Genomic DNA, 228959 nt, shown 5'->3' with positions numbered 1-228959 from the left:
CCGCGGACCAGGTGAACAGCCGTAGCCGCCCCGACATCGTCGAACCCACGCAACGCCGTCTTGACGATGCCTTCGCCGGCCGGCTGGCGCTCCCCGTCGATCGGAACGCGGGCGACGAGGTGCAAGCCGTCACGGACGACGCGGATGCCGCACTCGCCCTGGTGCTCGATCTCAGCCGCACCGGCGAGTGGAGCGTCGGCGTCGGGTGCGGTGAGGTGAGGCATCCGTTGCCGGACGCCGCACGTGCCGCCACCGGCCCGGCGTTCTACGCCGCACGCAACGCCGTCGACGCCGCCAAAAGGCGGCAGACCAGGTTCGCCCTGCGCTCCGGGGCGGATGAGCGGGCGATGCAGGCATCCGATCTGGAAGCGATGATCAGCCTGCTGATCAGCCTGCGCGAGCGACGCAGCACTGCGGGCTGGGAACTCTACGACCTGATGGCGGCAGGCATGACACAGCGCGAGGCAGCCGCACGACTGGGCGTGAGCGAGCCCGCGGTGAGTTCGAGGGCGAGGGCCGCCGGCATCCACCCTGAGGCGGCCGCGGTGCCCGCCCTCACTAGGCTGTTGCACGATCTTGACGACGCGTCGAACGAGGGAGCATCCGAATGACCGTTTACCACGTCGCGCTCACCGGTGTGCTTCCCGTGATCTATTGGGCACTGGTGATCATCGTGGTCGGCCTCGGCATCGCGGCCGCAGCCGTGACCATCAAGACACCGCGGCGGTGGCTCGTCATCGCAGCTTCGGCTGCCTTGGTCGTCGCACTCGTGATGGTGGTGCTCCCTCACGATCGACCGTATCCCGCGGTGAGTGTCGTTCTCGGCCTGGCTGCGCTGGCGCTCAGCGTGCTCGGAGGCGGCCCCGCCGTGCTCTTCGTGCTCGCCGTGGCGTCGCGGGACACCGTGCGCGAGGGCCGTCACGGCGGCATCGTCGTCGAGAGGTCCGACTCCCCCGCATCCGGCGAGGTGCTGCGCGGCGGAACCGTGATCGGCATCTTCGAGCGGATCGCCACCACAGCCAGCGTCATGGCCGGTTTCCCCGAGGCGATCGCCGTCGTCGTCGCCGTCAAGAGCGTCGGCCGTTTCACCGAGCTCGAGGTCGCCGAGGTGCGCGAGCGATTCATCATCGGAACGCTCGTCAGTCTGGTGTGGGCCACCGCCTGCGGTGCGCTCTTCCGCCTCGCGACCGGCATCTGACCGCCCGGATCACCTCGCGCTAGAGCGCAGAGACGGCACGCGGATGCCGTTTGTACGGCGACACCGTCGCGTCGCCTTCGATCCAGTACCGCCACGGAAACGCGGCGGCGTCGCCGCCGAGACCACTGACGCCGGTGCGCGGTCCCGTCGCGATCACGCCCACAGATTCATCCGCGAGTCGGAGCGCGAACGGAGCTGCGAAGACATCCGAACCGTTCTCGCCGAGGATGATGCCGGTCGCCACCGTGAGTCTGGCGGGGCCGCGGGCCAAGTCGCGGTCGGGAACGCGTTCGCCGCGTCGTGTCCTGGCGAGGTCGATCCCGTCGACGATCTCTCCGGCGCGGAGCAGAACCGCAGACGCCTCCCCCACCGGCGAGCACACGAGGTTCGCGCACGTGTGCATGCCGTAGGTGAAATACGTGTACACGCGTCCCGGCTCGCCGAACATCACCGCGTTGCGCTTCGTTCGGCCGCGAAATGCGTGGGATCCCGGATCGGTGCCGTCACCCAGGTAGGCCTCGACCTCGGTGATGCGCAGCGTGACCGATCCCTCCTCGGTGACGTGGGTCAGTCGCGCGCCCAGGAGCTCCGGCGCCACCTGAAGCGACGTGCGCTCGAAGAACGACCGGTCGAGCCTTGTCATCTCAGAAGAGCCGACCACCAACGGCGATCGTCGCGATGATGCCGATGATGATGACCGCCGCGGCCACGATCGCGATGGTGTTGATCAGCCAGCGCGGGCTGCCTGTCCTCTTCGGGCGGGAACCCTCGGTCGAGCTCGTGCTCTTCTTGCCGGCCGGCTTGCTCGACGGTGTCATTGCACCGTTCCTTCCTCGAAAAGTGCGTCGGACAGGACACGGACGCGCTCCGTCAGATGCGCGCGCTGTTCGGCGACGCGAGACGGCGCCGTTCCACCCAGCCCATCGCGGGACTCGACCGAGCCCTGCAGGGTCAGCACGCCACGCACCTCTGGCGTGAGGTGCGGAGACACCCCGGCGAGCGCGGCGTCGTCGACCTCGTCGAGCTCCAGACCGTTCGCCTCGGCGTAGGCGACGAGTGCGCCGGTGATCTCGTGGGCGTCGCGGAACGGAACATGCTGCTTGACGAGCCACTCGGCCACGTCGGTGGCGAGGGAGTATCCCTGGGGAGCGAGTTCGCGCATCCGCTCGGTCTGGAAATGCAGTGTCGCGATCATCCCGGCGAAAGCGGGGAGCAGGACCTCGAGCGTGTCCACCGAATCGAAGACGGGTTCCTTGTCTTCCTGCAGGTCGCGGTTGTAGGCGAGCGGCAGGCCCTTCAGGGTGGCGAGCAGGCCGGTCAGATTGCCGATCAGCCGGCCGGACTTGCCGCGCGCCAGTTCCGCGATGTCGGGATTCTTCTTCTGCGGCATGATCGACGACCCGGTCGAATAGGAGTCGCTGAGCGTGACGAAGCCGAATTCGCGGGTGTTCCAGAGGACGATCTCCTCCGCAAGGCGGGACAGGTCGATGCCGAGCTGCGCCGTGATGTAGGCGAACTCCGCCACCGAGTCGCGACTTGCCGTGCCGTCGATGGAGTTCTCGACCACGCGCGAAAAGCCCAGCTCGGAGGCGACCAGCCCTGCATCGAGGCCGAGCGTGTTGCCGGCGAGGGCGCCTGAGCCGTATGGCGAGGCATCCGAGCGTCGGCGCCAATCGGTGATGCGTTCGAGGTCGCGAACGAGGGGCCAGCAGTGCGCCAGCAGGTGGTGCGCCAGCAGAACCGGCTGCGCGTGCTGCAGATGCGTGCGACCCGGCATGATCGCATCCGCATTCGCCTCGGCCTGCGCGGCGAGTGCGTCGATCACGTCGAGGATCAGCCGCGCGATGCGCTCAGCGTGGTCGAAGAGGAAGAGCCTGACGAGAGTGGCGATCTGGTCGTTACGGCTGCGACCTGCACGCAGCTTGCCGCCGAGCTCGCCACCGGCACGTTCGACGAGGCCACGCTCGAGTGCGGAGTGCACATCTTCATCGGATGCCTCTGCCCTGAACGCCCCGGACCGTACGTCGACCAGCAGCGCGTCGAGTGCCGCAGTCATGGCATCCAGCTCGGAGCGGGAGAGATATCCGGCCGCGGCCAGGGCCTTCGCATGCGCCTTCGAACCTGCGATGTCGTAGTGCGCCAGCCGCCAGTCGAACTGCGTCGACCTGCTCAGTTCGGTCAGTTCGGGTGACGGGCCGCTGGAGAAACGAGCTCCCCAGAGCGCGCCTGCCTCATTGGCCCGGTTGCCGCCGTGGGAGGAGTCCTGGGTACCTTCATGATCGGTCATGATGCGTTCTTCTCCAATAGCCAGGCCAGCAGAGCCTTCTGAGCATGCAGCCGGTTCTCCGCCTCGTCCCACACGACCGAGGACGGCCCGTCGATGACCGTGGCCTCGACCTCGTAGCCACGGTATGCCGGGAGACAGTGCAAGAAGATCGCGTCGCTCGATGCCACTGCCATCAGCTCGTCATCGACGCCGTAGTCGCCGAAGACCGCGACCCGTTCGGCCTTCTCCGACTCCTGCCCCATCGACACCCAGGTGTCGGTCGCGATGACGTTCGCGTCGGCGGCCGCCTCCTTCGGATCGGTCGTCACGAGCACGGAACCGCCGGCCTCGGACGCGATGCGACGGGCATCCTCGACGATGTCGGCCCTTGGCTGGTACGCGGCCGGTGAACCGATGCGCACGTGCATACCCGCCGTTGCACAGGCGAGCAGGTAGGAGTGCGCCATGTTGTTGGCGCCGTCGCCGACGTAGGCGAGGCTGCGGTCGGTGAGTGTTCCGAACCGCTCGCGCACGGTCAGCAGGTCAGCCAGCAGTTGGCAGGGGTGGAAGTCGTCGGAGAGCGCGTTGACGACCGGAACGACAGTGCCGGCGGCCATCTCCTCGAGACCTGACTGCGCGAAGGTACGCCACACGATCGCGGACACCATGCGCTCGAGCACACGGGCCGTGTCTGCCACCGACTCCTTGCCGCCGAGCTGGCTGTCGCTACTGGAGATCACCAGAGGCACGCCGCCGAGGTCGGCGATGCCGACCGAGAACGACACGCGAGTGCGCGTCGACGTCTTGTCGAAGAAGACGGCCACTGTCTGCGGACCAGTGAGCGGGCGCTCGAGATAGGGCTCTGCCTTCAGGCGCAGAGCCAGATCGAGGACCTCCCTCTGCTCACTTGCGGTGAGGTCGTCGTCGCGGAGGAAGTGGCGAGTCACTGGTCGGCTCCTCTGGTGTCGTTGCGGAGATCATCGAGAGCCGCGCTGAAGCGGCGACCGAACTCGGCGATCTCGTCGTCGCCGATGATGAGGGGTGGCGCGAGCCTGATGCTCGAGTCGTTGGTGGCGTTGATGATGAGCCCTCTGCGCAGCGCGGCCGCGGTCAGCTCGTTCGCCACCGGCTCGGTGAGGCCGATGCCGATCAGAAGTCCCGCACCACGAAGCTCGGCGATGAGCGGAGACCGGATGCCCCGCAGCAGCTCGCGCAGCTGCCGCCCTCTGATCCGCGCGTTCTCGATCAGCCCTGCGCTCTCGATCTCCTCGAGCACGGCGTCCGCCGCGGCCGTCGCCAGCGGGTTGCCGCCGAACGTGCTGCCGTGCTGTCCGCGCTCGAACAGCTCGGATGCCGCGCCGAACGTGATGAGCGCCCCGATCGGTACGCCACCCGCCATGCCCTTCGCCACGGTGATCGCGTCGGGCACGATGCCCGCGTGCTGCACCGCGAACCACGCGCCGGTACGACCGACGCCGGTCTGGATCTCGTCGACGACCAGCAGAGCGCCGTGTCGTGCGGTCAGCTCGCGTGCTGCAGCGAGGAATCCCTCTGGCAGGTCGATGACGCCCGCTTCACCCTTGATCGGCTCGACGAAGAGCGCCGCGACGTCGTCGTCGATCGCAGCCTCGAGCGCGGCGATCGTCGACTCGATGTGCTCGACCCCCGGCGGCATCGGCTCGAACGGCTCTCGCATGTGAGGCTTGCCGGTCAGAGCCAGCGACCCCATCGTGCGACCGTGGAAGCCGTTGTTCAAGGCCAGGATGCGAGTGCGTCCCGGCCGGGAGTTCAGCCTGGCCAGCTTGAAGGCCGCCTCGTTGGCTTCGGCTCCTGAGTTGCCGAAGAAGACGCGACCGCCGTCGCCTGCGCCGCTGATGCGCAGCAGTCGCTCCGCGAGGGCGACCTGCGACGGCGTCGCGAAGTAGTTGGAGACGTGCACGAGCTTCGCGGCCTGCGTGGCGATGGCATCCACCAGCACGGGGTGGGCGTGGCCGAGCGAATTCACGGCGATGCCTGCAAGGAAGTCGAGGTATTCCTTGCCGTCGACGTCCCACACGTAGGCGCCGCTGCCGTGCTCGAGCATCACGGCGGGCACCGCGAGCGAGCCCATCATGACCTGGCCGTACTTCTCGTGCCAGTCTTCGGCCGTGAAGGTGCGAGTCGTCTCGGTCATGCGGTCACCTCCGTTCCACTGCCGCCGTTGGTGAACAGCTCGAACAGCAAAGAATGCTCGTCGCGGCCGTCGATGACCGCTGCCTTCGGCACGCCGCCGGCGACAGCGTCGAGGCAGGCCGTCATCTTGGGGATCATTCCCGTGTCGAGCGAAGGCATCAGCTGTCTGAGCTCCTCGACGCCGACCTCGGAGATCAACGAGTCGCGGTCCGGCCAGTCGCGGTACAGGCCGGCGACGTTGGTGAGGATGACCAGCTTCGCGGCGCCCAGTGCGACGGCGAGCGCGGCGGCAGCGGCATCCGCGTTCACGTTGAGGCTGCGGCCCTGCACATCGACGTCGAGTGCGATCGAGGAGACCACCGGAATGCGCCCGGCGGCCAGCTCGGCCATCACGCCTTCCGGATTCACGCCGACCACATCGCCGACGAGACCGAGATCGACCTCGTCACCATCGACGACAGCGTGACGCACCCTGCCTTCGAAGAGCCGGGCATCCTCGCCGGAGAGTCCGGATGCCAGGGCACCGTGCCGGTTGATGTTGCTCACGATGTCGCGACTGATCTGGCCGGTGAGCACCATGCGCACGACGTCCATGGTCTCTGGAGTCGTCACACGGTACCCGCCGCGGAACTCGCTGACGATTCCGAGGCGATCGAGCATGGCCGAGATCTGAGGCCCGCCGCCGTGCACGACGACGGGGTGGATGCCGGCGAACCGCAAGAATGCGATGTCGTCGGCGAAGGCGCTCACCAGGTTCTCGTCGATCATGGCGTTGCCGCCGAACTTGATGACGATCGTTCGGCCGTTGAAGGCCTTCAGCCAGGGCAGCGCCTCGATCAGGAGGGCGGCTTTGCCGCTGGGGTTCACGTCGAGCGGCTGGGGTTCGATGTACGTGGGATCCGACATGGCTCAGCTCGCGTAGGCGCTGTTCTCATGCACATAGTCGTGCGTGAGGTCATTGGTGAGGATGGTGGCCGCGACGTCGCCCGCGTGCAGATCGATCACGATCGACGTGGCGCGCGGGGTCAGGTCGACGAGCTCGCGTGGCTGGTCCGGCTCCCCCGCCGTGCAGACCTGCACGCCGTTGATCGCCACGTCGATGCCGTACGGGTCGAACTCGGCGTCGGTCGTGCCTGCCGCGGCGAGCACCCTTCCCCAGTTGGGGTCGTTGCCGAAGATCGCAGCCTTGAACAAGTTGCTGCGCGAGACGGCGCGAGCGACCTCGACCGCGTCAGGCTCGGTCGCCGCGTGCACCACCTCGATGGCGATGTCGTGGGATGCCCCCTCCGCGTCGCCCTGCAATTGCATGGCGAGGTCCTGGCAGAGGTCCGTGAGTGCGAGCGCGAACTCGTCGGCGCTCGGCGTCACACCCGAGGCGCCGGATGCCAGCAGCACGACGGTGTCGTTCGTGGACATGCAACCGTCGGAGTCGAGTCGGTCGAAGGTGAGACGGGTGGCGGTACGCAGGGCGGAATCGAGCGTCGCGGAGTCGAGCGAGGCGTCCGTCGTGAGCACGACCAGCATGGTGGCGAGGCCGGGTGCGAGCATCCCCGCTCCCTTCGCCATGCCTCCGATCACCCAGCCGTCGCCGGCGACGACGGCCTGCTTGGGGCGCGTGTCGGTCGTCATGATGGCGGTCGCCGCGTCGAGCGCGTGCTGTTCGTCGGCGCCGACGGATGTCGCGGCCGCCTCGACTCCGCGGACCACGGCCGAACGGTCGAGTTGTTCGCCGATCAGGCCGGTCGAACACACGACGACGTCTCCCGCCGACACCCCGAACTGCTCGGCGACGGCCTCTGCTGTCGCGTGCGAAGTCTGGAATCCCTGGGCGCCGGTGTAGCAGTTGGCGCCTCCGGAGTTGAGCACGACGGCTGAGACGATTCCGTCCTGGACGACCTGCTCGCTCCAGAGCACGGGGTTCGCCTTGCACCGGTTGGAGGTGAACACCGCCGCCGCGTTCTGCCGCGGGCCCACGTTGTGCACCACGGCGAGGTCCAGCGCACCGGTCGCCTTCAGTCCTGAAGCGACGCCCGCCGCCTGGAATCCTGCTGCTGCCGTGACGCTCACGGTGCCACTCCGTTCACGCTGAGGCCGGTCGTCTCCGGCAGTTCGAGTGCGATGTTCGCGCTTTGGATCGCGGCACCCGCCGTGCCCTTGACCAGGTTGTCGATGGCGACGATCGCGACGACCCTGTTCACGGCAGGGTCGACGGTGACGCCGATGAGCGCGGTGTTGGCGCCCAGCACGTCGGAGGTGCGCGGGAACCTGCCGGCCGGCAGCACCTGCACGAAGGGCTCGCCGCTGTAGGCATCCGTCCAAGCCGCACGCACCTGTTCGACGGTGACGTCCGGCTTCAACGGTGCGGTCACAGTTGCCAGGATGCCCCGCGACATCGGCACAAGCACAGGCGTGAACGAGATGGCCGGGTTCGGTGCGCCGGCGGCCCGCAGGTTCTGCAGGATCTCGGGGATGTGGCGATGCGTGCCACCGACGCCGTACGGAACCGCGTTGCCGAGCAGCTCTGCTGCGAGATAGGTGGTCTTCAGGCTCTTGCCTGCCCCGCTGGGACCGACGGCGAGCACGGCGACGATGTCGCTGTCATCGATGAGCCCCGCCGCGATGCCGGGAGCGATCGCAAGGGAGACGGAGCTGGCGTTGCATCCCGGTGCCGCGATGCGGTTGACGCCGACGAGGGCATCTCGTTGCTTGCCGTCTTCGACAGGGAGTTCCGGCACCCCGTATGGCCAGGAGCCGGCGTACTCACCGCCGTAGAACGCCGCCCAGTCGCTCGCCGAGGCGAGGCGGTGGTCGGCGCCGCAGTCGATGACGAGCACGTCGTCGCCGAGCTGGGAGCTGATCGCGCCGGATGCCCCGTGCGGCAGCGCGAGGAACACGACGTCATGACCGGCGAGGGTCGCGGCATCCGTCTCCTGCAGCATCAGATGCGCGAGTGAACGCAGGTGCGGGTGGTGGTCGACGAGCGGAGAGCCCGCGTTGGACCCCGCCGTCACGGTGCGGATTTCGAAATCGGGATGATCGGCCAGGATGCGGAGGAGCTCGCCCCCCGCGTAGCCCGAGGCGCCTGCAACGGCAACCGAATAGGACATGTCTCTACCTTAATTGTGGACGGACGTTGGTCGGCACGGCGACGCCCACGGGTGAACCGCCGGCAGCGGTTCCGTACGCGTCGCCTAGCTTCGGCGTGCGTCCAGACGTCGGCGCGCGGCACGGGTCGAGAAGACCTGTGCGAGAACGGTGCGCCGGGACGAAGACATGCGAAGAGCATACCGGTCGCGCATCGCGCATCGCCAATCGCACCGGAAGGGAGTACGTGCTCACGAATCCTTGCGGATCCAGCGGAACGTCACCCGGCTGATCGCCAGACCCACGATGAACCAGATGCCGAGCACCACGGCGATCCAGCCCAGTTGCCATGAGTCGTTCGGTTCGAGCGTCACGAAGTCGCTCGGGAGGAAGACGCTGCGCATGCCCTGCGCCATCCATTTCAGCGGGAACACGCTCGCGATCGCCTGCATCCAGCCCGGCAGCTGATCGAATCGCAGGTAGACGCCCGAGATGAACTGCAGGATGAGCACGATCGGCACCACCACGGCGGTCGCCGACCTCCCTGACCGCGGCAGAGCTGACAGAGCGATCCCCAAGAGCGACGAGGTCACGATGCCGAACACGAAGATCCACACGAACGTCAACCATCTGCCGGGATCGGTCGGCAGAGCGATGCCGAGGAAGAGCCGCGCGACGACGAGGATCAGCACCAGCTGGATGATGCCGGTCGTGAAGACCTGGCCGATCTTGCCGATGAAGTAACTGACGGGAGACAAGGGCGTGCCGCCGAGCCGCTTGAGCGTGCCGTCACCCTTCTCGCGCGCGATGTCGACTGCGAGGTTCTGCACGCCGGAGAGCAGGATGCCCGCGGCGACCATGCCGGGAAGGTAGTAGGCACCGACGCTGATGCCCGGCTGACCGGGCTTCACCACGATGTCGCCTGACGCACTGAACGCCGCGGTGAAGATGCCGAGCATGATCAGCGGAAAGAGGAAAGTGAAGAACACGGTGTCGAGGGAACGGAAGTACGCGACGACCTCGTAACGGGTGCGGGAACCGCCGAGTGCGAGCATCCTCATGCTGCGGCTCGTTCACCGTCACGCGCGGCGCCGACCATCTCGAGATAGACATCCTCGAGAGCGGGACGGATCACCTCGAGACCGGTCGGCTCGGCACCGAGGGAAGCGACGAGGTCGGCGACCGTACGGCCCGGCTCCTGCGTACGCACCGAATGTTCGCCCCGCTGGTCGCGCCAGCGGACGATCGGTACGCGGGCGGATGCCTCGCCGATCTCATCGATGGGGCCGATGTCGATGAGCCTGCCTCCGGCGATCACCCCGGCACGATCACCGAGCCGAGCGGCTTCGTCGAGGTAGTGCGTGGTGAGCAGGATCGTCGTGCCCTCGCGTTTGAGCCCTCGGATGAGCTCCCAGAATTCGTGCCTGGCCTCGGGGTCGAACCCCGTGGTGGGCTCGTCGAGGAAGAGCAGTCGCGGATTCCCGATGATGCCGAGCGCGACGTCGACCCGACGACGCTGGCCTCCGGACAACCGGGCCAGCCTGGTGCCGGCCTTCTCGGTCAGCCCCACGGCTGCAATCGTCTCGTCGACGTCGCGAGGATGAGGGTAGAAGCGTGCGAAGTGACGCAACTGCTCCGCCACCGTCATGACGCCGGGCTCGCCTGTCGACTGCAACACGATGCCGAGCTGCGCCTTCCAGTCGAGGGTCGCACGATGGGGGTCGACGCCGAGCACGCGAACGTCTCCCGCTGTGCGGTCCCGGTAGCCCTCGAGGATCTCGATCGTCGTGGACTTGCCCGCGCCATTCGGACCGAGAAGAGCGAACGTCTCTCCCGGCTCGATCTCGAAGCTGATCCCGTCGACGGCCGTCGACCCGCCGTAGTCCTTGCGCAACCCATCGACGCTCACGACGGCGTCAGATCCGTGTCCCATGGCGTCAAGCCTGGCCGTTTCCAGCGGCCGGCGCCAGCATCCGTCGGAACCAGTCTGGGCTTTCCGCCGGGCGACTACTCGCGCACGGCGGCGCCGATGCGCTCGGCAGCACGAGCTGCGCCGGCGAGCTTCGCCTCGCTGGCTTCCGACGCCGTCAGGGTGCGATCGGCGGCGCGGAATCGCAGCGCGAACGTGAGGCTCTTCGAGCCGTCCGGCACACCGGATCCGCGGTAGTCATCGACGATGCGGGCGTTCTCGAGCAGCGCGCCCGCACCCTCGACCACCGCTGCCAGCACGTCGGCGGCAGGGATGTCCACGTCGACGACGAGCGAGAGGTCCTGGGTCGCCGCCGGAAACGACGAGATCGGAGTCACGTGGAGTTCCGAGCCTGCCGCCTCGATGATCGCGTCGAGGTCGACCTCGAGCACGGCAACCACCCGAGGCAGATCGGCGTCGACCGCCACCTGCGGCAGCAGCTCGCCGGCGTAGCCAACGTGTTCACCGGCGAGCAACACCTCAGCCGTGCGCCCCGGATGCAAGGCCTTGTGCGATCCCCGGCGCACCTCGAGCGTCACGCCGAGCGCGTTCTGCAACGTGCGCACAGCGGCGAGCGCGTCGGCGATGCCAGACGGAACTGCGGTAAGGCCGGGCTGCTTCTGCGTCGACTCTCCGGTGAACAGTGCACCGACCATGCGTGGCTGGGCAGGGATGCCTGCCTCGAGCCGGACGAGCTGTTCCGGCGTGGGCAGAGCGGCACCGACGGGGAGTTCCTCGGTGCCGTAGACCGGGCCGTCCGGGCGGAACACGAGGCCCACCTCGAACAGTGCGAGATCGGTCAGGCCGCGTGAGAGATTGCGCTTGGCCGTGTCGATCAGGCCGGGGAGCAGGGAGGTGCGCATGAACGGCGCCGAGGCGTCCAGAGGGTTGGTCAGCCGCACGGCGGGCACCTGCTGCTCGTTCGGAGAACCGAAGAGGTCGTTCTGCTCCTGAGTGAGGAACGGGTAGACCAGCACCTCGGTGAGGCCCGTCGCGGCGAGTGCGTTCGCGGTCTGTCTGCGCAGCTGCTGATCGCGGGTCAGGCCACGACCGGCGGGCGCGACCGGGAGCACGGAGGGGATGCGGTCGTACCCGACGATGCGGGCGACCTCTTCGACGAGCGTGGCCTTATCGGTCAGATCGGGGCGCCAGCTCGGCGGCGTGACGATGAGGCCGGCATCCGTCTGCTCGATCGCTCCACCGATCTCGGCAAGTGTCGTGCGTACCTCGTCGTCGGTGAACTCGACGCCGACGAGCTCGCTCGCGTAGCCGTGCGGAAGCAGGATCGGCTCGACCGTGACTGCGGTGTGATGTGCCGAGCCCAACGTGTCGGCCCGGCCTCCGCCGAGCTGCTCGAGGAGTTGCACAACGCGGGCGGCAGCGGCGCGAGCGACATCGGGGTCGACCCCACGCTCGAAGCGACGAGATGCCTCGCTGGGCAGCTTGTGCCTTCGGGCACTGCGCGCGATGGAGACCGGGTCGAAGTTCGCTGCCTCGACGAGCACGTTGGTGGTCGCGGCGCTCACCTCGGTGCTCGCGCCACCCATCACGCCAGCCAGCCCGATGGGGCCGGATTCGTCGGTGATCAGCAGATCCTCCGGGTCGAGCGCGCGCACCTGACCGTCGAGCGTGGTGATCTTCTCCCCCGGCGTCGCGCGTCGCACGGTGATGCCGCCGGTCAGCTTGTCGAGGTCGTACGCGTGCGTCGGCTGGCCCAGTTCGAGCATCACGTAGTTCGTGATGTCGACGATGAGCGAGATGGAACGGATGCCTGCAAGCACGAGCCTCGCGATCATCCATGCCGGCGTCGGGGCGCTCGGATCGATACCGCGAACGGTGCGAGTGATGAATACGTCGGCACCGATGCGTCCGCGGATCGGCGCGCCGTCGTCGATCACGACGTTGAAGCCGTCGCCGTCAGCGACCTGCACCTGCGCGGCAGGGTCGCGGAACGCCGCGCCCGTCGAGTGCGCGTATTCCCTGGCGATGCCACGGATGGACAGCGCGTAGCCCCGGTCGGGCGTGACGTTCACTTCGACCGAGACGTCGTCGAGACCCAGCAAAGAGATCGCATCCGTGCCGACGGGAGCGTCGAGCCCGAGCTCCACGAGTCGGAGAATGCCGCTGTGCTCGTCGCCGAGCCCGAGCTCGCGCGCCGAGGCGATCATGCCGTCGGAGACATGCCCGTACGTCTTGCGGGCCGCGATCGGGAAGGGCCCGGGCAGCACGGAGCCGGGGAGCGTCACCACGACCTTGTCGCCGACGAAGAAGTTGCGAGCACCGCAGACGATGCCGTGCACCGCTTCACCGCCATCGGCCGCCGGCTCGCCGTCGGGTGCAACGCGCACCTGGCACCAGCGGATGGTCTTGCCGTTGGTCTGCGGTTCTTCGACGAAGTCGAGCACCTCGCCGACCACGACGGGGCCCGCGATGTCGAAGCGGTGGATGTCTTCCTCTTCGAGTCCGACCTTCACGAGCACTGCGTGCACGTCTTCGGGCGTCGAACCCGGGGCGACGTCGACGTACTCGGCGAGCCAGCTGAGTGGGATCCGCATGCCCTTAAACCACCATTCCGAACTGCTGCGAGAAGCGGATATCGCCCTCGATCATGTCGCGCATGTCGTTCAGTCCATTGCGGAACTGCAGCGTGCGCTCGATGCCCATGCCGAAGGCGAACCCGGTGTAGACATCCGGATCGATGCCCGCCGAGCGCAGCACGTTGCGATTCACCATGCCGCAGCCACCCCACTCGATCCAGCGCGGGCCGCCCTTGGCGCCGGGATGCCAGACATCCATCTCGGCGCTGGGCTCGGTGAACGGGAAGTAGTTGGGGCGAAGGCGGATCTTCGCCTCCTCACCGAACATCGCCCGCGCGAAATGTTCGAGTGTTCCACGCAGGTGAGCCATGGTGAGGCCCTTGTCGACGGCGATGCCCTCGACCTGGCTGAAGACCGGAGTGTGCGTCGCATCGAGTTCGTCCGTGCGGTAGACCCGGCCGGGAGCCACGATGTACACCGGGAGTTCGCGCTCCAGCAGGGCGCGCACCTGTACGGGCGACGTGTGAGTGCGCAGCACCAGATGAGCCTCGGGCGGCTCGACGAAGAACGTGTCCTGCAGTGCACGCGCCGGGTGGTCCGCGTCGAAGTTGAGCGCGTCGAAGTTGAACCACTCGCTCTCGAGCTCGGGACCTTCCGCCACCTCCCACCCCATGCCGACGAAGATGTCGGCGATGCGCTCCTGCAACAAGGACAGCGGATGCCTCGAGCCGGCACGCCCCGGAAGTGCCACCTCCGTGACATCGACGGCTTCTTCAGCCAGGCGCTTCGCGTTCTCCTGCTCGGCGAGCACCGCTTCCTTGGCCGCGAACGCCTGGTTCACACGGCCGCGAGCCTGACCGACGAGCTTGCCGAACGCAGCCTTCTGATCGGCCGGAACGTCGCGCAGCGCTGCGTTCAAACGGGCGAGCTGCGAGTGCTCGGCCGCGTGGGCCGTGCGCGCCGCCTTGAGCTCGGCAGTGTCACTCGCGGTGTCGATCGCGGCCAGAGCCGCGTCGACCGCGTCCTGCACCGCGGATTCGGTGATCTCGATGGGTTCTGGCACGAACACCAAGTTTAGAGGAGCACGGATGCCTGTCCGCGCCTGGTAGGGAGGGACGCGCAATCAGCGCAGTATGGACGCGATCGCCTCGTCGACGGCGTCGGGATTCGGCGATGTCCCGGATTCGCCTGCGAAGAGCAGATGACCGGTGCCGATCAGCGTGAGGGCCAGCGACTGCGGATCCGCGTCAGTCAGGAGGCGACCACCTTCGCGCTCGGCGGCGAGGTAATCGGTCAGCACCTCGCTCGCCCGTCCGAGATACGGAAATCCGCGCGAGCCGGAGCTGCGCAGCAGGTCGCGCACGGCATCCCGCGAGATCACCAGGCGGATCATCGCCAACCCGAGTGGATCGAAGATCGAGGTCAGCGCGTAGCGGAGGTTGGCGACGATCGTCCCGGCCCCGGTGCGACGGTGCAGTTGGTCCGCGACGTTCGCGAGGGCGTCCGTGTGTGCGAGGACGAGGTCGGCGAGAAAGGTGTCGAAATCCGCGAAGTGGTGGTGCAGCACGCCCTTGGCGACGCCGAGCTCGTCCGTCACGGCACGGCTCGTCAGAGCGTTCGCGCCGTCACGGAGGAGCACGTTGTCGGCGGCGGAGAAGAGGCGCGTGCGGGCGTCCTGCAAGGCGATTCCGGTGGGCATCGGGCCTTCTCCTTCCGGCGGACGATGATTCGCGTGTTGATAGTGACCAAGTGCCCACTTATAGTGGGCGCATGGTCACTCTACCGGAACGATTCACAGCAGCCGAGTCCCACAACGCCCGTGCAATGGCCGAATCGTTCGGCTCGGATCCCGAGCGTTACGACCGGGCGAGGCCGCGATATCCCGTCGCGCTGGCCGACCGCATTCTGGCGCAGAGCCCCGGATCGGCGGATGCCGGTCGCGATGTGCTCGACGTCGGAATCGGCACCGGCATCTCGGCTCTGCCGTTCCGCGACCGAGGCGCCGCCGTGCTCGGCATCGAACCGGATGCGCGGATGGCCGAATTCGCACGACACGAGGGCTTCGACGTCGAGGTCGCACGGTTCGAGAGCTGGGATGCGGCAGGGCGCACGTTCGACGCCGTCGTCGCCGGGCAGAGCTGGCACTGGGTGGACCCCGTCGCCGGCGCGACGAAAGCGGCCTCCGTTCTGCGGCCGGACGGGCGTCTTGCGGTGTTCTGGAACGTGATGCAGTTCCCTGAGGATGTCGGCCCGGCCATCGACGACGTCATCGCTCGCGTTCTTCCCGGTACCCCGTTCAAGGCAGGCATCTCCGGCGGACTGGGTGCGTACCGAGGACAGTTCGACAAGGCCTCGGACGGCATCCGCTCGACCGGATCATTCACCGAGCCGGATCAGTGGCGGTTCGACTGGCAGCGTGTCTACTCGCGCGACGAATGGCTCGATGGGCTTCCCACGTCCGGCGGATTCGACAGACTGCCCGCCGATCGACTCACCCACGTGCTCGATGGCATCGGCGGAGCCATCGACGCAGCCGGCGGGAGCTTCACGATGGACTACGCCGCCGTGGCTGTGACGGCAAAGAAGCGCCCGAACGCGTGATCTCGCTTTGCGCTTCAGCTTCTCTGCGCGAACGCCGATTCGTAGAGACAGACCGACGCCGCCGTCGCGAGGTTCATCGACTCCGCGTGGCCGTACACCGGCACCGTGATCACGCGGTCCACGAGTTCGACGACTTCGTCGGATATGCCGTGCGCCTCATTGCCGAAGACCCACGCCGTCGCCATCGCGAGCTCTCCGCTCACCCGCGCGACGAGCAGGTCGTCGCCCGCCATGTCAGCGGCGATGACGTGCATCCCCGTCGCACGAGCTCTGGCGAGAACGTCGTCGATGGCCGCGCCGGTCGCCACGGGCAGGTGGAAGATGGAGCCCGTCGTCGAGCGCACCACCTTCGGGTTGTACAGATCGACGGTGTGACCGGCGAAGACGACGGCATCCGCTCCTGCGGAGTCGGCAGCCCGGATGATCGTTCCCGCGTTGCCGGGATCGCGAACCTCCTCGAGCACCGCGATCAGCCGCGGGTTCGCGTCGAAGACGGCGTCCAGCGTCGCGGGAAGCTGGCGGCAGACCGCCACGAAGCCCTGCGGGGTGACCGTGTCGGCCATCGTCTCGAGCACCTGCTCCGTGACGAACTCGCTTCTGACTCCGGTCGAGTTCGCGAGCGCCGCGACGTCGTCGTGCTTCGTGAACGCCTTCTGCGTTGCGTAGAGATCGACGACGGAGTCTGGACTCCAGATCAGCGCCTCTCGGGCCGCCTGCGGGCCCTCGAGGAGGAACATTCCGGTCTCGGCGCGCGCCTGTTTCTTCGCCAGCTTGGCGACTGCGCGAACCCGGGGCGAGCGGGGGTTGTCGAGCACTCCGCCAGCCTAGCGGCTGGCCGAGTGCTCGGTGCGGTGCTGATCTGCACGCCCGTCCCTGCCGGTCGTGCAGCAGTCAGCCAGGCACACGGAAGACACAGATCGGCCCGCACCCATTGAAGGGCACGGGCCGGTCTGTTGTTTGCTGCTTACGCGGCGTCGGCGCGCGGGGCCGAGGTGTCGGCCGGCAGCGCCTTCTTCGCGGTCTCGACGAGCGAGGCGAACGCGGCGGGCTCGTTCACGGCGAGCTCCGCCAGGATGCGACGGTCGACCTCGACGCCGGCCAGGTTCAGACCCTGGATCAGGCGGTTGTAGGTGAGGCCGTTCTGACGGCTCGCGGCGTTGATGCGCTGGATCCACAGGCGGCGGAAGTCACCCTTGCGGGCACGACGATCACGGTAGCTGTAGACCAGCGAGTGGGTGACCTGCTCCTTGGCCTTGCGGTAGAGGCGCGACCGCTGACCGCGGTAGCCCTCTGCGCGCTCGAGGATGACCCGACGCTTCTTGTGGGCGTTGACAGCCCTCTTCACTCTTGCCATTGCTCAATATCCTTTTCGCGTCGTTGTCGGCTTACTTGCCGAGAAGCTTCTTGGCGACCTTGGCGTCGACCGCCGGGAGTACCTGGTCCTGGTTGAGCCGGCGCGTACGGCGGCTCGACTTGAGCTCAAGGTGGTGGCGCATGCCGGCCTGCTGCTTCATCACCTTGCCGCTGCCGGTGAGCTTGAAACGCTTCTTGGCCCCGGAGTGGGTCTTCTGCTTGGGCATTATTTCTCCTCATCGGTGGCGGGTTCAGTGTCCGCCTCGGTGGCCGCCTCATCCGTTCGCTGCTGGGAGCGCGCCCGGTTGGCGGCACGTTGTGCGTTGGCCTCGGCCTTCGCCTCGGCCTTGTTCTTCAGAGGGCCGATGACCATGACCATGTTGCGTCCGTCGATGGTCGGGCTCGATTCGACCGAACCGAACTCGGCCACGTCTTCCGCGAACCTCTGCAGCAAGCGAACACCCTGGTCGGGGCGGGACTGCTCACGGCCGCGGAACAGGATCATGGCCTTGACCTTGTCTCCGGCTTTGAGGAATCCCTCGGCGCGCTTGCGCTTGGTCTCGTAGTCGTGTTTGTCGATCTTGAGGCGGAACCGCACCTCTTTCAGCACGGTGTTCGCCTGGTTGCGCCTGGCCTCCTTGGCCTTCTGCGCAGCCTCGTACTTGTACTTGCCGTAATCCATGATCTTGGCCACGGGCGGCTTCGAGTTCGGAGCCACCTCGACGAGGTCCATGTCGGCTTCCTGCGCGAGACGGATGGCGACCTCGATTTTGACGACGCCGATCTGCTCTCCTGCGGCTCCGACGAGGCGAACCTCGGGCACGCGGATACGGTCATTGGTACGGGGATCGCTGATGCGTGGCTCCTCTGATCAAACAGTGCTTGTGTTCAAGCATCCGACCGGCGGCGCCGTCGGATGGTCGGCAGAGGTCTCTCACACGCTTTCGTTCCGTGCTCACACACGGCCGTGCATTCACGCACCCTCTACGTCAACCTCGAAGACTTTCGTCTTTTCGGCGGAGTGCCTAACGACCCGGTAACCTCATAAAGCGGTCAAGCGCGGGTGGGAGAATCTCCACTTTCCCTTTCGAGGCGTCATGTCCCGAAGGCCCGACATAGTCTAGCAGACGCCGTGGGCGTCACCGAACGGCCCGGAACGGATGCCTTCGGTGCACGCACACCCAGGTGCACGACTTCCCGACTCCCCCGAGCGCTCAATCAAGACCACCCACTCAAGACAGAGGCAGCATGTCCGATCAGCACGTCCACCGCTTCGACGACCAGGATGGCGAGGCCACGGTAGCCGACGCCGCCCGCGACATCGCGGACGTGCCCGCCGTCGAGGTCATCACCACAACGGCGGTGCACCTGATGAGCGCCGCCGCGATCAAGTGCGGACTCGCGGACGACCCCGCGACACAGACCGACCTGGACGAGGCACGCAAACTCATCGACGCGTTGGCCGGATTGGTCACCGCGAGCGCTCAGCACATCGGCGATCAGCACGCACGCAGCCTGCGTGACGGGCTGCGCAGCCTTCAACTGGCGTTCCGCGAGGCATCCGCCATTCCCGATGCGCCGGGTTCCGGTCCAGGCGAGAAGTACACCGGATCGGTCATCTGAGCCGACGATGTGCGTTGCGGGGTCAGTGCTGGTCGGGTCCGGCGCTGGTCGGGTCAGTGCTCGATCGCGTCAGGGATTCAGCAGGCGCAGCTTCATCGAGTCGACGCGCTCCGCGATGAGCGGAGAGACAGCCCATCGGGCACTGAGCCGTTGAACGATGCCGCCGACGGCATCCGCGTCAAGACCGGGCAGCAACACGAGACCCACCTCGAGCTCGGGTCCGACGAGCCTCGCCGACGGATCGCCTGCCGCGAGCCTCACCTCGAGAACCGACGCCTCGTCGGCGATCGACTCGCCAAAGGCGGCACGCACATGTTCGTCATCCCACGGCGTTCGCCATGTGCCACCGGTCGCCAACGCTGCGACCGCGGGTCGGCGCAACACGAACTCGCTCGGGCTGGTCGGATCGATGACGACGAGTTCGGTCTGCTCACTCGCCGCTGCGAGAGCCACGCGGGGTCCCACCGCCGGGACCGGGCGTGCCTTCGGATTCCACGCCGCGAGCGTGTGCACCGACGTGAACGCCGGAAGGACCGCACGACCGTCGGGCGCGCTCACCGTCGTGATCGAGAGTTCCTGGGTCTTGTCCACCGGGCGGCCATCCGCCGTCTCGCCGACCTCACCGGCATGCGCGAGCAGCGGCACGAGCAGCCGAGCACCCCGGAAGGCGTCGACGACGGCCGCCTCACCACCGCGCCCGTCGGTGAAGGCCGTCAGCGCAGCGATCAGTGCGGGGTCTGCCGAGCCGTCGTCGGCCGCCGCTTCGTTCTGCTCGAGCCGACGGCCTTGCCATGGTTGCCCTGCAGAGTCGGCACCGTCGCTCGACCCGAACAGGTGGCCGCGCTCGTGACCGCCGTCGTCAGTCGCCCGCGACATCCAACGCCTCGGCCAGTGTGAACGCACCCGAGTACAGAGCTTTGCCCACGATCGCACCCTCGATGCCGAGCGGAACGAGTTCGCGCAGCGCCGTGATGTCGTCAAGGCTCGAGATGCCGCCGGATGCCACCACCGGCCGGTCCGTGTGCTGAGCCATCTGCTTCAGCAGGTCGAGGTTCGGGCCACGCAGGGTGCCGTCCTTCGTGACGTCCGTGACGACGTAGCGTGCACATCCTGCGTCCTCGAGTCGGGTGAGGACCTCCCACAGATCGCCGCCCTCCTTCGTCCAGCCGCGGGCGGCGAGGGTCGTGCCTCGCACATCGAGGCCGACGGCGATCGCCTCACCGTAACGGGAGATCGCGTCGGCGGCCCACTCGGGGTTCTCCAGCGCGGCGGTGCCCAAGTTCACCCGCTTCGCGCCGAGATCGAGTGCGCGCTGCAGCGACTCATCGTCGCGGATGCCGCCCGACAGTTCGATCTTGACGTCGCGTGTGCTGCGCAGCACGGCCTTGAGCACGTCGAGATTGTGTCCACGCCCGAACGCGGCATCGAGGTCGACGAGGTGGATCCACTCCGCGCCCTGCTCGATCCACTCGCGCGCGGCAGCCACCGGGTCGCCGTAGTTCGTCTCGCTGCCGGCCTCGCCTTGCGTCAGGCGAACGGCCTTGCCGTCGGCGATGTCGACGGCGGGAAGCAGTTCGAGCTTCGGAGTGTCACTGATGGGGCTCATCGGAACCTGGATCCTTCTGGGGTCGTTGGAGGGACGAAGCCGGGCCGTCAGGCGGCACGCGACGGCAGGCTCATCACCCAGTTGCGCAGCACCCGCATGCCTGCCTTGCCGGACTTCTCCGGGTGGAACTGGGTGGCCGACAGCGGACCGTTCTCCACCGCTGCCAGGAACCGCCCGCCGTGATCGGCCCAGGTCAGCTTCGCCGGAGCGAACACGTCGGATGCCGGAACTCCCCACTCCTGCGCCGCATAGGAGTGGACGAAGTAGAAGCGCTCGTCGCGCACACCATCGAACAACACAGAGTCGACGGGGGCATCCACGGTGTTCCATCCCATGTGCGGCAGGATGCGTGCATCGAGGCGATCCACTATGCCTGGCCACTCGCCAAGACCTTCGGTGTCGCGACCGTGCTCGACGCCTCGTTCGAACAGCACCTGCATGCCGACGCAGATGCCGAGAACGGGCAGGCCGCCCGCGAGTCGGCGGTCGATGATCTGATCGCCACGCACGGCCTTCAGCTGGTCGACGACTGCCTCGAACGCACCGACGCCCGGAACGACGAGCCCGTCGGCAGTCTGGGCGGCCTCACGGTCGGCCGTGAGCGACACCTTCGCACCGACAGCCTCGAGCGCCTTCGCTGCTGAGTGCACGTTGCCAGAACCGTAGTCGAGCACCACGACGGACGGAGCGCTCGAAGCTCCCTCGGTCACAGTGCGCCCTTGGTCGACGGGATGCCTTCCACCAGCGGGTCGAGCGCCTTCGCCTCGCGGAACGCACGCGCGAACGCCTTGAACTCCGCTTCGGCGATGTGGTGCGGGTCCCGCCCGCCGAGCACGCGCACATGCACGGTCAGCGCGGCATTGAAGGCGATCGCCTCGAAGACGTGCCGCACCATCGATCCGGTGAAGTGGCCGCCGATCAGGTGGTGTTCGAATCCGGTCGGCTCCCCCGTGTGCACGAGATAGGGACGTCCGGAGATGTCGACGACCGCCTGCACGATGGCCTCGTCGAGCGGCACGGTGGCGTCGCCGAAACGCGCGATGCCACTCTTGTCGCCCAGCGCCTGTTTGATGGCCAGACCGAGAACGATGGCGACGTCTTCCACGGTGTGGTGCACGTCGATCTCGATGTCACCCTTGGCGTGCACGGTGAGATCTGTCAGCGAGTGCTTGGCGAACGCGGTGAGCAGATGATCGTAGAACGGCACCGTCGTGTGGATGCTGCTGCGGCCGGTTCCGTCGAGGTCGAGCGACAGCTCGATACTCGATTCGCTGGTCTCGCGGCTGATGCTCGCGGTGCGGCTGCTCATGCCACCGAGTTTATCGGCGATTGAGGGGAGAGCCGTGCGAGCTCGCTCGCGCGAGCCGACCCGATTGAGCCGGTGAGCGGCGAAGCCGCGATAGTAGGGATCACGCCGCGCCCGACGCCGCAGGCCGCGCAAGCTCGGCCATCGCGTCGAGGAAGATACCGGTCTCCTCCGCCGTGCCCGCGCTCACGCGCAGGTGATTCGGGATGCCGACGTCACGAACCAGGATGCCTCGCTCCTTCAGCGCGAGGAAGGTCTCATGCGGGTCGCGCACACCGCCGAACAACACGAAGTTGCTGCCGGACTCGTGCACCGTGTACCCGAGCGCGGCGAGCCCTGCGGAGATGCGATCACGCTGCGCGACGATGTCGTGCACTGTGGCGAGCATCTCGTCGGAGTGCCGAAGGGCGGCCACCGCCGCTGCCTGCGTGAGCGCAGAGAGGTGGTAGGGCAGGCGCACCAGACGCAGAGCGTCTGCCACGGCCGGGTCGGCAGCGAGATAGCCCAGCCGCACACCGGCGAACGCGAATGCCTTGCTCATCGTGCGCGACACGACAAGCCGCTCACGGCCTGGCAGCAGGGTCAACGCGCTCGGCGCATCCTGAGGCATGAACTCGGCGTACGCCTCGTCGACGACGACCATGCCCTGTGCGGCGTCGTACACCGCCTCGACCACGTCGAGTCCGAGCGGCGTGCCGGTGGGATTGTTCGGGGCGCAGAGGATGACGACGTCTGGCTTGCTCTCGGTGATCTCCCGAACGGCGTGCTCTGCTGTGATGACGAAGTCGGGTCCGCGGTCGGAGGCGATCCACGCCGTTCCGGTACCGGAGGCGAGCAGCGGATACATCGAATACGTCGGAGCGAACCCGAGCGCGCTGCGGCCGGGACCGCCGAACGCCTGCAGAATCTGCTGCAACACCTCGTTCGACCCGTTCGCCGCCCAGATGTTGGATGCATCGAGACCGTTGCCGAGATAGCCGGCGAGGGACTCGCGAAGCAGTCCGAACTCGCGGTCCGGGTAGCGGTTCGCTGTCTTCAGCGCCTCTCCGACGGAGGCAAGAACGTCAGCCACCACATCGTCGGGAATCGGATGCGTGTTCTCGTTCACGTTCAGCGCCACCGGCACCGGGGCCTGCGGAGCTCCATAGGGGGTCTTACCGCGCAGATCGTCGCGGATCGGAAGGTCGGAGAACGAGATCACCCACCAATGCTAGGGCGGGACAACACCCCCGCGACGCCGCACGTGAGCTCCAGGACGTCTCAGCGCGCCGAGCCGTCGTACTGGTGGGGAATTGCCAACCTCTGACCCGCTTGGACGACGCTGGACGAGAGGCCGTTGAGGTCCACGATCGCACCGACGACGTCGCGCGGGTCGCTCGCCGGCGCGATGCGCTGGGCGATCAGCCAGAGCGACTGTCCCGGCTGGACCGTGACGTGGCGAAAGGACGCGGAGAACGAGGAGCCGGCGCCCGCGGCGGCTGCGCTGTTGGCGACGATGACCCCGCCGAAGACCAGCGCGGGCAGCACCACGAGTGCGGCGAGAACAACGCGACCGCGCCGGGTCAGGTGGGTGCGCACTCGCCCTGACGAGGCATCCGTGCGACCGACGGAAGGGCCGGAAGCATCGACGGTGGCAACTCCCAGCTCACGCGGCGCGGTACGCCGGACTCCGATCCGATGCACAGCAACCCCGATGGTCGTCATGGTCTCTCCTCCCGAGAATCGAACTCGTCTTCCGAATCTATCTTCGATGAACGCATTTTTCAACGGTATGTTCGCATTTGGGTACGACGTTCTTTCAACACGCTCGAACAAAGCGGCCGATTGAGGCCGATTTCCAGATAGAGTTTCGATCGTCACGAAGAAACTGAATCACCCACCACCGACATTCGGTCCGAGTAGGTGCGCAGACGCACCGACGAGAGATTCGAATCACGCGACGATGGCGACCACAGCGGCGGTCGTACACAACCGTCGAGGACCCACCGATTGCCGCGAAACGAGAGGACGAAGCACGTGAGCGACACCGACGGGCCCGACACCGCACGTACCCCACGTACGCCTGCTGAGAAGCCGCGCACCAGGCGACGCAAGTCTCTGAGCGAGAAGCAGCGCGCGATTCTCGAAGTGATCCAGAGCTCCGTCAGCAAGCGGGGCTATCCGCCGAGCATGCGCGAGATCGGCGATGCCGTGAGCCTCGCGTCGCTCTCCAGCGTCGCCCACCAGCTCAACCAGCTCGAGCTCAGCGGGTACCTGCGCCGCGACCCCAACCGCCCCCGTGCGCTCGAGGTGCTGATCGACCTTCCGGCGACGACAGGCCGATCGGATGCCACGGCCGACTTCGAGACGTCCGTTCCCGTCGGCGACGCCACCATGGTCCCGCTGGTCGGCAGGATCGCGGCGGGCGTGCCGATCACGGCAGAACAGCAGATCGAAGAGGTCTTCCCGCTCCCCCGCCAGCTCGTCGGCAACGGCGAACTCTTCATGCTGAAGGTTCAGGGCGAATCCATGATCGATGCCGCCATCTGCGACGGCGACTGGGTGGTCGTTCGACAGCAGAAGACCGCGGAGAACGGCGACATCGTCGCGGCGATGCTCGACGGCGAAGCAACCGTGAAGGTGTTTCGTCAGCGCGACGGTCACACCTGGCTGCTGCCGCGCAACTCGGCCTTCGAACCGATCCTCGGGGACTTCGCCGAGGTGGTCGGCAAAGTCGTCGCCGTGCTGCGCTCGGTCTGAGACACGGATCGACGAGGGCCCCGAGGCGATCGCCTCGGGGCCCTCGTTCTGTCCTTCGAACCGATCAGGCGTCGACGGAGACGTGATCGCGCACAGCGCGCGTCGCCTCGATGATGTTCCGCAACGACGCGACCGTCTCGTCGTAGCCCCGGGTCTTCAGACCGCAGTCCGGGTTGATCCAGACCTGACGCTCAGGGATGCCCGCGAGCGCGCGCTCGATCAGATCGGTCACTTCGGCGACCGATGGAACCCGCGGCGAGTGGATGTCGTACACGCCCGGCCCGATGCCGTGGTCGAATCCGCTCGCCTTGATGTCGTCGACGACCTCCATGCGGCTGCGCGCCGCCTCGATGCTCGTCACGTCGGCATCCAGGTTGCGGATGGCGTCGATCACCACGCCGAACTCCGAGTAGCAGAGGTGCGTGTGGATCTGGGTCGCGTCGCCGACGCCGCTGGTCGCGAGCCGGAACGAACCGACCGACCAGTCGAGGTAGCCGGGCTGGTCCTTCTTCTTCAGCGGCAGCAGCTCCCTGAGGGCCGGCTCGTCGACCTGGACGATGCGGATGCCAGCGGTCTCCAGATCCGCGATCTCGTCGCGGAGCGCGAGCGCGACCTGGCGGGCCGTGTCGCCGAGCGGCTGGTCGTCACGCACGAACGACCAGGCGAGGATCGTCACGGGGCCCGTGAGCATCCCCTTCACCGGCTTCTGCGTCAACGACTGGGTGTACGTCGACCACTCGACGGTGATGGGCTTCGGCCGTGAGACGTCGCCCCAGAGGATCGACGGACGCGTGCACCTGCTGCCGTACGACTGCACCCAACCGTTCTGCGTCACAGCGAAGCCGTCGAGGTTCTCGGCGAAGTACTGCACCATGTCGTTGCGCTCCGGCTCGCCGTGCACGATGACGTCGATGCCGATCTCCTCCTGCAGGTCGACCACGCGCTTGATCTCCGCCTGCATCAGCCCGAGGTACTCGGCCTCGGTGATGACGCCCTTCGCGAACTGTGCACGCGCCCTGCGGATGTCTCCGGTCTGCGGGAACGATCCGATCGTGGTCGTCGGCAGCAGCGGAAGCCCGAGCGCGGCATCCTGTGCCGAGAGCCGCGCCTCGTACGCACCTCGTGCGAAGTCGGCGTCGGTGAGCGCAGCCTCGCGCTGTCGCACACTGCCGTCACGCACGCCCGGCGCGCCGAGCCGGTCGGCCAGCGCCGCTGACGCCTGTGCCAGCTCATCCTGGATGGACTCGTGCCCGTCATCCAGGCCCCGCGCGAGCACTGCGATCTGACCGACCTTCTGGTCGGCGAACGCGAGCCACGACACCAACCGGGCGTCGAGATCCGGCTCGTCGTCGACGTCGTGCGGGACGTGCAGCAGGGACGTCGAGGTGGATGCCGCAACTGTCGGAGAGAGCGCCAGCAGCGATTCGAGTTTGCCGAACGCCGACTCCAGGTCGCCCCGCCAGATGTTGTGGCCGTCGACGACGCCACCGACCACGGTCTTGGTGCGCAGAGCAGCCTTCGTGTCGGCGTCCAGTGCCTCCGGCACGGCTCCGCGCACGAGATCCAACGAGATCGCCTCGATGCCGGTGACCGCGAGCACCGGTAGTGCGTCGTCGAGCGCCCCGTACGGGGCGGCGACGAACAGTTGCGGGCGGGCATCCGTCGAACCGAGCAGGTCGTACGTCTGAGCCGCGGCCGAGAGGATGTCTGCGCGAGCGTCATCGAGGCTCTCGCTCACAAGTGCAGGCTCGTCGAGCTGCACCCACTCGGCCCCCGCGGCTTTCAACTCGGCCAGGAGCTGAACGTACACCGGGAGAAGGTCGCTGAGGCGCGACAGCGGGCGGAATCCCTCGGAGGCGCCGTCGGCCGGCTTGCTGAGGGCGAGGAACGTCACGGGGCCGACGATGACGGGCCTGGTGAGGTAGCCGTCGCGCTTCGCCTCCTCGAACTCGTGCAGCAGACGGTCGGAGACGAGACGGAAGTCGGTGTCCGGTCCGATCTCTGGCACGAGATAGTGGTAGTTGGAGTCGAACCACTTCGTCATCTCGAGCGGAGCGTCGCCGCCTGCGCCGCGGGCGATGGTGAAGTATCCGGCGAGGTCGAGGCGACCATCGGCATCCACGAGTCCGGAGAAGCGTGCTGGGATCGCGCCGACGGTCACCGCAGCGTCGAGCACCTGGTCGTAGTAGCTGAACGTCTCGGGAATGGAGGAGTCGGTCGTGCCAAGGCCGAGTTCCGCCAGCCGCGACCTGGTCGCGGCACGGAGTCCGGCTGCGGTCGATTCGAGCTCGTCGCCGGAGATGTTCCCGGCCCAGAAGGCCTCGACGGCCTTCTTCAGCTCGCGGCGCCTTCCGATGCGCGGGTAGCCGATGATCGTTCCGGCGGGAAAAGCGGAGGTCATGCTGGTTCCTTCTGATCGGTCTTGCTGAGATCCGTGGTGGTGTGCGTGGGACCGGCGCCGACCGCGACCGGATCGCCCCGCTCCCTTGTGTGGTCGTCGGCGAGAGCCGACGAGTCGATGAGGCCGCACCTTTCGAGTACGGCGAGTGAGGTATGCGGCTGGTTGAATGTGCAGAGGTGGATGCCCGGGGCACCGCCGGCGATCAGCCGCTCGGCGAAGGCAGCGGCGTGTTCGATGCCGATCTCACGCCTGCCGTCATCGGTGGGCTCCACCTCGAGACGGATCGCCAGATCGCTCGGCAGATCCTCACCGTTCAGTTCGAGCACCCTGCGGAGTCGCGCCGGGCTTGTGACCGGCATGATGCCCGGCAGGATCGGGAACCTCACACCGGCCGCTCTGGCGCGCTCGGCGAATACGAAGTAGTCCTCGGCATGGAAGAACAGCTGTGTGATCGCGAGGTTCGCGCCTGCCGCCTGTTTGGCGAGCAGGGTGTCGATGTCCTGCGAGATGGAGCGTGAACGCGGATGCCCGTTCGGAAACGCCGCCACGGCGATGGTGACCTTCTCGCGCGTTCCGACCTCGCTGGCGTGCGGGAGCCCCGGAACCGGGATCTCCCGGTACGGCGCGTGCTCCGCCTGGATGCGATGGACGAGTTGCACGAGTTCGGAGGCGCTGTGCAGATCGCCGGCAGCGGCATCCTGCTCCGATTGGCCGACGGGCGGGTCGCCGCGCACGGCGAGGAATCTCGTGACGCCGACATCGAGGAACTCGCGGATCATCCGCGCCGCCTCGGCGTGCGACGAGCCGATGCACGTCAGATGCGCCATCGGTGTCACCGAGGTGTCCTGCGCGATGTGCTTCACGACGTCAAGCGAATTGACGTGCGACGATCCGCCGGCGCCATAGGTGACCGAGATGAACTCCGGTCCGACAGCGGCCAGTCGCCGAATCGTCTCGGGCAGAGCGCGAGCCGCGGCCTCGTTGCGTGGCGGGTAGAGCTCGAACGAGAAGGGCGTGTCTGCCGGACATCGCGTGGCGCCGTCGAAGGCGATCGCTGCGCTCATGGCGGCTCCCTCATCTCACGGAACGGAGGGAAGCGCACGTGACCGGGTGGGCATCCGCACCGTATGGTGGCAAACCGCAGATTCCTCCTGCGATCTGTGGGCGGGTGCCGGGCTCGGCTGTCGCTCCGGCCGAGCAGACGTGTGCCTGATCCGACCGATATTGGGCATCAGAGTAGCAAATCCAGCCGTAAACGGATGCTGCGTGTTACGCCGCGCTACCTGCTCGGCTCCCGGCTCGATTGGTCATCGGCGAGGTGAGCCCTTCGACTCGCTTCGCTCGCTCGGGCGAATCAGGTCAGACGGCGACGGCATCCGCACGAAAGGGTTCGAAGACCGGAACGAACTCCTCGGCGACTCGGGCTGTGACCCTCGTGCCCTCCGGCTCGTACGCCGTGTCGATGACTCGGCCGCGCTCGTGAAGCGCTGAAACGAGATCACCCCTGTCGTACGGAATGAGCACGTCGATCTGCACGGATCGATCCGGAATCAACCGGGCGATCGCTGCGAGCACCTCGTCGATGCCTTCGCCGGTGCGTGCTGAGACGAAGATCGCGGCGGGTTCCAGCCCTCGCAGCTCGAGTCGACGGTCGTCGTCGATCAGGTCGGCCTTGTTGAAGACGACGATCTCGGGGATGTCACGTCCCTCGACGTCGCCGATCACATCGCGCACCGTGGTGAGCTGCGCAGCGGGGTCGGGATGCGAGGCATCCACGACGTGCACGATCACGTCGGAGTCCGCGACCTCTTCGAGCGTGGAGCGGAAGGCCTCGACGAGCTGATGCGGCAGGTTGCGCACGAAGCCGACGGTGTCGGTGAGCGTGTAGAGCCTGCCATCGGCGGTGATGGAGCGCCGTACTGTGGCATCCAGCGTGGCGAACAGGGCGTTCTCCACGAGCACGCCAGCCTTCGTGATGCGGTTGAGCAGGCTGGACTTGCCGGCGTTGGTGTACCCGGCGATCGCCACTGACGGCACGCTGTTGCGGCGTCGGTTCGCCCGCTTGGCCTCTCGCGCGGGCTTCATCTCCTTGATCTGCCTGCGCAACTTGGCCATGCGTGTGTGGATGCGGCGACGATCTAGCTCGATCTTCGTCTCACCCGGTCCACGGCTTCCCATGCCGTTGCCCGCGCCGCCGACCTGTCCACCGGCCTGGCGGCTCATCGACTCGCCCCAACCGCGAAGTCGGGGAAGCAGGTATTCGAGCTGGGCAAGCTCGACCTGGGCTTTGCCCTCTCGCGACTTGGCATGCTGGCTGAAGATGTCGAGGATGACGGCGGTGCGGTCGATCACCTTCACCTTGACGATGTCTTCGAGGGCACGCCTCTGGCTGGGAGCAAGTTCGGTGTCCGCGATCACGGTGTCCGCGCCGAGCGCGGCGACGACATCGTGCAGCTCCTGCGCCTTGCCGCTTCCGAGATAGGTACTGGGGTCGGGGTGCGGCTTGCGCTGCAGCAGACCGTCGAGCACGACGGCGCCGGCCGTCTCCGCGAGTGCCGCGAGCTCACGCAACGAGTTCTCGGCATCCGCGATGGTGCCTGCAGAGTAGACGGCGATCAGCACTACGTTCTCGAGACGCAGCTGCCGGTACTCCACCTCGGTGACGTCTTCGAGTTCGGTCGACAGGCCGGAGACGCGACGCAATGCGGCGCGCTCCTCACGGTCGAACTGCTCACCGTCCGAGTCGTGGCCGCCGGCGGCCGCACCCTGCAACGCCTGAGCAGACTCTCCGAAGATGGCCCTGTGCGCCGGTCGTTGATCCGCGCGCGCGAGCACACGCGCCACAACGTCGTCGCGCGTCTCGTTCTGCTCGGTATCGGATTCACTCATCGTGCGTTCCACCCTAGTTCTCCTTGATCGACGATCTCTCCCGAGGGCTCCACTCGGGTACGTTCCTTGTATGGCCAGCGGCGAGCACTATTTCACGTCCAGACCCGGAAGCGACGCGAAGCTGCACCCGCTGTCGGTGCGGCTGGCCGGGCGAGACCTCGAGCTCACCACCGCGGCGGGCATCTTCAGCCCCGACCGCATCGATGCAGGCACTCAGGTACTGCTCGCCGACGCTCCCGCTGCCCCGCCCAGCGGCGATCTGCTCGACCTCGGCTGCGGCTGGGGTCCCGTTGCACTCACACTCGCCCTCGAATCACCTCAGGCGACCGTATGGGCGGTCGACGTCAACGAGCGTGCCCTCGATGTCGTGCGCCGGAACGCGGCATCCCTCGGCCTCACCAACCTCAACGCCGTGCTGCCCGACGATGTTCCCGATGACCTGGCCTTTCGCGCTATCTGGTCGAATCCGCCGATCCGCGTCGGCAAGGCCGAACTCCACGCGCTGCTGCTGCGCTGGCTCCCGCGTCTCGACGGCGACGCGGATGCCTGGCTGGTGGTACAGCGCAACCTCGGCTCCGACTCCCTGCAGAGATGGCTCGGCGGAGCCTTGAGCAGCGAGTTCACCGTGCGGCGCGCGTCGACGAGCAAGGGCTACCGCGTGATCCACGTGCGCGCTGGAACTAGCAGCGAGGGTCACTTCTGACCTTCGTAGCGACGCCGGCGCCGGTCGCCGTCCGGGCGACCGGGTACGTCGAGCGGCCGAAGCCGTCAGCCGATCGTGACCTCTCCGTCGAAGACCAGCTCGGCAGGCCCCGAAAGGGCGACGTGCTCACCGTCTTCGGCGGGGAACATCCGCACACCGAGTGTGCCGCCTGGCGTTCGCACTTTCCAGTCGTCGGGAGCGCCGTCCCCCGCCCAGTACCTGGTGGCCAGCGCTGCCGCCGCCGTGCCGGTACCGCAGGCCAGCGTCTCGCCGCTGCCGCGCTCGTGGACGCGCATGCGGATGCGGCCGATCCCATCGGCCACGAGCGGTTCGAACGGCACGACGAACTCGATGTTGGCACCGCCGATCGGGGAAGGGTCCATGATCGGCGTCGGCCCGAGATCGACGCGGTCCAACTCGTCGTCGTCTGCCAGGGCGACCACCACGTGCGGATTCCCGACCTCGATGCCGAGCCCCGGGCGCGCGACGCCCAGCTCCTTCGCGCGCACCAGCGGGTCGTCGCCTGTGAGGTGCCAGCGACCGAGGTCCACCTGGAACCCGGTCCCGCTCTGCTGCACGTCTCGCACGCCTGAGCGGGTGCCGATCGGCAGGGTCTGGCCGGGGCGCAGATCGGCGTAGCCACCGTCGATGAGATACCGCGTGAACACACGGATGCCGTTGCCGCACATCTCAGCGGGCGTTCCGTCGGCGTTGTGGTAGTCCATGAACCACTCGGCGGTCGGGTCCTCCGCCAGTGCGATCGAACCCTCCGGGATGGCCGACGAGCGAATCGCGCGGATCACGCCGTCCGCCCCGACTCCGAAGTGCCGGTCGCAGATGAGGGCGATCTGCGCCCCTGTGAGGTCGACGGCGCCGTCCGGGTCGGCGAACAGCACGAAATCGTTGCCGGCGCCGTGGCCCTTGCTGAAGGAGAGTGTGGTCACCGCGACAGCCTATCCAGTGACGCCAGTGCGAGCCGGTCAATGACCGTGCGCGTATCGTCCCCGTCCGCGTCGAGCCATTCCAGATCGGGGTACCGCTTGAACCACGACACCTGCCTGCGCGCGTAGCGGCGCGTGAGACGCTGGGTCTCGGCGACGGCCTCCTGCTCGCTCATGTCGCCACTCAGCTGGGCGATCGCCTGCGCGTAACCGATGGCCCTGGATGCCGTGACCCCACCCTGCAGACCGGCGGGGAGCAGATCGCGCACTTCGTCGACGAGACCGTCCGTCCACATCCGTTCGACGCGGGCATCCAGCCTTCTCACGAGCCTCTCTCGTTGCACCTGCAAACCCAGCACGATCGACGGCGACCACGGCACGGGCCGCTCTGGAAGGACCGCGCCGTGCCCGACCTCGGCCAGTTCCGCGATCTCGAGCGCGCGGATGACCCGTCTCGGGTTCGCGGGATCGACCCGCTCAGCGGTCACCGGGTCGAGTTCGCGCAACCGCGCGAGAAGCGGCGCTATACCGGTCTCCCGCTCTTCCGCCTCCAAGCGAGCGCGCATCTCGGCGTCTCTCCCCGGGAACGCGAAGTCGTACAACACGCTCGACACGTAGAGCCCGGATCCACCCACCAGGATCGGCACGCCGCCACGCGAACGGATGTCATCGACGGCCGCTCGCGCCCGCGGCTGATACCACGCCACGGTCGCCTCCTCTGTGACCTCCAGCACGTCGACGAGGTGATGGGGAACGCCTTCACGCTTGGTGACGGGCAGCTTCGCTGTACCGATGTTCATGCCGCGGTACAACTGCATGGCGTCGGCACCGACGATCTCGGCACGGATGCCTCGATCACCGAGGCGAATCGCGACTTCGACCGCGAGGTCGCTCTTACCCGTGCCCGTTGCGCCGACGATCGCGAGAAGGGGCGCAAGGGCACCGTCGTTCACAGCGTTCTCACCCGCAGGCGCGGCCGTCACGCGTCGACCGGGGGCGTCACCGCTCGCCGTCGCCAGGATCGTAGATGGGCGTGGTCGGTCCCGCCGGGGATCCGGCATCGAGACGCGAACGCAGCGTCGGCAGGCCGAGCGACACAGGGCCGGCAGCAGCGCCGCCCGAGCCATGGGCCGGGATCGCGCAGGACTCCGCGTCGGCGCGCTCCCAGGCGTCGCCGGCGCGCGTCCGGCGTACGCGTAGCGGGACTCCCGGCTCGCTGTCGGCCAACAAGTGGAACGGGGCGGCGTGCGTGATCCGTACTGTCACCACGTCGCCCGGACGTGGCGCCTCCGAGCCTTCCGGCACCTCGAAGTGCACCAGTCTGCTGTCTTCCGCACGACCGCTCATACGATGCGTCTCAGCGTCCTTCTTGCCCTCGCCTGTTGAGACGAGCACCTGCACCTCACGTCCGACGATCTTCTCGTTCTCCTCGAGGCCGATGCGCTCCTGAAGCGCGATGAGACGCTCGTAGCGGTCCTGCACGACCTCCTTCGGCACCTGATCGGTCATCGTCGCCGCGGGCGTACCCGGTCGCGGTGAGTACTGGAACGTGAACGCCGTCGCGAACCGTGCCTGCTCGACGACGCGGAGGGTCTCTTGGAAGTCCTCCTCCGTCTCACCGGGGAAGCCGACGATGATATCCGTGCTGATCGCGGCATCCGGAATGCGGGAACGCACGCGGTCGAGAATGCCGAGGAACTTCTCGGAGCGGTAGCTGCGACGCATCGCGCGCAGAATGCGGTCGGATCCGGACTGCAACGGCATATGCAGTTGCGGCATCACGGCCGGCGTCTCAGCCATCGCCTCGATGACGTCGTCGGTGAACGCTGCCGGGTGAGGGCTGGTGAAACGGATGCGTTCGAGCCCGTCGATCTCACCTGCAGCGCGCAGCAGCTTGCCGAACGCCAGGCGATCGCCGAAGTCGACTCCGTAGGAGTTCACGTTCTGGCCGAGCAGCGTGACCTCGACGGCGCCGTCATCGACCAGCGACTGGATCTCTGCCAGTACCTCGCCGGGCCGGCGGTCGTTCTCCTTGCCGCGCAGCGAGGGCACGATGCAGAACGTGCAGGTGTTGTTGCACCCGACGGAGATCGACACCCAACCGCTGTAGGTCGAATCACGTTTTGTCGGCAGCGTCGACGGGAAGGTCTCCAGGGCGTCGAGGATCTCGATCTGCGCCTCGTCGTTGTGCCTTGCGCGCTCGAGAAGGCTCGGCAACGACCCCATGTTGTGCGTGCCGAAGACGACATCGACCCATGGCGCCTTCTCAAGGATGACGTTCTTGTCCTTCTGCGCCAGGCATCCGCCGACGGCGATCTGCATGCCGGAATGCCGGCGCTTCACGGATGCCAGGTGACCGAGGTTGCCGTACAGCTTGTTGTCCGCGTTCTCACGGACGGCGCACGTGTTGATGACCACCACGTCGGCCTCGGAGCCGGAAGCCGGTACGTATCCCGCAGCCTCCAGCGATCCGCTCAGGCGCTCGGAATCGTGCACGTTCATCTGACAGCCGAAAGTGCGCACCTCGTACGTGCGCACGTGGCCATCGACGTCCACGGCCGCATCGGAGACGGCGATCGCTGTGGGCGCCGAGCCGGGTCGAACTCGATCGGCAATGCTCATAATGCCGACCATTCTACGTTCGCCGCCACACGCCTTCGTTCGCATGCCCTGACTGCTCGGCCTGCCTACCCGAGTGGTGCCCGGTCAGCGGAACCGAACCCGTCCTCCGTCGGTGGACGGCCCTCTGGGATGCGACTCGAGCGCCGTGCGCACAGCGGCCCGGACCGTCTCGCCGTCGTATCCCTTGCGGAGGAGGAAACCACTGAGCCTGCGCGACGCCACGTCGTAGTCGAGACTCGTCAGCTGCCTGGCTCGTGCGACGGCCAGCTCTGTGGCGCGTTCCTTCTCGTCGTCACCGTCGAGCTCCGCCATCGCGTCGGCGATCACGTCGTCGTCGAGGTGCCTTCTGCGAAGCTCGGATTCGATCGCGGAGCGTCCAGAGCCCTTTCTGGTATGCATCGCGTAGACCATCGAAACGGCAAGGGCCGCATCGTCGACGAGCCCGATACTCTCCAGCCGATCGAGCTCGGCTGCAGCGGTTTCGTCGTCCACTTCGCGTTTCGCGAGCACCTGCTCGAGTTCCCAGCGCGACATCCCACGGCGCGCCAACTGGTGGATCGCCACATTGTTCGCTCTGGTGGTCTTGCGATCGCGCCCACCTCGACCGCGGCCGTCGGCCTCATGATCGCCGTCGCCGTCGTCCCGCCGCGACACCGCGTTGACTCGCTCGAGCGCGTGCTGAGCAGCAGCCGAGGGCTGCGCTCCAGGCAGATAGGTCACCGGCGCGAGATCTCCTGAGCGGCCGCCGGATGTCATGGCACCCGGCGGCCGGCGGCGCTTCGGCCGCTCGGAATCTCCTGCCGGCGGGAACTGGACGACCATCGTGGGCTCCCGCCCTAGGCGCCCTTGCGCTGTGCGATCTTAGGCGCGATCGACTCGACATTCGACGCCGGCTCCGCCGGAGCATTCGGGTCGGCAACCACACCGAGTTTGACCAGGATCTTGCGCTCGATATCCAACGCGATGTCGGGGTTGGAGATGAGGAAGTTGCGCGAGTTCTCCTTGCCCTGGCCGAGCTGATCACCCTCGTACGTGTACCAGGCACCCGACTTCTTCACGATGCCCTGCTCAACGCCGTAGTCGATCAGGCTGCCCTCGCGGGAAATGCCGACACCGTAAAGGATGTCGAACTCGGCTTGCTTGAAGGGCGGCGCCATCTTGTTCTTGACCACCTTGACCCTGGTGCGGTTGCCAACGGCCTCTGTACCGTCCTTCAGCGTCTCGATGCGCCGGATGTCCAAGCGGACCGATGCGTAGAACTTGAGCGCCTTGCCACCGGCTGTGGTCTCTGGGCTACCGAAGAACACGCCGATCTTCTCGCGCAACTGGTTGATGAAGATCATGGTCGTGTTGGTCTGGTTCAGCCCGCCCGTGAGTTTGCGGAGCGCCTGAGACATCAGACGTGCCTGCAGACCGACGTGCGAGTCGCCCATCTCACCCTCGATCTCGGCACGGGGCACGAGTGCCGCGACGGAGTCGATCACGATGAGGTCGATCGATCCGCTGCGCACGAGCATGTCGGCGATCTCGAGCGCCTGCTCCCCCGTGTCGGGCTGCGACACGAGAAGGGCATCTATGTCGACACCGAGCTTCTTCGCGTACTCCGGGTCGAGCGCGTGCTCGGCGTCGATGAAGGCTGCGATGCCGCCGCCCTTCTGCGCGTTGGCGATGGCGTGCAGCGTCAGGGTCGTCTTACCCGAGGACTCAGGCCCGTAGATCTCGACGATGCGTCCGCGCGGAAGACCGCCGATGCCGAGCGCGACATCGAGAGCGATCGAGCCGGTCGACACGACCTCGACGGGCGCACGCTCGTCGCTGCCCAAACGCATGACCGAGCCTTTTCCGAACTGGCGGTCGATCTGGGCCAGCGCAGTCTCGAGTGCTTTTTCGCGATCCGCTGGTGTGGGCATGATGGCTTCCTTTCGCCGGGACAGTCGTTGAGAACTCGCTGCTTCGTACCGTAAGTCGCACCGGTGACATCCGTAGATGCAGGGTGCGGTCCGGTGGATAACTCGCTTCGATCAGGTCTGTGGCCTCAGAGTACCAACTACCGAACATCTCTTCGCATCATCGATGGCGTGTCGCACCACGAGAACTCGCGATTCGCGCACTCCGTACCGGTCAGCGCTTCGGTTCGGGAAGGCCGACGCCGTGGCGCCTGGCGACAGGAACTTCCATCGCCTCGCACAGCGCCCACCACACGTCTCGTTCCGGTACACCGTCAGCCAGCGCCTGATCCCCCGTGCGGTTTCCCAGCCGGTCGAGCACAAGGTCGCGCAGCAACGCTCTTCCGTACTGCTCGCCGAATTCGGCGGTGACGGCTCGTTTGAATTCGCTCGCACGCATCGCAGTCAGCCTACGATCTGCGAAGACCGTAGGAGTCGCCGAACGTGCATACCGACGGAGTCTTGTCGTCTGTTAACGGCGGAACGCCCCGCATCGCGGGGCGTTCCGTGGCCTCTAGCGGCGAACGTGTCACCGTGCGACGAGATCCGCGTCCAAAGCGGCGACGAACTCGTCGGGAACCGTGTCGGGGATCACCTGATCGATGCCCTCGAGCACCGCCAGCCTGTCTCCGACCTCGCGCATGATCACCGAGATGGGGGTGTCGAGGGCGTCGGCGACCGAAGCGAGAATCTCGCTCGACGCCTCCTTCTGACCTCGCTCCACCTCACTGAGGTAACCGAGAGCAACACTCGCGCGGCTCGCAACCTGACGGAGTGTGCGCCCCTTCTGCAGGCGGAAGTCCCGTAGCACGTCGCCGATTTCCTGACGTACGAGAATCATTGGAGCCTCCTTTTCTCTTCCTGCCAGAACCTTCGATCGAATCGTCAAAGTATGCACTAACGCTACGCGCATCGTGCTGAAACTCTAACCATCGATGGCTTGGTTTTGGGTGTGAGTACACACGCTGTAACGAAGACGAAACTCGTACTATTCCGGTTCGCAGCGCGCGACGGCGCCGGTTCAGCGAATCCTCGGACTTCTTCGGACCGACCGAATCGGACGTCCGCGCCGGCCGTTCCGCCGGCTCGCGGGCGCCCCTCGCCGGTCTCACTCCGCCGCGAAACGCTCCACGAGGAGCTGCGTCGCGACGGTGACCGTCTGCACCCTGATCGTCGCTCTGTCACCGGTCAGTGCGAGTGGCATGGCCTCGGTCGTCTCGCCGTAGGACAGGCCGAGGAACACGGTTCCCGGTGCCTGTCCGCCCTGGCCGTCCGGCCCCGCGACGCCTGTGGTCGCGATGCCGATGTCGGCCGCCCTGCCACCCACGGCAAGTCGCTCGCGTACGCCGCGGGCGAGCTGCCTGGCGACCTCGGGGTGAACGGGGCCGTGTTCGGCCAGCAGAGCGGCATCCACTCCTACCAGCGTGTGCTTGAGCTCCGTCGCATAGACGACCACGCCGCCGAGCACGACAGCGGACGCCCCGGCCGGCCGGGTGAGCTCGGCCGCGAGGGCGCCGCCGGTGAGCGACTCCGCGACGGCGACCGTGAGTCCGCGCGAGGCGAGCCGCGAGATCAGCCGTGCCGTGGCATCCGCACCACCGGTCGTCACGACCGCGCCTGTCGCGCCGCAGCGAGGCGATACGCCTGCCAGAGGTAGCTGGCGCCGGACCAGACGGTGAGCACGAGGGCGATTCCCATCAGCACCCAGTTCAGCCAGAACACCCAGTCACCGAGGAAGGTCCAGAGCGGAGCGAGCGCGAAGGAGATCGCGACGGCCTGTGCGACCGTCTTGAGCTTGCCCCCGCTGCCGGCCGGAACGACGTTGCCCCTGGACAACTCGACCATGCGCCACACCGTGATGCCCACCTCGCGCACCACGATCACGATCGTCACCCACCACCAGAGCTCACCCATGATGGAGAGACAGACCAGAGCTCCGGAAGTGAGCAGCTTGTCGGCGATGGGGTCGAGGATCTTGCCGAGATCGGTGACCATTCCTCGCCTGCGGGCGATCGCACCGTCGATGCCGTCCGTCGCGATGGCGATGATGAAGAGCGCCGCAGCGATCCAGCGCAACGCGCCGTCGGCTCCGGCATCCGCCAGCACCAGCCAGAAGAACACGGGCGCGAGGATGATCCGCACGACCGTGATGATGTTCGGCAGGTTGAAGTTGCCTGGCGTGGTGGGTGAGGATGCCTGGCCGGAGTCGGTCATGCGATCAGCCTACGGTCAGCTGCCGATGTGAGACCGTACCGCGAGCCGTCAGTCGCGCCCGGTCAGACCCCAGGCGTCCTCGTCGGTGTCGCCCTCGACCTCTTCGAGGTCATCGAACTTCGCCCCGACCGGGTCGTTGTCGTAGCGATCGTCCTGCTGCGGCCCGGCCGTCTGCTGCGCCTGCGGCTGGCTCGGTGCTGCGGATGCCTGTGCGCTGCTGTCGCCGCCCCGCAGTCGCCCTAGCACCTGACCGAGCTGTTCTGGCGTGGCGAGCACGTCCCGGGCTTTCGACCCCTCTGACGGGCCGACGATGTCCCTCGACTCGAGCAGATCCATCAGGCGACCGGCCTTGGCGAATCCCACCCGCAGCTTGCGCTGCAGCATCGACGTCGAACCGAACTGACTCGAGATCACGAGCTCGGCTGCGGCCAGCAGAAGGTCGAGGTCGTCTCCGATGTCGGAATCGATCTGCTTCTTCTCCGGCGCGGCGGCGACATCTTGCCGGTACTCGGGACGTGCCTGACTCGTCACGTGCTCGACGACACGTTGGATCTCGCTCTCCGACACCCATGCACCCTGCACACGTATCGGCTTCGAGGCCCCCATCGGCAGGAAGAGCCCGTCGCCTTGCCCGATCAGCTTTTCGGCGCCGGGCTGGTCGAGAATGACGCGGGAATCGGTGACGCTCGAGACCGCGAGCGCGAAGCGCGACGGCACGTTCGCCTTGATGAGCCCGGTGACCACGTCGACGGAGGGTCGTTGGGTCGCTAGCACCAGATGGATTCCGGACGCGCGGGCGAGCTGCGTGATGCGCACGATCGAGTCCTCGACGTCGCGAGGTGCCACCATCATGAGGTCAGCGAGCTCGTCGACCACGACGAGCAGGTAGGGATAGGCCTTCAGTTTGCGCTCGCTCCCCTCGGGAAGCTTGATCTCGTCGTTTCGTACGGCCTTGTTGAAGTCGTCGATGTGACGGAACCCGAAGCTCGCCAGGTCGTCGTAGCGCATGTCCATCTCTTTCACGACCCACTGCAGCGCCTCGGCCGCCTTCTTCGGGCTGGTGATGATGGGCGTGATCAGGTGCGGAACTCCAGCGTATGCCGTGAGCTCGACCCGCTTCGGGTCGATGAGCACCATGCGCACCTCGCTGGGCTTGGCCCGCATCAGCACGCTCGTGATCATCACATTCACGAAGACCGACTTGCCCGTACCGGTTGCGCCAGCCACCAGAAGGTGCGGCATCTTGGCGAGATTGGCGACGACGAAGCCGCCGCCGACATCTTTGCCCACTCCGATGGTCATCGGATGATGGCTGTTCGCTGCCGCAGCCGACCGCAACACATCACCCAACGAGACGGTCTCACGGTCGCTATTCGGGATCTCGACGCCGATTGCGCTCTTGCCCGGAATGGGCGAGAGAATGCGTACTTCGTTCGATGCGACGGCGTAGGAGAGGTTCTTGCTGAGGGCGGTGACGCGCTCCACCTTCACACCGGGGCCGAGCTCGATCTCGTACTGCGTCACGGTCGGACCGCGGGAGAAGCCCGTCACACGCGCATCGACCTGGAACTGATCGAGCACCGACGTGATCGACGCGACGACCTCGTCGTTCGCCGCCGAACGTGTCTTCGCGGGAGTTCCAGGGGCGAGCGTGGAGGCTGCCGGCAGCACATACGGGGCCTCCGGGACACCGTCGAGCGGCTTCGCCGCCTCTGCGGCGGCGACGTCGAAGTCGTCGTCCGACAGAGCACCGAAGCCCGGCAGTACGGCCGTCGCCGTGTCGGGGCGGAGCCCTGTCGGATGCTTGCCGGCGCGGGATACGTCTCCGGTGAAGCGGCTGACAGCGTTCTCGGCATCGCGCAGATCGGCGAGCACCTCGGTCTTGTAGTCCTGCGGCGCCGGTTCGAGCGCGGTGTCGAAGCTTCCGGTGGCCGAGCTGTCGATGCCGAGAACCTCGGTGAACGATGGACCACTCTGCTCGAACTTCGGGTCGACCTCCCTGCCGCTCTTGTTGCGGCGCCACCACGGCAGGCTCTGCTCGGACTCGTCATCATCAGAGTCGGATTCCGCATCCGCCGACTTGCCGCGACGCGTCTTCGAGGTCTGCTCGGCGGCATCCTGCTCCTCGCCGTCGGTTCGCTGAGCACCGAACAGGTAGGAGTAGAGCTCGCCGAGTCGGCGTCCGATGCGGTTCGGCGGGGTCTTGGTCATGATCAGAATGCTGAGGAGCAGCACCACGATGACGATCGCAGCCGCGCCAACGGGCGTCGCGAGCGCGACAAGGGGGGCTCCGGCCATCCAGCCGATCACGCCGCCGGCCTTCGCCAACAGCTCCATGCCGTCGGCCGGCTGCGGCCGCGACGAGAAGATCTCGCACAACGCCGAGACCGTGACGAGGAGCAGCGCGAGGCCGATGCCGATGCGTGTGTTGTCGTGCACGGAGGCCGGATGACGGAACAGCCAAATCGCCAGCAGCAGCATGACGACGGGAAGCGCGAACGCCACTCGGCCGAAGAGTCCCCCGAACGTCCAGACGTCGAGCTGCTGCGCCACCGCGTTGTCGATCAGGAACCACTCGACGACCGCTCCGGCGATCGCGAGCAGCACGATGAAGAACGGGAGGCCGTCTCGGCGCTCCTCCTTGGCCAGCTTCTCCGGTCCGAACGCTCTGGCGGCGCCGCCGACGAGATGGGCCAGCCCTAGCCACGCGCGCGAGAGTGCACCACGTTCCGATTTCGGCGTGGGCAACACCTTCGTCTTCTGCGTCGCCGCCTGTTTCGACGGCGAGCGCGCGGCCGACGTGCTGCGCGTGCGGGCGCGCGACGTCGACTTGGTGCTCGTGGCCATGAACACAAAGGTAGCGGCGGCGGGTGTCAACGGCGCGGAGCGCCAACGGGTGTCTCGCAGATGGCGAACACCGCTCAGACGAGCACGCGCACCATCACATCGGTCGTCGCGCTCGACGACACGACCGTATAGCCCTCGCTGACGTACAGCCTTCTTGCCACGTTCGTGCGGCGCACGCTGAGACTGACCCTCGAGTAGCCGCCGGCTCTGACAGCGCCGTGCAACGACTGGAGAAGCGTCCTGCCGACCCCGAGCGCACGCCACTGCGAGTTCACGCCCAGGGTCAGTTCTGGAACGCCGGATGCCACGAATCCGGAGCCGGGAGCATCCGCAGGGAACAGGCGCGCCCAGCAGGCACCGACCGGAGTGTCATCCCGATCGACGGCGACGAGTCCGATGTCACCTGGGCGCGGCCACTGCGCGAGGTAGCGCCCGATGCTCGGATCGTCGAGAACGGCGACCCGTGACCGTGGGGGTTCCGCCCCGCCGTTCGCCGCCTCGACGAGCATGTCACGGAGAAACCCGGAATCGCTCGCCACTGCACGACGAATCATCAGGCCGTCCATGGCAGGAGGGTACGGCTCAGTTGTTTCGGACGTGTATCGAGCCGGAGCACCGTCTCATCGACGCTAAGCCTCGATCACGAGCGGCACGATCATCGGGCGACGGCGGTAGCTGGTGTTCACCCAGCGGCCAACTGTTCGCCGAACGACCTGGCTCAGGGCGTGGGCGTCACGGACTCCGTTGTGTGAGGCATCCGAGAGGGCGGCGGCGATCTTCGGCTTCACGGCGTCGAAGATGGCGTCGTCCTCCGCGAATCCCTTCGCGTGGATCTCAGGGCCCGTGATGATGCGGCCCGTTCCGGCCTCCACCACCACGATGATCGAGATGAAGCCCTCCTCTCCGAGGATCCTGCGGTCCTTGAGGTCGGCATCCGTGATCTCGCCGACCGTCGAGCCGTCGACGTAGACGAAGCCGAGGTCGAGCTGGCCGACGACGGTCGCGACACCGTCGAGCAGGTCGATCACGGTGCCGTCCTCGGCGAGGATGGTGCGTTCTTCGGGCACGCCGGTGTCTTGTGCGAGCTTGGCGTTCGCGACCAGGTGGCGATACTCCCCGTGCACCGGCATGACGTTGCGCGGCTTCAGGATGTTGTAGCAGTACAGCAGCTCGCCTGCCGCGGCGTGACCTGAGACGTGCACCTTCGCGTTGCCCTTGTGCACGACCGTCGCACCGAGCTTGGTGAGTCCGTCGATCACGCGGTACACGGCGTTCTCGTTACCGGGGATGAGACTCGACGCCAGGATGACCGTGTCGCCCTGCCCGACCTCGATCTGGTGATCGAGGTTGGCCATGCGGGCGAGCACCGCCATCGGCTCGCCCTGGGACCCGGTGGACATGTAGACCACCTGATCGTCCGGAAGGTCGGCGGCCTTCTTGTAGTCGATGAGCACGCCGTCGGGCACCTTGAGGTAGCCCAACTCGGCGGCGATGGTCATGTTCCGCACCATCGAACGGCCGAGCAGTGCGACGCGGCGACCGTTCGCGGCGGCCGCGTGGAGCACCTGCTGCACGCGATGCACGTGACTGGAGAAGCTGGCGACGATCACGCGGCGCGGCGCGCGGGCGATGACGCTGTCGAGCACCGGCCCGATCGAGCGCTCCAGCGGAGTGAACCCAGGCACGTCGGCGTTCGTCGAGTCGACGAGGAACAAGTCGACTCCCGCTTCGCCGAGTCTCGCGAATGCACGCAGATCGGTGATGCGATCGTCCAGGGGCAACTGGTCCATCTTGAAGTCGCCGGTGTGCAGCACGACGCCTGCCGTGGTGCTGATGGCGACGGCGAGGGCATCCGGAATCGAGTGGTTCACCGCAACGAACTCGAGCCCGAACGGGCCGAGCTGTTCGTGCTGGCCCTCCTTCACCGTGAGCGTGTACGGCTGGATGCGGTGCTCCTTGAGCTTCGCCTCCACGAGCGCGAGCGTCAGACCCGAGCCGATCAGGGGAATGTCCCCCCGCAGCTTGAGCAGATACGGCACTGCACCGATGTGGTCCTCGTGGCCGTGCGTGAGCACCACGCCGACGACGTCGTCGAGCCGATCACGCACCGGCCCGAAGTCGGGCAGGATCAGGTCGACGCCTGGCTGGTCCTGTTCGGGGAACAGCACGCCGCAGTCGACGATGAGGATCTTGCCGTCGATCTCGAAGACGGTCATATTGCGACCGATCTCGCCGAGGCCGCCGGTTGGGATGATGCGCAAGGTGCCCGGCTCAAGTACGGGCGGATCGTATACCGACGCGGGCATATGCCGTGCCTCCAGTGTTTCTGCGCTTGGTCAGCGCGTGGTGCCTGCCACCTTGGGAAGTGCTCCCCCGGCGGCGGCGTTGCGATCGGGCCTGAAGTTCGTCAGGTCGAGGCCTTCGATGCCGTGCACCAGATCGAGGTCTCCCTCGATCTGCGCCGCCTCGTAGTCCTCTGGCCCGACGAGCGGAAGCCGCACGCGCGGACTGCCGATGCGGCCGAGTCCGTGCAGGATGTATTTCGCGGCGACAGTGCCGGGAACGTGAGTCATGACCGCCCTGGCGAGCGGTTCGAGCTTCTTGTGCACCTCTGTCGCGGTGGCGAGGTCTCCGCTGTTCACGGCGTCGATGATCTGCCGGTACGGAGTCGGCGCGATGTTCGCCGTCACTCCGACGAGACCGCTGGCACCGATCGCCAGCTCCGGCAGCACGTACTCGTCGGCGCCGGCGAAATAGAGAAGGTCGGTGTTGTTCAGCACGCGCGACACCTCGGCGAGGTCGCACTTGGCATCCTTCACCGCGCGGATGTTCGGGTGCTTCGCCGCCCGCAGGATCGTGTCGTACTTGATCGGCACACCGGTTCGGCCCGGGATGTCGTAGAGGATGACCGGCAGATCGGTCGCGTCGGCGATCAGCCGGAAGTGCGTGAGGATGCCCGCCTGCGTCGGCTTGTTGTAATACGGGGTGACGATCATGACGCCGTCGGCCCCGGCCTTTTCGCTTGCCCTGTACAGCTGGATCGCGTGAGCGGTCTCGTTCGAGCCACCACCCTGGATGACTTTCGCACGTCCCGCCGCGACCTCGAGAGCGACCTGGACGAGCCGCAGCTTCTCCGGGTCGGTGAGCGTCGACGTCTCGCCGGTGGTGCCGGAGACGACGATGCCGTCGGCCCCACCCGTGATGATGTCGTCGATGTGCTTCTCGACACCGGGCCAATCCACTTCGCCGTCCGCGTTGAACGGCGTCACCAGTGCGACAAGAACCTGGCCGAAGGGGTTGTCTGGGTTGGGCATCTCATCAGGCTATCGCGGCTTCGCCGCTTGCAGAGCGTCACGATACGTCACACAGGGACGTCGCATAGCGCCTGGTCATACCGTGTGACCAGCATGAACCCCTTGATCGCCGTCATCGTGGTCGTCGCGCTCGTCCTCGTCGCGACGCTCATCGGCGTGATCTGGCGCGCTCGCACCGGTCGCGTTCGACGCACATCAGGGCCCGTGGTGAGTGCTTCGACGTTGCACACGGATGCGCCGTTCGGCGACACCGCGACGATCGTGCAGTTCTCAACGGAGTTCTGCGGACCGTGCCGGATCGCTGAGCGGGTGCTGACGTCCGTCGCGTCGGAACGTAGCGGAGTGGCATATGTGGAGGTGGACCTCACCGCTCATCCGGAGGTCGCCACGGAGTTCGGGGTGCTGCAGACGCCCACGATCCTGCTGCTGGATGCCGCAGGCGGCATCCGCTCGCGCATCGGCGGCGTTCCGCGGGCACACGACGTGAACACCAGGTTGGACGAATTCGCGGAGGAAAGCCATGTCGGCAGCTGAGAGTGCGAGCGCGGAGAGCGCGAATGCGAAGCGCGCGAAGACACGCGCGAATGCAAGGATCGACCCGCGCGGACCGCGCTTCGGCGCGGGGATCACGGCCGTGCTGCTGCTCGTGGTCGTGTTTCTGGGGCTGATCGGCCTGACGACGGCCGCCACCGTGCTGCTCGGTGTGCTGGCGCTGCTCTTCCTGTGGGGTGCCACGGCCGGTATCGCCAGGCATCCGTGGGGTCTCGTCTTCAAGACGTTCGTGCGCCCGAGGCTGAACCCTCCTGCAGACCTCGAGGACAGGACGCCGCCCACCTTCGCCCAGGGCGTCGGCTTCGTGATCACCGCGCTCGGCGTCGTGCTCCAACTGGTCGGCGTTCCGTACGCCGCGGTCGTCGGAGCGGCCCTCGCGTTCGTCGCAGCCTTCCTCAACTCGGTGTTCGGCTATTGCCTCGGCTGCCAGATCTACCTCCTGCTGGTGCGCAGCGGGCTCGTCGGGCGCAGTCAGCCCCAGGCATAGCGCGGGGCCTTTCCGTGGTCGTCTCACGCTCCTAGGCTGGGCTGGTCGCTGCGTCGCGGCGACCGACTCCGAACGGGCATCCGTTCGGGCGGCCCTGACACGAAGGAGCGGACATGGCCATCACAAGCGAAGCGACCACGGTGTGGCGCGGAGACCTGAAGAGCGGATCAGGCGAACTCAACCTCGACTCATCGGGCGCCGCGCGTTTCGACGTCAACTGGCGGGCGCGGTCGGAGGGATCCGCCGGGGTGACCACACCGGAGGAACTGCTGGGTGCAGCTCACTCCTCGTGCTTCGCGATGGCGTTCTCGAACATCCTGTCGGGATTCGGCACGCCGCCGCAGAGCATCCAGGTCACTGCGGCAGTGACATTCGACCCTGCACAAGGCATCACCGGAAGTCACCTGTTGGTGAACGCTGCCGTGCCCGGTCTCGAAGAAGCCGACTTCCAGCGGCTCGCCGATGAGGCGAAGCGCACCTGCCCGGTCTCGCGGGCCCTGGTGGGCATCCCGATCACCATCGAGGCCGAACTGGCGTAGTCCGGATGCTCTTCTGGGCGCGCCCGCCGTCGGGTCAACGATTCGGGGTGGGGCGCGCTCCATGCAGCTTGATCGCCTCACGCATGGCCCGCCTCGCCCTTCGGCGGTCTCCCGACGCGTCATAGGCGAGGCCGAGTCGGAACCACGCCCGCCAACTGGCAGGCTCTGCCTCCACGTCTGACTTGTACTGCGGAAACTCCTCGTCGGCGGCGTCGCGCAGGGGTCTGCCGCTCGCTCGGTGCGGGAGGTCGTCGACCGGAAGGCCGCCCTCCGTCTCCAGAATGCGCACGAGCCTCTGGGTCTGCACGCCGAACCAGAGCTCGCGGAGCAGCGCCCAGGCCGCGATCGCCGAGAGAACGAATAGGGCGACGGCCATGATGACGCCGACAGCGACCCCGCTGGCGATGAGCAGCACGCCGTACCTGATGACGAGCACCAGATAGAGCACGAGGAGCACGGCCATGACGATGGCCGCGACGCGACCGCGCATCACAGACCCAGCAGTCGATCGAGGCCGACGGTGAGGCCTCTGGCGTCGGGCGCCGAGCGAAGCGCGTGCAGGATGCCCGCCGCGTACGCCCTGGAATCGATCGTGTCGTGCGTGATGGTCAGGGTCTCCCCCGGCCCGCCCAGAATCACCGACTGCCTGGCGACGACGCCGTCGAGCCGGAGGCTGTGCACAGGAACGCTCGCCACCTGCTGCCCGCGCGCGCGCTGATCGGTGTGCGGCGCGGAGACAGGGCCGCGCTCGTCGCGCGCCTCTGCGATCAGCTCTGCCGTGCGCACCGCGGTGCCGGATGGTGAATCGATCTTCGTCGCCGAGTGAGCCTCGACGATCTCGATCGAGTCGAAGTACTTCGAGGCGGCCGCCGCGAATGCCGTACCCAGTGCCGAGCCGAGCGAGAAGTTCGGCACGACGATGACGCCGCGGTCGGACTCGTCACGCAGACGTGCGGCGAGCGGTGCCAGCCGCGCCGCCGACCAGCCGGAGGTTCCGACGACCACGTTGCGGCCGGCATCCAGGGCATAGTCGACGATCGACGGGCTCACGGCCGGAATCGTGACATCCAGAACGATGTCGGACGGAGCATCCTGAGGCCCGAGCATGTCGGAGAGATCGTTCTTCGACCCGAGCGCCGCGACCAACTCGAGGTTGTCGGCGGCTTCGATGAGGTCGACGGCTACGCTTCCGAGCTTGCCGGTCGCGCCGACGACGGCCACACGAATGGTCATTCCCTCACGATACCAACGGCGCACATGGGCCATGGATCCTGCCTGCAGCCGCCTGCCAGGTGCCAGGGCCACGCGCATCCCACCGGATCACCGCATCTAAACTGGCAAGTGATGCTCACGTTCGCCAGCGCCCGCACCGACGATCCGATCGCCGCGGACCTCCTCACCCGATACTTCACAGAGCGCGAGGACACGTTCCCATCCGCACAGGGCAGCTACCGCGTGAAGCTGCCCGATCCATCCCAGTTCATCGGCGATCGCGGCGACTTCGTGATCGTCTCGCTGGACGCAGCGGCGGCGGGCTGCGGCGGCATCCGCCGAATCGAGGATGCCGCCGATGCGTCGGGGCGCCCGATCGTGCGCTTCGAGGTCAAGCATCTCTGGCTCGATCCCGCCTCGCGCGGTCACGGCACCGGTCGTGCCTTGCTGAACGAGCTGGAGGGAAGGGCTGCGGCGCTGGGCGCCCGGCAGTTGGTGCTGGACACCAACGAGAGCCTCACCGCTGCCGGCGGGCTGTATCGAAGCTCCGGTTACCGAACGGTTGAGCCTTACAACGACAACCCGAACGCGACGCACTGGTACGCGAAGGACGTCACAGCGTCGTAACGTCGTCGCCCGTCGCGACGCTGGCCCGATCGAGCGCTGCACGATCAGCGGCGACACGGATGTCGAGTGCAGCCGGGAGCACGGTGATCCTGGCGCTGAGCACGGGACCGAAGCTGTCTCCGTCGAGTTCGACGGCGTGCGGCGCATCGAAGCGCACTTCGAAGCGCCGGCCCTGCGCATACACCAGCGGACGGATGTCGGGCGCGAGTTGCATCATGCGTCTGCCGATCCGTGAGCGGTGCGCAACCCCCTGAATCGTCAGACGCGTTCCGATCCTCGCCCAGCCGAACCTCCGCCCCGGGCTGAGCATGACCACGTCGAGCAGGCCATCATCCACCTCGGCTGCCGGGAGCAGCAGCATGTTGCCGGTGAGCGTTCCGCAATTGCCGACGATCACGGTGTGTGCGTGGCCGGATCTGACATGACCGTCGTCGACGCGATAGCGCAGGTGGAACTGGCGGTTCGCAATGATCGACCGGGCGATCGGTGTGACATATGCGAGCCAGCCGAGCCGGCGCTTGGCCTGCGCGCTGGTCTTCTCCGCCATTTCGGCGTCGAGCCCGATGCCCGCCATGACGAGGAAGCGGTGGCTGCTGCGCGTGCCGGTGTCATCTTCGAGTTCTGCGACGGCCACGTCGATGCCGGCACTCAGATCTCCGAAGGCGATGCGAAGACACGCTTCGATGTCGTTCAGCGGGAGCCCGAGGTTTCGCGCGAGCAGGTTTCCGGTTCCGGACGGCACGATGGCGAGCGGTGTGCCGCTGCCCTTCATCGCTTCGGCGACCACGCGCACCACGCCGTCGCCGGCCGCGACGACGATCACGGCCGGCCCATCGCTGAGCGCTCGTTGCGCCGCACCGAGGCCGGAATCGTCTGCATCGGTCGGGTACCAGCGGGTCTCGTCCCAGCCGCCGCGGTCCTCCTCGACGCGGACGCCACTCCGCACCCGGTCGAGAGAGACCTTGACCGGGTTGTAGACGATGGCCGCGTGCCCGTGCTCCATGGGTCGAGCCTACGCAGGCCGACCACCACCTCACACGGGTTGCAGCTCTGGCATCCCGGTGCGCAGTTCGACGGGCAGGTGGCCAAGGTCGTTGTGGACGACGAGCACAGGGGGCTTCGCCGAGCGCACCCTGATGATCGTGAGACCGCAGTTCGCCTGGTTCAGACCCATCCAGCGCCAGTCGGGAGCGTCGAAGACGTGCCGCACGAACCATCCGATCACGAAGTTGTGGGTGATCAGCAGATCGTGGCGATCGGCGCGGGCAGGGGTCAGGAACTCGCTGACGGCATCCGCCATCTGCGCGCTTCCCGCTTCGATCTCAGCCTCTGTGATGCCGCCGAAGAAGGATTCGAATGCCTTGGGCATGTCGGGCGTCGGACCCGAGGGAATGCAATCGAACAGCAGGCTGGACGGCTGAGGATTCAGCGCGGGCAGCCGTTCAAGCATGATCTTCGCGGTTTCTTCTGCTCGACGAAGCGGCGAGTGGAAGACCGATGTGAAGGGCACACCGCCGAGACGCTCGGCGATGAGCGTTGCCTGACGTTTGCCGCGCGGTGAAAGGGGGCCGTCGGGCATGCCGTGTTCGGCATCCTGCTGCTCTCCGTGGCGGACGAGGTACAGATAGTGGGGCAAAACGAACGATTTCCTTCGGATCGGTAGTCGGTCACCTCAAGTCGGAGAACACGTCGTCGTCGACGGCTCCGACTGCGGCGATGGTCAAAGGGCGCGACGCGAGGTCGGCAGCGAGTTCGCGCACATCGTCGGCTGTGACGAGCGCGAGACGGCGCAGGGTCTCGTCGAGGTCGGCGAACTCTCCGGTGCTCAGCTCGGAGCGGCCAAGGCGTGTCATGCGGGTGTCGGAGTCTTCGAGAGCGAGCGCCGAGCCGCCGGAGAGCTGCCCGACGGCGCGCACGTGTTCCTCGTGCGTGATGCCGTCGGCGGCGAGGCGGTGGAGCTCGTCGATCATGATGCCCGCGACCGAGCGCGCCTTCTGGGGTGCGCAGGCACCGTACATGCCGAACACCCCCGTGTCGGAATAGCCCGCAGCGAACGAGTAGACCGAGTACGCGAGGCCGCGCTTCTCTCGCACCTCCTGGAACAGCCTGCTCGACATGCCACCGCCGAGAACGGCGTTCAGTACACCCATGGTGATGCGCGCGTCGTCCGTGGCGCGCAGCCCGCGGGTGCCGATCAGCAGATGGGCTTGTTCGATCGGACGTCGAACGGTGACGAGCGGAACCGTGTCGCGCAGTTCCGCCTCGTTCGAGTCTCGCCTCTCGACCGGCGAGCCGGGCTCGGCCAAGGGCCAGCCGCCTGCCGTGAGCGAGCGTTCGACGTCTGAGACGAGCCGCGCATGGTCGACTGCTCCGGCCGCTGCTATGACGAGGTCCTGCGGCCGATAGTTCGCCTGGTAGTGCTGCCAGACGGCATCCCGCTCCGCCGATCTGATCGTCTCGGGACTTCCACCGATCGGTCGGGCGACCGGATGTGCGCCCAGCGCGGCCGAGAAGAACCGTTCGTTCGCCGCGTCTGCCGGATCGTCCTCGGCCATCGCGAGCTCCTCGAGGATGACGCCGCGCTCGTTCTCGAAGTCGGTCGCGTCGAGAAGCGACGAGGTCACCATGTCGGAGAGCACCTCGGTCGCCATCGTGAGGTCTCTGTCTTGCACCTTGGCGTAGTAGCAGGTCTGTTCTTTGGCAGTCAGTGCGTTGTGCTCGCCACCGACCCCGTCGAACGAGATCGCGATGTCGAAGGCCGTGCGCTTCCGCGTGCCCTTGAAGAGCAGATGTTCCAGAAAATGGGTGGATCCGAAACTCGCGGCGTGGCCAGTGCCACCGGGCGTCGAACCGGTTTCGTCGCGTGAACCGACACCGAACCAGAAGCCGATCGTGGCACTGCGAACGCCCGGAACATGCTCAGTGAGAACACGCACTCCGCTGGGCAGCACGGAACGCGAAACCAGCGCGTCGCCGGACGCTGCGAACGTCAGATCGGCACGGTCGAGGGGGAGGTCAACGGCACCGTTCATCCCCATCAGCCTAGCCATGATTGAGGTGAGAGGTGAGCGAGCTTGCTCGCTCACCCGAACCGATTGAATGGCTGAGCGGCGCAGTCGCGATAGAGGTGATTGAGGGTTGCGGGAGGGATGCTTGCATCGCTCCCGCAACCCGATTGAGTCAGTGAGCGACGCAGTCGCGATAGCCATGATTGAGGTGAGAGGTGAGCGAGCTTGCTCGCTCACCCGAACCGATTGAATGGCTGAGCGGCGCAGTCGCGATAGAGGTGATCGAGGGTTGCGGAAGGGATGCTGACCTCCGTCCCCGCGTCGCGGAGGTCGGCGAATGACCCGGTCGCGGCGCGACTGACACGCGACGCACGACCTGTCCGCATTCTTGAGGACAAACTGTACTGTCTACCCCTATATACTTACAAACGATCTCCGGCGGAACTCGCCGTAGGGCACGTGAAAGCACTGAGTCGAGGAGTAACGCATGACCGACCAGAGCCAGTCGGCAACCCGACCGCCGGCGCCGGCCAAGGTCAAGATCCTCGTCACAGCGGATCGCCTCTTCTACGAAGATGGAGTGCACACTGTCGGCGTCGATCGAATCATCGCCCAGTCGCACGTGACCAAGGCGACGTTCTACAAGCACTACCGCTCGAAGGACGTGCTGATCGCCGCCTTCGTCGCCGGACGTGATGCCCAGGCGCGCGCGGCGGTCGCCGCCGACGAAGAGCGATCGAACGACCCCGCTGCCGTACTGGGCGCGATCGTCGATGGGTTCGCAGCGGAATCCCAGCGCGACGGATACCGCGGATGCCCGTTCATCAACGCGCAGATGTCGCAGCTGGATGCTGCCGGCCCTGTCACGCCGGCCGTCACCGCCTGGCGAACCTGGCTGCGATCCACGCTCGTCGACCTCTTCGCAAAGGCAGGTTCGGCGGATCCGCAGGCAGCGGCAGACGATCTGCTGCTCTCACGGGACGGCGCGTTCGGCGGTGCACCCGTGACCGACCCTGGGGTTGCAGACGCCGCCTTGCATCGCACCCTGGAGCGTCTGCTTCCCTGAACTGCTGAGCGGGATCCGCGCGGACGCAGTTCGCTCTACTCGGAAATGCGGTCGAGGTCGAGCATGTCGCTGCGGCTGAGACTCACGCTGCAGGCGACCATCAAGTCGTCGACCTCAACGGCGGACGCGACGTTCACGACGGGGGCGACCACGCCACGTTTGGCGAGCAGCCAGGCGATGGCGATCGTGGCCATGCCGCACTCGTGCTCTGCCGCGACGCGATCGAGCGCCTGCAGCACGCGGTGACCCCGCCTTCCCAGGTAGGTGGCGACGCCGGCATCCCGCGCCTCCGGGTCGAGGTCGGATCGCGAGCGGTACGCACCGGCGAGGTAGCCGTGCGCCAGCGGGCGGACGGGGAGCACGCCCAACGACTGCGCCGCCGAGACGATGCGCAAGTCGCTCTCGAACGCCCCTCGGTTCATCAGGCTGTAGGGGACTTCGATCGCCGCCACCTTCGGCAGTCCCGACGACGACAGCACCCGAGCCTCCATCAGGCTTTCCGCCGAGAATCCGGAAAACGCGACGTATCGCACCTTGCCGGTGTCGATCAGCCACTCGACCGTGGCGAGCGTGTCGGACAGCGCGACAGACGCATCCGGTCCCTGAAGGGTAAGGATGTCGACGTGATCGGTGCCGAGCTGACGCAATGCCGACTCGACGGCACGCACCACGTTGACCTGCCCCAGTCCGGGGCTCTCCTCGCCGCGTCCCACCCTGAGGTCGATGACGACGCTGCCGCGGATGTCACGTCGGTGCATCCAGCCGCCGACGATCGCGTTGCCGAGACCGCGCCCGTGCGCGTCGGAGGTGACGATGAGGTTGCCGCCGAGGTGCACATAGCGATCGAGCACGGCCTGAGCCGCGTCGACGTCGGCCGCCATCGCCAGCGATGCCGTGCCGAGCGCAAGCGGATACACGGCGAGATCGGTTTCGCCGAGCCGTCGCGGCGCAACGATCGACAGCGGTGCCGTCGCGGCGCCGTCGTAGTCGACGGGCGTCACCGGTGCGTCGAACACCGGTCCGATTCCGGTCACGCCACCGTTCGCATGTTCCCGTGCGCGCACAGGAAACGTCTGCGCCATGTTCCCCTCCAGCTCCTAAGCCCCCCCGAGCCGATGTGCCACGGGATGCCGCGTCACACCTGATGCCTGTGAGCGTAACGGATACCTCCGACGTCACCCGGTCGAAACGATTGAACCGTTACCAAATCTTTGGAATACCACGGGATTTCGCCCCGCATACGGGGCGCAGTTGCGCCACGTTCGGGGGATGCGAGCCCGAAACGAGAACGCACCCGTCACAACCGAAGTCGTGACGGGTGCGTCGAGGTGTTCTGAGACGACCTAGGCGTCGACCGCCTCGGTGGCACCCTCGGCCGGAGCCGCTGGCGCGTCACCCGCGGGTGCGTCGTCGCTCTCGGCGACGACCGGCTGCAGCGACAGCTTGCCGCGGTCGTCGACCTTGGTGATCTCGACCAGGATCTTCTGGCCGACGGACAGAACGTCTTCGACGTTCTCCACCCGCTTGCCGCCGGCGAGCTTGCGCACCTCGGAGATGTGAAGCAGGCCGTCGCGACCGGGAAGGAGCGAGATGAAGGCGCCGAACGTCGCGATCTTGACGACAGTTCCGAGGAACTGGTCGCCGATCTCGGGGTTCGTCGGGTTGGCGATCGCGTTCACCTGGGCGCGTGCCGCTTCGGCACTCGGGCCGTCGACTGCACCGATGTAGACGGTGCCGTCCTCCTCGATGGAGATGTCGGCGCCCGTCTCGTCCTGGATCGCGTTGATCGTCTTGCCCTTCGGGCCGATCAGCTCACCGATCTTGTCAACGGGGATCTGCACGCTGATCACGCGCGGAGCCGTCGGGGCCATCTCATCGGGGCTGTCGATCGCCGCGTTGAGCACGGAGAGGATCGTGGTGCGGGCATCCTTCGCCTGCTGCAGCGCGCTGGCAAGCACCGACGACGGGATGCCGTCGAGCTTGGTGTCGAGCTGAATGGCGGTGACGAACTCGCTCGTTCCCGCCACCTTGAAGTCCATGTCGCCGAGGGCGTCTTCGGCACCCAGGATGTCGGTGAGTGCCGCGTAACGCGTCTCGCCGTCCACCGTGTCGGAGATCAGGCCCATCGCGATGCCGGCGACCGGGGCGCGCAGCGGCACACCGGCGTTCAGCAGCGACAGTGTCGAAGCACAGACCGAACCCATCGACGTCGAACCGTTGGAGCTGAGAGCCTCAGACACCTGACGGATCGCGTAGGGGAACTCCTCGCGGCTGGGAAGCACCGGAACGAGGGCGCGCTCGGCCAGGAATCCGTGACCGATCTCGCGACGCTTCGGGCTGCCGACACGACCGGTCTCACCGGTCGAGTAGGGCGGGAAGTTGTAGTGGTGCAGGTAGCGCTTCTTGGTGACGGGCGACAGCGAGTCGATCTGCTGCTCCATCTTCAGCATGTTCAGCGTGGTGACGCCCAGGATCTGGGTCTCGCCACGTTGGAAGATCGCTGAGCCGTGCACGCGCGGGATGACCTGCACCTCGGCGTCGAGCGGACGGATGTCCGCCAGCCCACGACCGTCGATGCGGATGCCCTCGCGCAGCACGCGGCCGCGCATGACGACCTTCGACACCGACTTGTACGCCGCGGAGAACTGCTCGAGCGTCTCAGGCAGCAGGACACCGGCCTCGACCTTCTCGGCGATGGCGACCTTGACGCGCTCCTTGAGAGCATCGTCGGCGTTCTGGCGCTCGATCTTGTCGGCGATCTGGTACACGTTCACCAGGTCGTCGTACGCGAGGCCCGCCACGTTGTCGTAGGTCTCCTTCGAGTAGGGCAGGAAGACCGGGTACTCGGCGATCGCCTTCGCGGACTGCTCGGCGAGCACGTTCTGCGCACCGACCAACTGACGGAGGAAGGGCTTGGCGGCCTCGAGACCCTGAGCCACGATGTCTTCGCTCGGCTTGGTGGCTCCGGCCTGGATGAGGTTCCAGCTGTGTTCCGTCGCCTCGGCCTCGACCATCATGATCGCGACGTCGTCGCTGCCGTCGGCGTTCTGCACGACACGACCGGCGACGACGAGGTCGAACACCGCGTCTTCCAGCTGCGACGCCTTGGGGAAGGCGATCCACTGGTCTGCGTGCTCACCGCGACCGGGGATGAACGCAAGGCGCACACCCGCGACCGGACCGGAGAACGGCAGACCGGAGATCTGCGTCGACGCGGATGCCGCGTTGATCGCGAGCGCGTCGTAGAACTCGTCGGGGGCGATCGACAGCACCGTGATGACGACCTGGACCTCGTTGCGAAGACCCTCGACGAACGAGGGGCGCAGCGGACGGTCGATGAGACGGCAGACCAGGATGGCCTCCGTCGACGGACGCCCCTCGCGACGGAAGAACGAGCCGGGGATCTTGCCGGCCGCGTACGACCGCTCCTCGACGTCGACCGTCAGCGGGAAGAAGTCGAAGTTGTCTTTCGGGTGCTTGCTCGCACTCGTCGCGGAGAGCAGCATGGTCTCTTCGTCGAGGTAGGCGGCGACGGCGCCCTGCGCCTGCTGGGCGAGCCTGCCCGTCTCGAACCGCACAGTGCGGGTGCCGAAGCGGCCGTTATCGAGAACGGCCTCGGCGAATTTGATTTCAGGACCTTCCATTGAGGTCTCTTCTCCTTTTGTTCGTGCGCGGTCCCGTGTGGACGCGCGCGCTCGCCGAACGCGCGGGAGAACAGGCATAACCGAGCCGTAGGGCTCTTCGCTGGCCACCAGTAGAAAAACACCATCCGCCTTCTGCGCACCCTGTGCGACACGAACGGTTGGGATTCCACCACCGAGGACCAGCAGCCTGCAGCCTGCAAGGCGAGTTTCGTGTGGTTATTGAACCGGATCGATCCTAGCAGAGCGGCCTGTTCCGGCCAGGCGTGCCCTCTCAGGACGCGTCGGCGAGGGCGATCACGCGTGCGGCGGCATCCGCCAGCGCGTCGCCGTAGCCCCGGCCGTAGCTCGCTGCGTGCACGGCCAGCGGATGCAGCTGGTGCAGTGGGATGCGCTCGTGCCAGCCTGCACGAAGCGGGCGCACGCCCGAGTAGCCCGCCATCACCTCGTCGAGGTACGGGCATCCGAACAGAGCGAGCATGGCGAGGTCGGTCTCGCGATGGCCGCCGTGCGCCGCCGGGTCGATGAGCACCACGCCGTCCTGCGACCAGAGCACGTTGCCGTTCCAGAGGTCGCCGTGGATACGGGCGGGCGATTCGTCGTCGTCGAAGACGCCCGCTGCGATCTCGTCGCATGCTTGGCGGACGATGGATGCCTGCCCGAGGCCGATCCCTCCCGCCTCGATCGCGAGTTCGAGGTAGGGCAACACGCGATCCTTGGCGTAGAACACGCCCCAGCTCGACTCATCGGCCACCGGTAGCGGCCGGCGGCCGATGAAGAGCGGTCCGTACCAGCCGCCGGGGCCGGCTCCGAACGAGGCAGCGCCCGCGCCATGCGTGACGGCGAGGGCTGCGCCGAATGTGCGCGCGGCATCCGGGGTGGCCGGCACCGTGTGCACGCGCTCGAGCTCGATGCGTCCGGCACCGACGTCGATCACGCGCACGATGCGCGCTCCCCCTGCGTCAGCGAGCCAGCGGAGACCGGCCGCTTCCGCCTCGAAGAAGAGGGCAGGGGCATCCGGATTCGACTTCACGATCGTGTCGGCCATCACCCTCACGCTACGGCCTGGCGTCGCGTCGCGATGTCGACGCGGCAGAGATCAGCGGTGGGCGCTCACCGACGTGCGGCGGGCGGAGGCCGCTGCAGCGGCAGCGCGATCCCGTCGGGCTCGCGGCGCAGTGATGACAAGACCGACGAGCACGCCGACGATCGCGCCGGTGGTGTTCGAGATGACATCGCGCACGTCGGAGACGCGCCCGGGAATCCAGATCTGCGCGGTCTCGATGCCGAGCGTCATCAGGAATGGGACCATGATCGCCAGCCACCACCTCTTGCGGCCGAACAACAGAAGGAAGAAGAGTCCGATCGGCAGGAACATCGCGATGTTCGCCGAGAACTCGACCCCGTCATAGGTGACCCAGTCCGTGGCCGGATGCTCCCACAGAACGTCGAGCACATGCATCACGATCGAGTTCTTGCCGCCGAAATCGGGCTGGGGTCCGAGTGTGACCCACGCGACGACTCCCAGGTACACGAGCGTGATCACGCTCAAGAAGGGATGCCGTCGGAACATCTGTCCATGATCGTCGAACCGTCTGGATGGATGCTGTCGACTCGCTGGACCCGAGCCATGCGTCGGCTCCAGAATCAGGAGTGTCGCAGAGCGCGTTCGGTGCTCGCTGTCAGTGCGCCTGGTTTTCGTCGGCCCACGCCACGAGACCGCCGAGAGCCACGTCTATCTTGCGGCGGCCCGCCTCGCCAACGACCCTCGTGACGACAAGTGCGTATCGGCCATCGGTCGCGTGAGCCCTCAAGGCGTCGTTGTAGCGCTCCGTCGCGAGGTCGGACAGGAATCCGACGTGGTAGGGGCGGTTGTCCGCGACCAGGTGCACAGCGATGCGGATGCGTCGCCCGAGCCAGCGCGTGGCATCCGGTACGAGGACGGCTTGCGTGGCCGATCCCGTCCACGAGAGGGCGGCGTCGATCGCCTGTTGATGACGGCGCGTGCTCAGCACGGGCGTCGGCGGGGCATCCGTCGCCGGGGCATCCATCGCAGGCACCGGCACCGTGACGATGCCGTCGAGCGAGTTCAGGATGCCCTGCGAGTCGGGATTGCGGGATCGTCGCGTGAACGAGAGGACGATCACGACGATCAGTCCGGCGCCGGCGGCCACGGTGATCGCGAACGCGATCCAGTAGGCGATGGGATAAAGGTCGGGCCGGATCGCGCTCGTGATCACGACGAGGATGAGCACGAGAAGATAGGGGCCCGGTTCCCACCGCCACAGCGGCCTACGGAGTGTTCGGGGCATGGCTGCCACGTTATCGGGAACCGGCTGAACGACCGCTCTTTGTGGTGTCTTGCACGCCGAAACCGAGGACGCACAACGGCACGCGAGTGTTCAAGGCCGATGGTCACTCTGCTGCGCACGCCGCATCACGGCGCGCGCCTGGGCGATGATCGGCTCGTCGACCATGCGCCCGTCAAGACGGAATGCACCTGGCGCCCCGTCGGCCGCCTCGATCACCCGCCGGGCCAGCGCGATCTGCTGCTCGTGCGGGCGATACGCCTCTCGCACGATCTCCACCTGTCGCGGATGCAGGCACGCGGTGGCTGCGAAGCCTGAAGCAACGGCATCCGCTGCCTCCTCGGCGAGCCCTTCGAGGTCCTCGAGGTCGATGTGCACGGCGTCGATCGCGTCGATTCCATGCGCACCAGCCGCGAGCAGCACGGTGGAGCGCGCGTGGCGAGCGATGTCGCGGTATGCGCGGGACGACGTGCGGCTGGAGACTCCGCCGAGGGACACGATCAGGTCCTCTGCGCCCCACATCAGAGCGACGGTCGAGGAGTGAGCGGCGATCGCCGCCGCCTCCAGCACCCCCTTCGCCGTCTCGCAGAGCGCGACGACGCGTACATCGTCCACAGTGCCCGCGACCTCTGCGACGTCGGCGGACGACTCGGCCTTGGCGAGCATGACCGTGCGGAACGGCGTCGCACGCACGGCTGCGACGTCGTGCGCATGGTCTGGCGACGACACAGGGTTCACGCGCACGATCACCTTGTCGAGGTCGGCTTCGGTGTCCCGCCCGAACGCGACGAGCGCCGCGCGCGCCGCCGGCCGGTCAGCGGGGGCGACGCCGTCTTCGAGATCGAGGATGACGGCATCCGCCCGCTCGAGTGCCTTGCGGTAGCGATCGGGGCGATCGGCCGGACAGAAGAGCAACGCCGGTGCGAGGCCCAGCCGTCGCCTGTTCATCCTTGCCCGCCAGGACCGGCGCCGGGATGGGCGTCCGGGTGGGCGTCGGAAAGCCACATCAGAACCGCTCTCTGCGCTGTCGCGACGATCTCACCGTCTTGATTGCGACCGGTGTGCTCGAACGTGACGATCCCCTGACCGTGCCTCGACGCCGAAGGACGCTTCGCGGCCACGAGGGTCTCGCTGTACAGCGTGTCGCCGTGGAAGAGCGGATGCGGGAACTCCACGCTGCTCAGGCCGAGGTTGGCCACGATCGTGCCCTGGGTGAGCTGGCCGACGGATGCCCCGACGAGAGTCGACAGCGTGAACATCGAGTTCACGAGGCGCTGGCCGAACGGCTGCGTCGCCGCCCACGCTGCGTCGAGGTGGAGGCCCTGATTGTTCATCGTGAGAGTCGTGAAGAGCACGTTGTCGGCCTCGGTCACCGTGCGCCCGGGACGATGCAGGTAGCGCGTGCCCACCTCCAGCTCGTCGTAGTACAGGCCGCGTTGCACGATGTCGCGCACCGGCATCCGCTCGTCGTCCGCCACCGATCTCACCTCTCACTCGGTCTCATGGTCATTGCTCGAGGCCGAGGGAACGGGCGATGAGCATCAGCTGGACCTCCGTCGTGCCCTCCCCCACCTCGAGGATCTTCGAGTCGCGGTAGTGCCTGGCGACGGCATTCTCGTTGAGATATCCGTAGCCGCCCATGATCTGGGATGCGTCGTGAGCGTTGGCGACCGCGGCTTCGGATCCGACGAGCTTGGCGATCGAGGCCTCCGTCTTGAACGGCATGCCTGCCTCCATCTTGAGCGCTGCGTCGTAGTACGCAAGACGCGCGGTGTGGACTCTGGCCTGCATGCGGGCGAGCGTGAAGGCGATGTGCTGGTTGTCGGCGATCGCATGCCCGAACACCACGCGGGACTTGGCATAGTCGACCGCCTGTTCGAGGCAGCCCTGCGCCGCACCCGTGCACAGAGCGGCGAACGCGACGCGTCCCTCGTCGAGCACCCGGAGGAAGTTCGCGTACCCGCGACCGCGCTCGCCGAGCATGTTCTCTTTGGGCACGCGCACGCCGCGGAACACGAGCGGATGCGTGTCGGAGGTGTGCCACCCCACCTTGTCGTAACCGGGAAGCACGGTGAATCCCGGGGTCCCCGTCGGCACGATGAAACAGGTCAGTTCCTTGCCGAGCGAGCCGTCGGCGCGCCGCACCTCGCCGGTGACCGCCGTGACGATGACCAGCGACGTGATCGGGGTGCCGGAGTTTGTGATGAACTGCTTCGTCCCGTCGATCACCCAGTCGTCGCCGTCTTCGCGGGCTGTCGTCTGGGTGCCGCTTGCGTCGGATCCGGCGTCGGCCTCGGTGAGACCGAACCCGGCGAGCGCACGTCCGGCGAGCAGATCGGGCAGCCAACGGGCCTTCTGCTCAGAGGTGCCGTGCCGGAACAGCGGCATCACGCCGAGCCCGATGCCGGCTTCCAGGGTGACCGCGATCGACTGGTCGACCCTCGCAAGCTCCTCCACCGCAAGACACAGGGAGAGGTAGTCGCGATCCCCTCCGCCGTATTCGGCGGGGAACGGCAGCCCGAACAGGCCGAGCTGCCCCATCTGCGCGATGATCGACATCGGCAGCGTGCGCTGGGCGTCGTAGTGGTACGCCTGTGGCGCGACCACGTGGTCGGCGAACTCACGAACCGTCGCGCGCAGCGCGCGGTGCTCGTCTGTAAGTCGTGGGTCGTCGCCGAGTGCGTTGCGTACGGCGTGAGGTGCTGCCGTCTCGATCATCGTGATCCTTCCGTCGTGGGGATGGCTTCTGTGAGGTTGGTTCGGCCGTTGTCGGCCGATGTCGTCCCGTCCGTCGTGGGGTCGGGAAGTCTTTCGTCGTCGAGCGGTTCGACGGTGGCGACGACCTGGTCGGTGCCGACCTTGTCGCCTGGCGCGAGATTCAGGTGCAGGATGCCGCGGTGCGGCGCCGTCAGGCGGTGCTCCATCTTCATCGCCTCGATGACGAGCACTCCGGCGCCGGGTTCGACCACCTCGCCGTCCGATGCCTCCACCGCGACGACCGTGCCCGGCATGGGCGCCACCAGGTTCGGGCTGCTCGCCGCATCGGATGCCCGTGCCGCTGCACCGCGGTCGCCCGCCGATCGCGCGAGTGGCAGCATCCGCAGCGCCCACGTCTCACCGGCGGAGAAGAGCCACACGCCGTTGCGGGCCCTGGCCGCTCGGAATGCGTGCGTCGCGCCGTCGAGCTCCACGAGCATACGGTCGTCCGATCGGTCCAGCACGCGCGCCGTGATCGGCGAGCCGTCGCCGACGCGCACACTCGAGTGTTCCGGTGCACCGACCACGCTCACCTCGACGGCGTCCGACCCTGCGTCGGTGGCGATGCGGTAGCGCGCAGGCGCCGGAGCCGACATCCGCCAGCCGGTCGGGCGCGACCACGGGGCATCCGTGCCGGCGCGCCATGCATCGTCGTGAACGAGCAGTGCTGCCGTCGCGAATGCGGTGTCGGGCACTTCGCTCGACGCAGCGCCTCGGTCGATGAACCGCGCGATGAGACCGGTGTCGAGTCTGCCGGCGCGCACGTCGGCGTCGTCGACGAGCGCGGCGAGGAACGCCACATTGGTCGAGACGCCCAGCACCGCGGTATCCCGCAACCCCGCGGAGAGCCGCGTCAGCGCTTCCTCGCGATCGTGCGCCCACGCGATCACCTTGGCCAGCATCGGATCGTAGGCGTCGGTGATCTCGAGTCCCTCGACGAGTGCGCTGTCGACACGGATGCCATCACCCTGCGGCTCGTGCAGTGCGAGCACGCTTCCGGTCGCCGGCAGGAAACCTCGCGGCACGTCCTCCGCGTACACACGCGCCTCGATGGCGTGACCGGTCAGCGTGACATCGTCCTGTGCGAACGCGAGGGTCTCCCCCGCTGCGACCCTCACCTGCTGCTCGACGAGATCGAGACCCCTCGCCCCGCGCACGGTGGCGACGAGCTCGGTCACCGGATGCTCGACCTGGAGACGCGTGTTCATCTCCATGAAGAAGAAGCTGTCGGGGTCGTCGTCCGAGACCAGGAACTCGACGGTGCCCACCCCCACGTATCCCACGCTTCTGGCCGCCTCACACGCCGCTGCGCCGAGACGGGCGCGGAGGGCGGCATCCACGAGAGGAGACGGCGCCTCCTCGATGACCTTCTGATGCCTGCGCTGCAGCGAGCACTCGCGCTCGCCGAGATGCACGACGGCACCGTGCTCGTCGGCCAGCACCTGCACCTCGATGTGACGGGGAGCCGTCACGAGCCGTTCGACGAAGAGCGCGTCGTCGCCGAACGCGGCGAGCGCCACTCGCCTGGCCGTCCGCAACGCAGCAGGAAGTTCGACGGCCTCGTGCACCTCGACCATGCCCATGCCGCCCCCGCCCGCCGACGGCTTGACCAGAACCGGCAGGCCGAGTCGTTCGGCGGCGCGAGCAAGGCTCTCGTCGTCGAGCGTGCGATCGTCGACGCCCGGTGTGACGGGCACTCCGCTCTGCGCCACCAATCGCTTGGCGCTCACCTTGTCGCCCATGGTCTCGATCGCGGAGGCCGGAGGCCCGATGAACACGATGCCTGCCGCCTCGCAGGCGCGCGCGAAGTCGGCGTTCTCGGAGAGGAAGCCGTAGCCGGGATGCACTGCCTGGGCGCCCGTGCTGCGGGCCGCGTCGAGGACCGCGTCGATGTCGAGGTAGCTGCGAGCCGCTGCTGCCGGACCGATGCGGCAGGCGACGTCGGCCTCGCGCACGTGCGGTGCGTTGGCATCCGCGTCGCTGTACACGGCGATGGAGCGGATGCCCATGCCCCGCAGCGTGCGGATCACGCGCCTGGCGATCTCGCCGCGGTTGGCGACGAGCACGGTGTCGAAGGGAGGTCTGGCGGTCACGGCTCTCACATCCTGAAGACGCCGAAGCGGGGTTCGCCCGCCGGCGGAAGCGGGGATCGGGAGACCACGTCGAGCGCGAGCCCGAGCACGGTGCGGGTCTCGGCGGGGTCGATGACCCCGTCGTCCCAGAGCCGCGCCGTCGAGTAGTAGGGGCTGCCCTGCTCCTCGTAGCGCTGCCTGATCGGCTCGGCGAACGACTCCTCGTCGTCGGCGCTCCACGTCTCGCCGCGCTTCTCGAGCGCATCGCGTCTGATGGTGGAGAGCACGGACGCCGCCTGTCTGCCTCCCATCACGGAGACGCGGGCGCCCGGCCACATCCAGAGGAACCGCGGCGAGTACGCGCGCCCGCACATCGAGTAGTTTCCGGCGCCGAACGAGCCCCCGATCACGACGGTGAGCTTCGGCACCCTCGTGGTGGAGACGGCGGTGACCATCTTCGCGCCGTGTTTGGCGATGCCGCCGGCCTCGGCATCCCTTCCCACCATGAAGCCCGAGATGTTCTGCAGGAAGATCAGTGGAATGCCCCTGGCATCGCAGAGCTCGATGAAATGGGCGCCCTTGAGCGCCGACTCGCTGAACAGCACGCCGTTGTTCGCGACGATGCCGACCGGATGCCCGTGCAGCCTGGCGAAGCCGGTGACCAACGTCGTGCCGTACTCGCGTTTGAACTCCGTGAACGTGTCGGCGTCGACGAGCCGGTCGATCACCTCGTGCACGTCGTACGCGGTCTGCAAGTCGACGGGAACCACGTCGAGCACGGATGCCGGGTCCTTCGCGGGTGCGTGGCTCTGCTCCACCTTCCACGCGGGTTCGAGCGGCGCTGGAAGTGTCGCCACGATCTCTCGCGCCATGCGCAGCGCGTCTTCATCGTCGTCCGCGAGGTGGTCCGTCACACCGGACACACGCGAGTGCACGTCGCCACCGCCGAGCTCCTCGGCCGTGACCTCTTCGCCGATGGCGGCCTTCACGAGCGGCGGCCCGCCGAGGAAGATCGTGCCCTGGCCACGCACGATCACGTTCTCATCGCTCATCGCGGGTACGTACGCACCCCCGGCCGTGCAGGACCCGAGCACGGCCGCCAGCTGCGGCACACCCGCCGCGGACAGCTGCGCCTGGTTGAAGAAGATGCGGCCGAAATGGTCGCGATCGGGAAAGACCTCGTCCTGCATCGGCAGGTAGGCACCGCCCGAGTCGACCAGGTAGATGCAGGGCAGACGGTTCTCGAGAGCGATCTCCTGCGCTCGCAGGTGCTTCTTGACGGTCATCGGAAAGTAGGTGCCGCCCTTGACCGTCGCGTCATTGCACACGACCATCACCTGCCGGCCGTGCACAAGACCGATGCCCGCGATCATGCCGGCTGCCGGGCTCTCGTCGTCGTACAGTCCGGATGCCGCCAGCGGCGCCACCTCGAGGAACGGGCTGCCGATGTCGAGCAGTCGCTCCACCCGCTCACGCGGCAGCAGCTTGCCGCGGTCGGTGTGCCGCGCTCGTGACGAGGCTGGGCCGCCCTCCGCAGCGACGGCGAGCCTGGCGTGCAGGTCGGCGACGAGATCGCGCTGGGTCTGGATGGATGACGGCACTACGCCGGCATCGCTCAGTGCCTGGCTCGTGGCCGCCTCCTCGCGTGCGTTCGGACCTGCGCTCGACATGCGTGCGGACATCCTGTTAGCGCGAAGCTCCGGCCTGTACGGCCGGAGCCCGTGCGCTTCGGTTAGCGATTCCTAACCGAAAACAATGTTAGCGATCATTAACCGAAGTGTCTAGAGTCGAGGGATGACCGAGGCGATTCAATCGCGGGACGACCGGCCGATTCAGACCCAGCGCAGCCGGGCCAAGGCGGACCGGCGCGAGGCTCTGCTGACCGCCGCGGCCCGACTTTTCGCCGAGCGCGGCTTCGCCGGTGTGTCCATCGAGGATCTCGGTGCTGCGGCAGGAGTGAGCGGTCCCGCGGTCTACCGGCACTTCAGTGGAAAACAGGCAGTACTCGCCGCGCTGCTCATCGGCGTGAGCGAAGGACTCCTCACCGGCGGCCGCGAGTGCGTCGCCGACGCCGCGACACCGCGGGCGGCGCTGGGGTCGCTGGTCGACTTCCACGTCGACTTCGCGCTCAGCGAGCCCGACGTGATCCGTGCGCAGGACCGCGACCTCGACAGCCTCTCCGCCGCGGATGCCGCCCGGGTTCGCGAGCTGCAGCGCACCTATGTCGAGCTGTGGGTCGATGTGCTCTCCGGGCTGCGGGACGAGGACCGCCGCTCGCTGCGCGTTCGGGCACACGCCGTCTTCGGCCTGATCAACTCCACGCCGCATTCCAGCCGCACGCACACCTCGAGCCGCCCGCCGCGGGCGACCGTCGACCGCATCCTGCACGAAATGGCGTTCGCGGCCCTGCTGCCGGCCTCGGTGGCGCCCCCGGTGGTCGAGTAGCGCCGCGAAGCGGCGCGTATCGAGACCCGCGCCACGGCATATGGCGGCGATGCGGGCCTCGATACGCGTGCCTTCGGCCCGCTACTCGACCAGCGGCGGGGGCGTCAGGCCACGGCCAGGGCGGAGGCGGGATCGGCGAGGATTCGTGCGATGTCGCGTAGCAGGCGCGAACCCTGCTCGCCGTCGATCACACGATGGTCGAACGTGAGGCTGAGCGTCATCACGTGACGCAGCCGCACCGCGTTCTTGTGCTCCCACGGACGCCGGTTCACGGCTCCGAGCGCGAGGATCGCGGTCTCCCCCGGGTTCAGCAGCGGGGTGCCGGCATCCACACCGAACACGCCGACGTTCGTGATCGTGACGGTTCCACCGGTGAGCTCGGCCGGTGTGGAGCGACCGGCTCGTGCGGTCTCGACGAGCGATCGGATGGCATCCGCGAGGTCGGGCATCCGCATGCCGTCTGCGTCACGGATGTTCGGAACGACGAGTCCGCGGTCCGTCGCGACCGCGATCCCGAGGTTCACACCAGGCGGCGTGACGATCTCGTCGGTCGCGTCGTCCCATCTGGCATTCGCGTCTGGAGTCGCCGCGAGCGCGATGCACAGTGCCTTTGCCGCCAGGGTGAGCACCGTGACACGTCGACCGCGGAATTCCGGCTCGGCCGCCAGGCGGTCGAGCAGACGGATGCCGCGGGTCACGTCGACCGTCAAAAACTCCGTCACCTGCGGAACGGCGGCGCTGCGCACCATCGCCTCCGCCGTGCGGCGTCGCACCCCTGACGCGGCCAGCCGCGTCTCGCCTGCTCCACTCGACGCGCCCTGATCGCCGCCGGCCCGCTCGCGAACGATCGGTGCGGACAGGCGTCCGGACCGCGGCCTGCGATGCGGCCGCTGCCCACTCTGCTCCTTAGGCCCTCGGCCGACCAGCACCTCGTGACGCTCCTCCTTCGTCGGGGTGGCGACGGCTGACACCGCGCCTTGCCCCACGATCTCGGAGGGGGCATCGGCGGCGTCCTCCGCGCGAGCACCGACGACGACCGGCTCGAGCACGCGAGCTTGCTCGACGGCGTCAACAGCGGCATCCGCCGGCTCCAGATCGTCGCCGACGGAATCGTCGACCCCGTCGTCTGCTCCGTCTTCGACCTCGAACGAGACGAGCGGCGCGCCGACGTCGAGCGTCTGACCGGGCTCGGCGTGCAGGGCACGCACGGTTCCCTCGAACGGCGACGGCACCTCGACGAGCGCCTTCGCCGTCTCGACCTCCGCGATGATCTGGTTCAGCTCGACCCGGTCGCCGACGGACACCTTCCAGGCGACGATCTCCGACTCGGTGAGACCTTCGCCGAGGTCGGGCAGCGGAAACTCCTTGACGCTCATACCCGCACCCCCATCACGCGGTCGACCCCGTCGAGCATGCGGTCGAGGTCGGGAAGGTAGTGGTCCTCGAGTTCGGACGGCGGATACGGGATGTCATGACCCGTCACACGCAGGGGCGGCGCGGTCAGGCGGTCGAAGCAGCGCTCGGTGACCATCGCCGCGATCTCCGCCCCGATCCCGCCGAAACGTGCGGCCTCGTGCGCGATCACGATCCGGCCGGTCTTCTGCACGGAGTCCACGATCGCATCCTCGTCGAGCGGTGCGAGCGAGCGGAGGTCGATCACCTCGATCGACACCCCGTCGTCTTCGGCGGCGAGGGCGGCGTCGACGGCGGTCTGCACCAGCGGCCCGTACGTGACCAGCGTCACGTCGGTGCCGGGCACGACGACACGCGCGCGATCGAGCGACGGAACGGCGGAGACATCCGTCACGACCTCGCCCTTCGACCAGTAGCGCCGCTTCGGCTCGAAGAAGACGACCGGGTCGTCGCTTTCGACCGCCTGTCTGATCATCGAGTACGCGTCTTGTGGGCTCGAGCACGCGACGACACGCAGGCCCGGTGTGTGGGCGAAGTACGCCTCCGGCGACTCGGAGTGATGTTCGACGGACCCGATTCCACCGCCGAACGGAACGCGGATCGTGATCGGCATCTTCACGGCGCCCTGCGTGCGATAGCGCATCTTCGCCACCTGCGTGACCACCTGGTCGAACCCCGGAAAGACGAAACCGTCGAACTGGAGCTCGCAGACCGGCCGGAAACCGCGGTAGGCGAGTCCGACGGCGGTGCCGATGATGCCGGCCTCCGCCAGAGGCGTGTCGACGACGCGGTCGATGCCGAATCGCTCCTGCAGGCCGTCCGTGACGCGGAAGACTCCTCCCAGCTTTCCGATGTCCTCGCCGAGCAGCACCACACGGTCGTCCGCCTCCAGGGCATCGGCGAGGCCCGTGGTGATCGCCTTGGCGAGCGTCAGTTCGGTCATCGGGCCGCCTCCCGGTTCGCGCCGTCGGCGTCGTCGAACGACGCGAGGTACGCGGCGTACTCATCGCGCTCCCGCCGCAGCGACGGCGGGGTGTCGGCGTAGACCTCGTCGAAGATCGAGAGGGGCTCGTGCGGGCGAAGGGCCAGGCATCCGTCTCGCAGCTCCTTCGCAACGGCGTCGGCCCTCGCCGACACGGATGCCTGACGCTCGTCGGTCAGCGCTCCCTCTGCCATGAGCAGCCGGCGCGTGCGCTCGAGCGGATCGAGCTCCCGCCAGCGTTGTTCCTCTGCCTTGTCTCGATAGCGCGTCGGGTCGTCGGAGGTGGTGTGCGGTCCCATGCGGTACGTGACGGCCTCGATGAACATCGGTCCGTCGCCGGTGCGCGCATGATCGAGCGCCATGCGCGTTGCGGCGAGCACCGCGAGCACGTCGTTGCCGTCGACACGCAGGCTCGGGATTCCGAAGCCGGGCGAGCGATCGGCGATGGGCCTCTGCGCCTGGAGCCCGACGGGCTCCGAGATGGCGTACTGGTTGTTCTGGCAGAAGAACACGACGGGCGCGTCGTACGCGGCGGCGAACACCATCGCCTCGTTCGTGTCGCCCTCGCTGGTGGCACCGTCACCGAAGTATGCGACGGCCGCAGCATCGTCGCCGTCGCGCGTGATGCCCATGGCGTAACCGACCGCGTGAAGGGTCTGGGCACCGATGATCACGGTGGGGGTGGCCATCCCGACGTCGTAGGGGTTCCAGCCGGAGAACTGCGAGCCGCGCCAGACGCGGATCATGTCGGTCATCGAGACCCCGCGCACATAGGCGACCGCGTTCTCGCGGTAGCTGGAGAACACGAAGTCGTCCTTGCGCAACGCGCGGGCCGACCCGACCTGCGCGGCCTCCTGGCCGATCAGCGGCGGCCAGAGCACCAGCTGACCTTGCCTCTGCAGCGCCGTGGCCTCGGTGTCGATGCGGCGGGAGACCACCATGTCCTCGTACAGCGCGAGGAGCTGCTCCTCGAACACGTCGGCGACCCACGGGTCGAGATCAGGGTCGTGCAGCCGTTCGCCGTCTGGGGCGATCAGCCTGGAGAGGCGATCTCGCCGAGTCGACGTGTCTGTACTGGGACGGATGGTGAGCATCGTTGTACGCAGCCTTCATACGTTCGTGACCGGCGGATGCTTGTGGCTCGCCGGCCCGCGCGGCATCGTTGCCGCGCGTCCCATCCAGACTACGTCGAAGGGCGCATCCGGGAGAAGTCCGACGCGGCATCGATCGCCCTCGCGATCGCCATCGCGCCGTAGTCGAACGCCTTCGCCGGATCTCCGCCCAGTTGGAAGGACCCGCTGAGCTCCATCGTGAGGAATCCGAGCGCCCACGCCGTGACCGTGCGCGCGGCCTCGAGCGCGTCGTCGGCTCCGGCGAGCCGTTCGGAGACCCGCAGCACCGCCGCGCTCGAGGCGGCGAGCGCGTCCGCCGAAGGCCGAGCCGCGGGCGACGGCGACGCGAAGACCAGCCCGAACCGGTTCGGATGCCGATGAGCGAAGGCACGCAGTGCACGCGCAAGCGCTACGAGGGAGTCGACCGGGTCGTCAGCGGTCACCTCGGCCGCGACATCCAGCGTCTCTGCAAGCTCGAGCACCGAGGACTCGACGACCAGGCCGACGAGCTGTTCTCGGCTCTGCACGCGCTTGTAGAGAGAGGGCGCACGCACGCCCACCCTTGTCGCCACCGCCTGCATGGTGAGAGCATCGAGGCCGCCCTCGTCGAGAAGGCTGCGGGCCGCCGCCACGATCTCGTCGTTCGTCGTTCGATTCGGTGTGGGCATTGCATCCCCCTGGACTCGTTCATCAATGGCTATTGACATTAGCCATCATGGCTAACTATCGTAGCCATCGTCAACCTTACGCCATCGAGAGGACCCGGTCATGGAACTCGCCCCCGGACTGCACCGCATTGGAAACGACATCATCGCCGTCTACCTCGTCGAGGACGACAGCGGCATCACCCTGATCGACGCGGGGATCTCAGGACAATACGCCGACCTGGAACGCGAGCTCGCGTCGATGCATCGCACGGTTGCCGACATTCGCGGAGTCGTGCTCACGCACGGCGACAGCGACCACATCGGGTTCGCCGAGCGGCTGCACCGCGATCACGGCATCCCTGTCTACGTCGGCGAGGCGGATGCCGCACGCGCCCGCGGCGAGGAGTCAACGCACCCCGCGTGGGGCAAGGTTCGTGTCGGCGCCATGACGAGCTTCCTCTGGTACACCCTGCGCAAGGGCGGAATGCGCAACACCTACCTCACAGAGGTCGTTCCGGTGCACGACGGCGACGTGCTCGATCTGCCGGGGCATCCGCGGATCGTCGCCCTGCCCGGTCACTCGGCCGGCAGCATCGCCATCGTCGCTCCGTCGGTCGACGCGGTCTTCGTCGGTGACGCTCTGACCACCAGGAACGTGCTGACCGGTCAGCGCGGCGCGCTGCCGGCACCGTTCACGGACGACCAGGATGCCGCACGTGCCTCGCACGCGAAGCTCGCCTCGATCGACGCCACCTGGGTCCTGCCGGGGCACGGCACGCCGTGGAATCGCGGCACGAAAGAGATCGCCGCGGAGCTCGCCCTTTCGGACGCGGCCGGCTGAGAAGACGAGAACGCCCCGTCACCGAAGTGACGGGGCGTTCTGCGCAAGAAGTTCGCGTTGTCGAACGAAGAGTTGCCGTCGCCCGTGCGGGCGAACGATCGACTCTACCGACGACCGCTCAGCGGCGAAGGCCGAGGCGCTCGATCAGTGAGCGGTAGCGGCTGATGTCGATCTCCTGCAGGTAACCCAGCAGGCGGCGACGCTGCCCGACGAGCAGCAGCAGGCCACGACGTGAGTGGTGGTCGTGCTTGTGCTCCTTGAGGTGCTCAGTGAGATCCTTGATCCGCTTGGTCAGGATTGCGACCTGAACCTCTGGGGATCCGGTGTCACCGGGGTGGGTTGCGTACTCTTCGATGATCGCCTTCTTGGCATCTGCTTCAAGTGCCATAGATTCGATCCCCTTTCTCTCGCTGCGCGGTGCCGCAGGCCGAATGCCTGGGCTCTCTTTATCCGCGGCCGTTCTGACGGCAACCGGTAAAGACTACCAGGAATGACGCGGGCACCCGACCGTGGTCGCCTGCCAGGGAAGGGAGTCAGACGTCAGGCGACGGCGTCGCGGGCCTTCTCGATGACCCTGTAGTGCATCAGCCCGAAGCCGAAGACGTAGAGCAGCACGACGGGGATGCCGCCGAAGAACCACGTCCAGCCTGTCGCGCCCAGTGCGACGGTGAGCACGGCGGTGGTCACGCCACTCACCAGCACGAGTGCGCCGAGGGCGGCACCGATCCACGCACCGACGACACCGTAGAGGCCGACGACCCCTCCACGGTTCAGACGTGCGATCGACTGCGGGGTCTTGGCTCTGCGGTACGCGGCGACCGAAGCGAAGCGGCTCGAGACATCCGCGAAGTACCAGACGCCCGCGGCGAAGATGAGGATGGTCGCTGCGATGGCCCAGCCGAACGCGGCGGCGTCCTTCGTGGCCAGTGCGACCTGCGCGGCGATGACCCAGGATGCGACGACACCGAGCAACCCGTAGCCGACGGCAGCCCAGCGCAGCTTGAGGCCGAGGTCGACGACGATCTCGTCGTGAGTGCCGAGCAGCGGATCGTTGAGCAGCTGAGTTGCGGTGAGCGGCTGTGGGGGCGCGGGAGCAGCGGCAGGGGCGGGCTGCTGAACCTCCTGCTCGTGCGCCGACGGCTGGTCGGCGGACTCGCCGTCCGCGGCATCCGATTCGCTCGCAGGAGGGGCGAACACCCGAGAAAGCGAATCGTCGACGTCGGCTGAACCGGCCCCGACCGAGTCCTCGGACGACTCGGCCTTCGTCGAATCGGTGCGCGGACTCGTCTTTCTCGTCGTGGCCAAGATCTCGTCTCCTCTCGGGCCGCGCGACACCCGCCCGGCCAGGTCGTTCAACGTACCCGAAAGACACTACCCGCAGGTTCTGGCGCAGGCCCTGTGACGTTCCGCGATCCGCGGAACGCTAGCGTTGAACCATGCCGCGTGCGGAATCCGGCCGGCGATCGAGTCGAGACGTTGTGCCGGGCGAGGGGTCGGAACCCGACGTCGAGATCGCCGGAATCGACGTCGGGACCGTGTCGCGTGCCGTTCCGTCTGCGCTTGCCGACATCGCATTCCTCCCAGGATGGCGTGGCCTCGGCGCCAGAGCTCGTCGATGGATGCTGCGCGATCGCGAGCATCCCGTCGACGGGTCGCCCGTGCTGCTGCTTCCCGGCGTGAACGAGAGCCCGCGTTTCCTCGACCCGTTCGCCGCACTCGCGCTCGCCTCCTGCCGCCCCGCGCACGTCGTCACGACGCTGGGACGCAACCGCTCTGGTGTGCTCGCGACGGCCGAGATCGCCGCCGCGTACCTCGAGCGGCACGACCTCAGCGGGGTGACCATCGTCGCCCACAGCAAGGGCGGTCTGGTCGGCAAGCAGCTGATGGCCTGGGAGCAGACGGGGCCCAGAGTCGCGACGATGCTCGCGATCGCGACGCCCTTCTCGGGCTCGGTCTTCGCGTCGAGAATGCCGGATAGAGCGCTCCGTGCGTTCGCACCGACCGATCGGACACTGCTCGACCTGGCAGCGAACCGCGGCGTGAACGGTCGTATCGTGTCGGCCTTCCCCGCCTTCGATCCGCAGATCCCCGGCGGCAGCGAGTTGCCGGATGCCGCCGCGAACGTGCGCGTGCCGGTCGCAGGGCATTTCCGCGTGCTCGGGCATCCCGAACTCTGGCGCCTCGTCAGGCGAGTGCTTCGCGAGACGGATGCCCCGGCATCCGCTCCCTGCGACGGCGTCAGCGGAACGCGATGATGTCGTCTCCCCAGACCCGACGCAGCTCGCCACGGGGGTCGCGCACGACGCGGTCGCGACTGTCGAAGACGTAGGTGGAACGCCGCTCGGTGTCGTAACGCGGCCAGAACGGCGTCATGCCGACCGGGTTCGGGTCGCCGATCGAGGCGAACGAGAGCCATCGCGCCTGCATGCGCGCGGTGAGGCGCCGCCCTGCGCTCACCGCTCCGGCAGCGACGACCTTCGGAACGTGGGTGTCGAACACGTGCGCCAGTTCTGCGCCGTGCATCGCACCAAGGCCGGCGACCCGAATCAGAGGCGGAGCGAAGTCGAACTCGTACGCCCAGGTCGGCGCGTACCTGCTGTGCGCTGACGCGGCCCACACGGTCGGCATGCGGAAGGCGGCATCCGTCGACAGGCGAAGCGCCGGCCGCAGGCGAGGGTAGCCGCGGTATCCGGACGGCACGGCCAGTGCCTCTGGAGTGCCGAGTCTTTCGACCATGAGCTGAACGGCCTTCGACGTGTTCGGCACGATCGGCGAGCGCAACAGCCGGAAGAGCATCGCCTCATCGCGGTTCGAGCCGATCACCAGGGGAATGCGTAGAGCCTGACCTCGCATCATCGCGGTGAGCGGATACTCCGGAACGAGCTCGCCGTCGACCACCGGCGCGACCGGGATCGTGCCGGGCTCCGCAGCACTCGTGTCGACGATCAGTCGGTTGCACGCCTCGATCAACGCAGCGGCCGGGAGGCGTCGCAGCCGATGCACGTCGCCGGGCGCGACATCCAGACGCTGAAGGAAACGCTCTGCCGAGCGGCGTGCCGTCTCGCGGGTGTACACACTGCCGGCAGGCGAGCTCTGCGCGATCGCACCGTGCACCAGGCCCTCGGCACTCGGAGTCGCCATCATGGTCGTGACGGCACCCGCGCCCGACGACTCGCCGAACAGGGTCACGCGGTCCGGTGAACCGCCGAAAGCCCGGATGTTGTCACGCACCCAGGCGAGCGCCGCAAGCTGGTCCTTCTGGCCGACATTGCTCTCGAACTCGTCCTCGGCCGTGGAGAACGACGACAGATCGAGGTAACCGAGCGGGCCGATGCGGTAGTTGAACGTGACGATCACAGCGCCACCGGCCGCGAGCCGCGAGCCGTCGTAGAGCGGATCGGCCGACGAACCGACGTAGTACGCGCCACCGTGGATCCACACCATCACCGGCAGACCCGCGTCGCCCAATTGCGGTGTGTACACGTTCACGGTCAGGCAGTCCTCGCTCATCTCGCGAGGCTTGCTGCCGACGAACGCCATGACCGGCTGAGGAGCGATGCGGCTGAACGCGGTCGCATCGCGCACACCGTCCCACGATTGCGGCAGTTCCGGCGCTCTGAAGCGCAGCGGCCCGACGGGCGGTGCCGCATACGGAATGCCCTTGAAGGCGTACACGTCTCCGCCGTGCACGCCACGCACCAGGCCGTGCGAGGTGGCGACGACGGGCTCGGTCTCGTTCGCGGCGCCGATGAGCGTCGCCTCGTTCGCACTCACGCTCTCAGGCTAGGACCGAGATCCTTCCGCGGCCGGGAGATCGCCGATGACTTCGGCGAGCGCCGGTCAGAGTGCGGCGATGCTGTACGTCGGAACGTCGCCGAGCTTGTCACGCCCTGCCAGCTCTTCGAGTTCGAGTACGACTCCGAATCCCGTGATCGAATACCCGGCGCGCCGGATCAGACGAGCGGATGCCGCGAGCGTTCCACCTGTCGCGAGCACGTCGTCGAGCACGAGCACCCGCGATCCTCTGGGCAGCCGGTCGGGTTCGAGCTCGAGGGTCGACGTGCCGTACTCCAGCTCATAGGACTCGCTGAGCACTTCTCCGGGAAGCTTGCCCGCCTTGCGGATCACGAGAACTCCGACGCCGGCCGCGTACGCGACCGCGGCCGCCAACACGAAACCGCGGGCCTCGACACCGGCGACGGCGTCGAATCCGCCGTCGAACCGCGCGGCGAGATCATCGACGATCGCGGCGAACGCCGTGCCGTCGGCGAAGACGGGAGCCAGATCTCGGAACAGGATGCCCGGCTCGGGAAAGTCCGCAACGCTCACCAGCAGGCGGTCGAGTTCGTCACGCGCGCTGTTCACCAGCCCACCCTATGCGACCTCGCTGCCCCGTCATCGCGACCCGAGCGGGAGCCGCCGCTGCCGACTCGGAGGGCGAACCGGCCGGACACCGCCGTGTTACCGTCGAATCCCGTGCCGAACGACGATACCGAGCGCCCTGCCGCGCCAGCCAGACGATCGGTCTTCGTCGACCTCACGCCTCTCAAGCGGAGTCCGGCCTTCGCCCGTCTGTGGATCGGCGGCGCCGTCTCCGGCATCGGCGGTCAGATGACGATCGTCGCGATCGGCCTGCAGGTCTACGACCTGACGAACTCGACGCTCGCGGTCTCGGGCGTCGCCCTCTTCGCTCTGCTGCCGATGGTGTTCTTCGGCATCTACGGCGGGATGCTCGCCGACGTCTTCGACCGCAGGCTGGTCGCGCTGCTCTCCGCCGTCGTGGCGTGGGGATCCACGCTGACGATCGCGCTGCTCGCCTGGCTCCACGTCGACAACATCTGGCTGCTGTACCTGCTCGCCACGCTCAACGCCGTTGCGGCCACGGTCATCAGCAGCACACGTATGGCGATCATGCCGAGGCTGCTCGAGCGGGAGCTGCTGCCTGCGGCATCCGCTCTCGGTGGCATCGCAACGGGCGTGATGGTGACGGTCGGCCCTGCGCTGGCCGGCGTGCTCGTCGCCGCGGTCGGCTTCGGCTGGACGTACTCGGTAGACGTCGTGCTGTTCGTCTTCGCGTTCCTCGGCATCGCGACGCTGCCGCCCGTTTTGCCGGAAGGCGATGCGGCGAAACCGGGGTGGGCATCCCTCGTCGAAGGACTTTCGTTCCTCAAGCGGGCGCCGAACGTACGCATGTCGTTCATCGTCGACATCTTCGCGATGACGTTCGGGCAGCCGCGGGTGCTGTTCCCCGCAGCAGGCGCCTTGCTGCTCGGCGGTGGCGCCGTCACCGTCGGCGCGCTCACCGCCGCCTATGCGATCGGGGCGCTCGTCTCGAGCGTGTTCTCCGGTCCCCTCGGGCACGTGCGCAGGCAGGGGGTCGCCGTCGGCCGGTCGGTGGTCGTCTACGGCGCGTTCATCTTCGCCGTCGGCGTCGAGCTCGCCCTGCTGACAACGGGATGGTTCGGGTCGGCGGATGCCGGGCATCCGAACATCGCGGCCATCACGATCGCATGCGTACTGCTCCTCGGTGCCGGCGCCGCAGACAACGTGTCATCCATCTTCCGTCAGACGATCTTGCAGTCGGCGACGCCTGACACGATGCGCGGGCGCATCCAGGGCGTCTTCACCGTGGTGGTCACCGGCGGCCCTCGCATCGGCGATCTGTATGCCGGCGCCGCGGCCGCCCTCGTCGCGCTGTGGTTCCCGCCCGCGCTCGGCGGGCTCGTGATCATGGTCGCGGTGACCCTGATCGTGCGGTTGCAGCGCACTTTCCGCCACTACGACGCGATGCACCCGGAGCCCTGAGGGGCATCCGGGTGCATCGCGAACGGATCGGGGTTGGCCGGGCTACTTGACTCCGAGCAGGTCGATCACGAAGATCAGGGTCTTGCCACCGAGCGGATGCCCGCTGCCCGCTGGGCCGTAGGCGAGCTGCGGCGGGACCGTCAGCTGGCGACGCCCGCCGACCTTCATGCCGGGGATGCCGTCCTGCCAACCCTGGATGAGGCCCTGCAACGGGAACTGAATGGACTGTCCGCGACCCCACGAGGAGTCGAATTCCTCACCGGAGTCGTAGTCGACTCCGAGGTAGTGCACGTCGACAGTTGCGCCCGGCGTTGCCTCTGCGCCGTCACCCTCGACGAGGTCGACGATCTCCAGCGCCTCGGGCGCCGGGGACTGCGGGGCTTCGATCTCCGGCTTGGACTTCTGCGTTTCGCTCATCCCTCCATCCAAGGGCACCGGTGCCGGATCGTCAAAGCCGGGGTACGCGGCGTGCGGCAAATGCTTGCAATCCCGCGCCCGCCGTTGCACCCTGGATGCAGACCAACTCGTCGTTCGGATTCGGCTGCCGGCAGTGCCGCACCACCGAGCGGCGAGTTTTTGTGTTCTCCGTTCGCGTCGCACCTGCCATCGGCGTCCTGAGGGCGGACTCAGCCGAGGCTGTAGAGCCGGGAACGTGCCTCGGTGATCTCGGCGAGCAGAGCCGCCTCCTCGGCCGCGGTGTCGGCATCCGCTGAGCCGTTGACCACGCGGTTCCTCGCCATTGCGAGACGGGTGCTGTCGCGCACCATCGACCGCACGATCGCCGGCGCGTCACCGCCACGGGAGCGCGCCCACGCCCGCACTCGACGCCTGCCGGGACGCGTTCCGTACAGCACCACCTCGTCTGGCGTGAACCAGCCGGCCCTGCCATAGTCCGCCAGCCTGTCCCTGGTGAGGTGCTGTTCTCGCACCCTGAGCAACACGACAGTGACGACGGCACCCACGAAGACCGGCAGTTCGAACACGAGGTAGACGCCCCAGAAGCCGATGTAGCTCGAGAAGTTCCACACCGCATGCAGAACGATCGCTGCGGCGAGCCCGATGACGAAGGCGACGAGGATGCGACCCACTCCCCGTTTGCGCACGGCGAGTCCCAGCGCAAGGCCGGTGCACGAGGTGAAGAGCACGTGGGCGAACGGCGAGAACAGCGACCGCAGAACGAACACCACGGCCGCTTGATCCGGCCCTCCACTGTGGATCGCCGTGCCGAAGTACTGGATGTTCTCCACGAAGGCGAACCCTCCGGCGGTGATCGCCGCATACACGATGCCGTCGATCGGACCGTCGAACGTGCGACGGGCCGCGAAGACCAGGATCAGCAGCGCAACGCCCTTCGCGGTCTCCTCGACGATGGGGGCACGCACGACCGCCGACAGAATCGAGTCCTCCGGAATCGGCGTGAGCACCCGCTGCCCGAGGTCGAACAGCAGGGCGATCGTGATGGCGGCGGCGGCGCCCCAGAGAAAGGCGAACGCCTTCGCCGCGAGCGGTTCGGGCTCCCACGCGTCGATCCAGATCGCTGTCAGCAGCACGATGGCCAACGGCACGAGGGCCAGCGCCGCGCTGACCACGACGAGCCCTGGGCCGAACGCGAGCACCAGGTAGGCGAACACGACGACGAGCAGCTGCGTGAGCAGGATCAGCCCGATGATCGTCCACACGACCGTGCTCGTCTTGGTGCGAACCACCAGCGGGGCGGCCGGATACTGCGGCGCGGGAATCTGCTGCGTCACGCGAACACCTTTCCGGGATTCAGGATGCCCAGCGGGTCGAACACCGCCTTGATGCCGCGCTGCAGCTCGTACGAGTCGTCGCCCAGCTCGTCGCGCAGCCAGCGTCGCTTCAGGATGCCGACACCGTGCTCGCCCGTCAGCGTCCCGCCGAGGCGCAGCGCCGTGGTGAACAGGTCGTCGGCTGCACGCCAGATGACGTCGGGCACCTCTCCCCCTGCGTACACGAAGTTCGGATGCAGGTTGCCGTCTGCGGCGTGCGCGACCGTCGGGATGCTCACGTCGTACTGCCGCTCGATCCGCACGATCTCGTCGAACATGTCAGCGAGCCGCGACCGTGGAACGGCCACGTCCTCGATGAGCACCTCGCCGAGGGTGCCCAGCGACGGATGGACCGCGCGGCGGAGTGCGAGCAGGCGGTCGGCCTCTTCACGGTCGGACGAGAGCCGCGCGCTGCCGCCCGCGCTCTGCACGAGCGCGGCGGCCTCGGTCGCGCGGGTGACGGCATCCGCATCGTCGAACTGCACGATCAGCGACGCGCCTGCGTCGAGGTCGAGGACCCCGCCGATGTCGTCTCCTGTGGTCGATGCGGAGTACGCCGCGATCGCCTTGAGAGTCTCGGCGTCGATCAGCTCGCAGATGGCGGGGCGAAGCCTCGCGGCGGTGATGGCCGCAGACGCCGCTGCGGCCTCCCGCACGCCGGGGAACAGCCCGACAACGGTGGCCGGCGGATTGGACGGCCGGGGAAGCGCGCGCACCGTCGCCTCGACGATGATGCCCAGCGTGCCCTCCGAACCGACGAACAGGGCCGTCAGGTCGTAGCCGGTGACCCCCTTGACCGTGCGATGTCCTGTGCGCATCACCCTGCCGTCGGCGAGCACCACCTGGAGCCCGAGCACGGCCTCCCTGGTGACGCCGTACTTCGCGCAGAGCAGCCCGCCCGCATTCGTGGCGATGTTTCCGCCGACCGTCGAGATCGCCTTGCTGGCTGGGTCGGGGGCGAACCACAGGCCGTGGGGTTCCAGCGCCGCGTCGAGGCCCGCGTTGATCACGCCGGGCTGCACGACGGCCAATTCGTCATCCGGAGCGATCTCGAGAATGCGGTCCATGCCCGAGAGGTCGACGACGAGTTCACCGCCCGAACCGGCGGCCCCGCCTGCGAGGCCAGTTCCCGCGCCACGCGGCACCACGGGGATGCGATGCTGCGTCGCCAGGCGCAGTGCGGCGCGGACATCGTCGACGTTTGCGGCCCGCACGATGCCGAGTGGCGCAGTGGGTGAGGCCCATCCGGATCGATCCGTTCTGGCAGACTCCATGGCGTCGGGCGCCGCAGTGAAGGCGTCGCCCAATTCGGCCGCGAACCGTTCGATCGGTTCAGGCATTCGGCTCCCGTCTCACGTCGTCCCGCGCCCGTTGGGTGGCCGGTCGCACCGGAATCTTACGCGTAGGATCAAGCATCGGTGGACGGGACGGTACCGCTCGTCGCACCGGTGAGGAGAGCCAATTCCCGTGTCGACCGTCTCTGTGGTGATCCCTGCCTACAACGATGCGGTGATGCTCAAAGAGTGCCTTCGCACGCTCGGCGAGCAGATCAGGCCGGCCGACGAGGTCATCGTCGTCGACAACGGGAGTACCGACGACACGGCCGAGGTCGCGCGCGAATTCGGCGCCACCGTCGTGCATCAGCCCGTGCGGGGCATTTTTCCCGCTGCGGCGGCCGGATACGACGCGGCGAGCGGCGACATCATCGCGCGGCTGGATGCCGACTCGCGCGCTCCCGTCGACTGGATCGCCCACCTCGAGGCCGAGTTCACCATTACTCCCGAGATCGGTGTCCTCACCGGCCCTGGCGAGTTCTACGACGGGAATCCGGTGATCACGTGGCTCGGGGAGAACCTCTACATCGGCGGCTACTTCTGGTTCGGCGGCCTCTGGCTCGACAACGGACCGATCTTCGGCTCCAACTTCGCGATGCGACGGGACGTATGGCTTCGGGTGCGCGACCTGGTGCATCGTTCCATCCGACGAGTACACGACGATCTCGACCTCAGCCTGCACCTTCCGCCGGATGTCGTCGTGCGCGTCGACGAGACCCTGCGCGTCGGCATCTCGGCTCGGCCGTTCTCCTCGTGGCGGGGATTCGGACGACGACTCGGGTGGGCCTACCTGACGTTCCACATGAACTGGCCTGAGTCGTCACCGTGGCGCATCCGAGCTGCGCGCGCGGAGTACCTCGCGTCGCATCCCAGCGACGAGGGCGACGCGACGAGCACCGTCTGACCGCAACATGCCTCACCGCTGCGGTGAGGCATCCGTCAGCTGTCGGCTTGCACGCTGCCGTCCGCCTCGGCGAAGAGGGTCAGCATGTCGTGGGCGAGCTGGTGCGGCGCCGTTTCACACGGGCTGTGTCCCGTGCGGTACACCGCGAGCGTGGCGCCGATGCGTTCGGCGAACTCTGCGTGCAGCTCGACGGGCCACAGGTCGTGCTCCCCCGTCGCGACGAGAGACGGGATGCCCGTCGCCTTCAGCTCAGCGGCCACATCGGGCGTGTGGCGCATCAGGGCGATGATGTCGTCGACGGACTGACGGCTCGTCGATTCGAAGCGCGAGCGCACGAATTCGAGCCTGGTCGGCCCCACCTTGTTCTTGTTCGTGACGATGCCCCAGATCATCAGGCCGGCACCCTGATGGGCGCTCGTCAGCGAGCTGATCCAGCCGATCATGCGCACGCCGCGGAACGTCTGGCCGGGAAGCGGCGGTGCCGTGAGCAGTGTGAGGCTGCGCACCAGCTCGGGGCGCCGCACCGCCACCAACTGAGCGACGGAACCGGCGAAGGAGTAGCCGAGCAGATGCGCGGGTGCTCCGCTCTCGAGCACCGCGATCAGATCGTTCACGAAGAGGTCGTAGTCGTAATGTCCCGTCGGGCCGGGCGCCGCATCCGCAGACTCGTACTGACCGGCGAGGTCGTAGCTGAGCACGCTGTAACCGCCCTCGACCAGGATCGGCCCGAGCAACGCGAAGTCCTCCTTCGATCCGGTGACCCCTGGAACCAGCACGACGCGCGGATTCGACGGATCGCCCATCGCCCAGGTGGCCAGCGAGCCGCTCGGGGCGGCGAATCTCCCGACGATCGTTCCGGGCGGCGGTTCGGCCCAGTCCACTTCGCCGATCGACGCATCCTTCGCGATTGCGGCGCGGCGAGCACCGTCAGCGCTGTCGTCTCGCGCCTCCGACCTCTTCGCGCGCTCCTCGTCGATGGACACGCGTCTACCCTATTGCGCGGCGCGCACCTGCCTTCCGCCCATCATCGACGCGACGCGGGTCGGACGATGTCGCGTCGAGCGGAGACGCGGCGCCGGGGCTGTCGGCCTTTCACGGTGGTGCGGAGGGATAGCCTTTCACGGTGAGACTGGCGCATCTTGGCAACCGCGGCGGTTCCGACGTGCGTCTTTGCGTCGTCGTCGACGAACTGGCGGCCTTCGTCGACGAACTTGTCGACGACGCCCCGGCCGATCTGCAGGAGCTCATCGAGCGGGGCGACAGCGAGAGTGCGTCGATCGAGGCCGCGGCTCGCGAGGCCGCCCCGCGAAGTGAGCTGTGGCATCCGGTCTCCGAGCTACGACACGAATCGGCCGTGCTGCGACCGCCGGTCATCCTCGCGATCGGCGCGAACTACGCAGCCCACTCGGCGGAGCTCGCGCTCAAGGTGGAGAAGGCGGCAACGGTCTTCGCGCTGTGGCCGAACTCGCTGACCGCGCACGAGTCCATCACGACGTGGCCCGAGGAGCTCTCGAATGAGGTCGACTACGAAGCGGAACTCGGCGTGATCATCGGAAGGCCGGCACACAACGTTCGTGTGGCCGACGCTCTGGACTACGTCTTCGGGTACACGGTCGTCAACGACATCACGGCGCGCAACCTGCAGTTCTCCGAGGCGCAGTGGTCGCGATGCAAGTCGTTCGACGGCTTCACGCCGACCGGACCCGTTGTGGTGACGGCCGATCAGATCGCCGACCCACAGGATCTCTGGCTGTCGACGACCGTCGACGGGCGATTGCTGCAGGATGCCTCCACCTCCGGCATGGTGCGTTCCGTCGCAGAGTTGATCGCGTTTCTCTCCATCTCGACGACGCTGCAGCCGGGAACCCTGATCTCCACGGGGAGCCCCGGCGGAGCCGGCTACTCGCGAACACCGCCGGTGTTCCTGCACGACGGCTCGCGCGTGACGGTGTCGTGCTCGGGCATCGGCTCGCTCACGACGCACTGCCGCGTGATCTGAGCCTGACCGGGCAGCCGCCGCTGATCCCGCACGACGTGCGGGTCAGAGGCGGGCGTCGGGGTTTCCGTGGTGGTCGGGCACGACCGGGATCGACGTGGTGATCGCCTCGAGTCCGCTCAGTCGTGCAGGCGAGAGCAGCTTCGTGACCTGGTCGCGCGGCATGAGCTTCGCCTCGACGACGAGGTCGGCGACGTTGCGATTCGTCAGCAGCGCGGTCTTCGCGAGGGCTGCAGCCGCGGCGTAGCCGATGTGCGGGGTGAGGGCCGTGATCACTCCGATGGAGGACCCGACCATGATCTCGAGGCGCTCCTCGTTCGCGGTGATGCCGTCGATGCAGTTGACCCGGAGAGTCAGGCAAGCCTGCCTGAGCCAGGTGATCGACTGCAGCAGGAAGGTGGCGATCACCGGCTCGAACGCGTTGAGCTGCAACTGTCCGGCCTCGGCTGCAGCGGTGACGGTGGCATCCGCTCCGATGATGCTGAAGGCGACCTGATTCACCACCTCTGGAATGACCGGGTTCACCTTGCCCGGCATGATGCTCGAGCCCGCCTGGCGCGGCGGCAGGGTGATCTCGCCGAACCCCGCCTGTGGTCCGCTGGAAAGCAGGCGCAGGTCGTTGCAGATCTTCGAGAGCTTGACGGCGCTGCGCTTGAGCGCGCCACTGAACGACATGAACACGCCGGCGTCGCTGGTGGACTCGATCAGATCGGGCGCCGTCTCGAGCTCGAGCCCGGAGATCGCGTTCAGGTGCCGCACCACCACGGCCGCATAGCGCGAGTCGGCGGTGATGCCGGTTCCGATCGCTGTTGCGCCCAGGTTGACCTCGGCCAGCAGCCAGATGGTCTCTTTGAGTCGCTCGTAGTCCTCGGCGAGCGTGGTCGCGAAGCCGTGGAATTCCTGCCCGAGTGTCATCGGTACGGCATCCTGCAGCTGGGTGCGACCGACCTTGAGCACGTTCTTGAACTCGACGCCCTTGCGTAAGAACGCCTCCCTGAGCTCCCACAACTCATCGAGCAGCGATCGCAGAAGCATCGACAACGCGATCTTCACTGCAGTCGGATACGTGTCGTTCGTGCTCTGGCTGCGGTTGACGTCGTCGATCGGATGCATGTGGGCGTAGTCGCCCTTTTCGAATCCGCCGAGCTCGAGGGCACGGTTCGCGATCACCTCGTTGGCGTTCATGTTCGTCGAGGTGCCCGCGCCGCCCTGGATGATGCCGACGACGAACTGATCGCGCAGCTTGCCGTCGAGCACGTCTTGGCACGCTCGATCGATCAGGTCCGCCTTGTGCGGCTCGAGCACACCGATCTCGGCGTTCGCCCTGGCAGCGGCCTGCTTCACCATCGCGAGCGCTTCGACGAATGAGGGGTAGACCGAGATGGGACGGTGTGCGATCGGGAAGTTCTCGAGCGCCCGGGAGGTGTGGATGCCCCAGTACGCCTCCGCTGGGATGCGCCGCTCCCCCAGCGAGTCGGTTTCGACGCGGTACTCGCCTTCGCCGGCATCCCACCCGGGGGGCGGGGACATTTCGGAAGTGGGTAGCTGAATGGGGATTTCACGTGTCGCGATCACGACGTAGGGGCCTTTCCTGGGCGCTCCTTCGCGCCCTCGATCCGACTCTACGCGTGGGTCGTGCACACTTCCTGACCGATCGTTCGGATCGAAGCGCGAACCCTTCAGATCCGGACAGACGCGGTGGTTCCCGTGTCACGCGAGCCTCAGGAGAGCGTGCGCACGAGCCCCCTTGCGAGCTTGTCGGTGCGCGCGCCGTACGGCGGAAAGATCAACGCGAGCGACTCGGGTGCGAGCGGCTTGCTGAGCACGGCCTTCTCATTGCTGAACGTCGTGAAGCCCGCCTCGCCGCGATACCTGCCCATGCCGCTCTCGCCGACACCTCCGAACGGCAGGCCGATGATGGTCTGCTGCACGGCGACGACGTTGAAACCGACGGCTCCGGACGAGGTGCCGCGCAGGAACGCCTTGCGCACGTCGTCGCGGTTGGAGAACACGTAGAGCGCGAGCGGCTTCTCGCCCGCGGCGATGCGGCGCACGGCATCCTCGTGCCCGCTCACCTCGATGACCGGCAGGATGGGCCCGAAGATCTCCTCCTGCATGATCGGTGCATCGTCCGCGACACCCGTCAGCACCGTGGGAGCGATGTACTTGTCCGCCGCATCGGTCTGCCCACCTGAGGCCACCTCGCCGCTGGCCAGCAGAGCGTCCAGCGCCGCGAAGCGACCGGGGCTGACGATGCGGCCGTAGTCGGCGGATGCCTGCGGGTCGCTGCCGTACAACTCCCGGACCGCGCCGGCGATGAGCGGCACGAGCTTGCGCGCGACGTCCGCCGTCGCCATCAGGTAGTCAGGGGCGACGCACGTCTGCCCTGCGTTGAGGAACTTGCCCCAGGCGATCCGCTTGGCCGCGGCCGTCAGGTCGACGGAGTCGTCGACGAAGACCGGCGACTTGCCCCCGAGCTCGAGAGTGATCGGGGTGAGGTGCTTCGCCGCGGCCTCTGCCACGATGCGGCCGACACGGGCACCGCCCGTGTACAGGATGTGATCGAACCGTTGCTCGAGCAGGGCTGTGGTCTCGGGAACGGCGCCTTCGACGACGGCGACGGCACGGGCATCCAGAAACTCGGGCACGAGTCTGGCGATCACGGCGGATGTGGCGGGCGCCAGCTCGCTCGGCTTCATCACCACGGCGTTGCCGGCCGCGAGCGCGGCGACGACCGGCCCCAGCAGCAGTTGGACGGGGTAATTCCACGGCGAGATCACCAGCACGACGCCGAGCGGCTCGCGGATGATGGACGCCCGTGCTGGCTGCACCACCATGGGTGTGGCGATGCGCTTGGGCGCCGTCCACCGCTTCAGGCGACTGAGCGCGTGCGCCACCTCGGTGAGCACGACGTTGATGTCGGCGAGCTGCGTTTCGGTCGGGCTGCGGTGAAGGTCGGAGGCGAGCGCCGCCTCGAAATCCGATGAGCGCTCGGTGAGCATGCGACGGATGCCGGTCAGCTGCGCTCTGCGCCACGCCAGGGGTTTGGTGAGCCCGCTCTTGAATGCGCGCCGTCGCTCGGCGACAATGCCTGCGATGTCGTCTGAAGTCATTCCGCCATGCTAGGCCTGGTCACCTGACCAAGTCTCGGATCCCGCCGATGCATTGCGCTCGACGTCAATGCGTATACAGGGCCTCGATCGGTCCGCGAGCGAAGTAGATGGCGAAGCCGGCCGCGACGATCCAGAGGAGGGGGCTGATCGAACGGATCTTTCCCGAGAACGCCTGGATCACCACCCACGCGATGAAGCCCGCGCCGATGCCGTTCGCGATGGAGTACGTCAGCGGCATGATGACGACGGTCAGGAACACCGGCAGCAGCACGGAGAAGTCGCTGAGATCGATGCCCTTGATCTGCGACATCATCAGAGCACCGACGATCACAAGGGCTGCCGCCGCCACCTCGGATGGCACGATCTGGGCGATCGGGGTGAAGAACATCGCGAGCAGGAAGAGCACGCCGGTGACCACGTTGGCGAAGCCGGTGCGCGCGCCCTCACCGATCCCGGCGCCGGACTCGATGAACACGGTGTTGGACGAACTCGAGGTGAGACCGCCGGCGACGGCTCCGACACCCTCGACGATCAGTGCGCTGCGCAGGCGGGGGAAGGTTCCGTCGTCCTTCGCCAGGCCGGCCTCCTTGGAGAGACCGGTCATGGTGCCCATCGCGTCGAAGAAGTTGCTGAACACGAGCGTGAAGATCAGCATCACCGCGGTGAGCGCTCCGATCTTGCTGAAGTCGAAGCTCACCTGGCCGACGAGGCTGAAATCGGGTGTCGCCACCCAGTTCGTGATCTGCGGGATGTTGAGGTTCCAGCCGTTCGGGTCGCCCTTGGGCCCCTGTGCTCCGAGGTGCCAGATGGCCTGAGCGATGACGGCGAGGATGGTGCCGGAGACGAGTCCGATGAGGATCGCGCCCTTGACCTTGCGTGCGACCAGGATGCCCGTGATGAGCAGCGTGAGCACGAAGACGACGGTCGGGATCGTGGCGATGGAGCCGTCGTTGCCCAGCCCGATCGGCGGGGAGCTGAGGCCGGTCGACTTGACGAACCCGGCATCCACCAGGCCGATGAAGGCGATGAAGAGACCGATGCCGACAGTGATCGCGATCTTCAACGAATAGGGAACCGCGTCGAAGATGAGCCGCCGCAGCCCTGTTGCGGAGAGCAAGACGATGATCAGGCCGTCGATCACGACGAGCCCCATCGCCTCGGGCCAGGTCACCTGTCCGACCACGCTGACCGCAAGGAACGAGTTGATGCCGAGGCCGGCGGCGAACGCGAACGGCAGCCGGGCGATCAGCCCGAACAGAATCGTCATGACACCGGCGGTGAGGGCTGTAACCGCCGCGACCGCGGTGAACTGCAGCTTGTGGTGGTCGACGTCGGGGCTGCCCGACAGGATGATCGGGTTCAGCACGATGATGTAGGCCATCGTCACGAACGTGACGAGCCCGCCCCGCACCTCCTGCCACCAGGTGGAACCGCGCTTGGAGATCTCGAAGAACGAGTTGAGGCGGCCCGTTGCCGGGGGTTCGGTCGTCGTGTCGGTCTGGGACATGGGGCTCCCGTCGGGGCTGAGAAGGATTGACGCCGGGCGTCGAGACGATATTGTCAGGCAACTGCCAGGGGACGCTAGCATCTGCTGCAATGCCGTGACGGATTCGCTGCGACATTCGATTCTCCCCCATCGCAGAACTTTCGGAATGAGGCCTGATGGCGACCCTGTGGACCTTGCACGCAGACGGCAAGACGATCAGCCCGGAGACGGTGGTGGCTCCGGACGAGCGGCTGAGTTGGCCGCGCACGATCGGCATCGGCGTGCAGCACGTTGTCGCGATGTTCGGGGCCACGTTCCTCGTACCGCTGCTGACGCATTTCCCGCCGTCGACGACGCTGTTGTTCTCCGGAATCGGCACGATCGGCTTCCTGCTGATCACCCGCAACCGGCTCCCCAGCTACCTGGGGTCGTCGTTCGCGTTCATCGCCCCGATCACCGCGGCAGCCGCCGGCCACGGCATGGGCGGGGCGCTCTTCGGGATTCTCGCGGTGGGCATCCTGCTGGCGATCGTCGGCGGAATCGTGATGCTCACGGGCACCGGATGGATCGACGCCTTGATGCCGCCGATCGTCGCGGGCGCCATCGTGGCACTGATCGGCTTCAATCTGGCGCCGACTGCCGTGACGAACTTCAGTGCGTCGCCGTTGGTGGCCGTGATCACGCTGGCCGCCATCATCCTGTGCACCGTTCTGTTCCGCGGGATGCTCGGGCGCATGTCGATCTTCGTCGGCGTCGTGGTCGGCTACGTCGCCGCCGTGCTGCTCGGCGATGTCGACTTCGCGCCGGTGGCGAAGGCCGCCTGGGTCGGACAGCCCGCGTTCACGCTCGCGGGCAATCCGTTCACGGATGCCTCGCTCTGGGCGCTGCTCCCCGTCTTTCTGCCCGTCGTGCTGGTGCTGATCGCCGAGAACGTCGGCCACATCCGCGCCGTCGCCCAGATGACGGGCAAGGACGTCAACGTTCTCACCGGGCGCGCCCTTCTCGCCGACGGCGCTGCGACCACGCTCGCCGGTCTCTTCGGCGGGTCGGGCACCACGACGTACGGCGAGAACATCGGCGTGATGGCGGCGACCAAGGTGTACTCCACCGCCGCCTACTGGGTGGCTGGGATCGTCGCCGTTCTGCTCGGCCTCTCCCCCAAGGTGGGAGCAGTGCTCAACACGATCCCCTCTGGAGTGCTCGGTGGGGCAACCCTCGCCCTGTACGGCCTGATAGGCGTGATCGGCATCAAGATCTGGATCGACAACCACGTGGACTTCTCGAAGCCGAAGAATCAGTTCACCGCAGCGGTTGCTCTCGTGATCGGCGTCGGAAACCTCACCTGGGTGATCGGGGACCCCAAGAGCGGCATCTCGCTCAGCGGCATCGTGATCGGCACGATCGCCGCCATCGTGATCTATCACCTGATGAACACGATCGGCCGCCTGCGCGGCACCGACTGACCCGTACCGCCCGCGCCCGCGCCCGCGTCGTCCCGGCACTGTATTGCCGCGCGGCCCCGCTATTCACGCGAATTCGAGGGGGGGCTCGGCAATGCAGTGCCGGGTCGACGCCGGGGGTAGGTGAGCCGGGGGTAGGTGAGCCGGGGGTAGGTTAGCCGTGAGGTAGGTCAGCCGTGCAGGGCCGGGATGATCAGGTAGATGCCGAAGAGAATGACGACGGCGCACAGTGAGAAGCAGGCGTAAGCGACGATCAGGGCGAGCCTTTTCTGACCCGCGCTGAGCGGGTTCTTCTTCGCTGCGCGACGGATGCGCTTCGCCTCGGCCGCAGCCTCTGCGGGCGTCACGATCGTGATCGCATCAGTGAATTCGGCTGGCGTGACGTGCGGTGCTTTGCCGGCCGTTGAGAGCATCCGCAAGCCGAAAGCGAAGAGCGCCACGACGAGGCAGGCTGCCACGATGGCGGCGCCGGCGACGAGCAGGAACGAGACCCAGTCGATGTCGGTCATGCGGCGTCCCTCCTCGCGTTCTTCGGCTTCACCTTGCGGATCTTCACCACACGACCGGACTCGGCGACCTCGCTGACTCCTTCGAGAGCATTGCGGGCGTCGACGTTGTTGCGCTTCGAGATCACGAAGATGAGCACGATGACACCGACGGCGATCACGAGGTCGATGATCACGCCGACCGGGCCGAGAAGCCCGATCAGCGCCGTGATCGCGCCGACGATCGCCGCAGCCGGCAGCGTCATCAGCCAGCCGAGGCCGATGCGGCCCGCGGTGCCCCAGCGCACGCTCGAGCCACGGCGGCCGAGGCCGGAGCCGATCACCGATCCGGATGCCACTTGCGTGGTCGACAGGGCGAACCCGAGGTGCGAGGAGGCCAAGATCGTGGCCGCAGTACTGGTCTCGGCTGCGAAGCCCTGAGCGGGCTTCACGTCGGTGAGGCCCTTGCCGAGCGTGCGGATGATGCGCCATCCGCCCGTGTACGTGCCGATCGCGATGGCGAGCGCACAGGCCGTGATGACGAGCACAGGCGGGTTCGACCCCGGGGAGAGCACCCCTGCCGAGATGAGCACCAGGGTGATCACGCCCATCGTCTTCTGAGCGTCGTTGGTGCCGTGCGCGAGCGCGACCAGAGACGACGAGAAGATCTGTGCGAACCTGAACCCTGCACGCCCGTCCGGAAGGCCGTCGTACCTGCGCGTGATGGCGTAGGCGAGCTTGGTGGCGCAGTAGGCGACGAAGCCCGCTGTGATCGGTGCGAGCGCAGCAGGCAGGATCACCTTGTCGAGCAGCACGACGTAGTCGACAGATCCGAAGCCTGCACCCACGATCGCAGCGCCGATCAGGCCGCCGAAGAGCGCGTGACTCGAACTCGACGGCAGACCGTAGAGCCACGTGATCAGGTTCCAGATGATCGCACCGACGAGCCCGGCGAAGATCATGGTCGGAGTGATCAGCACACCCCCGCTGCCCTCCTTGATCAGACCACTCGAGATGGTCTTGGCGACCTCGGTGGAGAGAAAGGCGCCCACCAGGTTCAGCACTGCCGCGACGGCCACAGCCACCTTGGGACGCATGGCCCCGGTGGCGATCGGCGTCGCCATGGCATTGGCCGTGTCGTGGAAGCCGTTGGTGAAATCGAAGAACAGTGCCAGTGCGATCACCAGCACGACGATCAGGGTGAACTCCACCGACGTCTTTCTCGAAGAAGGGACAGACACGAACCTCGCCAGACCCCGGCACGGCCGGAGCTGATGTGCAACCGGGCGTTCTTCCCGAGTACACGATCCGTTAAGGTCACGACGATCGTCACATGTGTAGCTGGCACGGTCAACTCGACGCGTTCCGCCACGATGCGCGGCCGAGCGCGTCGGCGCTTAGTCTGACCGCATGACGAGGGCGAACGAGCAGGACTCGGCACGACAGGCATCCGTCGCACCGGGGCGCGAGACACAGACCACGATCTACCTCGACGGCGTCGTCGGCACGATGCCGAAGGTGCCTGTCGCATACCAGCGGCTGGTGCGCGCGGCGAAGCGCGCGATGTCGAAGGAAGCCTTCGCCTACGTGGCGGGATCCGCCGGCCTCGAGACCACGGCGAGCGCCAACCGCAAGGCGTTCGCACAGCACCGCATCGTGCCAAGGGTGCTGAAGGATGTCGGCACCCGCGATCTCGGGGTCGACCTGCTGGGGAGGCGAAGGCCGACACCGCTGTACCTGGCGCCGATCGGCGTGCTCGACCTGGCTCATCAGGATGCGGACACCGGCGCCGCCAGGGCGGCCGCGAGCCTCGGCATCCCGGCCGTGCTCTCCACCCAGGCCTCAACGCCGATGGAGCGGGTGACGGCGGCCATCCCGGATGCCTCGGCCTGGTACCAGCTCTACTGGAGCTCGTCACGTGAGCTGACCGAGAGCCTCGTGGGTCGCGCGGAAGCGTGCGGCTGCGAGGCACTCGTCGTCACGCTCGACACCCATCTGCTCGGCTGGCGCCCGGGCGACCTCGACCTCGGTTACCTGCCGTTCGCGAGGGGCAGGGGCATCGCTCAATACACGAGTGATCCTGTCTTCATGCGACTGGTCGCGGAGCGCGTCGCCCTCGGTGAGAAGCGCGCGCGACCGCGCATCACACCACAGGCCGTGCGCACACTGGTCGAGATGTCGTCGCGCGCGCCGGGCTCGCTCGCCCAGAACCTGCGCTCTCCGCTCCCCCGCGCCGCTGTCGAGACGTTCCTCGACGTCTTCGCCGACCCGACGCTGACCTGGGACGACCTCGCTTGGCTCAGGTCGATCACGTCGCTGCCCATCGTGCTGAAGGGAGTACTGCACGCCGACGACGCACGGCAGGCGCTCGACCATGGAGTCGCGGGCCTCGTTGTCTCGAACCACGGCGGCAGGCAGGTGGACGGTGCGGTCGGCGCACTGGATGCGCTGCCCGGCGTGGTCGAGGCCGTCCGCGGCGAACTGCCCGTGCTGTTCGACAGCGGAGTCCGCGGCGGCGCCGACGTCTTCGTGGCGCTGGCGCTGGGCGCTGCCGCGGTGGGCATCGGCCGCCCCTACGTGTACGGAGTCGCCGCAGGCGGAGAAGCGGGAGCGCGCGAGGTGCTGCGGAACATCCTGGCCGAGTTCGACCTCACGATGGGGTTGGCGGGCTGCGCGTCGATCGACGAGATCACGCGCGACGCACTTGCCGCTGTCTGAGAGCCGATCCGCTCGGCATCAGGTCGTGGCGTCTGCTGTCGCCTGGCCGATCAGCGCGAGAACGGCATGCGCGTAGGCGGTCTCGGCGTCGGTGGCGTCGAAACGCGACCGCACACCGTCGCGCACGGTCTCGACGACGAAGTCGCCGGCATCCGTTCTGGCGAGCGATGCGAACGTGCCGCCCAACAGGGTGCGCAGCTGGTCTTCTCTCGGCAGCCACAGCGCGTTCTCCACCGCTACCGAGTCGAGCGCCCATTCGGTGGTGCCGTTGAACCCGAGAATGGTGCCGGTGTCGAACTCATGGGGCTCGATCGTCATGTCGCTGACCGTGAACGTCTCGCCGTCGAACTCGCCGGAGTCGATGACGAACTCGTCACCGGATGCCGGATGCCAGGCCAGGCCGCGATCGCGCAGCTCGCGCGCCAGCTCCGTCGTGATCATCCCGCCATTATGCGCCGCACGCCCGACACGCGAGGGCGAATCGGATGACGTCGCCTGAGCCTCACGCCACGGCGGCGAGCTCGATCAACAGGCAGACGTCGAACGGTTCGGCGTATGTCCAGAGCTCGGTGCGCACCGCCCTGAGTCCGGCCGGCGCCGCCAGATCACTCATCGCCTCCGGCGTGCCGATCAACGACAGGCGATTCGGATGCCTGCCATGCCCCGGATTCCGCGCTGCCGTACTGAACGTCGCGACGACGATCCGCCCGTCCGGCGTCAGCAATCGGCGCCAGTCCTGCAGAGCTGCGAGCGGACTCGGCATGAGGTGCAGCCCGGTCGCGCACGTGATCAGGTCGAACGATCCGTCGGCGAACGGAAGCGGCGGCTCCGGGCCGACGAGCACGAACTCGGCACTGGGAGTCTCGCGCTTGGCGACATCGAGCATCCCCGCTGAGACGTCGACGCCGACCAGGCCGCGCTCGGTCGAGTCCGGCAGCGCGCGGAGCACGAGTCCCGTCCCCGTTGCGACGTCGAGCGCGCGGCCGACGCCGTCGAGATGGACGAACCCGGCCACCTGCGCGGCGAGCTCGCGGTGCATCTGCGAGTCGTCGTAGTGCGACGCTCGCTCATCGAACTGCGACGCGACGTCGCGGACATCCTCGAGATCATTCCGGTCGGCATCCATGACCATCATTGTGGCCCTGGCGAGCTCCTCGGAACGTCGCCGCTATTGCTCCTCGTGGTGATTCGGGTCGCCCCCGAACAGCCGACCGTTCTCGTGGCCGAGCGCGGTGATCGCGGCGATCTCGTCGCCGGTCAGCTCGAAGCCGAAGATGTCGATGTTCTCGCGCTGACGCTCTGCACTGCTCGACTTGGGCAGCGGCACCGAGCCGAGCTCCACGTGCCAGCGCAGCACCACCTGCGCGGGGGTGACTCCGTGAGCGGCAGCTGCACGTGTGACGGCCTGCTCGGAGAGCACTGGCGAGTTCTTGCCGAGGGGGCTCCACGCCTGAGTGACGATGCCGTGCTCCTCGTGGAACGCGCGCAGGGACTCCTGCGGAAAATACGGGTGCAACTCGACCTGGTTCACCGCAGGGAGCTCGCCGGTCTCGCGCTGCAGGCGTGTGAGGAACTCCTCGGTGAAGTTGGAGACGCCGATCGTGCGAACCAGGCCGCGATCGCGGAGGTCGATCATGGCCTTGAACGTGTCGACGTACCTGTCGACGCTGGGGTTCGGCCAGTGGATCAGATACACGTCGATCGTGTCGACACCGAGAGCACTCCGTGACTCCTCGAACGAGGCCAGTGTCTCGTCGTAGCCGTGGTGTCGGCCGGGGATCTTGGTCTGCACGACCAGTTCGCTGCGATCGAGGCCGGATGCCCGCAGGCCGCGTCCGACGGCATCCTCGTTGCCGTAGTTCACGGCGGTGTCGAGCAGACGATAGCCGATGCCGATCGCCTGGGCGATGGCGTGTTCGCCCTCGTCGCCGCGAAGCGGATAGGTGCCGAAGCCGATCGCCGGAATGCTCGTGCCGTCGATGAGGGTGCGCTGGGGGATGTCCGTCATGGTTCAAGGCTACAAAGCCGTGCAGGGCTGGGTCCTCGCACCTGCGTCAGCGCGTGACGACGATCACCTTCCCGCGCACGTGACCGGCCATCAGGTACTCGTAGGCCTCGGCTGCGCGCTCGATCGGATACACCGAGTCGATCGGCACCGTCACCTCGCCGCCCGCGATGAGCGCTCCAAGGGCGGCGAGGTCGTCGCGCGAGCAATCGACGCTGCCTGCGCCCTCGGCATCTCGATAGCCACGGGCTGCGATCGTGTTGACCCTGGAGATCTCCACCCCCAACTCGAGAGCGGCGTCGATCGTCTCGGCTCCACCGTGCGTGTCGAACGCGGCCGTGATGCCGTCGGACGCCGCCTCCCTGAGCCGGTCGACGAGACCCTCGCCATAAACGACGGGGATCACGCCCAGCTCGCGCAGGAACTCGTGGTTCGCCTCGCTCGCCGTGCCGATCACCACGGCTCCGCGCAGCAGCGCGAGTTGCGCGGCGATGACGCCGACGCCGCCCGCGGCTCCCCCGATGAGCACGGTGTCCTCTGCCGTCACAGCGAGTCGGTCGATTCCTGCCGAGGCCGTGCGACCGGCGATCGCCAATGCGCCTGCCGTGTCGAGGCTCAAGCCCTCTGGCAAAGGCAGCAGCAGGTCATCCTCGTGGATCGTCACGAAGTCGGCGAGCGCATCAGCGCGCTTGCCGCCGTAGACACGGTCGCCCACCGCGAATCGGGTCACGTTCTCGCCCACCTCATCGACGATGCCGGCGAAATCGTGCCCGACACCCGCCGGTGGCCAGACCCCGTGACGATCTGCGCCCGTCCCGTCGAAGATCTTGTAGTCGGCCGGGTTGAGGCCGGCCACGATCACGTCGACCCGCACCTCGCCGGGTCCGGGATGCGGCGGCTCGACCTCGACCACGTCGAGCACCTCCGGACCACCGAAACGCTCGTACCGAACGGCTCTGATCATGCACGTCTCCTCGTCGTGTCGGGTGGCGCGGCTGAGCCGCACCGTCTCCAGCCTGGCACCCTCGGTCCGTGCGGTGGGATGCCTCACCCCCGCGCCCGCGCCGATAGCGTTGTGGCATGTCCGAGCCAACATCCGCCGTTCCTCCCGTCGCGAAGAAGGTGCCCTTCACGCGCATCCACCACGGGGACTCCGTCGAGGATCCCTACGAGTGGCTGCGCGACAAGGACGACCCAGCCGTGATCGCCCATCTGACGGCGGAGAACGCATACACGGATGCCCAGACATCGCACCTCGAACCACTGCGGGAGCGCATCTTCGACGAGATCAAGTCGCGCACCAAGGAGACCGACCTCTCCGTCCCGGTGCGGGAAGGCGGCTGGTGGTACTACTCGAGGTCGTTCGAGGGGCGCCAATACGGCGTGCAGTGCCGTGCACCCATCGCCTCCGATGACGATTGGACTCCGCCGACCGTTGCCGACGCCGAGCCCGAAACTCCAGCCTTGCCCGATGAGCAGGTTCTGTTCGATGCCAACGTCGAGGCCGGCGGGCACGAATTCTTTCGCCTCGGCACGTTCGATGTGAGCTCGGACGGGAGCCGGCTGCTGTATGCCGTCGACACGGTCGGCGACGAGCGCTACACGCTGCACGTGCGCGACCTGGCAACGAACACCGACCTCTCCGACGAGGTGCCGGACACGTCGGCAGGCGCCGTTCTTTCGCCCGACGGCCGGCACGCGTTCTACGCCACCGTCGACGACGCATGGCGACCGGACACCATCTGGCGACACGAATTGGGGACGGACCGCTCAACCGACGTCGTCGTACATCACGAGGACGACGAGCGCTTCTGGGTGGGAGTCGGCGTCACGCGCAGCCGCGCGTACATCGAGATCGGCATCGGGTCGTCGATCACGAGCGAGTCCCGCCTGATCCCGGCCTCCGACCCGACCGCGGCGGCGCAGACGGTCTGGCCGCGAGCCGAGGGCGTCGAGTACGAGGTCGAGCACGCGGTCGTTGCCGGCGAGGACAGGCTGCTGATCGTGCACAACGACGGCGCACAGGACTTCGAGCTGGTCGACGTCGCCGCCGCCGATCCGCGGGGCGAGCGACGCGTCATCCTCCCCCACCGGCCGGGTGTTCGACTGGAGTCCGTCGACGCCTTCGCATCGCGCGCCGTCGTCGAATACCGAAGGGATGCGCTCTCCCGCGTCGCCGTGCTGCCGCTCACGGATGCCGGCTACGGCGACCTCGCGGAACTCGAGTTCGAGGAGCCGTTGTTCACCGTCGGCACTGCCGGCAACCCCGAGTGGAACCAGCCGACCGTGCGCCTCGGATACGGCTCGCTCGTCACTCCGTCGACCGTGTACGACTGGGTGCCACCGCACGGCGACGAGCCCGGCGAGCTCCGCCTGCTGAAGCGCCAGCCGATCCTCGGCGGCTACGACCAGGATGCCTACGAGCAGCGCCGCGAGTGGGCCACGGCCGACGACGGGACGCTGGTGCCGATCTCGTTGGTCTACCGACGGGATCTCGTGACACCGGGCACGCCGGCACCACTCGAGCTCTACGGCTACGGATCATACGAGCACAGCATCGATCCGGCCATGTCGGTCGCACGCCTGTCACTGCTCGACCGCGGCGTCGTGTTCGCCATCGCCCATGTGCGCGGCGGCGGAGAACTCGGCCGCCACTGGTACGAAGACGGCAAACTGACGAACAAGCGGAACACGTTCACCGATTTCGTCTCCTGCGCCCGTCACCTGGTTCAGACCGGATGGACGAAGCCCGACCGGCTGGTGGCCGAGGGTGGCAGCGCCGGTGGACTGTTGATGGGAGCTGTGGCGAACCTGGCGCCAGAGCTCTTCGCGGGCATCCTGGCCGACGTGCCGTTCGTCGACGCGCTCACGAGCATCCTCGATCCCGACCTGCCGCTCACCGTCATCGAGTGGGATGAGTGGGGCGACCCGCTGCACGACGCGGGCGTGTACGCCTACATGAAGTCGTATACGCCGTACGAAAACGTGCGAACGGATGCCGTCTATCCGCGCATCCTCGCCGTCACGAGCCTGAACGACACGCGAGTGCTCTTCGTGGAGCCTGCGAAGTGGGTGGCACGCCTGCGCGAAGCCGGTGCTCCCGCGCTGCTGAAGACCGAGATGTCGGCCGGCCACGGCGGCGTCAGCGGACGCTACAACGCATGGCGCGAGCGCGCGTTCGAACTGGCATGGCTGCTCGATGTGCTGAAGCGGGCGGACTGACCCTCGGATTCAGGAGCGGCCAGGTTCAGGAGCTGCCAGGTTCAGGAGCAGTACGGGCGGCAGGTACGGTCGGCCAGCGCGCTCACGAGCACGTTGCTGAGGTCCTGCGGCTGCTCGGCCGTGTAGACCGCTCCGACAGTGGCGTTCGCGATCTGCGACATGGCCGACACGTCGGTGTCTGGCCCCATGCCCACCATGATCACGGGCACCGGCTGGTCGGGGTCGTTCTGCGCCTTCAGCTTCGAGATCAGGTCGGGAAGACCGATGCCACCGCCCGGATTGTCGTTCTTGCCGTCGGTGATGACGAGGACGTAGTTGATCATGTGCGGGTCGTAGCCCTTGCGTACCGTCTGCTCGGCGGCCAGGACGGTGTCGTAGAGCCCGGTATCGCCGTTGACCAAGCTCTCCATGGAGTTGAACACGTTGGAGACCTGCGCGGCATGCGCCGCATTGTCGAGCGGGGCGATCGGCGATCGTTGCGCCCACGGTTGGCTGCCGACCTGGTTCGTCGAGAAGGTCCATACGCCGAGGTCGGTCTGGGGCGGCATCAGTTGCAGCATGCCTTTCGCCGCATCTTGGAACACGGCTATTCGACTGAGCCCGCCCGCGTCATCCGTCATCGACCCCGACGTGTCGACGACGACGAGCACTCGCGATCGAACCGTGATGGCCGACCAACTCTGCAGGAGCCCGACCTGGGCGCCCCCGTCGAGCGCTGCTCGTGTCTTCGGCGCGTTCGCGACAACGCCCTTCGCCACGAATCCGGCATCGCTCGCCGTGCGGAATCCGGATGCCGCGAGCGTGCGCGAGTCGGTGGAGAACTGCTTCTCGAGCGCTGTGATCAGGACGTCTTTCTTGTCGTCGCCCGATGTCGGTCCTGCAACGCGCACGAACGGGTACGACACGCTCACCGTGCCGTCGCGCGGGTACAGCGCGAAGAACTGGTGTTCGGGAGATTGCTCGTTCTGGGCGACGACCGATTGCTCGGTCGTGATCACCACGGTTGGCGACTTCGCTTTCTCCGCAGCGCTGAACGCATCACCGACGGTCGCCGGAATGTTCTTGCCCAACTCGATCATGTCTCGCGAAAACGCCAACGGGTCATGGGAATTCGCCGTCGCCTTGATCTCGGCGAGCGCTGCAAGACTCGACCCGTTCTGCGCAGGCTCCGGAAGCAGAGCAGGGGTGTCCCCTGCCGCGATCGTGCTCCATTGCAGCTTCACGCTGTCGAGTGCGTCGGCGTTCTGCGATGGCGTCGCGAAGACGAGGGGGCTCGAGGCGATCGAAGGGCCGAAGTCGACCGTCGGCGCCTTTCTGATGAGGGACCACGAGAGCACCTGCATGCGCTGCTCCCACGCGGGAGAGTCGGGAACCCAGACATCCGCCTTCGGGTCTGCTCCGGTCGCAAGCGTCGAGGCCGTGTCTGCGGACTTCTCGCTACGCACCGTGGTGTTCACGCATGGTGTCGTCGCGTCGAATCCCTTCGCGGATTTGCGCAGGGCGTCGGCGATCGACGGGTCGGCGACGACGCGAAGCTGCGTCGGCTCGCACGTCTGCGCCCATGCCGCGGCTGGCAGCACAGGGTTGAACACGTTCTTGGTCCACGCCACGCAGCCGGTGACGATCAGCACGATGGCGACGCCGCCTGCAATGATCCAGATGTGCCTCGATCTCCGCTTGCGCGGAGCCGCTTGCTGCTGTGCCGCGAATGAAGGATCGGAAGGTGCCGAGTGGTCGTCGATTCGCGGCTGGGACGGTTTGAATGCGGCGTTCCATCCGCTTGGTCGATCGTTCGAGCTATGACGGCCCACAGGTACTCCACTGGTCGGGTTCCAGCCAGCCCCGCAATCGTCCCCCACCTCTGGGGGGCTGAGTAGTAGTGGCCAGCATAGCCAAATCTCGGCGTCCTGCGGCATATTCGATCGTCATCGGCCGGTTCATGCCGGATTCGAGCGTCCCCTTCGGCGCCCGACTCGTCGCGATCTGCATCAGCCGAACAGCAGTGCTGCCTCGTCGTAGCGGTAGTCGGGCACCGTGTTGAGTCCGCCCGTGGCGTCGGCGATCGAGACGATCTCGACATCCGTTCCTCTGAGCGAAACCATCGAGCCCCACTGCTTGGTCTGAGCAGCGTCGACGGATGCCATCCCCAGGCGCGTCGCGAGCACACGATCGTAGGCGCTCGGCACCCCGCCGCGCTGGATGTGACCGATCACGGTGGCGCGCGACTCGATTCCGGTGCGCTCCTCGACGATGGGTGCCAGCAGCTCACCGATGCCGCCGAGCCGCGGCCGGTTGAACGCGTCGAGGCCCTTGTGAGAGTGCGCGCCCTCCATCGTGTCGAGGTGGAATCCCTCGGAGACGACGATCACGGGTGCACGTCCTCGGTCGCGCACACTCTCGACCCACTCGCAGATCTGGTCGATGGACTGGGGATGCTCCGGGATCAGGATGGCGTGCGCCCCACCTGCCATGCCGGAGTGCAGGGCGATCCAACCGACGTGGCGGCCCATCACCTCCACGATCATGCAGCGTTGGTGCGATTCGGCAGTCGTCCTCAGGCGGTCGATCGCCTCGGTGGCGATCTCCACCGCGGTGTCGAAGCCGAACGAATAGTCGGTGGCGGCCAGGTCGTTGTCGATCGTCTTCGGCACGCCGATCACATTGATGCCGCCCTCGTCGACGAGACGTCGCGCCGCCGTCAGAGTGCCCTCGCCGCCGATCGCGATGATGGCGTCGATGCCGTTCTCGTCGAGCATCCGCTGGATGTTCTCCGGTCCGCCGCCTTCACCCTCGAACGGATTGGTACGGCTGGAACCGAGAATGGTTCCGCCCTGACGGGACAGCCCGCGCACGCTGTGTCTGTCGAGCGGAACGATGTCGGGGTCCACCACGCCGCGCCAGCCGTAACGGAACCCCACGAACTCGTCGCCGTAGACGCGATCGCCCTTGAGCACCGCGCCCCTGATGACTGCGTTCAGGCCTGGGCAGTCTCCGCCCGAGGTGAGGATTCCGATCTTCATATTCGCGCCTCTTTCGTGTATACGCACTCGATCATGCCGGAGCGTGGCAGCGTGATCCAAAACGAGGCGTCGGCACTCTCACGCAGCGCGCAGTGCACGCTCCAGTTTCGACGACACGGCCGCCGGGGTCCCTCCGGCTGCGAGCACCACGGTCTCCAGGGCTGCCAGCAGTTCGGCGCGACCGCGCTGCGTGTCGGGCGCGGCCGCGGAGAGCTCGACCTCCCACTCCCGCCAGGTCTCCGAAGAGCCGCTGGAGAGATTGCTGCCCGTCACGTGGTCGTCGCAGTATTCGGCTACCGGATAGCCGGCGGCATCCAGTAGACGTGAGACCACCCGCCTGTTCCGCACTCGCGCCACGGGGATCAGGTCGGCATCGCCGACCAGCTCCCGCACGTGGAATCGCACGTCGTCGGGAACGGATGCCCGCCCGCCGTCGCGGTCCACGTCGCCGAGCGCCCAGTGCTGTTCCAGCCTGCCCTCGGCGGCGTCGCGCTTGATGTGCCACCCCGCGTCCGGCCCACCCTCTCGCCTGCGCAGCGCGACGTGCGCTCCGGCGAGAGCGAGGTCTGCAGTGTCGAAGTACACAGCGTCGAGCTCGCGCACTTCGGGCATCTCGATGACCGCGATCGGCCCGACTCCGACGAACGCAGGCGTGACCGCATCGTCGTTCACGTCGTACTTGCGCTCGATCTCGATCGTGGACGTGCCGTGGTCATGACTCATCCCTCCAGTCTTGCGCAGCTCGACCGGTAGCGCGTGCCGCGGTGACAGAGGACGGCCGTATCGTTACCGCATGACGAAGATCGTGACTGCCGTGTTCGAGATCTCCGCGTGGGAACCCACCGCCTTCCCCGGAATCGAGGCCTGGCTCGGCGCCGTCACCATGCGAAAGCATTACACCAAGGGCCTGATCGGTGAGAGCGAGGGACCGTTCCTCCATACCGGCGACGAGGCCAACCGCGGTTACCTCGCCATGGAGCGCATCTCCGGCGAGCTCGAAGACGGACGACGCGGGTCGTTCGTCGTGCATCACGGGGCGGTGCAGAGTTCAGATCATCCGTCCGCGTTCGGTTACATCGTGCCGGGCTCAGGCGCCGGCGACTTCGCATCATGGTCAGGCTCAGCGCGCATCGAGCACGACGAGGCCGGTGCCGCGTCCTTCGTCTTCACCCTGGACTGACCGCTACGCGACCGCCCCTCGCGGCGAGCCCGTGCCCGGCGTACCCTGGCGGCATGACCGAGAACAGCGAACCCCGGTCCGATGACGCCGACCCCGACTTCGACGAGTTCGCCGCCGCCCAGGACGGCGACTACGAACCGGAGCTCGAAGAGGTCGACGTGCTCGCCGATGAAGACGAACGCCCGATCGACGACGAGATCGACGACGGGTTCCCGGATGATGAACGCGTCGTCGTCTTCGATGACGAGCCCAGCGACGACGACGCCTGATCGCGCTGTCTCACCGCTCGACGATCACGCTGCCGAGCTCCGCCATCACAGCGCGTCGCGCAACAGCGACATCAGTGCGTCGAGTTGAACCGAGTCTGCAGAGCCTGGTTCGACATCCACGCCGTCCAGGGCGCGAAGCGCGAGCGACTGCTTGGAATCGATGAGCTCGGCGATCTTGGCGTCGATCGTCTGCGCCGCGATGATCCGCCACGCGGTGACCGGCTCCTCCTGGCCGATGCGGTGCACCCGGTCGATCGCCTGCGTCTGCTCCGCGGCCGTCCAGCTGAGCTCGGCCAGCACGACGTTGGATGCCGCCTGCAGATTGAGACCGACGCCTGCCGCGGTGAGCGAGCAGACCGCGACCGAGACCCCCGGGTCATCGTTGAAGGCATCGATCTCGCGCTGACGGGCCAGCGCTGTCTGGTCCCCGCGAATGGAGACGGTGCGCAGCTCCCTGGAGGCGAATGCCTCCTCCGCCTGGTCCATGACGTCGATGTGCTTCGCGAAGAACACGACTTTGCCCACCGACCGCGCCAACTGTGCGGCGTAGTCGGCGGCCAGTCCTGCCTTGGCCTGCCCGATCTTGCGCACCATGGTGAAGACGTTCTCGCCCGTCTTCTGGCCCTTCGACTCCTCGAGTTCGGCATGCGCGACCATGCGGATGAGGTGCTCGCGGCGCTCTTCGTCGTCGCCGGTGAACGATTCTCCGACGCCGGCGGACTGAGCGCGACGGTAGCGCTGCACGAGGCGAGCAGCGAGCTCTCGCTCCGCCGCTTTGACCGAACGGCCGAGCTCGTCGTCCAGCTCGACCGGAAGATCGACGACGCGACGCGACGGCAGATCGGCTGCGACGTCGATCTTCTTGCGACGCACGATGCCCATGTCGATCACGGCTTCCCTGGCCGCCGTATAGAAGCCGAGGTCCGCCGGCGTGAGTTCCGTCTCATCGAGTCGTTCCATCAACGCGGCCGTCGGTTTGGTTCCGTCGATCCAGCCGAGGAACTGCCAGATGGCACGGAAATCGTCGATGTCGTTGATGAGCGGTGTTCCGGTCAGAGCCATCAGCAGCGGGTCGGCGACCGAGTGCCTGATGGCATCCGCGAGCCCCAGAACGTACCGCGACCGCTGCGAGTGCAGGTTCTTGATGAAATGCGCCTCGTCGACGACCATGCCGCGGAATCCGAGCTCCGACAACCAGGACAGGTGGCGATCGAGCACCTCGTAGTTGACGATGACCACGTCGGCGAAGGCGTCAAGACCCTCGCCGTCACCGTGGATGACTGTCGCCCTGCGGTGAGGGGTCCACAGTTCGACCTCACGTGCCCAGTTCATCTTGACCACGTTCGGCACGACCGCCAGAAGCGGGTACGCGCCGGCGACGGATGCCGCGAGCACCGACTGCGCTGTCTTGCCGAGGCCCGGCTCGTCGGCGAGAAGGAACGATCGGTGGCCGAGCCGCACAGCCTCGACGAAGCGCGCCTGGTGCTTCATGAGTTCCATGCCCGAAGGGGAATATCTGTCGATCGTGGGCGCGTCGGGCAATTCCATGCTGGCCGCCCGACCCCCGGAGCCGTACTCGAACGACTTGAACAGGGGCCCGAGAAGCTCCCACGAGTCGAGACGTCGGCGCGGAACCGACGTCGTCTGCGAGGCGAGTGCGAAGTCGGGGGCGAGGAACGGGTTGGACAGCTGCCTCGCCCGCACCGACTGCGGCACGACCTGCTTCTGGGCGAGCTCCGGCGAGAGCAGGACGTCCTGCTTGGGCTTGGGGGCCTCTGTCGTGATGATGAGGTCGTCGGGCTCGAGCTCCGCACCCGACTCGAGCAGCCAGTCCCTGCGCATCTTCTGCGCGGCGGGACTCGGCGGAGCAGTGGACTCCAGCACCGTGATGAGAGAAGTGTCGCGTGCCGCTGTCTTGGCCAGGATCGTGGCGATGCCGTCGAGTCGCTTCAGCTGCTCGGCGCGTGCCGAGTCGCTCAGGGCAGGGTCGGACTTCGCTCGCGCACGCTCCTCGCGCATCAGCAGCGCGATCACCTGGAACTTGGTGCGGTTGGTCGGTCCGAGCTTCTTGCCGGCCTGAGCCTTCGCCTCGACCTCCCGCACACGACGGGCGAGAACGGGAATGAGTCCGTCGTTGTTCGAGTGACGGGGCCCGGAGCGGCGAGTGGCCTGGGCGGTGCGATCGCCGGTGCGCGGCATGATCCTCCTGTGCGTGAAGCCCGCTGATGCGAGCCTCTCCTGTGTCTGCCGAGGTGCCGTGATGCGTCTGTCCGCACCACGAGGTGCTTGTTGGCACGGGACCGGTGCGGGTCTTCGGGCGAAGCCCGAATGTCGTGTGCGATGCAACCGACGAGACGTGTCCGGCGAATGCCAGGACCCCGACAGTGATCCATTTTACGGTACGCGGATGATTCGCGTCACCCCGACTCGCAGGCGACCTTGCCGTTACCGCTTTCGAACCGCCCTCACGAGGTCGGATCAGCGGCGCTTCTGGCCTCCCTTGCGGCCTGCTGGCGGGCGGCCACGACCGTCGTACCTGCCGGCCGGCCCCTTGTCGGCGTCATCCGTCGGAACCTTGATGGCGATACCCGCCGCGATGAAGATGACTGCCCCCGCGAGATGCGCGAGCGACAACCAGATGTCGCCGATCGTCAACGGCCACACCGGGTTGAACACGACGGCGATCGGGATGAGGCCGATCAGCCACCAGTACGCCTTGCCCTGCCAGGCGAACACGCACATGATCAGAGCCAGGATGGCGACGATGTAGCGCACCCAGATATACCAGTCGGCATTGCCGATCAGTGCGAGCGCAGCGACCAGCACGATCGCCCCCAGCAAGCCGGGGAAGAGCGCAAGGCGGGCGAACGCGGGTTCTGATCTCTGTTCGGGCATGTCGCACCCGATTCTACGGTGCCGTCGGTGCTCGCTTTCGCAACCCCGACGTACGCATCCGGCCCCGTTCAGAACCGGCGCGGACCTCGGATCAGCAACGACCCTTGCAGAGCAGGAATCCGAAAGGCACAGGGTCGTCGACGACGACCACCACGTGGCACTCCGTCAGCAGAGCGCCGAACGCGAGCTCCGAGACCGCGAGCATCTTGAAGCGGCGGCCTTCGGCATCCGCGGCCAAGCCGGCGACGGCGAAGACCGAGTCGGCCGGCTCTCCCTCCCCCTCTGCGACGATCGGGGCGTCCGGATCGAGCGGAGTGACCGCGAGGAGAGCGGCAGCGACGTCTTCGATCGTCGACTCGGGCGCGACGATTCCCTCCACGTCATGGTGGGCTCGGCTCACCATGGCGATCCACGATCCGCTTGGCGTCTCATCGAGAGCGCGTAGCAGTTCGCCGGAAATTATGGGTGACAGGTTTTTGAGCATCCGATACCCCCTTCGGGTTGCGGTCGGGCACCGCAACGGGTCGAAAGCTAGGGCGATCCTAAGGATTCCCCGACTCAGCGGTCAGTCCCCAGTTAGGGGTCTCCCCGAACCGGGGACACCGGCGGGCATTCCGTGCAGAAAGGCCAGGCTACGCGGAGCCGCGGGAGCCCATCTGACCTACCCTGAGACCGTGATCGCCGATATCAAGAAGCGGGCCCTGCACCGCGCACGCATCCTCGAAGGCCAGCTGCGGGGCGTCGAGAAGATGATCGAGAACGAGGACTACTGCGTCGACATCCTCACGCAGTCCCTCGCCATTCAGAAATCGCTCGGCTCGCTGAACAAGCTTCTCGTCGAGAACCACCTGCGCACGCACGTGGCCGAGCAGTTCGAGGCGGGCGGCGACGACCGGGAGCGCGCGGTCGACGAGTTGCTCAAGGTCTTCGAGCTCTCCAACAACAGAGGTTGAGATGGCAGCACGGGATGTCGACGGCGTGCACATCGAGACGGCGCTCGGCGACATCACCCGCGAGCGCGTCGACGCCATCGTGAACGCGGCGAACGCTTCGCTGCTCGGAGGCGGTGGTGTGGACGGAGCGATTCACCGCGCAGGCGGCCCGGAGATCCTCGCCGCCTGCCGGGTTCTGCGTGAGACGGTTCTCCCCGACGGCTTGCCGACCGGCGATGCCGTCGCGACGACGGCCGGCTCACTTTCCGCGCGCTTCGTGATCCACACCGTCGGGCCGGTCTGGGCGGGTTCCGGCGATCGCCGACCTCTGCTGGCGAGCTGTTATGCGCGGTCGCTGCAGGTTGCCGGCGAGGTGGGGGCGGCATCCGTCGCGTTTCCCGCGGTCTCGGCCGGCGTGTACGGCTGGCCGATGGACGACGCCGCGCGGGTGGCCGTGTCTACGGTGCTGAGCGCGGCGACAGCCGTCAGCGGGCTCGAGCTCGTCCGGTTCGTGCTCTACTCCGAGACGGCCCTCGCCGAGTTCGATTCCGCACTCGCGGCCGCGTGAGCGGGGCCGCTGCCCGGGCTTCCGCAGCGGATTCAGTGCCTGTGGCGCAGGTGCTCGCGCGGAAGCAGGATCGGCCTGCTCGTCGGCGGCACGTTGTTCAGGGCCTCCAGCGCACCGCGCAATTCGGAGAGCCAGACCTGGTATCCGTTCTCGTTCAAGTGCAACGAGTCATCGGAGTACTCAGGATCGAGGGCGCCGTCGCTCGTGGCCAGTGCCGGCCACAGGTCGAGGTATTGAGCCCGCACTGTCGACGCGAACTGCCAGAGGTGCCTGTTGACATCCTTGATCGTGTCGGCGTACGCAGCTTCACGCGGCATCACCGACTGAACGAGCAATTGCGAGTCGGGCAGTTCCCGTCGCAGTGTCACGAGGATGGTCTCGATGTTGCGCACGATGTGCTCGGCGGAGCGCCGCCACGCGAGGTCGTTCGTGCCGATCAGCAGGACGACCGTGTGCGGTTGCAAGCCGATGATGTCATCGAGGCGGGCGATCACGGCATCAGTGGTGTCGCCTCCGATGCCGAGGTTGCGCGTGCCGTCGCCGGGAAACCATTCCTCCCAGCGACCGCCGGCGGTAATGCTGTCGCCGACGAAGACGGTCGACACCTCGTCTGACATGTCGCTCCTTCCGCCCAGACTCCATCTTGACCCTCGGCGGCGGCAACACGCCACACCCTGACTCGAACCGAGGAGTCGGCCGCATCGCCGCACAACGGGCGCGGATCCGAGATCGTTACAGCATGCTCTTGGTGTGCCAGACGGTCTTCGTCTCCGTGAACGCCCCGATGCGCTCGAGCGAACGGGTCGCGACGTCTCGCCCGTCCGGCGGCAGAACGCGCTTGAGGGTGTCGGCCGCGGCGATCTGCAGATCGACCCAGTCGAGCTCGGCGGCTCCGGCGAGATCGAGCGCGTTGACGTCGGCATGCGAGGCGAGCCACGGCGCGATCCCGGCCGCCGAACCCGTGAGCACGTTGACGACGCCTGCCGGCAGATCGCTCGTCGCCAGGACCTCGGTCAGCGAGATCGCCGAGAGCGGATGCCGCTCGTCCGCGATCGCCACCACGGCGTTCCCGGTCACCAACGCGGGAGCGACGACCGCTACGAGTCCGAGAAGAGACAGTGCGCCCTGCGGCGCGACAACGGCGACCACGCCGGTGGGCTCCGGAACGGAGAGGTTGAAGTACGGGCCGGCCACCGGATTGGCGTTGCCTGCCACCTGTACGAACTTGTCGGCCCAGCCCGCGTACCAGACCCAGGTGTCCACTGCCTCGTCGACCTGCGCCTCGGCGTCCCGCCTGCTCAGCCCCTCTGATGCCTGCACCTCGTCGACGAACTGAGCACGCCTGCCCTCGAGCAGTTCCGCAACGCGATACAGCACCTGACCGCGGTTGTATGCGGTCGCGCCCGACCAACCGGAGACGGCCTTGCGAGCTGCGACGACGGCATCCCTGGCATCCTTACGGGATGCCTTCGCGGCGTTGGCGAGGAAGTCGCCGTTCGCCCCGAGCACTTCGTAGGTGCGACCGGATTCACTGCGCGGGAACGCGCCGCCGATGAACAGCTTGTAGGTCTTGGGCACCGCGAGCCTCGTCACTTGGCTGATCCCTTCTTCACCCGAGTGGTCTTCGGTGCGGCGGCACTGGCAGTAATCGCTGCGGCCGACTGAGGCGCCAGATACGCGGCGAGGCCGTGCCTGCCGCCCTCCCGCCCGTAGCCCGACTCCTTGTAGCCGCCGAACGGCGACGCTGGGTCGAACCTGTTGAACGTGTTCGCCCAGATCACGCCGGCGCGCAGCTTGTCGGCGACGGCGAGCATGCGACTGCCCTTGTCGGTCCAGATGCCGGCGGAGAGGCCGTACGGGGTGTTGTTCGCCTTGGCGATTGCCTCGGCAGGGGTGCGGAACGTGAGAACCGAGAGCACCGGTCCGAAGATCTCTTCTCTGGCGATGCGGCTCGACGTCGACACGTTGTCGAAGATGGTGGGCGCGAACCAGAAGCCGTTGTCGGGAATGACGCAGTCCGCGCTCCAGCGGTCTGCTCCTTCCGCCTCGCCGATGTCGCTGAGCTCGCGGATGCGCTGCAGCTGCTCGGCCGAGTTGATCGCACCGATGTCGGTGTTCTTGTCGAGAGGATCGCCCATGCGGAGCGTCGACAGTCGCGACTTCAACCGATCGACCACCTCTTCATGCACGTTCTCCTGAACGAGCAGCCGACTGCCGGCGCAGCAGACGTGCCCCTGGTTGAAGAAGATGCCGTTGACGATCCCCTCGATCGCCTGGTCGATGGGTGCGTCGTCGAAGACGATGTTCGCCGCCTTGCCGCCGAGCTCGAGTGTGACCTTCTTGCTCGTTCCGGCGACGGAGCGGGCGATCTCGCGGCCAACCGCCGTCGATCCGGTGAAGGCGACCTTGTCGATGTCGGGGTGGTTCACGAGCATCCTGCCGGTCTCTCCCGCGCCCGTGACGATGTTCACGACCCCGGAAGGGAGACCTGCCTGCTGCACGATCTCGGCGAAGAGCAGCGCCGTCAGCGACGTGGTCTCCGCGGGCTTCAACACGACGGTGTTGCCGGCGGCGAGCGCGGGGGCGATCTTCCACGCCAGCATCAGAAGCGGAAAGTTCCACGGGATGACCTGGGCTGCGACGCCGAGCGAGCGCGGCGCGGGGCCGAGGCCTGCGTAGTCGAGTTTGTCGGCCCATCCCGCGTAATAGAAGAACCATGCAGCGACGAGTGGCACGTCGACGTCACGGCTCTCTTTGATCGGCTTGCCGTTGTCGAGGCTTTCGGCGACGGCGAGCTCTCTCGCGCGCTCCTGGACAAGCCGCGCGATGCGGAACAGGTACTTGCCGCGGTCGGCGCCGCTCATGCGCGACCAGACCTTGTCGTGCGCGCGGCGGGCGGCCTGAACGGCGAGATCGACGTCATGGCCGTCAGCCGTCGAGATCTCGGCCAGCACCTCCTCGTTCGCAGGCGAGACGGTGTGGAAGCCGTCGCCGTGCCCGTCGACGAACTCACCGTCGATGAAGAGCCCGTACGAGGAGCGCAGACTCAGGATCGAGCGCGACTCCGGTGCGGGCGCATAGTCGAGGAAGGTCATCGGTTCTCCTGATCGCTTGTCGTTCTTCGCTCCGCTGCCACGGCTCAATCGATGGTCACGTAGTCGGCGCCGGAGTAATGCCCGGTCTCGATCTTCTGCCGCTGAAGCAGCACGTCGTTGAGCAGGCTCGACGCGCCGAAGCGGAACAGCCGCGGGTCGAGCCAGCGCTCCCCCGCGGTCTCGGCGACGGTCACGAGGTATCTGACGGCATCCTTCGAGGAGCGGATGCCGCCTGCCGGCTTCACGCCGACGAGATCGCCCGTCAGCCGGTGCCAGTCGCGCACAGCCTCGAGCATGAGGAGCGTGACGGGCAGCGTCGCCGCCGGCGACACCTTTCCCGTCGACGTCTTGATGAAGTCTGCGCCGGCGAGCATGGCGAGCCACGACGCCCGTCGCACGTTGTCATACGTGGCGAGCTCACCGGTTTCGAGGATCACCTTGAGGTGGGCACTGCTGCCGTCGGAGCGCCGGCACGCCTCTTTCACGGCGACGATCTCGTCGAAGACCTCTCCGTAACGTCCGGCGAGGAAGGCTCCACGGTCGATGACCATGTCGATCTCGTCAGCGCCTGCTTCGACGGCGTCGGCCGTGTCGGCGAGTTTGACACGCAGCGAGGCGCGGCCGCTCGGGAACGCGGTGGCGACGGCCGCCACATTGATCGTGCCGCCACCGCCCGCATGATTCGAGCCGAGGGCCTCGACCGCGACGTGCGCCAGGTCGCCGTACACGCACACCGCCGCGACTTGCGGGCAGGTCGGATCCGACGGATCGGGCAGCACGGCCTTCGCGACGAGGGAGCGCACCTTTCCAGGGGTGTCAGCGCCCTCGAGCGTTGTGAGGTCGATGAGCGAGATGATCGTGTCGAGCGCCCAGCGCTTCGAGGTGGTCTTGATCGAGCGGGTGGCCAGCGAGGCGGCGCGCTGCTCCAGGCCGATGGCATCCACGCCGGGAAGGCCGAGCGCGAACGCGCGCAGGCTGCGCTCACTGAGTTCGGAGCCGACGACGGTGCGGGCGAGATCGAGCGTCATGATGCCTCTTCGGTGAATGCGGCCCCCGCGGCGGCCACCGGGTCGTCGAGCAGTGCGGCTGCGGTCTGGTCGTCGGTGATGAGCACTGTGCAGAGCGAATTGGTGACCAGCGCTCTCGCGACTTCGTGCTTGCCGTCGCCTGCGACGACGGCGATGGCGGTCTCGGATGCCTTCAGCCTCTCGAGTGACAACCCGACGGTCCTCGAATCCAGTTCGGCGTCGACAGGTGCCCCGTCTGCGCCGATGAAGCGCCCGACCACATCGCCGACGGCACCCTTGCAGACCAGGGTCTCGACGTCGGAGGGCGTCAGGTAGCCGCTGTGCACGAGCGCGGAGTCGGCGCCGGCGACGCCAGCGCTGAACAGGTACGCCTCGGCGTGCGCTGCTCGATCGAGCACGCCGGCGATGGCGCGGTCGCGCTCAATGCTGCGCTTGGTCGCCGTGTGCTCGAGGATCGCGGGAATGGGCAGCACATGCGCTGAGCCGGCCGCCTTCTGCGCCATCACGAGAGCCGTGGCAGACGCCGTGTCACCGTACTTGGTGAGGCTCAGGCCGCCGTTGATCTGCACGACCCCGACGCCGTGCGCCCAGCCGCGCGGCAGGCACGCGGCAACGTCGTGCAGGGTTCTACCCCAGCTGACGCCGAGAGTCTGCGGAGCGGGACGTAGTGCCGTCAGATAGTCGGCGGCGGCCTGCGCGACGCGGCGCTGGAGTTCCTCGGGCGAAGACACCCCTGCCGACGACGCGACGACGATGTCCTTGAGACCGAACCTCTTCTTCACAGCCTGTTCGGCGAGCACACGACGGGCGCGCGGATGCACGATCTCGATACGGACGATCCCGGCCGCGCGCGCCTGTGCGAGCAGTCTGCCGACTTTCCACCGCGTGATATGAAGCGCGGCGCCGATCTCGTCTTGGGTGCGTCCCTCGTCGTAGTAGAGCTCGGCGGCGCGCACTGCGAGCAGTTCATCTGAGGAGTTCATGACGCCTTCCAGAATAGAAAGGCGCCCACTTTTGAGCAATACAGGGTCGAGCATCCGCTCATCTGCGCGCCTGAGTTCGAGTACCCGACCGGCCCACGACACGCTCCACAAGGCGGCGGCGCGTACGCCTCCGAACGCGACCGTCCTCCAGCCAAGCGCGGCACGCCCGGCGGGGACGGGCGAGCCACATGACGCTGCCGGGCGTGCCTAATGGAGCGTTCGGCCCATGATCGCTCTGGTGAGTGCTGCTACGGGGTCTGCGGCGGCACGGGGGTTGGACAGCAGACTGAACTCGACCTCGCCGAGCTCGGGCAGCCCGAGGCGATTCGTGACCTTCACGAGATCGGCCGGGATGAGCGTGCGCGGGAACGGCGCCACACCGAGACCGGCACGCACGGCAGCCAGCACCCCGTTGACTTCTCGCGTGTTGCACGTGATGCGCCACACCCGTCCTGCTGATTCCAGGGCATCGATCGCAAGCTGACGGCTGAGGCTCGGGTCTTGGTAGGCGATCAGCGGCACCGGATCGTTCGGGGCCAGCTCGGTCTTGTCGAGCCCCATCCACACCATGGAGTCGGTGCTGACCCGATCGCCCTCCGCCGATCCGGAGTTCTGCTTGATGAAGATGAGGTCGAGCTGACCGGCCTTGAGCTTGCGGTACAGGGGCGTCGACTGTCCGACCGTCAGCTCGAGATTGATCTGCGGGTACGCCTGGCGGAAGTCCCTCAAGATGCTCGGCAGCTGTGTGATCGCCAGATCGTCGGCCGCGCCGAACCTGAGCCTCCCGCGCATCGCCGTGCCGCTGAAGTAGCTGTCGGCCGCCGCGTGCGCCGCGAGGATGCTGCGGGCGAAGCCGGCCATCGCGTCGCCGTTATCGGTCAACCGCACCTGCCGGGTGTCACGATCGATCAGGGTGCGCTTCGCCGCCTTCTCGAGCCGCTGCACATGCTGGCTGACAGTGGGCTGGCTGAGGCCGAGCCGTTCGGCGGCACGGGTGAAGCTACCGGTTTCGGCGACCGCGAGGAACGTGGCGAGAAGGTCGGGATCGAACACGGTGCAAGCCTACATTCACAAACGCAATGGGAGTTATAGGTGCGATAAGTTCGCGGAATGAATGGTCCGAGGCTAGCGTTATTTCCACACGTTCGTAACTTGACCGCACTCGGAACCTTTCGTGACATCGTCCTCTCTGACTTCCTCTGAATCTCTTCTCACCGCTCCCGTTCCCGTGCTCGCCACCCGCCCGCCGTGGCGCGAGACATTCGCATCGCTCAAGGTTCCGAACTACCGCCTCTACGCGGGAGCGCAGGTCGTCGCGACCACGGCGCTCGGCATGCAACGCGTCGCCCAGGACTGGCTCGTGCTGCAGCTTTCCGGCAGCGTCGCCGCCGTCGGAGTCACCGTTGCGATGCAGTTCGCGCCGATGCTCATCTTCGGCCTGCTCGGCGGTGTGATCGCCGACCGCTACTCGAAGCGGATGCTCCTCATGCTGACGCAGAGCACTGCCGCTCTGCTCGCCGCGGTGCTGGCCGTGCTCATCCTCACCGGCACGGTGCAGGTGTGGCACATCTGGGCGCTGGCGTTCATCGGCGGCTTCGTGACCGTCGTCGACAACCCGGCACGACAGGTCTTCGTCAACGAGATCGTCGGACCGCGTCTCTTGCGCAACGCGATCAGCCTGAACTCCTCCACCTTCCAGCTCGGTGCCCTGATCGGGCCGGCGGTCGGCGGCATCGCGATCACCGCCGTCGGCAGTGGGTGGGCGTTCGCCATCAACTCGGCCGCGTGCATCGTCGTGGTCTGCGCACTGGGATTCATGAACACCAAGGCGCTGCTGCCTGCGCCCATGGCTCCACGCGGCAAGGGGCAACTCGCCGAGGGATTGCGCTACGCGGCGCACAAGCCGGCCATCCTCTTCACGATCATCACTCTCGGCGCTGTCGCCATGTTCGCGTACACGATGCCCGTGCTGCTGGCCGCCTACGCGAACGACGTCTTCAAGGTCGGCTCTGCCGGTTACGGGTTCTTCAACGCGCTCGTCGCGGTCGGCGCCCTCACCGGTGCCGTGCTCTCCACACGCAGGCTCGGCGTCAGCCTTCGGCTCGTCATCGGCGGAGCCGCCCTGCTCGGAGTCGTGCAGGCGAGCGCGGCTCTCTCCCCCGACATCGTCGTGTTCGGCGTGCTCATCGCAGCCAGCGGCGCAGCGAGCCTGCTGTTTCTGACCAGTGCGAACTCTCTGGTGCAGATGTCGACCAACCTCGGCATCCGCGGGCGGGTGATGGCCCTCTACATCATGGTGCAGCTGGGTGGGCAGGCCATCGGCGGCCCTGTGATGGGCTGGATCGTCGAGCGCTACGGCCCGGCATGGGGCCTCGCCGTCTCCGGCATCGTGCCGCTCGCGACGGCGATCGCGCTCGCGCTGCTCGTGATGCGGCGAGCGCACCTCCGCGTGACGGTGTGCAGGCGCGGCAGGATGCCGTCACTCGCCGTGGTCTCGCGCGACTGATCACCAGGCCCGCCGACGGCCTTCCCGGTGGGTCGTTGCGCGTCATGACGTGCGCGGACAGCCCTCTCCGCTCCCCTACCCTTGAACCATGACCCCGCCCCTCGTTCTCGCCGTCGACTTCGGCGGCACCAAGGTCGAATCCGCGCTCGTGACCGATGAGGGCGAGGTGGTGCCAGGGTCGCGTCATCGCGCACCGACAGGACGCGAGGCGACGAGCGAAGCGTTGCAGGCATCCGTTCGCGAGGTCATCGAGAGCGCTCTGGCCGCCTCAGGCGAAACCGAGCTCGCCGGCGTCGGCATCGGGTGCGCCGGCCCCATCGACCGCTCGCGTGGCCTCGTCTCGCCGTTGAACGTTCCGGCGTGGCGCGACTTCGACCTGCGCGGCTTCGCGCAGAACGTGCTCGAGCAGCGTGGCGTCGACATCCCGGTCGCACTCGAGATGGACGGGGTCGCGATCACGATGGCCGAGCACTGGGTGGGTGCAGCACAGGGCGTCGACAACGTGATGGGCATGGTGATCTCCACCGGCATCGGCGGCGGGCTGATCGTCGGCGGCCGCGTGGTGACAGGCCCGACCGGCAACGCCGGTCACATCGGGCACGTCGACGTCGCGGGCTTCCAGGGCGAGGACACCTTCGGCAAGGCGACGTCGCTCGAGGCGATCGCCAGCGGACCGCACACCGTCGCATGGGCACGCAGGCAGGGCTTCACAGGCTCGAGCGGCGAGGACCTCGCCGCTGCGTACGCCGCAGGCGACCCGATCGCGCACGACGCCATCCAACGCACCGGGCACGCCGTCGGAGCGGCGATCGCGAGTGCCACGGCTTTGCTCGACCTCGAACTGGTCGCCATCGGCGGCGGGTTCTCGCAGGCGACCCCTGATCTGTTCGACGACATTCGCGAGGTGCTCGACGGGCACTACTTCGGCTTCGTGCGCAAGGTGCGCATCGTGCCGTCCGGTCTCTCCGGCGAGGGTCCGCTGATCGGAGCCGCCGCGCTGGTGCACCGCGCAGAGCTGCTGCCTGCACTGTAGGTGACCTCGAGGTTCCTGAGCGAGGCGAAGCCCGCCGCTCGGGAAGCGGACAGGTGGCTCAGCCGTCGGCACCGATGTCGGATGCCACGTCGGCCGCGTCGCACGCGGCGATCACCGCGTCGGCTACCGCGGAGTGGTGGCCGATCGCGTCGAGGCCCTCGCCCAGCCTGCTGGTCAGATGCACGAAGACCAGCGCGCGGGTGGGATCCGCCCAGGCCACGCAGCAGTTGCTGCCGTTGTGGCCGAACGCCTGCTTGCTGCTCAGTTCGCCGAGCGGGCTGATGAACCCCGCTGCGTGGCGGGCGCCACCGAGCTGGAATCCTTCCGACCACCGCACCGGGGCTTTCGCATACCTGTCGAGCTCGCCGTTGCTCGAAGGACGCAGCATGCGCGTCACGGTGTCGGGTGACAGGATGCGCGTGCCACCGATCGTGCCGCCGCCCAGCAGCATGCCGTAGAACCTGGCGACATCCTCGGCCGTCGTCGAGATGCCTGCAGCCGGAATGACCGCACGCCGCACGCTTCGCCGGTTGAGATCGACGGCGGCGACCCGCCCTACCGGCGTGGTGCCCCTGATGGGCACGCATCGGTAGAGCTCTGGCTCTGGAACACCGAGGTATGTGTCGTGGAGTCCGAGCGGATCGAGCAGTTCCGTGCGCAGTGCGTCGGCAACGGGCATCCCTGTGGCACGTTCGACGAGCTCTCCGAGGATGAAGCCGAACGCCAGGTATTGATACGCGGGCACCGTGCCGACGGGCCAGCGCAGCTTCGCCCGTTCGATGCGATGCACGCTGTGGTTCCAGTGCGTCATGGCCAACGCATCGCCCAGCGTGGTGGTCGCGACCGCCATGCCGGATCGATGCTGCAGCACACGCCGAACCGTCACGTCCCCCTTGCCGAAGCGTGCGAATTCCGGCCAGTATGCGGCGACCGGTGCATCGAGCGCGATCCTGCCCTGCTCGGCGAGCCGGTGCACGAGCACGGCGATGAACGGTTTGCCCGCCGAGAACATCCAGAACAGCGAGTTCGGCTCGCAACCGGAGCGTTCGTCGAGATAGCGCTGTCCGTCTCGGACGACGAGCAGCCGGGTCGCGCCGTGGCGTCCACGCACGAGGCGCAACGCATCCGCCATGACCGGCTCGTCGTTCACCGGTGAGACCTCATCGATCGAGTCAAACATGCCGTCCTCGGCATGGGATGCGCGTACGCGGCATTCGCCGCGCATGTCACCGAACGTTCACTCGCGCGGCACGAGCCGAGACGTGATCCTCCAGCATTCCCGGCCGGGCGATCACGACGCCGGCGAACGCGACGGCCGCCGCGGTGATCAGCAGGAAGATCAGCGGCCACTGCCATCCGCCGGTCACCTCGTGCAGAGTGCCGACGACGAGCGGACCCAACGCTCCAAGCACGTAGCCGAGTCCTTGCGTGAATCCGCTGAGCGCCACGGATCCTTCGTGCGTTCGGGTGCGCAGGTTGATCAGCACGAGACAGAGCGGGAACAGCAGCGGGCCGAGACCGGCCAGCGCCACCCAGAGCCAGGTCGCCTGCGCCGGCCAGAACAGCAGTCCGAGATAGCCGACCGCGAAGAACGCGACGCCGAGGTAGACGAGCAGTCCGACATTGCGCATGCGTGAGGCGAGCACCGGGATGAGGAGTCCGGCAGGGATGCCCATGGCCGAGTAGATCGAGAGCAGGTCGCCCGCCTGCGCGGGGTCGCTGCCCGCCATGTCGTGCACGAGCTGCGGCAGCCACGCGAACATGGCGTACGCGTTCAGCGACGACGCCGCGAACGTGACGGCCATCGCCCACGACAACGGCGAATGCCAGACGCGTCCCATCGCGGCCTTGCCCGGCTCCTCGACCTCGGCGTCGACGTGCCGGGAATCCGGTCTGCGCACGAGGATGCCCAGCCACGGCAGCAGCGCGAGCACGCCGAGCACCGACCACATGCCGACCGCGTACCGCCATCCGATCGAGTCGGCGACCGGCACGGCGACCAGCGGCGGCACAAGGGTGCTCACCGACAGCACGGTGGCGTAGAGCGAGGTGATCAGACCGATGCGGTCGGGGAAGTACCGCTTCACGAGCGGCGGCAAGAGCACGTTGCCGACGGCCATGCCCGCGAAGGTGATGACGCTGCCGACGGCGAGCATCCAGAAGGATGTCGACAGACCGCGCACGAGATGGCCAGCGACGATCGCCGCCAGCGCGATCACCATCACGACCTCGAGGCTCGCGCGACGGGTGAAAAGCGGTGCAACGAGGCCGAAGACGGCGAAGCTGATCGGGGGCAGCGCGCCCAACAGCCCGATTCCGGCTGCACCGAACGGCAGGTCGTGCGTGATCTCGTCGAAGATCGGCGACAGCGCCGTGACCGCGGCACGCAGGTTGGCGGCCACGAGCAGGATGCCCAGCAATGCCAGGGTTCGGCCGGCCCAGAGCGGAAGACGTGCTGAGGCGTTCTGTTCGGTCACACCCCAGTCTTTCATCAGGGGCGCAGACGCATCGCCCTGAACGCCGGCGCGCGATTCAGGCGGCCGGCGGGCGGCAGCGCAGCACGGCGACGGTGCCGCGCACCACGGTCTCGCCTGCACCGAAGGGAACGAGCACGGTAGCGCCGGCCGTCAGAGGCAATGTCTCGTCCACCCATTGCAGCTCGCCGTCGCCGTCGAGGACGACGAGCACGCTGTAATCGGGCTCAAGCGTGATCGAGCCATGGGAGTCGATGCGGTCGGCGCGGAAGAACGCATCCGCCTCGGTGGGAAAGAGCGGCGTCGTCTGCGCGTCTCCGGTCGTGCGCGTCGTGCGTCTGGAGGACAGCTCGGAGAGCCGATCCCGCGAGACAACGTCGCGGTCGAGGTCGGAGAACGCGGTCGCCGCGTCCAGTCCGAGCAGCGCGTCGGCGTCGGCGATGGGGAATCCGTTGCGCTCGAGGATGATCGAGAGGTCGACGGGTTGCTGCAGCTCCACGAGCGTGATGCCCTCACCGATCGAGTGCGGCATGCCCGCCGGCACGAACAGCGTGTCGCCGGGGGCGAGTTGCACCCGGTTCATCGCTGCGAGCATCCCGTCGACGTCGTGCGTCGCATACCAGCGCAACACCTCGGTTTCGGACACCGGCCGGGAGAATCCGAGGTACGCGTAGCCGGGCCCGTCCGTCGCGACGATGATCCACGCCTCCGTCTTGCCGCTGGCGTGCGCGAGCACGTCCCGGGCGAACGAGGTCGACGGGTGATAGTGCACGAAGAGCCGTTCGCGGGTGTCGAGCAGCTTCACGAGCAGCATCGGGTCAGCGCCGAAGGCCGCGATGTGGTCGCCGCCGAGATAGAGGTTCGGATCGGCCGCCACCGCGTCGCGCAGGGTGGTGCCGTTTTCCAGCGTTGTGAGGCCGACGCCCCCGCCGGCGAAGACCTCGGTCGTCGAGGCGACGAAGTCTTCGGGCATCCACACGGCGCCACGATCGGATTCCGGATCGATGCCGCGGAACCTCTCGATGCCCACACCACCCCGGTAGGGCCGGGCAGGCGGGCGGTTCGGCGCCAGCAGCACAGGAGACGCCCCGCTCGAGGCCATCGCATCGGATGCGCTGTTCCGGCTGGTCGTCACACTGCTCCCCCGTCGAGTCACGCCGTCATCGGCGACGGCTCCCAGAGTATCGGCAGATGCGCGCGCGAGATTCGGATCCGGCATCTCGAGGTCCGGCGGGGCCCGCGCGTGTCAGGATGTTCACGCGACGGGAAGAGGAGATCGCATGCGACGCGACTTCGGCGAGCAGATCGCCGACACGCTCGAGCAACTCGCAGGGGTGCTCGAGTCGCTCGACGCCGACGAGTGGGGAACTCAGAGCCTCTGCGACAGGTGGTCGGTGCGCGATGCCGCCGGTCACATCGTCTGGCGCGTCGGCAACTCATTCCCCGAGATGGCCAGAACGGCGCTGCCCATGCTGACGCTGACCAGGCCCAGCCTCGACGCGATCACGGATGCCGTGAGCAGGCAGGAAGGCGAGGCGTCCAATCCGGAGGATCTGGTACGCCGGCTGCGTCGCATCGCCGCGCTGCGACTGGCCGGCATCGGCCGCACCGGCATGAACGATCTCGTCGAGACGGTGGTGCACAGCTACGACATCGTGCAGCCGCTCGGCACACCCATCACGGTCGACCCCGACGCGAGCAGGCGCGTCGCGCTACGCGGGCTGCTGATGGCATCCGCTGACCGTCGAGCGGTCGTCGCGACCCACACTCTGTGGGCATCGGACGCCGGCTGGGCCATCGGCCGTGGCAGCATCATCGAGGGCAGCGCACAGGGCATCGTCCTCTACCTGTTCGGGCGGGAGCCTCTGCACAGCTGATGGCGACCGGCCACGACCGGGTCAGGCCTCGAGGATGGCAGATGCCTCGGCCACATCGGCGCGCATCTGCACGATCAGCGGCTCGATGCCTGAGAACGCGACCATGCCGCGGATGCGCTGTGTGAACTCCACGTCGACGACGTGGTCGTACAGGTCGAGGTCCTCCCCGATCACATATGCCTCCACCTGACGCTGAGGCACACCCTCGAACGTCGGGTTGTCGCCCACCGAGATCGCCGCCGGATGCCGCACGCCGCCGTCGATCAGCCATCCGGCATAGACGCCGTCAGCAGGGATGAGGCCCTCGCACTGCGGCGAGAGGTTCGCGGTCGGGAACCCCAGTTCGCGGCCCCGCATCGCGCCGTGCACGACGCGCCCGCGCACCGTCGGCGCACGGCCGAGCAGGACGCCGGCGTACGCGACGTCTCCCTCGCCGAGCAGAGTGCGGATCCACGTCGATGAAACGCGATCGTGCCCGTCAGGGCGCACGTCGTCGATGAGCTGCACATCGAAGCCGTCGCGTTCGCCGAGCGTGCGCAGCAGCGCGACATCGCCTGCACCTTTCGCCCCGTAGCGGAAGTCGCTTCCGACCAGCAGCTTCTTCGCGTGCAGTCGGGACACGAGAAAGCGTTCGACGAAGTCCTCGGCCGGCACATGCGACAGCTCGAGATCGAACGTGAGCACGAGCACGGCGTCGACTCCGGTCTGCTCGAGGAGCCCGAGCTTCTGCTCGAGGCTGACGAGGTCTTCCGGACAACGGTTGGGGGCGACGATCGACATCGGGTTGCGATCGAAGGTGACCACCACGGAAGCCAGATCCGCGTCGTGCGCGACCTGCAGCAGGCGACCGATGACCGCGCGGTGCCCCAGGTGCACGCCATCGAACTTGCCGACAGTGACCGCACTGGGCCCGAAGTCCGACGGGATCTCGTCGATGGATCGGAAGAGCCTCATGCCTTGGCCGCGGTGTCGGAGGCGGCCGCGGAAGTCTCGGCTACCGACGCCGGCTTGTGGCGCGAGAGCCAGAGCATCCCGAGCACGGGGAGCACGAGCGGAATGAACAGATAGCCGGCCCCGTACGTGGACCACACTGTCGAATTGTCGCCGAAGGGGTCGCCGACGCCCGCACCGAACAGCCCGGGTGCGAACGTCGTGATGGTTCCGACGACGAGCACGCCGGCGAGCTCGATCGAGATCGTGGTCCACGCGACGCGGTACCAGACCCTGCCCGGTGCGATCAGTGCGATGGTCGCGACGATATAGATCAGCGCGGAGAAGGCCGAGAGGACGAAGGCGACCGGCGCGAGCGAGAAGTGGTCGATGATCTGGAACACGCTACGGCCGGTGGCGGCGAGCGCCAGGATGCCGTACACGGCGACCAGCACGCGCCCTACCCCGGTCATCCGACGGCCGGAACGTGCGGAAGGCTTCGGTTCGGGCGAAGAGTCGGCTGGGGCGACCGGGTCGGACGGCGCTGCTGGCGCGGAAGGATTTTCGGACATGTCACTCCCCATTATCCCTGCACGATCGAGTCGCGTGACTCCGCGGCCCTGCGAGACATGCGCGCTCATGGTGTGCCCTGGATGAACCAGATCTGCCCCATGCGGTACGTCATCACCGCGATCGCCAGCCCCACGACACCGAGCACGACGGTGCTCCACCTCGTGCGTTCGATGAGGCCCCAGAACCCGCCTGCGACAGGAAGGATCAGGGCGGAGATGAGGTAGATGTAGAACTCGCCGAGCGACCCCGTCGGGTTGTTGCCGACGATGGGCGCCACGATCGTGACCACGAGCTGGGCCACGAGCAGCAGTTCGACGAGCACGATCGCTCCGAGCGTCAGGTCGTTCGGGGGCCGACCGACGATGCCGACGACGAGGCACAGGATGCCGGCCGCCAGCGCCACGAACACCTGCACCGTGGTGAACCACTCGATCAACGCGTCTCCTCGTCTGCAGTCGCGTCGTCCGCGCCCGTTGTCTGATCTTCGTCGGGGAAGTTCACGATGGTGCGCGCCGTCGAATCGCGCACGGTCGCCAGGCCGATCAGGCGTCCACCCGGCGAAACGGCTGCGGTGATATCGACGTCGTCGGAGTCCACGGTCACGCGTTTGCCGTGCCCGAGGTCGATCGCCTGATCGTCGGTGAGCGCGAGCACCGGGAAGAGAGATGCCGCTGCCGTCGCGGGCGGGATGAGCGCGGCCGCGACGTCGAGGCCGTCGAGCTCGTGGGCATCCGTCACCCCGAACGGGCCGACCCTGGTTCGACGCAGCGCCGTCAAGTGCCCGCCGCAGAGCAGTGCGACGCCGAGGTCTCTGGCGAGCGCGCGAACATACGTTCCCGACGAGCACACCACCCGAACGTCGACGTCGAGTGCGACGTTGCCCTCGACGACAGCGCCCCGCGTCGCGAGCACCTCGAACACCGACACCGTCACCGGGCGCGCCTTCAGCGCGACGTGCTCCCCCGCGCGCACTTTGGCGTAGGCGCGCTTGCCGTCCACCTTGATGGCCGACACGCTGGACGGCACCTGTTCGATGTCACCGGTGAAGTGCTCGACGGCCGCCGACAGCCGCTCCGGCGTGATGGCGCGGATGCGATCGGCAGGCGCCCAGCCGAGGCTCTCGCCCTCTGCGTCGTCGGTGGTCGTCGAGGCGCCGAGCCGGATGGTCGCGAGGTACTCCTTGTCGGAGCCGACCACGTAGGTCAGCAGCCTGGTCGACGGACCGAGCCCCAGCACGAGAACGCCGGTGGCCATCGGATCGAGCGTGCCCGCGTGGCCCACCTTGCGGGTGCCGGCGAGCCTTCGCGTTCGCGCGACGACATCGTGACTCGTCCACCCGGCCGGCTTGTCGACGACCAGGATGCCGTTCGGCGCGGTCACTCGGTCGTCCGCGTGCGCGATGCAGCAGCGGTTGCCTGCTGCTCCGGGGCGCCGAGAACAGTGTTCATCACGATGTCGAGCTTGGTACGGAACGTGTGCGCGAGCAACTCGGGGATGCACGGGTCGTCGGAGTCGTGCTGGTCGATCATCCGCATCGCGATGAGCGTGTTGAACAGCATGCCGTGTGCCAGGAAGTCGACGATCAGGTCGGGCTCGAAACCCGCTTCGTTCCGCAGCAGCGTGTAGAGCTCCATGAACCCTGCGCGCGCTTTCGCACCGATCGCAGGCTCGTGCCCTGCGACGAATCCCTGCATGAGCGACATCAGGATGCCTCGATCGATGATGAGGTCCGCGTACGCAGCACCCAGCTTGGTCATCAGAGCATCCTGCTCGTCACCGGCCTGCTTGGACTCCGCGATGACGGCGCGGAACGCGTCGAGCAGCGTGCCGAGCGCGCGGTCGAGCACCTCGACGAAGAGTCTCTCCTTGCTGCCGAACATGCGCACCACGTAGGGCTGGCTGATACCGGCCGCCTGCGCGACCTGGTCGGTGGTCGCCCCGACGTAGCCGCGCTCACCGAACACTCCGCTCGCAGCAGCCAGGATCTGCTCTCGTCGCACGGCCGCCGAGACGCGTTCCTGCGGCGCCTTCGCCGGGTCTGTCGTCATCTGTTCTGAGGTCACGCTTGACATGTTATCAGTCGATTACTAGTGTCCCATCTTGTAATCATTCGATTACCTCAATCCTCTTTTCTTCTGGAGACGCTCATGACGATCGCATCTGCGCAGCGCAGGCGAATTCCGACCTGGCTCGCCATCGTGGCGGCATCCCTTCCGATGTTCATGGCGACCCTCGACAACCTCGTCGTCACGAATGCCCTGCCGAAGATCGCCGAGGACCTCTCCGCGTCGATCGAAGAACTGCAGTGGGTGGTGAACGCCTACAGCCTCGCATTCGCCACGTTCATCCTGTTGTCGGTGGCGCTCGGCGATCGGCTCGGCAGGCGAACGGTCTTCACCGCCGGCATCGCCCTGTTCACGCTCGCCAGCGCGGCATCGGCCCTGGCCACGTCACCGGGCGAACTGATCGCGTTCCGCGCCATTCAGGGTGTCGGGGCCGCGGCGATCATGCCGCTGTCGCTGACGCTGCTCGCCGGTTCCGTGACCGAACGGATGCGCCCGGCAGCGATCGGCATCTGGGGCGGCGTCTCCGGCCTCGGTGTCGCACTCGGCCCGCTCGTCGGCGGCGCTGTCGTACAGGGCTGGAACTGGCAGGCCATCTTCTGGCTGAACGTGCCGGTCGGCGTGATCGCGATTCCGCTGGTGCTGCTCGCCCTGCCGAACTCCTTCGGAGCCAGGCTGCGGGCCGACATCCTCGGCGTGATCCTCGTGGGCGTCGGAGTGTTCGCCGTGGTCTTCGGCATCGTGCGTGGAAACGATCTCGGCTGGGACAGCGGCCAGGTGCTCGCGGCCCTGATCGGCGGAGGCGTGCTGCTGCTCGCATTCGTCTGGTGGGAGTCGAGGGCGAGCGCTCCCCTGCTGCCGCTGCGCCTGTTCCGCAACCGCAGCTTCTCGGTCGCGAACCTCGTCGGCGTCACGTTCAGCTTCGGCATCTTCGGTGCGGTGTTCATCCTGATTCAGTTCCTGCAGGTCGTGCAGGGACACACTCCGCTCGAGGCCGGCTTGATGACGATGCCGTGGACCCTGGCGCCGATGGTGATCGCGCCCCTCACCGGAGCCGTGATCGTTCCGCGCTTCGGCACGAGACTGCCGATCGTCGCAGGACTGGTTTTCCAGGCGGCCGGGATGTTCTGGCTTGCCGCGATCCTCGCCAGCGACACCCCGTTCAGCGCGATGATTCCACCGTTCCTCCTCGCCGGCATCGGAATGGGACTGGTGTTCGCGCCCAGTTCGACGGCAGTGCTCGCCGGATTCGGTGAGCGGGACCACGCGAAGGCGTCCGGAACCAACGCCACGCTGCGTGAGATCGGCGTCGCACTCGGCGTGGCAGTGCTCACCGCGGTCTTCACCGGCGCAGGCGGAACGCTGACACCGACCGGCTACGTGCACGCAGCCATTCCCGCGGTGGCCGTCGGCGCCTGGGTGCTCGCGGCTGCGGCCGTGATCGCGCTCTTCCTGCCGGTCGGCCGCACCCCTCGCACTTCGCCGCTCGATGAGGTCGAAGCCGAGTCGACGACCGAGGCCGAGGTGATCGCGGGCGCGCCCGTCGCCTGACCGTAGGCTGACCGGGTGCGCATCGCAATCATCGGAACCGGCGCGATCGGCGGCACCCTTGCGGCGCTGCTCGATCGCGCCGGTCACGACGTCGAGGTGACGGCTCGCGGCGACGGTCTCACCGCCATCGTCGCAAAAGGACTGCGGTTCGACGGAGCCTGGGGAGAGCACGTCGCGCGCGTCACGGCCGGCGAGCGGCTGAGCCGCACGCCCGAGTTGGCGTTCGTGGCGACGAAGGCGCAGGATGCGGCATCCGCTCTGCGCGACAACGCCGAGCATCTGCGCGGCATCACCGTCGTGATCGTGCAGAACGGTCTCGACGCACTTGAAGTGGCCGGGGGCATCCTCACGGAGTCCGCCCTCGTCGGAGCGCTCGCGCTCTATGCCGCCCAGTACGTCGAGCCGGGGCATGTCACGGTCACCGCGACGGGCGGCACCTATCTCGGCGACGGAGCCGGGGCGCCGACGGATGCCGCCACGAGCGCCGCCGCAGTGCTCGCCTCCGTGATGCCGGCCGTCGCCGTCCGCAACTTCCTGGGCGCCCAGTGGTCGAAACTCATCGTCAACATGGTCAACGCCATGCCGGCCATCACCGGCATGAGCGTGCAGGAGACCATCCGCGACCGGGCGCTCGGACGGGTGGTGACCGCCTCGATGCGGGAGGCCGTTCGCATCGGATACGCCTCAAGTGTGCACTACGAGAACGTGCAAGGGCTCAGCAACGGGCTGCTGCGCGGGTTCGCCCTTCTCCCGTTGTGGGCTGCGCGCTGGTTACCACTGCTGATGGCCAAGCGCATGGGAGCCGTGCCGAACTTGGGCTCGACCCTTCAAAGCAGGCGCCGCGGACGGGTGACCGAGATCGACTATCTCAACGGAGCCGTCGTGCGTGCCGCCGCCGCGATCGGCAAGCACGCTCCAGTGAACGAGGCCATCGTGAACACCGTGCACGAGCTGGAGCGCACCGGCACGTTCCTCGAGCGCGACAAGGCGGCAACGTTGCCCGTGCGTTGAGCAACACGGCACGAGCGACAGAGCAACAGTCGTCGCGGTGCGTCAGAAGCAGGCGCATCCTGTGTCGGGGAATTCGCGCCGCGGACGCTCCTGATCTGCGAGGTCGACGACGGCGGACGCCAGAAATTGGGGCTCCTCCTCCTCTCCGTACCGACGCCATCCGCCCACGTACCGGGCGTTCGCCTGCGCCTCGGGATCAGGGTCCCTCCCCTGGCTCAGGGCAAGCCGCGCATACACCTCGGTGAGCGGAACGTCGAGGAGCACTGAGAAGTGCCAGGCGCCGCGGATCGCCGGGCGCAGGAGGAACGGCCCGTCGACGATGAGCGCGATGTCGGCAGGACCGGTCTGCCATGCGGAGAGCACCGGTGCGTTTCGCCGCACGTCGAACGCTGTCGTCTGGAAGCCGGTCGACCCCGCCATCAAAAACGGGTCGATGAGAACGCGCTTGAGCGTCTCATAGTCGAACGAGCGCAGGTAGTAGTCGCCGGGGTCCGCCGGGCCGCTGGCGTGGCGCTTCTCCCGCGGCAGATGGAAGTCGCGCATGGATGCCCGCGCCGTCGCCGTGCCCGCCTCCCGGTACACCGCGGCGAGATCGTCGGCGAACGCGTCCGTGCCCGATCCTTCTGCGCCGTCCACCGCCACGATCACCCGCCCGGCCGGATAGTTGTGGGCGATCTCCGCCCGCAACTCGCGCAGGAACGTCGTTCTCGGTGTCGTCGCCAACTCCATGCCGTCAGGATACGGGGCTCGACCCGATACCTCGCCGATTACGCTGTGGGGATGGCGGCCGCACCACTGAAGCAGGATTCCGGGGCCGCGGGAGTCCCCGATGGTGTCGCAGCCGATGAGCTCGCGGCGACGCTGAACGCCTGGTTCCGGCGCGAGGCCAGGGATCTGCCGTGGCGACGAGCCGGGTTCGGTGCGTGGGGCATCCTCGTCAGCGAGGTGATGCTGCAGCAGACGCCGGTCGTGCGGGTGATCCCGAGGCTCCAGGAGTGGCTGACGCGGTGGCCGACCCCGAGCGCGCTGGCATCCGAGCCGCCAGCGGAGGCGATCAGGGCGTGGTCTGGGCTGGGCTACCCGCGCAGGGCGCTGCGCTTGCACGCGTGCGCCGTGGCGATCACGGAGCACCACGATGGAGTCGTACCGAGCGACGTTGACGAGCTGCTCGCGCTGCCGGGCGTCGGCGACTACACGGCGCGCGCGGTCGCGGCCTTCGCCTACGGCAAGCGGCATCCGGTGGTCGATACGAACGTGCGGCGGGTGCTGGCCCGCTGCATCGAAGGGCATGGTGAACCTGCGCCGCCGAGCACGCGCCGCGACCTGGCCGCGATGGAAGGAATGCTGCCGGCCGACGAGGTCGAGGCGAGGATCTTCAACGCCGCCGCGATGGAACTCGGCGCTGTCATCTGCACGGCTCGATCGCCCCGCTGCTCCGAGTGCCCCGTTGCGGATGCCTGCGCCTGGCACGCAGCCGGCCATCCGGCCTACCTCGGCGCAAAGCGCCAGGTGCAGAAGAGGTACGAGGGCAGCGACCGGCAGGTGCGCGGCATCCTGCTGCGCGAGCTCGGCTCGACGCACAAGCCGGTCACGGCAGAGGAGATCGTGCGGTTGTGGCAGCGAGAAGACCAGCGCGAGCGCGCCCTCGTCGGGCTGCTCGCCGACGGTCTCGCCGTCGAGGTCGACGGCGGCTACACGTTGCCGTCGACCTGATTCGCCGAGGACACGTCCCTACTCCCACTCGGAGCGGTCGCGCACGGCCTGCAGGTCGCTGTAGGCGCGTTCGTCATCGCGGGTGAGGGTGCCGCCACGATGCAGGATCTCGCGCGGGACCCACTTCCACAGTGCGAAGCGACGCGGTCGCTCGGGTGTCTGGATCCAGCCGTGCTCGATCCCTTGCAGAGCCGGCAGGCGCGGCGTGGATGCGGTGTGTTGAGTCATGGCTGTAACGCTACGATCATGCAGATTCCGCCACGAGGTGGCAGAGAGACTGTCGTCATAAAGATTCCGCCACTAGACTGACCGCATGTTGCGCAGCGTGGCAGTGCCGGTCATCGACGGCCTCGCCGTCTTCGAATTCGGAGTGCTCGGCGAGGTGTTCGGACTCGACCGCTCCTACGCGAATCTGCCCGAGATCGACTTCCGGGTCTGCGCTGTCGAACCGGGCAAACCCGTCAGCACACAGGTCGGCCTCACGGTGATGCCCCAGTTCGGTCTCGAGGCGATGGACGATGCCGACGTCATCGCCTTGCCAGCTGAGCTCCTGCGGCCCGACGACGAATATCCGGTCGAACTCCTCGACGCGTTGCGACGGGCGTCCGATCGCGGAGCCATCCTGCTGAGCGCGTGCTCCGGCGCCTTCATGCTCGGTGCAGCAGGGCTGCTCGACGGCCGCCCGTGCACGACTCACTGGAGGTATGCGGACGAGCTGCAGCGCAGGCATCCGACAGCCATGGTCGACCCCGATGTGCTCTTCGTCGACGACGGCGATCTGATCACCAGTGCTGGAACCGCGGCCGGCATCGACGCGAGCCTGCACCTCGTGCGTCGTGAGCTGGGCAGCGCCGTGGCGAACGTGATCGCCCGCAACATGGTCGTTCCCCCACAGCGGGACGGCGGTCAGCGGCAATACATCCCCCGTCCGGTGCCCGAGGCGGAATGCGACGAGCTCGTCGACGTGCTCGCGCACATGAACGCGCACCTCGAGCAGCAGCACACCGTCTCCGCCCTCGCGAAGCTCGCGCACATGTCCACCCGCACGTTCGCCAGGCGGTTCGTGGCGGAGACCGGCGTGACCCCGATGCAGTGGCTGACGGCGCAGCGCGTGCTGCACGCACGGCTGCTGCTGGAGACGACGGATGCCTCGATCGACGAGATCGCGGCGTCCTGCGGCTTCGGAAGTGCCACCCTGTTCCGTCACCACTTCTCCCGCGAAGTCGGTGTGGCCCCCACCGCGTACCGCAAGTCGTTCGCCTGCGACGACGAGCCGACGAGGCCCGACGCGGATGCCACGGACAGCCGAGTCGCAGCCTTCGTCTAGGCAGCACTGAATACACTGTGATCTCGATGCCCGACAGCCCTCTCTCCGCCTCGCCGTACGAGGTGCTCGGCGTGCAGGCATCCGCCAGCCAAGACGATCTGCGCAAGGCGTACCGGCGGATGCTCCGCCGAGCACACCCCGACACCGGCGGCTCCGCGGCACAGTTCGATGCGGTGCAGCGCGCGTGGGCGATCATCGGCAGTCCGGACGCCCGCGCCGCGTACGATCGCGGCCGAGGCCTGCATGACACTCCTCACACCTGGGCACCGCAGCCGCCGCGCGCTCGGCAGCAGGAGTCGAGGCCTCAGACGCGCGCGTACGGGCATCCCGGTGGCTTCTCGCGCGAGCGCTATCTCACCCTCATCAGGGAATGGTCCGGCCGGGGCAGAGAGCTGGAGAATCCTTACGACCCGGCGCTCGTGCGCTCAGCACCACGCGAGATCAAGCACACGCTCGCGGATGCCATCGCCGAAGAGAACACGGCGCGCGCCCTGACCACGCTCGGCATCGGGTACACGGTGTGGCACGACGTGGATGCGACGGGTCGCGCCGCAACGGCCGCCGGACGCGTCGAGAAGATAGACCACGTCGTGCTCGGCCCGACCGGTCTGTTCGCGATCCAGTCCGAGGACTGGGCGACGCCCGTCACGGTCAGGCGAGGCGACCTCGTGCCGGAGGGCGAGGCATCCGGATTCGAGAGACAACCGCTGCACGAACTCGTCGGGCGAGCCCGCACGCTGGGCCGGGCGGCGTCCGTGAAGTTCACGGTCGCCGCGGTGGTGCTGCCGGATGACGACCTCGAGCAATCGCTCACCGTCGTCGGACGCTCACGCGGCATCGCGCTCGTCGCTGTTCAGGCATCCGTGATCGCCCACGTGCTGCGCACCGGCATCGCCGACACACCGCGGCCGGACGGCACGACGCTCTTCGAGCTGCGCACCAGACTGCAGCAACACATCCGCTTCGTCTGAGAAGTCGCGTCCCCACGACGCTCCGCATTCAAGCGAGCGCATGGCGGGGAGCGGACGGGAGCGACTACTCCTCGTCGTCCTCACGCGGTTGCACATACGGGTCTTCCTCGCCCGCATACTCTGCGGATGCCGCAAGCCCGGCCACCTGCTCGTCACGCTGACGCGCCTCGCGCAGGAGTCCTTCGATGAGCTCGGCGTTCTCCGGGATCGCGTCGGGAATGAATTCGAGCGAGGGCGTGAGCCGCGTCGTGATGTTGCGTCCCACCTCGGTGCGCAGCAGGCCGGTCGCGGCCTTGAGCGCTGCGGCCGAATCGGTGCGCTCCTTCTCGGTGCCGTACACGGTGTAGAAGATGCTGGCGTGCTGCAGATCGCCCGTGACGCGAACGTCGGTGATCGTCACGAAGCCCAGCCGGGGGTCGCGCAGACCCTTGTCGAGGCGTCGTGCGACGACCTCTTTGATGCGATCAGCGAGCTTGCGAGCCCGTGCCTCGTCCGCCATCTCTCTCCCTCTTTCTGTTCCTGCCCGCATGCTCCGGAGAAGCCTGGACCACCGCGAAGCAGGATCCGCGCGACGAGACCGTGGTGGATGCCCACGGTCTCGTCGCGCAGATGCGGTCTCGCGGTGGGACTGCCGCTAGGCGCGCGGCTTCTCGCGCATCTCGATCGTCTCGATCTCGTCGCCGATCTGGATGTCGTTGAACTTGCCGAGGCCGATACCGGCTTCGAAGTCCGTGCGAACCTCGGTGACGTCGTCCTTGAAACGACGCAGCGACTCGATCGTCAGGTTGTCGCCGACCACGACGCCGTCGCGGATGACGCGTGCCTTGGCGTTGCGGGTGATCGTTCCCGACCGCACCACAACACCGGCGATGTTGCCGAACTTGGAGGAACGGAACACCTCGCGGATCTCGGCAACACCCGACTGCACCTCTTCGAACTCGGGCTTGAGCATGCCCTTGAGCGAGTTCTCGATGTCGTCGATGGCGTTGTAGATGACCGAGTAGAACCGCACGTCGATGCCCTCACGGGCGGCACGCTCGCGTGCCTTGACGTCGGGGCGCACGTTGAACCCGATGACGATCGCGTTGTCGATCGTCGCGAGGTCGATGTCGCTCTCGGTGACCGCACCGACACCGCGGTGCAGGATGCGCAGCTGAACGCTGTCGTCCACCTCGATCTTCATCAGCGACTCCTCCAGCGCCTCGACGGCACCGGAGACATCGCCCTTGATGATGAGGTTGAGCGACTCGACCTTGCCCTCTTCCAGAGCACGGGTGAAGTCCTCGAGGCTGATGCGCTTGCGCGCCTTCGCCAGCTGGGCGTTGCGCTCGGCCGCTTCACGCTTCTCGGCGATCTGACGGGCCGTGCGGTCCTCCTCTGTCACGAGGAAGGTGTCACCGGCTCGCGGCACGCTGGAGAGACCCTGCACCTGCACGGGGCGAGACGGAAGCGCCTCGTCAACGGCATCGCCGTTCTCGTCCTGCATGGCGCGAACACGTCCATACGCGGTTCCCGCGACGATCGAGTCTCCGACTCGCAGCGTTCCGGACTGGATGAGCACGGTCGCAACCGCACCACGGCCCTTGTCGAGCTTGGCCTCGATGGCCACACCGCGGGCATCCTTGTTCGGGTTCGCACGCAGGTCAAGGCCCGCATCGGCGGTGAGCAGCACCGCATCGAGGAGTTCCCGGATGCCGATGTTCTCGCGGGCGGACACGTCGACGAAGATCGTCTCGCCGCCGTACTCCTCGGCGACCAGGCCGAACTCGGTCAGCTGCTGACGAACCTTCGCAGGGTTGGCATCCGGCTTGTCGATCTTGTTCACCGCCACCACGATCGGCACGTCGGCCGCCTGCGCGTGGTTCAGAGCCTCGATCGTCTGCGGCATGATGCCGTCATCGGCGGCGACCACCAGGATCGCGATGTCGGTCACCTGCGCACCACGGGCACGCATGGCGGTGAACGCCTCGTGACCAGGGGTGTCGATGAAGGTGATCGGACGCTCGATGTTCTCGTGCGTCGTCGTGATCTGGTAGGCACCGATGTGCTGAGTGATGCCGCCGGCCTCGCCCGCCACCACGTTGGTGTTGCGGATGGCGTCGAGCAGCCTCGTCTTACCGTGGTCGACGTGACCCATGACGGTGACCACAGGCGGGCGGACCGCCAGGTCCTCGTCGGTCTCATCCTCCAGCTCGGCCTCGAGGTCGATGTCGAAGCCCTCGAGGAGCTCCTTGTCTTCGTCCTCAGGCGACACGATCTGGATCTTGTAGCCCAGCTCGGAGCCGAGCACCTCGAACGTCGCCTCGTCGAGAGACTCCGTCGCCGTCGCCATCTCACCGAGGTGGAACAGCACGGTCACGAGGTTGCCGGGACTCGCGTCGATCTTGTCGGCGAAGTCGCTGATCGATGCTCCGCGGCGCAGACGGACGACGGTACCGCCGTCACCACGAGGAACGCTGACGCCGCCGATCGACGGCGCCTCGCGCATCTCGAATTCCTGGCGCTTCGTGCGCTTCGACTTGCGAGCCCTGTTCTTGCCGCCACCGCGACCGAAGGCACCGGCCGTTCCGCCACCGGGGCCACGACCACGGCCGCCACCACCGGCGGGACGCGGGCCGCTGAAGCCGCCACCCGGACGGTTGAAGCCGCCTGCACCTGCGCCTGCTCCCGCGCCGCCTGGGCGCTGGAAGCCACCGGTGCGGCCACCGCCTGCACCGGCGGGACGAGGGCCACGCTGACCTGCCCCTGCGGGACGCGGGCCACCTGGACGCGGCGAACCGGGTCGAGGAGCCTGCGGACGCGGGATGTTGCCGGGCGACGGGCGCTGGCCCATGCCCTGGGAGCTGGCGAACGGGTTGTTACCGGGACGCGGCGTTCCCGCAGGCCGCTGGCCCATGCCCTGCGAACTCGAGAAGGGGTTGTTGCCGGGACGCGGCGTGCCGGGGCGAGGCGCAGCCGAATGCTGCGCGGTGTCTGCAGGCTTCTCAGCGGGTTTCTCGGCAGGCTTCTCGGCGGGACGCTCAGCCGGCTTCGGCTCCGCCTTGACCTCGGGAGCCGCAGGCGGCGCAGGAGGCTTCGGGGCGGCCGGCCTCGGCGCAGCAGCGCCGGCCGGAACGGTCGCCGGGGTACCGGCCTGCTTGGAGGCCGGGGTCGCAGCAGGCTGCGACGGCGCCGCATCCGACGGCTTCGCACCGTCGGCTTCGAGGGCAGCCCTCAACTTGCGGGCGACCGGGGGTTCAATGCTCGACGACGGTCCCTTGACGAACTCGCCGAGCTCTTTGAGCTTCGCGAGCGCGACTTTGCTGTCGACGCCCAGTTCGTTCGCGATCTCGTGTACGCGTGGTTTTGCAGCCACAATTCTCCTGTTCGGGGCTTGCCCGAGCAGGGGCAAGCCTTAGTAGTGGACGGGTCTCATTTCGAGCCGCTCATCAGTTGTCCATTAGCCATTCAGCCTGTTCTCTAGTGGCCGTGTGTCCAGCGGGCCGTCAACCCGCAGCGCTCGCCCGAAGGCTCTGCGTTGGATCGCTTTCGTCAGACACTCGGTAGTCGGATGAAGCCACGCGCCTCGCCCGGGCATCCGTGCAGACTCGTCGACGACGAGCTGTGAATTTCGGGCGACAACCCTCAGAAGGGAGGATCGGGGAGCGCGAGAACGGCATCCGACGCACGTTCTCACGGTGACCATCTTACCCCCTCGTCCTACACGACCTCGCTCACGCGGGCTCGCTCGCATGCAGTGGCGATAACGGCGACGACGACCCTGCCGCAAACAGGCAGTTCTGCGCACCTACAGCCGATACAGGCACGAGTCGCCTGTATTCACGCGGAATGCCTGCTTTCGCTGACGCGTTTCGCGAAGATCGCTATCCAGCCGTATCCGGCTGGATATCGATCTTGGCCCCCGTCAGCTTGGCGGCGAGGCGGGCGTTCTGCCCTTCCTTGCCGATCGCCAGCGAGAGCTGGTAGTCGGGCACCAGGGCGCGCACCGCCTTCAGCGAATCGTCGACGACGAACGCTTTCGTCACCTTCGCGGGCGACAGCGCGCTCGCCACGAACGTCGCGAGATCGGGCGAATAGTCGACGATGTCGATCTTCTCGTTGTTCAACTCGGCCGTGACTGCGCGCACGCGCTGACCGAGCTCGCCGATGCACGCGCCCTTCGCGTTCACGCCTGGCTGATTCGCCCGAACCGCGATCTTCGTGCGGTGACCGGCCTCGCGGGCCAGCGACACGATCTCGACCACGCCGTTCGCGATCTCTGGCACCTCGAGCGCGAACAGCTTGCGCACCAGAGAAGGATGGGTGCGCGACACGGTGATGGACGGACCCTTCGGCCCCTTCGACACGCTCGTCACATACACACGGATGCGCGACCCGTGCGTGTACTCCTCGCCGGGCACCTGCTCTTCGGGAGGCAGGATCGCCTCAATGCTGCCGAGGTCGACGTGGATCATCCTGGGATTCGGACCCTGCTGGATCACGCCGGCGACCACGTCGCCCTCCCGACCCTTGAACTCGCCGAGCACCGCATCGTCCTGGATGTCACGCAGCCGCTGGTTGATCACCTGCTTCGCCGCGAACGCTGCGATGCGGCCGAAGTCGCTCGGGCTGTCCTCCGACTCCCCGATGACGTTGCCCTCTTCGTCGAACTCGGGCACGTACACGGTCACGTGGCCGGTCTTGCGATCCAGGTGCACGCGTGCGGCGGGCGACTCTTCGCTGTGACCCTGGCTATGGCGGTGCGATGCCTGGTCCGTGTGCTTGAGATAGGCCGTCAAGATCGCCTGCTCGATGATCTCCACGAGCTCGTCGAACGGAATCTCCCGTTCGCGCTCCATCAGACGCAAGACGCTGAGGTCGATGTCCACCTTCGGCCCCCTCTATTCAGTTCGTTGTTCGTTTTCACTTGAACGCCCGCGGTCTCATCGACCTGCGGGCGCACGACTCCACCAGCCCCGAGGGCTGACCTCACAGACTACCGGATCGAGACCCGATCGTCACCGTCCGCTGCGATGCCGAGCCCGTCCAAGGCATCCTCCACGATGCGCAAGTCCTCGAGCCCGGGCAGCGACGCGATCGAGCGGTCGACCTTGCGCGCGGCATCCCTGCCGGCGTCGCCGCTCATCAGGTGCGTCATCACGTGAACCACGTCGTCGCGTTCCATGATCGTCGACCCGACCGGCGCCCAGAAGCGCTTGAGCGCGAACCTCGTGAGCTTCTGCGCCTTCGTGCTCGCGGCCAGTCTCGCCCGCGCCTGCGACGTGTAGAACGCCACGTGTCTGGCCTCCTGCTTCGCGATGCGGCGCAGCAACTCGGCCAGTACCGGGTTCTCCTCGAGCTCCGCCATGCGGTTGTAGGCCGTGATCGCCGACCACTCGTTGGCCGCACCCCATGCCATGTGCGTGGCGATGAAGTCGCTGCCGACCAGCGTGCCGAGTACTGACTGCTTGATCGGGTCGAGCCGGTCCTTCCAGCCGAGCTTCAGACGCTTCGCCTTCAGCTCGTCGTACTGCACGGTGACGCCGTGCATGTGCAGCACCGCCGCGAGCGCCTCCCCGTGCCAGAACTCCTCCCTGTTCCACATCGTCATGAAGGCGCTGACGTCCGGATCGCGATGCGAAGGCGTCGTCAGCAGATCGCGGGTGTAGCAGACCGTGTGGTACTCGACGTCGGTCATGTAGCGCAGGGTGCGTAGCGACGTGTCGTCGAGCGGATGCTCGCGAAAGCTCTCCAGATCGAGGTCGCCCCAGTGCACAGCGACACTCGTCGCCGTGTACTTGTCGATGTCGAACGCCATCAGGCTCCCTTCACGAGCGTGCGCGCGAGTTCGGATGCCGTCCGCGCCCGGATGCCCGGCAACACGGCGATCGCATGGGCTACATGCTCGGCATGATCCGCACGGACATCGCCGCCGAAGACGGAGGCGGTGAATGCGTCGCGGGTCGCGGCATCCAGCAGCGGCGCACCGATCGGCCAGGCCTCTCTGCGGATGCCCCGCTCCGCCAGGCGCGCCGAGCGCTGGTCCGAGGCCAGCCGCCTCGTCGCCTCGCTGAGGAAGAAGGCGGTGTGGCGCGACTTCGTGCCGCGGATGACCGCGAGCAGTTCGCGAAGTGGGGGCGCGGCATCCGATTCCACGGTGTCGTAGGCGACGTCGAGCACCAGATCGTCGAGGTAACCGGCGACCATGTGGGCGCCGACGATCGAGCGGCCGGCGAGGATGCCTCCCGTCGCGCGGCGCACAGGACCACCGGGCAGGCTTCCCGTCGGTGTCGAGCCGCTGCCGGAGACCGAGCTCAGGGCATCCGCGACCCAGAACTTCTCGAAGGCCCACGTCACGAGGAACGCGGTGACCCTGGCGTCCTTGTGCGTCGCCGTGACGAGCACGTTGCGCAGGTGCGCCATCGTGGCACCCTCGAGCACGCACAGGATGCCGAGCAGTTGCGCCTCGCGCGGGGACACCCGGATCGCCTCGACGTCGACGGCGTCTCGCAGATTCCCGTGCGCTGAGCGGGTGAACGCGGCGACATCGAAGTCGGCCGCGCCTTCGACATCCGTCTCCTGCGCTCGCACGGCTTCTAGTCTGCGCTCTGCGGCTGTTCCAGCGCGCTCGGGAAGTCGTCGATCGCCCGGATGAGTCGGTACAGCTCACCGATCCTGAACTGGTTCAGCTTGAGCTCGAGGCGGGGCAGGTCGAGCTTGTCGCGGTCCTGACGCTCCGCGCGCAGCGGGTCGGATCGCTCGATCACGCCGTCGACCGCCAGGTCGCCGAACCGCTCATTCAGCTGCACGATCTCCGCATCCGTCGGCTCGGCATTCAGACGCAGCACCAGCCGGTCCCCCACCCAGCGCAGCGAGTCGTAGTTGCGCCAGAAGCCGGTGATCTCTGCGACGGCATCCGGCACTGAATCCGTGACCAGCACCCGATCGAAGTCGTCGGGCGAGATGACACCACTCGGGATCAACTGCTCGTCGACGAAGCGACGCAGCCCGGCCCAGAACGTGCCGCCGGGGCGATCGAGCAGCACGATCGGCGCCGGTTCCGCCTTGCCGGTCTGCTGCAGCGTGAGCAGTTCGAACATCTCGTCGAGCGTGCCGAATCCGCCCGGCAGGCAGATGAATCCCCTCGATTCCTTCACGAGCATGAGCTTGCGAGTGAAGAAGTACTTCATGGTGACGATGTTCGGATCGTCCTGCACCGCCATGCTCGGCTTCTCTTCGAAGGGCAGCCGGATCGAAACACCGAGCGAGTGGTCGGGGCCGGCCCCCTCGACCGCGGCCTGCATGATGCCGGGGCCAGCGCCGGTGACCACCATCCATCCGCGCTCTGCGAGCGCCGACGTGACGCCGCTCGCCTGGCGGTAGAGCGCATCCTGCTGCCGCGTTCGTGCCGACCCGAACACCGTGACCTTCGGGACCCCGACGTACGGTGCGAACAGACGGAATGCGGCGCGCATCTCCTCCAGCGCGGCCGAGGCGATCTTCAGATCGAGGCGACCAGGCGCATCCGCACCGAGGCCGAGAGAGGTCTCGACCATGAGCGCGACGAGGTCGCGATCGGCGCGGATGCCCGACCCGACGATGAGGCGCCGCACCTCATCGTCGAGGTCGGCCGCGGTGTGATCGATCGTGCTGTCGGACATGCAGCCAGGATGCCACGCGCGGCCCGCTGACGGAGCCTTGGCCCGTTCGGCGCCGGCGGTGCGGGGTATCGTTCCGATACATCGTCACGTGCCAACCGGATCACCCGAACCGGCGGTGGCCGCCCAGGAGGTATTCGTGCACAGGTTCGACACGGTGATCGTGGGCGCCGGCATGTCAGGTGTCACCGCGGCGAGAATGCTGGCCGACGCAGGACAGGATGTCGTCGTGATCGAGGCGCGCGACCGCATCGGCGGTCGCACCTGGACGGACCGCGAAGCGGGATTCCCGGTCGACCTCGGCGCTTCCTGGATCCACGGCATCGACGGTTCGGCCGTCTGGGATCTGGCGCGCGCCCTCTCCGTGCCGACCATCGAGTTCACGGTCGGGAGCTTCCAGGCGGGCGGGCGTCCCATTGCGAACTTCGACGACGCCGGCGCCCAGATGGATGCCGCAGCCTCAGACCAGTGGGTCGCCGACGTCGCGGCCGCCGATCTGGCCCTCCAGGGGCTCGTCGCAGGCGCATCGCATGGTGAGACCTACCTCGCCGCAACGGAACAGGTGCTGTCGGCGATGCCGTTGGACGAGGAACGCATCGAGAACCTGCGCGAGTTCTTCCGGCATCGCGTCGAAGAGCAGTGCGGCGCGTGGATCGGCGACCTCGACGCGCACGGCCTCGACGAAGACATCATCGACGGCGACGAAGTCGTCTTCGCCCGGGGCTACGACGAGCTCCCCCGTTCGATCGCCGCCGACCTCGACGTTCGGCTGGGGGAGGTCGTGCGGGCGATCTCGTGGTCCTCCGACGGCGTCGTGGTGAAGACGGATGCCTTGACCTTCGAGGCATCGAACGCCATCGTGACCGTGCCCCTCGGCGTGCTGAAGGCGGGTGCGATCGCATTCGACCCGCCGCTCCCCGACTCGGTGGCCGCTCCGATCGAACGACTCGGAATGGGCGTCTTCAACAAGATCTTCCTGCAGTTCCCACAGTCGTTCTGGGACGAACGCCTCTACGCGATCCGGCAGCTCGGCACACCCGGTGAGCACTGGCACTCCTGGTACGACGTCTCGGCCATCAGCGGAACGCCCATGCTGCTGACCTTCGCGGCGGGGCCCTGGGGACGCGAGGTGCAGGAGTGGGACGACGCCGCTGTGGTCACCGACGTCGTCGAGACCCTGCGCGGCATGTACGGTGAGTCCGTTCCGGATCCGGTCGCGCACTGGATCACCAGGTGGGGCCAGGATCCGTTCTCCGTCGGTTCGTATTCCTACGTGGCCGCCGGTGCGTCGCATCACGACCATGACGCCCTCGCCGGGCCGGTCGACGGCGTTCTGCACCTGGCGGGCGAGGCCACCTGGGGCAGCGAACCCGCGACCGTCGAGGGAGCATTCCGCTCGGGTCACCGGGCGGCTGGACGCATCCTCGGCCGCGATGTCGACCTCGCGGCGTTCTTCGCGTCGCTCTGACGTCTCCGGCGGCAGTCCGGGCGGACTGGCCATCGTTCAGGACCGCGCATGCTCCGCTGCGCCGCCGCAATTCAGGACATATCGTGACCGAGCGACATATCCGTCGCCTGAGCGCCTATCTCCTGAATTGCGGCGGCGAAATGCACTCAGCGCAGCGATCGCGTCAGGGCCCTGCCAGGGCGGCCACCGCGTCGGCGATCGGCGCCTTGGTGCGCTCGCCCGTTCGGCGATCCCACAGTTCGACGATGCCGTCGGCGGCATCCCGCCCCACGATCACGATGCGCGGCACGCCGATCAGCTCGGCGTCGCCGAACTTCACGCCGGGCGACACCTTGGGCCGGTCGTCGTAGAGCACGTCGAGACCGGATGCCTCGAGCGAGCCGACGAGGCCGTCCGCCACCTCGTAGACAGCGGCATCCTTGCCGGTCGCCACAACGTGCACGTCGAACGGTGCGACTGAGGGGGGCCAGATCAGCCCCTTGTCGTCGTTGTTCTCCTCGGCGATGATCGCCAGAATGCGGGTCACGCCGATGCCGTAGGACCCCATCGTGACCGTGACGAGCTTGCCGTTCTCGTCGAGCACCTTGAGCCCGAGTGCCTCCGCGTACTTGCGGCCGAGCTGGAACACGTGACCGATCTCCATGCCGCGTGCAAGCTCGACAGGGCCGGAGCCATCCGGTGCCGGATCGCCGGGCAGAACCTCTGCGACCTCGACGGTGCCGTCTGCCGTGAAGTCCCGGCCCGCGACCAGGCCCAGCACGTGCTTGCCTTCGACGTTCGCACCGGTGACCCAGCCCGATCCGTCGACCACGCGAGGGTCGACGACGTAGCGCACGCCCGTGAGCGATTTCTCGCCGAGCACGGCGCCCTCCGGCGACCACGGCCCGATGTATCCCTTGACGAGTCCGGGATGCTTCGCGAAGTCCGCATCGCTGGCCGGCTCGACCTCGGCGGGAGCGAACGCCACCTCGGAGCGCTTCATGTCCACCTCGCGGTTGCCGGGCAGGCCGACGACCACGACCTCGCGCGCGCCGTCGAGGTGGGTGAGCGCCAGTACGACGTTCTTCAGGGTGTCGGCGGCGGTCCAGGATCGGCCGTCCGGACGCGGGTGCTTCTCGTTGGCGATGGCCACGAGTGCCTCGATCGTCGGCGTGTTCGGAGTGTCAACCACGTCCTGCGGCGTCAGCTTCTCGTACGAGCGCGATGGGGGGACTTCGGTGGTGAATGCCTCGACGTTCGCCGCGTATCCCCCGGCAGAGCGCACGAAGGTGTCCTCGCCGACGGGCGTCGGGTGCAGGAATTCCTCGCTGCGCGATCCGCCCATGGCGCCGGCATCCGCCTTCACGATCACATACGAGAGACCGAGGCGGATGAAGATGCGCTCGTAGGCAGCGCGCTGGGCCTCGTAGGAGGCGTCGAGGCCGGCATCCGTTGCGTCGAAGGAGTAGGCATCCTTCATCGTGAACTCGCGGCCTCGCAGCAGGCCGGCGCGCGGACGCGCCTCATCGCGGTACTTGTCCTGAATCTGGAAGATCGTCAGCGGCAGGTCTTTGTACGACGAGTACAGGTCCTTCACGAGCAGCGTGAAGGCCTCCTCGTGGGTCGGTGCGAGCAGATAGTCCGCGTCTTTGCGGTCCTTGAGCCGGAAGATGCCGTCGCCGTACTCGGTCCAGCGGCCGGTCACCTCGTAGGGCTCACGCGGCAGCAGAGCCGGGAAATGCACTTCCTGGGCGCCCGCGGCCGCCATCTCCTCGCGGATGATGGCCTCGATCTTGTTCTTCACCCGAAGCCCGAGCGGCAGCCACGCGAAGATTCCCGGCGCCTGACGCCGGATGTAGCCGGAGCGCACGAGCAGCCTGTGGCTCGTCACCTCGGCATCGGAAGGGTCTTCGCGGAGCGTGCGGAGGAAGAGATTCGAGAGACGGGTGACCACGGGGATCAAGCCTATTCGGTCCGTCTGCTCAACCCGACTCGTCGCCTGCCTACGCTGGAGCGATGACCACCGCACTGCTCACCGGCTTCGAACCGTTCGCCGGAGACGCCCGCAATCCATCGGCCGAGGCCGTGCACCTTGTCGCGGATGCCTGGAACGGCCCTCAGGAACTCGTCACCGCCGTTCTGCCGACCGCCTTCGGCCGCAGCGCCGAGCGCCTCGCCGAGCTGCTGGCAGAACACTCCCCCGACGTCGTCATCGCCACCGGACTCGCCGGCGGCCGCGCGTGGATCACCCCGGAGCGGGTGGCCGTGAACCTCATCGACGCGCGGGTACCCGACAACGACGGCCAGCAGCCCGTCGACGAGCCTTCGCTGCCCGGCGCCCCGGCCGCGTACTTCAGCACGCTGCCGGTGAAGCCGATCGTGAACGCGATCGCTGCCGCGGGCATCCCCGCCAGGCCGTCGCTGAGCGCAGGCGCGTTCGTGTGCAACCACGTCTTCTTCAGGCTGATGGATGCCGTCACGTTGCGCGCAGAAGGCGACCGCGTGGAGGCCACGGGAGGCGCAGGCATCCGTGCCGGGTTCATCCATCTGCGGTGGGCTGTCGGCCTCGGCGGCCCGGCCGAAGATCCGGCGCTGCCTCTGGAGGACATCGTGCGTGGGCTGGAGATCGCACTGCGTGCGACGCTCGACGCGCGCTGAACTCTCTTCGTCCACATCGCATCGAACCGCTCATGCGCGAACAGATCGCGCCGGAACCAATCGGTATCATCGCTGATACCGTAGGTTGATGGCCATGACACTGCGACTGTCGGACGACGAGACCGAGGCACTGCGAATGCGCGCGGCGGCCGAGAACCGGTCGATGCAAGAAGTCGCCCGCGACGCCGTACGCCGATACATCGAGACCACGACCAAGCGCGAGCTGCTCGACCACGCCATCGAAGCGACGCTGACGCAGTATGGGGAGGCGTTGCGTCGATTGGGCGACGAGGAATGATCTACCTCGACCTGGACGACGCACTTCGACTGGCCTCTGTCATGCTCGGCGGCGAACCACCGATGCGTGATCTCGGCCTCCTCGAGTCGGCACTGTCACGGTCGAAGGCGACCTACTTCGGCGACGAACTCTATCCATCGATCGCGCTCAAGGCGGCAGCCCTCATGCACTCCATCGCGAAGAACCATGCGCTTGTCGATGGGAACAAGCGACTCGCGCTGGCCGGCATGCACGTCTTTCTGCTCATGAACGGGCATCGGCTCACGATGACCAACGATCAAGCGTTCGTCTTCACCAAGCAGCTCGCTTCCGGCGACCTTGACGACGTGCACGTCATTGCGGCCGTCATCGAGGAATATCTCACCCCGCGGTCGTGACAGCCTGACGTCTCAGTGCCCTACAGCTCAGTGCCCTACAGCTCAGTGCCCTACAGCTCAGTGCCCGACGACCACCGTCGGCTCGCCGAGCGAGGCATCCGTGCCCATCTCCTCGGCGATGCGATTGGCCTCCTCGATCAGGGTGGCGACGATCTCGGATTCCGGCACCGTCTTGATGACCTCGCCCTTGACGAAGATCTGACCCTTGCCATTGCCGGATGCCACGCCGAGGTCTGCCTCACGCGCCTCGCCAGGACCGTTCACGACGCATCCCATCACGGCGACGCGAAGCGGAACGCTCATGCCCTGCAGTCCCTCGGTGACACTGTCGGCCAGCGTGTAGACATCCACCTGGGCGCGGCCGCACGACGGGCATGACACGATCTCGAGCTTGCGCTCGCGCAGGTTGAGCGACTGCAGAATCTGCAGGCCCACCTTCACCTCTTCGACCGGAGGCGCAGAGAGCGAGACGCGGATCGTGTCGCCGATGCCCTCGGAAAGCAGGATGCCGAACGCCGTCGCCGACTTGATCGTGCCCTGGAACGCCGGCCCGGCCTCCGTCACGCCGAGGTGCAGGGGCCAGTCGCCACGCTCCGCGAGCAGCCGGTACGCCTTGACCATCACGATCGGGTCGTTGTGCTTCACCGAGATCTTGAAGTCGTGGAAGTCGTGCTCCTCGAACAGGCTCGCCTCCCACACCGCGCTCTCGACGAGCGCCTCAGGCGTGGCCTTGCCGTACTTCTGCAGGATGCTCGGCTCGAGCGAGCCCGCATTCACGCCGATGCGGATGGAGACATCGGCCGCCTTGGCCGCCGCCGCGATCTTGCCGACCTGATCGTCGAACTTGCGGATGTTGCCCGGGTTCACGCGAACCCCGGCGCAGCCGGCGTCGATCGCCGCGAAAACGTAGTTCGGCTGGAAGTGAATGTCGGCGATGACCGGAATCTGACTCTTCCTGGCGATGATCGGCAGCGCCTCGGCGTCGTCGCGGCTGGGGACGGCGACGCGAACGATGTCGCATCCGGATGCCGTCAACTCGGCGATCTGCTGCAAGGTCGCGTTGATGTTCGTGGTCGGCGTCGTCGTCATCGACTGCACGCTGACAGGGGCGTCGCCGCCCACCAACACCTTGCCCACCCGGATCTGCCGGGATTTGCGGCGCGGGTGAAGCACATCGGGCACGGACGGCATACCGAGATTGACTGCTGGCACGAGAGCCAGTGTAGTTTTGCGCGCTGATGCCTGCTTGCGTGCTCGTCCCTGCCGGGCGCGCCGCTCACCACACGTCAGCTTGCGGCCACCTCGTTCAGCAGGTTCTCCAGCGCCTCTGCCACGGTGTCGGTCTGCTCGATGTGGGCGGAGTGGCCGCAGTTCGCGAGCTCCAGCTCGCGGTAGCGTCCTCCGCCGGCTGCGTAGCGCTCGAGCACCGTGCGTGTCTGGCGCAGCATCGGCTGCGGTGGCGCCACGGCCTCGCCCGGCCAGTCCGGCAACACCCCGACCTTGCCAAGCGTGTTGAGGTCGAAGAACGATTCATCGCCGACGATCGCGTCGCTCTCGCCGTGGATCCAGAGCAGCGGCGGCTTGTGACCCAGACCGACGATCCCCGATACGTCGAAGTACTTCGGCGCCATCGTGTTCAGCACCCCGCGCGTGCCCGCCGCCAGTCCCGGCCAGTTCGGCGACGCCACAGCGTCTCCCGGGTAGTTGTCCTCTCCGGTCTTGGTGGTCAGCATCGACTCGACCCAGAGGTCCTCGTACTCGCTCGCATATCCGTGCGCGACGTACGACGACCGGAACACCGAGCGCGGAGACGTCGCCTCGTCAGCAGTGCGGTCCCCCGACGCCAGCCTGGCCACGAAGTCCGGGTTCGCCCCACCTGCGCCGACGCCGGCGTCGTCATCCGTCAGGCGTGTGCCGTCCGTCGCGGTTCCGCCGAATCCGTAGGGGGAAACGGGAGAGATGAGCGTGACGGATGCCACGGCATCCGGCCGATCGAGCAGCTGCTGCAACACAACACCACCGCCCATGCTCCAGCCGACCAGATGCACACGGTCGATGGCGAGCGCGTCGACCACCGACCACACGTCGTCCGCGTAATCGCGCAGGCCGCGCGTGGCATCCACCGGAAGCGTCTCGCTGTCGCCGAAGCCGCGAAGATCGACAGCGAGCGCCCGGACGTCCGCCGGTAACGCAAGCATGAGCGGTTGCCAGAACAGGCTGGACGACACGTTGCCGTGCACGAACACCACGGTGGTGCCCGGTTCGTCCGCAGGGCGTTCGAGCACGCCGGCACGAAGCCGTCCGGTCGGAACGACCTGTGCTCGGATTCCGTCGAATGTCGAACTCATCGCAGCGCTTCCTCTCCATCGAGTTCGACGCGCAGTGAAGGCTGCGTCGCCGCGATCACGTCGTCGATCGTCACGTCGGGTGCGAGCTCGCGCAGCACGAGCCCGTCGGGCTCCACGTCGATCACCGCGAGGTCTGTGATGATGCGATTCACCACGCCGCGGCCCGTGAGCGGCAGGGAACACTCGTCGACGATCTTCGGGCTGCCGTCTTTCGCGACGTGTTCCATGAGCACGATCACCCTGCCTGCGCCGTGCACGAGGTCCATCGCGCCGCCTGGACCCTTGACCATCTTCCCGGGGATCATCCAGTTGGCGAGGTCACCCCTGGCCGACACCTGCATGGCTCCGAGGACGGCCGCGTCGATCTTTCCGCCGCGGATCATGCCGAAGCTCAGAGCCGAGTCGAAGAATGCGGCGCCGGGCAGCACGGTGACCGTCTCCTTGCCCGCGTTGATGAGGTCGGGGTCGATGGCATCCGCCTCGGGATACGGGCCGACGCCGAGGATGCCGTTCTCCGACTGCAGCACCAGCGTGCGTCCGGCCGGCACGTAGTTGGGTACCAGGGTCGGCAGCCCGATGCCGAGGTTCACGTATGCGCCGTCCGGCAGCTCGAGGGCGGCGCGCGCGGCCATCTCGATTCGCGTCAAAGGCATCCCTCAGCCCTCCGATCCGGCGCGCACGGTGCGCCGTTCGATGCGTTTCTCGATGTCGGTGCCGACCTCGACGACGCGCTGCACGTAGACGCCTGGCAGGTGCACGGCATCCGGATCGATCGCACCGGGTTCGACGAGCGTCTCGACCTGGGCGATGCAGATTCGTCCGGCCATCGCCGCCAGGGGTGAGAAGTTGCGCGCCGACTCGTGGAACACGAGGTTGCCGTGAGTGTCGCCGACCTTGGCGTGCACGAGCGAGAAGTCGGTGCTGATCGCCTCTTCGAGCACGAAGTCCTTCGCCGCGCCGCGCACATCGAATTCGCGCACGTGCTTGGCAGGCGACGCGAGCGCGACGGATCCGTCGGCGCCGTAGCGCAGCGGCAGTCCGCCCTCGGCGATCTGCGTGCCGACGCCGGTCTGCGTGTAGAAGGCGGCGATGCCGGAGCCGCCGGCACGGAGCTTCTCGGCGAGCGTGCCCTGCGGGGTGAGCTCGACCTCGAGTTCGCCGCTGAGGAACTGCCGTTCGAACTCCTTGTTCTCACCGACGTACGACGATGTCATCTTGCGAATGCGCCTCGCGCCGAGCAGCAGTCCCAGCCCCCAGTCGTCGACGCCGCAGTTGTTGCTGACGACCGACAGGCTGCCGGCTCCCTGCTCGAGCAGGGCCGTGATCAACTGCATCGGGTTGCCGCACAGCCCGAAGCCTCCGACAGCGATCGAGTCGCCGTCACGGATGTCTGCCACCGCGTCGGCCGCGCTGTCCACGCGTTTGTCGATGCTCATTCTCGTTCCACCTCATCCTCCTTCTGCGGCGTGCGCGCTCGTGGCGCCCGTGCCGGTACCGCCCACCGCGTCGCGCACGATCGGTGCGACCTGACGCATGCCGTGCTCGGTGAGCACGAGCGAATAGTGGTTGACGTCGTCGATCTCGTGTCGACGAAAGTTCCGGATCGATTCGGCTGCCGCATCGACCACCTGATCCGCGTAGAGCGGCGGGCCGTCGGTAAGACCACGGGGCGCGCGCAGGAAGTCGACGGGCACACGCAAGCTGCCGAGGGCATCCAGGTAGCCGTCTCCACCGTCCTGTTGCACGATGTTGGTCGCGACGGCGTCGAATCTGCTCGACGGCCGGAAGCCGCCATCGACCTCGTCGAGGTCGTAGTCGACGTACTCGGCGACGTCATCGTTCCAGTTGCCGCGAAACGCCGGATGCCCGCGCCAGAACTCCGCATACGCCGCGCGGCTCGGGAACACTCTGGACAGTCGCTCGCCAGCCGGCCCGAGCAGGTACGAGGGCAGTTCCTCGGCCGGCACGTCATCGGGGACCGTGACGGGTATCGGGAGGCCGCCGTCCAGGAGCACGAGCGCGGCGACCCGATCGGGATGCTGATCCGCCGTTCGTACTGCGACGAAGCCGCCCATCGAGTGGCCGACGACGACCGCCTTCCGAATATCGAACGCGTCGAGCACAGCGGCCATGTCATCGGCGTGATCACGGATGCCCCACGGTGCGGGAAGCGAGTTGCTGCGGCCCCGCCCGCGCAGGTCGGGCGCGATGATGCGCACGTTCGGCAGCGCATCCGCCAGCAACGGCCAGGTGCGATGCGATGCGCTGATTCCGTGCACGGCGAGCACGGGCATCCCTTGCGCGTCGGGGTTCCACACGCCGCCGGCGAGCTCACCGCCACTCACCGGCACCCGGAAAGGCTCGTACCTGACGATTCCGCCTGCCTGAGTCATCGTGCGCTCCATCCGCCGTCCATGGTGTAGCTCGCGCCGGTGACCATGCCGGCGTGCTCGCTCGCGAGCCAGAGCGCGAGCGATGCGACTTCTTCGGGCTCGACGAGTCGCTTGATCACGCTCTCGGTGAGCATGATCGTCGGCACGACGTCCTCCTCCGGGATGCCGTGCACACGGGCTTGATCGGCGATCTGCCGTTGGACGAGCGGCGTGTTCACGTAGGCAGGCTCGATGCAGTTGCTCGTGACGCCGTGGGGGCCGCCCTCGAGTGCCGTGACCTTCGACAGACCCTCGAGGCCGTGCTTCGCGGCGACATATGCCGACTTGTAGGCGGACGCGCGCAGCCCGTGCACGCTGGAGAGGTTGATGACGCGACCCCAGCCCCGTTGGTACATGCCCGGCAGCGCGGCCCGGATGAGAAGGAACGGCGCCTCCAGCATGAGCCGCATGATCAGTTCGAAGCGCTCCCGTTCGAACTCTTCGATCGGGCTCACGTGCTGGATGCCCGCGTTGTTGATCAGGATGTCCGCATCGAGCTCGAGCTCCGCGAGCGCTTCCACGTCGGAGAGGTCTACCTGCCACGCCGTTCCGCCGATCTCGTCGGCGACGCGGCGGGCGGCATCCCCGTCGAGGTCAGCGATCGTGACCGCTGCACCGGCCGCGGCGAAGGCTCGTGCGCACGCGGCGCCGATGCCGCTGGCTCCCCCGGTGATCAGTGCTCGGCGCCCGGCGAGTGAGTCGTCGAGGGATCCATCGTCAGCCACGGCACGCTCCGTTCGGTCATCGTCGACCAGGCCGCTCCGCTCATGCAGAAGACGACATCCGGCACGAACCGCCGGACATCACCAACAATACGTAAGCCCACACCAGTGCGGCAGATGCACATTCCGCCACAATTCAGGACATGCGGCCGGCTATGCCGGATATGTGGACGCCGACCGACATGTCCTGAATCGTGGCGAGCGGTACTCACCTGCACCGAACGCACCCTCGCACCCTCGCACCCTCGCACCCTGCGGGCAGCGGCGCGCCCGGCGGGGCCGGGCGCGCACATCACCCAGGAAGACTGATCGGCTTCACGATGTCCGCGTACGCCAACAGCAGGCTCATCGCTCCGAGCACGATGATCACCGCGTAGGTGAGTGGCATCAGCCTGGCCATGTCGACGGGCTTCGGCGAGGTGCCGCGACGCGTGGCCTTGAACCATCCGCGCTTCAGCCATTCCCAGATCGCGCCGGCGATGTGGCCGCCGTCGAGGGGCAGCAACGGGATCATGTTGAACACGAACAGCGCCAGGTTGAGCGAGGCGAGCAGGCTCAGCATCAGCTGGATCTTCGACATGAACGCGTACGAGCTGCTGTCGGCGATCTCTCCGGCCATGCGGCCGACGCCGATGATGCCGACGGGGCTGGACGCCGAACGCTCACCCGACCCGAATGCCGCGTTCCACACGCCGACCATGCGTTCGGGCAGGTTGATCACCACGCCGACGACCTGGCCGAGCTGCTGCCCAGTTGATGCGAACGCCGTGCCGATCGACTGCGGTTGGAACTCGGTCGTCGGTGAGATGCCGATCATGCCGATGTTCTTGGTGACGGTCTTGCCGGTCGAGGAATCGATGACCTGGCCCTCGGTCTGCTTCGGCGTGATCTGCAGCGTGACGTCCTTGCCGTCGCGCTCGACGACGACGGGCACGATCTCACCCGCCGAGTTCTGGATTTTCGTGGAGAGCTGCTCCCAGCTCGTGATCGCCGTGCCGTCGTACTTCACGATGCGGTCGCCGGACCTGAGGCCGGCGGCGGCAGCGGGGGACGCGGGATCGGATGTCGCGCACGTCGTGCTCGTCGTCGTCGCGGGCTTCAGACACGCTGATACAGACTGCACGGTGGTGCTCGCGGCCTGGACGCCGATGCCGCTGAGCATGATCGCGATCAGCACGAATGCGATCACGAGGTTCATGAACGGTCCGGCGAGCATGACGATGATGCGCTTGAACGGGTGCAGCCGGTAGAAGGCGCGGTGGTCCTCTCCGTCGGGGATCGTCTCGGCGCTGGCTATCCTCGCCTCTTCGGCCCAGGTGCCGAGCGTGCCTCTGCGCTGCTCGCCCGTCGTCTGCTGCGCCCGTTGCTCAGCTGAGGCGCCAAGGCCTCCGTCTGTCATCACGAGCGAGTTGTAGAAGCCCGTCGAGGCATCCCTCGGGGCGTCGCCGGGATGCTTCGGCGGGAACATGCCGATCATCGCGATGTAGCCGCCGAAGGGCAGCATCTTCACGCCGTACTCGGTCTCGCCCTTGCGGAACGAGAACAGTGTCCTTCCGAATCCCACCATGTACTGGGTCACTTTGACGCCGAACGCCTTGGCCGCCGTGAGATGTCCGAGCTCGTGCAGCGCGATCGACAGAGCGAGGCCGATCACGAAGATCAGCACGCCGACGATGAAGGGCAGCACGGAGGACATATGCGAAATGCTAACCGGATGACATCTGTGCGCTCCCCGAACGGAGCCTTTCAGCGGCATCCGCTCACGAAACGCATAGCCGGGTCACGCTACCCTCGTTCCGACACCCCCCTGATCGAGTTGAGGATGGCAGATGGCTACTGGCCGCGGCGCGAACGGACCGAGCAAGAAGGACCGTCGCGAAGAAGCTCGCGAGCACGCACGGCTCCTGCGCGAAGAGGCGAAGAGAAAGGCCCGCACGCGCAGGTGGATCATCCAGGGGTCGATCGGCGTGGTGATCGTCGCGGTGCTCGCCGTGGTCGCGCTCGTCATCGTGAACTCGATTCCGCAAGGCCAGACCTCCGCCGGTCCCAAGAACATGATCAGCAACGGCATCGTGCTCACGTCGACCACGAAGGCCGTGCGCACTCCTGCGCTGCAGCCAGGAGCGACTCCAATCGCGACGTCACAGCCTGACACCACGACCAAGGCCTACATCACCGTGTACCTCGATTACCAGTGCCCCTACTGCCAGGAATTCGAGACGGCGAACACGACCCAGATCGGCCAGTGGCTCGACGCGGGCATCGCACAGTTGGAGATCCACCCGCTGGCGATGCTGGATGCCTCCAGCAACGGCACGAAGTATTCGTCGCGCGCGATGAACGCCGCCGCGTGTGTGGCCAACTACAAGCCAGACGCGTACTACGCCGTCAATACGGCCCTGTTCAAGGACCAACCTGCCGAGAACACCAGCGGTCTGACCGACACGAAGATCCTGTCGATACTCAAGGGCGCCGGTGCGAGTTCCTCCGACATCACGAAGTGTGTGAACAACAACAAATTCTCCTCTTGGGTGGCAGCGTCGACCACGCGTTCGCTGACGAAGCCGCTCGCGAACTCCTCGGTCGCGAAGGTGAGCGGCACACCGACGGTGATCGTCAACGGTCAGCAGTACAACGGCTCGCTGACGGATGCCAGCACCTTCGCCTCGTTCGTCGAGTCGGCTGTCAGCGCCTCCGCGTCGACCTCGACGCCGACGCCGACTCCGACGGCCACCAAGTAGCCGGCGGGTCCCGGCCGGTCAGCCTTGCGAACGCTCGGCCGGTCGGGAGAGACCCAGCCGCCTGCTCATGTCGGCGATGAGGAACTCCGTATAGGCATCCACATCATCGACGACGCCGACGTAGTGGCCGAACAGCTCGAAGGACAGGTGCCCGAACAGCTGCGACCACACCGCGACCCCTTCCGCAACCGCCGGCGCGAGCTCGGGCTCCAGGCCGAACGCCTCGGCGAGTGGGACGAACGCGGGAGCAGCGGCGTCGCGTGCAGGGTCGGCGGGGAGCGTGCCGCCGGATGCCGCGGCATCCGCGATGACTCTCGCGATGAGCGAACCGACCACCGCCGCGGGCTCGAGGATCGACTGCGGTGCCCGGTAGCCGGGAACCGGCGTGCCGTAGATGAGCGCGTAGCGATGCGGATTCTGCCCCGCCCACGCACGCGTGCTTCGCACGATCACGGCGAACCGCTCTCGGGTGTCCGACGATGCGACGGATGCCTCGGCGCGCGTCACGTGCTCCCCCAGTGACGCGTGCGTCTGCACGATCAGATCGGTGAGCAGCTCGTCGCGACTGGAGTAGTGCCGATAGATCGCCGAGCTCACCACCCCGAGCGACCGCGCGATGGCGCGCAGCGAGATCGAATCCGCGCCGGCGTTCGCGAGCGCGTCAGCCGCCGCGTCGAGCACGCGCTCGCGCGAGATCACCGGCTTCCGCCCCCGACGGACTGACCCGTCTGTCACCCCTCCATCCTGCCACTCGCACGAAAGTATTAGTGAGCACCGCTCTTGAGATACGCATCAGGTTCCCCTATCGTCACCAGAGCAGCGCTCACCAACCTACGGAGATGTCGATGGCCGTTTCGCTCGTTCTCGGTGCCGGATTGATCGGCTCACCGCTCGCGCAGCGGCTCGCCGAACGTGGCGACGAGGTACGAGTCGGAACGCGTACCGGCCGGAAGGTCGAGGGCGCGCAGCCCCTGCCGCTCGATGCGAGCGACCCGGATGCCGTCTCCCGCGCGGCCGCGCACGCCGACACGATCTTCCTCGCGACGAACCCGCCGTACACGACGTGGCAGAAGGACTGGCCGCCGATCTTCTCAGCGACGGTGACGGCGGCCGAGCGCACCGGGGCATCCCTCGTCGTGATGGGCAACCTCTATCCATACGGAACGCCGACCGGACCGATGACGGAACACTCGACCGAGACGACGCATGAGACGAAGGGACTGGTACGCAAGGCCGGCTGGCAACTCGTGCGCGAGGCGACGGAGCAGGGACGGATCCGCGGTGTCGAAGTGCGGGCAAGCGACTACTTCGGGCCGGGCGCAACGGGGACCGCGCACCTCGGAGACGCGTTCTTCACCGGCATCCTGAGGTCGAAGACGGCGCGCGGTGTCGGCAGCCCAGAGCTCGACCACAGTTGGAGCTACCTGCCCGACATCGTGTCGACGTTGATCGCGGCGTCGGACTGGACGGGCGCATGGGGGCGCATCTGGCATGTGCCGAGCGGCGCCCCGCATCCGAGGGCGGAGATCGCGGCGCAGCTGAACGCCATCTACGGCACGTCGGGAGAGGCATCCGCTTACCCGCAGTGGATGCTGCGATCGCTCGGCGTCTTCAGCCCGATGATGCGCGAGATCCACGCGTCGAGCTATCAGTTCACGACGCCGTTCGTGATCGACGCGACCGAGACATCCCACCTGCTCGGGGCCGAGGAGACGCCGTGGCACGAGGCCCTGACCACCACAGCCGAGTGGTACCGCGAGCGGCTCTGACCCGCGTCGCCGAGCTACGAGGCGATGACGACGTCGGCCGTCTCGCGTGCCCAGCGCTCCGCCTCGGCGAGCGTGTCGAGGTCGAGGGACGTGGCAGGCTCGTGATCGTCGACGACCTGTTCGATGATGTCGAGGATGTCGAGAAAGCCGATGCGCCCGGTGTGGAACGCGGCGACCGCCTGCTCGTTGGCCGCATTGAACACGGCCGGGTAGGTCGATCCCGCGAGCCCGACACGCTTGGCAAGACGTACGGCGGGGAACGCTTCGTCGTCGAGCGGCTCGAAGGTCCAGGACTGCGCCTTCGCGAAGTCGAGCGGAGCACCGACACCGGCCACCCGGTGCGGCCAGTCCAGGCCGAGCGAGATCGGCAACCGCATGTCGGGCGGTGACGCTTGCGCGATCGTCGAACCGTCGACGAACTCCACCATGGAGTGCACGATCGACTGCGGATGCACGGCGACGTCGATGCTGTCGTAAGGCACGTCGAACAGCAGGTGCGCCTCGATCACCTCGAGGCCCTTGTTCACGAGTGTCGCGGAGTTGGTCGTGACGACCAGCCCCATTTTCCAGGTGGGGTGTGCGAGCGCCTGCTGCGGCGTGACATCCCTCAGCTCGTCGCGGCTCCTTCCCCTGAACGGGCCGCCGGATGCCGTGACCACCAGCCTGCGCACTTCGCGCTTGTCGCCGGCGAGAAGCGCCTGCGCGATCGCCGAGTGCTCAGAGTCGACAGGCACGATCTGCCCGGGCTTCGCGATCGAGGAGACCAGTTCGCCGCCGACGATCAGCGATTCCTTGTTCGCCAGAGCGAGCGTGCGACCGGATTCGAGTGCGGCGAGGGTCGGACCGAGCCCGACAGATCCCGTGATGCCGTTGAGCACCACGTCGGCGTCGACGTCGCGCACGAGCTGTTCGGACTCGTGGGCACCGAGTGCCGTGTGCTCGACCCGGAATTCCGCTGCCTGGGCGTTCAGCCCTTCCCTGTCGCTGCCGGCGGACAGGCCAACGACCTCGAAGCGGTCCGCGTTGGCTCGGATGACGTCGAGCGCCTGGGTTCCGATCGAACCGGTGGAGCCGAGAATCAGTACCTTGCGCATCCGCTCATGGTATCTGCGAGCGGTGACAGAGCCGCCGGTCTACGACGCGGCGAAGGTTCGCAGAATGTCGATCACGAAGACGATCGTGTCGGTGCCCTTGATCCCCGCTTGTGAACTGCCTGCCGTGCCGTAACCGGCGGCAGGCGGGATGACGACGAGCACTTGCGATCCGACGGTCTGGCCGATGAGTGCCTGCTGGAAGCCCTTGACGAAACCGCTGACCGCCTCTGGCTGCACGGGCAGCGACTTGCCCCAGCTCTGGTCGAAGACCTTGCCGGTTCGCCAGTTGACGCCCTGGTACTGGATGAACACGCCGTCGGTCGATTTGACGGCGGCGCCGGTCCCCTTCTTGAGGACCTCGACCTTGGTCTCCGTCGAGGGCTTCGTGTCCTTCGGAATGGTGATCGTCGGCTTGCCGCTGGCGGCAAGCTTCACGGTCGGGAATCCGGCCTGCGCGGGCTGGGCCGCCCCATCGGCCTTCGTGGGGACCGCGTCGACGATGTCGGCGACGAACACCACGGTGTCCGTGGTCTTCAGGCCGATCTGCGTCGGGTCTGCGCCGCCCCATGCCGCCTTCGCGGTGGCCGTCGTCACGAGGCGCGAACCCACCGGCGCACATTCGATGGCGTCGGTGATCCCCGGAATCAGAGTGGAATCGCCCACGGAATACGGAACAGGGGCGTCGCTTCCGTACCCGCTGCTGACCAATTTGGCTCCGCTCGTCCCGTTGTAGGCGACCAGCGAGACATCCACCATCGTGCCCTTCTTCGCCTCTGCGCCGTCACCCTTGGTGACGTAGCTGCGCTCCGTCGAGGTCGCCTTCAAGGGCTTCGTGAACGTCACGGCGGGCTCTGCGTTCTTGGCGCCGGTGACCTTGACCGCGTCGGAGACCGAACCGGACTTCGGTGGCGTGCAGGCGCTCGAGGCCGATTTCGCGGACGACGTCGACGTCGCGGTACTGCCGGAGGCCGTGCCGGCGCACCCTGCAAGCAGCAGGGTTGCAGCGGAGACGGCAAGGATGGCGGAGATCTTCGTGCGCACGACAAAGCTTTCTGAAGACGAAAAGGGGGCACCTCAGTGTGCCCTATGCGGCTCTGTCGACGCTGGGAAGCGAGAACGGAGCGCAGAGAAAAGAGGAGCGCCGAGAGAGGAACGGAGTGCGGAGACTGAGGACCGTGGCCGGTTCAGGCGACGAGCAACTGCGCCGATCCGCTTTCGGACGGCCGGTGGGATGCCGCGGCCTGCGCGATCAGCGCGGCCTCGCGCCGTCGCACCGTCAGGTCGAGCACGGGGGCGACTGCCTGCGCGCCCGGCCCGCGCTCAGCCGAAACGAGTTCGACATCCGTCTCGTGCATCAATTCGCGAAGCGTGACGCCCAGCACGGCGCAGACCGTCTGGATGATCTCGCTGGACGGCTCCTTGCGACCCCGTTCGATCTCGGAGAGGTAGGGCAGCGACACCGCCGACAACTCGGAGACCTGGCGCAGGGTGAGGCCCTGAGCGAGGCGCAGACGCCTGATGGCCGATCCGACCGCGTGTCGCAGGAGCATGACGCAAGGCTACGCGTCGACCCGTCTCGCACGCCTGCAAATCGGTTCTGCTGTGAGCTAAGTCGCCCGCGGCAGAAAGCCGCCCGGCGTCGCGGAGAGCGCCGCACGATGGTCGCATCAGCGTCGCCACCGGGGACGCACGACGGAAGGATTCCCGTGCCGGACACCGCAAGCATCCCCCCTCAGGTCTTCGACAAGCTGCTCGACGACCGCATCGTTTTTCTCGGCGTCGAGGTCGATGACGCCGTCGCCAACGAGATCTGCGCGAAGCTGCTGCTGCTGGCTGCGGCCGACCCGGAGCGCGACATCCAGCTCTACATCAACTCGCCGGGCGGGTCTGTGACGGCAGGCTTCGCGATCTACGACGTGATGCGCTATGTGAGCCCCGACATCCTCACGGTGGGTATCGGCTTCGCCGCCTCGATGGCACAGTTCCTGCTCAGCTCGGGTACGCCGGGCAAACGCTTCGTGCTGCCGAACACGCGGATCGTCATGCATCAACCGCACGGCGGCTTCGGTGGAACGGCCGCCGACATCAGCAGGCAGGCCGAGCAGATCGTGAAGTTCAAGAACGAGATGGCCAAGATCACGGCGGAGCAGACCGGGCACACGATCGAGGAGATTCTGCGCGACGGCGACAGGGATGCCTGGTACGACGCGGAGGAGTCGGTGCGCTACGGATTCGCGGACGGCGTGATCGCCTCGCAAGACGCCCTCGCCGGGGCCGTCCTCAAGCGCCGGTCGTGACAGCGGAGCCGATCGCCACGGCTGACGCGTTGCGCGTGCACAGCCGAGCCCCCAGCCCATAGTGTCGGTGCATGCCCGAACGCGATCGCGAGTCAGCGCGCCTGGGCGGATGGGTTCTCCGCGCTTCAACGGGTGACATCGTGATCGTCGCGAGCGCCGTTCTCGCGGTTCTCGCGTTTCTCATTCTCGCGGCGGTCGTCCCGCGCCCTGCCGCTCAGACGACCACATCCGACGCGACCTTCCACGCGGGCCTCATCATCAGCGACGCCGCCTTCTACGATCCCGACACGATGACCGCGCGCCAGGTGCAGCGCTTCCTCGAGACCAAGAAGTGCACGCCCTCCGACGGGGTGCCGTGTCTCGCCGACTACCGGCAGGACACCCAGGACGAGCCCATGCAGTACGCCCACTGCGCGGCGTATCACGGCGGGAAGGGGCAGCGGGCCAGCGCCATCATCGCCGCCGTGGCGCAGGCGTGCCGCGTCAGCCCGAAGGTGCTGCTGGTACTGCTGCAGAAGGAACAGTCCCTGCTCACGCATCCGAGCGCGTACGGCTACCAACGTGCGACGGGCTACGGATGTCCCGACACAGCCGCCTGCGACGCCGACTACTTCGGCTTCTTCAACCAGCTGTACAACGCTGCGTGGCAATTCCGCGAGTACACCGTCGGCGGCTCGTCCTGGCGGTATCACGTCGGCAAGGTGTCGATCCTCTATCACCCGAATGCCGAGTGCGGATCGAGCGTGGTGAATATCCGCAACCAAGCGACGGCGAACCTCTACAACTACACGCCGTACCAGCCGACGCCGGAGACCGTGCGACATCCCGACGTCATGACCGACTGCTCCACGTTCGGCAACCTGAACTTCTGGCGGCTCTACAAGGAGTGGTTCGGCTCGCCGCTGACCGTGCCCTTCCCCGTGCAGCACGACGGATGTCTGAACCTCAGAGACGGCGCCCGCTGCTTCCCCGATCCGCGCACGGGACTGTAGAACCGGTCACGAGCATGCGCCGCAGGGCATATGCCGCGACGTATCGTCGAACCATGACTTCGACGTCGCGCGTCCTCGCGCCGCACACACCGGTGCAGACGCAGCGACAGCAGATCGACACCCCCACTCCTCGCATCGGCTTCCTCTACGGGTTCGGCCGTTTCGTCGTCGCACCCTTCGCACGGGCGATGTACCGGCCGCGCGTGCTCGGGAGGCAGAACGTGCCCAAGTCGGGCGCGGTCATCCTGGCCAGCAACCATCTCTCCTTCATCGACAGCGTGGTCATTCCGGTGGTGGCACCGAGACCCGTGCAGTTCCTCGCAAAATCGCACTACTTCGAGGGCCATGGGATCAGCGGGTGGGTGAAGCGCGTGTTCTTCACCGCGATCGGCGCCGTCGGTGTTAAGCGCGGTGCCGGCAGAGACTCGCAGGACGCGCTCGAGCTGAGCAGGGACATCCTCGAGGCAGGCAACGCGTTCGCGCTGTACCCGGAGGGCACCCGCTCCCGCGACGGGCGTCTCTACCGCGGTCGCACCGGTGTCGCCTGGCTGGCACTGACCACGGGGGTCCCGGTCGTGCCCGTCGGGCTGATCGGAACGGAGCGACTGCAGCCGGTCGGAAAGAACCTGCCGAAGTTCGCGCGGGTGACGGTGGCGTTCGGCACCCCGATCGACGTGTCGTCGTTCGGACCGGCGACCAGCGGCCGCGCGCGGCGTGAGGCGACGGATGCGATCATGGCCGAGATCCAGCGCCTGAGCGGACAGGTCGAAGCGGGCGTCTACAACGAAGGCCCCGCCGAATAACGTCGTTCGTACGGGCGGCCCGGCGGTCCCTCACGTCGGCCTCAGGCCGAAGAGTCGACGGCGGACAGAAGGTGCGACGTCAGGCCGAAGGGTCGGCGCCAGACTGAAACGCCTGCATCAGGCCACGTGGGCGACGGACTCGTGCTCGACCGGGAAGTTCACAGACGACGCGATGAAGCACAGTCGAGCGGCCTCCTCGTGCAGGCTCTGCGCCAGCTCGATGTGCGCAGGGTCGCTGACCGTCACGTCTGGACGTAGCGTGACCGAGGTGAAATGACCGCCGCCGTCGGCGGTCGTCGTCATGGTTCCGGTAGCCGAATCGCTGTAGGCGGTGACCACGACGCCGTGCCGTTGCGCGACGTGCAGGTAGCTGAGCAGATGGCATTGCGAGAGCGCGGCGACCAGCAGCTCTTCGGGGTTCCAGCGCTCCGGATCGCCGAAGAAGGCGCGGTCGCTCGACCCCTCGATCGGCGGGTTCCCCTCCGCACGCACGACGTGATCGCGGCCGTAGTCGCGATAGCCGCTCGTGCCGGTGCCCCGATTGCCCGTCCACTCGAGGGTGAGCGCGAAGTGGTGATCGACGTTCATATGCTGATCCTCTCGTCGGGTGTCGGGTCGGTTCCCTCCGCCTGAGCGCGGTGTGCCTGTACCCACTCTGCCCGATCGCACACTCCGCCGCATTGCCGGCGGGCACCGCACGGAACGTCCCGGTGCTGCCGCGTCGCCTGTCGCCTTGGCTAGACTCGAAGACACCATGAGCGAGTCGAACCGTGGCCCCCGGGCACCTGTGACGGGAACGTTCGATATCTCATCGGCGGTGGAGCTCGCGGTCGTCGAGCGAAGCGGATTCATCGAGACCAGGCACGCCGGCTCTGCTGTCGTGCTCGGCCCCGAAGGCGATCGGATGCTGTCGCTCGGCGACCCGGATGCCGCGATCCTCCCTCGTTCGGCACTGAAGCCGTTCCAGGCGGTCGCCTCCATCTCGGCGGGCGCCCGACTCGACGCAGAGCAGACCGCGCTGGCGACGGCCAGCCACGCTGGAACCGCTGCGCACGTCGCCGTTGTGAGGGGCATCCTCTCCTCTGTCGGTCTAGACGATAGGGCGCTGCTGTGCCCTCCTGCGCTGCCTGCCGACCGCGCCTCCCGCGACGACGTGATCCGGTCGGGTGCGAGCCCCGCCCCTGTGTACATGGAGTGCTCCGGAAAGCACGCAGGGATGCTTGCGGCCTGCGTCGCCAACGGATGGTCGCTCGGCGCGTACACGGACCAGCGGCATCCGCTGCAGCAGCACGTGAAAGACGTCGTCGAACGCCTGACCGGCGAGAAGGTTTCGCACGTGGCCGTCGACGGATGCGGCGCCCCGGTGTTCGCGATCACCCTGAACGGGCTGGCACGCGGCGTGCAGCGCATGGCGACGGCATCCGAGCAGTCGCCCTTCGCGCTCTATCGCACCGCCGCGTTGGTCGCTCGCAGCGCCAAGGAGAACGCCTGGGCGATTTCGGGAGCGGGACGCCCTGACACGGTGCTCATCGAGGACGTCGGCGCGTACGCCAAGGCCGGCGCAGACGGGCTGATGACCATGGCGATGCCGGACGGCACGACGGCAGCCGTGAAGGTGCTCGACGGGAGCATCTCGGCGGCGCGCGTGGCTGCCGTCGGACTTCTCGCCCAGGTGGGCGCCATCGACAGGACCGCTGCCGACGGCGTGCTCGGCCGGTTGGGCACGACAGTGCTCGGTGGTGGCATTCCGGTCGGCCGGCTCCGCCCAGCGATGTGACGACGGGTTTCGACAAGGACTTCGCGGTCAAGGGCGACCGTGATCGGGCCCCAAGAGGCCCGGAATCGAGAAAGAACGGAACGACATGAGAATCTCCATCCCGCGCGAGATCAAGAACAACGAGTACCGCGTGGCCATCACCCCCGCCGGCGTGCACGATCTGGTGGCGAACGGTCACGAGGTGCACGTGGAGCGCGGCGCTGGCGAGGGCTCCTCCATTCCCGATTCGGCGTACGCCGACGCCGGCGCGATCATCGAACCGGATGCCGCGACGACGTGGTCGACGGCGGAGTTGGTGCTCAAGGTGAAGGAGCCGATCGAGCAGGAGTTCGCCTACTTCAGGGACGACCTGACGCTCTTCGCCTATCTGCACCTCGCCGCTGAGCCCGGCCTGACCCGGGCGTTGATCGACGCCGGAGTGACGGCGATCGCGTACGAGACCGTTCAGCGCGCCGACCGCTCCCTTCCACTGCTCGCACCGATGAGCGAGGTGGCGGGGCGCCTGTCCGCCATCGTCGGGGCGAACACGTTGTTGAAGCCGAACGGAGGGTCCGGCCTGCTCGTTCCTGGCGTTCCCGGCACCTATCCGGCGAAGGTGACGGTGCTCGGCGGCGGCGTCGCAGGAACGAACGCGACGTCCGTCGCGGTCGGCCTCGGCGCGGACGTCACAGTGCTCGACACGAACGTGGCACGGTTGCGCGAGCTCGACGCGTTGTACGCAGGCCGCATCAAGACGATCGCCTCGACCGCGTTCGAGATCGAGCGTGCCGTGCTCGATGCCGACCTCGTGATCGGATCGGTGCTGGTGCCCGGTGCGAAGGCGCCGAAGCTGGTTCGCAACGAGCTGGTGGCAAGGATGCGTCCTGGCAGCGTTCTCGTCGACATCGCGGTCGACCAGGGCGGATGCTTCGAAGACTCGCATCCGACGACGCACGATGACCCGACCTTCCGGGTGCATGACACCGTGTTCTACTGCGTTGCGAACATGCCAGGGGCCGTGCCGCACACGTCGACGCACGCCCTGACGAACGCAACGCTCCCCTACCTGCGCGCGATCGCGAACAACGGGTGGCGGACCGCCGTAGCCACCGATCACTCCCTCGCGCTGGGCCTCAACGTCGTGGGCGGAAAGGTGACGAACGCCGGCGTGGCCGATGCGAACGGCGTCGAGCTGACGCCGCTGGATGCCGTGCTGGGCTGAGCCGGTCATTCCGGCACGGTGACCCGTCGGAACTCGCCGTCCCGGGTGTAGATCAGTGCGTGGCCGGGAAGCGTCGCGGGAGGCAACACCCGGGAGTGCAGGATGCCGCGCACCTGGGCGAGGGTGCAGCCGTCGAAGACGATCGAGCCGTCGCGTCTCAGACGCGTCATGAGCTGCCAGCGGGATTGCCAGGCATCCGCATCGCCGACGATGGCCATCGGCTCGCTCTGCGCGCGCACCGCGATCGCCGTGGGTGACACCGGTGCATCGGCCTGCGGAGAGAACGAGTCCTCACGCACGTCGGCGAGCTCGACCACGCGAAGCCCCTGAGCGGATGCCCGCAGCCGCCTCGCCACGACGCCCGGCGCTCGTGAGACCACGATCGTGGTCGTCCCTGCTGGGAAGGCAAGTCGCTCGACCGCGCTCACCCTCGGCCCAACGCCCGAGGTCTCCTGTCGTGAGACCGCTTCGTCCTCCACGAGCACGACCTGGGCCAACAGGCCGCGCCAGACACCTCGACCGGGCGGCGCGGCCTGGTCATAGAACTCGGCCGCCGCGCCGGCGAGCACGTGCTCCTGCCGGTCGGCCTGCCGCAGGACGAGGCGTTCCCCGAAATGCCCGGCGACGGACCGTAGACCAGAGGGCAGCACAGCGGCCGAGCAGACGACAGCGATCCCGGCACGAGGGCCGTCGACCAGAAGGGACCGCACACGATCGAGCATCTCTTCCCTGTGTACGTCGCCGAAACGAGCAAGCAGGGCGTCGAGATCGTCGATGAGCACGAGGAGCGGCTCGCGCGAGCCGGAGTGCAGGATCGAGTCGGCCCACTCGAAGGCATCCCATGCTCCCTCGATTTCCCCGGGAACCCACAGCACGCCGGATCGCCACTGGGCAGCGATGCTCACAAGGGCGCCCGTCTTACCCGCTCCGCGTACGCCGAGCACCAGCAGATGCTCCGCCTGCGGCCGATAGACGATGCCCTCCTGAATCTGGCGATCGGGATCGTCCAGCGCCCCGAGCACAACCGATCCCGCCGGTGTGCCGGCGAACGCCGTGAGAGGGATGCGCTCGGGCAGCGCGGGAAGCCACGGCGGGCGGACGGGTGTCGACATCGGATACTTGGCGGCGACCGCGCTGACATCGGACGGGTCGGCCGTCGCGGCCTGAGCGGTCACGAGCTCTCCGTCCCTGACGACCACGAGCCGTCCTGGCACGGCATGAGGCAGCCGCGCAGCGGCATCCGTTCCCAGCAGCGCCGTGCTGTCGCTCTCGGAGCTGAGGCGCAGTGAGACGCGCAGTGCGCAGTTGGCCAGCAACCCGTCGGCGAGGACTCCGGTCGCTCGCTGCGTTCCGAGGATGAGGTGCACGCCGAGCGCTCTGCCGCGCGCCGCGACGTCGGCGAACAGCCCGGCGAGGTCGGGAAAGGCAGCGAGCATCGCCGCCGCCTCGTCGACCACGATCACCAGACGCGCGGGTGCAGCGTCCGAGTCGTGTACGTCGGCGATCCCGAGGTCCGCGAGCACCGCTTCGCGCCTCCGAAGCTCGGCACGAAGGCTCTTCAGTGCCCTGTCCGCTTCACCGTGGCCCAGGTCGGTGACCACCCCCACCGTGTGAGGCAGAGCCGACAGCCGTGCGAAGGCCGTTCCGCCCTTGAAGTCGACGAGCAAGAAGTTCACGCGATCGGGAGCGGAGCACGAGGCCATACCGAGCACCCACGAGATCAGCAGCTCGCTCTTGCCGCTGCCCGTCGTGCCCGTCACGATGGCGTGCGGACCCGACGCGACGAGGTCGAGTACGAGGGGGCCCGTCGCGGTGACTCCGATGGCCGCTGGCAACCCGTCCGTCGGCTCGCTCGTCGCCGTATCGGACAGATCGGCCAGAGCGACAGTGTCGGGCAGCGAACGCCCGCCCGTGACGCCTCTCGAGAGCGCGGCCGATGCGAGGTCGTCTCCGAACAACGCCGTGGATCTGGCAGTGACGAGCTCACCGCGCAACGTCTCGGGAGCTCCAGGTGAGCTGAGTCGATTGATTCTTCCCGCCGCGTCCACCTCGAGGACCTCGCCGCATCCGGTCGGAAGGCCGTCGACGTCGGCGGCGAGCGCCAGCACCGCCGTCATGGTCCGTCGGCCGAAGGACGCGTCCCTCGCTCGGCTGTCGAGCTCGAGCGGGTGCGATGGACCCGATTCGGGTGCGGGACGAGCGGCATCCGTTCGCTCCGCAGCATCGGGGTGATCATCGACGATGTGCAGACGAAGGTGTTCCGCGTCGGCCTGCGCCGCGTGCGGATAATCGTCGAGCCAGTCGTAGACGTCTCCTGACGGAGCCGTGATGGCGAGTACACCGGGCGGATGCGCGTCCGAGAGCTGCGCGACGAGCCCGCGCACGAGGGCCCTTCCGATGATGGCCGGCGCGACGATGCCGATTCCGGCCGTGGGGTCGACCAGGACCGGGGCGCCGTCGACGATGCGGCAGACGGCCAGGAGGTCGCGATCCTCGTCGGTATCCGCTGTTCCGGAGACAGGCAACGTGCTCGGCGCACTCCCTGTGCCGATGCGCACAGGCACGAATCGTTCTGTCGACGCCGCCCATCGCCTGGCCCGGTGGGCCGGATCGGTCATCAAAGCGTCCGCGCCCGGATGTGCGGCGCCCAGCAGCGCGCGCTCCCGTGCGTGGGCAAGGGCGACGTCATCGAGAAAGCGCTCGCGGGCAGCACGATAGACGCGCGCCTCGGATCGTCGTCTGCGACGAGCCGCGACCCGGCCGTCGATCGTGCTCGCGATCGCGATCACCGGGCTGAGCGCGGCGAAGGCGATCATCATGGGCGATCGCGTGATCGCGAAGAGCGCGGCGGCGCCGGCCAGTGGCGCGAGAACTGCCAGCAATGGAAACGGCGCACGCTGTGGCGGCGAAGGATGCCTCGGCAGCGTCACGGAGTCGATCGGGGAGGCACCGGGCGCTGGCATGCATCCAGTCCAGTCGTTCGAGCGGGGGCGCGGACGCGCCGAACGAGAATCGGTGGATGCCCCACTCAAGCGGCGCCTGTGGACGCGGGGACCTTCAGCGCACGTCGAACCAGCGGTCGCCGATCTCCACCTTGCCACCGCGCGGAACCCGATAGCGACGACCGGGTTCGCAACGGCGCGGAGCCCCAGCAGGAGGGATGATCACGGTGCCGTTGGCCGAGTAGCGGTCGCAAACCCACAGCTCGCCCGCCTCCACGCCGAACTCGAGATGAGTCTTCGAGACCGATCTCTCGTGATCCGCGATCGAGACCAGCTGGTCGAACCGCTCTCCGGGTTGGGCGAAGGGCCGCCGTCCGAGCAGTCCGGCTCCGACGACGACGACACGCTCGCCCGTTGAAAAGGACAGCACATAGGGAACGGGGGCTGGAGAGTCATCGGTCGGGGGGACGGATTCCGTCGACAGCACGGAGATCTCGGCCGTGACGATGAGCTGCTCGTTGGTGCTGAACGCAACAGTGTCTGGCGTGGCATCCTGAGCGGGCGGGTCCGCCTGCCGCACATCCTGCGACAGCCGCGCGGCGGCATCCAGCACGGAGCGCCTCATCGACGGCGACATCACGGTGGTATCGCCCGGACGCGGATCGGCGACCTTCGACCGCGGCACCGCGGTGGCACTCACGGAGCGTCCGCACTTGCCGCAGAACATTGCACCGTCGGGCAGCGCCGCCCCGCATGCTGCACAGTTCACGATCGCCTCCCCCCGCGCCCGGTGTTCCCTCTGCTTCCACGGTAGCCGCCGAGCGAGCGCAGTGAGACCTTCGCACGTAACCGGCCCCAGCGGGTCGCGCGCGCGTTCAGGTCGCGCCGCAGCTCGTCGACGGCCCGCCACACCTGATCGGCGTCGGTGTCATCGGGTTCAGCCCTGCCGAACGCTGCACGATCGGCGACCGACGCCAGGAGCACGGGACGCGGTCCCCCGACAGTCTCCGCGACCTCGCTGCGGGTCGCGAACCCGGGTGGCGAGTAGCCGTGATCGACGGCGGAATCCGCGAATTCGTTCCACGCTCCTGCGATGCGCCCGCGAGGAAGCACCCGTGTCGATCGTCGTGCTCGGCGTCGCCGCCATTTCGCCGCGATGACGGCGAGGAACGGGGATGCCGCCAGCGCAAGACCGAGCACGGTCCAGCCCAGCACTGTGAGCACGGCGAGCAGGATGCCCAGCCAAGCCGGCGTCCGATCCTCCTGCTGCTTGGCCACGTGAGACTGCGGCGGCTGATTCTCCTGTGTGTCCGTCGTGTCTTTCGGCGGCTCGACGACCGACTGCGGCCTGGAGATCTGCTTCGGCTGATCCGGCTTCTTCTCCGGGATCGGACGCACCTGAGGGTTCGGGTCCACGTCGACCCAGCCGTCCTTCGCGGTCTTCACCTGAATCCAGGCCGAGATGTCGTTCCCGGTGAAGGTGACCTCGTCTCCCGACGCATCCTGCGGCACGTCGAATCCCAGCACGACTCGGGCGGGGAAGCCCAGCTGGCGAGCCATCAGCGCCGCCGCGACGGCGTATTGCTCCTGATCCCCCACCATCGGCGTGGAATCGAGCAGAGCATTGATGCGGTCGGCGCCGTGGCCGGAGAGGCTCTTCACCTCGTTCCCTATGCCGTGGCTGATGTAGCCGGTGTCGGCAAGCCGCTGAAGCACGGTGGAGAGCTTCGCGCCGGGAGTCGCCGCATCGCCCTGGTACCGCTGCACGGTCTCGGCAAGATCGGAGGGGAGCGTCGTCAGTGCAGGCTGAGGCGCCGTTCCCGGCTTGGCGTTCGCCAGTTGCGCGATCGTCTGCGACGGAGTGGTCGCCGCCGTCACCTCGTACGAATCTCCCGAGTTCAGGGAGGCCGTGTCCGCCATCGTCGCGGTCACCGCGTTGTAGTAGAAGTCGTCGCGCAGAGTGTCGGCATCCGCACCGCTGAATTCGATGTGCTCCAGGTCGCCGAAGGTCGGCAGCCACGGTCCGCCGAGCCCGTCCATCGTGATCGAGAGCGTGCTCGTGCTTCCGGATGCCGTCGGCTGCGACAACGAGTCGGGAACGCGAGCGAACGCACCGGAGTCGCCGGGTTCTGTACCCACCGAGTAGACGATGCCGTTGTAGCTGTCGAGCGTGGCGATGCGCAGTCGTCGCACGTCGCCCAGCCCGTGAACGGTGAACATGGCCGCGTCGGAGCGACCCGGCTCGAGGTAGGACCGGAACGCGGACAACGGGCTGGCGTAGTCACGAGGGTTGAACGGAGGCATCGTCGCGGTCCGGGCGACACTGCGGGCCGATGCCGGTGGCACCAGGTACGAGATTCCGGCGGAGGCGACGACCGCCAGCACGAGAACCACGGCTGCGATCACCACCGATCGGGTGGCGGCCAGGGAACGTTCGCCACGACGCACATCGGCGTGCGCGCTGGAGAGCGCGATGAGCCGGGAGACACGGCGTCTGCGGCGCATCCAAGCCAGCCAGCCTACCGCGAGTCCTGCAACCAGGACCGTCAGCGGAAGGGGCGTTGCGGTCGCATCGGAACCCAGCACGATCGCCAGCACGAACACGATTAGCGGCGGAACGACGGCGAGCTCCGCCGCTCGGGATCGGAGTGCGACGGTGACCGCGACGACACAGGAGCCGAACGCGAGCACGTAAGCAGGGGTGAGCAGGGCCTGATACGACCCGACGGGCACCGCGATCGTGATCAGCTGTTTCCAGCCGAGCGCGACGGAGCTCAGCAGGTCGAGGAATCCTTGGGCGGTCGGCACGACCCCCCAGATCGTCTCCCCCGGCACTGCAAGCGGGACGCCGATGAGCAGGAAGACCCCGACCGACACGAGCGTCGTGACCAACGAGTTCCAGTGCCACACCGTCGCGCAGACCGCCACGGCGATGCCCGCGATCAGAGCACCGACCGCCATCACCACGAAGTCCGTCGACTGGTACACCGGCCAGAATGCGGCGACGCACGCGGCCGCCAGCGCGAACAGGTAGGCGGTCGCCGTGAAGCGGAAGACGACATCCGATCGCTTCATGCCGCCCTCGATCTGGCGAGACTCGACCGAAGGTCATCGAGGTAGCCGACCGTGAGGATGCTCATGTCGCCGAGCTTGCGCAGGCTCGGGGTCTCGCCAGGCGTGCACCGCACGGCGACCACCTCGACTCCCTGGCGGAACATGGACGAGGCGTGCCTCAGCTGGGCCGCCGTCACCGTCGATCCGCAGACCAGGAAGGCGATCGACAGATCAGGAGTTCCCTCGGCCGCGACCTTGGCGACGTCGACGATGCGCAACGCCGCGGACGTCGTGTCGATGCGGCAGAGCGAGTCGAGGAGACGAGTGGGCGATGCGGCATCCAGCGCACGCACGTCGTAGACCGCGTTCTTCGCGAAGTCGGGCGTCTTCTCGCTGACCACGACCGAGACGGCTCGCGTGTCGCGGATCGCCTGCACCCCCAGAGACCCGGCCGAACTCACGGCCAGTTCGAACTCGTCTTCCGAGGCGAAGTCGGCATCGGCCAGGCTGAGCGCGACGAGCAGATTGCTACGCCTGGTCTGCTCGAACTGACGCACCATGAAGGCACCTGTCTTCGCGCTGCTTCGCCAGTGGATGTGCCGACGCTCATCGCCCCGCGCGTACTCGCGCAGCGCGTGGAACGACATGTCGCTCGTGGTGAGCTCACGTGTCGGATTTCCCTCGAGATCGTGCACCATGCCGGTGCTCATGCTCGGGATGGAGATGGTCGCCGGGTGCACGAACAGCTCGACCGTCTGCTGCCAATCTGCTTCCCTGCGCATCAGCCCGACCGGGTCGGCGCGAACCGAGCGGATCGGCCCGATGGTGACCACGCCTCTGCGCGTTGTCGGCACGAGGAAGACATCGCGGAATTCCGCAGAAGGACGCAACCCCGGTACCGCGAACTCCGCGACGCCGGCACCGACCGGCACCTCGATGCGCGCGGCGAGCAGACCGTGCCTCATCGGGTTCGACACGATCACATCGACGGGGGCCGAAGCGCCGACGACGACCCGCGGATTCGGCAGATGCAAGACCGCGTGGTAGTTCACCGACCCGAGCAGGTAGATCATGGCGATGATGAAAAGTGCGACACCGAGCCATGCGAAGACGACCGCCTCTGCCCAGCCCGCAACGTAGCCCACCACGAACGATGCGATCGTCATCAGCGCGACGCACACGCCCGTGATCGTCATGATCTCGGTCGTCGCACGCCACACTCGACCGCACCAGGCGGCGAAAGCCCGCCAGCCGCGCACGACGTCGACCACGGCATCCGCAAGACGTCCTTGACGCGCGCCGACGAGCCGGGTGCGAGCGTTGTCGACGCCGGTGGTGCTGGTCGGTGAATCGAGGGTCACACCATGGTCCCGTCCTGCGGAGGAGGCGTCTGCAGAATGACGTTCGCGATCACCCCGTGCGCCGTCACGCCGTCGAACTCGGCCTCGGTGTCGAGAACGAGACGGTGGGCCAGCACCGGTTCGGCGAGCGCCTTCACATCGTCGGGAATGACATACGACCGGCCGAGACCGGCCGCGTACGTCTTCGCCGTGCGGATCAGCGCAAGGCCGCCACGCACGCTGACGCCGAGACGCACCTCGTCGGCGTTGCGCGTCGCATCCACGAGCCTGGACACGTAGTCGTTGATCGCCGGTTCGACGTGCACGGCCCTGGCGAGGCGCGACAGGGTCGTGACCATCTCGCCCATCACCACTGTCGGCAGGACCATCTCGTGCGCCGCGTGATCGGCGCCTTCGAGGATGCGCACCATCGACGCGTGATCCGGGTACCCGATGGATGCCTTCATGATGAACCTGTCGAGCTGCGCCTCAGGCAGACGGTACGTGCCGGCCTGCTCGATCGGGTTCTGCGTCGCGATGACCATGAACGGAGGGGCGAGCCGGTGAGTGACGCCGTCGACGCTGACCTGTCGTTCCTCCATCACCTCCAGCAGGGCGGACTGGGTCTTCGGGCTCGCGCGGTTGATCTCGTCGGCGAGCACGACGTTAGCGAACACCGGGCCCTTGTGGAACACGAACTCGCCCGAGCGCTGGTCGTACACACCGACGCCCGTGATGTCGCCCGGCAGAAGGTCCGGTGTGAACTGGATGCGACTGCTCGTGCCCGAGATGCTCTCGGCCAGGGCGCGCGCCAAGGACGTCTTGCCCGTGCCCGGCACGTCTTCCAGGAGCAAGTGGCCCTCGCTCAGCAGCGCCGTGACGGCCAGCCTGATCACGTGCGTCTTGCCGAGCAGCACGTGTTCGACGTTCTGGACGATGGCGTCGACCATGCTCGCGAACCAGGATGCCTGGTCGTCGGTGAGCGGGACGATGGGCTTCTGTCCAGTGGCGGTGGGGGCGTCCGTCATGTGTGTCTCCTGGCTGTTGCCGTGTTCGTGGTCATTGCGCGGGGTAATCCATCTCGTAGCTGCCCCCGTTGGTAGTAACGCGGACAACGAGGACACCGCCGAGCGGCGATGAGCAAGACCCTGTCTGGCCCATTGTCTGATAGTTGGACGGATCGGTGCAGCTGTACTCGACTGCCGTGTATCCCTGTCCGGCCGGAGCGCTGGTCCAAGTGAACGAGCCAGACGAGTATGCGACCGAAGCGTTCACGTCAACGGCGACCGGCGTCGTGAATGGACCCACCCATGCGGATCTGTACGTCGAACCGTTGTCCTGGTACGTCACTGTTGCTTGTATCCAGACAGAAATCGAAGTCCCGTACCTACTCGTGTCGGCCGGAATTATTCGTTGACCTTCCGTAACCGAAGTTGCTCCACCGCCTTGCGAATCGTAGGCATATGCGTACGAAAGTGAACCAGCAGAATCGATCGCGGCCGATATTTTCGCGAGCGCCGGGGCGTAAAGGCCAATTCCGACCGGGTTTTGCGGATCTGGTGCGGAGAACGAAGCTGCGAGATTTGTCGGCGCGCTATGGGATATAGCCGTTGTCGAAGCGCTGGTCGATCCGGCGGAACTCACCGCCGTTACCCTAAACGTGATTTGCTGTCCGACAGGAACCTGGCACACGACCGACGTCGCCCCAGGCCCAACGGCAGGACAACTAGCCGAGCCGCTCGCGGTAATGCCGATCGAGCCTATGGACGGTGCGCCATTCGGATTAAGTGACCACGTCACGGTGACCTGCCCAGGCGATTGTGGGCTAGTGGTGGCAGACGGCCCTGATACAAATATTGGTGGGCCCGCAGGTATTCCTGTGACCGGTGGCTGGACCTGATTCCACACCGGTTGTGCGCCATAGAAATTGTTGACAGCTGCAATTGAGACCGAATATGCAGTCCCGTTGCCGAGGTTACGGATCACGTATGAGTCGGTGCCGGCAGGAACGATTCCGATGGCGGTTGAATTCAAGATGATCTCATATCCGGTTACCGGGCTTGACCCATTCGCGGGCGGCGGATCCCAACTTGCAGTCAGCAGTCCATCTCCGGGCTCGACCGAGAGATCGGTCGGCGCGCCTGGCACGACGTTGGACCACACGGCATCCGGATACGACACCGCATCAGAGGTGCCGATCGCGTTCGTCGCCGTGACCCTGACCGTGACCGAGTTGGACGGCCCGTTCCCCGGTGTCGGCACGACGCAGGTCGTTGCCTGGCACGCCGTGGATCCCACCGTCGCGCCGTTCGAGCCGATGAGCGACACGGTGTAGCCAGAGATCGGCGAGTTGTTGAACGCCCCGGCATCCCAGGCCACGGTGATCTGCCGGTCGCCGACTCCCGTGATGCGCAGGTTGCCGACCGGGGCCGGTCGGTCCTGCACCGAGATCGTCACGGTTCCCCAGGTGTATCTGCTCGAGTCGCCCGTCGCATCCGCGACCTCGTACTGCAAGATCGTGTCGATGGGTCGCGCGTTCGGAGAGGCGGTCACGGTCAGCCGCGATCGATCCGAGCTCGGGGTGACCTGCAGGCCGGCCGGAAGCGAGGCATCCGAAGTACCGCGTACGGCCACGACGGTGAGCGGCGTGGACGGGAACGGGTTGGTCGCCGAGTCGTTCGCCAGCACGTCGACACTCGTTGTGGCGCCGCGTCTGGCGATCACCCGGTCGGGTTGCGGAACCGCCAGTGGACGGGTCGACGGCACGACGGTCACGTCGACGCGCCCGGCCGTGCCCTGGTTGAGGGCATCGCTCACCCCGACGAGCACGCTGAACTGCGTTCCCTTCGGCGTCTTGTCCGACACGTGAACGGTCAGCGACCGGCCCTGGATCGAGACGGATGCTCCGGCCGGCTTCGGATCCAGAATGCGGTAACTGAGCTCGGACTGGTCCTTCTCGTACGGGTACCGCGTGAGCTTCACCAGGTCGAGCGTCTTCTGCTGCCCCGGCTCGAACTCCACCTGAGCGCCCGTGAACGTCGGCGGCTGATTGTCGCGCGCCGTCACGTCGATGGGGAGCACAAGCGTCGCGATGTGACCGGCCGGATCCTTCGACGACGACCCGTCCGTGACCTCGAACGAGATGGATGCCGGACCGAAGTACCGCGACGCGCTGGTGAAGACGAGCGTGTGGTTGTCGCGCACCAGGCTGTCGCCGTTGGCGTGCGTGGCGTGCACGTGCGAGGCATCCGTCAATCGTGCGTTCTTGCCACCTGCGACCACCACGTAGTCGTCGAGGTCGATCACGAGCGTCTTCTCACTCGGCACGGTGAGCTTCGGCGCGCCCGGTTTGAGCTGCGGCAGGGCATCGTCGAACCCGGGGAGACGGATGAAGCCGTAGGAGACGACCTCCGGATCGTCAGGATGCGCCACCTTGAACGGGATGATCTGAGCCTTCTGCTCGATCTGCACGCGCACCTTGCCCGTTTTGGTGATGACGGCGCTGTCGCCGTACCCCGGCACCAGGGAGAGCTTGAGGCTCGAGACCGGGCCGTCCGCGAAGAACACGTTGGTCAGCGGGTTCACGGTCACCTCTTTGCGGCCGAGGATGTCGGCGAGCCCCAGCACGGTGTCCTGCACCACCGGGCGGGACAGCGGCGCGTTCTTGCGCACGACGACCGTGAGGAAGTTCGAGCTCGTGCCACCCGAGTCGTTCTGCACCGTGTAGATGAAGCCGTAGCGGCCCTCCTTCTGCGGAGCGACCACCTTCACGACCTGTCCGGAGATCTTCGCCTTGCGGATGTCCGTCGACGTGCGCTGCACGGATGTGATGTGGAGCGCGCCGCCGTCGGGATCCGAATCGTTCGCGAGCACCTGCACCGAGACCGTGCGGCCGGGACGCACGGTGACCTCGTCCTCGACCGCGACGGGATTGCGCGCCCCGCCGCTCGATGGAGCGATGCCGACCCGAACGGTGCCGTCCGCGTGGGCACCGAGTGCATCGACGACCGTGTACTCGAACGTGTCGGTTCCCGCTGCGTAGTCGCCGGCCTCGTACTCGATCCAGTCCGACCCGACAGCCGTGACGGCGCCCTTCTGCGGGTTGGTCGACTGGCCGACCAGCGATACGGAGTCTCCGTCGGGGTCGATGCCGTTCAACGGGATCGGGATGCGCACGGTGCTGCCGGCGAACACCCTCGCTGTCACCGTCTTGGGCACGGGCGCCTTGTTCGATTCGGCGTCGAGCTCGCGGACCGCGATCGTCACCTGCGCGGTCGCCCATTGACCGTCCGCGTCGTCGACCCGGTAGACGGCTGTGTAGTTGCCCGGTTTATCGGGGGCGAGGTACCGCAGCTCGTTACCTGAGGCGAACAGCAGCCCCGCGCCCTTGGGCAGTGGTGTCGGCAGCGTGGTGTCGAGGGTCAGATCGTCGTCGTCGGCCTGCGAATCGTTCGCGAGCACCGGGATGTCAACCGCGTCGCCGACCCGCACGGTTGCGGTGTCCGCATTGGCCACCGGTGGTTGCCTCACCGCCGGCCTCGGAATCTCCACAACACGCACGCTTCCCTGCGCCTGAGCGGTGCCGTTGCTGACCGTGTACGAGAAGACGACAGGCCCGCTCAGCGGCTTCGTGAGCGTGACGCGGAGGATCCGCTGGTCGAGCACCTCGACGCGGACGCCGGATGCCTCGGGCGACGCGGCCGACGTGATGAGCAGCACACCGCCTGCCGGGTCGAAGTCGGTGGCGAGCACATCCACCTGCTGTGAGGTCTGCTGCTCGATGAACGCGTTGTGCGGCACGGTGACGGGAGTGTCGCCCGCGTCGAGCGGCACGCTGACGACGACGCGCACCTCCCCCGTCGCCGTCGTCGACCCGTCCGTCACCGTGTACCCCACGTAGTACGTTCCAGGCGACGAGGACTCGAAGGCGAACGTTCCGTCGTCGAAGTCAGGATTGAGCGTCATATCGGGTTTGTCGGGCACCGCGCTGAGACGTACTGGTCCGACTCCGCCTCGCACATGCGAAAGCGGCGAGATCGTGATCTCGCTTCCGACGACCGCGGTGGCCACGAACGGCTCGGTGATGATGGGAACGTCGGTGGGCGGCCGAATCGTGACGGCCAGAGTGCCCGTGCCGGTCGCCTTGCCGTCGGAGACCGTGAGCGCGACGTTCTGCAGGCTCCCACCCTTGCCGGCATCCGCGTAGACGACGCTTCCCTGCGGGGTGGATGTCACGGTCGACGGCGGCGGAACGCTCGCGCCCGTGAGGTAGAACGGATCACCGTCGGGGTCGTACCAGTCGCCGAGCACCTGGGTCGTCACGCGCCCGCCGGATGCCACGATCGCCTTCGTCGAACGCACCTGCACCGGTGCCGAGTTCTCCTCCGGGGTGCGCACCGTGACCGTCACGTGCGCGTTAGCCTGGCCGCCTCGCCCGTCGCTGATCGTGTAGTCGAAGTCGATCTGCCCATGTGCATCGGCCGGCAGCGTGATCTGCAACTGCTGATCGTCCGCCGTGCGCTGGATGCGTGCCGTCGCCTGCGGGACCGGCGTGAACGAGTCGATCACGAGAACGTCGCCGTTCGGATCGTAGTCGTTCAACAGCACGGGAAGCGGACTCGTCATACCAGGTCGTGCACCGAACTTGTCGTCGACGGCGACGGGCGGTTGTTGGGCTTTCTCGTAGGTCGGCGGCTTGTCCTCGGTGTTCTCCTCGGTCTGCTTCTTGTCATCGTCGGGCTTGGCGAAGTCGGCCCAGTTGTCGATGAGGCCGTTGCCGTTCTGCACCGACCACGATGTTCCATGTGCGGTGTCGTTGAGCACGACGGTGCCATCGTTCACGCGGAACTCGAGGTCGGCACCGGGGCGTACCGCAGAGAGCGAACCGGTGCGTCCTGCTGTGCCACCGTGACACGATCGCCACGTACGGCCGCTCGACCAGGCGCCGTACAGGCACCCGTTCACCATGGCGGGCGCCGCCGCCGAACCGTAGGAACCGGCGAGGTCGGTGACCACCGCGCCCGAACCGAACGGCACCGTGTACATACCGCTGTCTGAGGCGATCGAGATGTCGGACCCGGTGTCGGATGCCTGCTGCAGCACCCCGAGACTGCCGACCGACCTCGGCAACGTGCGTTCGCCCTCCGCCGTGCGCAGGCGCCCCTCTGCAGGGTCGTACAGGGCCCAGTGGCCGGCGACCGACGTCAGCTGCATGGCTACCGCGCCGTTCGACGCCCGAGTGTCCGTGACGGGTGTCTTCCAGGTCTGCGAAACGGAGTCGGACGTCGCCGCGTCGATTCGGGAGACGGTGCCGGTCTGTGTCGAGTAGGCGAAGAACTCGCCGTCGGGGCTCAGCGAGGTGACGATGCGTCCGCCGAGATCGATCGTCGGGTTCGATGCGGACGAGAACGAACCGAGATCGCTGAGGGGCACGAGCCAGATCTGCCCCGTCGTGCGGGAGACGATGACCGCGCGCGATCCGGCGATGCCGACCTGGGCATCCTTCGGTGGGAGTGCTACCGACTTGCCAGCCGTCACGTCGGCCGCGTTCACCTTCGCGACCGTGTTGTCGCCGCGATCGATCAGCAGCACGTTGTCACCGCGCTGTTCGACATCGAGTGACGCACCCTCTGCGGTCACCGCCGAGTTGAGGGCATTGATCTGGGTGTTGGCGCGGCCGATCATCTGAGTCGAAGCGTTCGTGACCCAGACGGCCGAGTCGCCGAGCACCATGCGCTGCTGCACGAAGCCACCGGAGACGATGGCCACAGTGGCCACCAGGGCGATCAGAACGATTCCGATCAGTGCCGAGACTGCGACCGGACGGTGACGCACGAAGAATGCACGGATCACTGCGCGGCCGCCGGATCGACGCACTTCGGCGAGCTCGGCGCCCCCGTGCGTCCCGCTCGATTGACGGTGACCGTGAGGCACACCCTGCGGTTGTCGCTGTCGACGGTGAAGGTCGTGCCGCGCTGCAGGCTCGGTGCGCCGCCGTCGACGCTCACCTGGTACTCGTCGTTGGCCGCGAGACCGGGGTCTTGCCAGCTGAACTCGATCGTTCCGCCGGCAGACCTGCCGCTGACGTCGTGCACGGCGGGGATGTCGGCCGGAGCGCTGACCCGCAGCAGCACGACGGTCAGGGTGACGACGAACGCCGCACCGAGAACGACGCACGCGGCGATCAGCCATGCTCCGCGCACACCGAGCGGGGTGGAATGACGGTCAGAGGTGCCGGCGCCCGTTTCTCGCACCACAGTGCGATCGGAACCGGAGGTCTGCTCCCCGCGACGACGACGACGGCGATCCGCGGACGACGCGGCGACGACGCCCTTCACTCTGGTCCGGTCGTCATCGTCGACGGCGATCGCCGCTGCCCATTCGTCCACCGACAGATCGGCCGGTGTCGGTACGAAACCGAGCTCCGCCTCGACCGACTGCAGGTCGCGGATCAGCTCGAGAACACTGTGCTGCCGCGCCTCCGGCTTGCGAGACATCGATCGTCGCAGCACGGCCTCGAGCCTGGCTGGCACATCGGCACGCCCGATCGGCTCTGGCTTCGCGCGTCTGATGCGGGTGATCAGCTGGGCGGACGAGTTCTCCGTCCCCACGACCTCGAACGGCGACCGGCCGGCGATCAGCGAGTAGATCGTCGCGCCGAGAGCCCAGACCTCGCTCGCGACGGTTCCCGTCGTGTCATCGGTGAGCACCTCGGGCGCCGACCAGGGAACGGACATCCCCACGGCTTCTGCCAGCTCCGCATCGCCCAAGGTCGCCGCGATGCCGAAATCCGAGAGCACCGGATGCCCATATGCCGTGGTCAGGATGTTCGACGGCTTCACGTCGCGGTGCAGAACGCCTGCGCGATGGGCCGTCTCGACCGCCCCTGCGATCTTGACGCCGATCGACAGCGCCTCGGGAACGCCGAGCGGCGTCATGCGGTATCGCTGGCTCAGCGTAGGCGAGCACAGCTCCATGACAAGGTAGGGCCTGCCGTCGGAGGCAACGCTCGCCTGATACACCGTGAGCACCGCAGGATGCGCGCTCAACTGCGCCATCAGATTGGCCTCGGCCTGGAACATCTGCCGCACGCTGGGGGTGACCACTTCGGCCAGCAGCACCTTCACGGCGACCTGCCGTCGCGGCATGTTCTGCTCGTACAGGAACACGTCGGCGAAGCCGCCGGAACCGAGCGCTCGCACGTAGGAGAATCCGGGAAGGTTGGGCGGCGTCGACGGCAACCTCTTGGCCATGCCGCCTCCCGTTCGCCTTCTCGTTCACGCTCCCCGGCCTGAGAAACGTTCACCCATTGTAGGCAAGGCCGGGGCGGACCGACTCGGGGGTAGCCGCGAGGGTTTGCCCGGCACTGCTCAGCGTCGCTGAGAGCCGCGCCTGCCGCTCGGTTTGGGCGAATCGGGGGTCTCCATGACGTCGACCACCACGACGGTGACGTTGTCGCGTCCGCCGTTGCCGAGCGCGGCATCCATCAGTTGTCCCGCCGCGTCGAGCGGGCTGGTCCCCACCGTGAGGTAATGCCGGATTCCGTGCTCGGTGAGTTCCTTCGTCAGCCCGTCGGAGCAGGCGAGCAGTCTGGTTCCCGCGGTGACCGGAACCAGACTGAAGTCGGGCACGGGCTCTTCGTTGAAGCCCACGGCCCGAGTGATCACGTTGGAGTGCGGGTGCACCTCGGCCTCCGACGGTGTGATCGCGCCGGCATCGAGAAGCTCCTGGACGATCGAATGGTCGACGGTGAGCTGACGCAGCTCGCCCTCTTCCAATTCGTACACTCGCGAATCGCCGATGTTGAAGACGAGCCAATTCGGTTCGCCCTCCGCCATGGTGAGCGCGAAACCCGTGACGGTTGTGCCCGTTCCGAGGTCGGTTTGGCCGACGCCTTTGGTCATGTCGTCGACGGCGTCCTTGAGCGCGGTGTCCACGCCCTCCTCGCCGATGAAAGGCGCTGAGACGTGCTCGGCGAGCCGCGTCACGACCGCGGAACTGGCGAAGTCGCCCGCAGCATGCCCACCCATCCCGTCTGCGACGGCGAAGATCGGCGACTTGGCGATCAGACTGTCCTCGTTGACCGCTCGGCGGTATCCCTTGTCGGTCAGCGCCGCCCACGTGAGCGTGATGCGGGCACCGTCTTTGCCCGGCACGGCGATGTGATGGCGCCTGCTGCTGCGCCCGATCTGAGTCACTTACGCGTCCTCTCGGGTGTCGTGCGCAACGCCGGCGACCGGCAATCGCCACCCCCTCTGACGTGGGTTCACGGCGTCACCGGGGTGATCTCGATGATAGTACCGTCACCGATATCGATCTCTGCCGCGCCAGGCACTGCGAAGGACTCCCCAGGACGCAGGCGACGTGGCGCTGCTCCGGGAAGGATGACTGCAGTCCCGTTCCTCGACCGCAGGTCTGTGACCACAACGACTCTTCCGGCCCGCTCCACCCTGACGTGGGAGGCAGAGACGAGAGCGTCGCGCGAGGCCACAGTCACAAGCAGCGGCGGGATGCCCCCACGCGCCGTCCCCGTCGGCCGTCGTCCGAAGATGATGGGCGCATCGAGGAGCACGGCGTGCGCACCGTGCACGCCGACCAGAACCGAAGTCGGATGCTCGACCTCTGCTTCCTCTGACGATGCTTCCCCGGACTCCGTGGCATCGGACTCCGTGGCATCGACCGGTCCGCCGGCTTCCCCCAGCGCAGGCGGCCGCACCACCGTCTCCTCATCCGGTCCGTTGTCGACCGGCTGCGGCTCGCCCTGCGGCCACGCCGGGGGTCGGCGCACCGTCTCCTCCGCGGCAGCGGCAGTATCCGCGGCGGCGTCAGCGACGTCCTCGTCGATCACGACGCTGCGAACCGTGTCCTCGTCGAGAGCGGCGCCGGGTCGCAGGTACGCAGAGCTCGTACCGTCGGCATCCGCCGGCCGCACGTCTGTCGCCGACCAGAGCACCGCGCCGACGTGTGACACTCCCGTCTCGATCGGCCGCGCTTGCGGGACGAGCCGTGCGACGGCATCCGTGCGCCTGGCCGGGCCTCCCAGCTCAACGGCGATCACGTCGCGAAAGGTGGCGATCAACCACGGCTGAACGCCCGACGACCAGAACCGGCGCGATCCTCCGTCGGAGAAGACGTCGACGACCGCCCTGCCGCGCGCGACGGCCGTGATGCGTCGACCGACGCCTTCCCCACCGTCGACAGACTCTTCAGCGCGGTCGAAGTGCACGACGGCGAACGAATCGGTACCACCGACTCCGATCGGAATGGCCGAGACGATCGTCTCGAGCGCGGCATCCTCGAGCCTCGCGAGGCGAATGAGCTCTCCGACGCCGCGATCGCCGTCGCCGGCCTCGATCACTGCCAGGAACGACTCGGCCGCGACCGTGATCCAGTCGTCCTCCGGCGGTCGTGGTGGCGAGACGTACACCCTGCCGCCTCTCGGTGCGGCGGGCTGCCGGGCATCGACCACAGCCGTCCCTCTTCTCCGACCATTCGAACCTCACCGTGCGCATGGCTCGCCGTCGTTCCCCGAGTGTAGTGAGGTCGTCACGCCCGCCTCCCCCTGGCGGCAGCGCGTCGTGCCTGCCTCGACGCCTGCGGCTCGCGGAAGACCCACTCGGGCAGCATGCCGGCGGTGAGCATCGTCTCCACGAGTTCGGCGAACGAGTAGCCGGGGTCGACAGCTCGTGCCTGCTCGACGTATTCACCCGCGAGCGACCCACGCCCGAGCGCCCAGTTCAGCCAGGCGAGGGAGGCGAGGGCAGGAGCACGGTCCGCTCCGGTGAGCCTGGCGGCCACCTCGCGCAGAAGCCGGATCGCTCGCTCCACCCTGGGCGTCGACGGTCTGCGCAACGAGCTCTGCCCGGCAAGTGCCATCGCGATCTCCTCGTCGTCGACAGGCTCCCCGCGGGAGTGACGTTCCTGGAAACGAAGTGCACGCCGCCCTTCGTGCACGCCCCATCCCCAGGTGAACAGCACCACGTCACGCGCCCACGGGTAAGAGAGCACGTGAGCCGTGAGCGCTGTGACGATCGCTCCCACTTCTTCCTCGCGCCACCCCGCGCTGTATTCCGCGAACCAGATCGGATCGGGTTGCTCCGCCTTGCTGCGCAACACCTCCAATGCCTCTGCGGTGCGCGAACGCTCCTTCGGCGCGACCGCGGGCAACGCCGCCTCCTCGCGCGGAGAGCGACGAAGACGCCCAGCATCGGAATCGGTTCTTCGCACCCAGAGCGCGCTGTCGAGCGCGCCACGATCACCGCGTCGTCCTTGCTCGTAGTCTCCCCAGCCGTCCGCGGCAACGTAGAGAAGGTCGAGCAGCGGGAAGCCGGCAGTGGATGCCGCCTGCCGCAACTCCCGCGCCAACCCTGCTGCCGGAGCGCCGTCGGCACACGAGGCGTCGCTGTACGCGACAGCGAGCAGCGCGTCGGCCCCGCGCACCTTGCACACCATCCCGATCAGCGTGGCGGCGAAACGGCGCAGGTTCTCGCAGTTCTCCTCATCGAGATCGTCGGCCCCTGGCGGAAGGTCGACGCGGAGCGTGCCACCGGACAGACCATCCCGGAACGTGACGAGCACGAGGCTTGCGCGCGGCTGGAATCCGACCAACTCGGGCACGAGCGCGAGAAGCGAAACAGTGTCTGGTGCGATGACGTGATCGGGCATGGCCACCAGCGTGCCCGGCGCCGACCACCGGACTCGGCGGCAATCGGCATCCGTGGACTTCGTCTCGATCAGGCGACCCGGGAGGGGAAGACGGCTGGTGGGCGACGGCGATGCGTCGCCCACCAGCCGTCGATCACACGTCGTCGATGACCGCTCCGGCGAATTGTGCGTTGTACAACGAGTAGTAGGCGCCACCCGCCGCGAGCAGCTGTGAGTGCGTCCCCTGTTCGACGATCGACCCCGACTCCATGACCAGGATGAGATCGGCGTCGCGAATCGTGGAGAGCCGGTGGGCGATCACGAAGCTTGTGCGACCGGCGCGCAGAGCGCTCATCGCCTTCTGCACGAGCAGCTCGGTGCGGGTGTCGACCGAGCTCGTCGCCTCGTCGAGGATGAGCACGCTCGGCCGCGCCAGGAAAGCCCTGGCGATGGTCAGCAGCTGCTTCTCGCCCGCGCTCACGTTCGAGGCGTCGTCGTCGAGGCGCGTGTCGTAGCCGTCTGGCAGCGATCGCACGAATCGGTCGACATAGCTGGCCTGGGCGGCGGCGATGATCTCGTCTTCCGTCGCATCCGGCCTGCCGTACGCGATGTTCTCTCTGATCGTTCCCGCGAACAGCCAGGTGTCCTGCAACACCATGCCCACCCTGCTTCGCAGGTCGCGCCTGGTCATCTCGGTGATGTCGGTGCCGTCGAGGGTGATCCGTCCTGAGTCGACTTCGTAGAACCGCATGATGAGATTCACCAGTGTCGTCTTGCCGGCCCCGGTAGGACCGACGATCGCGACCGTCTGCCCCGGCTCGGCGACGAGGGACAGATCATCGATCAATGGCTTGTCATCGACGTAGCGGAAGGACACGTCGTCGAACTCGAGACGGCCCTTGGTCGTCCCGATGCTCGCCGGCTGCTCCGGATCCTCGGACTGTTCGTCGGCATCCAGCAACGCGAAGACGCGCTCGGACGACGCAACGCCCGACTGCAGCAGGTTGGCCATCGATCCGAGCTGGGCGAGCGGCTGAGTGAACTGCCGCGAGTACTGGATGAACGCCTGAACGTCTCCGATCTGGATGGCGCCGGCGGCGACCTGCAAGCCGCCGACGACGGCGATCCCCACGTAGACGAGGTTTCCGACGAACGTCATCGACGGCATGATGATGCCGGAGACGAACTGCGCACCGAAGCTCGCCCTGTACAGTTCCTCGTTCTTCGTCGCGAACTTCGCATTCACCTCGCGCTGCCTGCCGAAGACCTTCACGATCGCGTGACCGGTGAAGGTCTCCTCGATCTGCGCATTGAGCATGCCGGTGTTCTTCCACTGCGCGACGAACATCTTCTGCGAGCGCTTCGCGATCACCATGGTCACGACGATCGTGATCGGCACCGACACGAGCGCGATCAGCGCGAGCAGGGGCGAGATCACGAACATGATGACGAGCACGCCGAGCACGGTCAGCAGTGACGTGACCACCTGGCTCATGGTCTGTTGAAGGCTCTGCTGGATGTTGTCGATGTCGTTCGTCACACGGCTGAGGAGCTCTCCGCGCTGCATGGAGTCGAAGTACTTCAGCGGCAGCCGGTGGATCTTCTCCTCGACCTCCTTGCGCAGCCGGTAGACGGTGCGCATCGTGATCCCGTTCAGGATGTATGCCTGCAGCCAGCTGAACACGGATGCCGCGACATAGAGCGCGAGCACCAGCATCAGAATGTGCGACAACGCCGTGAAGTCGATGCCGTGACCGGGGTTCAGGTTCACGCCGCTGAGCATGTCGGCCATCTGTCCCTGGCCGTTCTTGCGCATGCCCTCCAGCACCTGCGCCTTGGACGTTCCGGCCGGCAAGCTCTTGGAGATGAAGCCCGCGACGATGATGTTGGTGCCTTCACCGAGCAGCTTCGGGCCCAGTACCGAGCACGTGACGCTGATCACCGTGAGGATCACGACGAACACCAGCCCGATGGCCTCAGGCCGAAGACGTCCGGCGAGCCGCTTCGCGCTCGGGCCGAAATTCTGCGCCTTCTCGGCGGGCATGCCAGCTCCTCCGAAGGGGCCGCCGCCACCGGGGCCACGGCGTGGAGCCGGCGGGCGTTCCGTCGTCGTTCGGGTCTCGCTCATGCTGCTTCCTCCGCCGCGAGCTGGGACGACACGATCTCCGCGTACGTCTCGGATGTCTCCAGCAACTCCTCGTGCGTGCCTGCGCCGACGATCCGTCCGTTCTCGAGCACCAGGATCTGGTCGGCATCGATGATGGTCGAGACGCGCTGGGCGACGATCACGAACGTCGAACCTCGTTCCTTCTGCTTGAGTGCTCGCCGCAGACGGGCATCCGTCGCCAGGTCGAGCGCCGAGAACGAGTCGTCGAAGACGTAGATCTCCGCGCGCTTGACGAGGGCTCGAGCGATGGCGAGCCGCTGCCTCTGCCCGCCGGAGACGTTCGTGCCACCTTGTGTGATCTCGGCTTCGAGGCCGCCCTCCATCGCCTCGACGAAGTCGCGCGCCTGTGCGATCTCGAGCGCGCGCCAAAGGGCCTCGTCATCGGCATCCGGGTCGCCGTAGCGCAGATTGGATGCCACGGTGCCCGAGAACAGGTACGGCTTCTGCGGCACCAGCCCGATGCGGGACCACAGCACGTCGGCATCGAGCTCCGCGACATCGACGCCGTCGATCAGCACCGAGCCGCTCGTCGCATCGAAGAGCCGTGGCAGCAGGTTGATCAGCGTCGTCTTGCCCGAACCCGTCGATCCGATGATGGCCACGGTCTGCCCAGGCTCGATGCGCACGTTGATGTCGCTGAGCACGGGGTCCTCGGCGCCGGGGTAGGCGAACCCCACCTCGAAGAGCTCGACGCTGCCGTGCTCGCCGAGTTCGGTCACCGGGTGCTCGGCCATCTTCACCGTCGAATCGGTCTGCAGCACCTCGCCGATTCGATCTGCACACACTGCCGCTCGCGGGACCATGACGAACATGAACGTCGCCATCATCACGCCCATCAAGATCTGCATCAGGTAGCTCAGGAAGGCGGTCAACGTGCCGACCTGGAGCGATCCGTCGTCGATGCGGAAGGCACCGAACCAGATCACCGCGACGCTGGAGATGTTCAGAACGAGCATCACTGTCGGGAACATCAGCGCCATCAGACGTCCGGCCTTCAGAGCGGTCTCCGTGACATCGGCGTTCGCCGTGCGGAACCTGTCGCGCTCGATGTCCTCACGGACGAAAGCACGGACGACGCGGATGCCTGTCAGCTGCTCCCGCAGAACCCGGTTGACCTGGTCGATCCGCACCTGCATCTTGCGGAACTGCGGCACCATCCTCCAGATGATCAGAACGACGCAGATCAACAGGAGCGGGACGCTGACCGCGATCAGCCACGACATCCCGAAATCCTGCTGCATCGCGAGAATGATGCCGCCGATGCAGAGGATCGGCGCGGAGACCAGGAGCGTGCAGGTCATCAGCACGAGCATCTGCACCTGCTGAACGTCATTCGTGTTGCGCGTGATCAAGGACGGCGCTCCGAACTTCGTGACCTCGCGCTCGGAGAACGCTCCGACGTGCGAGAACAGCGCTCCTCGCAGATCGCGCCCGAGCCGCATGGCCGCCTTCGCGCCGAAGTAGACGGCGACGATGTTGCAGACCACCTGACCGAGCGTGATCACGAGCATGAATCCGCCGTTGGCCATGATGTAGCCGGTGTCGCCCTTGATCACGCCCTGATCGATCAGGTCCGCGTTGAGCGTCGGCAGGTACAGCGAGGCGAAGGACTGCAGAAGCTGGAAGACGACGACGCCGACCAGCAGCGGCCAGTGCGGCCGCAGGTAGTGCGTGAGCAATTTCATCAACATGGTGTCGTCCTGGTTTCAGACATGGGCAGACAGGTCTTCGGTCGTAGTGGATTCGGCGACGGGCCCGCCCCGCGGTTCGGAGGTTCGGTCCCGCGTGCGTGCGCGCACGGCGGCTCGCTTGACCGCGGCATCCTCTTCGCCCGCCGCTGAGTCGCCCGCAATGCCGTACACGATCAATCGCGCGAGCTCGGCGTCGTCGAACGGAATGGTCCGATTGAAGACGGGGATCGCGGTGGCGAATGCCATCAGGCGCAGGTACGGCGCGACGTCCTCCGGAGGCACATTGAGACGCTCGAGCTCGGGCTCCACGAGCTTCGAGACGATCGCCACGTACTCCGAGCCCTGCTGGGGCGACCTGCGCTGCAGATGAGGCGGTTCGCTTCCCGTGTAACCGAGAGCCGACATGATGCTGATCACGCCGTGGAACCGGTCGCGAAGCATCCGCAGAATCGCCCCGATCTTGTCCTCCAGCGGCAGTGTCGGATCGATCTCGCGCAGGTGCGCCTGCAGCGGGGCCGGGTCGAGATAGGCGTCCGCAGCTTCACGCAGCAGAGTCTCTTTGTCACCGAAGACGCGGAAGATCGTTCCCTCCGCCACTCCGGCGGCCTCGGCGATCTGACGCGACGTGAGGGATGCCCCGTGCTCGATCATCACAGGGATGACCGCGGTGATGATGGCCGCTTTGCGCTCCTCGGGAGGGAGGGGGCTGGCACGGTTGGGGATCTTCGGCACCCGGCGATGCTAACTGAGTGTGCGCTCACTCCGCAAGAATGAACTGCCGAAATCTCCCACGTGTCCGACCGTTGCGAACGGTTCGGAAGAACCGCGGCTCAGGATGCGGTGAGCACCGTGAACTCTCGCGAGTACGCGGGCGAACCTGCAGCCTCCCGCCAGGTGACCCTGATGCGCGGCGGCGGCGCTCCCCTGGCCGCCATCACGCGGAACTGCAGCACGTCGTCGCGATCGACGTCGCGTGGAATGACCTCGTCGGGACGCACGTACTTCGGCGGAACCGTCGCGTCGGACAGCAGTGCGTCGCGCGCCGACGCGAGGCCGGTGTTGCGCAACGCCCAGATGCCGCCGCGCACGCGCTCCAATCGCCAGGCGACCTGCACCACCCGCTCCGTCGCGCCGGTGTCAGAACCTGCGACGTCGTGGTCCTCCGCACGACGAACCGTCGCGTGTCCGACCGGAGGCGTCTCATCGGTTGCAGTTGTCTCGTCGTCCGTCTCGACCTCGTCGAGGGTGACGACGGGCCGTGTCGCGTTCTCGATCGCCGCCCGCGCCTCGGCATCCGCGTGCTCCGCCTTGTCGGAGGCGGCCTCCGCCTCTCGTCGGCTCGCGGCCGCAGCGGCCGATGCCTGGGCTGCGGCCTGCGCGGCACGTCCGGCCTGCTGTGTCGCGGATGCCGCCTCGCGGCGTGCCTGCGCCACCTGCGACTCGAGATGTTCCACACCGGCCGCGGCCGCGTGCGCCGTGGTCTCTGCTCGGGCGACGGCCGCGGCAGCCACCGCTGCACGATCGTCAGCCGCGCGAGCACGAACGAGTGCGACGACAGCGAAAGCTACGGCGACGAGCGCGAAGACCAGGCAAAGCACATCCAGCAGGACCACACGGAAATTCTAGGCAATGCCGGCGACGGCTCGTCGTCCCCAGCCCAAGCATCAGCCATGGATTCCCCAAGAACAGCAGCGCCCGTCTCGCAGTCGGTCGTTCTGCGTAGCCTCATCACATGCACGGCTACCTGGTCCGAATCCCGAGCCCGATCGGACGACTCGAGCTCACCGCCGACGCGACGAGTGTCACGTCCCTCACCATCGAGCGCGATGGCGCCCTCCCCCACGATCCGCTCCCCGAGAATCCCAACGACGTGCTGGCGCTTGCGTGCCGGCAGCTCGACGAATACTTCGCCGGCACGAGGCAGACCTTCGACGTTCCTCTGAACCCCGACGGCACGGAGTTCCAGTGTGCGATCTGGGACGAGCTGTCCCGCGTTCCCTGGGGCGAGCACACCACCTACGGAGCACTCGGTTCTGCGGTCGGCAAGCCGACGGCGGGCCGCGCGGTCGGCGGCGCGATCGGCGCGAATCGCATTCCGCTCCTGATCGGATGCCATCGCGTGCTCGGCACCGACGGCCGCATCACCGGCTACAGTGCCGGTCAGGGCATCCCCACCAAACTCTGGTTACTCGAACACGAAGGGATCACGCTGGCGGCATGAGCGAGCAGACCGACTCCCCCGACGACACGGACTCCACGACATCGACGATTCGTCCGAACGTGCACGTCGCGGGCGACGGAATCGCACGCTGCGCGTGGGTCGGCGACGATTCCGAATACCAGCGCTACCACGACGAAGAGTGGGGAACACCGCTGCGCGACGACCGCGCCCTGTTCGAGAAGATCTGCCTCGAAGGCTTCCAGGCCGGTTTGTCGTGGCGCACCATCCTGCTGCGACGGGATGCCTTCCGTGCCGCGTTCTACGGATTCGACGTCGACCGCGTCGCGGCGATGAACGACGACGACGTCGAACGGCTGCTCCAGAACGCCGCCATCATCAGGCATCGCGGCAAGATCAACGCCACGATCCAGAACGCCAGAGCCACCAAAGAACTGACGGAACCGCTGACGGAATTGGTCTGGTCCTTTGTGCCGGAGGACGTTCGACCACGACCGGCGTCCCTGTCGGAGATTCCGGCGGTGACGCCGGAATCGACGGCACTCAGCCGCACGCTGCGAAGCAAGGGCTTCCGGTTCGTCGGTCCCACCACGATGTACGCGCTCATGCAGTCCGCCGGACTCGTCGACGATCACGTCACCGGCTGCTGGCGAGCGGTCGGCTGACCGGGATGGGTGAGCGCACGCCCCAGAGTTGAGGCCGGGCCGGCGTCTACGTGAATCCGGCGATCCTGACGGTGTGCCTCGTGATGACCGGCATCGCACATGCCCGACCGCAGGCGATCAGAATTCCGATCATCGCACCGTGAACGATTGCTCTGGCGCACGGAGGGGACGCACGCCGACTCCGTTTCGCCGACCCGACGGTATTGCGTGCGCCCGAATGGGAAAGCCTCGCGGCATTCATCACGAGCGCCCTGATTAGACGGCCGAAGGAGTCGCGATGTTCCCCGGTGCCGACCCCCGTGGCACACCGCAATGGTAGCTCAGCCGACCACCAGCAGCACCTCGTGATCGGCTGCGTATTCCATCCGGATTCCCGCGGAAGCGGCCCAGGTGACGAAACCGGCGACCGATCGAACCCTCGGCCGATCGAGGGCGTAAGCCCTCACGAGCAGCCCCTTCGCGTGCTTGTTGAAATGATTGAGGGCTCTTCGCCGTCCATCGTCGGACTCGGCGACGACGCGCACGAACACGGCATCGTCCCGCTCCCCCAGCGGACCGAGCGCCGCATAGGACTCCGACCGCAGGTCGATCAACGGACCGGGCACTTCGTTCAGCGCAGAGGTGACCGCTTCGGCCCAGAGGGTCCGCAGGCGAACGCCCGGTAGCCTCGAGGCTGCAGACATCCGGTAGTCGGGGATGCGGTCGAGAGCGCCGACGGGGCCGAAAACCGCCGAGTGGATCGCCACGGTGCGGCCGAGGTGACGTCGCGCTTCGGTGGGCAGCGTCGGGGCATCCAGAGCGTCGTAGAGGACTCCCGTGTAGCGATCGATCGCGGGCATCACGGGCGCCTCGTACAGCACGGCGTTGGCGGCCAGCTCTCCGACGAGGGTGGGAGGGACCCCCAGCGACTTCGCTGCCGCCTCCGCGTCATCCGATCGAGAGTGCACGACGAGCGCGTCCGCGGTCGTACGGCGGGCATCGGAGAGCGAGGGGAACCGCAGGCCTTCGATGTCGAGCGCGCTCCGCCCGCGTCCTCCCGGTCGTTTCGATTCCGACGGCGGAAGGAGGATCAGCACTGTTGTGCGCCGGGTGTGGACGGCGCGATCCGCAGATCGCACGGCCCACTGGTCACGGGGCGATGAACCTGATGGCCGCGTCCACGTTCTGCCCGAGCGAATTCACCGTGTCGACCGTGATGCGAGGCAGTTCGGCGCATTCGCCCTTCCATTCCTGGTAGTCCTCGAGACTCTGCTCGACCGCGCGCCACGATGTCTCCTCCACGTGCGGAAGATTGCGCACACGCTTCTCGAGACGATCCCTGTGCAGGTCGGCGTCGGAGCAGGCCACCTCGATGACGCGCAGCGGTACTTCGGCTCGCGCAGCGAGGTCCCGCCACTGCAAACGAGCGGGCTCGACAGCGTTGACCGCGTCCACGATCACGGTGTGCCCCGACATGAGCACCTGCTCGGCGAGCGTCTCGGCGACCAGATACGCGGCGAGGCCCGTCGGCTGGTCCGAGTCGATGCCCGCGAGAAGGATCGCCGACTCGATCGGGTCGACAGAGACGATGGTCGCGCTCAATCTGGCGCTGAGCACCTCGGCGATGGTGGATTTCCCTGCACCGGGAAGTCCTGCCATCGCGATCAGCATCGGAACACGCACATCACCGAACTGTCGTTCGACGCGGTCGTCTTGTTCGGCCATCTCGTTCCCCTCGCCAGATGACGTTGCTGCTAAACGAGCTGAGCCTTGCCGGCGAGCACCGTGAGTTCGTTGTTCTCGAACGAGACGAATCCGTCTGCAGCGTTCGCGATCAGACGCTCACCACCAGGCAGAGTGATGCGCACCTCGCCCTCGGCCAGCACGCCGAGAACCGGCGTGTGACCGGGCAGAATTCCGATCTCGCCGATGACCGTGCGGGCGACCACCATGGACGCCTCGCCGGACCAGACCTCGGCGTCGGCCGAGACGACGCTGACCTTCAGAGTGGCCATGCTCAGCCATTCTCCTTCTGGATCTGCGCCCACTTGGCTTCGACATCGGAAATCCCGCCGACGTTGAAGAACGCCTGCTCTGCCACGTGGTCGAACTCGCCACGCGCGATCGCGTCGAACGACTCGATGGTGTCCTTCAGCGGAACCGTCGAGCCCTCGACACCGGTGAACTTCTTCGCCATGTACGTGTTCTGGGACAGGAACTGCTGAATGCGGCGAGCGCGAGAGACGGTGATCTTGTCTTCTTCGGAGAGCTCGTCGACACCCAGGATCGCGATGATCTCCTGCAGTTCCTTGTTCTTCTGCAGGATCTGCTTCACCGTGGTCGCCACGCGGTAGTGATCCTCGCCCAGGTACCGGGGGTCGAGGATGCGGCTCGTCGAGGACAGCGGGTCGACCGCGGGGTACAGACCCTGCGATGCGATCTCACGGGAGAGCTCGGTCGTCGCGTCGAGGTGCGCGAACGTCGTCGCCGGCGCCGGGTCGGTGTAGTCGTCGGCCGGCACGTAAATGGCCTGCAGCGATGTGATCGAGTGGCCACGCGTCGAGGTGATGCGCTCCTGGAGCACACCCATCTCGTCGGCGAGGTTCGGCTGGTAGCCAACGGCGGAGGGCATGCGGCCGAGAAGCGTCGACACCTCTGAGCCGGCCTGCGTGAAGCGGAAGATGTTGTCGATGAACAGCAGCACGTCCTGCTTCTGCACGTCGCGGAAGTACTCCGCCATCGTCAAGGCAGACAGCGCCACGCGAAGGCGGGTCCCCGGCGGCTCGTCCATCTGGCCGAACACGAGGGCGGTCTTGTCGAAGACGCCCGCCTCTTCCATCTCGTGGATCAGGTCGTTGCCCTCACGGGTACGCTCGCCGACACCAGCGAACACCGACACACCACCGTGGTCCTGCGCGACGCGCTGGATCATCTCCTGAATGAGCACTGTCTTGCCAACACCGGCACCTCCGAAGAGGCCGATCTTTCCACCCAGCACGTACGGGGTGAGCAGGTCGATGACCTTGATGCCGGTCTCGAACATCTGCGTCTTCGACTCGAGCTGGTCGAACGCGGGAGCCTTGCGGTGAATCGGCCACCGCTCGGTGATCTCGATCGTCTCGCCGGGCTCGGCGTTGAGCACCTCGCCGATGACGTTGAACACCCTGCCCTTGGTCACGTCGCCGACCGGCACGCTGATCGCAGCGCCGGTATCGCGCACCTCCTGGCCACGGACGAGACCGTCGGTCGGCTTCAGGGCGATGGCACGCACCAGGTCGTCACCGAGGTGCTGAGCGACCTCGAGCGTGATCTCGTGGGCTTCTTCTTCGTCGCCGGTGAACGAAATCGTCGTCTTGAGAGCGTTGTAGATCTCGGGAAGCGAGTCGTGCGGGAACTCGATGTCGACGACGGGGCCGGTGACGCGAGCGATGCGGCCGACGCCCGGCGTCGTGTCCGCTGCCGCGGCCTGAGTGTCGGCGGTGGCTGTCGGTGTCATTTCTTCTCTCTCTGTTTCGTCTAGAGACGCTTATTTGGTGGCCAGCGCGTCAGCGCCACCGACGATCTCGGAGATCTGCTGGGTGATCTCGGACTGGCGGGCGTTATTGGCCAAGCGTGTGTAGTTGGTGATGAGCTTGTCGGCATTGTCGCTCGCCGACTTCATCGCCTTCTGAGTGGCTGCGTGCTTCGCAGCAGCGGATTCGAGCAGCGCGTTGTACAGCCTGCTGTGGATGTAGGCGGGAAGCAACGCGTCGAGCACCGTGCTGGCATCCGGCTCGAACTCGTAGAGCGGAAGCGTCGACTTGTCTTCGACGGCGTCGACGCCTTCGACCAGCTCCAGCGGGAGAAGGCGCACGACCCTGGGGGTCTGCACGAGCATGCTGACGAAGCGGTTGTAGACGATGTGGATCTCGTCGACGCCGCCCTCCGCTGCATCCTTCGAGAACGCCGCTACCAGCTCTTCGCCGATCTCGAGCGCGTTGTCGAACGCAGGCGAATCGGTGATGCCGACCCAGTCCCTGATGCTCGAGCGCTTGCGGAAGGCGAAGAACCCGACGGCCTTACGCCCGACCAGGTAGAACACGACCTCTTTGCCCTGCGAGATGAGCAGGGACTCGAGTTCGAGCGCTTCGCGGATCACCTGCGAGTTGAACGCACCGGCCAGACCGCGGTCGGAAGAGAAGATCACGACCGCGGCGCGCTGCACGTTCTCAGGCTCGGTGGTGAGCAGGTGCGAGACGTTCGAGTGCGTCGCCACTGCCGACACGGCGCGGGTGATCGCCCGCGTGTATGGAGCGGATGCCTGCACACGAGCCTGCGCCTTGTAGATGCGGCTCGCCGAGATCAGCTCCATCGCGCGGGTGATCTTCTTCGTCGTCTGGGCGGAGCGGATGCGCTGCCGGTAGACCCGAAGTTGCGCTGCCATGGGACTCCTGTCTAGCTCTCGTAGTCGTTATCGGTCGTTCAGCGACGGCCGGTGACGATCTTCTCCTGGTCGACTTCCTCTTCCTCGATCGCCTCGTAGCGCTCACTGCCCGGCGCGACGAGGGGCTTGCCCTCACCCGTCTGGAACTCGAGCTTGAAGGCATCCACCGAGCGCTCGAGCGTGGCGACCGAGTCGTCGTCGAGAACGTTGGTGTCGCGCAGGGTGTCGAGAACTGTCGTGTTGCGGCGCAGGTAGTCGAGGAACTCCGACTCGAAGCGCAGGATGTCTTCCACGGGCACCTCGTCGAGCTTTCCATTGGTGCCGGCCCAGATCGAAACGACCTGCTCCTGCACCGGGAACGGCGAGTACTGCGGCTGCTTGAGCAACTCCGTGAGGCGTGCACCTCGGTCGAGCTGGCGACGGGATGCCGCGTCGAGGTCGGACGCGAACATCGAGAACGCCTCCAGCGCGCGGTACTGCGCGAGCTCGAGCTTCAGCGTTCCCGACACCTTCTTGATCGACTTGACCTGAGCGTCACCGCCGACACGCGAGACCGAGATGCCGACATCGACGGCCGGTCGCTGGTTCGCATTGAACAGGTCGGACTGCAAGAAGATCTGTCCGTCTGTGATCGAGATCACGTTGGTCGGAATGTAGGCGGACACGTCGTTCGCCTTGGTCTCGATGATCGGCAGGCCGGTCATCGAACCTGCGCCGAGCTCGTCGGACAGCTTCGCGCAACGCTCCAGCAGACGGGAGTGCAGGTAGAAGACGTCGCCCGGGTAGGCCTCGCGCCCCGGCGGGCGACGCAGCAGCAGCGAAACCGCGCGGTACGCCTCAGCCTGCTTCGACAGGTCGTCGAAAACGATCAGCACGTGCTTGCCCTCGTACATCCAGTGCTGGCCGATGGCCGAGCCGGTGTACGGAGCAAGGTACTTGAAGCCGGCCGGGTCGGATGCCGGAGCCGCGACGATCGTCGTGTACTCCATTGCGCCGGCGTCTTCGAGCGCACCCTTGACCGACGCGATGGTCGAGCCCTTCTGACCGATCGCGACGTAGATGCAGCGAACCTGCTTCGTCGGGTCCCCGGACTCCCAGTTGTCCTTCTGGTTGATGATCGTGTCGATCGCGATGGCCGTCTTACCGGTCTGGCGGTCGCCGATGATGAGCTGGCGCTGGCCGCGTCCGATCGGGATCATGGCGTCGATCGCCTTGATGCCGGTCTGCAACGGCTCGTGCACGCTCTTGCGCTGCATGACGCCTGGAGCCTGCAGCTCGAGGGCGCGACGGCCGACCGTCTCCACCGCGCCGAGACCGTCGATCGGGTTGCCCAGCGGGTCGACGACGCGGCCGAGGTAGCCATCGCCGACGGCGACGGAGAGCACCTCGCCGGTTCTCGTGACCGGCAGGCCCTCTTCGATGCCGGCGAACTCGCCGAGCACGACGACACCGATCTCGTTCTCGTCGAGGTTCAGCGCGAGGCCGAGAGTTCCGTCATCGAAACGAAGGAGCTCGTTGGCCATCGCACCGGGAAGCCCCTCGACGTGGGCGATGCCGTCCGCTGCATCGACGACGGCGCCGACCTCGGTCGCGACGACCGCCTCCGGCTCGTAGCCGGCGACGAAGTCTTTGAGTGCCGCCCGAATCTCGTCGGGGCTGATGCTGATGTCTGCCATTTCGTCTTCCTTGGTATGTACGTCGTGTGCCGGGGTCAGCCGGCGAGTCGAAGTCGTAGATCCGCGAGGCGGTTAGCGATGCTGCCGTCGATCATCTCGTCGCCGACCTGCACTCGCAGGCCTCCGACGAGCTCGGGGTCGACACTGAGGTTGAAGCGTGGGGTGCGTCCGTAGCGGGTGGTGAGCAGCGAGCGAAGTCGCTCGAGCTGCGCGTCGGTCGGCGTGGATGCCGCAGTGACCGTGACCACGATCGCGCCGGCATCTTGCGCCACGACTCCTGCGACGTGCGAGATGAGCTCGCCGATGCGACGGCCGCGCTGGTTCTGCACGATGTAGCGCACCAGCACCAGGCTCGCTTCGCTGATACGCCCCTTCATCAAACGGTCGACCAGCGCGACTCGCGGAGCGGGATCGCCGAGCTTGCTGCCCAGGGCGAGTTCGAGTTCCGGATCGCTTTCGACGGCCCTGGCGAAAGCGAACAGCTCGGACTCGATCGTGCCGTCGTCTCCGGAAGACCGGGCAAGGGCCCTGATGCCGATTTCTTCGATGCTGTCGAGCATCTGGGTGGAGTTCGACCACCGCGAGTCCGTCAAGCCGTGCAGCAGCTTCGATGCCGTCGGCTCGAGCGCACGGAAGATGGTTCCGATCAGCGCCGACTTCTCGGCAGCATCCACCGAGGGATCTGCCAGAACCGACCGCAACTGCGACGAGCCGTTGATGGCTCGCCCTGCCATGAGCAGTTGCTCGCCCGTCGTCAGGGTCACCCCGGACGCGGCGGCCAGTTCGGCCTCAGCGCGCTCGAAGGACTCTCTGGTAGCGGATCCCACTTACTTGCCCGCCTTCGACTTCTCGTCCGCGTCGAGGTCCGCGAGGAACTTGTCGACGATGGCGGTCGAGCGCTTGTCGTCGGAGAGCGCGTCGCCGACGACGGTGGATGCCAGGTCGAGAGCGAGCGTTCCGACATCCGAGCGGAGCGAGGCGAGTGCGGCTGCGCGCTCCGACTCGATCTGCACCTGGGCGTTGGCAGTGATGCGCGCTGCCTCGGACGAGGCCTGTTCCTTCAACTCCGCGATGATCGCCGCACCCTCGGTCCTGGCCTGCTCGCGGATGTGGCCGGCCTCGGAGCGAGCCTCTGCAAGCTGCGCCGTGTACTTCTCGAGCGCAGCATGGGCCTCGTTCTGCGCCTGCTCGGCCCGTTTGAGTCCGCCGTCGATCGCGTCGCGGCGTTCGTCAAGCAGCTTGTTGATCGCCGGCAACGCCTTCCAGATGAAGAACACCAGGATGATGACGAACGAGATCGTGCCCCAGATGAGGTCCGGAATGGCCGGGATCACCGGGTTCGGATTGCCCTCTGCCTGTGCTGCGGCACTGACGAATGCGGGAAGCATTCAGACTCCTTGAGTGTGCGGGTTGACTGTGCGAGAGGGTCCGCTTACGGAGCGGGGAACGGGATGAACGCGACGGCGATGGCGATGAAGCAGAGAGCTTCGGTGAGCGCGACGCCGAGGAACATCAGGGTCGTGAGGCGACCCTGCAGCTCGGGCTGGCGGGCGACAGACTCGATCGTCTTGCCGATCACGTAGCCGACGCCGATACCGGAGCCGATCACGGCGAGGCCGAAGGCCAGCGGGGCGAGTTGTCCGACGATATTCACGGGGTGATTCCTTTCGAAGGGTTGGTGAGAACGGTGCGCGGCGAGCAGATCAATGCTCGTCGACGACCGACAGCTGGATGTAGATGGAAGCCAGGATGGCGAAGACGTATGCCTGCAGCACCTCGATGAAGATCTCGAGCACCATGAAGATCAGACCGAAAGCGAAGGTTCCGACGCCGAGCAGGCCGATGAGGTTGCCGTCGGCGAGCACTGTGAAGAAGAAGAACTGCGTTGCGGTGAAGCACAGCACGAGCAACATGTGCCCGCCGATCATGTTCATCGTGAGTCGCAGCGCGAGTGTCACCGGCCGGACGATGAACGTGGACAGGAACTCCAGCGGCGTCAGCAGGATGTACAGGAACCACGGCACGCCAGGCGGGAACAGCGTGTCCTTCAGATACTTCCAGCCCTTTTCGCGGAAGCCGGCATGGATGAAGACACCCCACGTGATGATCGCGAGAACGGCAGGAAGACCGATGGCCGATGTGCCGGACAATTGCAGACCGGGGATGACTCCGGTGAGGTTCATTCCGAGAATCAGGAAGAACAGCGTCATGATGAACGCTTCGTATCGCTTGCCGAGGCGCTCGCCGAGCGGCTCATAGACGATGCCGTTGCGCACGAAACCGACCAAATACTCGAACCCGACCTGGGCGCGCGAGGGACGAAGCTTCAGATTGCGCGTCGCCAGCCAGAAGAAGAGCACCAACAACACCACGACCAGAATGCGAATGGCCATGAGCCGATTGATCTCGAACGGCGTTCCCGGAAACAGCAGGACCGGCGGAAAGAAGTCATCGATCGACGGACCCGTGAAACCCGAACCGTCGGCTTTGACAGACAACACTGTAGAAATAAGCATGGGCGTTAGCAGGGCATTCTCCGGCGTCTGTCGTTCGAAAGCGGAACGGGTCGGGGGGGCGCGACTAGCTTACCAAAGTCCACGACCTTCTTATGACGAGGCATCGTCACGACCGAGAGGTCTGGTCGGAAGACGTGCCCTGTTCCGCGCCGTCAGGCGCCTGCGGCAGCGTCACGTCGACGTATGGCACGCGTGCCCGGAGGAAGGCCAGGCAATCGATGACCAGCGAGCCGATCACCGCGATGATCACGGTGAAGAAGAACACCCGCCCGTCGAGCCACGACTGCCGACCCAGCAGAAGCAGGATCACGATGAAGAGGATCAGTTTCGCGACCCAGGTGCCGAGGATGATCCCGAAGAACTTGGGCGACGTCTGATCGCCCTTCGTCACACTGCCGGCAACGAGCATGCTGGCGGCTGTGAGGCCGAGGTAGACGGCGGCCGTCGCCGCGCCGAGAAGTCCGCCGTAGAGGCCCGCCGTGCCGCTGACGAACAGTCCGATCAGACCTGCGACGACTGCTACCGCCCCGGCGAAGATGGCTCCGTCGCGCAGGGCGAGCATCAACATGGGTCTGGCGCTCATCGGGGTTTTTGTCGGGGTGGCCGGCTCCAGGCGATCGCCGGAGTCTGTCATGGGGTCATTTCCTTCCTGGGTGGTGCTGGCATATCAGATGGTGAGATTTCGGATGCCGCGTCGAGCGGATCGAGGCGGGCAGCGGCATCCGGATCGGCGGACTGTTCACTCGCGGGCGTCGATTCGGCGATGGCCTCGATGCTCTTGCGTCGGCTCAGCGGTGCGAGCGTGAGCGCGGTGCACACGACGAGGCCGACGCAGAGGAACAGCACGGCCGGCCAGATGGGCTGGAACCAGAACAGCAGGCATCCGATCGAGACCACGGCGGTCCACGCGTAGAAGATCAGGACGGCCTGCAGGTGCGAGTGCCCCATGTCGAGCAGACGATGGTGCAGGTGTTTGCGATCGGCGCTGAACGGTGACTTGCCGGCTCGCACCCGCCGGAAGACGGCGAGGCCGAAGTCGAGCAACGGCACCACCAGCACGGCGAACGGCAGGATGATCGGGATGAACGCGGGGAACAGCGACCTCGCGCCGCCTTCCTCGAGAGCGACCGGGTCGATCTGCCCCGTGACGGCGATCGCGGAGGACGCCATCAGCAGCCCGATCAGCAGGGCGCCGGTGTCTCCCATGAACATGCGGGCCGGATGCCAGTTCAGCGGCAGGAATCCTGCGCACGCACCCACCAGGATGACGGCCAGCACCGATGCGAGGCTGAAGTAGTTCGAGGGGCTCGTCTTGACGGTGATCAGATAGCTGTAGATGAAGAACGCGCCGTTGGCGATCAGGGCGACGCCGGCAACCAGCCCATCGAGACCGTCGATGAAGTTGATGGCGTTCATCACGAGCACGATGGCGATCACCGTCATGGCCACGCTCATCCACGGGGATCCGACTGTCACTCCCCCGCCAAGGGGCAACGAGTAGATCTGCACGCCGAGCCAGGCGACGAGACCGGCGGCCACGAACTGGCCGGCGAGCTTCGTCATCCAGTCGAGATCCCACAGGTCGTCGGCGACGCCGATCACGACGATCAGCAGGGCGGCGCCGAGGATGGCCAGCACGGGTGTCGGGTCGGAGAAGACCACGCCGAGAAGCGGTCCGCCGAATCCGTGGAAGATCTGGGAGAACAGGTAGGCGACACCGAAGGCCACCACGATGCCGAGGAACATGGCGACGCCACCGAGGCGCGGAGTCGGCCTGGTGTGCACGTCGCGTTCGCGGATGCGCGGGTACAGCTTGAACTTCAGCGCCACCCGATAGACCACGATCGACAACACGAAGGTGACGATCGCCGTGATCAGTCCGATGACGAGCAGAAGAGTCATGTCTGCTGAGAGTCTTCCGCCGACTCGGTCTCGAGTGCGTCGCCGACGACCTGGCGGATCTGCTCGTCGCTGATGACGCCGTGCCTCAGGATGCGCAGCTTTCCGTCGCCTGCGGCGAGCGCGGTGGCATCCACGATGGTGGACGACGTCTCGGTCACGTCGGCCTCTGCGTAGTCGGCGCCGACCGATCCTCCGTCGAGGTACGCCACCACCGAGTCGCCGAGCATCTCCTCGGCCTCGTGCGCCGTGGTGGCGGCAGGCAGGCCCGTCTTGTTCGCCGACGACACGGCGAGCGGGCCTGTCGAGCGCAGAAGTGCGAGCGCGACCGGGTTGTTCGGCATGCGCAACGCGACGGTGCCCTTCGTCTCGCCGAGATCCCATGCCAACGAGGGCTGGGCGGGAAGCACGATGGTGAGACCGCCCGGCCAGAAAGCGCCGGCGAGGTCGCGCGCCTCTTGGGGCACTGTCTCGGCGAGTGCGTCGAGCGTGGTGAGCGCCGGGATCAGCACGGGCGGCGGCGACTGCCTCCCGCGCCCCTTGGCCTCGAGGAGGCTCGTGACGGCGGCGGCACTGAAAGCGTCGGCGCCGATGCCGTAGACGGTGTCGGTGGGAAGCACGATGAGGTCGCCGTTCTCAACGGCGGCGCGCGCCTGCTTGATGCCCTCGGCGAGGCCGTCGTCGTCGGAGCAGTCGTAGAAGGAAGTCATGACCGACCGATTCTAGGGGCGATTGAGGTGTGGCCGTTGGGAGCTTGCTCACAACGGCCACACCGATTGAGCCCGTGAGCGGCGTCAGCCGCGATAGAGGTGATCGACGCGAACCACACTGTTTACGTCGCATACTGTTTATGCTATACATTCTGAGTACGCCATACACAGTCAAGCGAATCGAACGAAGGGCAACGACGATGACGGCGATGAACCGGCTGCATGACCGCACCATCGAGGTGACGGGGCTGCGCAAGACATACGGAAAGCACGTGGTTCTCGATTCCGTGGACTTCAGTGTGGGGCGCGGCGAGATCTACGCCCTGCTCGGACCGAACGGCGCGGGCAAGACGACCACCATCAACATCCTCTCCACTCTGATCAAACCCGACGCAGGCACGGTCTCGATCGGCGGCGTCGACGTACTCTCCCGGCCGCAGGAGGCGCGACGGATGTTCGCACTCACCGGGCAGTACGCCTCGGTCGACGAGTTCCAGACCGGCGCGGAGAACCTCGCGATGATGGCGAGGCTCGGTCATCTCGGCACCAGGGCGCGGCGCACACGAGTGCGAGACCTGCTCGAGGCGTTCGACCTCACGGATGCCGCCGGCAAGCGGGTCGCCGACTACTCAGGTGGCATGCGGCGCAGGCTCGATCTGGCGATCAGCCTGATCGCGGCCCCGCCCGTGCTCTTTCTCGACGAGCCGACCACAGGACTCGACCCGCGAAGCCGAGCGGGGCTGTGGTCGCTCGTGGCCGAGCTCGCGGCGAACGGAACGACGATCCTGCTCACCACGCAGTACCTGGAAGAGGCCGAGCGTCTGGCCCATCGTGTCGGAGTGATCGACGGCGGAACGATCGTGGCGAGCGGAACTCCGGTGGAGCTCAAGGCCCAGGTGAGCGGAGAGCATCTGGTGTTCTCGTTCGCCACCGTCGACGACGTACAGCGTGCCGCCGCGCTGCGCCAGAACGCGGAGAGCGACCTCGATGAGCTCGCGGTGCGCGTTCCGACGGAGCACGCCGTTGCAGACATCCGCTCGTTCCTCGCCGACACAGCAGACCACGGCGTCGCGGTGACCGACATCGCGATCGCAGGCCCCAGCCTCGACGACGTGTTCCTCACCCTCACCGGGCACCAGGCACCTACTGGACGCCGGGCATCCGACACCAACGACAAGGAGAAGGCAGCATGACCGCGATCGAACTCGCACCGGGCATCCCCCGTTCGCACCACCAGGGATTCGGCACCGCAGTCGCCGACATCGCGACCATGACGGGCAGGGAGGTGCGTCGCACGCTGCGCGGCGTCGACTCGCTGATCACCGCGTTCGTCATACCGGTCTGCATCATGCTCGTGTTCGTCGTGATCTTCGGCGGAGCGATCGAGTCCGACGGAAACTACGTGAACTACGTCGTGCCGGGCACCCTGGTGCTGTGCCTCGGCTTCGGGTCGGCGTCGACAGCGATCGCCGTTGCGCAGGATGTCACGAGCGGCACCGTCAACAGGTTCAAGACGCTGCCGGTGTTCGGGTCGTCCGTGCTGTACGGCCACGTCGTCGCGAGCGTGGTACGCAACCTCGTCGCCTGCATCCCCGTTCTCGGAGTGGCGCTCCTGCTGGGCTACCGGCCGGCCGCGGAGTTCGGCGGCTGGGTCGGGGCGATCGCGTTCGCGGTGCTGATGATCCTGGCGTTCACCTGGCTCAGCGCTCTCGGCGGACTGCTGCTGAGCGTGGATGCCGCATCGTCGATCAACTTCGTGTTCCTCTTTCTGCCCTATCTCTCCAGCGGTTTCGTGCCGACGGACACGATGCCCGTCTGGTTGCGCGGGTTCGCCGATCACCAGCCCTACACGCCGATCATCGAGACCATGCGAGACCTGCTGAGCGGGACGGCGCCGGGAAACACCCTCTGGGTGGCGCTGGCGTGGATGCTCGGCATCCTGCTGGTGAGCTACGTCGGCGCGACGATCGTCTTCGCCAAGCGCGTCAAGGAATGAGCAGATCCCGCTCCGCGAGCCGCTGCTCATAGACTGGCCGCCACGCATGCCGCGAGACTGCACGCCCACCCCGAGACTGAGAGTGATACCCGCTGCTTGGTCGTGGGCGTGCAGCCTCGCGAAGGCTTTCGAGGCAGAGGGAGAACGATGACCGAGACAGACCCGGACGGCGCCTCCGACCTGGCCTTGCCGCACGCTGTCGCGCTCTCCTGGGGCGTCGCCGAGCGACCGCAGCGCGGACCGAAACGCGAGCTCAGCATCGAGCGCATCGTCGAGGCGGCGATCCAGCTCGCCGACGCCGAGGGCCTGGGCGCCGTGTCGATGGCGCGCGTGGCATCCGCTCTCGGGTTCACGACGATGTCGCTCTACCGCTACATCACGAGCAAGGACGACCTGCTGCTGCTCATGCAGGATGCCGTCGCCGACATCGAACTCCCCGAGCCGCCCGACGACGATTGGCGCACCGGGCTGCGGCAGTGGACGCTCGCCAATCTCGACGCCTTTCGCCGGCATGCGTGGTACGTGGACATACCGATCACGGGAACACCGCTGACGCCCAACGTGATGCGCCTCATCGACCTGGCGCTGCGCTCGCTTCGCCCAGCCGCACTGAGCGAGCACGAGAAGATGGCGTGCGTTCTACTGCTCGCCTCGTACGTGCGCGCGGTCGGCGGCATCCAGTCGGACATCGACACCTCGGGAACACCTGGCGATGAGGTGACGGGCGCCTCGTTCGCGCCGGCCCTCGCCGCGCTCGTGACGCCGGACCGGTTTCCCGATCTCGCTCCGGTCATCGCGTCTGGCGCGTACACCTCGAACGAATTCGACGACTTCGCGTTCGGACTCGAAAGGGTGCTCGACGGCATCGAGCGCTACATCGACCGGGGAGGCGCCTCCGCCACGCCTACACCGCCCGATGACGACGACTCAGCGCTCTACGGCTCGGACAAGCGCGTGAAAGAGGCCGCGAAGTCGCGACGCGAGGCGGAGAAGTCACTGCGCGATGCGCGCAAGCGCGAGCGGGAAGCCGTCAAAGCGGCCAGGGAGCGAGCAGCCAAGGAGCGCGAGAAGTCGGGCAACTGACCGTTGACGCTCAGCGCATCGCCGTCGTGACCCGATCGCGCATCGTCAGGTCGACGTGGGTGGTGACCCCACGCCACCCGTCGCCCAGCAGGATGCCCCGTACCTCGCTCCCCTGCAGCTCTCCGTGCTCGATCGCGATGAGTCCGCCGGGGCGCAGCAGCTCCAGTCCGCGTCGCGACAGCACCCGCACCACGTCGAGCCCGTCGGGACCGCCGTACAACGCGGCCGGTGGATCGAAGAGCCTCACCTCAGGATCGCGCGGAATCGCGTCGTCTGGCACGTAGGGCGGATTCGAGACGACCACGGCCGCCCGACCCGCGAGCTCGTGGAGGGAATCGGCGAGATCGCCCTGCGACAGTTCGAGGTTGGTTGCGCCGGACTCCTCGACATTCCGCGCCGCCCACGCGAACGCCTCGGGTGAGCGCTCGATGGCGTGCACGGTCGCGTGCGGAACCTCGGTGGCCATCGAGATCGCCACAGCGCCGCTGCCGGTTCCGAAGTCGATGCCGATCGGCTGCGGCTCCGCTGCCGAACGCAAGGCATCCACCGCGATCTGCGCGAGCAGCTCCGTCTCGGGACGCGGCACGAAGACACCGGGGCCCACCAGCAGGTTCAGCGAGCGGAACGGCGCCCTCCCCGTGATGTGCTGCAGCGGCTCTCTCGTTGCACGACGAGCCGCAAGCGCGCCGACGGCGGATGCCTGACCCGCCGACACCGGGGCATCCGTCACCACGAGCGCCTGCACCCGACCCCGGCCGGCCTGCAGCACGTGGCCGACGAGGAGCTCGGCATCCACCGAAGGGTCGACGATGCCCGCCGCGGCAAGCTGCTCTGTCACCTCGCGCAGCACGTCACGCACGGTCCTACCGTCGGAATCCATGGGCTCTCGCTTCCTTCGCTCAGCGTCCCCGCCAGCACTCACAGGATCTCGGACCTGCACTCTCGACGACCGCGAACGCATCGCACAGGCAACTCATGCCGTCGTCATATTCGGCAACGGGTCCGACCGTCAAGAATAAGCTTCAGACGGCGGCGCTCTCGCGCTTCGGGCCGTCGGCCAGCTTCAGTCGTCTTGTTCTCAACGTTTCCGTCGCGTCGAAAGGCATGTCATGTCCGGCAAGATCTACTCCGACATCACCCAGGTGGTCGGCAACACCCCGCTCGTGAAGCTCAATCGCGTGATCGATGGCGCGCAGGCGACCGTGCTCGCGAAGCTCGAGTTCTACAGCCCTGCTGCGAGCGTGAAGGACCGCATCGGTCTTGCGATCATCGACGCTGCAGAAGCGGCGGGTGCGCTGAAGCCCGGCGGAACGATCGTGGAAGGCACGAGCGGCAACACCGGCATCGCGCTGGCGTTCGTCGCTGCCGCCCGCGGATACAAGCTGATCATCACGATGCCCGAGACGGCGAGCAAGGAGCGCCGCGTCTTGCTGCGCGCATACGGCGCCGACATCGTGCTCACACCAGGAGCCGACGGCATGCGCGGCGCGGTCGAGAAGGCCAAGGAGATCGTCGCGAACACCGAGAACGCGATCTGGGCGCAGCAGTTCGCCAACCAGGCGAACCCCGCGATCCACCGCGCCACCACCGGTCCGGAGATCTGGAACGACACGGAAGGCGCCGTCGACATCCTGGTCTCCGGCATCGGAACGGGCGGCACGATCACCGGTGCAGGCGGCTACCTCAAGGAGCAGAAGCCCGACATCCAGATCATCGCCGTCGAGCCTGCCGAGTCTCCGATCCTCAACGGCGGCAAGCCAGGACCGCACAAGATCCAGGGCCTCGGTGCGAACTTCGTTCCCGAGGTGCTCGACACCTCCATCTACGACGAGGTCATCGACGTGAACGCCGAGGCCTCGGTCGAGACCGCGCGCCGGCTGGCAGCCGAGGAGGGCATCCTGGGCGGCATCTCGTCGGGAGCCGCGGTCAACGCGGCCGTGCAGGTGGCGAAACGCCCCGAGAACGCGGGCAAGACCATCGTGGTCGTCATTCCCGACTTCGGCGAGCGTTATATCTCGACGATCCTCTACCAGGACCTGCTCGACTAGGGATGTCCGTTCTCTCGCGAATGCGCGAGGACATCGCCAATGCCAGGAGCCATGACCCGGCCGCCCGCAGCGATGTCGAGATCGCGCTGGCCTATTCCGGTCTGCACGCCATCTGGCTGTACCGCATCGCCCACCGCTGGTGGATCTCCCCCGGGCTGAGGCTGCCCGCAAGACTGCTGTCGCAGTTCGCACGGTTTCTCACCGGTGTGGAGATCCACCCCGGCGCCCGCATCGGCCGGCGCTTCTTCATCGACCACGGCATGGGCGTCGTGATCGGCGAGACGACGGTGATCGGCGACGGGGTGATGCTGTACCACGGCGTCACGCTCGGCGGAAAGTCCAGGGGACGTGGCAAGCGGCATCCGACCCTGCACGACGGCGTCGTCGTCGGGGCCGGCGCGCAGGTGCTCGGTGACATCGTGCTCGGGGCACGCTCCGTGGTGGGCGCGAACGCGGTCGTCGTGAAGTCGGCGCCGCCGGATTCGGTGCTGGTGGGCATCCCGGCCCGTGATCGCAGGCAGGATGCTTCACCTCGCGCTCCGGAGACCCCCTCCGACGAGGCGTGGCTCGACCCCGGCATCTACATCTGAGGCCGGCGGCCCGTCTCAGTCCTCGCCGAGGGCGGCGAGGCGCGCCTCTTCGTCGGTCTGGATGGCGGAGTCGATCACGGGATCGAGCGCGCCGTTCATCACCTGGTCGAGGTTGTACGCCTTGTAGCCCGTGCGGTGGTCGGCGATGCGGTTCTCGGGGAAGTTGTACGTGCGGATGCGCTCGGAGCGGTCCATGCCGCGGATCTGCGACTTGCGCGCATCCGATGCAGCGGCATCCAACTCTTCCTGCTGCTTCGCCAGGAGTCGGGCGCGCAGCACGCGCATGCCCGCCTCGCGGTTCTGGATCTGCGACTTCTCGTTCTGCATCGACACCACGATGCCGGTCGGGATGTGCGTGATGCGCACCGCAGAGTCTGTGGTGTTCACCGACTGGCCCCCTGGCCCCGACGAGCGGAACACGTCGATGCGCAGGTCGTTCGCGTTGATCTCGACCTCTTCAGGCTCGTCCACCTCGGGGAACACGAGAACGCCGGCCGTCGATGTCTGGATGCGTCCCTGCGACTCGGTCACCGGCACCCGCTGCACACGGTGCACGCCGCCCTCGTACTTCAGATGCGCCCATGGGCCCTCCGCCGGGTCGGGCGAGTTGCCCTTGATGGCGACCTGCACGTTCGTGTAGCCGCCGAGGTCGGTGTCGTCGTGCTCGAGGATCTCGGTCTTCCAGCCCTTGGACTCCGCATAGTGCAGGTACATGCGCAGGAGGTCGGCGGCGAACAGCGCTGATTCCGCGCCGCCCGCGCCACCCTTGATCTCCATGATCACGTCACGCCCGTCGTCCGGATCGCGCGGGATCAGCAGCCTGCGCAGCTTCTCCTGCGCCGCGGCGTGCGCCTCTTCGAGTGACGGCACCTCCTCGGCGAAGGCCTCGTCTTCTTTGGCGAGCTCGCGTGCGGCATCCAGGTCGTCGCCGAGCCTCTTCCACGACTCGTGCGCCGCCTTGATCTGGCTGAGCTCCGCGTACCGGCGGTTGACCTTCTTGGCGCGAGCGGCGTCGGCGTGCAGAGCAGGGTCGGCGAGCTGCTCCTGCAGCTGATCGTGCTCGTCGAGCAGGGTCTGGATGGATTCGAACACGTGTGGCTTCCGTTCGCGATCGCAGGCTGGTGCGGGAAATGACGGATGCCCACCACCGGCTCCGACCGAATGTTCGGTACAGCGCCGGCAATGGGCATCCAGAAGACAGCTAGCGGTGGTCGTTCTCGTGCGCGTGCGAGTGAGCAGCACCGTGACCGGCGGTGGGTGCCGGCATCGACTTCTGCATCTGCACGAGGAACTCCACGTTGGACGTGGTCTCCTTGAGCTTGCCGAGCACTACCTCGAGGGCCTGCTGCTGGTCGAGCCCGGCGAGGGCGCGACGCAGCTTCCAGGTGATCTTCACCTCGTCGCCGCTCATCAGCATCTCTTCACGACGGGTGCCCGACGCGTTCACGTCGACGGCCGGGAAGATGCGCTTGTCGGCGAGCTGGCGAGAGAGGCGCAGCTCCGAGTTGCCGGTTCCCTTGAACTCCTCGAAGATCACTTCGTCCATCTTGGAACCGGTCTCGATGAGCGCCGTGGCCAGTATGGTCAGCGATCCGCCGTGCTCGATGTTGCGAGCCGCACCGAAGAAGCGCTTGGGCGGATACAGCGCCGAAGCGTCCACACCACCGGAGAGAATGCGACCGGATGCCGGCGCGGCCAGGTTGTAGGCGCGGCTGAGTCGCGTGATCGAATCGAGCAGCACGACGACGTCGTGGCCGAGTTCCACCAGGCGCTTCGCACGCTCGATGGCGAGCTCGGCGACGGTGGTGTGATCTTCGGCCGGACGGTCGAACGTCGAGGCGATGACCTCGCCCTTGACCGTGCGCTGCATGTCGGTGACCTCTTCAGGCCGCTCGTCCACGAGCACGACCATGAGGTGCACCTCGGGGTTGTTCGTGGTGATCGCGTTGGCGATCTGCTGCATCACGATGGTCTTGCCGGCCTTGGGCGGAGCGACGATCAGGCCGCGCTGGCCCTTGCCGATCGGGGCGACCAGGTCGATGATGCGCTGGGTGAGCTTGGTCGGCTCGGTCTCGAGACGCAGCCGCTCCTGCGGGTACAGCGGGGTGAGCTTGTTGAACTCGACCCTGGCCTCCGCCTCGTCGACGCTCTGACCGTTGACAGAGTCCACCTTGACCAGCGCGTTGTACTTCTGACGCCCTGTGCCCTCGCCATCGCGCGGCTGGCGGATGGCTCCGACGACCGCGTCGCCCTTGCGCAGGTTGTACTTCTTCACCTGTCCGAGCGAGACGTAGACGTCGCTCGGTCCTGGCAGGTAGCCACTGGTGCGCACGAAGGCGTAGTTGTCGAGCACGTCGAGGATGCCCGCGACGGGGATGAGCACGTCGTCATCGAGGATCTCGGGCTCGACATCGTCGCCGACGGCCCCACGGCGCTTGCGGTCGCGGTAGCGGTTACGCCCGCCGCGCTCGTCATCCTGAGCCTGCTGGCCGCCCTGATTCTGATTCTGGCGCTGGTTCTGCTGACCGCCCTGCTGCTGGCCGCCCTGACCACGCTGATTCTGCTGACCCTGCTTCTGCTGCTGGTTGTTCTGCTGACCCTGGTTCTGTGCCTGCTGGTTCTGGCCCTGCTGGTTCTGAGCCGGCTGGCCACCCTGCTGCTCGGCGCTGTTGTCACCGCCCTCGCCGTTGTCGGCGCGACGGTTCTTGTTGCGTCCGCGATTGCGTCCGCGACCCTGACGCGGCTGCTGCGAACCGTCGGCACCATCGGATGCCTGCGCATCAGCGGCGTTCTCGGCCTGCGCATCCTCCGCGGGAGCTGCATCCTCGCGGTCGGCGACGACGACGGCAGATGCCTGAGCATCATTCGACTCGACCGCAACGTTCACGGCGTCGGTCATGGGCTCGGGAAGGCCGGCCTGGCCGGCGTTCACGTAGGTGGAGGCCGAGACGGTGTGGCCACCGTCGACGCTCGTGACGCGGCGCGAGCCACGACGGCTGCGCGCAGGCGGAGTCTGCAGGTCGAGTGCGGCTTGCAGAGCCGCCTCGGCGTCCTGCGGGCTGAGCTGCTGGCCGTCGGACGACGCAGCAGGCGCCTCGTCCGTCGCGACCTCGGCCGTCGCAACCTCGGCCGGTGCGGCCTCGATCACGGCCGGAGCGCTGTCTGCCGGCGCCTCGGCCACGACGGCGGGAGCGACGGCTTCGGTGCCGGCCGTCTCGCCGGTGGCCCGCGTGGCCTCGATGGCTGCGATCAGTTCGCCCTTGCGGAGCTTCGCAGCGCCTGGGACGCCGATGCTCGTAGCGAGCGTCTGCAGCTGCGGAACTCGCAGGTTGGACAGATCGACAGTGGGATCCACGCCTTCGGCGCGGGGGTTGACATCAGTCACTTGAAGAGGATTCCTTTCCTCTGGCGGGCATAGATCCGCCTCGCTCAGAGCGCGTGTCGTGCACGAGCCGCCCGTTCATACTTCGCCCGCGCCCCGTCGGGGATCGCTGCGCGGATTCAGGCAAGCACGACAGCAGTGAGTTTCTAGAGATTCACCCGAACACCAGATTCGCGTATCTTTTTCGCGCCGTCTGGCAGGTGCGCTCAGTTTACCACCCTCGTACCCCTTCGCTCGCCAACGGCACATCGTGTTGCGAAGAGCGACCGGCCCGGGACCGCCGCGTCACGGTTCACGTCGCCGAAGCATCCGCTCGATGCACCGTCGCACCGAGAAAGTCGACAGCGAGCATGAGCGGCTGCCACGTGGTCTCTGCGCGTTCTGCGACGAGTTCGGCGGCAGCCAGGCGCTGCGCAGGATCGCTGCACAACACCAGGATCGAGGGGCCGGCACCCGAGACGACGGCAGGAAAGCCGTCGGCGCGCAGCGCCGAGATGAGGCGGTCTGTCTCCGGCATCGCCTTCGCACGATAGTTCTGGTGCAGCTTGTCTTCCGTCGCGGCGAGCAGCAGCTCGGGGCTCTGCACCAAGGCCGCAACGAGCAGCGCCGAGCGGGAGACGTTGAAGACGGCATCCTCGTGCGGAACCGACGTCGGCTGAAGGCTGCGTGCCAATGCCGTCGACATGACGTGCTCAGGCACGAAAACCAGCGGCGAGACGCCGCGATGCACCATCAGCTTCTTGTGTTGAGGGCCTTCGGCCGACACCCAGGCGATGGTGAGACCGCCGAACAGTGCGGGGGCCACGTTGTCGGGATGCCCCTCCAGCTCCGTCGACAGCGACAAGAGCTGCTGCGGGCCGAATTCGACGGTGCCCTCGAGCAGGCCCTTGGCAGCGACGATGCCCGAGACGATCGCCGCGCCCGAGGATCCGAGGCCGCGTCCGTGCGGAATGGAATTGCGGGCGACGAGGTGGAGTCCCGGAACCGGGATTCCGACCGCCGTGAACGCGTGCGCGATGGAGCGCACGACGAGGTTCGTCTCGTCCGTCGGCACTTCCCCCTCGCCGACGCCGTGCACCTCGACGAAGGCTCCCGGTTCGTCTCGCACCGTGACGGTGAGCTCGTCGTACAGGGCCAGCGCGAGGCCGAGGGTGTCGAACCCGGGACCGAGATTGGCGGAGGTGGCCGGCACCTTCACGCGCACGCTCGTGCCGATCGCCGGCACGGATGCCGCGCTCACGCCGCGCCCGACGGGCTGAGCCCCAGCACTCCCGCGATCTGCGCGGTGTCGACGGGAACGACCGTCGGCGTGACCTCGCCGCCGCCCGCGACTCGCAGTGCCCACTGCGGATCCTTGAGGCCGTGGCCGGTGACCGTGAGCACGACCTTCGAACCGGCGGGTATCACGCCGGCCTCTGAGCGCTCGAGCAGGCCGGCGACGCTGATCGCGCTGGCAGGCTCGACGAAGATGCCGACCTCTGCCGAGAGGATGCGGTGAGCGTCGAGGATGCTCTCGTCGTCGATGGCGCCGAAGTAGCCGTTCGTGGCATCCCGCGCGGCGAGCGCGAGCTCCCATGAGGCGGGGTTGCCGATGCGGATGGCGCTGGCGACCGTTTCGGGATCCTTGACCGGATGCCCGAGCACGATGGGCGCACTACCCGCCGCCTGGAAACCGAACATGCGCGGCAGCTTCGTCGTAATGCCACGCTCAAGCTCTTCGGTGTAACCGCGGGTGTACGCCGTGTAGTTGCCCGCGTTGCCCACCGGGATGAACTGGAAATCGGGAGCGTCGCCGAGTACCTCGACGACCTCGAACGCTGCGGTCTTCTGGCCCTCGATGCGGTCGTTGTTCACCGAGTTGACCAGGTGCACCGGGTAGTTCGCGGAGAGTTCGCGGGCGATGTCGAGGCAGTCGTCGAACGTGCCCTGCACTTGCAGCAACTCGGCGTTGTGCGCGATCGCCTGGCTCAGCTTGCCGAGGGCGATCTTGCCCTCCGGCACGAGCACGACGGCCTGGATGCCCGCGTGCGCGGCGTAAGCGGCCGCCGACGCGGAGGTGTTGCCGGTCGAGGCGCAGATGACGGCCTTCGCACCGTGCTCGATGGCCTTGGAGATGGCCATCGTCATACCGCGGTCCTTGAAAGAGCCCGTCGGGTTCATGCCCTCGAACTTGACGTACACGTCGGCGCCGGTGCGGCGGGACAGCGCAGGGGCCGGGATGAGCGGGGTGCCGCCCTCGCCGAGAGTGACGATGGGCGTTGCCTCCGTCACGTCGAGGCGATCGGCGTATTCGCGCAGAACGCCCTGCCATTGGTGCGCCACGTCAGACTCCTTCAACTCGTAAGACAGAGGTGACGGCCACGACCTCATCGCTGGCGCGAAGGGTGTCGACCGTTGCCGCGAGAGCGGACTCGAACGCCTCGTGCGTTCCGATGACCAGCGTAGCCGTGGCCGGGAGGGGTTCCCGACGGGCCGGGATCGCTCCAGATGCCACGCCGGGCTCCTGCTCGGATGCCACGGTCTGCGTCACGGTCTCCACCGAGACCTCGTTCGTGGCGAAGATCGAGGCGATGCGCGAGAGCACACCAGGGGCATCCGTCACGCGGAGCGTGATCTGATACCTGGTGCGAACGGCGCCGATCTCGAGCACAGGCACGTCCGCGTGCGTGGACTCCGCGACGCCAGGACCGCCGACGACGTGCCTGCGCGCGGCGGAGACGACGTCGCCCAGCACAGCGGACGCGGTCTGGAGTCCTCCGGCGCCTGCACCGTAGAACATCAAGTCGCCTGCCGCTGCGGCCTGCACGAAAACCGCGTTGTGCACGCCGCGCACGGCGGCCAACGGATGCTGCCTCGGGACGAGCGCCGGATACACCCTGGCGGACACGCCCTCGCTGCCGTCATCGGCGGCGACCCGCTCGCAGATCGCGAGCAGCTTGATCACGTACCCGCCTTCGCGCGCGGCATCCACCTGCTCCTTCGTGATGCCGGTGATGCCCTCGCGATGCACCGACTCCAGAGGAACCGTCGTGTGGAACGCGAGCCCTGCGAGAATGGCCGCCTTCGCTGCGGCGTCGTACCCCTCGACATCCGCTGCCGGGTCGCTGCGCTCCGCGTACCCGAGCTCGGTTGCCACCTCGAGCGCGTCCTCGAGGGTGTCGCCTGAAGTGTCCATACGGTCGAGGATGAAGTTCGTCGTGCCGTTCACGATGCCCAGGATGCGCTCGACACGATCGCCCGCCAGGCTGTCGCGCAGCGGACGGATGATCGGGATCGCCCCGCCGACGGCAGCCTCGTAGTAGAGCTGCGCGCCGACCTGCTCGGCCACTGCGAACAGCTGCGCTCCGTGTTCGGCGAGCAGCGCCTTGTTGCCGGTGATGACGTCGGCGCCGGAATTCAGCGCAAGCAGCACATACTCGCGGGCGGGGTCGACGCCGCCCATCAGCTCGATCACGATGTCGGCGCTCAGGATGAGCGAGCGCGCGTCGGTCGTGAACAGCTCGCGCGGCAGAGCGACGCGGCGCGGGGCATCCGGGTCGCGCACCGCGATGCCGACGAGCTCGAGGCCTGCTCCGACGCGGGCTGCGAGTTCGTCGGCGTTGTCGATGAGCAGCTTCGCAACCTGGGAGCCGACGGATCCCGCGCCGAGGAGCGCGATCTTGAGGCTTCGGTATTCGATCACTTCTGGTCCCCCTGGGCTGCGCGGTCGGCACGGGCGAGCGGGCCGGGTGCGTCGACGTCGCGCTGCGCTTCTGACGGCACCGCGGTGGAGAGACGCGCGCCGACATCCCTCGCCAACAGGTCGTCTTCGGTCTCTCCGCGCACGATCACCCGGTCGTGTCCATCGCGTACTGCGACCACCGCGGGCCGCGGAAGGTAGTTGTAGTTGCTCGACAGCGACCAGCAGTACGCGCCGGTCGCCGCCACGGCGAGCAGGTCTGAAGGAGCGACGTCGCCTGGAAGGTATTCGGCATCCACCACGATGTCACCTGACTCGCAGTGCTTGCCTGCCACCCGAACGAGCACCGGCTCCACGTCGGATGCCCTGCCCACCAGGCGTGCCGAGTAGTCGGCGCCATAGAGCGCCGGCCTGGCGTTGTCGCTCATGCCCCCGTCGACGCTGACGTAGAGGCGCTGCGCGGGCGCGCCGTCACCGTCCAGCACGACGGATTTGGTCGTTCCGACCGTGTACAGCGTGATGCCGGCCGGCCCGACGATGTAGCGCCCAGGCTCGAATGCGACCACGGGCACCGGGATGTCGAGGTTCTCGCATTCCGCAGCGACAACCTGCGCGATGTGCTGGGCCAGCTTCTCGATCTCGTCCGGCTCGTCCGCAGCGGTGTAGGCGATGCCGAACCCGCCGCCGAGGTTGAGCTCGGGCACCGCGCCGCCGGCCAGCAGCCGCGCGTGCACGGCGATCAACCGAGCGGCGGATTCCGCGAATCCGTCTGAGCCGAAGATCTGCGAGCCGATGTGGCAGTGCAGCCCGACGAACTCGAGGCTTTTCTGGCCGCGGATGCCGGCGACGAGACGCTCGACATCGGCCAGCGCGACGCCGAACTTCTGGTCTTCATGCGCCGTCGCGAGAAAGTCGTGGGTGTGCGCGTGCACTCCGCTGCGCACCCTCAGACGCACACGCTGCACACGACCGTGAGCGGATGCCGCCGCGGCGACCCGCTCGATCTCCTGCTCCGAGTCGATCACGATCGTGCCGACACCGGCGTCGACGGCGCGGTCGATCTCATCGCGCGATTTGTTGTTGCCGTGGAAGCCGAGGCGAGCGGGATCGACACCGGCGGCCAGCACGACGGCGAGCTCGCCTCCGCTGGCGACGTCGATGCGCAGCTGCTCCTCCGTGACCCACCGCGCGATCTCCGTGCTGAGGAACGCCTTGCCTGCGTAGTAGACCTCCGCTGTCGATCCGACGCGCTCGAAGGCGCTGGTGAAGGCGGCGCGCACCCGGGCCGCGCGCTCACGCACCTCGCCCTCGTCGAGCACGTAGAGCGGGGTGCCGCGGCGGGCGGCCAACTGGGTGAGGTTCACGCCGGCGAAGACCACGGAACCGTCATCCGTGCGGTGCAGGTTCTTCGGCCACACCCCCTGCGCGAAAGCGTTCGCGTCGTCGGGCGCTGAAAGCCACGCAGGAGCCAGGGGGTTGTCGGCCATGGAGTCACCTCGAACGATCGATGAGGAGGCGAGCGGGCCCGGATTGGCCCCTGAAGCCGGGAGAACTGGTGCGCGAAAGCGTGCCCCCGAGTCTACGAGAGCCCTGCGGCGGTGAAAAACCGGGCGCGTAATACGGGCGACGCGCCCGCTGATCGAGTGGCGGGAAGCGGGTCGCGCACTCAGCCGCAAGTGCCCTTGCTCTGCAGCGACGCGTCGTCGACCATGAAGTCGTCCGCCCGGACCGAGACCGACGCCGACCCCTTCCTGACGGTCAGATCCGTCACGTTCACGCCCTTCGGTAGATATTCGGCGACGCAGATCGGGATGCTGTCCGGCAGCAGGTCCTTCGCGAAGCGCGTCACATCGAGCGTTCCGCCTCCGGCCTTGACGCTGACGTTGTGCGGCGTCAGCACCACCGTGTCGCCGTTCTTCAGTGTCGGGGTGACGGATGCCGTGTACGCGACCTCGATGCCGACGATCTTGCCCGTTCCGTTGAGCCCCACCGTGTCGTCGCCCAACCTCACACTCGTCGCGTCTGGCAGGTCGACCAGTTGGTTGACGGCATCCTGGCCGATCACCAGGTCGCCGTCGATGCGGCCGACCGGCTTGCTGAAGTCGGTGGGAACGTCGTACGCGACGATCCGCGCAGTGAGCGGGGCGCCCTGCACTTCCACGTGGGCGGCATCCAGATCGACGCGATCGAATCGACCTGTGAGGAACTGGCCGATCACCGAGAATCCGTGGATGGTCACGGTCAGGTCCTTCGCCGTCACATCCGGCGGCAGCTGCTGCTGGATCTGCGAGCTCACCTCGTTCTGCGCAACCTGACGCACGATGGCGTCGGCGACGAAGTACAGCCCGACGACGACCACCACCGCGCCGATCGTCCAGATCAGGGCGCGCAGGCCACGACGCCTCGGTCGCTTCTGCGGTTGATCGTTCGTCGACATGTTCCCCCGTTCGTCTGCTCGTCGGCGTGCGGCGCGATTCGGGCGCGACTACATGCGGTCGGGCGCCGACACCCCGAGAAGTGCCAACCCGTTTCGGATCACCTGGCCGGTCGCGTCGTTGAGCCACAACCGAGTGCGGTGCAGGTCGGAGATCGGCTCGTCGCCGAGGGGGATGACACGGCACGTGTCGTACCACTTGTGGTACAGCCCGGCGACCTCTTCGATGTACCTCGCGATCCTGTGCGGCTCGCGCAGTTCGGCGGCGAGCGCCACGATGCGAGGGAACTCCTGCAACGCCCCGAGCAATGCGGACTCGCTCTCGTGCGTGAGCAGTTCCGGTGCGAATGCGCTCCGGGTGACGCCGGCGGTCTCCGCGTTGCGGGCCACGGACCGGGTGCGCGCGTGCGCGTACTGCACGTAGTACACCGGGTTGTCGTTGGAGTGGCTGCGCAGCAGCTCCGGGTCGAGCGTGAGCGGGGAGTCGGCCGGCGACCGTCCGAGCGAGTAGCGGAGGGCATCCGTGCCGAGCCACGTCTGCAAGTCGGTGAGCTCGATGATGTTCCCGGCGCGCTTCGAGAGCTTCGCCCCGTTGATGCTCACGAGCTGGCCGATGAGCACCTCGATGTCGCGGTCCGGATCATCTCCTGCCGCGCCGGCGAGGGCGCGCAGCCTGTGCACGTAGCCGTGGTGGTCGGCGCCGAGCAGGTAGATCTTGTGCTGGAAGCCGCGATCCGTCTTGTTCAGGTAGTAGGCGGCATCCGACGCGAAGTACGTGTAGACGCCGTTGCTGCGCCGGATGACCCGGTCTTTGTCGTCTCCGAAGTCGGTGGTGCGCACCCAGACCGCGCCGTCCTCGTCGAACACGTGGCCTTGCGCGCGGAGCCGCCCGACAGCCGCGTCGACGAGGCTCTCGCCCGTCTGCGGATCCGGCTTGTGCAAAGACCGCTCGCTGAACCAGACATCGAACTCGACGTTGAAGTCCTTCAGCGCCTGCCTGATCTCGGCCAGCTGCAGTTCGTACGCCTGCTCTCCGGCGACAGAGAGCGCTTCGTCGTCGGGCAACGACAGCAGTCCTGGCACGCGCTCGAGCACTGCTGTCGCCAGATCGGCGATGTACTGACCGGGATACCCGCCCTCGGGCGTCGGCTCCCCCTTGGCTGCGGCCAGCACCGATGTGCCGAAGAGTTCCATCTGGCTGCCGGCGTCGTTGATGTAGTACTCGCTCGCAAGGCTGGCGCCGGATGCCTTCAGCACCCGCGCGATCGAGTCGCCGAGCGCTGCCCAGCGGGTATGGCCGATGTGCAGCGGACCCGTCGGGTTGGCGGAGACGAACTCGAGGTTGATGGTGGCGCCGGCAAGGGTGACGTTCTGCCCGTAGGTCTCGCCCGCGTCGACGATGGTCTTCGCGAGCGCGCCGGCGGCGGCGGCATCCAGCCTGAAGTTGATGAAGCCGGGACCTGCCACCTCGGCGGCGGCGACCCCGTCAAGGCGTGCGGCCTCGAGGGCGATCTCCTCCGCGAGCTCGCGCGGATTCGCACCGAGCGGCTTGGCCAGGCGCATCGCGACGTTCGAGGCCCAATCACCGTGATCGCGGTTGCGCGGACGGTCGAGACGGATGTCGTCACGCGCGATCAAAGGCTGCGATTCCGTCGTCCCGTTCGCGGCTCGGCGACGGTCGACCACGCCTGTGACGATGGCGTACAACTGGTCGGCGAGCTGATCGGGATTCACGACGACCGAGTCTATCGGGCGCCGACCTGGCATCCGCCGATGGTCCCGCTCCGCGTGCTCAGCGTCCTCGCATGCGCTCGGGGCGGAGGGGCTCACGATCACTTGGTATCCTCGTGCCCACGCGACCCCCACCGCCCCCTCCGGAAGCCCCCTCATGCGCATTGATCGTCATCGTCGTTCCCAGCGCTCATCGCGCCTGACCCGCACAGCCGCTAGTGCGGCTCTCGTCGCCGCGACCGCACTTCTGCTGACCGGATGCCAGGCCTCGCCGCAGCCCGCGTCGACGGCCTCGCACACGGCGAAGTCGGCGGCATCGGACCCCTCGTCCACCGCGAAGGCGTCGACACCGGTTCCGAAGCCCACTCCCGTGACGCTCACCTGCGATCAGGTGCTCACGAGCGCCCAGCTGTCGGCGATGGTTCCAGCGATCACGGCCGCATCGGGATTCACACCGGAGAAGGGGTCTGACGCGGCGAAGGCCGTCGACTTCGACGGCGTTGCCTGCGGGTTCACGAACCCGAGCACCGGAAATCCTGTCGCTGTGTCGATCGCGCGCGCGGCATCCGCGGACCTCACGGCTCTCAAGAACACTGCCATCACGAAGAGCAACGTCGTCCCCACGTACGGCGTACCTCCGCAGGTGATGGGCTACTTCACGGTGACCGGCTCTCTCGGCGTCGCCGAAGCCTTCACGGGCGACTACTGGGTCGTCGCGGCATCGAAGGACTACATCGAGCCCGGCGATGCCAGTCAGGTGATCGCCGGCGTGCTCGCGAACCTGCCGAAGTAACTACGCAGGCGCGCCGCTTTCCGTACGGCGCATCGCGGAATTTGCGGTGTGTGGCGCGAGTGACCCGGGCGATCCATAAGGCAGTTGGATGCCCCGCCCGGCATGAACCGGCCGTTCAGCTCGTACCGTCGCCGGATGCTAGCCTTGTCGGGCACTGAGCCCCCATAGCTCAGGGGATAGAGCGTCTGCCTCCGGAGCAGAAGGCCGAAGGTTCGAATCCTTCTGGGGGCACCACCAGCGCGATAATGGTCTCGAGAGATCAGCCATGTCCGAGTCGCAATTGCCGCAGTCGCAGGTCCCGGTTCCCGTTCCCGACGAGGACCAGGGCGGGGATCCCGCCTGCTGGCTGAGCCATGTCTGCCCGGAATGCGGCGCCCTCGTCGAGGGCAGCACCGCTGTCCCGTGCTGGCGATGCGGTGCCGTCCGAGAGCTTGACGAGTAACCGCTGTGGCCCGTTCCCCGGCAGGGGGAACGGTTAGGCGGTCGACGCACCCCGCAGGCGATGCCTGCGCTCGATGGCTCCTCCGGCATAGCTCGAGGCGACGATGAGCAATCCGCCGACCGCACCGACGATGGTGAGCGCTTCTCCCCCGACGACCGCACCCGTGATCACCGCCCAGACCGGCTCGGTGCCCATCAGGATGCTCGCTCTCGCCGCCGACGTGCGCCGAACGGCCCATAACTCGATCGCGAACGCGAAGACGCTGCAGATCAGCCCGAGGAAGACGACGTCGAACCAGCTCGAGGCGGTCATGCGGATGAAGGCTCCCGGCAATTCGGGCGCCGCCAGCGCGGAGAACACGACGGCGCTCACGAGCACCTGTACGCAGACGACGCTGAGAGAACTCTCGCGTCTATGACGTAGGAGATGACCTCCCGTCACGACACGGATCGACCTCACCACCGCGGCGATCAACAGCACGATGTCACCGAGGTTCGGAGCGTGAAAGCCGTCGCCGGAAACCAGCAACGCGACCCCCACGACCGCGACCACGGCGGCGACGAAGAACGCAGGAGGCAGCCACGCTCGCGACGCGATGCTCTCCAGCAGCGGCGTTCCGATCAATGCGAGGCTGCTGATCAGGCCGGCATTCGTGGCCGTGGTCAGATGAACGCCCCAGGTCTCGAGCCCGATGATGGTCGCCTGAAAGCCGCCGAGCGCGATCGCGATGATGAGACCGCGGCCGCGAGGCATCCGCTCCCGACGAACCAGCACGAGCACGACGGCCGCGACCGCTGCGAAGAGGAATCGCAACGCGAGTGCCGACAGAACGCCGACGACGTCCGTCAGGTCCTTCGCGGCGAGAAAACTCGATCCCCACGCTGCTGCCACGGCGACGAGCAGGGCATCGGCGAGCACCTCTCGCGAGCGGGACCGCGTTCCGGCGCGAGTCGCTCGCTCCGTTCCCGAAACGGTACGCGTGTCGCTGTCGCTGCTCGTCTGCACCGCTTCAGGCTGATCGAGTCAACCATGTAGAGCAATCACGTCATGCTGATCCGTCGATTAAGCAGGGCTAATCTTCTGAGATGGATGCCTATCGATTGCGTCTCCTGCGCGAGCTCGGCGACAGGGGCAGCGTCGCTGCTGTCGCGAGCGCGTTGTTCGTGACCCCGTCGGCAGTGTCACAGCAACTGGCCGCGCTGCAGCACGAGTTCGCGGTGCCCCTCACCGAGCGCTCGGGCCGCGTGCTGCGTCTGACGCCGGCGGGTGAAGCGCTGGCCACCGCATCCGTGAAGGTGGAGACCGCGCTGGCCGAAGCGGATGAGGCCGTCACTGCGTTCTTGGCCGCCGACGAGCGCGCTGTCACCATCGGCTCGCTCCCCAGCGTCGCGCTCGTCTTCCTGCCGCGGCTGCTCGCCGATCCGCCTGCTCCCCTGCGTATCACCGACGTCGACGTGTCTGTCGACAGGTTTCCGTCTCAGACCGCCGACCACGACCTGGTGATCGCCCACCGGCTTCCGGATGCCTCCCCCTGGCCCGAGCGGCTGACCTCTGCCCCGCTGTTCGCCGAGCCGCTCGACCTCGTGCTCCCACTCTCGCACCGGCTGGCGCGCGCCAGAAGCATCCGCCCCCACGATCTGCGTGGAGAGCGTTGGCTGAGCGCTCACGCCGACTTCCCCTTGGCGGGAGTGCTGGACCACCTCGGAGCGCTGGTCGGCGAGAAGCCCTTGATCGCGCACGAGATCAATGACTTCCCCCTGCTTGCCGCAGCGGTGCGCGCCGGCGCCGGGATCGGGATGCTGCCGCGCTTCACATCGGCTCCGCTCCTCGACGACGACCTCGTGCTGCGTCCGATCTCAGGGGCACGATTCGTGCGTCACGTCGACGTGCTCGCCCGGGGCGAATCCCTCGCCCGGTCCTCGGTGCGCTCCGTGTTCAGCTCACTGCGCCGCATCGCCCACGAGATCGAGCAGCGGCAATGACCGCAGACCTGGCCGTCCGAGGATCTCGACGCACTGGCTCGCCTGAGTGCCATTCTGCGAACCGCTCAGCCCGCGCCCTCCACCTGCGCCAGGAACGCGTTGCGCTCGGCCTGTTCCGCGTATCCGGCCGTGTCGGTGATGCAGTCGGGACACCAGTGCCCAGCGGTCAGAATCAGGCGCGGACTGCCGGTGAACTCGTGTCCGAACGCGCAGCGCCAGCTCAGCGGTGTGGCGGCATCCCCCGGAACCGGATCGGCGTCGAGCAGTTCGCCGCCGCGAAAGGCCGCCGCTTCGACGTAGTCGGATCTGGTCCAGTCGCCCGGCGCCTTCGATTCGTCGAACCCGTGGTCGAGGTACGTCGGCGTGCGGCTGGGCTCGAGGGGTGTGAAGGTCGACCAGTCACCGATGCGGCGCCAGTTCTCGAGCGAGCCGAAGAACGCGGCGATCCCCTGTTCATTCCCACCGCGCACAGCCGCCATCGTGCCCCGCTGCTTGTGGCTGAGGGGCTTCATCACCAACTGCTTCACGAGCCAGGGCGGAACGCTGCCCGCATGGCGAACGGATGCCGGTGCCTGCGCGACCGCGCGGGCGAGCGCGTCATCGAAGGTGTCCTCACGGAACGGAATGAGGCGCTCCAACCGATCGCTGTCGGTGAACCAGTGGCCGTGGAAATTCTTCAACGCGAACCAGTCCCGGTCGTACCATCGCGTGACATCCTGAACGCCCATGGCCGTAGCGATCGCCTCCAGCAGCTGCCAGTTGGTCAAGCGCCACCCCTCGCCGCCACCGATGTTGTAGATGTCGCCCCAGAATTCTGCCGGCAGATCCGGCTCGCACAGGTTCGCGACCAATCGTGCGGAGTCCTCGGCCGACGCCCACTCCAGCGCGCCGTCCAGCGGCGAGTGAGTCATGATCGGGTCGCGGATCTCGACCAACGCCGGATGGAAGATGCCGGTCTGGCGCAGCCACACCCATTTCGGCAGCCCTGAGTCCACCAGGGCCTTCTCTGCGACGACCTTCGTCTGGCCATATCCGTCGAACCGAGAGACGCGCAACGGGTCGCCCACTCGTCCCCAGTGGTGCGGCGGGTTGCGATCCCCGGTCTCGGCCACTGACCCGACGCCCACGACGCCGACCCTCGACGGATCGGGCAGGGCGGCGACCGCGGAAATGATGTTGTGCATTCCTCCGATGTTGACCAGCCTCGTCAGCTCAGGATGATCGTCGGCGAGTGGTGAGACGAGGCCGCCGAGATGCACCACCAGGTCGACGTCGGCCACGCAGGATGCCACAACCCCGTAGTCGGTGAGGTCGCCCCACACGATCTCGAGGTTGTCCATGTCGTCGAACTGCCGCAGGACCGTTCTGCTCTGCTCACCCGGCCGGCACAGTGCGATGACACACACGCGATCCGATCTCTCCCGCAGCTCCCGCAACGTGGCCCTGCCCCAGTTGCCGGTCGCTCCGGTCAGCAGCACGCGCGTGCGCTGATCACGTTGGTGAGCGTGGTCATCGGCCAACCGATCGTCCTTCCTCAGCGATGAGGATCCGTCGGGCAAACGCTACGCCTTGGCTACGGCACGCGGGCAGGCCAGCACCCGCGTCACTGGGTGACGAAGTCGATGAGCTCCTCCACCCGGCCGAGGAACGCGGGCTCCAGGTCTCGATACGTCGTCACCGTCGACAGGATGCGCTTCCAGGCCCGCGCGATATCGGCCTGATCCTCGTGCGGCCAGCCGAGCGACGCGCAGATGCCCTTCTTCCACTCGATGCTCCGCGGAATCGTCGGCCACGCCTTCATGCCGAGCCGCTCGGGGCGCACCGCCTGCCAGACGTCGATGTACGGATGCCCGACGATCAGCACGTGGGCGCCGTGCGGGCCGCTCGCCACGGCATCCGCGATCCTGGTCTCCTTCGAGCCCGGAACGAGATGATCGACGAGCACGCCGATGCGCTTCTGAGCTGTCGGATGCGTGTCGCGCATGATGCCCGCAAGGTCGTCGATTCCGCCCAGGTATTCGACGACGACACCCTCGACGCGCAGGTCGTCTCCCCACACCTTCTCGACGAGTTCGGCGTCGTGCCTGCCCTCCACGAAGATGCGGCTGGCGCGCGCGACTCTGGCCGGGGCATCCGTGACGCCGAACGATCCGGATGCCGTGCGCTTCGGACCCTGCCGCGTCGTCTTCGGTGCGGGTGCGACGAGCACGACGGGATTGCCGTCGACGAGGTATCCACCGCCGAGGGGGAAGGCGCGCACCTTGCCGTGCCTGTCTTCGAGCTGCACGAGCCTGTTCTCGATGCCGACGACGGCGCCGGTGTATCCGGAGTCGGCGAGCTCGACAACGAGATCGTTCTCCGCCGCCATCGTCTGAGGTTGCACCAGGCCACGCGCCCGCCAGTTGCCGGCGAGTACGTCGCCGCCGTATGGATCGTCGATTCTCACCCGTCAACGGTAGCGGCGCCATTGCCGGGCGCGACCCGGGCTCGCGGCACGGATGCCAGGATCGAGGTCATGACATCGAAGACGATTCTGTTCATCGGCGGCACCGGCACCATCAGCTCGGCGTGTGTGGCACGCGCGGTCTCGCGTGGGGCATCCGTCACCGTGCTCAACCGCGGCCACTCGCGCACCCGCCCGCTGCCGGAGGGGGTCGAGGAGCTGCAGGCCGACATCCGTGACGCGTCGTCGGTGGATGCCGCCCTCGGCTCGCGCGAGTTCGACGTCGTGACTGAATTCCTGGCCTTCACGCCGGAACATGTCGCGGCCGACGTCGCACGGTTCGCCGGCCGAACCGGCCAGTACGTCTTCATCAGTTCGGCGAGCGCGTATCAGACTCCCCCCGAGCGGATCCCGGTGACGGAGTCGACGCCGTTGCGCAATCCGTTCTGGAAGTACTCGCAGGACAAGATCGCCTGCGAAGACCTGCTGGTGCGGGAGTACCGCGAGAACGCGTTCCCCGCCACGATCGTGCGCCCGTCCCACACGTACGACCGCACGTCGATCCCGACGTCGGGGCACTGGACCGACATCGCCCGCATGCGCGCCGGCAAGCCGGTCGTGGTGCACGGCGACGGCACGAGCCTGTGGACCATCACGCACAACACCGACTTCGCCGTGGCGTTCGACGGACTGCTCGGCCGGCCCGAGGCCGTCGGCGACTCGTTCCACATCACGGGCGACCACGCCCCGACCTGGAACCAGATCTACACCTGGCTCGGGGAGGCCGCGGGTGTCGAGGCGAAGCTCGCGCACGTGGCATCCGACACCATCGCTCGCATCGCACCCGATCTCGGCCCAGGTCTGATCGGCGACAAGGCCCACTCCATGGTCTTCGACAACAGCAAGGTCAAGGCTCTGGTGCCCGAGTTCGCCACTACGGTGCCCTTCTCGCGCGGTGCCGAACAGATCATCGAGTGGTACGACGCGCACCCCGAGCAGCAGCGGTTCGACCCGGACCTCGACGCGGCGTTCGAACGGATGCTCGCCACGATTCCCGCCTGACCCCGCTGCACACGAGAGCGCTCGGCGCCGCACCACGTGCGGCACGAGTCACGAAGCGGACGAGGCGGGAATGATCGGCCGCGACCCGAGGTTTCCGCTGGCATGACGACTATCGGTTTCATCGGAGCAGGACACATCGGATCGCAGATCGCCCGCCAGGCGGTCGCCAACGGCTACGACGTGGTGCTGAGCAATTCGCGGGGTCCGCAGACATTGACGGATCTCGTCGCGGAGCTCGGGCCCAAGGCCCGCGCTGCGACCGCTGACGACGCGGCGGCCGCGGCGGACATCGCCGTTGTGACCATTCCGTTCACCGCCGTCGCCAAGGTTCCGGTGAAGCCGCTCACCGGCAAGCCCGTGATCGACACGAACAACTACTACTGGGAGCGCGACGGTCACGTCGCCGAACTCGACGACTTCTCCGAGACGAGCTCCGAGCAGTTGCAGCGCCATCTCGCCGGTTCCCACGTCGTGAAGGCCTTCAACCACATCTACGCGTCCGCGATCACCGACGAGGCACAGGATGCCGGCACAACCGGCCGCCGCGCCCTCGGGATCTTCGGGGATGACGACGCTGCAAAGGCGACCGTCGCCGCCTTCATCGATGAGATCGGCTTCGACACCGTCGACGGCGGTCCGCTGCGCGAGAGCTGGCGCATCCAGCGGGACACCCCGGCCTACGGCCCGCGCCTGACCGTGCCCGAGCTGCGCGAGGCGCTGGCGGCCGCCACGAAGTAGGAGACGCTGGCGGCCCCCTGGCGGCGCACCCGGCGGGGACGGGCGCGCAAGACAACCTGGCCCGGGCGTGCAGAATGGTGCAGTGCGCTTCCTGATCGTCCCGCAGTGGCAGGGCTCCAGTTCCTCGCGAGCGATGCAGCTCATCGACGGGGCGACGGCGATCGCCGGGGACCTGCCGGCGTCGGCGACGACGTTCGTCGATGTGCCGATGGAGGCCGGCGAATCGCTCGGCACGGGCGTGCAGCGTCTCTCCTCGATCGCAGCCGTACGTGACCGCGCCGCCCTCGCACTGGAGGTCCTCGCGGCGAGCGGAGACGATCCGGTCGTGACGATCGGCGGAGACTGCGGCTCCGACCTCGCAGGGGTGCAGCACGCGATCAGCGCGCGCGCGCCGGGCAGCGTGGCCGTGGTGTGGTTCGACGCGCACGGCGATCTGAACACGCCGGAGTCGTCGCCGACCGGCGCCTTCCACGGCATGGTCTTGCGAGCCCTGCTGGGAGAGGCGCCGGAGCCGCTCGCGGCCACCGGTGACGCCGCCATCACGCCCGAACGGGTCGTTCTGGCGGGAAGCCGGGAACTGGATGACGGCGAGCGGGCGTACATCGACGAGGCAGGCATCCGTTCGCTGTCTCCCGATGAGCTGCATGATCCCGACGAACTCGTGCGCGCCGTCGAAGCGACGGGCGCCGACGCCGTCTATCTGCACGTCGATCTCGATGTGCTCGACCCCGGCGCGATCGCCGGGGTGCAGTTCGCGGAGCCGTTCGGGCTCGCTCCCGATGAGCTGGTCGGCGCGATCACCGCTCTGCGCGCCCGCTTCGAGCTGGCCGGGGCTGCCATCACGGAGTTCGCGCCGAGGAGTCCGGATGCCGCCGACGACGATCTGCCCGTCATCCTGCGCGTTCTCGGTTCGCTGACGAAGAAGACTCCCGGCAGCTGAGCCGCATCGATTCGGGTCGCGCCGATAGTCTGCGATGGTGACTGAGATCGAATACGACGTCGTCGTGATCGGCGGCGGAGCCATCGGAGAGAACGTCGCCGACCGCGCCGTGCAAGGCGGGATGAAGACCGTGCTCGTGGAGTCGGAACTGGTCGGCGGTGAGTGCTCCTATTGGGCGTGCATGCCGTCGAAGGCTCTGCTGCGCAGCGCAGCTCTGCTGCGCGCCGCGCGCAATGTCGACGGGGCCAGCCAGGCCGTCACCGGCGAGCTCGACGTTGCGGGTGTGCTGCGCCGCCGCGACAAGGTGACCAGTCACTGGAAAGACGACGGCCAGGTCGAGTGGCTGAACGGCGCGAACATCGACCTGGTGCGCGGACACGCCCGCTTCACGGGCCCCAAGCGGTTGGAGGTGACGGGTACCGACGGCGAGGTCACCGTCATCACCGCCCGGCACGCTGTCGCCGTCTGCTCGGGTTCGGCGTCGTTGCTGCCCGACATCCCGGGGCTTCTGGATGCCGACCCGTGGACGAGTCGCGACGCCACCAGCGCACAGGAGATCCCCTCGTCGCTCGCGGTGATCGGCGGCGGTGTTGTCGCGGCCGAGATGGCCACCGCGTACGCGGGCTTCGGCACCGAGGTCACGGTGATCGCACGCAGCGGACTCCTCGGCAAGAACGAGCCGTTCGCCGGTGAGCTCGTGAGGGCTTCGCTCGAAGAGCTGGGTGCCAGCGTGCGCATCGGGGTCTCCCCGACCAGTGTCATCCGCGACGGCGACAGCGTCACCATCGCGCTCGACGACGGAACGACGATCGTCGCCGACGAGGTGCTCGTCGCAACAGGCCGCGTTCCGCAGACCCAGGACATCGGACTCGAGGCGATCGGACTGACCCCCGGTAGCTGGCTGACGGTCGACGACTCGCTGCGCGTGCTCGACGCCGACGGCGAGGTCTTCGACGGCGCCGGTGAGGATGCCTGGCTCTACGCGGTCGGCGACGTCACGCACCGAGCACTCCTCACCCACCAGGGCAAGTACGACGCCCGCATCGCAGGGGATGCGATCGCGGCAAGGGCGAACGGCAAGACTCTGACGCTGGCGCCGTGGTCCACGTACGCGGCGACCGCCGACCACGCCGCCGTTCCGCAGGTGACCTTCACCGATCCCGAGGTGGCATCCGTCGGACTGACCGCCGCGGAGGCCAAGAAGGCCGGCTTCCGCACCCGCGTGGTGGACTACGACATCTCGTGGGTCGCCGGCGCGACGATCTCCAGCGACAAGTACGTCGGCAAAGCGCGCATGGTCGTAGACGAGGACCGCAAGGTGCTCGTCGGCGCGACGTTCGTCGGTCTCGATGTCGGCGAACTGCTGCACTCCGCCACGATCGCTCTCGTCGGCGAGGTGACGATCGATCGGCTCTGGCATGCCGTTCCGTCGTACCCGACACTGAGCGAGGTGTGGCTGCGCCTGCTCGAGGGCTACGGCCGCCCCACCGAGTGACGCTCGCACGGTGATGCGCGATGGCGTGGGTGTGGGCCGAGGTGAGGCATCCGACCGTCCGGGCGACGGGGTGACGCAGACCGCGCGCGCGTTCGGCGGCCTCGCGTCATCGTTCGCCGCTTTGCCGAGGCAGTTCCTGCTCGATTCAGCGCTCTCGTACGTCGGGTACCGTTACGCCACGGCGGTGGGCTTCGTCTGGGGATTCCTCTGGAGCATCGGCCGCGTCGAGCGTCGACAAGGGCTGTGGGTGTTCCGCGGGATGCCGGCACGCACGTTCGGCCGAGGCGGATCGTGCATCGGTGGTTGCTACCTCACCGACCGGAACGTCACCGATGACGTGCTCGAACACGAGGCAGTGCACAAACGCCAGTGGCAGCGATACGGCATGCTCTTCCCTGTGCTGTATTTCGTGGCGGGACGCGACCCGCTGCACAATCGTTTCGAAATCGAGGCTGGCCTCGAGAAGGGCGGGTACCGATGAGCGAGGGTGCGCAGAGCGAGAGTGCTCAGAACGACGACGAGTCAGCCGTCGGCGTGCGAACGGTCGTGCTGACCGGCGCGAGCTCAGGCATCGGCGAGGTTGCCGCAGCCGCGCTCGCGGAGCAGGGCGCGCGAGTGATCGTCGTCGGTCGCAATGCGGAACGCACGAACGCCATCGCGGATCGGATCGGCGGCGAGGCCCTCCTCGCCGACTTCGAAAAGCTGGACGACGTGCGGGCGCTGGCATCCGATCTGCTCGAGAGATTCGACCGCATCGATGTGCTGGCGAACAACGCAGGCGGCCTGTACGGGACTCGCGAGGTCACGGTCGACGGACACGAGCGCACCTTCCAGCTCAATCACCTCGCACCGTTCCTGCTCACGTCCCTCCTGCGCGATCGACTTGTGGAGAGCGCGAAGGATGCCCCGGTGCGCGTCGTGAACACTGCGAGCATGGCGAACACATTCGGCAACCTGCGTCTCGACGACCTCGAGTGGGAGAAGCGCCCGTGGCGCGGCGGATGGCGGGCGTACGGCACCTCGAAGCTGGAGAGCATCCTGTTCACGCGCGAGCTCGCCGAGCGTCTGACCGGCACGGGTGTGAGCGCGTATTCGTTCCACCCGGGCACGATCGTGACGCGGTTCGGCGGTCAGTCACCACTGATCCGCTTCGGGCACGCCGTCACGGGCGGCCACTACGGACGGTCCCCTGAGGGCGGCGCCGGCCCTCTGCTCGCGCTCGTCGGTGACGTTCCGGTCAAGGCACCGTCCGGGACCTATTTCGACCGCTTCACGGCCGGCGGACGCGTGAACGCACAGGCTCTCAACCCTCAGCTGCAACGCGATCTCTGGGCAGCGACCGAGGCATCGCTCGGCATGGCGCCGTTCAATGGATTCAGCGCGTCCTGACGCGCACTGACATGCGTCGCGCGGTCGTGCGTCGGATCCCCGTCAGTTGGCGTTCGAACGACTGCCGAGGCCGAACGCGGCAGGTGTCACGATGTGTCCGGTCGGCATGTCCGCCTGACTGGTGAGCACTTCGTAGACCCCGCTCACGCCGGAGTACGACCCGGTGAGGATCGCCTGGGTCTCCCCCGGTCCGTCGCACAGCATCTCGGCACTCCACGCCCGCACCGCGCGACGCAGGGCTTGACCAGGCGCGCATGCCTCGCCCGTTCCGGCGCGTCCGGCACGCACGGAGCGCGGCAGCCACGTGACCGTCATGCGCATGGGCACCTTCAATGCGAAGACATCCTTCGGCTCCGGAACCTCGACGAACACGCGGCCCTTCGAGCACAACGGCAGGAGAGCCAGTTCGCTCTGCACCTGTGCGAGCGACGTCTCGTCCGCGGTCACGACGAACTGCACCCGGTCGTCGCGATGCGGCGTGGCCCCGGTGTGCGCTGTGTGGTCGTGTCCGTTCATGGTGACTCCAGTATAAGGGCAGCCTTACCTAAGGCCCGACCGCTCCAAGAGCTTGCACAGCCGACGCGGCGTTCGCAGCCGGGAGCACACGAGGGCATCACCAGATCGGCGGGCGGCGATCCTGCCAGCGCACGCGCCGCTGCAACTGGGCGCCGAGGGCGAGCAGCACGGCCTCGCCACCCGGGCGGCCGATGAGCTGCACGCCCATCGGCTGGCCGTCGGATGTCTGCGACACCGGCAGCACGATCGCCGGCAGGCCACTCACGTTCACCATCGACGTGAACGGGGTGTACTGAACCTGCTGGGCGAAATTGCGTTCGCCATCCATCTGGTCGTACCAGCCGATCGGTCGTGCACTCAGCGCGGTCGCCGGCGTGAGCACAGCGTCGAACGTCGACAGCTGCCGGATCAGCGAGCGCTCGAATGCGGTCAGCGCCGCGAGCGCGCCGCTGAGCTCCCGCGCATCCATCGCGCGCCCCTGCTCGACGAGCCACCTCGTCAACGGCTCGAGCAACTGCAGCGCGTCGCCCTCGGCTGGGATGCGCGCAGCGCCCGCCTTCCAGATCGACGTGAAGGCCGGAGCATACGTGGGATCAGGCTTCAGCGAGGTCTCCTCGATGCCGTGCCCGAACGACGCGAATTCGGCGATGGCGAGGTCGAGGGCGGCGAGGGCATCCTGATCGATCGTGATCTCGTAGTCGTCGTCCCACGCGCTCGTCGTCATGGCGCCGAGCTGAAATCTGCCCTCGCCGCGAACCGCGTATCCGAGGAATGCGGTATCGTCCTCCGGCGCCCGAACGGCGAACCGGTGGTCGACGCGGCCGTCGCGCCTGGCGATCATGCCGTCGAACAGCAGCGCCGCGTCTTCGACGGTGCGCGCGAGCGGTCCGTCGACGACGAGCCCGCCGAGCGACTCGAGGCCGCTTCCCGACGGCACGCGTCCGCGCGACGGTTTGAGGCCGACGAGACCGCATGCCGCTGCGGGAATACGAACGGATCCCCCGCCGTCCGAGCCGGGTGCGAAGGGCAGCATGCCGGATGCCACCGCTGCCGCAGCGCCCCCGCTGGATCCGCCTGCGCCCCGCTCGAGATCCCATGGGTTGCGCACCGGCGGCGCCACCAGCGTCTCCGTGTACGAGGGCAGTCCGAACTCCGGCGCCCCCGTCTTGCCAAGGCTGACGGCGCCTGCCGCGTCGAGATCGAGCACGATCTCATCCGACTCGTCAGGCACGTACCCGGTCAGCAGCCTCGAACCGAACCCGGCTGGAACCCCTGCGCGACGCCAGAGGTCCTTGTCGCCGATCGGCAGCCCCCACAGCTGTGCCGTGCGAGGGACGGATGCCTCGACGTACGCCGCTCGCTCGCGCGCGGCATCCGGCGTCACGGTCACGAACGCACCGATCTTCGGATTCAGCGACTCGATGCGGCCCAGGTAGTGGTCGGCGAGCTGGATGGGCGTCAGGTCGCCGCGCTGCAGAAGCGTCCACTGGTCGAGAGCTGTCAGATCGTGGATGTCGTCGGCCATGCCTCGAGCCTAGGGACGAAACCCTTGACGCGACTCCATTGGTTAGTTACTCTACTAATGAACCAAGCAAGGAGAGCCCGTGATCGATGAGGGCAAGCCGATCTTCCAGCAGATCGCGGAGCAGATCGAGAACGACATCATTTCCGGTGCCGTGGCCGAGGAGAGCCAGGTGCCGTCGACGAACGAGTTCGCGGTCTTCCACCGCATCAACCCCGCGACCGCGGGCAAGGGAGTCACGCTGCTCGTCGACGACGGCATCCTCTACAAGAAACGCGGCATCGGCATGTTCGTCGCCGCTGGAGCACGCGAACGGCTGATCGCCAAGCGCCGTGACAGCTTCCGATCCGACTTCTTGCTCCCGCTGATCGCCGAGGCGGAAAAGCTCGACATCTCACCAGCGCAACTCACCCGCATGATCACCAACGAAGGAGAAGCATCGTGACTCACGCGACCCCCGTGGTCGAGGTCAACGGACTCACCAAGCGCTTCGGAAACGTCGTCGCACTCGACGACGTGACCCTGAGCGTGCAGCCAGGAGCGATCACAGGATTGCTCGGCCGCAACGGTGCAGGCAAGACCACACTCATGCAGACCATCACCGGGCAGGACTTCGCCACCTCGGGCGACGTGCGCGTGTTCGGCGAGCACCCCGTGGAGAACGCCCGCGTTCTCTCTCGCGTCTCCTTCATCAAGGAGAGCCAGAAGTATCCGGACGAGTTCAGGCCGAAGCACGTGTTCAGGTGCGCCCCGTGGTTCTACGAGAACTGGGACGCCGAGTTCGCGGACCGTCTGATCGACGACTTCCAGCTTCCGGTGAATCGCAGGATCAAGAAGCTGTCGCGCGGGCAGCTCTCGGCCGTCGGCGTCATCGTCGGCCTCGCGGCCCGCACGCCACTGACGTTCTTCGACGAGCCGTACCTCGGCCTGGATGCCGTCGCCCGGCAGATCTTCTACGACCGCCTGCTCGCGGACTACGCCGAGCATCCGCGCACCGTCATCCTGTCGACACACCTCATCGATGAGGTCGCCAACCTGCTCGAACACGTGGTGGTGATCGACAAGGGCCGCATCATCATGGATGAGTCTGCCGAGACCGCTCGCGATTCAGCGACGACGATCGTCGGTCCCCGCAGTGCGGTCGAGGCGTTCATCGCCGACCGAACGGTGCTGCACCGCGAGGGGATCGGCGGACTGGCATCCGTCACCGTCGACCGGCTCGATGCCGACGAGCGACGGGATGCCGCGGCAGCGGGCCTCGAGCTCGCGCCCGTTTCCCTTCAGCAGCTCATCGTGCGCAGGACCAACTCCACAACAACGGAATTCGGAGCAGACTCATGACCGCCGTCAGCGCCGCCACCACCGTGGCCGATGAGATCACCGTGCCTGGGACGGCGAAGCGCATCTGGAGCATCGTGCGGCTGCAGTACGCCAACCGATTCAGCATGCTCGCCCTGCCGTGGATCATCATCGGCATCGTGTTCCTGGTGAACATGATCATCTGGATCTCGATCTACGCGTCCACTCACGAGCAGCTCACCGGAACCGAGTGGTCGGGCGCCACGGCGTACATCTACGTCTACATCGGTATCGCCGCCGTGCAGGCGATGAACCTCACGTTCCGTTTCGCGCTCGGCCTCTCGGCAACCCGCCGCGACTACTACCTGGGCACGTCGCTCGCCTTCATCATCCAGGCCGCGCTGTTCACGATCGTGCTGACCGTTCTCTCGTATGTCGAAGACTTGACGCACGGCTACGGCATCAGCGCGCACATGTTCAGCAATGTCTACTTCGGCACCGGCCCGCTGTGGGAGCGGCTGTTCAGCACGTTCGGGGCGTTCCTGTTCTGCTTCTTCCTCGGCGCCATCGCGGGCAGCGTCTTCGTTCGCTGGCAGGCGAACGGACTCTATGCGCTCGGCGCGATCGTCGCGCTGATCGTCGCGGCAGCCGTGGCCACCGCGACCCTGACGGGGTCGTGGCCGGCCGTCGGAACATGGTTCCTGGACGTGCGCGCGGTCGGAGTCGTCGCGTGGTTGCTGATCCCGACCGCTGTCGCCGCTGTCGTCGGATTCTTCGTGCTCAGAAGGGCGACGGCGAGGGCCTGATCGTGCCCGCGGAGACTGGACGAGGCCTGCCGCATCCTCTTCGGATGTCGGCAGGCCTCGATTCGTACAGCGTCATCTCGACCGCCTCTGGAGGCTTCCGGGCTGTGACGGTGCGATCACTGTATGCCCGGCCATAGGCATCCGTCAGCCTTTATTACGAATTGATAACGCGAATCGGGCGAACTCATAGAAACCGGGCCGGAATCGGACATTGCGTCCTCATTCGCGTGCGGGCAGCGCCTACTTCAGGCTCTTCTGCATCAGCACGGTTCCCAGCCATCTGCCGAACTTGAAGCCGACGTGGCCCATGCGCCCGATCTCCTTGAAGCCGAAGCGCTCGTGCATCGCGATGGATGCCTCCGCCCCCCTGTCGGCGATGACCGCGATCATCTCCTTCAGTCCGGCCTGCTTCGAGGCATCGACCAGCGCCCGCATGAGCGCCGTGCCCAGTCCCTTACCCGCGGATGCCTGCCCCAGATAGATCGAGTTCTCCACCGTGAAGCGGTACGCCTTCTTCTGCTTCCACGGCGTGACCAGCGCGTAGCCGAGAATCTGCTCGTTCGGCGACTCGGCCACCAGGAACGGCATGCCGAGCTTGCGCAGGTAGGCGTACTTCGACTTCCACTCCTTGAGCGTCGTCGTGTCCTCGTCGAACGTGACGGTGCTGTTCGTCACGTAGTAGTTGTAGATCTCGCGAATGTGCGGGAGGTCGGCGGGCCTCGCTTCGCGGATCTCGTAAGCGAACGGCGTCTCC

Annotated in this window: 220 protein-coding genes and 1 tRNA gene (2 of these 221 running past the window's edge); 62 read left to right on the top strand and 159 right to left on the bottom strand. The window is 67.2% G+C overall.

What is annotated here, in order from left to right:
* Positions 1-611 carry the 3' portion of a SatD family protein gene (locus tag MJ603_RS11310; protein WP_243063816.1) on the top strand. It extends 13 nt beyond the left edge of the window, so the window shows 611 of its 624 coding nt (coding positions 14-624); its start codon lies beyond the left edge, outside the window; it ends in the stop codon at positions 609-611.
* On the top strand, positions 608-1198 hold the full coding sequence (locus tag MJ603_RS11305; protein ID WP_243063815.1) for a hypothetical protein: 591 nt from the start codon (positions 608-610) through the stop codon (positions 1196-1198). Before MJ603_RS11310 ends, MJ603_RS11305 begins: the two co-directional genes overlap by 4 nt.
* A 19-nt stretch (positions 1199-1217) precedes the next feature.
* On the opposite strand, the gene MJ603_RS11300 is transcribed toward MJ603_RS11305, so the two are convergent.
* The 13 genes from MJ603_RS11300 to MJ603_RS11240 all read right to left on the bottom strand — a co-directional run bounded on the left by MJ603_RS11300 (position 1218) and on the right by MJ603_RS11240 (position 14925).
* Positions 1218-1841: a DNA-3-methyladenine glycosylase gene (locus tag MJ603_RS11300; protein WP_243063814.1), complete on the bottom strand. Its 624-nt coding sequence runs from the start codon at positions 1839-1841 to the stop codon at positions 1218-1220.
* Between the two features lies 1 nt (position 1842).
* Positions 1843-2016, bottom strand: coding sequence for a hypothetical protein (locus MJ603_RS11295; RefSeq protein ID WP_243063813.1), 174 nt, complete (start codon positions 2014-2016; stop codon positions 1843-1845).
* Entirely contained in the window at positions 2013-3485 is a 1473-nt protein-coding gene (argH, locus tag MJ603_RS11290) for an argininosuccinate lyase (protein WP_243063812.1), read from the bottom strand. Before argH ends, MJ603_RS11295 begins: the two co-directional genes overlap by 4 nt.
* Positions 3482-4411 carry an ornithine carbamoyltransferase gene (argF, locus tag MJ603_RS11285; RefSeq protein WP_243063811.1) on the bottom strand — a complete coding sequence of 310 codons (930 nt, stop codon included), beginning with the start codon at positions 4409-4411 and terminating at the stop codon, positions 3482-3484. The genes argH and argF overlap by 4 nt, the downstream gene beginning before the upstream one ends.
* On the bottom strand, positions 4408-5637 hold the full coding sequence (locus tag MJ603_RS11280; protein WP_279239149.1) for an acetylornithine transaminase: 1230 nt from the start codon (positions 5635-5637) through the stop codon (positions 4408-4410). The genes argF and MJ603_RS11280 overlap by 4 nt, the downstream gene beginning before the upstream one ends.
* Positions 5634-6542 carry an acetylglutamate kinase gene (argB, locus tag MJ603_RS11275; RefSeq protein WP_243063810.1) on the bottom strand — a complete coding sequence of 303 codons (909 nt, stop codon included), beginning with the start codon at positions 6540-6542 and terminating at the stop codon, positions 5634-5636. The genes MJ603_RS11280 and argB overlap by 4 nt, the downstream gene beginning before the upstream one ends.
* A 3-nt stretch (positions 6543-6545) precedes the next feature.
* Positions 6546-7703 (bottom strand): bifunctional glutamate N-acetyltransferase/amino-acid acetyltransferase ArgJ, encoded by a 1158-nt coding sequence (gene argJ / locus MJ603_RS11270; RefSeq protein ID WP_243063809.1) that lies wholly within the window; start codon positions 7701-7703, stop codon positions 6546-6548.
* Positions 7700-8743, bottom strand: coding sequence for an N-acetyl-gamma-glutamyl-phosphate reductase (argC, locus tag MJ603_RS11265; protein WP_243063808.1), 1044 nt, complete (start codon positions 8741-8743; stop codon positions 7700-7702). Before argC ends, argJ begins: the two co-directional genes overlap by 4 nt.
* Before the next feature lie 228 nt (positions 8744-8971).
* On the bottom strand, positions 8972-9781 hold the full coding sequence (locus MJ603_RS11260; RefSeq protein WP_243063807.1) for an ABC transporter permease: 810 nt from the start codon (positions 9779-9781) through the stop codon (positions 8972-8974).
* Positions 9778-10653 (bottom strand): ABC transporter ATP-binding protein, encoded by an 876-nt coding sequence (locus MJ603_RS11255; RefSeq protein WP_243063806.1) that lies wholly within the window; start codon positions 10651-10653, stop codon positions 9778-9780. Before MJ603_RS11255 ends, MJ603_RS11260 begins: the two co-directional genes overlap by 4 nt.
* A gap of 74 nt (positions 10654-10727) precedes the next feature.
* Positions 10728-13244 (bottom strand): phenylalanine--tRNA ligase subunit beta, encoded by a 2517-nt coding sequence (gene pheT / locus MJ603_RS11250; protein ID WP_243063805.1) that lies wholly within the window; start codon positions 13242-13244, stop codon positions 10728-10730.
* A 4-nt stretch (positions 13245-13248) separates the two neighbouring features.
* On the bottom strand, positions 13249-14289 hold the full coding sequence (gene pheS, locus MJ603_RS11245; protein ID WP_243063804.1) for a phenylalanine--tRNA ligase subunit alpha: 1041 nt from the start codon (positions 14287-14289) through the stop codon (positions 13249-13251).
* A gap of 60 nt (positions 14290-14349) precedes the next feature.
* Positions 14350-14925, bottom strand: coding sequence for a TetR/AcrR family transcriptional regulator (locus MJ603_RS11240; RefSeq protein WP_243063803.1), 576 nt, complete (start codon positions 14923-14925; stop codon positions 14350-14352).
* Positions 14926-14996: 71 nt separating this feature from the next.
* Here MJ603_RS11240 and MJ603_RS11235 point away from each other — a divergent pair, with 71 nt between their 5' ends.
* Entirely contained in the window at positions 14997-15827 is an 831-nt protein-coding gene (locus MJ603_RS11235) for a bifunctional 2-polyprenyl-6-hydroxyphenol methylase/3-demethylubiquinol 3-O-methyltransferase UbiG (protein ID WP_243063802.1), read from the top strand.
* Between the two features lie 14 nt (positions 15828-15841).
* Here MJ603_RS11235 and MJ603_RS11230 read toward each other — a convergent pair whose 3' ends face one another.
* The 4 genes from MJ603_RS11230 to infC form a co-directional block, all read right to left on the bottom strand.
* Positions 15842-16642 (bottom strand): RNA methyltransferase, encoded by an 801-nt coding sequence (locus MJ603_RS11230; RefSeq protein WP_243063801.1) that lies wholly within the window; start codon positions 16640-16642, stop codon positions 15842-15844.
* A 149-nt stretch (positions 16643-16791) separates the two neighbouring features.
* Positions 16792-17181 (bottom strand): 50S ribosomal protein L20, encoded by a 390-nt coding sequence (rplT, locus tag MJ603_RS11225; RefSeq protein ID WP_243063800.1) that lies wholly within the window; start codon positions 17179-17181, stop codon positions 16792-16794.
* 31 nt (positions 17182-17212) lie between these two features.
* Positions 17213-17407, bottom strand: a complete 195-nt coding sequence (rpmI, locus tag MJ603_RS11220) for a 50S ribosomal protein L35 (protein ID WP_243063799.1) — start codon at positions 17405-17407, stop codon at positions 17213-17215.
* A complete protein-coding gene (gene infC, locus MJ603_RS11215) occupies positions 17407-18003 on the bottom strand; it encodes a translation initiation factor IF-3 (protein ID WP_243063798.1) in 597 nt (198 codons plus the stop codon). The genes rpmI and infC overlap by 1 nt, the downstream gene beginning before the upstream one ends.
* A gap of 425 nt (positions 18004-18428) precedes the next feature.
* On the opposite strand from infC, the gene MJ603_RS11210 reads away from it, so the two are divergent.
* Positions 18429-18803 carry a DUF1844 domain-containing protein gene (locus MJ603_RS11210; RefSeq protein ID WP_243063797.1) on the top strand — a complete coding sequence of 125 codons (375 nt, stop codon included), beginning with the start codon at positions 18429-18431 and terminating at the stop codon, positions 18801-18803.
* Between the two features lie 69 nt (positions 18804-18872).
* On the opposite strand, the gene MJ603_RS11205 is transcribed toward MJ603_RS11210, so the two are convergent.
* The 6 genes from MJ603_RS11205 to MJ603_RS11180 all read right to left on the bottom strand — a co-directional run bounded on the left by MJ603_RS11205 (position 18873) and on the right by MJ603_RS11180 (position 23419).
* Positions 18873-19679, bottom strand: coding sequence for an SseB family protein (locus tag MJ603_RS11205; protein ID WP_243063796.1), 807 nt, complete (start codon positions 19677-19679; stop codon positions 18873-18875).
* Complete coding sequence (gene priA, locus MJ603_RS11200; protein WP_243063795.1) at positions 19663-20409, bottom strand: bifunctional 1-(5-phosphoribosyl)-5-((5-phosphoribosylamino)methylideneamino)imidazole-4-carboxamide isomerase/phosphoribosylanthranilate isomerase PriA; 747 nt, start codon at positions 20407-20409, stop codon at positions 19663-19665. The genes MJ603_RS11205 and priA overlap by 17 nt, the downstream gene beginning before the upstream one ends.
* 47 nt (positions 20410-20456) lie before the next feature.
* Positions 20457-21119 (bottom strand): imidazole glycerol phosphate synthase subunit HisH, encoded by a 663-nt coding sequence (hisH, locus tag MJ603_RS11195; RefSeq protein ID WP_243063794.1) that lies wholly within the window; start codon positions 21117-21119, stop codon positions 20457-20459.
* Positions 21116-21718 (bottom strand): imidazoleglycerol-phosphate dehydratase HisB, encoded by a 603-nt coding sequence (gene hisB / locus MJ603_RS11190; protein ID WP_243063793.1) that lies wholly within the window; start codon positions 21716-21718, stop codon positions 21116-21118. Before hisB ends, hisH begins: the two co-directional genes overlap by 4 nt.
* A 100-nt stretch (positions 21719-21818) precedes the next feature.
* Positions 21819-22916: a histidinol-phosphate transaminase gene (locus MJ603_RS11185; RefSeq protein ID WP_243063792.1), complete on the bottom strand. Its 1098-nt coding sequence runs from the start codon at positions 22914-22916 to the stop codon at positions 21819-21821.
* A 59-nt stretch (positions 22917-22975) separates the two neighbouring features.
* Positions 22976-23419: a LysM peptidoglycan-binding domain-containing protein gene (locus MJ603_RS11180; RefSeq protein WP_243063791.1), complete on the bottom strand. Its 444-nt coding sequence runs from the start codon at positions 23417-23419 to the stop codon at positions 22976-22978.
* Between the two features lie 393 nt (positions 23420-23812).
* On the opposite strand from MJ603_RS11180, the gene lexA reads away from it, so the two are divergent.
* On the top strand, positions 23813-24454 hold the full coding sequence (gene lexA / locus MJ603_RS11175; RefSeq protein WP_243063837.1) for a transcriptional repressor LexA: 642 nt from the start codon (positions 23813-23815) through the stop codon (positions 24452-24454).
* A gap of 64 nt (positions 24455-24518) precedes the next feature.
* Here lexA and metE read toward each other — a convergent pair whose 3' ends face one another.
* The 3 genes from metE to hflX all read right to left on the bottom strand — a co-directional run bounded on the left by metE (position 24519) and on the right by hflX (position 29744).
* Positions 24519-26855: a 5-methyltetrahydropteroyltriglutamate--homocysteine S-methyltransferase gene (metE, locus tag MJ603_RS11170; protein WP_243063790.1), complete on the bottom strand. Its 2337-nt coding sequence runs from the start codon at positions 26853-26855 to the stop codon at positions 24519-24521.
* A complete protein-coding gene (locus MJ603_RS11165) occupies positions 26852-27919 on the bottom strand; it encodes a methylenetetrahydrofolate reductase (protein ID WP_243063789.1) in 1068 nt (355 codons plus the stop codon). The genes metE and MJ603_RS11165 overlap by 4 nt, the downstream gene beginning before the upstream one ends.
* Before the next feature lie 295 nt (positions 27920-28214).
* The gene (gene hflX, locus MJ603_RS11160; RefSeq protein ID WP_243063788.1) at positions 28215-29744 is read right to left on the bottom strand and encodes a GTPase HflX; all 1530 of its coding nucleotides are present in this window, start codon (positions 29742-29744) and stop codon (positions 28215-28217) included.
* Between the two features lie 70 nt (positions 29745-29814).
* Between hflX and MJ603_RS11155 the strand changes: the two genes are divergently transcribed.
* Positions 29815-30447: a class I SAM-dependent methyltransferase gene (locus MJ603_RS11155; RefSeq protein WP_243063787.1), complete on the top strand. Its 633-nt coding sequence runs from the start codon at positions 29815-29817 to the stop codon at positions 30445-30447.
* A gap of 65 nt (positions 30448-30512) precedes the next feature.
* On the opposite strand, the gene dapF is transcribed toward MJ603_RS11155, so the two are convergent.
* The 13 genes from dapF to dapA all read right to left on the bottom strand — a co-directional run bounded on the left by dapF (position 30513) and on the right by dapA (position 44331).
* Entirely contained in the window at positions 30513-31391 is an 879-nt protein-coding gene (dapF, locus tag MJ603_RS11150) for a diaminopimelate epimerase (RefSeq protein ID WP_243063786.1), read from the bottom strand.
* The gene (gene miaA / locus MJ603_RS11145) at positions 31388-32371 is read right to left on the bottom strand and encodes a tRNA (adenosine(37)-N6)-dimethylallyltransferase MiaA (RefSeq protein ID WP_243063785.1); all 984 of its coding nucleotides are present in this window, start codon (positions 32369-32371) and stop codon (positions 31388-31390) included. Before miaA ends, dapF begins: the two co-directional genes overlap by 4 nt.
* A 16-nt stretch (positions 32372-32387) precedes the next feature.
* Positions 32388-34010 (bottom strand): tRNA (N6-isopentenyl adenosine(37)-C2)-methylthiotransferase MiaB, encoded by a 1623-nt coding sequence (gene miaB / locus MJ603_RS11140; RefSeq protein WP_243063784.1) that lies wholly within the window; start codon positions 34008-34010, stop codon positions 32388-32390.
* Between the two features lie 84 nt (positions 34011-34094).
* Positions 34095-34832 carry a regulatory protein RecX gene (locus tag MJ603_RS11135; RefSeq protein ID WP_243063783.1) on the bottom strand — a complete coding sequence of 246 codons (738 nt, stop codon included), beginning with the start codon at positions 34830-34832 and terminating at the stop codon, positions 34095-34097.
* 14 nt (positions 34833-34846) lie between these two features.
* A complete protein-coding gene (gene recA, locus MJ603_RS11130) occupies positions 34847-35920 on the bottom strand; it encodes a recombinase RecA (protein WP_243063782.1) in 1074 nt (357 codons plus the stop codon).
* 211 nt (positions 35921-36131) lie between these two features.
* A complete protein-coding gene (locus tag MJ603_RS11125) occupies positions 36132-36356 on the bottom strand; it encodes a DUF3046 domain-containing protein (protein WP_243063781.1) in 225 nt (74 codons plus the stop codon).
* A gap of 129 nt (positions 36357-36485) precedes the next feature.
* Complete coding sequence (locus MJ603_RS11120) at positions 36486-36797, bottom strand: helix-turn-helix domain-containing protein (protein ID WP_170026791.1); 312 nt, start codon at positions 36795-36797, stop codon at positions 36486-36488.
* Between the two features lie 267 nt (positions 36798-37064).
* Positions 37065-37565, bottom strand: coding sequence for a CinA family protein (locus MJ603_RS11115; RefSeq protein ID WP_243063780.1), 501 nt, complete (start codon positions 37563-37565; stop codon positions 37065-37067).
* On the bottom strand, positions 37562-38170 hold the full coding sequence (gene pgsA, locus MJ603_RS11110) for a CDP-diacylglycerol--glycerol-3-phosphate 3-phosphatidyltransferase (RefSeq protein WP_243063779.1): 609 nt from the start codon (positions 38168-38170) through the stop codon (positions 37562-37564). Before pgsA ends, MJ603_RS11115 begins: the two co-directional genes overlap by 4 nt.
* A 48-nt stretch (positions 38171-38218) precedes the next feature.
* Positions 38219-41017, bottom strand: coding sequence for a DNA translocase FtsK (locus tag MJ603_RS11105; protein ID WP_243063778.1), 2799 nt, complete (start codon positions 41015-41017; stop codon positions 38219-38221).
* A 74-nt stretch (positions 41018-41091) separates the two neighbouring features.
* Positions 41092-41583 (bottom strand): GNAT family N-acetyltransferase, encoded by a 492-nt coding sequence (locus MJ603_RS11100; protein WP_243063777.1) that lies wholly within the window; start codon positions 41581-41583, stop codon positions 41092-41094.
* A gap of 63 nt (positions 41584-41646) precedes the next feature.
* Entirely contained in the window at positions 41647-43323 is a 1677-nt protein-coding gene (locus MJ603_RS11095) for a ribonuclease J (RefSeq protein WP_243063776.1), read from the bottom strand.
* Positions 43324-43353: 30 nt separating this feature from the next.
* Complete coding sequence (gene dapA / locus MJ603_RS11090; protein WP_243063775.1) at positions 43354-44331, bottom strand: 4-hydroxy-tetrahydrodipicolinate synthase; 978 nt, start codon at positions 44329-44331, stop codon at positions 43354-43356.
* Between the two features lie 93 nt (positions 44332-44424).
* Between dapA and MJ603_RS11085 the strand changes: the two genes are divergently transcribed.
* The 3 genes from MJ603_RS11085 to MJ603_RS11075 all read left to right on the top strand — a co-directional run bounded on the left by MJ603_RS11085 (position 44425) and on the right by MJ603_RS11075 (position 45909).
* Positions 44425-44865 carry a thioredoxin family protein gene (locus MJ603_RS11085; RefSeq protein ID WP_243063774.1) on the top strand — a complete coding sequence of 147 codons (441 nt, stop codon included), beginning with the start codon at positions 44425-44427 and terminating at the stop codon, positions 44863-44865.
* Positions 44852-45370 (top strand): DUF4395 domain-containing protein, encoded by a 519-nt coding sequence (locus MJ603_RS11080; RefSeq protein WP_243063773.1) that lies wholly within the window; start codon positions 44852-44854, stop codon positions 45368-45370. The genes MJ603_RS11085 and MJ603_RS11080 overlap by 14 nt, the downstream gene beginning before the upstream one ends.
* Positions 45371-45483: 113 nt before the next feature.
* Positions 45484-45909, top strand: coding sequence for an OsmC family peroxiredoxin (locus MJ603_RS11075; protein WP_243063772.1), 426 nt, complete (start codon positions 45484-45486; stop codon positions 45907-45909).
* A 34-nt stretch (positions 45910-45943) separates the two neighbouring features.
* Here MJ603_RS11075 and MJ603_RS11070 read toward each other — a convergent pair whose 3' ends face one another.
* A complete protein-coding gene (locus MJ603_RS11070) occupies positions 45944-46399 on the bottom strand; it encodes a hypothetical protein (protein ID WP_243063771.1) in 456 nt (151 codons plus the stop codon).
* Positions 46399-47142, bottom strand: a complete 744-nt coding sequence (dapB, locus tag MJ603_RS11065) for a 4-hydroxy-tetrahydrodipicolinate reductase (RefSeq protein WP_243063770.1) — start codon at positions 47140-47142, stop codon at positions 46399-46401. The genes MJ603_RS11070 and dapB overlap by 1 nt, the downstream gene beginning before the upstream one ends.
* Before the next feature lie 111 nt (positions 47143-47253).
* On the opposite strand from dapB, the gene MJ603_RS11060 reads away from it, so the two are divergent.
* The gene (locus MJ603_RS11060; RefSeq protein WP_243063769.1) at positions 47254-47748 is read left to right on the top strand and encodes a GNAT family N-acetyltransferase; all 495 of its coding nucleotides are present in this window, start codon (positions 47254-47256) and stop codon (positions 47746-47748) included.
* On the opposite strand, the gene MJ603_RS11055 is transcribed toward MJ603_RS11060, so the two are convergent.
* Genes MJ603_RS11055 through MJ603_RS11045 form a run of 3 tightly spaced genes read right to left on the bottom strand, consistent with a single transcriptional unit; the run spans position 47735 to position 50780 of the window.
* Complete coding sequence (locus MJ603_RS11055; RefSeq protein ID WP_243063768.1) at positions 47735-48751, bottom strand: diacylglycerol kinase family protein; 1017 nt, start codon at positions 48749-48751, stop codon at positions 47735-47737. The two genes, MJ603_RS11060 and MJ603_RS11055, sit on opposite strands and share 14 nt — an antisense overlap.
* Before the next feature lie 30 nt (positions 48752-48781).
* Positions 48782-49384: a histidine phosphatase family protein gene (locus MJ603_RS11050; RefSeq protein WP_243063767.1), complete on the bottom strand. Its 603-nt coding sequence runs from the start codon at positions 49382-49384 to the stop codon at positions 48782-48784.
* Positions 49385-49415: 31 nt separating this feature from the next.
* Positions 49416-50780 carry a pitrilysin family protein gene (locus MJ603_RS11045; RefSeq protein WP_243063766.1) on the bottom strand — a complete coding sequence of 455 codons (1365 nt, stop codon included), beginning with the start codon at positions 50778-50780 and terminating at the stop codon, positions 49416-49418.
* A 463-nt stretch (positions 50781-51243) separates the two neighbouring features.
* Here MJ603_RS11045 and MJ603_RS11040 point away from each other — a divergent pair, with 463 nt between their 5' ends.
* Positions 51244-51822, top strand: coding sequence for a TetR/AcrR family transcriptional regulator (locus tag MJ603_RS11040; RefSeq protein WP_243063765.1), 579 nt, complete (start codon positions 51244-51246; stop codon positions 51820-51822).
* Positions 51823-51857: 35 nt separating this feature from the next.
* On the opposite strand, the gene MJ603_RS11035 is transcribed toward MJ603_RS11040, so the two are convergent.
* The 10 genes from MJ603_RS11035 to MJ603_RS10990 form a co-directional block, all read right to left on the bottom strand.
* A complete protein-coding gene (locus tag MJ603_RS11035) occupies positions 51858-52904 on the bottom strand; it encodes an aldo/keto reductase (protein WP_243063764.1) in 1047 nt (348 codons plus the stop codon).
* A gap of 261 nt (positions 52905-53165) precedes the next feature.
* Positions 53166-55466: a polyribonucleotide nucleotidyltransferase gene (locus tag MJ603_RS11030; protein WP_243063763.1), complete on the bottom strand. Its 2301-nt coding sequence runs from the start codon at positions 55464-55466 to the stop codon at positions 53166-53168.
* Between the two features lie 271 nt (positions 55467-55737).
* Complete coding sequence (locus tag MJ603_RS11025; RefSeq protein ID WP_243063762.1) at positions 55738-56511, bottom strand: fructosamine kinase family protein; 774 nt, start codon at positions 56509-56511, stop codon at positions 55738-55740.
* Positions 56512-56562: 51 nt separating this feature from the next.
* The gene (locus MJ603_RS11020) at positions 56563-57036 is read right to left on the bottom strand and encodes a VanZ family protein (RefSeq protein WP_243063761.1); all 474 of its coding nucleotides are present in this window, start codon (positions 57034-57036) and stop codon (positions 56563-56565) included.
* Positions 57037-57145: 109 nt separating this feature from the next.
* Positions 57146-57775 (bottom strand): hypothetical protein, encoded by a 630-nt coding sequence (locus MJ603_RS11015; RefSeq protein WP_243063760.1) that lies wholly within the window; start codon positions 57773-57775, stop codon positions 57146-57148.
* Positions 57776-57865: 90 nt separating this feature from the next.
* Positions 57866-58720: a CoA ester lyase gene (locus tag MJ603_RS11010; protein WP_243063759.1), complete on the bottom strand. Its 855-nt coding sequence runs from the start codon at positions 58718-58720 to the stop codon at positions 57866-57868.
* Entirely contained in the window at positions 58717-59232 is a 516-nt protein-coding gene (locus MJ603_RS11005) for a MaoC family dehydratase (protein WP_243063836.1), read from the bottom strand. Before MJ603_RS11005 ends, MJ603_RS11010 begins: the two co-directional genes overlap by 4 nt.
* 46 nt (positions 59233-59278) lie before the next feature.
* The gene (locus MJ603_RS11000; protein WP_243063758.1) at positions 59279-60490 is read right to left on the bottom strand and encodes an acyl-CoA dehydrogenase family protein; all 1212 of its coding nucleotides are present in this window, start codon (positions 60488-60490) and stop codon (positions 59279-59281) included.
* Positions 60487-62622 carry a biotin carboxylase N-terminal domain-containing protein gene (locus MJ603_RS10995; protein ID WP_243063757.1) on the bottom strand — a complete coding sequence of 712 codons (2136 nt, stop codon included), beginning with the start codon at positions 62620-62622 and terminating at the stop codon, positions 60487-60489. Before MJ603_RS10995 ends, MJ603_RS11000 begins: the two co-directional genes overlap by 4 nt.
* Positions 62623-62627: 5 nt before the next feature.
* The gene (locus MJ603_RS10990; RefSeq protein ID WP_374230902.1) at positions 62628-64271 is read right to left on the bottom strand and encodes a carboxyl transferase domain-containing protein; all 1644 of its coding nucleotides are present in this window, start codon (positions 64269-64271) and stop codon (positions 62628-62630) included.
* 124 nt (positions 64272-64395) lie between these two features.
* Here MJ603_RS10990 and MJ603_RS10985 point away from each other — a divergent pair, with 124 nt between their 5' ends.
* Positions 64396-65046, top strand: a complete 651-nt coding sequence (locus MJ603_RS10985; protein ID WP_243063755.1) for a TetR/AcrR family transcriptional regulator — start codon at positions 64396-64398, stop codon at positions 65044-65046.
* Positions 65047-65150: 104 nt separating this feature from the next.
* On the opposite strand, the gene MJ603_RS10980 is transcribed toward MJ603_RS10985, so the two are convergent.
* The 4 genes from MJ603_RS10980 to MJ603_RS10965 form a co-directional block, all read right to left on the bottom strand.
* Complete coding sequence (locus MJ603_RS10980) at positions 65151-66422, bottom strand: dihydrolipoamide acetyltransferase family protein (protein WP_243063754.1); 1272 nt, start codon at positions 66420-66422, stop codon at positions 65151-65153.
* On the bottom strand, positions 66419-67402 hold the full coding sequence (locus MJ603_RS10975) for an alpha-ketoacid dehydrogenase subunit beta (protein WP_243063753.1): 984 nt from the start codon (positions 67400-67402) through the stop codon (positions 66419-66421). The genes MJ603_RS10980 and MJ603_RS10975 overlap by 4 nt, the downstream gene beginning before the upstream one ends.
* Positions 67399-68535, bottom strand: coding sequence for a pyruvate dehydrogenase (acetyl-transferring) E1 component subunit alpha (gene pdhA / locus MJ603_RS10970; protein ID WP_243063752.1), 1137 nt, complete (start codon positions 68533-68535; stop codon positions 67399-67401). The genes MJ603_RS10975 and pdhA overlap by 4 nt, the downstream gene beginning before the upstream one ends.
* 89 nt (positions 68536-68624) lie before the next feature.
* On the bottom strand, positions 68625-69221 hold the full coding sequence (locus MJ603_RS10965) for a TetR/AcrR family transcriptional regulator (RefSeq protein ID WP_243063751.1): 597 nt from the start codon (positions 69219-69221) through the stop codon (positions 68625-68627).
* Positions 69222-69321: 100 nt separating this feature from the next.
* Here MJ603_RS10965 and MJ603_RS10960 point away from each other — a divergent pair, with 100 nt between their 5' ends.
* Complete coding sequence (locus MJ603_RS10960) at positions 69322-70041, top strand: MBL fold metallo-hydrolase (RefSeq protein WP_243063750.1); 720 nt, start codon at positions 69322-69324, stop codon at positions 70039-70041.
* Positions 70042-70159: 118 nt separating this feature from the next.
* On the opposite strand, the gene rpsO is transcribed toward MJ603_RS10960, so the two are convergent.
* Both rpsO and MJ603_RS10950 read right to left on the bottom strand, forming a co-directional pair.
* A complete protein-coding gene (gene rpsO / locus MJ603_RS10955; RefSeq protein WP_243063749.1) occupies positions 70160-70429 on the bottom strand; it encodes a 30S ribosomal protein S15 in 270 nt (89 codons plus the stop codon).
* A gap of 152 nt (positions 70430-70581) precedes the next feature.
* Complete coding sequence (locus MJ603_RS10950) at positions 70582-71346, bottom strand: hypothetical protein (protein WP_243063748.1); 765 nt, start codon at positions 71344-71346, stop codon at positions 70582-70584.
* Between the two features lie 131 nt (positions 71347-71477).
* On the opposite strand from MJ603_RS10950, the gene MJ603_RS10945 reads away from it, so the two are divergent.
* Positions 71478-72296, top strand: coding sequence for a triacylglycerol lipase (locus MJ603_RS10945; protein ID WP_243063747.1), 819 nt, complete (start codon positions 71478-71480; stop codon positions 72294-72296).
* Here MJ603_RS10945 and MJ603_RS18775 read toward each other — a convergent pair.
* The gene (locus tag MJ603_RS18775) at positions 72280-73815 is read right to left on the bottom strand and encodes a carboxylesterase/lipase family protein (RefSeq protein ID WP_243063746.1); all 1536 of its coding nucleotides are present in this window, start codon (positions 73813-73815) and stop codon (positions 72280-72282) included. The genes MJ603_RS10945 and MJ603_RS18775 overlap by 17 nt on opposite strands.
* Before the next feature lie 66 nt (positions 73816-73881).
* A complete protein-coding gene (locus MJ603_RS10935; protein WP_374230908.1) occupies positions 73882-74409 on the bottom strand; it encodes an adenine phosphoribosyltransferase in 528 nt (175 codons plus the stop codon).
* A 108-nt stretch (positions 74410-74517) separates the two neighbouring features.
* Between MJ603_RS10935 and MJ603_RS10930 the strand changes: the two genes are divergently transcribed.
* Positions 74518-75846, top strand: a complete 1329-nt coding sequence (locus MJ603_RS10930) for an MFS transporter (RefSeq protein ID WP_243063744.1) — start codon at positions 74518-74520, stop codon at positions 75844-75846.
* 42 nt (positions 75847-75888) lie between these two features.
* On the opposite strand, the gene MJ603_RS10925 is transcribed toward MJ603_RS10930, so the two are convergent.
* From MJ603_RS10925 to MJ603_RS10915, 3 genes are all read right to left on the bottom strand, one after another.
* Positions 75889-76263: an FKBP-type peptidyl-prolyl cis-trans isomerase gene (locus MJ603_RS10925; protein ID WP_243063743.1), complete on the bottom strand. Its 375-nt coding sequence runs from the start codon at positions 76261-76263 to the stop codon at positions 75889-75891.
* 209 nt (positions 76264-76472) lie between these two features.
* Entirely contained in the window at positions 76473-77597 is a 1125-nt protein-coding gene (locus MJ603_RS10920) for a PrsW family intramembrane metalloprotease (RefSeq protein ID WP_243063742.1), read from the bottom strand.
* Positions 77594-78976 carry an FAD-binding oxidoreductase gene (locus MJ603_RS10915; RefSeq protein ID WP_243063741.1) on the bottom strand — a complete coding sequence of 461 codons (1383 nt, stop codon included), beginning with the start codon at positions 78974-78976 and terminating at the stop codon, positions 77594-77596. The genes MJ603_RS10920 and MJ603_RS10915 overlap by 4 nt, the downstream gene beginning before the upstream one ends.
* A gap of 127 nt (positions 78977-79103) precedes the next feature.
* Between MJ603_RS10915 and MJ603_RS10910 the strand changes: the two genes are divergently transcribed.
* Entirely contained in the window at positions 79104-79874 is a 771-nt protein-coding gene (locus tag MJ603_RS10910) for a glycosyltransferase family A protein (protein WP_243063740.1), read from the top strand.
* A 35-nt stretch (positions 79875-79909) separates the two neighbouring features.
* Here the strand turns inward: MJ603_RS10910 and MJ603_RS10905 are convergent, their stop codons facing one another.
* Positions 79910-80857: an alpha/beta hydrolase gene (locus MJ603_RS10905; RefSeq protein ID WP_308220588.1), complete on the bottom strand. Its 948-nt coding sequence runs from the start codon at positions 80855-80857 to the stop codon at positions 79910-79912.
* 140 nt (positions 80858-80997) lie between these two features.
* Between MJ603_RS10905 and MJ603_RS10900 the strand changes: the two genes are divergently transcribed.
* Positions 80998-81873, top strand: coding sequence for a fumarylacetoacetate hydrolase family protein (locus tag MJ603_RS10900; RefSeq protein ID WP_243063739.1), 876 nt, complete (start codon positions 80998-81000; stop codon positions 81871-81873).
* A gap of 42 nt (positions 81874-81915) precedes the next feature.
* Here the strand turns inward: MJ603_RS10900 and MJ603_RS10895 are convergent, their stop codons facing one another.
* The 3 genes from MJ603_RS10895 to MJ603_RS10885 all read right to left on the bottom strand — a co-directional run bounded on the left by MJ603_RS10895 (position 81916) and on the right by MJ603_RS10885 (position 86490).
* On the bottom strand, positions 81916-83400 hold the full coding sequence (locus MJ603_RS10895; RefSeq protein WP_243063738.1) for an aspartate ammonia-lyase: 1485 nt from the start codon (positions 83398-83400) through the stop codon (positions 81916-81918).
* Between the two features lie 191 nt (positions 83401-83591).
* The gene (locus MJ603_RS10890) at positions 83592-84983 is read right to left on the bottom strand and encodes an aldehyde dehydrogenase family protein (protein WP_243063737.1); all 1392 of its coding nucleotides are present in this window, start codon (positions 84981-84983) and stop codon (positions 83592-83594) included.
* A 64-nt stretch (positions 84984-85047) separates the two neighbouring features.
* On the bottom strand, positions 85048-86490 hold the full coding sequence (locus tag MJ603_RS10885; protein ID WP_243063736.1) for an NCS2 family permease: 1443 nt from the start codon (positions 86488-86490) through the stop codon (positions 85048-85050).
* Between the two features lie 155 nt (positions 86491-86645).
* Here MJ603_RS10885 and MJ603_RS10880 point away from each other — a divergent pair, with 155 nt between their 5' ends.
* Positions 86646-87932, top strand: a complete 1287-nt coding sequence (locus tag MJ603_RS10880) for a uracil-xanthine permease family protein (protein ID WP_243063735.1) — start codon at positions 86646-86648, stop codon at positions 87930-87932.
* A 167-nt stretch (positions 87933-88099) separates the two neighbouring features.
* Here the strand turns inward: MJ603_RS10880 and MJ603_RS10875 are convergent, their stop codons facing one another.
* Entirely contained in the window at positions 88100-88438 is a 339-nt protein-coding gene (locus MJ603_RS10875) for a peptidase (RefSeq protein WP_243063734.1), read from the bottom strand.
* Positions 88435-89625: an inorganic phosphate transporter gene (locus MJ603_RS10870; RefSeq protein ID WP_243063733.1), complete on the bottom strand. Its 1191-nt coding sequence runs from the start codon at positions 89623-89625 to the stop codon at positions 88435-88437. The genes MJ603_RS10875 and MJ603_RS10870 overlap by 4 nt, the downstream gene beginning before the upstream one ends.
* A 199-nt stretch (positions 89626-89824) precedes the next feature.
* Between MJ603_RS10870 and MJ603_RS10865 the strand changes: the two genes are divergently transcribed.
* The gene (locus MJ603_RS10865) at positions 89825-91132 is read left to right on the top strand and encodes an alpha-hydroxy-acid oxidizing protein (RefSeq protein WP_243063732.1); all 1308 of its coding nucleotides are present in this window, start codon (positions 89825-89827) and stop codon (positions 91130-91132) included.
* Positions 91133-91150: 18 nt separating this feature from the next.
* On the opposite strand, the gene MJ603_RS10860 is transcribed toward MJ603_RS10865, so the two are convergent.
* The 4 genes from MJ603_RS10860 to MJ603_RS10845 all read right to left on the bottom strand — a co-directional run bounded on the left by MJ603_RS10860 (position 91151) and on the right by MJ603_RS10845 (position 94101).
* Positions 91151-91573, bottom strand: a complete 423-nt coding sequence (locus MJ603_RS10860; protein WP_243063731.1) for a hypothetical protein — start codon at positions 91571-91573, stop codon at positions 91151-91153.
* 61 nt (positions 91574-91634) lie between these two features.
* A complete protein-coding gene (locus MJ603_RS10855; protein WP_243063730.1) occupies positions 91635-92258 on the bottom strand; it encodes a methyltransferase domain-containing protein in 624 nt (207 codons plus the stop codon).
* A gap of 42 nt (positions 92259-92300) precedes the next feature.
* Positions 92301-93140: an aldo/keto reductase gene (locus tag MJ603_RS10850; RefSeq protein ID WP_243063729.1), complete on the bottom strand. Its 840-nt coding sequence runs from the start codon at positions 93138-93140 to the stop codon at positions 92301-92303.
* Positions 93141-93186: 46 nt separating this feature from the next.
* Positions 93187-94101, bottom strand: coding sequence for an NADP-dependent oxidoreductase (locus tag MJ603_RS10845; protein WP_243063728.1), 915 nt, complete (start codon positions 94099-94101; stop codon positions 93187-93189).
* A gap of 116 nt (positions 94102-94217) precedes the next feature.
* Here MJ603_RS10845 and MJ603_RS10840 point away from each other — a divergent pair, with 116 nt between their 5' ends.
* The gene (locus MJ603_RS10840; protein WP_243063727.1) at positions 94218-96359 is read left to right on the top strand and encodes a S9 family peptidase; all 2142 of its coding nucleotides are present in this window, start codon (positions 94218-94220) and stop codon (positions 96357-96359) included.
* Between the two features lie 41 nt (positions 96360-96400).
* On the opposite strand, the gene MJ603_RS10835 is transcribed toward MJ603_RS10840, so the two are convergent.
* The 3 genes from MJ603_RS10835 to MJ603_RS10825 form a co-directional block, all read right to left on the bottom strand.
* The gene (locus MJ603_RS10835; protein ID WP_243063726.1) at positions 96401-97990 is read right to left on the bottom strand and encodes a VWA domain-containing protein; all 1590 of its coding nucleotides are present in this window, start codon (positions 97988-97990) and stop codon (positions 96401-96403) included.
* Between the two features lie 357 nt (positions 97991-98347).
* Positions 98348-99379: a 6-phosphofructokinase gene (locus MJ603_RS10830; protein ID WP_243063725.1), complete on the bottom strand. Its 1032-nt coding sequence runs from the start codon at positions 99377-99379 to the stop codon at positions 98348-98350.
* A gap of 78 nt (positions 99380-99457) precedes the next feature.
* Positions 99458-100102 (bottom strand): CYTH domain-containing protein, encoded by a 645-nt coding sequence (locus tag MJ603_RS10825; RefSeq protein WP_243063724.1) that lies wholly within the window; start codon positions 100100-100102, stop codon positions 99458-99460.
* Positions 100103-100172: 70 nt separating this feature from the next.
* Here MJ603_RS10825 and MJ603_RS10820 point away from each other — a divergent pair, with 70 nt between their 5' ends.
* Both MJ603_RS10820 and MJ603_RS10815 read left to right on the top strand, forming a co-directional pair.
* Positions 100173-100559 (top strand): DUF3224 domain-containing protein, encoded by a 387-nt coding sequence (locus MJ603_RS10820; protein WP_243063723.1) that lies wholly within the window; start codon positions 100173-100175, stop codon positions 100557-100559.
* A 53-nt stretch (positions 100560-100612) separates the two neighbouring features.
* On the top strand, positions 100613-100828 hold the full coding sequence (locus tag MJ603_RS10815) for a hypothetical protein (RefSeq protein ID WP_243063722.1): 216 nt from the start codon (positions 100613-100615) through the stop codon (positions 100826-100828).
* A gap of 45 nt (positions 100829-100873) precedes the next feature.
* On the opposite strand, the gene MJ603_RS10810 is transcribed toward MJ603_RS10815, so the two are convergent.
* From MJ603_RS10810 to MJ603_RS10800, 3 genes are all read right to left on the bottom strand, one after another.
* Positions 100874-103027, bottom strand: coding sequence for a DEAD/DEAH box helicase (locus MJ603_RS10810; RefSeq protein WP_243063721.1), 2154 nt, complete (start codon positions 103025-103027; stop codon positions 100874-100876).
* Between the two features lie 279 nt (positions 103028-103306).
* Positions 103307-103723 (bottom strand): DUF6804 family protein, encoded by a 417-nt coding sequence (locus MJ603_RS10805; protein WP_243063720.1) that lies wholly within the window; start codon positions 103721-103723, stop codon positions 103307-103309.
* 91 nt (positions 103724-103814) lie between these two features.
* Positions 103815-104207 (bottom strand): hypothetical protein, encoded by a 393-nt coding sequence (locus MJ603_RS10800; RefSeq protein ID WP_243063719.1) that lies wholly within the window; start codon positions 104205-104207, stop codon positions 103815-103817.
* 190 nt (positions 104208-104397) lie between these two features.
* On the opposite strand from MJ603_RS10800, the gene MJ603_RS10795 reads away from it, so the two are divergent.
* Positions 104398-104676, top strand: coding sequence for a metal-sensitive transcriptional regulator (locus MJ603_RS10795; protein WP_243063718.1), 279 nt, complete (start codon positions 104398-104400; stop codon positions 104674-104676).
* A 1-nt stretch (position 104677) separates the two neighbouring features.
* On the top strand, positions 104678-105223 hold the full coding sequence (locus MJ603_RS10790) for an O-acetyl-ADP-ribose deacetylase (RefSeq protein WP_243063717.1): 546 nt from the start codon (positions 104678-104680) through the stop codon (positions 105221-105223).
* 32 nt (positions 105224-105255) lie between these two features.
* Here MJ603_RS10790 and MJ603_RS10785 read toward each other — a convergent pair whose 3' ends face one another.
* The 6 genes from MJ603_RS10785 to MJ603_RS10760 all read right to left on the bottom strand — a co-directional run bounded on the left by MJ603_RS10785 (position 105256) and on the right by MJ603_RS10760 (position 111382).
* On the bottom strand, positions 105256-105840 hold the full coding sequence (locus MJ603_RS10785; protein WP_243063716.1) for a GDSL-type esterase/lipase family protein: 585 nt from the start codon (positions 105838-105840) through the stop codon (positions 105256-105258).
* A gap of 115 nt (positions 105841-105955) precedes the next feature.
* A complete protein-coding gene (locus MJ603_RS10780) occupies positions 105956-106816 on the bottom strand; it encodes an aldehyde dehydrogenase family protein (protein ID WP_243063715.1) in 861 nt (286 codons plus the stop codon).
* Positions 106813-108318 carry an aldehyde dehydrogenase family protein gene (locus MJ603_RS10775; RefSeq protein ID WP_243063714.1) on the bottom strand — a complete coding sequence of 502 codons (1506 nt, stop codon included), beginning with the start codon at positions 108316-108318 and terminating at the stop codon, positions 106813-106815. The genes MJ603_RS10780 and MJ603_RS10775 overlap by 4 nt, the downstream gene beginning before the upstream one ends.
* 44 nt (positions 108319-108362) lie before the next feature.
* A complete protein-coding gene (deoC, locus tag MJ603_RS10770) occupies positions 108363-109346 on the bottom strand; it encodes a deoxyribose-phosphate aldolase (RefSeq protein WP_243063713.1) in 984 nt (327 codons plus the stop codon).
* Positions 109343-110329, bottom strand: a complete 987-nt coding sequence (locus tag MJ603_RS10765) for a sugar-binding transcriptional regulator (protein WP_243063712.1) — start codon at positions 110327-110329, stop codon at positions 109343-109345. Before MJ603_RS10765 ends, deoC begins: the two co-directional genes overlap by 4 nt.
* Positions 110330-110536: 207 nt before the next feature.
* Complete coding sequence (locus MJ603_RS10760) at positions 110537-111382, bottom strand: LysR substrate-binding domain-containing protein (protein WP_243063711.1); 846 nt, start codon at positions 111380-111382, stop codon at positions 110537-110539.
* 121 nt (positions 111383-111503) lie between these two features.
* Here MJ603_RS10760 and MJ603_RS10755 point away from each other — a divergent pair, with 121 nt between their 5' ends.
* Positions 111504-112835, top strand: coding sequence for an MFS transporter (locus MJ603_RS10755; protein ID WP_243063710.1), 1332 nt, complete (start codon positions 111504-111506; stop codon positions 112833-112835).
* An 88-nt stretch (positions 112836-112923) separates the two neighbouring features.
* Positions 112924-113868, top strand: a complete 945-nt coding sequence (locus MJ603_RS10750; protein WP_243063709.1) for an ROK family protein — start codon at positions 112924-112926, stop codon at positions 113866-113868.
* A 58-nt stretch (positions 113869-113926) separates the two neighbouring features.
* Here MJ603_RS10750 and MJ603_RS10745 read toward each other — a convergent pair whose 3' ends face one another.
* From MJ603_RS10745 to MJ603_RS10735, 3 genes are read right to left on the bottom strand one after another with little or no spacing between them, the layout of a single operon-like run.
* A complete protein-coding gene (locus tag MJ603_RS10745; RefSeq protein WP_243063708.1) occupies positions 113927-115048 on the bottom strand; it encodes a serine hydrolase in 1122 nt (373 codons plus the stop codon).
* Between the two features lie 46 nt (positions 115049-115094).
* Positions 115095-116345, bottom strand: a complete 1251-nt coding sequence (locus MJ603_RS10740) for an MFS transporter (RefSeq protein ID WP_243063707.1) — start codon at positions 116343-116345, stop codon at positions 115095-115097.
* Between the two features lie 55 nt (positions 116346-116400).
* Positions 116401-117477 carry a class I mannose-6-phosphate isomerase gene (locus MJ603_RS10735; protein WP_243063706.1) on the bottom strand — a complete coding sequence of 359 codons (1077 nt, stop codon included), beginning with the start codon at positions 117475-117477 and terminating at the stop codon, positions 116401-116403.
* Positions 117478-117622: 145 nt separating this feature from the next.
* Between MJ603_RS10735 and MJ603_RS10730 the strand changes: the two genes are divergently transcribed.
* The gene (locus MJ603_RS10730; RefSeq protein ID WP_243063705.1) at positions 117623-118219 is read left to right on the top strand and encodes a maleylpyruvate isomerase family mycothiol-dependent enzyme; all 597 of its coding nucleotides are present in this window, start codon (positions 117623-117625) and stop codon (positions 118217-118219) included.
* Between the two features lie 21 nt (positions 118220-118240).
* Here the strand turns inward: MJ603_RS10730 and MJ603_RS10725 are convergent, their stop codons facing one another.
* The 5 genes from MJ603_RS10725 to MJ603_RS10705 form a co-directional block, all read right to left on the bottom strand.
* Positions 118241-119173: a bifunctional riboflavin kinase/FAD synthetase gene (locus MJ603_RS10725; protein ID WP_243063704.1), complete on the bottom strand. Its 933-nt coding sequence runs from the start codon at positions 119171-119173 to the stop codon at positions 118241-118243.
* A complete protein-coding gene (locus tag MJ603_RS10720; protein WP_243063703.1) occupies positions 119170-119622 on the bottom strand; it encodes a hypothetical protein in 453 nt (150 codons plus the stop codon). Before MJ603_RS10720 ends, MJ603_RS10725 begins: the two co-directional genes overlap by 4 nt.
* A 164-nt stretch (positions 119623-119786) precedes the next feature.
* Complete coding sequence (locus MJ603_RS10715; protein ID WP_243063702.1) at positions 119787-120158, bottom strand: hypothetical protein; 372 nt, start codon at positions 120156-120158, stop codon at positions 119787-119789.
* The gene (gene truB, locus MJ603_RS10710) at positions 120155-121102 is read right to left on the bottom strand and encodes a tRNA pseudouridine(55) synthase TruB (protein ID WP_243063701.1); all 948 of its coding nucleotides are present in this window, start codon (positions 121100-121102) and stop codon (positions 120155-120157) included. The genes MJ603_RS10715 and truB overlap by 4 nt, the downstream gene beginning before the upstream one ends.
* Positions 121099-121785 (bottom strand): TetR/AcrR family transcriptional regulator, encoded by a 687-nt coding sequence (locus tag MJ603_RS10705; protein WP_243063700.1) that lies wholly within the window; start codon positions 121783-121785, stop codon positions 121099-121101. Before MJ603_RS10705 ends, truB begins: the two co-directional genes overlap by 4 nt.
* An 84-nt stretch (positions 121786-121869) precedes the next feature.
* On the opposite strand from MJ603_RS10705, the gene MJ603_RS10700 reads away from it, so the two are divergent.
* Positions 121870-123336 (top strand): DHA2 family efflux MFS transporter permease subunit, encoded by a 1467-nt coding sequence (locus tag MJ603_RS10700; RefSeq protein WP_243063699.1) that lies wholly within the window; start codon positions 121870-121872, stop codon positions 123334-123336.
* 15 nt (positions 123337-123351) lie between these two features.
* On the top strand, positions 123352-124347 hold the full coding sequence (locus MJ603_RS10695; RefSeq protein ID WP_243063698.1) for a ketopantoate reductase family protein: 996 nt from the start codon (positions 123352-123354) through the stop codon (positions 124345-124347).
* A gap of 42 nt (positions 124348-124389) precedes the next feature.
* Here the strand turns inward: MJ603_RS10695 and MJ603_RS10690 are convergent, their stop codons facing one another.
* Positions 124390-125076, bottom strand: coding sequence for a uridine kinase (locus MJ603_RS10690; RefSeq protein ID WP_243063697.1), 687 nt, complete (start codon positions 125074-125076; stop codon positions 124390-124392).
* 51 nt (positions 125077-125127) lie between these two features.
* Here MJ603_RS10690 and MJ603_RS10685 point away from each other — a divergent pair, with 51 nt between their 5' ends.
* Complete coding sequence (locus tag MJ603_RS10685; protein WP_243063696.1) at positions 125128-126060, top strand: A/G-specific adenine glycosylase; 933 nt, start codon at positions 125128-125130, stop codon at positions 126058-126060.
* Between the two features lie 18 nt (positions 126061-126078).
* Here MJ603_RS10685 and MJ603_RS10680 read toward each other — a convergent pair whose 3' ends face one another.
* Positions 126079-126288, bottom strand: a complete 210-nt coding sequence (locus tag MJ603_RS10680; RefSeq protein ID WP_243063695.1) for a hypothetical protein — start codon at positions 126286-126288, stop codon at positions 126079-126081.
* Positions 126289-126373: 85 nt separating this feature from the next.
* Here MJ603_RS10680 and MJ603_RS10675 point away from each other — a divergent pair, with 85 nt between their 5' ends.
* Positions 126374-127387, top strand: a complete 1014-nt coding sequence (locus MJ603_RS10675) for a helix-turn-helix domain-containing protein (RefSeq protein WP_243063694.1) — start codon at positions 126374-126376, stop codon at positions 127385-127387.
* 26 nt (positions 127388-127413) lie between these two features.
* Positions 127414-128358, top strand: coding sequence for a DnaJ domain-containing protein (locus MJ603_RS10670; protein ID WP_243063693.1), 945 nt, complete (start codon positions 127414-127416; stop codon positions 128356-128358).
* A 64-nt stretch (positions 128359-128422) separates the two neighbouring features.
* Here MJ603_RS10670 and rbfA read toward each other — a convergent pair whose 3' ends face one another.
* The 7 genes from rbfA to MJ603_RS10635 all read right to left on the bottom strand — a co-directional run bounded on the left by rbfA (position 128423) and on the right by MJ603_RS10635 (position 135998).
* The gene (rbfA, locus tag MJ603_RS10665; protein WP_243063692.1) at positions 128423-128857 is read right to left on the bottom strand and encodes a 30S ribosome-binding factor RbfA; all 435 of its coding nucleotides are present in this window, start codon (positions 128855-128857) and stop codon (positions 128423-128425) included.
* A 135-nt stretch (positions 128858-128992) separates the two neighbouring features.
* Positions 128993-131713: a translation initiation factor IF-2 gene (gene infB / locus MJ603_RS10660; RefSeq protein ID WP_243063691.1), complete on the bottom strand. Its 2721-nt coding sequence runs from the start codon at positions 131711-131713 to the stop codon at positions 128993-128995.
* 84 nt (positions 131714-131797) lie between these two features.
* Entirely contained in the window at positions 131798-132043 is a 246-nt protein-coding gene (locus MJ603_RS10655; RefSeq protein WP_308220587.1) for a YlxR family protein, read from the bottom strand.
* Between the two features lie 178 nt (positions 132044-132221).
* Positions 132222-133226: a transcription termination factor NusA gene (gene nusA, locus MJ603_RS10650; protein ID WP_243063689.1), complete on the bottom strand. Its 1005-nt coding sequence runs from the start codon at positions 133224-133226 to the stop codon at positions 132222-132224.
* Between the two features lie 107 nt (positions 133227-133333).
* Positions 133334-134155, bottom strand: coding sequence for a ferritin-like domain-containing protein (locus MJ603_RS10645; protein ID WP_243063688.1), 822 nt, complete (start codon positions 134153-134155; stop codon positions 133334-133336).
* On the bottom strand, positions 134155-134928 hold the full coding sequence (locus MJ603_RS10640) for a hypothetical protein (protein WP_243063687.1): 774 nt from the start codon (positions 134926-134928) through the stop codon (positions 134155-134157). Before MJ603_RS10640 ends, MJ603_RS10645 begins: the two co-directional genes overlap by 1 nt.
* 5 nt (positions 134929-134933) lie before the next feature.
* The gene (locus tag MJ603_RS10635) at positions 134934-135998 is read right to left on the bottom strand and encodes a TIGR00730 family Rossman fold protein (RefSeq protein WP_243063686.1); all 1065 of its coding nucleotides are present in this window, start codon (positions 135996-135998) and stop codon (positions 134934-134936) included.
* A gap of 136 nt (positions 135999-136134) precedes the next feature.
* Here MJ603_RS10635 and MJ603_RS10630 point away from each other — a divergent pair, with 136 nt between their 5' ends.
* Positions 136135-137463, top strand: a complete 1329-nt coding sequence (locus MJ603_RS10630) for an NAD(P)/FAD-dependent oxidoreductase (RefSeq protein WP_308220586.1) — start codon at positions 136135-136137, stop codon at positions 137461-137463.
* Positions 137464-137626: 163 nt separating this feature from the next.
* Here MJ603_RS10630 and MJ603_RS10625 read toward each other — a convergent pair whose 3' ends face one another.
* On the bottom strand, positions 137627-139396 hold the full coding sequence (locus MJ603_RS10625; RefSeq protein ID WP_243063685.1) for a proline--tRNA ligase: 1770 nt from the start codon (positions 139394-139396) through the stop codon (positions 137627-137629).
* A 62-nt stretch (positions 139397-139458) separates the two neighbouring features.
* Here MJ603_RS10625 and MJ603_RS10620 point away from each other — a divergent pair, with 62 nt between their 5' ends.
* From MJ603_RS10620 to MJ603_RS10610, 3 genes are all read left to right on the top strand, one after another.
* The gene (locus MJ603_RS10620) at positions 139459-140100 is read left to right on the top strand and encodes a pyroglutamyl-peptidase I (RefSeq protein WP_243063684.1); all 642 of its coding nucleotides are present in this window, start codon (positions 139459-139461) and stop codon (positions 140098-140100) included.
* An 88-nt stretch (positions 140101-140188) separates the two neighbouring features.
* Positions 140189-140398 (top strand): ribbon-helix-helix protein, CopG family, encoded by a 210-nt coding sequence (locus MJ603_RS10615; protein ID WP_243063683.1) that lies wholly within the window; start codon positions 140189-140191, stop codon positions 140396-140398.
* Entirely contained in the window at positions 140395-140775 is a 381-nt protein-coding gene (locus MJ603_RS10610) for a type II toxin-antitoxin system death-on-curing family toxin (protein WP_243063682.1), read from the top strand. The genes MJ603_RS10615 and MJ603_RS10610 overlap by 4 nt, the downstream gene beginning before the upstream one ends.
* A 57-nt stretch (positions 140776-140832) precedes the next feature.
* Here the strand turns inward: MJ603_RS10610 and ispG are convergent, their stop codons facing one another.
* The 7 genes from ispG to MJ603_RS10575 form a co-directional block, all read right to left on the bottom strand.
* On the bottom strand, positions 140833-141987 hold the full coding sequence (gene ispG, locus MJ603_RS10605) for a flavodoxin-dependent (E)-4-hydroxy-3-methylbut-2-enyl-diphosphate synthase (RefSeq protein WP_243063681.1): 1155 nt from the start codon (positions 141985-141987) through the stop codon (positions 140833-140835).
* A gap of 74 nt (positions 141988-142061) precedes the next feature.
* Positions 142062-143123, bottom strand: coding sequence for an alpha/beta fold hydrolase (locus MJ603_RS10600; protein WP_243063680.1), 1062 nt, complete (start codon positions 143121-143123; stop codon positions 142062-142064).
* On the bottom strand, positions 143120-143776 hold the full coding sequence (locus MJ603_RS10595) for a CoA transferase subunit B (RefSeq protein ID WP_243063679.1): 657 nt from the start codon (positions 143774-143776) through the stop codon (positions 143120-143122). The genes MJ603_RS10600 and MJ603_RS10595 overlap by 4 nt, the downstream gene beginning before the upstream one ends.
* Before the next feature lie 3 nt (positions 143777-143779).
* Positions 143780-144559 carry a CoA transferase subunit A gene (locus MJ603_RS10590; protein WP_243063678.1) on the bottom strand — a complete coding sequence of 260 codons (780 nt, stop codon included), beginning with the start codon at positions 144557-144559 and terminating at the stop codon, positions 143780-143782.
* Between the two features lie 12 nt (positions 144560-144571).
* Complete coding sequence (locus MJ603_RS10585; RefSeq protein ID WP_243063677.1) at positions 144572-145516, bottom strand: alpha/beta fold hydrolase; 945 nt, start codon at positions 145514-145516, stop codon at positions 144572-144574.
* Positions 145513-146280: a 3-hydroxybutyrate dehydrogenase gene (locus tag MJ603_RS10580; RefSeq protein ID WP_243063676.1), complete on the bottom strand. Its 768-nt coding sequence runs from the start codon at positions 146278-146280 to the stop codon at positions 145513-145515. Before MJ603_RS10580 ends, MJ603_RS10585 begins: the two co-directional genes overlap by 4 nt.
* A 289-nt stretch (positions 146281-146569) precedes the next feature.
* The gene (locus MJ603_RS10575) at positions 146570-147973 is read right to left on the bottom strand and encodes an RIP metalloprotease (RefSeq protein ID WP_243063675.1); all 1404 of its coding nucleotides are present in this window, start codon (positions 147971-147973) and stop codon (positions 146570-146572) included.
* 133 nt (positions 147974-148106) lie between these two features.
* Here MJ603_RS10575 and MJ603_RS10570 point away from each other — a divergent pair, with 133 nt between their 5' ends.
* Positions 148107-149018 (top strand): thioredoxin domain-containing protein, encoded by a 912-nt coding sequence (locus MJ603_RS10570; RefSeq protein WP_243063674.1) that lies wholly within the window; start codon positions 148107-148109, stop codon positions 149016-149018.
* Positions 149019-149036: 18 nt separating this feature from the next.
* On the opposite strand, the gene MJ603_RS10565 is transcribed toward MJ603_RS10570, so the two are convergent.
* Positions 149037-149753, bottom strand: coding sequence for a TetR/AcrR family transcriptional regulator (locus tag MJ603_RS10565; RefSeq protein ID WP_243063673.1), 717 nt, complete (start codon positions 149751-149753; stop codon positions 149037-149039).
* Between the two features lie 110 nt (positions 149754-149863).
* On the opposite strand from MJ603_RS10565, the gene MJ603_RS10560 reads away from it, so the two are divergent.
* Positions 149864-150787 carry an NAD-dependent epimerase/dehydratase family protein gene (locus MJ603_RS10560; protein ID WP_243063672.1) on the top strand — a complete coding sequence of 308 codons (924 nt, stop codon included), beginning with the start codon at positions 149864-149866 and terminating at the stop codon, positions 150785-150787.
* Between the two features lie 14 nt (positions 150788-150801).
* Here the strand turns inward: MJ603_RS10560 and dxr are convergent, their stop codons facing one another.
* The 3 genes from dxr to MJ603_RS10545 all read right to left on the bottom strand — a co-directional run bounded on the left by dxr (position 150802) and on the right by MJ603_RS10545 (position 153431).
* Positions 150802-151881, bottom strand: coding sequence for a 1-deoxy-D-xylulose-5-phosphate reductoisomerase (gene dxr, locus MJ603_RS10555; protein WP_243063671.1), 1080 nt, complete (start codon positions 151879-151881; stop codon positions 150802-150804).
* A gap of 39 nt (positions 151882-151920) precedes the next feature.
* A complete protein-coding gene (locus tag MJ603_RS10550; RefSeq protein WP_243063670.1) occupies positions 151921-152922 on the bottom strand; it encodes an FKBP-type peptidyl-prolyl cis-trans isomerase in 1002 nt (333 codons plus the stop codon).
* A 143-nt stretch (positions 152923-153065) separates the two neighbouring features.
* Positions 153066-153431, bottom strand: a complete 366-nt coding sequence (locus MJ603_RS10545; protein WP_243063669.1) for a helix-turn-helix domain-containing protein — start codon at positions 153429-153431, stop codon at positions 153066-153068.
* A 174-nt stretch (positions 153432-153605) separates the two neighbouring features.
* On the opposite strand from MJ603_RS10545, the gene MJ603_RS10540 reads away from it, so the two are divergent.
* From MJ603_RS10540 to MJ603_RS10530, 3 genes are all read left to right on the top strand, one after another.
* The gene (locus MJ603_RS10540) at positions 153606-154178 is read left to right on the top strand and encodes a ClpP family protease (protein ID WP_243063833.1); all 573 of its coding nucleotides are present in this window, start codon (positions 153606-153608) and stop codon (positions 154176-154178) included.
* Between the two features lie 71 nt (positions 154179-154249).
* Positions 154250-155170, top strand: a complete 921-nt coding sequence (locus tag MJ603_RS10535) for a hypothetical protein (protein WP_243063668.1) — start codon at positions 154250-154252, stop codon at positions 155168-155170.
* A 53-nt stretch (positions 155171-155223) separates the two neighbouring features.
* Positions 155224-155973: a 1-acyl-sn-glycerol-3-phosphate acyltransferase gene (locus MJ603_RS10530; RefSeq protein WP_243063667.1), complete on the top strand. Its 750-nt coding sequence runs from the start codon at positions 155224-155226 to the stop codon at positions 155971-155973.
* A gap of 117 nt (positions 155974-156090) precedes the next feature.
* On the opposite strand, the gene MJ603_RS10525 is transcribed toward MJ603_RS10530, so the two are convergent.
* Positions 156091-156561, bottom strand: coding sequence for an OsmC family protein (locus MJ603_RS10525; RefSeq protein WP_243063666.1), 471 nt, complete (start codon positions 156559-156561; stop codon positions 156091-156093).
* A gap of 166 nt (positions 156562-156727) precedes the next feature.
* Between MJ603_RS10525 and MJ603_RS10520 the strand changes: the two genes are divergently transcribed.
* Both MJ603_RS10520 and ald read left to right on the top strand, forming a co-directional pair.
* Complete coding sequence (locus MJ603_RS10520; RefSeq protein WP_243063665.1) at positions 156728-157750, top strand: asparaginase; 1023 nt, start codon at positions 156728-156730, stop codon at positions 157748-157750.
* Between the two features lie 85 nt (positions 157751-157835).
* On the top strand, positions 157836-158951 hold the full coding sequence (gene ald / locus MJ603_RS10515; protein ID WP_243063664.1) for an alanine dehydrogenase: 1116 nt from the start codon (positions 157836-157838) through the stop codon (positions 158949-158951).
* A 5-nt stretch (positions 158952-158956) separates the two neighbouring features.
* Here the strand turns inward: ald and MJ603_RS10510 are convergent, their stop codons facing one another.
* From MJ603_RS10510 to MJ603_RS10445, 14 genes are all read right to left on the bottom strand, one after another.
* Entirely contained in the window at positions 158957-161914 is a 2958-nt protein-coding gene (locus MJ603_RS10510; protein WP_243063663.1) for an FtsK/SpoIIIE domain-containing protein, read from the bottom strand.
* 94 nt (positions 161915-162008) lie between these two features.
* Positions 162009-162662: a zinc-ribbon domain-containing protein gene (locus MJ603_RS10505; protein ID WP_243063662.1), complete on the bottom strand. Its 654-nt coding sequence runs from the start codon at positions 162660-162662 to the stop codon at positions 162009-162011.
* Positions 162659-164968: a transglutaminaseTgpA domain-containing protein gene (locus MJ603_RS10500; protein WP_243063661.1), complete on the bottom strand. Its 2310-nt coding sequence runs from the start codon at positions 164966-164968 to the stop codon at positions 162659-162661. The genes MJ603_RS10505 and MJ603_RS10500 overlap by 4 nt, the downstream gene beginning before the upstream one ends.
* Positions 164965-166308, bottom strand: coding sequence for a DUF58 domain-containing protein (locus tag MJ603_RS18770; RefSeq protein WP_243063660.1), 1344 nt, complete (start codon positions 166306-166308; stop codon positions 164965-164967). Before MJ603_RS18770 ends, MJ603_RS10500 begins: the two co-directional genes overlap by 4 nt.
* Positions 166305-167315: a MoxR family ATPase gene (locus MJ603_RS10490; protein ID WP_243063659.1), complete on the bottom strand. Its 1011-nt coding sequence runs from the start codon at positions 167313-167315 to the stop codon at positions 166305-166307. The genes MJ603_RS18770 and MJ603_RS10490 overlap by 4 nt, the downstream gene beginning before the upstream one ends.
* A gap of 31 nt (positions 167316-167346) precedes the next feature.
* A complete protein-coding gene (locus tag MJ603_RS10485) occupies positions 167347-173121 on the bottom strand; it encodes an Ig-like domain-containing protein (RefSeq protein ID WP_243063658.1) in 5775 nt (1924 codons plus the stop codon).
* Positions 173122-173135: 14 nt separating this feature from the next.
* Entirely contained in the window at positions 173136-174539 is a 1404-nt protein-coding gene (locus MJ603_RS10480; RefSeq protein WP_243063657.1) for a serine/threonine-protein kinase, read from the bottom strand.
* A gap of 117 nt (positions 174540-174656) precedes the next feature.
* Entirely contained in the window at positions 174657-175484 is an 828-nt protein-coding gene (locus MJ603_RS10475) for a PP2C family serine/threonine-protein phosphatase (protein WP_243063656.1), read from the bottom strand.
* Between the two features lie 68 nt (positions 175485-175552).
* Positions 175553-176755: an FHA domain-containing protein gene (locus MJ603_RS10470; protein ID WP_243063655.1), complete on the bottom strand. Its 1203-nt coding sequence runs from the start codon at positions 176753-176755 to the stop codon at positions 175553-175555.
* Positions 176756-176832: 77 nt separating this feature from the next.
* Complete coding sequence (locus MJ603_RS10465; RefSeq protein WP_243063654.1) at positions 176833-177951, bottom strand: DUF4192 domain-containing protein; 1119 nt, start codon at positions 177949-177951, stop codon at positions 176833-176835.
* Positions 177952-178084: 133 nt separating this feature from the next.
* The gene (locus tag MJ603_RS10460; protein WP_279239138.1) at positions 178085-180058 is read right to left on the bottom strand and encodes an ABC transporter ATP-binding protein; all 1974 of its coding nucleotides are present in this window, start codon (positions 180056-180058) and stop codon (positions 178085-178087) included.
* The gene (locus tag MJ603_RS10455) at positions 180055-181788 is read right to left on the bottom strand and encodes an ABC transporter ATP-binding protein (protein ID WP_243063652.1); all 1734 of its coding nucleotides are present in this window, start codon (positions 181786-181788) and stop codon (positions 180055-180057) included. The genes MJ603_RS10460 and MJ603_RS10455 overlap by 4 nt, the downstream gene beginning before the upstream one ends.
* Before the next feature lie 15 nt (positions 181789-181803).
* Positions 181804-182520 (bottom strand): TetR/AcrR family transcriptional regulator, encoded by a 717-nt coding sequence (locus MJ603_RS10450; RefSeq protein WP_243063651.1) that lies wholly within the window; start codon positions 182518-182520, stop codon positions 181804-181806.
* 98 nt (positions 182521-182618) lie between these two features.
* Positions 182619-183401, bottom strand: coding sequence for a hypothetical protein (locus MJ603_RS10445; RefSeq protein WP_243063650.1), 783 nt, complete (start codon positions 183399-183401; stop codon positions 182619-182621).
* A gap of 119 nt (positions 183402-183520) precedes the next feature.
* On the opposite strand from MJ603_RS10445, the gene MJ603_RS10440 reads away from it, so the two are divergent.
* Together MJ603_RS10440 and MJ603_RS10435 are read left to right on the top strand one after the other, a co-directional pair.
* Positions 183521-184009, top strand: coding sequence for a methylated-DNA--[protein]-cysteine S-methyltransferase (locus tag MJ603_RS10440; RefSeq protein ID WP_243063649.1), 489 nt, complete (start codon positions 183521-183523; stop codon positions 184007-184009).
* A complete protein-coding gene (locus MJ603_RS10435; RefSeq protein WP_243063648.1) occupies positions 184006-184632 on the top strand; it encodes a DNA-3-methyladenine glycosylase I in 627 nt (208 codons plus the stop codon). Before MJ603_RS10440 ends, MJ603_RS10435 begins: the two co-directional genes overlap by 4 nt.
* Before the next feature lie 320 nt (positions 184633-184952).
* Here the strand turns inward: MJ603_RS10435 and MJ603_RS10430 are convergent, their stop codons facing one another.
* The 13 genes from MJ603_RS10430 to MJ603_RS10370 form a co-directional block, all read right to left on the bottom strand.
* A complete protein-coding gene (locus tag MJ603_RS10430) occupies positions 184953-185750 on the bottom strand; it encodes a YaaA family protein (protein ID WP_243063647.1) in 798 nt (265 codons plus the stop codon).
* 10 nt (positions 185751-185760) lie between these two features.
* Positions 185761-186336, bottom strand: a complete 576-nt coding sequence (locus MJ603_RS10425; protein WP_243063646.1) for an ATP-binding protein — start codon at positions 186334-186336, stop codon at positions 185761-185763.
* A 29-nt stretch (positions 186337-186365) separates the two neighbouring features.
* On the bottom strand, positions 186366-186626 hold the full coding sequence (locus MJ603_RS10420) for a F0F1 ATP synthase subunit epsilon (RefSeq protein WP_243063645.1): 261 nt from the start codon (positions 186624-186626) through the stop codon (positions 186366-186368).
* Positions 186627-186628: 2 nt separating this feature from the next.
* A complete protein-coding gene (gene atpD / locus MJ603_RS10415; RefSeq protein WP_243063644.1) occupies positions 186629-188107 on the bottom strand; it encodes a F0F1 ATP synthase subunit beta in 1479 nt (492 codons plus the stop codon).
* A 30-nt stretch (positions 188108-188137) separates the two neighbouring features.
* On the bottom strand, positions 188138-189034 hold the full coding sequence (locus MJ603_RS10410; protein WP_243063643.1) for a F0F1 ATP synthase subunit gamma: 897 nt from the start codon (positions 189032-189034) through the stop codon (positions 188138-188140).
* Between the two features lie 38 nt (positions 189035-189072).
* On the bottom strand, positions 189073-190710 hold the full coding sequence (atpA, locus tag MJ603_RS10405; RefSeq protein WP_243063642.1) for a F0F1 ATP synthase subunit alpha: 1638 nt from the start codon (positions 190708-190710) through the stop codon (positions 189073-189075).
* A 35-nt stretch (positions 190711-190745) separates the two neighbouring features.
* Positions 190746-191537, bottom strand: coding sequence for a F0F1 ATP synthase subunit delta (locus MJ603_RS10400; RefSeq protein WP_243063641.1), 792 nt, complete (start codon positions 191535-191537; stop codon positions 190746-190748).
* Positions 191538-192098 carry a F0F1 ATP synthase subunit B gene (locus tag MJ603_RS10395; RefSeq protein ID WP_243063640.1) on the bottom strand — a complete coding sequence of 187 codons (561 nt, stop codon included), beginning with the start codon at positions 192096-192098 and terminating at the stop codon, positions 191538-191540.
* Between the two features lie 44 nt (positions 192099-192142).
* Positions 192143-192364 carry a F0F1 ATP synthase subunit C gene (atpE, locus tag MJ603_RS10390; protein WP_243063639.1) on the bottom strand — a complete coding sequence of 74 codons (222 nt, stop codon included), beginning with the start codon at positions 192362-192364 and terminating at the stop codon, positions 192143-192145.
* 49 nt (positions 192365-192413) lie between these two features.
* The gene (gene atpB, locus MJ603_RS10385; protein WP_243063638.1) at positions 192414-193226 is read right to left on the bottom strand and encodes a F0F1 ATP synthase subunit A; all 813 of its coding nucleotides are present in this window, start codon (positions 193224-193226) and stop codon (positions 192414-192416) included.
* Positions 193227-193332: 106 nt separating this feature from the next.
* On the bottom strand, positions 193333-193809 hold the full coding sequence (locus MJ603_RS10380; protein WP_243063637.1) for a hypothetical protein: 477 nt from the start codon (positions 193807-193809) through the stop codon (positions 193333-193335).
* Positions 193810-193856: 47 nt separating this feature from the next.
* Positions 193857-195128, bottom strand: coding sequence for an MraY family glycosyltransferase (locus tag MJ603_RS10375; protein ID WP_243063636.1), 1272 nt, complete (start codon positions 195126-195128; stop codon positions 193857-193859).
* On the bottom strand, positions 195125-195835 hold the full coding sequence (locus tag MJ603_RS10370; protein WP_243063635.1) for an L-threonylcarbamoyladenylate synthase: 711 nt from the start codon (positions 195833-195835) through the stop codon (positions 195125-195127). Before MJ603_RS10370 ends, MJ603_RS10375 begins: the two co-directional genes overlap by 4 nt.
* Positions 195836-196035: 200 nt before the next feature.
* On the opposite strand from MJ603_RS10370, the gene MJ603_RS10365 reads away from it, so the two are divergent.
* The 3 genes from MJ603_RS10365 (at position 196036) to MJ603_RS10355 (ending at position 198914) form a co-directional block, all read left to right on the top strand.
* Complete coding sequence (locus tag MJ603_RS10365) at positions 196036-197028, top strand: ABC transporter ATP-binding protein (RefSeq protein ID WP_243063634.1); 993 nt, start codon at positions 196036-196038, stop codon at positions 197026-197028.
* On the top strand, positions 197025-197831 hold the full coding sequence (locus MJ603_RS10360; RefSeq protein WP_243063633.1) for an ABC transporter permease: 807 nt from the start codon (positions 197025-197027) through the stop codon (positions 197829-197831). Before MJ603_RS10365 ends, MJ603_RS10360 begins: the two co-directional genes overlap by 4 nt.
* Before the next feature lie 147 nt (positions 197832-197978).
* Positions 197979-198914 carry a TetR/AcrR family transcriptional regulator C-terminal domain-containing protein gene (locus tag MJ603_RS10355; RefSeq protein ID WP_243063632.1) on the top strand — a complete coding sequence of 312 codons (936 nt, stop codon included), beginning with the start codon at positions 197979-197981 and terminating at the stop codon, positions 198912-198914.
* Positions 198915-198924: 10 nt separating this feature from the next.
* Here the strand turns inward: MJ603_RS10355 and prmC are convergent, their stop codons facing one another.
* The gene (gene prmC / locus MJ603_RS10350) at positions 198925-199794 is read right to left on the bottom strand and encodes a peptide chain release factor N(5)-glutamine methyltransferase (RefSeq protein ID WP_243063631.1); all 870 of its coding nucleotides are present in this window, start codon (positions 199792-199794) and stop codon (positions 198925-198927) included.
* 229 nt (positions 199795-200023) lie between these two features.
* On the opposite strand from prmC, the gene cysK reads away from it, so the two are divergent.
* Together cysK and epsC are read left to right on the top strand one after the other, a co-directional pair.
* A complete protein-coding gene (gene cysK / locus MJ603_RS10345) occupies positions 200024-200962 on the top strand; it encodes a cysteine synthase A (RefSeq protein WP_243063630.1) in 939 nt (312 codons plus the stop codon).
* A gap of 2 nt (positions 200963-200964) precedes the next feature.
* On the top strand, positions 200965-201552 hold the full coding sequence (gene epsC / locus MJ603_RS10340) for a serine O-acetyltransferase EpsC (protein ID WP_243063629.1): 588 nt from the start codon (positions 200965-200967) through the stop codon (positions 201550-201552).
* 15 nt (positions 201553-201567) lie between these two features.
* Here the strand turns inward: epsC and prfA are convergent, their stop codons facing one another.
* From prfA to argS, 8 genes are all read right to left on the bottom strand, one after another.
* Positions 201568-202644, bottom strand: coding sequence for a peptide chain release factor 1 (gene prfA, locus MJ603_RS10335; protein ID WP_243063628.1), 1077 nt, complete (start codon positions 202642-202644; stop codon positions 201568-201570).
* A gap of 109 nt (positions 202645-202753) precedes the next feature.
* Positions 202754-204937 carry a transcription termination factor Rho gene (gene rho, locus MJ603_RS10330; protein WP_243063627.1) on the bottom strand — a complete coding sequence of 728 codons (2184 nt, stop codon included), beginning with the start codon at positions 204935-204937 and terminating at the stop codon, positions 202754-202756.
* Positions 204938-205226: 289 nt separating this feature from the next.
* The gene (thrB, locus tag MJ603_RS10325) at positions 205227-206174 is read right to left on the bottom strand and encodes a homoserine kinase (protein ID WP_243063626.1); all 948 of its coding nucleotides are present in this window, start codon (positions 206172-206174) and stop codon (positions 205227-205229) included.
* Positions 206171-207256 carry a threonine synthase gene (thrC, locus tag MJ603_RS10320; protein ID WP_243063625.1) on the bottom strand — a complete coding sequence of 362 codons (1086 nt, stop codon included), beginning with the start codon at positions 207254-207256 and terminating at the stop codon, positions 206171-206173. The genes thrB and thrC overlap by 4 nt, the downstream gene beginning before the upstream one ends.
* Before the next feature lies 1 nt (position 207257).
* Positions 207258-208616, bottom strand: coding sequence for a homoserine dehydrogenase (locus tag MJ603_RS10315; protein WP_243063624.1), 1359 nt, complete (start codon positions 208614-208616; stop codon positions 207258-207260).
* The gene (gene lysA, locus MJ603_RS10310; RefSeq protein WP_243063623.1) at positions 208613-210100 is read right to left on the bottom strand and encodes a diaminopimelate decarboxylase; all 1488 of its coding nucleotides are present in this window, start codon (positions 210098-210100) and stop codon (positions 208613-208615) included. The genes MJ603_RS10315 and lysA overlap by 4 nt, the downstream gene beginning before the upstream one ends.
* A gap of 179 nt (positions 210101-210279) precedes the next feature.
* Entirely contained in the window at positions 210280-211050 is a 771-nt protein-coding gene (locus MJ603_RS10305; protein WP_243063622.1) for a DUF2993 domain-containing protein, read from the bottom strand.
* A gap of 48 nt (positions 211051-211098) precedes the next feature.
* Positions 211099-212781 carry an arginine--tRNA ligase gene (gene argS / locus MJ603_RS10300; protein ID WP_243063621.1) on the bottom strand — a complete coding sequence of 561 codons (1683 nt, stop codon included), beginning with the start codon at positions 212779-212781 and terminating at the stop codon, positions 211099-211101.
* Between the two features lie 154 nt (positions 212782-212935).
* Between argS and MJ603_RS10295 the strand changes: the two genes are divergently transcribed.
* Complete coding sequence (locus MJ603_RS10295; RefSeq protein ID WP_243063620.1) at positions 212936-213571, top strand: hypothetical protein; 636 nt, start codon at positions 212936-212938, stop codon at positions 213569-213571.
* Positions 213572-213729: 158 nt separating this feature from the next.
* Positions 213730-213805, top strand: a tRNA-Arg gene (locus tag MJ603_RS10290).
* A gap of 241 nt (positions 213806-214046) precedes the next feature.
* Here the strand turns inward: MJ603_RS10290 and MJ603_RS10285 are convergent.
* Positions 214047-215018, bottom strand: a complete 972-nt coding sequence (locus MJ603_RS10285) for a DMT family transporter (protein ID WP_243063619.1) — start codon at positions 215016-215018, stop codon at positions 214047-214049.
* Between the two features lie 80 nt (positions 215019-215098).
* On the opposite strand from MJ603_RS10285, the gene MJ603_RS10280 reads away from it, so the two are divergent.
* Positions 215099-215995, top strand: coding sequence for a LysR family transcriptional regulator (locus tag MJ603_RS10280; RefSeq protein ID WP_243063618.1), 897 nt, complete (start codon positions 215099-215101; stop codon positions 215993-215995).
* 65 nt (positions 215996-216060) lie between these two features.
* Here the strand turns inward: MJ603_RS10280 and MJ603_RS10275 are convergent, their stop codons facing one another.
* On the bottom strand, positions 216061-217515 hold the full coding sequence (locus tag MJ603_RS10275) for an NAD(P)-dependent oxidoreductase (RefSeq protein WP_243063617.1): 1455 nt from the start codon (positions 217513-217515) through the stop codon (positions 216061-216063).
* 83 nt (positions 217516-217598) lie between these two features.
* Complete coding sequence (locus MJ603_RS10270; RefSeq protein WP_243063832.1) at positions 217599-218435, bottom strand: DUF3097 domain-containing protein; 837 nt, start codon at positions 218433-218435, stop codon at positions 217599-217601.
* 75 nt (positions 218436-218510) lie between these two features.
* On the opposite strand from MJ603_RS10270, the gene MJ603_RS10265 reads away from it, so the two are divergent.
* From MJ603_RS10265 to MJ603_RS10240, 6 genes are all read left to right on the top strand, one after another.
* Complete coding sequence (locus MJ603_RS10265; protein ID WP_243063616.1) at positions 218511-219500, top strand: SDR family oxidoreductase; 990 nt, start codon at positions 218511-218513, stop codon at positions 219498-219500.
* 36 nt (positions 219501-219536) lie between these two features.
* Positions 219537-220238: an NAD(P)-binding domain-containing protein gene (locus MJ603_RS10260; protein WP_308220585.1), complete on the top strand. Its 702-nt coding sequence runs from the start codon at positions 219537-219539 to the stop codon at positions 220236-220238.
* A 133-nt stretch (positions 220239-220371) separates the two neighbouring features.
* Positions 220372-221178 (top strand): arginase family protein, encoded by an 807-nt coding sequence (locus tag MJ603_RS10255; RefSeq protein ID WP_243063831.1) that lies wholly within the window; start codon positions 220372-220374, stop codon positions 221176-221178.
* A 34-nt stretch (positions 221179-221212) separates the two neighbouring features.
* Positions 221213-222673 carry an NAD(P)/FAD-dependent oxidoreductase gene (locus MJ603_RS10250; protein WP_279239135.1) on the top strand — a complete coding sequence of 487 codons (1461 nt, stop codon included), beginning with the start codon at positions 221213-221215 and terminating at the stop codon, positions 222671-222673.
* Between the two features lie 13 nt (positions 222674-222686).
* Positions 222687-223154, top strand: coding sequence for a Fe-S oxidoreductase (locus tag MJ603_RS10245; protein WP_243063613.1), 468 nt, complete (start codon positions 222687-222689; stop codon positions 223152-223154).
* Complete coding sequence (locus tag MJ603_RS10240; RefSeq protein ID WP_243063612.1) at positions 223151-224062, top strand: SDR family NAD(P)-dependent oxidoreductase; 912 nt, start codon at positions 223151-223153, stop codon at positions 224060-224062. The genes MJ603_RS10245 and MJ603_RS10240 overlap by 4 nt, the downstream gene beginning before the upstream one ends.
* A gap of 42 nt (positions 224063-224104) precedes the next feature.
* Here the strand turns inward: MJ603_RS10240 and MJ603_RS10235 are convergent, their stop codons facing one another.
* Together MJ603_RS10235 and MJ603_RS10230 are read right to left on the bottom strand one after the other, a co-directional pair.
* Positions 224105-224578 (bottom strand): SIP domain-containing protein, encoded by a 474-nt coding sequence (locus tag MJ603_RS10235; protein WP_243063611.1) that lies wholly within the window; start codon positions 224576-224578, stop codon positions 224105-224107.
* A 97-nt stretch (positions 224579-224675) separates the two neighbouring features.
* A complete protein-coding gene (locus tag MJ603_RS10230) occupies positions 224676-226103 on the bottom strand; it encodes an amidase (protein WP_243063610.1) in 1428 nt (475 codons plus the stop codon).
* Between the two features lie 79 nt (positions 226104-226182).
* On the opposite strand from MJ603_RS10230, the gene MJ603_RS10225 reads away from it, so the two are divergent.
* The 3 genes from MJ603_RS10225 to MJ603_RS10215 are packed head-to-tail and all read left to right on the top strand — an operon-like array spanning position 226183 to position 228205.
* On the top strand, positions 226183-226545 hold the full coding sequence (locus MJ603_RS10225; protein WP_243063609.1) for a GntR family transcriptional regulator: 363 nt from the start codon (positions 226183-226185) through the stop codon (positions 226543-226545).
* Entirely contained in the window at positions 226542-227441 is a 900-nt protein-coding gene (locus MJ603_RS10220) for an ABC transporter ATP-binding protein (RefSeq protein WP_243063608.1), read from the top strand. Before MJ603_RS10225 ends, MJ603_RS10220 begins: the two co-directional genes overlap by 4 nt.
* Positions 227438-228205 (top strand): hypothetical protein, encoded by a 768-nt coding sequence (locus MJ603_RS10215; RefSeq protein ID WP_243063607.1) that lies wholly within the window; start codon positions 227438-227440, stop codon positions 228203-228205. The genes MJ603_RS10220 and MJ603_RS10215 overlap by 4 nt, the downstream gene beginning before the upstream one ends.
* A 240-nt stretch (positions 228206-228445) precedes the next feature.
* Here MJ603_RS10215 and MJ603_RS10210 read toward each other — a convergent pair whose 3' ends face one another.
* Positions 228446-228959, bottom strand: the 3' portion of a protein-coding gene (locus MJ603_RS10210) for a GNAT family N-acetyltransferase (RefSeq protein ID WP_243063606.1). The gene runs 65 nt beyond the window's last position; the window shows 514 of its 579 coding nt (coding positions 66-579); the start codon falls outside the window, past its right edge; the stop codon is at positions 228446-228448.

It is taken from the genome of Humibacter sp. RRB41 (assembly GCF_022761015.1).
Classification (GTDB): Bacteria; Actinomycetota; Actinomycetes; order Actinomycetales; family Microbacteriaceae; genus Humibacter.
Note: the sequence above shows the minus strand (reverse complement) of the source record. Positions and strands in the feature narration are given on the sequence as shown.

Coding starts and splice junctions, on each gene's coding strand:
- MJ603_RS11305 (WP_243063815.1), top strand. CDS start 608: ATGACCGTTTACCACGTCGCGCTCACCGGTGTGCTTCCCGTGATCTAT.
- MJ603_RS11300 (WP_243063814.1), bottom strand. CDS start 1,841: ATGACAAGGCTCGACCGGTCGTTCTTCGAGCGCACGTCGCTTCAGGTG.
- MJ603_RS11295 (WP_243063813.1), bottom strand. CDS start 2,016: ATGACACCGTCGAGCAAGCCGGCCGGCAAGAAGAGCACGAGCTCGACC.
- argH (WP_243063812.1), bottom strand. CDS start 3,485: ATGACCGATCATGAAGGTACCCAGGACTCCTCCCACGGCGGCAACCGG.
- MJ603_RS11280 (WP_279239149.1), bottom strand. CDS start 5,637: ATGACCGAGACGACTCGCACCTTCACGGCCGAAGACTGGCACGAGAAG.
- argB (WP_243063810.1), bottom strand. CDS start 6,542: ATGTCGGATCCCACGTACATCGAACCCCAGCCGCTCGACGTGAACCCC.
- argC (WP_243063808.1), bottom strand. CDS start 8,743: ATGTCCTATTCGGTTGCCGTTGCAGGCGCCTCGGGCTACGCGGGGGGC.
- MJ603_RS11260 (WP_243063807.1), bottom strand. CDS start 9,781: ATGAGGATGCTCGCACTCGGCGGTTCCCGCACCCGTTACGAGGTCGTC.
- MJ603_RS11255 (WP_243063806.1), bottom strand. CDS start 10,653: ATGGGACACGGATCTGACGCCGTCGTGAGCGTCGATGGGTTGCGCAAG.
- pheT (WP_243063805.1), bottom strand. CDS start 13,244: ATGCGGATCCCACTCAGCTGGCTCGCCGAGTACGTCGACGTCGCCCCG.
- MJ603_RS11240 (WP_243063803.1), bottom strand. CDS start 14,925: ATGCCCACCGGAATCGCCTTGCAGGACGCCCGCACGCGCCTCTTCTCC.
- MJ603_RS11235 (WP_243063802.1), top strand. CDS start 14,997: ATGGTCACTCTACCGGAACGATTCACAGCAGCCGAGTCCCACAACGCC.
- rplT (WP_243063800.1), bottom strand. CDS start 17,181: ATGGCAAGAGTGAAGAGGGCTGTCAACGCCCACAAGAAGCGTCGGGTC.
- rpmI (WP_243063799.1), bottom strand. CDS start 17,407: ATGCCCAAGCAGAAGACCCACTCCGGGGCCAAGAAGCGTTTCAAGCTC.
- MJ603_RS11210 (WP_243063797.1), top strand. CDS start 18,429: ATGTCCGATCAGCACGTCCACCGCTTCGACGACCAGGATGGCGAGGCC.
- MJ603_RS11205 (WP_243063796.1), bottom strand. CDS start 19,679: ATGTCGCGGGCGACTGACGACGGCGGTCACGAGCGCGGCCACCTGTTC.
- priA (WP_243063795.1), bottom strand. CDS start 20,409: ATGAGCCCCATCAGTGACACTCCGAAGCTCGAACTGCTTCCCGCCGTC.
- hisB (WP_243063793.1), bottom strand. CDS start 21,718: ATGAGCAGCCGCACCGCGAGCATCAGCCGCGAGACCAGCGAATCGAGT.
- MJ603_RS11180 (WP_243063791.1), bottom strand. CDS start 23,419: ATGACGACCATCGGGGTTGCTGTGCATCGGATCGGAGTCCGGCGTACC.
- metE (WP_243063790.1), bottom strand. CDS start 26,855: ATGACCTCCGCTTTTCCCGCCGGAACGATCATCGGCTACCCGCGCATC.
- MJ603_RS11165 (WP_243063789.1), bottom strand. CDS start 27,919: ATGAGCGCAGCGATCGCCTTCGACGGCGCCACGCGATGTCCGGCAGAC.
- hflX (WP_243063788.1), bottom strand. CDS start 29,744: ATGAGTGAATCCGATACCGAGCAGAACGAGACGCGCGACGACGTTGTG.
- MJ603_RS11155 (WP_243063787.1), top strand. CDS start 29,815: ATGGCCAGCGGCGAGCACTATTTCACGTCCAGACCCGGAAGCGACGCG.
- miaB (WP_243063784.1), bottom strand. CDS start 34,010: ATGAGCATTGCCGATCGAGTTCGACCCGGCTCGGCGCCCACAGCGATC.
- MJ603_RS11135 (WP_243063783.1), bottom strand. CDS start 34,832: ATGGTCGTCCAGTTCCCGCCGGCAGGAGATTCCGAGCGGCCGAAGCGC.
- recA (WP_243063782.1), bottom strand. CDS start 35,920: ATGCCCACACCAGCGGATCGCGAAAAAGCACTCGAGACTGCGCTGGCC.
- MJ603_RS11125 (WP_243063781.1), bottom strand. CDS start 36,356: ATGCGTGCGAGCGAATTCAAACGAGCCGTCACCGCCGAATTCGGCGAG.
- MJ603_RS11120 (WP_170026791.1), bottom strand. CDS start 36,797: ATGATTCTCGTACGTCAGGAAATCGGCGACGTGCTACGGGACTTCCGC.
- pgsA (WP_243063779.1), bottom strand. CDS start 38,170: ATGACCGACTCCGGCCAGGCATCCTCACCCACCACGCCAGGCAACTTC.
- MJ603_RS11105 (WP_243063778.1), bottom strand. CDS start 41,017: ATGGCCACGAGCACCAAGTCGACGTCGCGCGCCCGCACGCGCAGCACG.
- MJ603_RS11100 (WP_243063777.1), bottom strand. CDS start 41,583: ATGGACGGCCTGATGATTCGTCGTGCAGTGGCGAGCGATTCCGGGTTT.
- MJ603_RS11095 (WP_243063776.1), bottom strand. CDS start 43,323: ATGCCCGCGTCGGTATACGATCCGCCCGTACTTGAGCCGGGCACCTTG.
- dapA (WP_243063775.1), bottom strand. CDS start 44,331: ATGCCCAACCCAGACAACCCCTTCGGCCAGGTTCTTGTCGCACTGGTG.
- MJ603_RS11085 (WP_243063774.1), top strand. CDS start 44,425: ATGAACCCCTTGATCGCCGTCATCGTGGTCGTCGCGCTCGTCCTCGTC.
- MJ603_RS11080 (WP_243063773.1), top strand. CDS start 44,852: ATGTCGGCAGCTGAGAGTGCGAGCGCGGAGAGCGCGAATGCGAAGCGC.
- MJ603_RS11075 (WP_243063772.1), top strand. CDS start 45,484: ATGGCCATCACAAGCGAAGCGACCACGGTGTGGCGCGGAGACCTGAAG.
- MJ603_RS11070 (WP_243063771.1), bottom strand. CDS start 46,399: ATGCGCGGTCGCGTCGCGGCCATCGTCATGGCCGTGCTCCTCGTGCTC.
- dapB (WP_243063770.1), bottom strand. CDS start 47,142: ATGACCATTCGTGTGGCCGTCGTCGGCGCGACCGGCAAGCTCGGAAGC.
- MJ603_RS11060 (WP_243063769.1), top strand. CDS start 47,254: ATGCTCACGTTCGCCAGCGCCCGCACCGACGATCCGATCGCCGCGGAC.
- MJ603_RS11055 (WP_243063768.1), bottom strand. CDS start 48,751: ATGGAGCACGGGCACGCGGCCATCGTCTACAACCCGGTCAAGGTCTCT.
- MJ603_RS11045 (WP_243063766.1), bottom strand. CDS start 50,780: ATGAACGGTGCCGTTGACCTCCCCCTCGACCGTGCCGATCTGACGTTC.
- MJ603_RS11040 (WP_243063765.1), top strand. CDS start 51,244: ATGACCGACCAGAGCCAGTCGGCAACCCGACCGCCGGCGCCGGCCAAG.
- MJ603_RS11035 (WP_243063764.1), bottom strand. CDS start 52,904: ATGGCGCAGACGTTTCCTGTGCGCGCACGGGAACATGCGAACGGTGGC.
- MJ603_RS11030 (WP_243063763.1), bottom strand. CDS start 55,466: ATGGAAGGTCCTGAAATCAAATTCGCCGAGGCCGTTCTCGATAACGGC.
- MJ603_RS11025 (WP_243063762.1), bottom strand. CDS start 56,511: ATGGCCGACACGATCGTGAAGTCGAATCCGGATGCCCCTGCCCTCTTC.
- MJ603_RS11020 (WP_243063761.1), bottom strand. CDS start 57,036: ATGTTCCGACGGCATCCCTTCTTGAGCGTGATCACGCTCGTGTACCTG.
- MJ603_RS11015 (WP_243063760.1), bottom strand. CDS start 57,775: ATGCCCCGAACACTCCGTAGGCCGCTGTGGCGGTGGGAACCGGGCCCC.
- MJ603_RS11010 (WP_243063759.1), bottom strand. CDS start 58,720: ATGAACAGGCGACGGCTGGGCCTCGCACCGGCGTTGCTCTTCTGTCCG.
- MJ603_RS11005 (WP_243063836.1), bottom strand. CDS start 59,232: ATGCCGGTGCGCGACATCGTGCAACGCGGCCTGTACTACGACGAGCTG.
- MJ603_RS11000 (WP_243063758.1), bottom strand. CDS start 60,490: ATGATCGAGACGGCAGCACCTCACGCCGTACGCAACGCACTCGGCGAC.
- MJ603_RS10990 (WP_374230902.1), bottom strand. CDS start 64,271: ATGTCGAGCGCAGGTCCGAACGCACGCGAGGAGGCGGCCACGAGCCAG.
- MJ603_RS10985 (WP_243063755.1), top strand. CDS start 64,396: ATGACCGAGGCGATTCAATCGCGGGACGACCGGCCGATTCAGACCCAG.
- MJ603_RS10980 (WP_243063754.1), bottom strand. CDS start 66,422: ATGAGCGTCAAGGAGTTTCCGCTGCCCGACCTCGGCGAAGGTCTCACC.
- MJ603_RS10975 (WP_243063753.1), bottom strand. CDS start 67,402: ATGACCGAACTGACGCTCGCCAAGGCGATCACCACGGGCCTCGCCGAT.
- pdhA (WP_243063752.1), bottom strand. CDS start 68,535: ATGCTCACCATCCGTCCCAGTACAGACACGTCGACTCGGCGAGATCGC.
- MJ603_RS10965 (WP_243063751.1), bottom strand. CDS start 69,221: ATGCCCACACCGAATCGAACGACGAACGACGAGATCGTGGCGGCGGCC.
- MJ603_RS10960 (WP_243063750.1), top strand. CDS start 69,322: ATGGAACTCGCCCCCGGACTGCACCGCATTGGAAACGACATCATCGCC.
- rpsO (WP_243063749.1), bottom strand. CDS start 70,429: ATGGCACTTGAAGCAGATGCCAAGAAGGCGATCATCGAAGAGTACGCA.
- MJ603_RS10945 (WP_243063747.1), top strand. CDS start 71,478: ATGCCGCGTGCGGAATCCGGCCGGCGATCGAGTCGAGACGTTGTGCCG.
- MJ603_RS10925 (WP_243063743.1), bottom strand. CDS start 76,263: ATGAGCGAAACGCAGAAGTCCAAGCCGGAGATCGAAGCCCCGCAGTCC.
- MJ603_RS10915 (WP_243063741.1), bottom strand. CDS start 78,976: ATGCCTGAACCGATCGAACGGTTCGCGGCCGAATTGGGCGACGCCTTC.
- MJ603_RS10895 (WP_243063738.1), bottom strand. CDS start 83,400: ATGTCCCCGCCCCCCGGGTGGGATGCCGGCGAAGGCGAGTACCGCGTC.
- MJ603_RS10890 (WP_243063737.1), bottom strand. CDS start 84,983: ATGACTTCAGACGACATCGCAGGCATTGTCGCCGAGCGACGGCGCGCA.
- MJ603_RS10885 (WP_243063736.1), bottom strand. CDS start 86,490: ATGTCCCAGACCGACACGACGACCGAACCCCCGGCAACGGGCCGCCTC.
- MJ603_RS10880 (WP_243063735.1), top strand. CDS start 86,646: ATGGCGACCCTGTGGACCTTGCACGCAGACGGCAAGACGATCAGCCCG.
- MJ603_RS10875 (WP_243063734.1), bottom strand. CDS start 88,438: ATGACCGACATCGACTGGGTCTCGTTCCTGCTCGTCGCCGGCGCCGCC.
- MJ603_RS10865 (WP_243063732.1), top strand. CDS start 89,825: ATGACGAGGGCGAACGAGCAGGACTCGGCACGACAGGCATCCGTCGCA.
- MJ603_RS10860 (WP_243063731.1), bottom strand. CDS start 91,573: ATGATCACGACGGAGCTGGCGCGCGAGCTGCGCGATCGCGGCCTGGCC.
- MJ603_RS10855 (WP_243063730.1), bottom strand. CDS start 92,258: ATGGATGCCGACCGGAATGATCTCGAGGATGTCCGCGACGTCGCGTCG.
- MJ603_RS10850 (WP_243063729.1), bottom strand. CDS start 93,140: ATGACGGACATCCCCCAGCGCACCCTCATCGACGGCACGAGCATTCCG.
- MJ603_RS10845 (WP_243063728.1), bottom strand. CDS start 94,101: ATGATCAGAGCCGTTCGGTACGAGCGTTTCGGTGGTCCGGAGGTGCTC.
- MJ603_RS10840 (WP_243063727.1), top strand. CDS start 94,218: ATGTCCGAGCCAACATCCGCCGTTCCTCCCGTCGCGAAGAAGGTGCCC.
- MJ603_RS10830 (WP_243063725.1), bottom strand. CDS start 99,379: ATGAAGATCGGAATCCTCACCTCGGGCGGAGACTGCCCAGGCCTGAAC.
- MJ603_RS10825 (WP_243063724.1), bottom strand. CDS start 100,102: ATGAGTCATGACCACGGCACGTCCACGATCGAGATCGAGCGCAAGTAC.
- MJ603_RS10820 (WP_243063723.1), top strand. CDS start 100,173: ATGACGAAGATCGTGACTGCCGTGTTCGAGATCTCCGCGTGGGAACCC.
- MJ603_RS10815 (WP_243063722.1), top strand. CDS start 100,613: ATGACCGAGAACAGCGAACCCCGGTCCGATGACGCCGACCCCGACTTC.
- MJ603_RS10810 (WP_243063721.1), bottom strand. CDS start 103,027: ATGCCGCGCACCGGCGATCGCACCGCCCAGGCCACTCGCCGCTCCGGG.
- MJ603_RS10805 (WP_243063720.1), bottom strand. CDS start 103,723: ATGCCCGAACAGAGATCAGAACCCGCGTTCGCCCGCCTTGCGCTCTTC.
- MJ603_RS10800 (WP_243063719.1), bottom strand. CDS start 104,207: ATGCTCAAAAACCTGTCACCCATAATTTCCGGCGAACTGCTACGCGCT.
- MJ603_RS10790 (WP_243063717.1), top strand. CDS start 104,678: ATGGCAGCACGGGATGTCGACGGCGTGCACATCGAGACGGCGCTCGGC.
- MJ603_RS10785 (WP_243063716.1), bottom strand. CDS start 105,840: ATGTCAGACGAGGTGTCGACCGTCTTCGTCGGCGACAGCATTACCGCC.
- MJ603_RS10775 (WP_243063714.1), bottom strand. CDS start 108,318: ATGACCTTCCTCGACTATGCGCCCGCACCGGAGTCGCGCTCGATCCTG.
- deoC (WP_243063713.1), bottom strand. CDS start 109,346: ATGACGCTCGATCTCGCCCGCACCGTCGTCGGCTCCGAACTCAGTGAG.
- MJ603_RS10765 (WP_243063712.1), bottom strand. CDS start 110,329: ATGAACTCCTCAGATGAACTGCTCGCAGTGCGCGCCGCCGAGCTCTAC.
- MJ603_RS10750 (WP_243063709.1), top strand. CDS start 112,924: ATGACCCCGCCCCTCGTTCTCGCCGTCGACTTCGGCGGCACCAAGGTC.
- MJ603_RS10745 (WP_243063708.1), bottom strand. CDS start 115,048: ATGTTTGACTCGATCGATGAGGTCTCACCGGTGAACGACGAGCCGGTC.
- MJ603_RS10730 (WP_243063705.1), top strand. CDS start 117,623: ATGCGACGCGACTTCGGCGAGCAGATCGCCGACACGCTCGAGCAACTC.
- MJ603_RS10725 (WP_243063704.1), bottom strand. CDS start 119,173: ATGAGGCTCTTCCGATCCATCGACGAGATCCCGTCGGACTTCGGGCCC.
- MJ603_RS10720 (WP_243063703.1), bottom strand. CDS start 119,622: ATGACCGGGGTAGGGCGCGTGCTGGTCGCCGTGTACGGCATCCTGGCG.
- MJ603_RS10700 (WP_243063699.1), top strand. CDS start 121,870: ATGACGATCGCATCTGCGCAGCGCAGGCGAATTCCGACCTGGCTCGCC.
- MJ603_RS10690 (WP_243063697.1), bottom strand. CDS start 125,076: ATGGAGTTGGCGACGACACCGAGAACGACGTTCCTGCGCGAGTTGCGG.
- MJ603_RS10685 (WP_243063696.1), top strand. CDS start 125,128: ATGGCGGCCGCACCACTGAAGCAGGATTCCGGGGCCGCGGGAGTCCCC.
- MJ603_RS10680 (WP_243063695.1), bottom strand. CDS start 126,288: ATGACTCAACACACCGCATCCACGCCGCGCCTGCCGGCTCTGCAAGGG.
- MJ603_RS10675 (WP_243063694.1), top strand. CDS start 126,374: ATGTTGCGCAGCGTGGCAGTGCCGGTCATCGACGGCCTCGCCGTCTTC.
- MJ603_RS10670 (WP_243063693.1), top strand. CDS start 127,414: ATGCCCGACAGCCCTCTCTCCGCCTCGCCGTACGAGGTGCTCGGCGTG.
- rbfA (WP_243063692.1), bottom strand. CDS start 128,857: ATGGCGGACGAGGCACGGGCTCGCAAGCTCGCTGATCGCATCAAAGAG.
- MJ603_RS10655 (WP_308220587.1), bottom strand. CDS start 132,043: ATGGTCACCGTGAGAACGTGCGTCGGATGCCGTTCTCGCGCTCCCCGA.
- MJ603_RS10645 (WP_243063688.1), bottom strand. CDS start 134,155: ATGGCGTTCGACATCGACAAGTACACGGCGACGAGTGTCGCTGTGCAC.
- MJ603_RS10635 (WP_243063686.1), bottom strand. CDS start 135,998: ATGTCCGACAGCACGATCGATCACACCGCGGCCGACCTCGACGATGAG.
- MJ603_RS10620 (WP_243063684.1), top strand. CDS start 139,459: ATGACCACCGCACTGCTCACCGGCTTCGAACCGTTCGCCGGAGACGCC.
- MJ603_RS10615 (WP_243063683.1), top strand. CDS start 140,189: ATGGCCATGACACTGCGACTGTCGGACGACGAGACCGAGGCACTGCGA.
- MJ603_RS10610 (WP_243063682.1), top strand. CDS start 140,395: ATGATCTACCTCGACCTGGACGACGCACTTCGACTGGCCTCTGTCATG.
- MJ603_RS10600 (WP_243063680.1), bottom strand. CDS start 143,123: ATGAGTTCGACATTCGACGGAATCCGAGCACAGGTCGTTCCGACCGGA.
- MJ603_RS10595 (WP_243063679.1), bottom strand. CDS start 143,776: ATGCCTTTGACGCGAATCGAGATGGCCGCGCGCGCCGCCCTCGAGCTG.
- MJ603_RS10590 (WP_243063678.1), bottom strand. CDS start 144,559: ATGAGCATCGACAAACGCGTGGACAGCGCGGCCGACGCGGTGGCAGAC.
- MJ603_RS10585 (WP_243063677.1), bottom strand. CDS start 145,516: ATGACTCAGGCAGGCGGAATCGTCAGGTACGAGCCTTTCCGGGTGCCG.
- MJ603_RS10575 (WP_243063675.1), bottom strand. CDS start 147,973: ATGTCCTCCGTGCTGCCCTTCATCGTCGGCGTGCTGATCTTCGTGATC.
- MJ603_RS10570 (WP_243063674.1), top strand. CDS start 148,107: ATGGCTACTGGCCGCGGCGCGAACGGACCGAGCAAGAAGGACCGTCGC.
- MJ603_RS10560 (WP_243063672.1), top strand. CDS start 149,864: ATGGCCGTTTCGCTCGTTCTCGGTGCCGGATTGATCGGCTCACCGCTC.
- dxr (WP_243063671.1), bottom strand. CDS start 151,881: ATGCGCAAGGTACTGATTCTCGGCTCCACCGGTTCGATCGGAACCCAG.
- MJ603_RS10545 (WP_243063669.1), bottom strand. CDS start 153,431: ATGCTCCTGCGACACGCGGTCGGATCGGCCATCAGGCGTCTGCGCCTC.
- MJ603_RS10535 (WP_243063668.1), top strand. CDS start 154,250: ATGCCCGAACGCGATCGCGAGTCAGCGCGCCTGGGCGGATGGGTTCTC.
- MJ603_RS10530 (WP_243063667.1), top strand. CDS start 155,224: ATGACTTCGACGTCGCGCGTCCTCGCGCCGCACACACCGGTGCAGACG.
- MJ603_RS10525 (WP_243063666.1), bottom strand. CDS start 156,561: ATGAACGTCGATCACCACTTCGCGCTCACCCTCGAGTGGACGGGCAAT.
- MJ603_RS10520 (WP_243063665.1), top strand. CDS start 156,728: ATGAGCGAGTCGAACCGTGGCCCCCGGGCACCTGTGACGGGAACGTTC.
- ald (WP_243063664.1), top strand. CDS start 157,836: ATGAGAATCTCCATCCCGCGCGAGATCAAGAACAACGAGTACCGCGTG.
- MJ603_RS10510 (WP_243063663.1), bottom strand. CDS start 161,914: ATGCCAGCGCCCGGTGCCTCCCCGATCGACTCCGTGACGCTGCCGAGG.
- MJ603_RS10500 (WP_243063661.1), bottom strand. CDS start 164,968: ATGAAGCGATCGGATGTCGTCTTCCGCTTCACGGCGACCGCCTACCTG.
- MJ603_RS10490 (WP_243063659.1), bottom strand. CDS start 167,315: ATGACGGACGCCCCCACCGCCACTGGACAGAAGCCCATCGTCCCGCTC.
- MJ603_RS10480 (WP_243063657.1), bottom strand. CDS start 174,539: ATGGCCAAGAGGTTGCCGTCGACGCCGCCCAACCTTCCCGGATTCTCC.
- MJ603_RS10465 (WP_243063654.1), bottom strand. CDS start 177,951: ATGCCCGATCACGTCATCGCACCAGACACTGTTTCGCTTCTCGCGCTC.
- MJ603_RS10460 (WP_279239138.1), bottom strand. CDS start 180,058: ATGAGCGAGACCCGAACGACGACGGAACGCCCGCCGGCTCCACGCCGT.
- MJ603_RS10455 (WP_243063652.1), bottom strand. CDS start 181,788: ATGTTGATGAAATTGCTCACGCACTACCTGCGGCCGCACTGGCCGCTG.
- MJ603_RS10440 (WP_243063649.1), top strand. CDS start 183,521: ATGCACGGCTACCTGGTCCGAATCCCGAGCCCGATCGGACGACTCGAG.
- MJ603_RS10435 (WP_243063648.1), top strand. CDS start 184,006: ATGAGCGAGCAGACCGACTCCCCCGACGACACGGACTCCACGACATCG.
- MJ603_RS10425 (WP_243063646.1), bottom strand. CDS start 186,336: ATGGCCGAACAAGACGACCGCGTCGAACGACAGTTCGGTGATGTGCGT.
- MJ603_RS10420 (WP_243063645.1), bottom strand. CDS start 186,626: ATGGCCACTCTGAAGGTCAGCGTCGTCTCGGCCGACGCCGAGGTCTGG.
- atpD (WP_243063644.1), bottom strand. CDS start 188,107: ATGACACCGACAGCCACCGCCGACACTCAGGCCGCGGCAGCGGACACG.
- MJ603_RS10410 (WP_243063643.1), bottom strand. CDS start 189,034: ATGGCAGCGCAACTTCGGGTCTACCGGCAGCGCATCCGCTCCGCCCAG.
- atpA (WP_243063642.1), bottom strand. CDS start 190,710: ATGGCAGACATCAGCATCAGCCCCGACGAGATTCGGGCGGCACTCAAA.
- MJ603_RS10395 (WP_243063640.1), bottom strand. CDS start 192,098: ATGCTTCCCGCATTCGTCAGTGCCGCAGCACAGGCAGAGGGCAATCCG.
- atpB (WP_243063638.1), bottom strand. CDS start 193,226: ATGCTTATTTCTACAGTGTTGTCTGTCAAAGCCGACGGTTCGGGTTTC.
- MJ603_RS10380 (WP_243063637.1), bottom strand. CDS start 193,809: ATGAGCGCCAGACCCATGTTGATGCTCGCCCTGCGCGACGGAGCCATC.
- MJ603_RS10375 (WP_243063636.1), bottom strand. CDS start 195,128: ATGACTCTTCTGCTCGTCATCGGACTGATCACGGCGATCGTCACCTTC.
- MJ603_RS10370 (WP_243063635.1), bottom strand. CDS start 195,835: ATGACTTCCTTCTACGACTGCTCCGACGACGACGGCCTCGCCGAGGGC.
- MJ603_RS10365 (WP_243063634.1), top strand. CDS start 196,036: ATGACGGCGATGAACCGGCTGCATGACCGCACCATCGAGGTGACGGGG.
- MJ603_RS10360 (WP_243063633.1), top strand. CDS start 197,025: ATGACCGCGATCGAACTCGCACCGGGCATCCCCCGTTCGCACCACCAG.
- MJ603_RS10355 (WP_243063632.1), top strand. CDS start 197,979: ATGACCGAGACAGACCCGGACGGCGCCTCCGACCTGGCCTTGCCGCAC.
- prmC (WP_243063631.1), bottom strand. CDS start 199,794: ATGGATTCCGACGGTAGGACCGTGCGTGACGTGCTGCGCGAGGTGACA.
- cysK (WP_243063630.1), top strand. CDS start 200,024: ATGTCCGGCAAGATCTACTCCGACATCACCCAGGTGGTCGGCAACACC.
- epsC (WP_243063629.1), top strand. CDS start 200,965: ATGTCCGTTCTCTCGCGAATGCGCGAGGACATCGCCAATGCCAGGAGC.
- lysA (WP_243063623.1), bottom strand. CDS start 210,100: ATGGCCGACAACCCCCTGGCTCCTGCGTGGCTTTCAGCGCCCGACGAC.
- MJ603_RS10305 (WP_243063622.1), bottom strand. CDS start 211,050: ATGTCGACGAACGATCAACCGCAGAAGCGACCGAGGCGTCGTGGCCTG.
- MJ603_RS10295 (WP_243063620.1), top strand. CDS start 212,936: ATGCGCATTGATCGTCATCGTCGTTCCCAGCGCTCATCGCGCCTGACC.
- MJ603_RS10280 (WP_243063618.1), top strand. CDS start 215,099: ATGGATGCCTATCGATTGCGTCTCCTGCGCGAGCTCGGCGACAGGGGC.
- MJ603_RS10265 (WP_243063616.1), top strand. CDS start 218,511: ATGACATCGAAGACGATTCTGTTCATCGGCGGCACCGGCACCATCAGC.
- MJ603_RS10255 (WP_243063831.1), top strand. CDS start 220,372: ATGCAGCTCATCGACGGGGCGACGGCGATCGCCGGGGACCTGCCGGCG.
- MJ603_RS10250 (WP_279239135.1), top strand. CDS start 221,213: ATGGTGACTGAGATCGAATACGACGTCGTCGTGATCGGCGGCGGAGCC.
- MJ603_RS10245 (WP_243063613.1), top strand. CDS start 222,687: ATGCGCGATGGCGTGGGTGTGGGCCGAGGTGAGGCATCCGACCGTCCG.
- MJ603_RS10240 (WP_243063612.1), top strand. CDS start 223,151: ATGAGCGAGGGTGCGCAGAGCGAGAGTGCTCAGAACGACGACGAGTCA.
- MJ603_RS10235 (WP_243063611.1), bottom strand. CDS start 224,578: ATGAACGGACACGACCACACAGCGCACACCGGGGCCACGCCGCATCGC.
- MJ603_RS10230 (WP_243063610.1), bottom strand. CDS start 226,103: ATGGCCGACGACATCCACGATCTGACAGCTCTCGACCAGTGGACGCTT.
- MJ603_RS10215 (WP_243063607.1), top strand. CDS start 227,438: ATGACCGCCGTCAGCGCCGCCACCACCGTGGCCGATGAGATCACCGTG.